Origin of the sequence: Streptomyces lasiicapitis, assembly GCF_014646335.1 — a bacterium.
GTDB classification, from domain to species: domain Bacteria; phylum Actinomycetota; class Actinomycetes; order Streptomycetales; family Streptomycetaceae; genus Streptomyces; species Streptomyces lasiicapitis.
This window is the reverse complement of sequence record NZ_BMNG01000007.1, coordinates 1-224,030: the sequence shown is the minus strand read 5'-3', so window position 1 is coordinate 224,030 and position 224,030 is coordinate 1. Positions and strand designations below refer to the sequence as shown.

Below are 224,030 nucleotides of genomic sequence, written 5' to 3'. Positions count from 1 at the left end.
CCCGGTCATCGGCCGCCCCGGACGCGGCCTGCGCGCCTACGTCCTCGACGGCGCGCTGCGGCCGGTGCCGCCCGGGGTGCCGGGCGAGCTGTACCTGGCGGGCGCCCAGGTGGCCCGCGGCTATCTGAACCGGCCAGGGCTCACCGCAGGACGCTTCCTCGCCGACCCGTTCGGCGGGCCGGGGGAGCGGATGTACCGCACCGGCGACCGCGCCCGCTGGGACGCCCGGGGCCTCCTCGAATTCCTGGGCCGGGCCGACGCGCAGGTGAAGATCCGCGGCTTCCGCGTCGAGCCCGGCGAGGTCGAGGCCGCGCTCCTCGCCGACCCGGACGTCGCCGAGGCCGTCGTGACGGTCCGTGAACACGCGGGCCGCGCCATGCTCGTGGCCCATCTCGTGCCCGCGGGCGAACACCCCCCGTCGGCCGACGACCTGCGGATACGGCTGCGGCGGACCCTGCCCGACCACATGGTGCCCGCGGCCTTCGTGCCGCTGGCGCGGATCCCGCGGACCAGCAGCGGCAAGACCGACCGGCGCGCGCTGCCCGCCCCGCCCGCACAGCCCGACAGCTCCACGCCGTACGTGGCACCCCGGACCGGCGCCGAGGAGCGCCTGGCCGCCATCTGGGCCGAGGTCCTCGGCGTCGAACGGGTGGGCGCGCGCGACGACTTCTTCACGCTCGGCGGCGACTCGATCCTCAGCATCCAGATCGTCTCCCGCGCCCGGCAGGCCGGACTCGCCCTCACCACCAAGGACGTCTTCCGCCACCGCACGGTCGCCGAACTCGCCCTGTGCGCAAGGGAAGCCGCGCCCCGGACCGCGGCGACGGGCGGCGCCGCGCCCACCGAAGCACCCCTCACGCCCATCCAGCGCTGGTACCTCGACGGCCGCCGCCCCGGCGACCCGCTGCGCTTCACCATGACACAGCGCCTCGAACTGGCCCCGGGCACCGACCTGTCCGCCCTGGGGGAGGCCGCGGACGCCCTCGTACGCCACCACGCCGCCCTGCGCACACGGTTCCGGCACACCGCCGACGGAGGATGGCGTCAGGAAGTCCTGCCGGCAGCGCCCGACGGACTCGTCACGCACCATGACGTGACCGGCCTCGACGAGTCAGGTGTCGAGAGCGAGGTGCAGCGGACGGCGGACGCCGCCCAGGCCTCCCTCGATCCCACCGAGGGCCGGGTCGTCCGCGTCCTGGTCTTCGACCGCGGCCCCGCCCTGCCCGCTCAACTCCTCGTCGCCGTACATCACTTGATGATGGACGGCGTGTCGTGGCGCATCCTGCTCGCCGACCTGGAGAGCGCCCACCGCGCCGCGACGACGGGCCGGGCGGCTGCCCTGCCCCCGGTGGGGACCGCATACAGCCAGTGGGCCGCCCTGCTCGACCGGCACACCCGCTCCGGCGGCCTGGACGCCGACCTGACGTACTGGACCCGCGCCGCCACGCCCGCCACCCTGCCCGCGGGCCGGACCGGACCCAACACCCACGGCACCGCCGCCACCGTCGTCGTCACGCTGGCGGCCGAGGACACCGAGGCGCTGCTTCGCCAGGTCCCCGACGTCTACCGCACCCAGGTCAACGACGTGCTGCTCAGTGCCTTCGCCCGCACCCTCGGCCGCTGGTGCGCCCACGAGAGCGTACTCATCGGCGTGGAGGGGCACGGCCGCGAAGACCTCTTCGACGGCGGTCCCGGAGACCGCGTCGACGTCGATCTGTCGCGGACCATCGGCTGGTTCACCGCCGAGTACCCCCTGGCTCTGACCGTCGACCCGGACGCGGGCTGGCGCGACACCCTGCGCTCCGTCAAGGAACAACTGCGCGCGGTCCCGCACCACGGGCTCAGCCACGGCGCCCTGCGCCGGCTGCTCCCGGACAGCCCGCTCGCCGACGGCCCGGCACCGCAGGTCGGCTTCAACTACCACGGGCAGTGGGACACGGGCACCGGCGGCGGCATCGGCGGTGGTCTGTACGGAGGGTCACTCCCGTCCGCCGGGCGCGACACCGACCCCGACGAACCCCGCCCCTACCTCCTGGACCTCACCAGCGTCGTCCAGGACGGCCGGCTCGAACTCGGCCTGACCTACCCGACCGCCGTGTACGACGAGTCCACCGTCCGCCGTCTCGCCGAGGAGACCTGCGCGGCGCTGCGCGAGATCGTGGACCACTGCGCCCGTCCGGACGCGGGCGGCCGCACCCCGTCCGACTTCCCGCTCACCGACCTGACCCAGGAGCAGCTCGACCGGCTTGTGGGCGACGGCCGGCAGGTGGCGGACGTACTGCCCCTGACGCCCCTGCAGTCCGGGATGCTCTTCCACGGCCTTGTCGACGACGCGGGCGCGTACTTCGACCGGACCGCGGTACGGCTGACCGGCGTGGCCGACCCGCGGGCGTTCGCGCACGCCTGGCAGCAGGTGGCCGACCGCACCCCGGCGCTGCGCACCAGCGTCCACTGGCGACAACTGCCGCACCCGGTACAGGTGGTGCACCACCACGCGGACCTGCCCGTCACCCACCTCGACTGGCGCGACCTGACGCCCGAGCAGCGCGAGGCGGCCACCGATCGGCTGCTCGCCGAGGACCGCGAGGCGGGCATGGAGCTCACCGCCGCACCGCTCACTCGGATCACGCTCGCCGCCCTGCCCGGCGACGAGGTCCTGCTGCTGTGGTCCTCGCACCACCTGATCCTGGACGGCTGGAGCACCGGACAACTGCTCACCGAGGTGTGCGAGCACTACGCCGCGCTCACCGGTGGCACCGACGCGGCACCGCCGCTGCGGCGGCCGTTCGCGGACTTCGTACGGTGGCTGCGCGACCAGGACGAGGGCGCGGCCGAAGGCTTCTGGACCGAGGCGCTCGCCGACTTCCCGGCAGCGACGCCGCTGCCGTACGACCGCGCCCCCGCCGAGGCCCACCGCGCCCGCTCCGGGGACGCCGTCCACCACGAGCTGGACGTGGCCGTGTCACGGCGGCTGCGGGAGACGGCCGCCCACGCCGGACTGACCGTCAACACCGTGGTGCAGGCCGCCTGGGCCCTGCTGCTCGCCCGCTACAGCGGCCGCCGCGACGTCGTGTTCGGCACGACCGTGTCCGGCCGCCCGGCCGAACTGCCCGGCGTGGAGTCCATGGTGGGCATGTTCATCAACACCGTGCCGACGCGCGTACGGGTGCCCGACGGCAGCGTGCTGTCCTGGCTGCGCGGCCTCCAGGACGAGCAGAGCGACGCCCGGCGCCACGACTTCATGGCCCTGTCCCGCATCCAGGCACTCAGCGAAGTCCCGGCAGGCCAGGCCTTGTTCGACAGCATGGTGGTGTTCGAGAACTACCCCGTCGACGAGGCGGCCACCGCCCGGACGGGTGTCGGCGTGGCGGAGGTGCGCGCCGACGACGCCACCACGTTCCCGCTGTGCCTGCGCGCCCACGTGAGCGACCGGCTCGGCTTCGACCTGGCCTACGACGCGGCCCTCTTCGACCACACCACCGTGGCACGCGCGGCGACCCGGCTCGCCGCGCTCCTCACCCGGCTCGCCGACGGGATCTCCGGCACGGTCGACGACCTCGACCTGCTCACCGCGGACGACCGGGACCTGCTGCGCCGTTGGAACACCGCCGCCCGGCAGGTGGTGCCGCGCAGCCCCGTGGGCCTGTTCGCCGAGCAGGCCCGCCGCACCCCGGACGCGACCGCCCTGTCCGACGACGTCCGCGAGCTGACGTACCGTCAACTCGACGACTGGTCCGACCGCGTGGCGCACCGGCTGCTCACCGACGGCCTGAAGCCCGAGGACCGCGTGGCGCTCCTGATGGACCGCTCCGCCGAACTCGTCGTGGCGCAGCTCGCCGTCCTGAAGGCGGGCGGCGCCTACGTGCCCGTCGACACCCGGGCCCCCGAGGACCGCCGCCGCGCCCTGCTCGACCGGGCGGGCGTCTCGGCACGGATCACCGCCGCCGATGTCACCGCCGCGCGCACCGCGCCCGGCGAGACGTTGACGGCCCCGGCGGCGGACCCCGACCGCCTCGCCTACGTGATGTTCACCTCCGGCTCCACCGGCGAGCCCAAGGCCGTGGCCGTACGCCACCGTGACGTGGCGTCGCTCGCCACCGACAGCCGCTTCGCCGACGGCGTCTGCGACCGCGTCCTGCTGCACTCACCGGTCGCGTTCGACGCCGCCACCTTCGAGGTGTGGGCGCCGCTGCTGACCGGCGGGTGCGTCGTGGTGGCCGCGGGCGAGACGGTGGACGCGGCGCTGCTGCGGCGCCTCGCCACTCCCGAAGCCGAAGCCGAAGCCGGTGCGGATGCGGGTGCCGGAGTCGGAGCCGAAGGCGGTGCGGGTGCCGGAGGCGGTGCCGGTGCCGACGTCGTCGGCCGTCGCGGACTCACCGCGCTGTGGCTGACAGCCGGTCTCTTCCGCCTCCTCGCCCAGGACGCCCCGGACTGCTTCGCGGGCCTGCGCCAGGTGTGGACCGGCGGTGACGTCGTCCCCGCCGCCGCCGTGCGCCGCGTCCTCGCCGCCTGCCCCGGCCTGACCGTCGTGGACGGCTACGGCCCGACCGAGACCACGACCTTCGCCACCTCCCACGCCCTCGCGGACGCGACAACTGTCCCCGACACCGTGCCCGTCGGCCGCCCACTGGACGACATGCGCGTCCACGTGCTCGACGCCCGCCTGCGGCCCGTACCGCCGGGCTGCGCGGGCGAGTTGTTCGTGGCGGGCGAGGGCCTGGCGCGCGGCTACCTCGGTCGCCCCGGCGACACCGCGGCCCGGTTCCTCGCCGACCCCTACGGGCCGCCCGGCACCCGGATGTACCGCACCGGTGACATGGCCCGGCGGCAACCGGACGGCACAGTCGAGTTCCTGGGCCGCGCCGACGACCAGGTGAAGATCCGCGGCTTCCGGGTCGAGCCCGGCGAGGTGGAGGCCGCCCTCGCCGGCCACCCGGGGGTGGGGGACGTGGCCGTGGTGGCCCGAGAGGACCGGCCGGGCGCCCGGCGCCTCGTCGCCTACCTCGTCGGCCCCGCCTGCGACGACCTGGCCGCGCTGCGGGAGTACGCCGCCGAGGCGCTGCCCGACTACCTCGTCCCGTCCGCGTTCGTGCCCCTGGCGGCGCTCCCGCTCAGCGCCAACGGCAAGGTGGACCGGGCGGCGCTCCCGGCCCCGGATGCCCAGGACGAATCCGGAACGCGGACCGAACCCCGTACCGACGCCGAACGCCGCACCGCGGAGGTCTTCGCGGACGTCCTCGGCATCGACCGGCCCGGCGTGGAGGACGACTTCTTCCGCCTCGGCGGCGACTCGATCCTCAGCATCCGTCTCGCCTCCCGCCTCGCCGAGGAGTTCGGGACCGACGTGTCGCCACGCGCGGTGTTCGCCCACCCGACGCCGGAGGCGCTCGCCGCACTGCTCAGCGACCACCGGGCAGTCGGCGAGGCACGCCCCGGCGTCGTCCCGGTGGAACGCGACGCGACCGCCCCGATGTCGTACGCACAGCAACGCATGTGGTTCCTGGAGGAGTTCGCACCCGGCGGCGCCGAATACGTCACCTCCCTCGCGCTGCGCCTGCATGGTCGGCTCGACGTCCGCGCCCTCGCCGCGGCCCTGCGCGGTCTGGTGGCCCGGCACGAGTCGCTGCGCACCACCTTCGACGCGGTGGACGGCCACGGCGTGCAGGTCGTGCACGCGCCGCACGAGGTGCCACTGCCGCTGGAGGACCTGACGGGGCTGCCCGGTCAGGAGCGCGCGGCCCGCCTCGACGACCTCCTCGCGGCCGAGCGTGCCCGCCCGTTCGACCTGCGGCGCGGCCCGCTGCTGCGCGTCGGCCTCGTGCGGCTCGCCGACGACGAGCACGTCCTGACCCTGACCCTGCACCACATCGTCACCGACGGCTGGTCCACCGCCGTACTCACCGGCGACCTCGCCCACCTCTACCGGGCCGAACTGGACGACAACGCGGGTGAGTTGCCGCCGCTTCCCGTGCAGTACGCCGACTACACCCACTGGCAGCGCACCGCGCCCGGCGCCGACGAGCAGCTCGCCTACTGGAAGGAGCACCTGGCCGACGCCGAACCCCTGGACCTGCCCACGGACCGGCCGCGCCCGCCCGTGCGCACCCGCAACGGCGCGACCGCCCGCCTGGTCCTGCCGTCCGACACGGCCCGACGCCTGACCCAGGTCGGCAGGGAGCGGGGCGCCACCCTGTTCACGACGCTCGTCGCCGCCTCGCAGACGTTCCTCGCCAAGGTGTCGGGCGGACGCGACATCGCCGTCGGCACCGTCACCTCGGGCCGCGACCGCGCCGAGATCCAGAACCTCATCGGGTTCTTCGTCAACACCCTGGTCCTGCGCTCCCAGGTCGACCCCGGCCAGTCCTTCCCGGCCTTCCTCGACGGCGTCCGGCAGACGGTCCTCGACGCCTTCGCCCACCAGGACGTGCCGTTCGAGCAGGTCGTCGACGAGGTGCGGCCGGCCCGCGACACCAGCCGCACCCCGCTGTTCCAGGTGATGGTCGTCCTCCAGAACACCCCGACCGCCGACCTGGACCTGCCCGGCCTGCGCGTCGAGGACGTCGAGTCGGAGCTCCAGCACGCCGCGTTCGACCTCACCCTGGAGTTCGCCGAGACGGACTCCGGAGCCCTGCACGGCGTACTCACGTACAACACCGACCTGTTCGACACGGGCACCGCCCAGCGGATGGCCGACCAGCTCGCCACCCTCCTGACCGCCGTCGCCGACGACCCGCACCGCCCGCTCGGCGCCCTGCCGCTGGCCGCCGAGTCGGAGCTGAAGTCGCTGCTCGACCAGGGCCGGGGCGCGGCCGGAGCCGTCCCGGCGGCGACCCTGCCGGAGCTGTTCGAAGGGCAGGCGGCACGCACCCCCGACGCGGTGGCCCTCGACGAGGGCGGCCGGCAGTGGACGTACGCCGAAGTGGACCGCGCCGCCAACCGCCTCGCCCACCGGCTCATCGGCCAAGGCGTCGGACCCGAGCGGATCGTCGCCCTCGCCCTGCCGCGCGCCCGCGAGAGCGTGATCGCGCAGCTCGCCGTCGCCAAGGCGGGCGGAGCCTTCCTGCCCGTCGACCCCAACTACCCAGAAAAGCGGCGCGAGTTCATGGTCCGCGACGCGGGCGCGACGCTGGTCCTGGGCGACCCGGCGGACGTGTGGGTGCAGGACGGCCCCGACACCGCGCCCACGGACGCCGACCGCACGGCCGCTCTGACGCCCGCCCACCCGGCGTACGTCATCTACACCTCCGGCTCCACCGGCACCCCCAAGGGCGTCGTCGTTCCGCACCACGGCCTCGCGGGCTTCGCCGCGGCCGCCGCCGAGCGGTACGCCGTCGGCCCCGGCGACCGGGTCCTGCAGTTCGCCTCGCCCAGCTTCGACGCCTCCGTCCTGGAACTGTGCTCCTCGCTGCTCAGCGGCGCGACGCTGGTGACGGGCGAGGAGGGGCCGCTCGTCGGCGAGCGCCTCGCGGACGCCCTCGCCGAGCAGCGCGTCAGCCACACCCTCATCCCGCCCGCGGCCCTCGCCACGGTCCCGCCCGGCACCGCGGGGTCCCTGCCGCACCTGCGCACCCTGATCGTCGGAGCCGAGGCCTGCCCGCCCGACCTCGTCGAGGAGTGGGCCCCCGGACGCCGGATGATCAACTCGTACGGGCCGACGGAAGCCACGGTCGTCGCCACCTGGACGGGCCCGCTGAGCCCCGGCCCGGCCGCCCCGCCGATCGGCGGCCCGGCCGGTGCCACCCGCCTCTACGTCCTGGACGCGGCCCTGTGCCCCGTCCCATCCGGAGTGACCGGGGAGCTGTACGTGGCGGGGCCCGGCCTCGCCCGCGGCTATCTGAACCAGCCGGGCCTGACCGCCCAGCGGTTCCTCGCCGACCCGTTCGGCGGCCCTGGCGAGCGGATGTACCGCACCGGCGACCTGGTCGTGTGGGCCGCCGACGGCCAACTGCGGTTCGCCGGACGGGCCGACGACCAGGTCAAGCTGCGCGGCTTCCGCATCGAACCCGGCGAGATCGAGAGCGCGCTGCGGGGTGCACCGCAGGTGCGGGACGCGGCGGTCGTCGTGCGCACGGCACCGCACCGGGACGACCCGGCGGACGAGGAAGCGTCCGAGTCCCGCGAGGGCGCCGTCGAGCACGGCCGCCTCGTCGCGTACGTCGTCCCCACCGCCGGAGACCCCGAGAACCTGCCGGTCGGCGAACTGCGCGACCACCTCGCCGTACTGCTCCCGCCGCACATGGTCCCGTCCGTGTTCGTGCCGCTGGAGCACCTGCCGCTCACGCCGAACGGCAAGACGGACCGGCGCGCCCTGCCCGAGCCCGGACCCGCCCACACCGGCACCGCGTCGCACACTCCGCCGCGCACCGACACCGAACGCCATGTCGCGCGCATCTGGGGCGACGTCCTCGGCGTCGACGGCATCGGCGCGCACGACAACTTCTTCCACCTCGGCGGCGACTCGATCCTGAGCATGCAGGTGGTGTCGCGGCTGCGCCGCGAGGGCCTCCACCTGGCCACCCGGGACCTGTTCACCCACCAGACCGTGGCCGAACTCGCCACCGTCGTACGCACCGCGCCCCAGCACTCCGGGGACGGCCCCGTGACCGGCGAAGTACCGCTCACCCCCATCCAGGAGTGGTTCCTGACCACTCCGCGCGCGGGCCACCACCACTTCAACCAGTCGGCCCTCCTGGAACTGCACGCGGCGCCCGACCCGACGGCGCTGTGCGCGGCCCTGGGCGCCCTCCTAGAGCATCACGACGCCCTGCGCATGCGCTTCACCCACGACGCCGACGGATGGCACCAGTTCAACCGGCCCCCGTCCGACGGCGACGACGCCGAGCACCTCCTCGACCGGCACGACCTGACGGGCCTGTCGGCCGAGGAGGCCGACGCGGCCATGGAGAAGGCCGCCGACGACCTGCACACCGGCTTCGACCTCGGCCACGGACCGCTGCTGCGGGCGGCCCTGTTCACCGGAGACGCCGACCGCCCCGCCCACCTCCTCCTCGTCGCCCACCACCTGGTCGTGGACGCCGTGTCCTGGCGGATCCTCTCCGACGACCTGGAGGCCGCCTACCACCAGGCCGCCCAGGGGAAGCCGATCGCGCTGGGGGACCGCACCACCTCCTTCCGGGACTGGTCCCGGCGGCTCGCCGCCCACGTCGCCGAGGGCGGCCTCGACCACGAACTGCCGTACTGGCAGGAGGCGGTGACGGCCGAGCCGCTGCCGCCCGCCCACCGGCCGGGACCGGACGCGGGGGAGACCCGCACCCTCTCGGTGGAGCTCGGCGAGGAGGACACCACGGCCCTGCTGCGCTCCGCGCCGACCGCGTACCGCACCCGCGTCAACGACGTCCTCCTGTCCGCACTCGCCCTGGCCCTCGCCCGCTGGACCGGCGGTGACCGGGTCCGCCTCGACCTGGAAGGACACGGACGCGAGGACGTCCTCGACGACATCGACCTGTCCCGCACGGTCGGCTGGTTCACCACCGTCCACCCGGTCGCCCTCCAGGTGCCCGAGCCGGACGACCTCGGCCCGTCCCGCGACTGGCGACACCTCGTGAAGTCCGTACGCCGCCAACTGCGCTCCGTTCCCGGCAACGGACTCGGCTTCGGCGCGCTGCGCACGTTCGGCCCGCCCGAGGTCCGTGAACGCCTCGGCTCGGCGGCGCACGGGCAGGTGGTGTTCAACTACCTCGGCCAGTGGGACGCCCGCCCGACCGCGTCCGAGGCCGGCCTCGTGCGCACCGAGCACGGCTCGTTCGGCCAGGACCACGACCCCCGGGACAGCGGATCGCACCCCCTGGAGGTGGTGGGCGCCGTGCAGAACGGCCGCCTCGCCTTCACCTGGCACCACCGCCCCGGCCTGCACGACACGGAGACCGTACGCCGCGTGGCCGACGAGTTCGCCGCCGCCCTGCGGCACATCGCCGCGCACGCCCGGGGCAGCGCGGCGGCCCCCGCACGGGACCGCCGATGAGTATGTGTCATCCCGGGATCCGCGGACCACCGCCCCGCGGACACCGCCCCCGAACCCGTTCCGCGGCCCCCACCGCGGACGACGCGGTCCGACCGGAGGACCGCGACCGCCCCACCGACCACGGAGACCCTGACATGGACGAGAACACCCGCTACCAGGTGCTGCGCAACGATGAGGACCAGTACTCGCTCTGGCCGGTAGACGTCGACGTACCCGCCGGCTGGCAGCCCGTGGGCAAGGAAGGCACGGAGACCGAGTGCTCCGCCTACGTGGACGAGGTCTGGACCGACATGCGCCCGCGCAGCCTGCGCGAGCGGATGGAGAACGCAGGGTCCTGACGCCGGCCGCACCACCCTGTCCCGCCCTCTTCTTCCGCTCCGTTTCCATGCTCTGTACGAGGAGTTCGCCGATGACGCCGACACTGCACAGCGAACGGCTGGAGTTCACGCCGTACCGGTCAGAGGACGAGGAAGCCTTCGTCACCCTCCTGCGCAACGAGGAGGTGCGCCGTTGGATGGGTCAGGACGAGGTGCCCGAGGACGACCTGCGCAAGGCGTTCCGCATGATCCTCACCGACATCTACCCCAAGGGCCTGTTCGACGTCTGGGGCCTGTGGCACGAGGGGAGGTACATCGGCCATGCGGAGGCCAAGAAGACCGGCAACGTCGACGGCCACGAACTCATCACCGCCCTGGCCCCCGAGTACTGGGGCAAGGGCTTCGGCACCGAGATCGTCCGCGCCCTGGTGCGGCACGCCGGCGACAACCTGGGCCTCAAGGAGGTCTACGGCATGGTGGGCGCCGAGAACGCCGCCAGCCTGGCGATGGCCGAACGCCTGGGCTTCAGCCATGTACGGGACGTGGTCGGCGACGACGGGGCGGTGACGAAGATGTTCGTGATCTCGACGGCCACCTGACGGCGCTCGGGCCGCACGCGTTCGCGGGCGTTCAGTGCGAGAGCGTGGCCAGGAGTTCCTCCCGGGCCGAGACACCGACCTTGCGGTAGAGCGCCTTGAAGTGGTCGTTGACCGTGTGCGGGGACACGCCGAGCCTGCGGGCGATCTGCTTCGCCGGGAGGCCCTCCAGGGCCTCGCGCAGTACGGCCACTTCGCGCGCCGTGATGCCGTACCAGGCGGCGACCGCGGGCAGCAGCGTGCGGGCGGTGGCGGGCTGGATGGTGATGGCCACGTCACCCGCGCCGGGATCCGTGCCCGTGTCGGCGAGGGGCTGGGCGTGCATCTCGATCCAGCCGTCGGGGGTCGGGATGCGGTTCACCACCGGGCCGCGGCGGCAGCGGGCCATGACCGTGATGTGCATGTACGTGATCCGCAGCAGGCTGTCCGGGCCTGTGAAGCCGGGCAGGCAGGCGCGCAGCCATGCGCGGCCTTCCGGGGTCGCGGCCCGGATCCGGTCCGTGCCGTCGATGACGACCACCGCGGGCGGCCGGGTGGAGCGCAGGGGGTGCGGCGTCCTGCGCGTGACGAAGTGCCTCAACGCTTGCGCCAGCGGCGCGACCGCGCACTGGGCGTGGACGGCCTCCGCTGCCGTGAAGCACGGCCGTCCGCGCTCACGGACCAGCGCCATCGTCCCCCACAGCAGACCTCCGCTGACGAGCGCGAGCCGCATCTCGCTGCCGAACCCCTGCGGTGCCATGACCTCGTGCAGCCGCACACTGTCCCGCTCCTCCCGCACGCCCGAGCCCAGCACGCCGATTTGGGAGGCCCCGCGCCACAGCTCCGCGAAGGGGTGGCGGTCGCGGTAGCGGAACTCACCGAGCAGGACCTCGCGCAACGAGCCGTAGCTGTAGGTGTGTTGACCGCTGAGGAAACAGCTCACGCGGGTGAGCGGGTCGAGGCCGGACAGCATGAAGCCGTCGTGCGGGACGAGGTGGCCCAGCTCCCGGGCAAGCTCACGCCCCAACTCGAGCACCGTGGTGGCCTCGCCCGCCACTCCTGAGAACTGACTGACGGCCCGTTCCACCCCGATCGTCATGAACCGGAGTATGGCAAGGGGCGGCTTCCGGGACGTACCGATTTACGGGGCCCTGCCGAGGACTCGACGCCGGGTGTCACTCGAACGAGTGAGGGGGTGGCTCCGGGGGACGGCCGATGGGTAAAGGGCAGAGGTTGGACAGTGTGACACGCAGTGCGAGATCGGGAGGCCGGGATGGGACGTCTGCGCACAGCCGGACCGAGGCGGATGTTTCGCCGTGCCGCGGCCACGGCTTCGGCGGCCGCGATGTTCCTGGGCCTGGCCCTGCTGGGCGGGAGCCCTGCCCAGGCGGCGACCTGGGGCCACTGGGTGAGCGTCTCCAAGGACAAGTGCCTGACCGTCTTCAGCAACGACGTCGTCAACCTCGCGCCGTGCGAGGCGGGCCGGTCGGACCAGCTGTGGTCGCCCGAGACCATCTCCGGCTACGACCGGCTCATCCGCAGCGCCGCGGGCGGCTGCCTGTGGGCCCGGCCGCTGGCCGGCGTCGTGGGCGCCTACCGGGGCGACTGCGACACGACCGACCCGGCGAAGGTGTTCGTGCTGTTCAGCGCCTCCGTGGCGGCTCGCGCACAGGGTGCGGGACGGATGACCGAGACCCAGGCCTGGGGAAACCAGGTCGTGGTCTTCTCCACCACCGTGAGCATCAACGATCCGCGTTCCCACTGGAGTTTCCGGCCCCAGAGCGCCTGACCGCGAAGGGGCTACGCCCGAGCGGATGTGGACTCGCCGGGGGCGCGGGATGTCCGTCGACGCCCTGGAAGCCGGCGAAGTCGGCGCGCGCTCTTGCCGGTTCGGCCGCCGCCCGTGGCCGTGGCTGCCTGCCTGGTCGGGTCAGCGAAGGTGGCCGGCTTCGACTTGGTGCAGGTGGATGAGGATGTCGTAGGACCGGTTGAGAGCGGTGCCCGGGTCGTCGGTCGACCAGTACAGGCCGTAGGAGCGGGTGGGACGAGCCGTGTCGAGCCAGGTTCGGGCCGCCGCGGGCGCGGTGCGCAGGTCGATGCTGAAGTCGCGGTAGCGGACCTTGTCGAGGGTGTTCTCGTTGTGGCCTTCCGGGGCGGGAGTGACGGTGTAGGTCTTGGGCTGCTGCGCGGTGTAGTCGGGCAGCGCGTTGATGGTGCCCTCGTTGAAGGTCAGGCCGATGCTGACGTAGTCGTCGCCGAGCCGGCGGTGCAGGAACGCGCCGGTGGGCTCGGGGAACTCGGCCGGGTTGTCGCTGGTGTAGGCGATGTGGCCGTTGTTCGAGGCAAGCAGGATCCTGCCGCCTCGGTGGCGCAGCCACCAGGTGGTGTTGGCGGCCATGGCCTGGTCGCGGTAGCGCATCCGCTCGGAGAACTGCTCGTCGGGGAAGGCGTAGCCGGTGAAGCTCTGGGCGATGGCGGTGGCGTTCTGCACCGCCCAGGCATACGCCTCTCGGCTGTGCTTGTCGGCGCCGTGCGGGCGGCCCTGGTCGCGCAGCAGCGCGAGGGCGGAGGCGGCCCCGTCGGCATCGGCCTTCCGCTCGGTCGCGCTCTTGGCAAAGAGCTGGTGGGCCATCCACGGACCGGCCTCTGTGTCGGCTTCCGGGCGCAGGGAGTCGTACGAAGCCGCGATGTCGCGGTTCAGGTCCGGTCGGTATTTGGTGAGGTACTCCGAGACCTGATCGAAGGCGGTCTTGCCCGGGAAGCCGAGGTCGTTGCCGACGAAGTGCAGCTGCGGCCGGTCGGGGTGGGCGACGTTGTAGCGGCGCATCCAGTGGATCAGGTCGAGGTACTCCTGGGTGTTCCAGAAGACGTACTGGCCCTGGAACTCGTCCCGCATGATCTGGGCGGGGTCGCCGACGCCGCGGGTGACATAGGCGTCCAGGCGCAGTCCGGTGCTCCAACTCGCCTCCAGGGCGAAGGTGGTGAAGCCCCTGGTGGCTACGAGGTGGCGGAAGACGCGCTGCTTGAGGGTGAAGAACTCGTGGCCGCTGTGGCTGGCCTCACCCAGGCCCACGACGCGGGCGCCGCCGACCATGCGACCGAGGGCGTCCAGGTCGCTGAGGGGGTGCGCGCTGCGGTTCAGGGCGCCCACCGGGCCCTCGGCCGGTGAGGTCTCCGCCGCGGCGGCGCCGGTGCCGAGGGTCCCTGCGGTGAGGGCGGCGGCGGTGGCCAGGCCGAGCAGGCGGCGTCGACTGACGGGGCGGGCGTGGCTCATGGCGGCATCTCCCTTGGCTGGTGGATTCGGCACGACTGTAGAGAGATTTGGGCGTACGCACAATACAAATGTCTAAGGCTTGCGCCTAAGGCGTTCGATCTAATCGTCGGATAGGGTTCCCGGCATGGGAAATCGCGAAGATCTGCTGGCGGGAGCCAGGCACTGCCTGGAGGAGAAAGGCTGGGCCCGCACCACGGTGCGCGACATCGCGACCGCCGCAGGTGGCGTCAGCATGGCCGCCATCGGCTACCACTTCGGCTCCCGTGAGGCGCTGTTGAACGCCGCTCTCATCGAGGCGATCGACGAATGGGGCACACGGACCGGCCGCACACTGGCCTCTTTCGGGGAAACCGGGAGCAGCACGGTCGGGCGCTACGAGGCGATGTGGACCGCGATCATCGAGTCCTTCCAGGACGACCGGACCCTATGGCTGGCGACGATCGAGGCCCTCCTGCAGGCCGAGCACTCCGAGGATCTGCGCCGCTACCTGGCCGGCGGTCAAGCCCAGGGCCGCCGGGGCCTGGCCGCCCTGCTGCTCGGCGCGCCCGAGGACGAGATCGACGACGCTGCCGCCCGCACCCTGGGCGCCGCGCAGATGGCCCTGTTCACGGGCCTGATGACGCAGTGGCTCACCGACCCCGAACAGGCTCCCGACGCGTCCGAGATTGTCACTGGACTGCAGGCTCTCACCGGCATCGTCAACTCGGACACATAGGAGAGACGCCCCGGGACAGCCGGGTTGGGCGATGTCCTCATCGCGGATCCCGCGGCTCTCGGCGCGGAGTTGGGCGACGGCGGCATCGATGTAGCGGGTCGTCCAGAGCACGATGGCGTTTGAGGACCAGGCCGAGCGCGCCGAGCTGGTCCTCCGTGCCGCCGCGGTACGCCTGGCGGATGGTGCCGCGCTTGCCGTGACGGACGTCGCGGGCTGCGGACCGACCACCGTGCCCGCCGCACTCATCCCGGCCGTGCCTCCCGGCGTACGCATCCTGCCGATGCGCGACGGGCCGCAGGAACAGCGTCGGCTGCTCCTGGCCCGCCTTCCGCACACCGCGACCGGCAATCAGCAACCGGCAGTTCGGCTACCGCGGCACGCCACCGTGCCGGTTCGCCGCCGCCCTCAGCCTCGCCACCGTCGCGGCCACGACCACCAGCGCGGCAAGCGCGGCGACGGCAGCCGACAGCGCGGGCATCGGCGACGGCACACCCTCGGGCCGCAGCACGTACAGAAGCGTCTGCGAATCGACCCTGCCCTCCACGAGGTGGCCGATGGTCAGCGCGCCCGCCACAAGCGTGCTCAGCACAGCCGGGGCAGGCGATTCGGCGACGCACAGGGCGATGCCCACGGCCGCGCAGACGGCGACCACGGCGAACGACGCCGCGAGACCGAGCGCCGGCGCGTCGGCCAAGGCCGTCGGGAAGTGGGCCGCCGCGCAGAGCAGGAGCAACACGCCTGCCACACGGCGCAGCCACACGAGCGGCGCGGTGTTGTGAGACCGGCCCGTGTCCGGGAAGAGCTTCGCGGGCGGCGCGCTGGGCGCGGGGGGAGACGTGGTGTCGGTCTTCTCCGTGAGAGGCACGCTCGCCGTACGCGAGGCTTCCTCCTCGGCGTGCTGGTCGTCCCCGAGCCGGCCGATCAGCTGCACCAGGTCCTCGACCGACCTGGTCGTGGCGGCGGCCTGCACCGCCTGGGCGCCGGAGTGCGGGTCGTGCGACGGGCGGTGCAGCAACAGGACGAGCCGGCTGACCTCGGGGATGGGGCGCTGCTCGGCGGCGCTCCGGATGGCGTCGTCCATGTGGTCCACGGCATGGTTCGGCGGTCCCAGCTCTTCCACCAGCCGGGTGACGTCGTCCACGGAGCGGGTCACCGCGGCCACCCGCAGCACGGACGCCGCCATGGTCAGTCCGTTGGGCGACTGCTCCAGCAAGGTGACCAGGTGCACGACCTCGTCCAGGGGCCGGGAGATGGCGGCGGCGTGTATCAGCTCCTCTATCGCGTCGCCGCCGTCCCAGTCGGCCGGCAGTGGTGATTCGCTCACGGCTTCCGGCTCTTCAGCGGGTCCGTGAGAGGGGGCGCCGAGATCGACCGTTCCCCAGTGCAGCAAGGTCGGATCCAGAAGTTCGCCCGTGCCGGAATGCGCGGGTCGGGAAGAGAAAGACTCAGGCGTCATGTCTACTTCTCCACTTCTTCTCCACTACAGGGGGCGATCCCACCGTGAGGGGGTGTTCCCACCCCGGCCTGTGAACGTCTGACCGTTCTAAGCTGCCGCCGCGCACCCCGCCACCGGAGAGCCGCCTGACGGGGTCACTCCCCTCGCGCCGCCCACGTGGATCCGGCCGGCGCGCCCAGGCACGCCGGCCGTTCGACCTGTACGCTCCGGCCCTCGCCGCCGGCCGAATTCAGCGATGGGCGTTGGGCCTGCGGTGCGGCGGCTGGTCCGGGGTGGGGCGGGGCTTCACGTCCGGGACCTCCCGGCTGCGCGACTCCTCCGGCGCGAGGGGGAGCGGCTCACCGTAGTGGCTGATCGTCAGCTCGGCTCCGGTCAGCAGGGTGTACGTGACCGCCGTCGCGTGCACCTCCACGCGCAGGCAGCGGCCGAGCGCCTGCACGTTGAACGCGATCCGGCTCAGGTTCTGCGGAAGCCGGGGCGTGAACTCCAGCGTGTCCCCGTTCTGACGCATCCCGCCGAAGCCCGCGACCAGCGCCGTCCACGTCCCGGCGAGGGAGGCGATGTGCAGTCCGTCGCGCGTGTTGTTCTCCAGGTCGTCCAGGTCCATCAGCGCCGCCTCCACCAAGTAGTCGTAGGCGAGGCCCAGATGACCGGTGCGGGCCGCGATGACGGCCTGGCAGCAGGCGGACAGCGAGGAGTCGCGGACGGTGAGCGGCTCGTAGTAGGCGAAGTTGCGCGCCAGGTGCTCCTCGTCGAAGAACCCGGCGCACGTGTACATGGCGAGCACCAGGTCGGCCTGCTTGATGACCTGTTTGCGGTAGAGGTCGAAGTACGGGAAGTGCAGCATCAGCGGGTACTGGTCGGGACGGGTGGCCGCGAAGTCCCAGTGCTGATAGCGGGTGAATCCGGCGTGCTGCTCGTGCACCCCGAGATCTTCGTTGTACGGGACGTGCACGGCCTCCGCGGCGTCCCGCCACGCCGCGCTCTCCTCGTCGTCGACCCCGAGGGCGGCGGCCTGCTCGGGGTGGCTCTCGACGAAGTCGGCCGCCGCGAGCAGATTGGAGCGGGCCATCAGGTTGGTGTACGTGTTGTCGTCGGCGATCGCGCTGTACTCGTCCGGTCCCGTCACCCCGTCGATGTGGAACGCGCCGTGCACGTCGTGGTGGCCCAGCGACCGCCACAACCTGGCCGTCTCCACCAGGAGTTCGACCGCGGTGTCGCGGGCGAACTGCCCGTCGCCGGTGGCCGAGACATAGCGCACCACGGCGTCCGCGATGTCGGCGTTGACGTGGAAGGCGGCCGTTCCGGCCGGCCAGTACGCGGAGCCCTCCGAGCCCTCGATGGTGCGCCAGGGGAACGCCGCTCCCCGCAGGCCCAGCTGCGTGGCCCGCTCGCGCGCGGCGGGCAGCGTCGAGTGGCGCCAGCGCAGCGCCTCGGCGACCGCGCCCGGCGAGGTGTACGTGAGCAGCGGCAGCACGAACGTCTCGGTGTCCCAGAAGGCGTGGCCGTCGTAGCCCGAACCGGTAAGCCCCTTCGCCGGGATCGCCCGCTGCTCCGCCCGCGCACCGGCCTGCAGCACGTGGAACAGCGCGAACCGGACCGCCTGCTGGATCTTCTCGTCGCCGTCGACCTCGACGTCCGCGTGCGCCCAGAAGGCGTCCAGGTAGGCCCGCTGCTCGTCCACGAGGGCGGGCCAGCCGACGTCGGTGGCCGCCGCGAGCGCCGCGTCCACCTGGTCGCTCACAGCGGGCAGGGACCGCGTGCTGGACCAGCCGTAGGCCACGAACTTCTCCAGGCGCAGCCGCTGGCCCGGTTCCAGTACGGACGTGACGGTGAGCCGGGCGACGTCGTCGCCGGACTCGCTGGTCGACCGGGTCCGGTCGGGCCCGTCGACGGTGTGGTCGGCGGCCGCGGCGACCCGAAGGCCGGTCTGCCGGGTGCCGTGCACGAGGCGCAGCCGCCCGCCGCTCGCGAAGTGCTCCTCCGCCGCGAGCGGGGATTCGAGGACGGCCGCGGCGCGGGGGTCCTTCGCGGACTTCGGCAGCTGCTCGTTCGCCACCAGCTCCGACTGGACCACGACCCGGACCTGGCTGTCGACGGCCTGGACCTCGTATGCGACGGCGGCCACCGACCGCTGGGTGAAGGACACGAGGCGGGTGGAGCGCACCCGCACGGTGCGGCCCGCCGGGGACGTCCACTCGCAGGTGCGCCGCAGCACGCCCTCGCGCAGGTCGAGCACCCGCTCGTGGGACACGAGCCGTCCGTGGCGCAGGTCGAAGGGCTCGTCGTCCACGAGCAGCCGGATGACCTTGCCGTTGGTCACGTTGATGACCGTCTGCCCGGACTCCGGGTAGCCGTACCCGGCCTCCGCGTAGGGGAGCGGGTGGGTCTCGTGGACGCCGTTGAGATACGAGCCGGGCAGGCCGTGCGGTTCGCCCTCGTCGAGGTTGCCGCGCCAGCCGACATGGCCGTTGGACAGGGCGAACACCGACTCGCTCTGCGGCAGCACGTCGAGGTTGAGGACGTTCTCGCGCAGGCACCAGGGCTCGACTCCGTAGGACGCGTGCGTGATCACGCCTCGCCTCCCAGTTCCGCGAGGTCCTCGACGACCCGGTCCGCGCCGTGGGCGCGCAGGGCGTCGGCCTGGCCGACGCGGTCCACGCCGACGACGTAGCCGAAGCGGCCCGAGCGGCCCGCGTCCATGCCGGCCAGGGCGTCCTCGAACACCGCCGCCTGGTCCGGCTCGACGCCGAGGTCGCCGGCCGCGGCGAGGAAGGTGTCGGGCCGTGGCTTGCCCGGCAGGTTCCGCTCGGTGGCGACGACGCCGTCGATCCGTACGTCGAAGAGGGGCTCCGCGTCGATGGCGCGCAGCACGTCGCGGCAGTTGGCGCTGGAGGACACCACCGCCGTGCGCAGGCCGTCGGCCCGTACCGCTTCGACGTAGCGCAGGGTGCCGTCGTACGCCTCGACGCCGCCGGTGCGGATCTTCTCAAGCAGGATGTCGTTCTTGCGGTTGCCCAGGCCGTGCACCGTCGGGGTGTCCGGAGGGTCGTCGGGCCGGCCTTCGGGCAGCTCGATTCCGCGCGACGCCAGGAAGGAGCGCACCCCGTCGGCGCGCGGCTTTCCGTCCACGTACTCGTCGTACTCGGCGACCGGATCGAAGGGCCGGAAGCCGTCGCCGTCCCGCTCGCGCAGGAACGCGTCGAAGGCCTCCTTCCAGGCGGCCGCGTGGACGACGGCAGTCTTGGTGATGACCCCGTCCAGGTCGAAGAGGCAGGCCCGGACGGTGTCCGGCAGACCGAGCCTTGTCAGATGAGGACCGAGCTTCGTCATGGAGGGACACCTTCCCGTCAGGAACGAAGACACGTCATGTCCCTGCTGCCGTTCGGCCGGGCGGGCGATTTTCCCGCGGCGGATGGGTGTGTTCCAGTTCACTCGCCGCGCGTCCGCGGGCCTGGGAACAAACGGGAGGGGTCGGCCGTTGAGAGGTACGTGGCTGCGGAGGGGACAGTGTCCCCGGGCCCACTCATAGCCCACAGGGACGATCGTTCGGCTGAAGCCCTGTGGAGCCCTTCGCCGTGAGGCGACCGCCCTCCGCACGCCACCGCCTACCGCCCCGGCTGGTCTCCCCCGTCCAGCCGGGGCTTTCCTGTGCCCACAGGGCTTCTCGCGTGGCCGGAGGCCCGGCGGGTGTCCGGCGCCGACCGTGCCGCGTCACCCGGCCAGGGCGCGCCGCAGCACCTCCGCCAGCTCGGTGATCTGCCGCTGGGAGACGTCCGCGGACACGATCGCGTGCGAGCCGTGGAACGTGCCGGGCCACTGGTGCAGCTCGACGGATACCCCCGCCCGCAGCAGGCGAAGCCCGTAGTCGATGTCCTCGTCGCGGTTCGGGCAGAGCTCCGCGGTGGCGATGTAGGCCGGCGGCAGGCCGGACAGGTCGGTGGCCCGCGCCGGGGCCGCGTACGGCGAGGCGGGCTCCGAGCCCAGATAGTGACCCCATGACGCGGTGATCTTGGCGCGGGTCATCCAGGGCGTGTCGGTGGAGTTCCGCGCCGACCACGACTCCTGCCGGTCGTCGAGCGACGGCTGGTTGAGCAGTTGGAAGCGGATCCGCGGCCCCTGCTCGTCCCGTGCCCGCAAGGCCACCGAGGCCGCGAGCGTGGCGCCGGCGCTGTGCCCGCCGACCGCGATCCGCTCCGCGTCGACACCGAGCTCGGCCGCGTGCTCGACCGCCCAGGTCAGGGCGGCGTACGCGTCGTCCGGCGCGGCCGGGAACGGGTGCTCGGGGGCCAGGCGGTAGCCCACCGAGATCACCACCGCGCCGGAGGCGTCCGCGAGCCGGGCGGCCATCGGGTGCTCGGTGTTCACGTCCCCCATGACCCAGCCGCCACCGTGCAGCCAGACGACGGCACCCTGAGCCCGCTGCGGACGATAGATCCGCACCGGCACGTCCGGATCGGCGGGCACCATGCGGTCCTCGACCTCCAGTCCGGGAATCTCCGGCACCGGGACCGCGGCGGCCAGCTCCGCGATCTGCTTGCGTTCGGCGACGGGGTCGCTCAGGTCGGTACGGGGGAACAGCGGGACGAATACTTCGAGTTCGGGATCCATGTCGGCCATCCTCACCGTGCGCACCCCGCACGGTCACCCGCCAACCGTCGGGCATACGCACCGGATCGCGCACCGGTCGGCGCTCTATGCTCCCGTCATGGAGGCACTGGCCGCACGGCTGTCACAACTGGACGCTCAGGCCGAGGGCGCGATCCGCGTCGTGATGTTCTACGACACGCTGATGCGCCGCCGGGTGGACCTCCCGGCGCTCGCCCGGGCCTCGGCGGGCCTCGCCGAGTGCGGGGTGGGGATGCGGCTGCACGGCACGGGCCGGGCGATCCGGGTGTCGCCCGACGGCAGGGAAGCCGCCGCTCCGCCGCCGCCCGCGTCCAGTTCGGCGCCGGTCACGCTCGACGACGAGGAGATCGGCACGGTGTGGCTGGAGCGCCCCGGCCCGCCGGGTGCGCTCGACGCCATGCTGCTCGACCGGTTTGCCATCGCCGCGGCGGCGGTCGTCGAGCGTTACGGTCCGGCCCGCACCACGATGGCCGACCCCGCGCTCGTCGAGCTGGTGATCAGCGCCGACAGCGACGAGGCGGCCAGAGCGCGGGCGCTGCGGCTCCTGGGCTTCACGGCAGACCTGCCGGTCCGCGTCGCCGCCGTACGGTCCGGCCTTCCGCTCGACCGGATCGCGGGCCTGCTCTGTCCGGACCGCCCGGTGAAGGCGGCACCGCTGCCCGACGTGGGCGTGGTCCTTGCCACCACCCTGGACCCGACCCGGCTCCCGGCAGGCGTACGCGCGGGCATCGGCGCCGCCGACACCCCCGACCGCTCCTGGTCCCAAGCCCGCACGGCCCTCCGCTTCACCACCCCACGCCACCCCGTCGTCCGCCACGCCGATCTGGGTGCCCTGGCCCTGCTCGCCGAGGTGCCGCAGGACGCCGCGCGGGACAACGCCGACGTGGCCGCGATCGCCCGCATCGCCGACAGCCCCGACGACCTGGAGACGCTGGACACCTACTGCGCCACAGGCTCCCTGCGCCGGGCCGCCGACTGCCTCCACCTGCACCACAGCAGCGTCGCCCGCCGCCTCGAACAGATCGGCAAGACCCTGGGCATCGAACTGACCGAGCCCACCGGGCTGGTGAGGGCCAGGCTCGCCCTCACCGCGTATCGGCTGCTCGCCGACTGAACTGGTCACGTCGGCTGTCGCCTCAGGTCGGCCGTCGGCTCACGTCGGCCGTCGGCCGAGGCGGCACCGCTACGGCCGTCCTGCCGCGTCACATCCCGGTGGACCCGTCGATGCATTCACGCAGGAGATCGGCGTGACCGTTGTGGCGTGCGTACTCAGCGATCATGTCCACCAGGATCCTTCGCAGGGAGATCGGCTCGCCGGTGCTCTTTCGGATCCCCGTTTCATCCAGCGACGCGGCAGCGGCCGTGATCTGTCTGGAGCGCTCGCACTCCGTCCGCCAGACGGCGAAGGCCTCGTCGATGTCACCGTCCAGGCTGTCGAAGTCCTGGTCGGGGTCGTCGTCGGAGTAATAGAGCATCGGAACGCTCTCGTCGGCGAACTGGATGCGGAACCACCAGCGTTCGGCGCCGGCCAGATGACGCACCATGCCATGCAGGGACAGGCCGGACGGCGGCACCGCCCGCGCGGACAACTGCTCCGGGAGCAGGCCGGCGCACTTGAGCTCGAAGGTCGCCCGGTGCCAGTCCAGGACCGCGACCAGGGTCTCTCTTTCGCCGCCGACGTAGGGCGGGGGCACGCGGGTGTCGTCGCTCCACCGGGGTGCGTAGTGCTTGGGGGCGGCTGAGTCGGTCATCGTCTGCCTTCCGGTTCTGTCTTCCGGGCCAGGGATGGGCCGAGTCTGGCAGGCGCCACTGACAGCGGGCGCTGACATCGGGTCTGACCTGCGGGTTGTTGCTCGGCGCCGAGGACGGACACCGGTGTGATGACGGGCGACAGTGTTCAGCCGTCCTGCGGCGGGCCGAGCACGCGGTGCAGGCCCGGCTCGATGTCCGGGGCCTCGATCGAGCCGTAGCCGAAGACGAACCCCGGGCGTGCGGAGCGGTTGGCGGAGACCTCCGCCAGGGTGTGCACCGCCACGCCGGCCGCTCGGGCCCGGCGCGCCTGGGCCGCGAGGGCCTTGGGGTCGGCAAGGTGGCCTCGCGTGAACGCGGTCACGTGCAGGCCCGCGGCGGACGGCACCAGCTCGACGACGCCCGCGAAGTGCTCGGTGAGCGCACGGGTGATGGCTTGGTGCCGGGTCGCGTACGTGTGCTGCATCCGGCGGATGTGCCGGGCGAGCAACCCGTCGTCGACGAAGCGGGCGAGCGCTGCCTGCGTGGGAACGGCCGTGTGCCAGTCGGCGGCGTACTTGGCGGTGTGCAGCGCTGAGCGCAGCGGGGCGGGCGCCACCAGGAAGCCGACGCGCAGGGACGGCAGCATCACCTTGGAGAACGACCCCACGTAGATGACGTGTCCGTCCTGGTCCAGGCTCTGCAACGTCTCCACCGGCCGCCCGCCGAACCGGAATTCACTGTCGTAGTCGTCCTCGATCACCGCCGCGCCGTGCCGCCGCGCCCACCGCAGCAGCGCCGTTCTGCGCCGCAGGGACATCGGCATGCCGAGCGGGAACTGGTGGGCGGGAGTGACGTAGACGGCGCGGGTGTCCGGCGGGATGGTGTCCACCAGCAGGCCCTCGGCGTCCACCGGTACGCCCGTGACCTCGGCGCCCTGCGCCAGGAACGCCAGCCGCGCCGGTGGGTAGCCGGGCTCCTCGACGGCCACCCGGTCGCCCGGTTCGAGCAGCACCCGTCCGATGAGGTCCAGGGCCTGCTGCGTGCTGGTGGTCACCAGCACGTCGTCCGGGCCGGTCCGCACACCACGGGAGAGCCCGATGTGCCGGGAGAGCGCGGCGCGCAGCCCGGCGTGGCCCGCCGGATCGCCGTATCCGACCGCCCCGTCCGCCGAGAGGCGCAGTTCCCGGGCGATCAGGGGACGCCAGGCGTCGTAGGGGAAGAGCCGGGCGTCCGGCAGGCCGGCCCGGAAGTCGTGGGCCGCCGTGGTCGGGCCCGTGCTCGCCGGAGTCGTCCACGGGGACAGGCCCGCCCACAGGGCGCGCGGGCGCAGTCCCGAGCCGGTGGTTCCGGTGGCGGTCGCGGCCTCCTGCGCGGGCAGACCCGCCGTACGCACATAGGTCCCGGAGCCGACTCTGCTGTCCGCGTAGCCCTCGGCGACGAGCCGTTCGTAGGCCACGCCGACGGTGTTGCGGGCCACCGCGAGGCGGCGGCTCAACTCCCGGGTCGGAGGCAGCGGTTCACCGGGCCGCAGCAGCCCGTCGTGGATCGCGGTCCGCAACTGGCGGTAGATCTGACCGGACAGATCGCGCTGCCCCTCGAGCCTGACGTGCACGTCCATGTCGGCCTCCCGTTTCCGGCCCGGCGGTGTCGGCCGCGGGAGTCCGGCAATTGGCTCAATCAGTTGGCAGCCTTTTGGCTCTGGAGCTGAACCGCTGTGCGATCTTACGCTCCAGCCATGGACATACGACGACTGGACCACCAGGCGCTGTCGCTGACCGGGGAGGTGGTCTCCCAGGTGAAAACCGACCAGTTGAGGTTGGCGACACCGTGCACGGACTGGACCCTGTACGGCCTGCTCCGCCATCTGGTCAGCCAGAACGAGGGGTTCGCCGCCTCCGCCCGCGGCGCCGGTGAGCCGTGGGCCGTGTGGCGCGACGGCGACCTCGGCGACGACCCGGCCGGGGCGTACGAGGCGTCGGCGGCCGAGGTCACCGCGGCGTTCGCCGAAGACGACGTACGGGAGCGGCGGTTCGCGCTGCCGGAGGTGGGCGAGGGCTTCGCCGTCCCCGGACGGACCGCGATCGGCTTCCACCTGCTCGACTACGTGGCGCACGCCTGGGACGTCGCGGTGACGATCGGCGCCCCGTGGGAACCCAGCTCCGAACTCACCGCCGCCGCGCTGAGCGTGGCCGCCCTGGTCCCTGACGAGGGCCGCGGGGCCGGTGCCGCCTTCCACCGACGGATCGCCGTGCCCGACGACGCCCCGCCGGAGGACCGGTTGCTCGCCCTGCTCGGCCGCGACCCGTCCTGGAAGCCCGGCCCATGCTGAGGAGCGGCTGGCGCCAGGGCCCTGCCGCGGACTCCCTCGGCGACAGCGCGGCGAACGGCATCGACAGCGACGTACGCGGTGCACAGACCGGTGCACAGACCGCTCCACTGATCGTCAGCGTCACCGACTTCACCAGCCACGCCTACCGAGACCTGCCCGGCATCGCGCGCCGCGGCTTCATGCTGCGGCGCCGCTGGCCGCAGCTCGACGGAGCGGTCGGCATGTGGCTGTGGGTCGCGCCCACGGCCCGGCGCTGCGGAGCGGTCTCGGTGTGGACGGGGCGGCGGGCCCTGGCGGCGTTCGTACGCCTGCCGGAGCACGTCGTGATCATGGACGAGTACCGCGAGCGGGGCACGATCAGGTCGATGATCCTGGAGTACGAGAGCTTCGACGCGGCGCGGATCCGGCAGGACGCGGAAGCATGGCTGATGTCGGACGACCGCTTCCGTGCCGCGCGGGGGGCGGCACGGCACGGCGACTAGACATTCCTGCGAGTCGCGATGAGTCCTGCGCCGTCCGACGGTCTTACGGTCGAACCCGTCACCGAGGAGGACTTCTGATGCGCAGCGTGACCTATTCGATGAACGTCTCACTCGACGGCTACATCGTCGGGCCCGACGGCAGCTTCGACTGGTCGGCACCCGACGCGGACGTCTTCCGCTTCTGGATCGACGAGATCCGAGACGTCGGCGTCCACCTGATGGGACGACGGCTGTACGAGACGATGCTGTACTGGGAAACCGCCGACCAGGATCCCGCGCTCGGCGACGCGGAGCTCGAGTGGGCCGCGCTCTGGAACCCGCTTCCCAAGGTGGTGTTCTCCACCACGCTGTCGGAGGTGCAGGGCAACGCCCGCCTGCTCTCCGGCGGCGTGGCCGAGGAGATCGAGCGGCTCCGGGCCGAGCCGGGGGAGGGCGACATCGCGATCGGCGGCGCGACGCTCGCCGCCGAGGCGGCCGCGTCGGGTCTGATCGACGAGTACCGGACCGTGGTCTACCCGGTGCTGGTCGGCGGCGGCATTCCGTTCTTTCCCCGGGACGAGCGCCGGGTGGATCTCGAACTCGTCGAGACCCGCACCTTCAGCTCGAAATTCGTCTACGTCCGCTACCGCGTGACGCGCTAACCGGTTTGGCCGCCGAGCCTCGGCAAGAACGTCCGGTGTCGAGCGCCCTAGGCGTCGCCGCCGGGCGCGAGGTCGGGGCGCAGCCGGTGCCACACCGGCTGGCGCAGCAGCCCCGCGCGGGTACGGGTGGTGAACCGGATCTCGGCCACGAGCCGGGGCAGCACCCACTGGGCTCCGGGAACGGCCGGTGGGGGAGTGAAGGGGCAGGTGTCGTCCGCGGCGACGGCCAGGAGCTCGGCCAGCACACCGCGCTCCTGCTCGCTCCACCCGGTGCCCACGCTGCCCAGGTAGCGCAGCGCTCCCTCGTGGGGCTCGCCCATGAGGAGGGCCCCCGGCGGACCGCCCTGGCGCCCCCGGACGGGCACCCAGCCCCCGATCACCGCGTCCACCGTGTGTACGTTCCTGACCTTGATCCAGGCCGAGGAGCGCACTCCGGGCTCGTACACCGAGTCCAGACGCTTGAGGACGATGCCCTCCAGGCCCTGGGAACGGGTGAGTTCCAGCGCCTGTCGGCTGTGTCCGGGAACCGAGGCGGGCACGGACCAGCGGGCGCCCGCGGCCACCATCCGCTGGAGGTACTGACGTCGCTCGGTGTACGGCAGACCGGTCAGCAACTGCCCGTCGAGGAACATGACGTCGAACAGGACCAGGTGGGCGGGGTCTTGGGATGCCAGGCGGGCGGCACGGGCCGGGGAGGAGGCGAGGCCCATGCGCGGCTGGAGCCGGGCGAAGTCGGGCCTGCCGTGCCCGTCGAGGACGGCGATCTCCCCGTCCAGGACCGCGGGCACGGACATCCGCGCGCCCAGGGAGTGCAGTTCGGGGTACGCGGCGGTGATGTCGGCCCCGGACCGCGAGCGCAACAGCAGCGAGCCGTCGCCGGGCAGGTACACGATCGCCCGCTGCCCGTCGTACTTCGTCTCGGCGCTCCACAGGTGATCGGCCCGCTGGGGCGGGAGCGGCCCGGGAGAGGCGAGCATCGGGGCGATCTGAGGCAAGGCGACCATGGTCCAGGCCTCGCCCGCCGGTCCGCGGTTCAAGCGCGGCAGGCTGTCCGATCGCCCGGACAGCCCACCGCGCCGAACGCGTGGCCGCTCCTTCGGGACGTCTCCTTCCAGACGTCCCCCTCCAGACGTCTCCTTCTAGACGTCGGCCGTACGCTGCGGCTCGCGCCACATCGTCCACAGCACGGGACCGCCGCCCGGCAACTGCAGTTCCTCACGCAGGGTGAAGCCGAAGTGCTCGTAGAAGGGCAGGTTGGACGGCTTGGAGGACTCCAGGTACGCGGGCATGCCCGACGCGTCGGCCTTGGCGAGACCCGAGCGCAGCAGGGCGGCTCCGTGTCCCTGGCCCTGCGCGGCGGGGTCGGCGCCGATCAACGCCAGGGACCAGTGCGGTTCCTGGGGCGCGTGCTCGGCGGCCGCGCCGACGGCGTCCCGGAACAGCCCGGCGCGGTCGCCGAGGATGTTCAGGAGCTCCGAGATGGTCTCCGCGTCGGGAACGGCCTTGTCCTGCGCCTCCGGCGCCACCCAGAAGGCGGCCGCGGCGTCGGTGCGCTCGCACACGCCGTGGGTGACGTACTGCCGGGTGAAGATCGTGGTGAAGTAGCGGCCCAGCGCGGCCTCGCGCGCCGCGTCGTCGGGGAAGAACCAGCGCATCATCGGGTCGTCGTCGAAGGCGCGGGTCAGGGTGCGACCGATCAGCGGCGCGTCGTCGATCGTGGCCGTCGTCGGGGTGTTCGTTGTCGACATACGGGTCATTCTGCATCCCGGTGATCTTCGACGGTGAGGTGGGGTCGGGATGCCTGCGGCCCACGGGGCGGGTGGGCGCGAGGAGTTGGGGAAGGCCGCACGGGCGGGCGCTGCCGCTCCACTTGCCGATACGGCAACTTCAGTTGCCGCACGCGCCGGAACCTTGCAACCTGGTCACCAGCCAACGCCCCACGACACACAGGAGGTTGCCCGATGAGCACCCACGACGAGCGCCCGCTGAACAACCGCGTCCACCACGTCCGGGCCGGCGAGTTGGACGGCTACGCCGCCATCAGCGGCGGGACGGTCGGCTCGAGGAATCTCTGGATGGGCATGGTGGAGAACCCGCCGCTGAGCGCGACGGACAACCACCACCACGGGGAATCGGAGGCCGGGATCTACGTGGTCAGCGGACACCCGGTGTTCGTCTACCACGACGGCACACAGGAGGTACGGATCGCCGCCGGCCCCGGCGACTTCTTCCTCGTACCCCCGAACGTCCCGCACCGCGAGGAGAACCCGGACCCGAACGAACCCGCGGTCGTCGTCATCGCCCGGACCACACAGGAGCCGATCAAGGTCTCCCTGCCCGAGCTGTACCAACTCAAGGAGACGGAAACGAAGTAGGGCGAGGCGGAACGAGCCGGAAGAAGAAGCGGACGTCGTCCGGGCAGCCGCCCACGGGCACGCGCCCGGACGACCGTCGGCCTTGGAAGCGGAACATGAGCAACTGAGCCACCCGCCCGGCAGTCACGGACACGGATGCGATCCGTCTCCCCACTCGGCCCGCGTGTCGCCCCGTGCCACCATTCCGCACAGCAGCACCGTCCGTGGGCCGTTCTTGCCGTCCCGCTCCACGCCGAGCAGCTTCTTCTCGGTGAGGCGGCCGCCGCCCGCCGCGCCGTGCGCGTCGATCCGGCCCGTCGCCCCGTCGAAGCCGCCACCGCCCAGGCCCTGGTAGAGCACGCCCTGCAAGAGTCCCCGGTCCAGGCGCTCGTCATGGCCGCCGGTGCCGCGCCACGCCTGGTCGACGCCCTCGGCGAGATAGCGCATCGCGTCCCAGCCGATGGCCACATGGGCGTCGTCACGCATCGTCGACGTACGCGTGCTCTCGTCCTTGCCGTACGCGGCGTCGTACGCAGAGAGGAAGGCGGCGGCCTCGCCGCTGTCCTGGGCCAGAGCGGCCGCCCGGCCGTGCGAGACGTAGTACAGCGACAGACCGCCGAACACCTCCCACGGCCTGCGTTCCTCGGAGAGCGCGGTCGTCAGGTCGTCGTCGCCGAGCACCACGATCTTCGGGCAGTCGCGGGAGATCCGGGCGATCTCGCTCAGGAAGGGGTGGAACTGGCTGCCGCGCGCCGCCCACACCACGGCCGTCCGCGGCTCACGGGCCACCGCGCCGCACACCTGGCGTGCCAGATCCTCCACGGCCGGGAGTTCGCTGCCGGACAGGCCCCGCGACGCGGGCGGCGGCTCCGGTGCGTCGGCCGGCGTGTAGAGCAGCACGTCGGTGCCCTTGGCGCCGTACTCCTCGCGGAACGACGCGGCGAGACTCGCGCTGTAGGCGTCGGCCGGATCGGCGATCAACTGGACGCGGCGCACCGGCTTTCCGTCCGCCGCCATCGGGGCGTGCCTGGCGAAGGACGCCATCACGGCGGCGGCGCGGGAGTCGGTCGGCGCCATCTGGTAGTAGTGGCCGCTCTGCTGGAGCAGCGCGTCCGCCGTGCCGGACGTGCCGACCATCGGAATGCCGGCGTCTCCGAAGATCCGGACGGCCTCGTACGTCTTGCGCCTGCTCTGCCCGAAACCCACGACCCCCACGATCGACCGGTCGCGCTCCGCGAGCCGCACCACGCGCCGGGCCACGTCCGGGGCGTCCTTGAACCGGTCACCCGCGTTCGCCGCGAGCACCCGGAGCGGCACCCGTTCCCCGGAGCGCAGCGCCTGCGCGTTGACCTGCCCCTGGGCGATGGCGATGCCGCGCAGCTCGGCCAGCGTGCCGCCGCGCACCGGGTCCTCGGCGTCCTTGCCGCCGCTGAGCGGCCCGAAGTAGACGACGGTGCGGCCGGCAGGACCGCCCGTGTCCGTGCGGCCCGAAAGCTCCTTGTCCATCTCGCCGTTCTGCCGCTCGATGCGTTCGAGTACGTCACGCAGGGCCCGGTCGCCGCTGTCCTTGCCGAACGACGCCGCGCCCTCGGCGACGCCCACGCACTGGCCGTCGGTGCCGAGGAACGTCGAGCCGCGGCACGCGTCGGCGTCCGCCTTCCCCAGCGGCCCCAGGCTGATGCCCGTGAGGGCAAGAACCAGGGCCAGCACCCCGACCGTGCCGACGATCTCCGCGCGCGGACCCCAGCGCTTGGAAGGGGGCGCCAGCGTCGGCCTGCGGCGCAGCCAGTACGTCGCCGCCGGGTCGTCGTCGGCCCCCGCATCGACCACGGGCACCACCATGCCGGTGGGGCTTCCCGGCGCGCTGCCGTGCTCGGCGACATTGGCCAGCTCGGCGCCCGCCGCGGACAGGGTGGCCACCTCGATGTCGGGGATCCGATGCGCGAGGGAACGCACACCCGCGGCCACCGCCACCACCGACGTGCACCGCAGGTCCTCCGTGGCGGACCGCAGCTCGCGCAAGAAGCGCTGCTCGCGCGAGTTCTCGCCGCCCGCCTCCGCGACGAGCAGCACGAAGCGGCACACCCGGCGCCTGCGCCAGGGGTTGAGGAGACGTTTGCGGCAGGCGGAGTCGAGGTCGGCGAGCAGCGCGTGCACCAGAATGCGGTCGAACTGCTCGGCATCGCCGCCGTGCACCAGATCGCGTGCCGACCGGAAGAAGTCGGTCGGCGGTGTGCCCTGCTGCAGGCGCGCCCACTCCGCGTACCACCGTTGCCGCCGCGAGTTGCCCAGCATCAGCCGATTGGCGCGCCGTACATAGACGGCGCGCGGCAGGCGCTGGAACAGCGGACCGGCGACGAAGTTCCAGAGCAGTTCGAGCAGCGTGCCGCCACTGGCCTGGTCGCGCCCGCCCAGCCACCACAACACGCGGGCGAGGGAGGACACTTCACGGTGTCCCGCGTAGGCGTGGTCCTTGAGCTCGGAGTGATGCCGGTCGCCGAGGCCCTCGACGGGCGGTGCGGTGACGATGGAGCGCAGCAACTGGTAGCAGGGCAGCCGGAGTCTGCCCGTGCCGCGCGGCATGGTCTCCATCAGTTGCCGAGTGAGCTGCGAGAACAAGTAGAGCCGTCCGAGGACTGGATCATCCGGAGGCGTCCAGGCCGGATCGCCCGAACCGCGCAGATACGCGTGCGCCGCCAGCCGCGTCTCACGGCCGAGCAGACGTCTGTACAGGCCGCCGACGATGCGCTGCCCGTCCCGCCCCTGCCCCGGCTCGCTGAGCAGCACCACCGGCACGCGGCTGCGCCGGCGCCTGGGCTGCACGACCAGACGGTCGAAGGCCTCGACGAAATGCTCCACTCCGGCGAACGCCGGCACTCCGGCCTGTGAATGTCCCGTGGTCACCATGAGCCCTCTCCCCCAAGTAAGGCGTCCAGACGTCTTAGCACCGTCGCGGTGAGACTCGCAGGACCTTGCGGAAGTCCCTGCGCGAAGCACGCGTACGCGCCTGTGCGACAGGCGTGCATGCGCAGCGGAGTCGAGGAAATGGTGGCCACTGGTTCGCGGGACCGGTCCCGTGGCAGGCTCGGGCAGCTGAACCACGTCGAATTACTGGGCGGCTCCCGGCAGCCGAGTGATCGGCGCCCCCTTCCCCCACCGGCGATACTCCACGCTGAAGATGTCCTCGCCGTCCCGCGAAGGCACCTCGGTCTTCAAAGTGCCGGGCAGATCACGGGAGTTCACCGTCAAGGTGAAGCGGACCGTGCCGCCGGGGTTCGTGGTCGCGTACGGGCGGTACAGGCGGCCGACGACCGCGTCGGCGCCGAGGGCGCGCAGTGGGGTGCTGCCGGTGAGGGTCCGGGTGTCGCCCGCACCCGCCCGCCGCGTGCTCACGCGGGTGGCCCCGTCGAGTAGAGCGACGAGGTGGGCGGGCTCGGCCAGCCAGCGGGCTTCCAGTGCGTTGTGCAAGGGGACGTCGTCGGTGGCGGCGGCGGTCGCGTCCGACACGGTGCGGAAGGCGCCGTCACGGCCGTACGCGGGGCCGGTCATCTCCTTGGCGGGCGTGATGGCCGCGCGGTTGCCGATGAGCACGATCTCGGGTGGGTACCAGGCGTGGCCCTCGCCCATGTCGTACAGAACATGCGTCTCGGCGTGGGCCGTGGTGGCGTCGCGCAGTTCCAGGCGGGCGCGGCCGGTGAAGAAGTCGGGGTCGCCGCCCTCGCGGGCGAGGACGCCGACGCCGACCCGCTTCTGCTTCAGCATGGCGGCGCGAATGGTCTCGGCTTCGGAGGCCACCGTCCCGGCGGCTGGTGGTTTGTCGGTGGCTGGTGATTCGTCGGGCCAGACGGCGTGCGCGGCGATCCCTCCGGCGACACCGAGCACCAGGCCGATGCCGACGGCCACGGCGAGTCCGCGATATCTGTACGTCCGGCGGCGGGCCGCCCCGTGCGGGGAACCGACGACCTCTGGGACTGCTTCCTCAGGCACGGCACCCGCCCCCCTTCGCCCCCGCTCCGCCCTGCCGCGCCACGACGGCGCGGCCGCGTCGGCAAGAGGACTACAAGGTAAGGCTCTTGTGGGGTGGAGCAGGGGCGTTCCGCCGATTCACCGCGCGCATGCGGCACGGCCAACGGTGCCCTGAAGGCGTACCGCCGGGCGGGACGTCACCGCTCAGCGGGAGCGGACGAACACATCTCCGATCAAGTTCGTGTCATCGGGCACCAGGCCCGGGTAGTAGGAGTCGAAGACGACTGTCCGCTCGTCCGCGCTCAGTGCCGCTCGCCCCACCGTGACGGGCTTGCCGTCCGTGCCCGGCGACAGGAGCTCCTCGTGGCCGGTGCGCGGATCGCGCAGGATCAGCCCCAGCGTCGTGCGGTCCGCGTCCGCCGTGTTCAGGAGCAGCTTCGAGCCGTCCACCGACAGATCCGACACCAGCGTGAGGTCGGTGGGGGAGTGGCCGTCGTACCGCCGCAGTTCACCGGTGCGCAGATCGCGGACGAAGGCGTTCCAGGACGTGCTGGTGCTCCCGTTGGGATCGGTGCCCGGAACCAGGTTGGTGGCCACCGAGTTGAAGCCGACCTTGGAGCCGTCGGCGCTCAGCACCGGAGCGATCGCCGACCTGTCGGCCGGCGCGCCGTCATGCGTCGCGTCGGCCTCCGTGCTCTTCCCCGTCACCCGGTCGAACACCACGATGTCGCCCTGGTCGGTGTCGCTCGGCCCCGAGTAGCCCTCCAGATAGGCGACCTTGCGACCGTCGGCGCTCATCGAGAGCTGCTCGCACTGGTGGAATTCCTTCGACCCGTCCGAGGGCCTGCTGACCCGGCGCACGCGCTGCGTCGAGCGGTCCAGGAGCATGACTCTGCAGGCGTACGCTCCGTGCTCGTCGTCGCCGGTGGGCCGGGCGACGAAGGCGACGTACCGTCCGTTCGCGCTGACCGGGGCGATGCCGTACGACACCGTGTAGCCCTCGCCCAGCGCGGGCTCCAGGCGGTCGACGCTCCCGGTGCGCAGGTCCATGACGTGCACGGAGGACCGCTGGGCCGTGGCCGACCACGAGTTGAAGGTCAGATGGCGCCCCGACTCGGACAGCTGCGGCGTCGACGTCGACTCGCCCGGCACCACCACACGCCGCAGCGGCCCGCCGGGAGCGGTCCGATAGAAGATGCTGTTGTCGACGTCCGTCCCGGGCACCAGGTTCTTCGCCGACGACTGGAAGGCCACGACGCGCCCGTCCGCACTGACCACCGGTTGCACCGAGTGCGAGTTGCCGCCGGTGCCGTCAGGGGCCACGCTGATCCGTTCCGTATGCGGGGCCCTGCCGTCTCCCGCCTCCCCGGTCGCCCCTGCGGGCCCGGCGAGACAGCCGAGTGCCGCCGCCAGGACGGCGATCATGGAGACGCGTAACCAAGGTCTTCTCATCATGCTCCCTCTCCTGTACACCAACGTCTGCCGCCGCCATTCTGACTGGATGCGCAAGTCGACGGCGGCGATGGGCAGTTCGTTGTTCATGGTGCTCGCCCCGGGGACGGTTGCCGGACTGCTGCCGTGGTTGCTGACGCGATGGGAAGCCGGGCACTGGTGGCTGCCGGTACGGGTGTTGGGCGGTGCCGTGCTGGCCATGGGCGCGGTGGTGCTGGTGCACGCGTTCGCGCGGTTCGTGGCCGAGGGGCTCGGCACACCCGCGCCGGTGGCGCCCACCGAGCACTTGGTGGTCGGCGGCCTGTACCGGCATGTGCGCAATCCGATGTACGTGGCGGTGGTGGCCGCCATCGCCGGGCAGGGGCTGCTCCTCGCCCGGCCGATCCTGCTGGCGTACGCCCTGTTCGCCGGGGCGGTCATGTGGGCGTTCGCGACTTGGTACGAGGAGCCGAAGCTGCTGAGCACGTTCGGCGCGGAGTACGAACGCTATCGCCGGGCCGTTCCGGGTTGGCTTCCCAGGGCGCGGGCTTGGCGGGGCTGACGACTTGAGCGGACGCGGCCGCGCAGAGGGCGCGTCACGGCAACCGGCGGCGAGGCCTTCGCAGACCTCGCCGCCGGCGCGCAAGAGCCGTTGTCAGGAGCTGGTGAGGATGACGAGCCGCTGCGTCGCCCTGCTCATCGCCACATAGCGGTCGACCGCCCCTTCGATGCCCTCGCCGAACGCCTCCGGGTCGACCAGGACGACCAGGTCGAACTCGAGCCCCTTGGACAGCTCCGGGGTCAACGAGCGGACCCGGGACGTCGAGGGGAACGTGGGATCACCGATGACGCAGGCGATTCCCTCGGCGTGCTCGGCGAGCCAGTCGTCCAGGATCGACTTCAGATCGGAAGCCGGTCCGTGGACGACGGGAATGTTGCTGCTGCGGATGGAGGTCGGCACATTGGCGTCGGGGAGCACGGCCCGGATGACCCGCTCGGCCTCGGTCATGACCTCTTCCGGCGTACGGTAGTTGATGCTCAGGGGGGTCACGTCGACGCGGTCGAGCCCGACCCGCTCGAGCCGTTCCCGCCACGACTCCGTGAACCCGTGCCTGGCCTGGGCGCGGTCCCCGACGATGGTGAAGCTCCGGGACGGGCAGCGCAGCAGCAACATCTGCCACTCCGCGTCGGTCAGTTCCTGAGCCTCGTCCACGATGACGTGCGCGAACGGGCCGACGAGCGGTTCCGGGTCGGTGGCGGGCAGACCGGAATCGTCGACCAGGCTGTTCTGCAGGTCCTTTCCGTGCAGCATCGTCACCGCGCCCTCACCGTCGGCGTCGGCCGCGAGGATGTTGTCGATGACGCCTGCCATGCGGGCGCGTTCGGCGGCGAGCGAGGCCTCGTGCCGTCGCTTTCGCTGCGACGCCTCGGGGTCGCCGAGCCGCTGCCGCGCCGCGTCCAGGAGCGGCAGGTCGGACACCGTCCAGGCCTGGGCTTCCTTGCGCTGCAGCTTCCGTACGTCGTCGGGGCCGAGCCAGGGAGCGCACTTGCGCAGGTAGGCGGGCACCGTCCACAGGTCCCCGACGAGGTCGGTCGGTTCGAGCATCGGCCACGCGCGGTTGAGGGTCGTGACCAGCTCTCGGTTCTGCCGCAGCGACCTGCGGAACAACTCGGGCGGGACCTCCTCGCCCTCGTACTCGCCTTCGTGCTTGTCCAGCAGGATCGTGACCAGTTCCTCCCAGACCTCCTCGCGCGCCTCGTTGTGCGGAGTTCCTGGTTCCGGTGCCGCGAACGCCGCGGCCCAGTCGTGGGGGCTCAGCCAGATGTCGGACCAGTGGGTCGTCACCGTCATGCCCTTGGTGGGCGGCTCCTCGTAGATGCCGACGGCAGGCTCGATCGCCTTCACCATGCCCACGGTCGCCTTGAGGGCGGCGACATCCGGGTCGGCCTCGGGCGCGGCTCCGGCTCCCTCGGCGACGAGGTCGCGCAGGATGCAGGTCTGCACACCCTCCTCGCCGAGGCTGGGGAGTACGTCCGCCACGTACGCCAGGTAAGGGCGGCTCGGACCGACGAACAGCACGCCGCCACGGCGGTGACCGAGACGGGGGTCGGAGTAGAGCAGATAGGCCGAGCGGTGCAGGGCGACGACGGTCTTGCCCGTGCCGGGACCGCCGTCGACGACCAGGGCGCCGCGGGATCCGGCCCGGATGATGGCGTCCTGATCGGACTGGATGGTGCCGAGCACGTCACGCATCCGGGACGACCGCTCGGTGCCCAGGCTGGCGACGAAGGCCGACTGGTCGTCGAGCGCGGCGTGCCCTTCGAGCCCGTCGGGGGTGAACACCTCGTCCCAGTAGTCGCTGATCCGGCCACGGGTCCAGCGGTACCTGCGGCGGCTCGTCAGACCCATCGGGTTGGCGTGGGTCGCCGCGAAGAACGGCTCGGCCGCGGGCGAACGCCAGTCGAGCAGCAGCCGGCGCCCCTCGCTGTCGGTGAGGCCGAGCCGTCCGATGTACACGGGCTCGGAGTCGTCCGCGCCGACTATGTGTCCGAGGCACAGGTCGAGACCGAAGCGACGCAGGGCGCGCAGGCGTCCGGTCAGCCGGTGGATCTCCGCGTCCCGGTCCATCGCTTCCCGGCCCACGCCGCCGGGCGCCCTGCGCTCGGCGGCGAGGCTGTCGGACATTTCGGCGATCGCCTGCTCGAGGCTCTCCGCGATGGCCGCGAAGTGGCGCTCGTCGGCGTCGATCAGCTTCGGATCGGCCTTGGGGGAGAGGCGCTCGGGGAGGTTGAACGCGCTGGAGGTCAGAGGATTCATGCCGTCAGCTCCGATCCGAGGTCGAGCGAAGCCGCACCCGCGAAATCCGGTCGCACGCACACCCGCGCCCCGCGGCCGTGCACCCGCGACCGCAGCACGATCCCCACTGGCGGCTCGACGGCACCGCGCACTCCATAAACCGACAGCAACACACGCACTGAGTGGATCTCCGTTTTCCGCAGGATCTGGCCTTTGACCAGCGATTCTGCGCCATGACGGGGGCCTTGCCGCAAGTCCCCCAGTGCGCTATATGTTGAAAGTGGCAAGGAGCGGGTGGCCGCTGTCGGCGCGCAGCTCCCTCCAGAGGGTTCGCTCAGCCGACCCGTACGCCAACCCTCGACACGGTAACCCCTGATGCTCTCGGGGTACGCGAAGTCCCTAGCTTCGTCGGCGGGCCCGGTGAATGGCGACGATGAGCGCGGCCGAAGCCGCGACGATCACCCCGACGAACGCGGGCTGGATGTCCTTGGACAGGCTCTGCGCCCCGTCCGGTCGCACCAGCCAAATGGTGAGCGGGATCGCGAAGCTGACGGCGAGAACCGCGGCCGCCCAGCGAACCGTTCGGTCCTGCACCCGGCGCAGCGCCCCGACCAGCGCGATCGTGACCGGCACGATCGAGATCAGGGCGAACTGCCCGAGAACCATGAGGGGCACGGCCCAGGCGGAGATGGTCACCGACCGCGGAATGCGGCGGGGGGTGGGGGCGGGTGCGTCGGGTGCGGCAGGTCCGCCGGATGCGGCAGGGGCGGCGGAAGTGGTGGATGAGGCAGCAGGCATGACGTTCTCCTCCTGTGTGAATGCTAGAAGATTTGCCGTTCGTTAGAAGTTGTAACTCTGGCGAGCGGTGAACGTCAATAGATTGAGTGATAGCCTCTAACGAAACCTGGAAGTGATAGCAGCGCTGAGTGGGCGCGGACGGGCGGCAGGCCATGGCGGATACGGGCACGGGCACGACCCCGCGCGAGCGCTACCGAGCCCAGGTGCGTACGGAGATCAAGGACCACGCGTGGCAGCAGATCGCCACGGCCGGGGCGTCCGCGCTCTCCCTCAACGCGATCGCCAAGCAGATGGGCCTGAGCGGCCCCGCGCTCTACCGCTACTTCGCCAACCGCGACGAGTTGATCACCGCGCTCATCAGGGACGCGTATCGCAGCCTGGCCGACACCTTCCGCGCGGCGGCCGAGTCACCCGGCGCCGACGTGACCGCGCTGGCGCACGCGTTGCGCGGATGGGCCATCGAGGACCCGCAGCGCTACTTCCTGATCTACGGCACCCCCGTTCCGGGCTACCACGCCCCGGACGACGTCACCACGATCGCGTCCGAGATCATGACGACCCTGCTCGACGCGTACGCCGCCGAACTCCCCGCGGTCGGCCCCGAGACGCCGCAGTTCGACGAGCACCTCGCGGACCACAGGCAGTGGGCGGACGGCCACCCCGCCCCGCCCGCGACCCTGCACCGGGCCCTGTCCTTCTGGACCCGCATGCACGGCGTGCTGTCCCTCGAACTCGCGGGCCACTTCACCGGGATGGAATTCGACCCCGCGCTGCTCTTCACGGCCGAACTGGACGAGCTGACGTGAGCTGACTCGACGCGACTCGCCCTGACTCGACCTGCCCTGAGTCTCCGTCGAAGCTCACGGATTGCAGTTGAGCACCGTGCCCTCATTGACGCGGCACGTGTCGTTTCCCTCGTTGCCGTCGACGACGCCCTGATTGAGCAGGACTTGGATCTCGTCGTCGCCGGGGTTGCCGTGGATCCTGCCCAGGGCGCCGTTGGCGGAGGCGATGACGTCGTCACTGTCGTCACCGGCCTGGATGAGGCCCGTGTTCTCCTCCTCCAGGCGGATGGTGTCGCGGCCGGGGCCGCCGTTGATGACGCCCGCGTGGTTGAAGGTGACCCGGATCGTGTCGTTCCCCAGGTGGCCGAAGATGACGTCGCCGGAGACCAGGGCGTCGCACCTGATGTCGTCGTCGCCGGCCGTTCCGTAGATCTCGGGACCGGCCTGGGGTTGGCCGTTGACGAAGCAGTTCGTCGCCGCGGAGCTCGCGGCGACGGGGGCCGCGAAGGCGGCGGTGGGGAGTGCGAGTGCCGCCGTCACGGCGGTGAGCCGGACCGTCCAGCGGGCGGCTGTGCGGACCGGGCGCCTGTTTCCGTTACCCATGGCGCGAGCATCCACGGCCCTGAGCCGCGCCGCCAGCGGTTCACGAGGCTCCCGTCACCCACACGCGTTGCGATTCACCCTTCAGGGTGACTCAAACGTCGGGCCCGGCGCGGCAGTCCGGGCCGGGCCCCGGCAGCGGCAACCGGGGCCGACCGTGCCAGCGGCAACCGAAGCCGACCGCGACCCGGTACTGACCGGGGGCCTCAGTGCCCTTCGGGGACCGCCGGATCGGCGATGTCGAGGGTCACCTTCGACAGCGGGCAGCCGACGCACGTCAGCACATAGCCCTCGGCCTTCTGCTCGCGGGTGAGGCAGGTGTGCTCGGGTTGCGCGACCTCTCCGCGACGAACGCGCACCATGCATTCGCCGCAGGTGCCGACCGTGCAGGAGTACGGCATGCGCAGTCCCGCGGCGAGACCGGCGTCGAGCAAGGTCTGGCCGGGCTCTACCACTGCGGCTCCGACGAGGTTTCCCTCCTCCTCGATTCTCATCTCCTGGGGTGCCGCCACGGCGGCAGGAGCGGCTGCGCCACCGCTGAAGCGTTCCCGGTGCATGCGCTCGTCCGGCACACCGAGCCCGTGCAAGACGTCCTGGACTGTGTCCATCAGCGCTTCAGGACCGCAGACATAGTGATGTGCGCTGTCGGACAGGGACAGGCCGGCCACCCACTGGCCGACGCCTTCGGCGTCGAGTCGCCCGTCGCGGGAGGTGAGGACGTGGGTGACCCCAAGCCGGTCTGGATACTCCTTCTCCATACGCGTCAACTCGTCGCCGAAGATGATGTCTTCGGGACTTCGGCTGCTGTAGAGCAGGTCGATTCTGTCGCCCGCCGCGGGATCCGGCAGGCGGGTTCGCATCATGCTCATCATGGGTGTGATGCCGCTCCCGGCCGCGATGAGCACGAGCTGACCAGGCGCCCGCACCCGGGTGTGGAACGTACCGGAGGGGCCGCGTACCGCGAGGCGGTCCCCGGCACGCAGGTCGCCGTGGGCGTGCGTGGAGAAGCGTCCGCCCTCCACATGCTTGACAGTGAGTTCCAGTCGGGTCGTGCCGGGGACCGAAGAGGCCGAGTAGGCGCGACGTACCTGGTGGCCCCCGATATCCGCGACCAGGGTGAAGAACTGCCCGGGGTGAAAGTCGAAGGGCTTGGACTCTCCCGCCGCGTCCTCGAGAACGAGGGTTCGGGCGGTGGGCGTCTCCTGGCGTATCTCGGAGATGCGCACGGGTCGCAGTGGGCTCTTGGCCGCCTCGCCGCGGGCGGCAGGGGGAGGGGCAGAGGCGCGGACATCCTCGTACCCCTCCTTGCGCAGTCCGGAAACGTAGGCGCGGTCGATGACCCTCCGCATCAGCCGGCTCACCCCTGGGACGGAGGTGATGCGCTTGATCAGCCATGCCGAAGCACGCCCGGAATCGGCCGAGTTGGCGGACAGGTGGGCGCTGCCCAGGGCCATCATGTCGGGTGCCTGACCGTGACCCGTCCGTCCGTCAGGCGTCCACAGGCGCGCACCGGACACAGCGTCGTTGCCGCTCACCTCGGCGTACTCCACGTCGATGAGGAGTGCGAGATGGGGTGGCACCCCGCGCAGCGCCATCGACTTCAGCAGCGTGGCGTCGTCGGTGATCGCGCCGCGTCCGTGGACGTGCAGTACGCCGCTGCGGCCGGGGACGAGCGCGGCAAGTGAAAGACGGTCGTCCTGCAGCAGGTTGTGAAGTGTGTCCGCGCGCTTGTTGCCCTTGCGGTCGGCGAGGAGAAGGGTTCGGCCGTCCACGACGCGAGCCACCGTCCGACGCTCGCCGCGCGGGCTGGTGTCACTCCCGCCGTCGGCGTCCCAGGTGGAGAGGGCCAGGAAGGGTGAGGCGGCCAGGAAGTCGCTCACACCGGGGCCGGTCAACGGGCCCTCGCCCGGTACTGGCTCGGTCACCCCGGAAGGTGAGGGCGGCTCCCAGAGGCCGGAGCGGATGACGGCCTGCGCGCAGTGCACGTACGCCTCCGTGATGTCCACGGCCGTTTCCCCGCCCTTGCGTACGGCTGCGGTGCCGTTGACGCGCAGCACTTCGCCCACGCCTGGCAGCAAGAAGAACAGCGAGACCGGGCCGGGCGCGACCGCCGGCCCGGGAGCGGTGAAGGAGAACCGCTTCGGGGAGTGGACGCGCGCGAACCCGGGCGCGCCGCCGACGAAGGTGGTCCGGGTGATGCCGTCGGCGTCGCGGTAACCGAAGGCCGCGACCGGGCTGTGGGCCAGGACGCTGCGGCAGCCCGCGTCGAGGACGCCGATCTGCTTGCGCCTGATCATCGCGGCTGGGCGGCCGACGACCGCCTCCACCTCTTCGACGGAGGAGAGCCGGTGCGGAGTGTCAGGTCGGAGTGTGGGCTGCTGCATGAGGGTTCCTCTCGGCCGAGGTGCCGCCGGATGTCGGTGACCAGCCGCGACTCGCCGGCCACCCACGCGCAGAGGAGGCAAGGCATCTATTGTTTCCGCAGGTCATGGCACTATTCTGAGTAAAAGCTCAACTCTTGGCTACTCGCTTTTCGTCGCCCGGAAGGACCATCGGATGACGTCCGCCGACCGTCGCCTCACCCCACGTCGCAAGCCTCGCCAGGTGCGCGCCGAACTCACCCGTGAGCGCGTCCTCACAGCCGCTGCTCACGTTTTCGCCGCGTACGGCTACGCCGCCGGCACCACCAACCGGATCGCCGAACACGCCCGCATGTCCATCGGCTCGCTCTACCAGTACTTCCCGAACAAGGACGCCATCCTCGCCGAGCTGCTGGTCCGCCACATCGACCGCGGTGCCTGGACGGCGGCGGAAGAACTGGACCTGGCCCCCGGCAGCTTGGAGGAGACGGTGCGGGCCCTGGTCCGCGACGCGATCGACCATCATCGCGACGACCCGCAACTCCTGCGGATCATGATCGAGGAGGCTCCGGTCTCCAGTGAACTGATCGAAGCGATCGACCGGCACGGCAAGGCACGGGTGAGTCAGGTGCGTGACGTGCTCGCCCGTCACCCGGACGTCCGGGTTCAGGACCTCGACGTGGCTGCGGAACTGGTCGTGGGGACGGTCGAGATGAATACCCACAGGATGATGGCGACCCCGCGGCCCGTGCCGGTCGACAGACTGGAGAAGGAACTGGTCGCCATGATCACGCGATACTTGTGCGGTGATCAGTAGCTGCCGGCAGCCCGATGCGGCAGACTCGGGTGTAGGGGCCTGTTCCAGTGGCTCTTTGCGAGGCCCACGTGCTTGCTGTGCCGATCTGGCTGTGGGGAGCGTTCGCCGCGACGGTCATCGTGTCGCTGGTGATAGATCTGCTGGCCCACCGCAGCGCACACGTCATCGGCTTCCGGGAAGCGGCCGCATGGAGCGGCCTGTGGGTGGGGCTCGCCCTCATCTTCGGTGGGGTCGTCTTCCTCGTGCTCGGCGGGACGGCGGGCACGGAGTACACCACCGCGTGGCTGCTGGAGAAGAGCCTTTCCGTCGACAACCTCTTCGTCTTCGCCCTGATCTTCGCCTACTTCAAGGTGCCCCGCGCCTATCAGCACCGCGTCCTGTTCTTCGGCGTCATCGGCGCCCTGGTATTCCGCGGCATCTTCCTCGCCGCCGGCGTCGCCGTGGTCAGCCGCTTCACCGCTGTCCTTTTCGTGTTCGCCGCCATTCTTTTCTACAGCGTCTACAAGATCCTCAAGGGTGAGGAGGAGAGCTTCGACCCGGGCAAGAGCTTCGCCGTCCGGCTGCTGCGCAAGGTCATCCCTGTCAGTGACACGTACGTAGGTACGAAGTTCTTCATCAAGGAGGCCGGCAAGCACGTGGCGACCCCGCTGCTCGCCGTCGTCGCCGCGATCGAGGCCGCCGACCTGATCTTCGCCGTGGACAGCGTGCCGGCCGTGCTCGCCGTCAGCGACGACGCCTTCATCGTCTACACCAGTAATGCCTTCGCCATCCTGGGCCTGCGCGCCCTGTACTTCATGCTCTCGGGGCTGCTGGACCGCTTCCATTATCTGAGCAAGGGCCTCGCGATCATCCTCGGGTTCATCGGCGTCAAGCTCATCCTCCAGGCATGCCACAAGCTGATCAGCGACTCCGTCCCGGAGATCCCGTCCCCGGTGAGTCTGGGCGTGATCGTCGTCGTTCTGGCGGCGTCCGTGGTGCTTAGCCTGCGAAGGCCCGCCGAAGCCGCGACTAATGAAAAAACAAAACAGAGGTAAAAGCTTTTCAAAAATCCGTCTCAGGCTTAGCGTAGAAGCATGACCATCAAAATGCGTGAAATGCAAAAGCGGGCCGCCAGCATCTGCCCGGCCTGCAAGCAGCCGGTCGCCAGTCAGATCAAACGGCACAAGACCCTCGGAGTCTTCGTCCCTCTCTGGGGCCCGGGTCCCTGCCGGAACCCCGACTGCGCAGAGTACGAACCTGCTCACCACAGACCACCGACCCGCACGTAACTCAACCGGCACACCGGGGCCGGGCCCAAGAATCATGCCCGTCGGGCAATCCGCCACCCGCTCGGCCACGGATTACGGGTGTCGGGTTCGTGAGGGACCCCGAACACGCGGACGCGGCCGGCGATATGAGCGCTCCCGGTGGAGTGCGAGGTGCCCAGACTCCTCCGCCCGGATGTTGCCGCCGGTCTCCTCCGCCAGGCACCTGCCGTACGACGCGCTGCGTACGGCAGGTGCCCTTTCTCGTGTCCGCGCCGCGCGCACGTTCCACCGCTCACCCTGCCGCGCCAAAAGCGGGACATGAAATGTGGGCCGGACCAATCTGAAGCGCCCTCGGCCACGGATCACTGGTGCAAGGTGACTCGTGCTGGAGGATCACGCGTGAAAGAAGTCGTGCACATCGGAACCCGATCGGCGCCGGTGCTCGATCTCCAGGAGCTGGTCGCCCGGGTGGCCCGCGGCGAGCAGGAGGCGTTCGCCGGTGTCTACGACGACGTGGCGACGGCTTCCGCGTCGAACCGGGGACCGGGAAGCATCGTGATCTAGCTTTTCGGTGTGCCCGATATTTCCGAAAGTTCCCCGCAGGCAGGCGATCCAGACGGTCCAGGCGATTCAAGGGCTCCAGGCGATTCAGGGGGTGACCCCGGCGGCACCCGCCCGCGCCCGCCCCACGGCGAGCACGGCCGACGGCCCGGCTGGCCCGAGCGATGGGAAGCCTTCAAGCAGTCCCCCTTCCTCCCGGCGACCGTGCTGGTGCTCATCCTGGCCGCGGCCGCCGGGCTCTTCGCGGGGTCGTACACGTACGCAATGGCCAATCCCACGCCTCGCCACGTGCCGACGGCGGTGGTCGGAGCGGAGCACGCGACGCGGGGCGAGGCGTTCCTGGCCGCGATGGACAAGGCCCTCGACGCCTCGGTCGAAGTCCACCGCTACGACAAGGTGGCCGGGGCTCGCGAGGCGGTCGAGCAGCAGGAGGTCTTCGCCATCCTCGATGTCCGCCCGGGCGGGCGCGTGGAATTCGACGTCTCCGGTGCTTCCGGCGCCTCTGTGGCCGAGCTGCTTGCCGAGACCGCGACGGAGGCCGGACGTGCCACCGGAGTGCCGGTGACCGTCCACGACCTCAAGCCCCTGCAGCCCGGGGACCCCCGCGGTCTGGCGATCTTCTACATCTCGCTGGCAGCGGTGATCATCGGCTTCGTGGGGGCCATCCAGATGAGCGTCCACGCCCGCGGGCTCAACCCCGCCGAGCGCATCGCGTTCACCCTCGCCTACGCCCTCCTCGGCGGGTTCGCGATCGCCGCCGTGGTCAACTGGTGGCTGGGCGCTGTCGACCTTCCCTTCGTCCAGTCGTGGCTCATCCTGAGCCTGACCATGTTCACGTCCGGGATGGTCTTCACGATGTTCAACGCCCTGGTCGGACGGTGGGCGATGATCCCGACGTGGGGCCTGATGGTGCTGCTGGGCAACCCGTCGTCGGGCGGAGCCGTGTCCTGGCCGCTGCTGCCCTCCGCGCTCGGGGCCATCGGACGCTGGCTGCCGCCGGGTGCCTCGATCAACGCCCAGCACACGGCCGTCTACTTCAGCGGCCACCAGCACGCCTTCCCCTACCTCGTCCTCGCGGCCTGGGCGTTGGTGGCCTGCGCCGTGTTCTGGGTGTGGCGCCACCGCCACCCCGGAGGACGCGAGAGCCGTCCCGCTCACGCGGCGACCTGAGGCATGGGAAGGCGCGACAGCTGTCGGTCGTGCCACTTGGAGAGCAGCAGCAGCGCGAGCGTGGCGCCGATCAGCGCGCAGAACATGTCCCACTGGGTGTCCCAGACATCGCCCTGCGTGGCCAGGAAGTCGGTCGCCGCGTTCCCGCCGATGACCGCGGCCGCCCACTCGAGCATTTCGAAGACGGCGCTGAAGGCCAGGCACGCGCAGACCGTGAGCGGCGCCAGCCAGCGGCTGCCGCGCAGCGGTGAGGTCCGGCTCAGCAACTCCCGTACCAGAACGGCCGGTACGAAGCCCTGCATCAGATGCCCGAAACGGTCGTACGGGTTCCGAGCCAGGCCGAAGCCGTCCCGCACCCAGTCGCCCAGCGGCACCCGGGCGTAGGTGTAGTGCCCGCCCAGCGCCAGTACCAGCGCGTGCGCCGCCAGCAGGCAGCACAGCAGCCCCGTCAGCGGAAAGCGCCGCCAGGTCAGAAAGGCCAACGGCAGCCCGACCAGGACCCACACCACTTCGAGGAGCCAGGTCATCCGGTCGTACGGGGCCCACGCGGAGACGGCGAGCCCCGCCACCACCACGGCGGCGCAGACGCGGGGGAGGACCGAGTGCGGAGTGGCCGGGTCCGCCGTATGACCGTGAGTGGCTGCGATGGGCGACATCAGGGCGCTCCTTCGTCTCGGCCCACCCATCGTGGCGGCGCCGGGACCAGGCGTCCTGAGTACGGCTACTCAACCTGAGTACGGCTGCTCAAGGGTCCTTGAACGTCTTCTAGGGCTGCCACTCGGGAGCGAGGATCGCCCAGACCTGCTTGTCGTGGCGGGTGCCCTCGTAGGGCCAGGACTGGCGGCGTACGCCTTCGAGCGTCATGCCGAGCCGCTTGGCCACCGCGGAGCTGCGCTCGTTGTCGGCCCGGCAGTGCCACTCGGCGCGGAAGAGTCCCCGGGTGGTGAACGCCCAGTCCAGCAAGGCGCGGCAGGCCAGGGTGACCACGCCGTGGCCCTCCGCGGCGGGCTCCAGCCAGCAGCCGATCTCGCAGGAGCCCGAGCCGGCGCTGAAGTCCGTGAACATCACGCCGCCGACGAGCGTGCCGTCGAGCCGGATGCCGTACAGCCGGGCGCCGTCCCCGGCCTGCCGCTCGGCGTACCGAAGCAGCGTGGCCCGTGCCCCGTCGAGATCGTCGGTCACGAACGCCGGACCCACCCACGGCCGGATGTGCTCGCGGGCCCGGTCCAGATGGGCGGCGAACTCCTCGGCGTGCCACGGCTCCAGCGGTTCGAGCCTTGCGTTGTCCCGCAGCGGGAGGGAGAACATGGTGACCCCATTCGCATAACAAGCGTTACGGTTATGTACCGTAGCAGCATGCCACGTACCAAGGGCGACCACGAAGCCCGGCGGCGGGACGTCTCCGAGGCGGTCTGGCGGGTGCTGGCCGCGCACGGTTTCGGCGGCCTGACGCTGCGCGCGGTCGCCGCCGAGCTCGGCGCGACCACCGGCCTGCTCACTCACTACTTCCCCGCCAAGCGAGATCTGGTGGCGTACGCCCTCGACCTGCTCGACCGGCGCAGCGCCTCCCGCCCGCGGCGCGCCGGGGGAGAGGGCCTGTCCGCGGTGCGGGCCGCCATGCTCGACGTCCTGCCGCTGACCGCCGAGGCCACCGACTCCAACCGGATCTGGGTGTCCTCCTGGGACACCGCGCTCACCGACCCCGCGCTCAGCGACGACTACGCCCGCAAGTACGCCCAGAGCCGCGACAAACTCCGCGACCTGATCGCCGCCGCACAGCAGCTCGGCGAACTGCCCGCCGGTGATCCCGCCCGCATCGCGGCCGGCGCCCAGTCCTTCCTGCTCGGCCTGGTGGTGCAGGCCCTGTTCGCCCCCGAGGCGTTCCCGCCCCATCGCCAGACCGAGCTGCTGGACGACTATCTGGCGTCGCTGGGTTCGCCGAGTTCGTCGAGTTCCCCGTCCTCGTCGGTAGGTTGATCGAAAGGGGTTGGGGATCACGGTGATGGTGGTGGACTGGCGGCGCCTGGAGGAGATTCCGGCCGGCGAGCGGGTGCGTCGGCCGTACGAGGAATCGGACCAGGTGGAGGACCTCGACGCGGGCTGGTTCTGGCCTGCGGGTGATCCGAGGCCGTGGTGGGGCGTATACGAGTCCCGCGGCACTGCTGCGGGGCTGGGCGAGGTTGCCATCGAGGCCGATCGGCGCGGGTGGGGTGTCATCGGCTTGCGCTGCTGAGCAGGTGAACGCGTGGGCCGGGCAACACAGTTGCCCGCGCATACTGGATGCGGTAGCAGCCGTGGCCCCGCTGCGCCTGACACGGCGGTGATCGGTGGGCTGCGGGACAACCACGCTCTGTACGACGCGCGTTCCGGGCATCGGTGGGACCTGTACGTCGCCGGGTACTACGCGTACGGAGAGCGCGAATACGACCCGCAGGGCATTCCCTTGCATGTGGACGTGGGGGACGAGCCAACCGGCTGGGACTACCGCTATGCGCAGGCCAACTGGTGGTTCAGTCCAAGGGAGTTCGTGGGGCCGGCGAGTGCGGTCGCGTCCGCGCACGCCGACTGCCTGGCCCGGGTCCCGATGTTGCGCGGCCGCCGCACCCCGTGGAAGTACTCCGGGCACCCCGAGCTCGTCAACGTCTGGGTCTCGGGCCGCACACCGGACTGGGAGTCACTGATCGCCCGGGAGGTCGGCGAGCAGGGACCGTCCGCGCTGAGCGCGATCGTGGAGTCGCACGCCGGCTGGCCGACGATCCGCTGCCGCGCGAGTACCAGCCGGGCACCCGCCCGCGGGCGGCGACGGAGGCGCTGCGCGCCGACTCGCTGCGCCGGGGGCTGTCCTGGGCGGTCGCGGGCGCCGCCGGAGGAGCGCTGTCGGCGGGGGCGACGGAGCTCGTCCAGAAGGTGATCCGGCTGCTGTGACGAGGCATCAGCCGGAGCCGTCGCGGGCGTCGTGCAGGAGTTCGTCGACGCGCCGCCGCGCGCGGCCGTGCCCGCGTTCTGCGAGGCGCCGGAACACCTCCACCGCCTCGGCCTGCCGCCCTTCGCCCGCCAGGTACTCGGCGGCGGCGTACAGCGCCTTGGTGTAGCCGCTCGCGGCGGAGCGCTCGTACAGCTCGACCGCCTCGTCCACGCGCCCGAGGCGCCGGGCGCAGGAGGCCGCGGGATACAGGGCGCGGTCCTCGCCGGCCTCGGCGAGCGCGCGCAGCCAGCTCAGTCCGTCCGCCGTGCGGCCGCCGTCCTGGAAGAGTCGTAGGGCTTGTTTGAGGGAGGTGCCGTCCCCGGCCTCCGCTCCTCGGCGGTGCAGCTCCAGCGCGTCGTCTACCTACCCGAAGTGCTCTAACGCCTTGGCCACACGCGGCCTTTCCACTTCGGCCGCGTACCTCTCGAGCAGCCAGTGACGCGCCGCGTTGTACCGCCCCGCTGCGAACAGCCGCTCGGAGGTCAGCAGGAACGCCGGCAGATCACCACTTTCGGCAGCGGCCTTGCCCTCGGCGATCTGCCGGTCGGCAGCCTCTCTGCGGGTGAGGAGGCCGGTGAGCGCCTCGCCCGCCGCCGGGTCGCCCGCGCGGATCGCGCGTGCGCACAGATGTACCGCGCGGTCTACGTGACCTCCCAGTCCGCCAGTCTCGCCGCGAGGCGGTAGGCCGTGGGGTGTCCGCCTTTGCCGAGGCGGAGCAGCCAGCGCACGGAGTTCTCGGTGCCGTGCACCCGGATGTCCGTGTCCGCGGACCGCTCCAGGGCTTGTTCGTCCCCGGCTTCCGCTGCCTGCCGGTACAGCGGCAAGGCCCTGGCGTCATCACCCGTCGAGGCCCACGCGTCCGCCGCGCACCGCAGGGCGGCCCCGGCCCGGCCTCCTCAGCGAGGAGTTCCATGAAGTCGGCCGTCCGCGACGAGCGCACTGGCAGAGTCCGGGCGATCTGCGTCACGACGGATGAGGCGTCCTTCCCGTATGGCCGACGCTCCTTGAGCCACGGCCCGCCGCACCAGGGATGAGCGCGCAGGCCGCCGCGCAGGGCTCGGCGGCGGAGGCGTTGTGCACGTCGTCCGCGCAGCGCCGGAACAGGACGGCGGCCGCGTCGTCGCGCCCGGCCCGGCGCAGGTGGTCACCGGCGGCCAGGAACGCTCTTGGATCACCGGCCTCCCCGGCCCGGGTGAAGCAGGGCACCGCGTCGTCGGCATGCCCCGCCCTGACCAGGACTCCTGCCGTGAGCCACCACGAGCGGAAGTCCCCGCCGGCCTCGGCCCGCCGCCCCAGCCACCCGACTGCCTCGTCGATGCGGCCGTCGGCCTCCAGCAGGTGGACCGCCCAGCGCAACGCGTCGACGTCGCCCGCGTCCGCGGCCGTCCGGTACACCGAGATCGCCAGGGCCGTCCGGCCCGCCTCGCGCGCTTCGTGTCCGGTCCAGCGCAGCAGGTCGAGCCGCCCTCCCCCGCGCCTGCGTGAACTCGGTGTGTCCCGAGGGCCGTTCGCTGTCACGAGTGTCCGCCCCGCCTGTGCCGGGTGCGGCGGGCTCATCGTCTCACCGTCATGACTGGGCGGCGTCGAGTGCAGTTCGCTGGGCGAGTGAGTCCTGGCTCGGTCTCTGCCCGCACGCCTCGTGGGCCCGGAATGCTCTGCCCGGCCTGGCGACGGTTCGGCGTGTGTCGGCTAGCTTGCAGGGACATGGCCGAGGAGAGTCACCGTACGCCGCGCGAGGAGACGACGTTGGAGCGGGCCGACCGGAATTTCGGCGAACTGCTCCAGGAGTTGCGGATCATCCAGACCGGCGTCCAGATCCTGTTCGCGTTCTTGCTGACGCTGGCCTTCACCGCCCGCTTCCCCACGCTCGACACGGCGCAGCGTGCGATGTACATCACGACGTTGCTGCTCGCGGTGCTGGCGGCGGCCCTGTTCACCGCGCCGGCCGCGCTGCACCGCACGCTGTTCCAGCGGGGGGCCAAGCCCGAGATCGTGCGGGTTTCCTCACGGCTGGCGGGGGCGGGCATGGGCGTGCTGATGCTGGCGCTCACCGGCTCTGTGCTGCTCGTCGTCGACGTGGTGCTCGGCCGCGTCGAGGGTGTGATCGCGGGCAGTGCGACGCTGTTGGTGTGCGGCGGACTGTGAGGGCTGTTGCCGCAACTCGTCGGGTGGCACGCCGCTCGGGCCGAGGCCCGAGCGGCGCTGGGGGCGGATACCGGATCAGGCCAAGACGCCGCTGACGGACGTCCCGTGGCTGATCGTTGAGGCGGATGCTTCAACGATGCGTTCACGACAGCGAGTTGGTGTCAGTGTGGGAGTTGTCAGTCTGGTCAGCCGCAGGCGCTACAGGCGCAGCACTTGCTCCGTGGTCGCCCTGTACTGGCGTAGCGCGAGCCGTAGTTCCTCTGTCTGCGCCTCGGTGTCCTGGCCCTGCCAGCCCGCACGCAGGACACGGCACCGCTCCGCGAGGGTTTCGGTCAGCTGCGTGACGGCTTCGTCGAGGACGCGGTCGGCTTCTTCCACGGCCTGGCGCGGGCTCTCCACGAAGGTGTTGAGGGCCTGCTGGAGCCGCATGGTGAGCTTGTCCCGTTCGCCTTGGGGGAGCAGTGCGGAGCCGGGAGTGCGGTCGGGATCGTTGGCGCCGAGGGCCGGTTCATGCGGTGTGCGAGCCGGTTCGGTGCGGGGCGGCTGCGCATCGTGTTGCTTCGCGAGATCCGGGCTCTCGCCCTTCGGCTGTTGTGCGCGTTCCTGGTCGTACATCATCGTCGCGTGCCACTTCCCTTCGCATGGCGCCGGCTCAGTGTCCACGGTGTGTGGCCGCGGGCGTCGGGGGACTGCGGGCGGAGCCGGTCCGGGTCGGCCGGTTGCTCGGTGACCAGGGCCTCGAAGAGGCTGCGGGCTTCGATCATTGCCTCCCGCATCTTCTCGGTGCCGTTCTGGCTCCGGGCGGCTGTGTGCAGGCTGCGGTAGCCATGGACGTAGTGCGCGTGGTGGACGGAGAGCGCGGCCAGCTGCTCCTCGAACTGCTCGCCGTCGGGGAAGCCACGGTCCCTGGCCAGGCGCGACAGCAGTGCGTCGGCCTCGATGACGGCCTTCTGCGGTGACTCGACGAACTGCTCCTGTACGGCGGTCCATTGGGCCAGGTAGTGCTCGCGGGCCTCGGGTGACAGCGGCTGCTCCTTGAGGGATCCGTGTCGCTTCACGCGCGCGCCGAGCTCCCGCTCGGCCGCCCGGGCATCGCCTTCGTGGTGTGCGACGACACGGTCGTACTCGGGCCCGAAGCGGCGCTTCAGCTCGCGACCGCCACCGCCCCGGGCTCGTCCACGCCCGACGAAGAAGAGGGCGGCTGCCGCAACGACAAGCACGACGATGACGACGACGGTGATCATGGCTTTCCTCCTTGGGCCTTGATCCGATGGTCGCTCTGGTTCATTTCCATCAATCCCTGTCGGCTCACTCAGTGTTGAGGCCGGCCGGTTGGTGCCCACGCGACGTGGGCACCAACCAGGGTGCTCGTGGTCAGCGCTTGAAAGCGCCCTTGGCCTTGTCGCCGGACTGCTTCAGATCTCCGGAGATCCGGTCGGTCATGCCTTGCCTCCGCAGCCGCCTGTTGCGGGTGGTCCTGCCGAGGCGTTCCGTGACCCGGCCGGTGAAAGCCTGTGCCTTGTGCCTGATCGTTCGTCCCACGCTCATGGCTGTCCTCTGATCGTCCGACGGGTGGATTAGCCGTGGCTGCGGCCGAACCGGCGCCTGCCACCGCCGCCGCGCCCGCGCATCACGAAGCCGACGAGCCAGAGGGCCAGAAGTGCAACCGCGACGTACCACAGGATCTGCATGGTGAAGCCGAACCCGAAGATCACCAGGATCAGCAGAAGGAGAAGCATCCACAGGATCATCGCCGGGCCTCCAGATCGCGGAGAGTGTTCCTGGATTCCGCGGGGTCCGGGCGAAGCGGGAAGGTGGAATGCCTCGCCGGAACGATCCGGAGCGGCATGGCCCTACGCCGTGCTGTCAGTCAACGCCCAGCAACTTCCCTTGTCAACGGCCTTTGGACGCTGAGGGGTTGTGGGGGCGCCGCCGTGTCCGCTGGGGCAATCGGAGCCTCGACGGGAGGCCCGGCCGACTCGGCCGGCGGCAGGACGTGGTCCTCCCACCAGGACAGGCCCATGACGGTGGCGAGCAGGACGAAGGGGGCCGAGGCCGGGACGATCAGCGCGTACATGCGTACCGCCTGGGGTCAGAAGTGTGCGACGCGGCGGGCAGCGGATCGTTGCCCGCATGGAGCGCATCGAGGCCGCGCCGGGATCACCTGGCGAGGGGCGGGTGCGGGAGCGGCCGCGCTCGTGACGCGGCGGGTTCCGGCAGCGATGCGCACGGTGCGCCCCCTGGGAGCGCGAGGACTGTTCGGCGCTGCCGGGGACTGGGGCGGCACGGTGGACGCTAGCCCTCGCTGCATTTCCTGAACAGATGTCAAGCGGCCATCCACGTCGGGCAGTACACGGTGGCGCCGGACGGTATCCGCAGCCTTCGGCCAGGACTACGCTGCAGGGTGAGGCCCCAGTCCCCGGCAGCGACGCCCCATTCCGCCCCCGGGAGCCCACCGTGTTGGTCCTGCTGATCATCCTCCTCATGGCCCTGCTCGGGCTCGGCTTCCTCAACGCCTTGTGGTGGGTGGCCGCAGCCGTGGTGGTCTTCGGGCTCCTCCACCACGGCCGAGGCGGTACCGGGAGCCGGGGGCGTGGGAACGCATCCGACTATCGGGACTACCGCGACTACCGGGATCGCCAGGATCGCTGGGACCGCCGCTACCGACACCAGCGCCGAGGGCGCTGGAACCGCCAGGACCGCAGGGACCACGAACACCACAGGTGATCTGGGGACTGCCCAGTCGCCGCGTTGTGAGGTGGGCGCCATGCACCAAGCGGCCACGGCCTACGGTGGACAGCGGCCGTTGACGGTCGCGGCTTTGGCGGGGGACGCGGCTCTTGTCGCCGAGATACTCAAACTGCGCGCGGAGAACGATCAGTTGAGCACAGCACTGTCGAGCCGAGCGGTGATCGACCAGGCGCGCGGCATGATCATGGCCTTGGCGCCCTGTTCCAGCGACAGGGCCTGGGGCCTGCTGGTGGACGTGTCGCAGCATTGCAACGTCAAGCTCCGGGACGTGGCTGTGGCCCTGGTCGACACGACTCGGGACGAGCCGCTCCCCGAGCAGATCCAACGCGAGCTGGGCCGCGCGCTGAAGCGCCTCAACGACCGGTAGTGATCCTTTGCGCGCTGCGGGCGGCACCGGAAGATGTGATCCCAGTGGTCACATGCTGTGGCGGGCAGGGAGCGGCAGGCTGGTGTGCGCGGTGCCCGACGCGCCGGAGGGCGCTGTGGTGGGCGTCGCGGTGGCGGCACTGAGGGCAAGGAGTGCGACGTCGTCGGCCGGCCCGGCGGCGAACGAGTCGAGAAGCACGGTGAGGTCGTCGATGATCGCGGCGGCGCCGAGGGCGCGGTTGGTGGCGGCATGGTGGGTCAGGTGGGCGGCCAGGCTCTCCTCGCCGAACCGCGCGCCCCGGGAGGTACGGGCCTCGATGAGCCCGTCGCTGTAGAGGAACAGCGCCTGGCCGGGCAGGAGCCGGACGGGTCGGGAGGTGAAGTCCGCCTGGCGCAGGGCGCCGACGAGCATTCCACCGGGCAGGCTCACCGGTTCGGCTCGGGCGAGAGCCTGGGAAGGCCCGTCGCGGCGGGCCGGGTGCAGGCGGTAGGCAGGGAGGTGACCGCCACCGGTCAAGGTGATGGCGAAGCCGCCTGCGGGGTGGGGGACGAGGGTGCCGAAGATCAGGGTGCAGAAGCGGCTGCCGTCTGCCGACTCCGACAGCAGAGCGGCGTTCAGCGCCCGCAGCACGGCACACGGGTCCGGCTGCAGCAGGGCGGTGGAGCGCAGGGTGTAGCGGATCAGCGAGGTGAGTGCGGCGGCGGGGGCGCCCCGGCCGCTGACGTCGCCGAGGAAGAACGCCCACCGCCCGGTGCCGAGGGGGAAGACGTCGTAGAAGTCGCCGCCGACGTCGCGGACCGAGGCGGTGGTGTAGTGGCAGGCCGCCTCGAGACCCGGCACCTCGGGAAGGGCCGGCGGGAGCAGAGTGCGTTGCAGGGTGGCGGCGTACGCGGCGATCTCCGCCCGGTCCCGCTCGGCGCGCTCCCGTGCCGCGTGCTCGACCACCACCAGCTCCCGCTCCACCCGCAGCATGCGCAGCGCGGTCAGACGCAGCTCCAGCTCGTCCATGACCAGTGCGGCCAGGTCGGCCAGGGCACCGGCCTGCTCGGGCGTGGTGCGGCGTGGCCGGGTGTCCATGACGTCGACGGTGCCCAGACGGTGGCCGTCACGGGTGACGATCGGGGCGGCGGCGTAGAACCGAGCCCGTGTCTCACCGGTCACCAAGGTGTGGTCGCGGGCGAGGGGGTCCTGGAGGGTGTCGGGGACGACCAGGGGCCCGTCGGTGAGGATCGCCGAGGTGGAAAGACCCGGGTCCCGGCCGACCTGAGTGACTCCTGCCAGGCCGTAGGCGGCCTTGAACCACACGCGGTCGGTGTCCACGATCGTCACCGTCGCCACCGGGACGTCGAAGAGGCGGGCGGCCAGCGCGGCGATCCGGTCGAACGCCCCGTCGGGCGGGGTGTCCAGGATGTCGTAACGACGCACCGCTGCGATCCGCCGCGCCTCCTGCTCCGGCGACACCTCCACACGCGCCTCCACGCCTCCACACACTCCGCGTCCAGCCGGCGCGGTCGGCTATTCGGGCCGCTGGGTCCGGGCGTTGTGCGCGAGTCCGCGGGCGTGCTCGTGCGGATGGACGACGGTCAGCGCCTCCGCTTCGGCGACCAGCATGTCGAATCCCGGCAGCCGGCGGCCTTCCGCCTGCCGGCGGTCGAGTCGGCGCAGACGCACCGCGTCCATGGCGGACGGCTCCGAGCTGTCGGGTTCATGCGGGTGCTGTGGAGTACGCATGAGGTGCCTCGGTTCAGGAGACCGGGTGGACGTGCAGGACAGGCATCGTGGCCACCTGGCAATGTGCCGCCGGGGTCTGGGACGTCTCCCCGCAGCATAGTCCCGGACCGGCACGGCATCGTCGTTCCCTTGGCGGGCCACGAGATCACTGCGATGCAGGGAGGTAGATGGTGAGTGCGCGAACCCTCTTGTCGATGACCAGGGCGTCGCAGGCGGGGCCCACTTCGCCGTCGCGGGTGTAGTCGCCGGTCTTTCCCACGCCGTCGATGCGCAGGCGGGTCACGGTGGTTTCCTGGTAGACGCGGGAGCGGGAGAGGGTCCCGGTGAGGAAGGCCGCGACGAGGCGGGTGCGGGCGAAGGGGTGTTTTCCGTCGACGACGCGGAGGTCGAGGAGTCCGTCGTCGAGCGTGGGGCGGTAGGAGGGGGCGAAGCCGGGAGGGTCGTAGCGGCTGTTGCCGGCGAAGAGTAGCCACAGCTGCCGGGGCTGTCCGTCGAGGGTGACGTCGATGGGGGCGCCGTCGGCCAGGACGTGGAGCAGGCCGAGAGCGAGGGCGGGCCATTTCCCGAGGGACGTCTCGCGGGCTTCGCGGGCCCGGACGAGTTCGGGGTAGACGCCGATGCTGAAGGTGTTCAGGAAGTAGGTACTGGTGCCGTCGCCGGTGATCCGGCCGAGGTCGACGGTTCCGCCGCAGCCCGCCTCGATGGCGTCGGCCGTGTTCCTCAGGGTCGGCAGTCCGAGGTCGGCCGCGAAGTGGTTGAGGGTGCCGCCGGGGAACACCGCGAGCGGCAGGCGGCTGTCGGCCGCCAGCACGGCCGCCGCGTTGGCCGTGCCATCGCCCCCGACCACCCCGAGCGCACCACCGCGCGCCTGTACCTGTGCGGCGGCCTGCCGGAGCACGGTGTCCAGGTCCTCGCCCGCTTCGCAGAGCCGCACGTCTGCTTTCGGCAGGAGAGTACGCAGTTCGACTTCGGCCGGGACCTCGCCGCCGGCGTCGCTGTTGACGACCACCACCAGCCCCTTGCCTGAGGGAAGGGCGGGAACAGGGAGTTTCGGCCGGGCGCTGTCGGCGGGCTCGTCGCGGTGCAGCGGCCACCAGCGGCAGGTGGCCGCCGCGATCCCCGCGCCGAGTGCGACATCGACCAGAACGCGGCCGGGGGAGTGCGCGCCTGAGCGGACGCGGGCGGCGGCGACGCCGGCCGCGACGGGGAGGAGGAAGGGTGCCAGCCGCGGCGACTCCAAGGTTGCGGCCGTCGCGAACGCGGCGGTGCCGGAAGTCCGCCGGGACGAGGACACGTCACTCGGCGGACGGCGCAGAGGCCGACGACTGTCGAGCGCCTTGGTGGTGGCACGGATGGCGGCGGCGGCCAGGGCGAGCGAGCCGGTGCCGCGCAAGACTGCCCGGCGTGTACTGCGGTTGCCGGTCAGGACCTTCGCGGCCGAGGAGGCGAGCTTCGTGCGTTCGCCGAGACGCGGTTCCTGGGTTCGCATGTCGGCCGAGTACCCCTGGTGGCGGTGAACAGACTGCTTCGCGTACGAGGCGTCACGTCGACTTGCGGGGCACTCGGGGGCCAGGACGCGCATCGCGCGCCCCATGGCCGTGGGGAGGACCTCGTGATGTCGTCTCAAGCACAGGAGAGGGGTCGCGGTGCGGGTTCTGCCGCGCACGCCGCCAAGGAGGAGGCGCTGACCGCCGCGGGCCGGGCGGGATTCATGGCGCGCGGCACGGTGTTCGCGGCGGCCGGCATCTTCATCCTGATCGCAGCCGTCCAGTTCGACGCGGACGAGGCCAAGGGGGTGGACGCCACGCTCCGCAGCTTCACGCATCGAGCGCTGCTGGACCTGACCGTCTCTTCGTGGCACGAGTCAGGACGCCAGACCGGCGAGGGGTTCGGTGTCGTCGATGAGGGCGCGGGCCACGTCGGACAGGCGGCGGTTGTGGGCGCGGGCGTAGCTGCGCAGGGCGGTGAACGCCTGTTCCATGTCGATGTTGTGGCGTTCGGCGAGTTTGCCCTTGGCCTGTTCGATCAGTACGCGGCTGTTCAGTGCGGTCTGCAGTTGCTCGTTGAGGACCGTGGAGCGGTGGGTGGACCGTTGTTGGAGGAGGCTGATGGTGGCGACGTCGGCCAGGGCCTGCGCGATGGGTGTGCCGACGGGATCGAAGGGGCCAGGAGCGGTTCGGAAGAGGTTGAGGGCGCCGACGACTTCGTCCCGTAGCCGCATCGGCAGGGCCTGGACCGCGCCGAACCCGTGGAGCCGGGCCTGCGCGGCGAAGCGGGGCCAGCGGGCGGTCTCCGTGAGCAGGTCGGGCACCGTCACCGGGGAGCCCGCGCGAAAGCATTCCAGACAGGGACCCTCGTCGTTCTGGATCTGGAAGAGCTCCAGCAGGCGCACCTGTTCGTCGGAGGCGGCCATCACGCGGAGTTCGCCGTCCCGGTCCGCGAGCAGCACTCCGGCGGCGCTCGCCCCGAGCATCCCCACGCAGCGGTCGGTCAGCAGGCGCAGGAAGTCGATCAGGTCGAAGTCGGCGACCAACGTGTCCGCCAACTCGACGAAGGTCTTGGCCAGGAGTCGCTCATTCATCGTCAACACCCTTTGTGGAGACTGGTCCTGTTATGGAGACTGGTCCTGCGGGAACGGGGCGGGAAGTGCGGCGCATCGTGTGCTCCTCGGGCCGGGCATCGTGTGCTCCTCGGGCAGGGCGGGGGCGTCAGGGATCTTCGTCGGTCCGGGTCGGCTCCGCGTCCGGGGAGAAGCGGAGCCGACGGGCGACCACGTCGGCGGACACCACGGTGAGCCGGAGCCCCTGGGCATAGGCGTAGGCGCGCAGCCGGATGAAGGCTTCTTCGATACCGACGCCGAGCTGAACGGTGAGTATGCCGGTGGCCTGGGAGATTTCTGCCCGGTACTCGCCCAGGTCCTCCATGTGCCCTTTCGGCGCGCCGTCACCGGCTGGCCCACCCGTCTCGTCGATCTGTGCGTCGAGCAGGACCAGCGTCGCGAGATCGGCGAAGGCCATTGCGTCGGCGAGCTCCTCCGTGTCCAACTGGACCGGGACCTGGGCGTACAGGTCCAGAACCCCGGGGCTGATCGCGCCGTTCAGCAGAGGGAGCGCGAAGACCGCGAGGGCACCGGCCTCCAGGGCCGCATCGGCGAACACGGGCCAGCAGTCCTGCAGTTCACCGCTCCGCAGGTCGGGCACGAGAACGGCCACGCCGTGCGTGAAGGCATCCACGCACGGCCCCTCGCCCAGCGTGAGCTGCAGTTCCTCCAACCGCTCGCTGATGTCATCGGTACTGCACAGCGGGTAGCTCGCCCTGGTCCGGGACATCGCTGAAAGGCCGGCCCCACCGACCGGCAGCGCGGCCACCGCCGCGGTGCACACGTCCACCACCCCGACCCCGGCACCCCGCCGGGCCGCCTGCTCGGCGACCAGCACACGGATCCGCGACGAGCGGCTGGTGGGCATCACCCGGGCCACCGGGTCCAGGCGTGCTGGGCCAGTCCCTCCAGCCTCGCCACGGTCCGTTCTCCGAGGGGAAGCACCAGCACACGGAACATCGTGGCGCCGGTCGGCCTCCACGCCTCTCCGATGTCCTGCCAGCCCCAGGCCCGGAAGGCGGCGAGGGCCGGACGATCGGCCTGATCCACCAAGGTGGTGCCGAGCGACGCCTGGTGGTCGCTCAGCAGGCGCTCCTGCAGACGGCGGGCCAGGTCGTACTCCTGCGGGTGCGGGCGGACCAGGATGTTGGTGATGGCGAAGACCCTGTCGGACTCGGTGAGTTGCTCGATGCTGCGCGGCAGCTCACCGTCGAAGCCGAGCCACCAGAAGCCGTCACTGCGCACCGGGAATCCGAAGGCGCATCCCACCAGGCCGTCCGTCTCCGCGATCACCATGGCGAACCCCGGCCGACGGACGTCACCGGTGAGACGGTTCAGGAAGTCCTCTCGGCTGTGGCTGCGGTAGCCCTCGCCCGGCTCCGTCTCGCAGGACTCCACGTACAGATCCGCCAGATCCTGGCGCAAGTCCTCCACCAGCCAGCGGTTCACCCGACGCAGTGGCACCGCGCCGGGGGTGAACGACTCGTCGAGTGCGGGCTTCTGCGGCTGCTCCGGCCGGGGCCGGGCCGTCACAGCACACCGGCTGCGACAGCAGGAGCGAGCCGATGCAATGTCTCGAAACACGCCACAGGGACGGGAACCGGGGCTAGGGAGGGGATGCGCCGGCGGGGCGCCGGCCCTGGAACGGCCGACAGCCCCATGAGTACGAAGCCGCAACCGGCCAGGTCGATCATTCGAGCCAGCATGGGCGGCGGGTGGTGCAGCCGCAGCGTTCCCCCAGCCGCCGCTGAGTGCAGGAACGCCTCGATGAAGGCGTTGAGACCGCAGCAGTCGCAGAAGGTGACAGGGGTGAGGTCCACGTCGATGGTGCGCACGCCGTCCTGGAGGCACCGTTCCAGCGCCGCACGCATCAGCGGCACCGTCTCCAGATCGATCTCACCGGCCAGGGTGATCAGAGCCCGGGTCTGCCTGTCGTGCCGGTAGATGTTCAACTGTGGTAGGGGCATGACGCCTCAGTTCCAGAGACCCGCCGGGCAGCGCCACGGGGAGGAGCCGGACTCCCGGCTCCTTTCGGGACGCTCCCGACAGCGGCATACGTTCGGCGGAGACGCGAACAGGCGGTCCAGCGATCTGTCCACCAGGACAACAGGACAAGGGAACCGCCCAGTTCCCTCCAAGGGATGCACCGGGTGACCGGACGAACAGGTCCGCTCCCCGCAGCCATCCGTGTTGAGCAACAACAGGTCCGCCGGGGTCCAGGACGTCCGCTCCTCAGGATACATGTCGGGTGTGCCAGAAGGTGGTTGGAGACTGGTACGAAATCCCCCGACGAAGAGAAGGGGTGCTGCACATGAGCGCTTCAGAGGTCATCGCACTTGTGGCAGTCGTACTCAGTCCGGTGTCCGCGTTGGCGGGAGTTTGGCTGTCTGCCCGGCTCTCGGAGCGAGGGCGTCATGAGGCACAGCAGGAGCACGTACGCCAAGAGGCGATGACCGGGCTGGGAACCTTCGCGGCACTGGCCGTCGACGCGAACCCCACCCTGGTCGCCACGGGTCAGTTGAAGGAGTACGGCTCGCCGAGGGACGCTGTCAAGGGCCTCTACGAGCGGTGGCTCACAGCCCGAGAGCCACTCATGCTCCTCTGGGTGTCGCATCCCTCTGCGGAAGTGCGGGACCTCGCATTCTCTACGCAGGCTCAGCTTGAGATGGTCCTTCGGCGGACCGAGGAGACGCTGGAAAGGCCGGCCGAGCTTCCGCGCGCCTCCTACGACAGAGCGCTGGCCGACATGACAGCACTGGGGCAGTTGATCTCTCCGAAACCCGTGGGGCGAGGGAACACCGGATGACACCCGGATGAGGCGCCAGGTCGCCACGCAGGTGAGCAACCCCCGCTGTTCCGTGGCCGGTTCGCGTCCTGTTCATCCCCCGTGATCCTCCCGAAAGATGGGGGCTTGCCAGGAAAGTGCACCTGTCGAGTGAGGAATCCGCGATGGCCGGGAATGCGAATGGCAGCACGACACCGCAGCAGGGCCCCGAGGGCCGGAGCCCCGAGGAGATCACGGCGCTGCTCGCCGGGGCCGCCGACCCGGAGCAGCGGCTGGCCGTCCACCAGGATCTCTATCCGGACGTGACCAACCTGGCCACGGCGGAGAACGTGCTGGTCTATCCATCGCTGCGGGACAACGTCTTTGACAGGCTAGGCGTCCTCGAGCAGAAGGACGTCAAGTACGCCCCTTCGTACGGCAGTCCGGAGATCCGCCACAACGTCGCGGAAATGCTACGCCCGATGCTCTCCCCGGACCTGAAGAGCGAGGACATCTTCGGCACGTCGGGCGCTTCGGCTGCCCTGGAGTGTCTGGCCTTCGCGCTCAAGGGCGGCGGGATCCTGCGGAGCGGCGACCGGGTGCTGCTGCCCGCCCCCTACTGGCAGGGCTTCAACTGGTGTTTCGAGCAACGGCCCGAACTGGTCACCGTTCCCGTCCATCTCCAGGAGAGGGGCAAGGAGAACTTCGAGCTCACCCTGGCAGATCTGCAACACGCCTACCGGACCCAGCCGGAGCCGCCGAAGCTGCTCGTCCTCACCAACCCCAACAACCCGCTGGGCGACAATTACAGCAAGGACCTGCTGGAGAGCATCTACCGATGGGTGCTCAACGAGACGGGCATGCACATCATCTCCGACGAGATCTACGCCCACTCCCAGCTCGCCGGGGCCCGGCCGGAGTTCGTCAGCGCCCTGGGACTGGACGCCTACCGGAACAACCCGGAGGCGAAGAACCGGGTCCACGTCGTATGGGGATTCGCCAAGGACTTCGGGATGTCGGGCTTCAAGGCCGGAGTCGTGATCTCCAAGTCGCCGGTGGTCCATGAGGCCATGCAGGGCGTCAAGGACAAGCAGAACTCCTTCTCCTGGTTCAGCCCGTTCGACTCGCTCAAGCACTTCGTCATCGGGAAGATGCTGGAGACCACCAGCGAGGGCAAGAGCTATCCGGTCGAGTTGATGAAGCAGTACCGGGGCTGGCTGACGACCGCGTACCAGGACACCCGCCGTGCCCTCGATGACGGCGGGGTCCCGTACCGCTACCGCGAGGGGCAGAACGCGGCGCAGTTCTTCTGGCTCGACCTGCGCGCCTACCTGCCGCCGGCGGGTACGGCCGTGATCCCGCCGGAGATCGGGCCGCACTTTCCGCAACTCGACCGCGTACCGGAGCCGTTCTCCGAGAGGAGCACGGAGGCCGAGAAGCAGGGAACGGTCGCCCTGCCCATCCTCTTCCCGGACATCTCCAGCGAGGAGGAGTGGCTGCGCTGGTACGTCGCCACGTACGCCCAGGTGCAGCTGCTCCCGGGGCAACTCCTGTCGTGCGCCGAGCCGGGCTACTTCCGGCTGTGCTACACGGCCGTCGACACCGCCGAAGTCATCGCGTCGGTACGGAGGATCGCCGACCTCCTGGCTCCATGGGCGAACGGCGGCCGCTGAATCGTCCACCGGTATCAGGCGCTCCAAGCCTCACGGCGCGCCGGACAGGCCCCAGGGCGGTCGCGGAGGGCTGGTTCTCACGGCGGTCACACCATCACGGACACCGTGCCTCGGATGCCGAACAGTGACTTGCCGTAGATCTCCGCGGCCACCTCGGGGTTGAGGACGGCGTGGCGGCTGCCGGTCTCGATGTCGCGCCAGATGCGCTGCAGGGGGTTGGACTCGCCGAAGGCCGAAGCGCCTTGGGCCGAGCAGACGTTGCGGACGGCCTCGCGGGCGTGGACTGCCGCCATGCCCGCGTCCATCCGCATCCGTGCGCGGGCATCGTAGTCGGGGAATGCCCCGGCCCGCGCCGCCTCGTCGATGTCGGCGGCCGCGCGGTAGGCGTGCAGTTGGGCGGAGTCGGCCAGGGACGCCGCGTGCGCGAGGGCGAGTTGGGTGGTGGGGGCCTCGGTCTGGGAGGTGTAGGTCGTCATGGTCAGCGCTCGCTGCGGGGCCCGTTCCGTCAGGAGGTCGACGGCGGCCGCGGCCAGGCCGAGCTGGGGCCCGGTCAGTACGAGGGCTGCGGCCGGCACGAACGGCGCCCGGTACAGGGCCTCGTCGGTGAAGGGTGTGGCGTAGCGGCCCTCGACGGCGTCGGGGACGGAGTGGAAGCGGTGCGCGGGCACGAACAGGTCGTCGCCGAGGAGTGTGTTCGAGGCGGTGCCGCGCATGCCCGCCACGAACCACGTGTCCTCGACGGCCAGTTCCGGCATGGGTACGAGCACGATGCCGACGGCGTCCGACGTGCCCTCGGCGTCCGGCCGGGTGACCCCGAGGACCGCCCAGTCGGCGTGGGCGCACCCGGAGGCGGGGGCCCAGCGCCCGCTCACCCGGTATCCGCCTTCGACGACGCGCGCGGTGCCGGAGGGAGTGACGACGCCGGCCACTCGGGCGCCAGGGGCGTCGGCCCAGACGTCGTCCTGGGCCCGGGCGGGGAAGAGGCCGACGAACCACGCGTTGGCATTGAGCAGCGCGGTCACCCAGGCGGTGGAGCCACAGGCCCGCCCGACCTCGCGGCTGACCTCCAACAGGCTCCGGAAGTCCGCCTGTTGACCGCCGTAGCGGGCGGGCTGCATCAGCGTGAGCAGACCGGCCTCGGCCAGTGCGTCGATGTTCTCGGCGGGCACCCCGCGCTCGCGGTCGGTCGCGTCGGCGTTGCCGGCAAGCAGCGGTCGCAGCGCCGCGGCGCGCTTGACGAGGTCGGCCCGCAGCTCGCGCGCGGTGTCGGTGGTGCGGGGGGCGTCCATGATGATGCTCATCGTCGTCACTCCGGTGTCAGGGGTCATACGGGGTACGGGTCAGCTCGCGACAGCGAGCAGGGAGTGCGTGCCGAAGACCCGGCGCGCGTAGACCAGCGGGGCCGTGGGCGTCGACTCGGCCTCCTCGACCCGCACGACGAGCAGCACGTGGTCACCGCCGTCCACGTGGCGCTCGACGCGTCCCGCCGTCCAGCCGGCCGACTCGGGCAGGTAGGGCAGCCCGGAGCGGACGGTCCAGGTGACGCCCTCGAACTTCAGCCCCGGGCCCAGGCGCCGACGGGCGAACGTCGATGCCAGCTCCTGCTGGTGGGCGCCGAGGATGTTCACCCCCACCCGGTCACCCGGCTGGAGATGGGCAAGCAGCCCCGAGGAGCGGTCCAGGGCGAAGCTCACCAGCGGAGGGTCGAGCGAGAGCGAGGCGAAACTCGACACGGTGCTGCCGTGCGGCCGCCCGTCCGCGGTCGTCGCCGTCACCACGGTGACCGGCGCGCACACCCCGCTCATCAGCTCTACGAAGGTCTCTCGGTCGATCATCATGTGCCTCCCGGGGCTTGAGTCCGTCTGTCGGGAAAGGGATACGTGGCCTCGTGGATCGCCACGTCCGACACCACGAAGTGAACTCCCGCTCCCAGGGCGGCCGCTTGGTCTGCCGGCTCAGGATTCCGGGCGCCCGTTGGTCTGCCACGCCGGTCCGGTCCGAGGCCGGTGCGTCGGGCTCAGCGCTCGGCGTCGCGAGGCACGAGGACCGCGTCCCCCAGCTCCTCGGCGAGTGCCAGGGCGGTGTGGAGGGAGAAGCGGCGGTCGTCCAGGTCGTGGCCGAGGACTTCCTGGGCCCGCTTCACGCGGTAGGTGACGGTCCCCCTGGCCACGTGCAGGCGTCGGGCGACGTCCACGAGGCTGCGCTCGGCGCCGATGTAGTGGTACAGCGTGGTGCGCAGTGCCTCCATCGGCGCGCTGCGGGCGCAGAGCGCGCCGAGTTCGCGTCGTACGAAGTCACCGGCCGCGTCGAGATCGGCGGCCAACAGTGCGACGGCCGCGACGTCGGCGTACGCGGTCGCGCGCCTCGCCACCCGCCCCGCCTCGCGCCGCAGCCGCTCGAACCGCTCCCCGCGCTCGGCTTCGCGGTGGGAGCGGCGAAAGCCCGCGACGCCGCTCCCTGGGGTCCCGAAGGCCGCGTGCACCTGCTGCCGGGACAGCGCCTCCGTGACCGTCTCCCACGAACCGGTCCGGCGCGAGCCGTCCGGAGGCACCGTGCCCCACGCCCACAACCGCCCCGATGCCACGGGGACGACCAGCGTCGTGCTCGCGCCCCGGGCCCGGAGCGCCTCGATCGCCGCCGCCTGCAGCGTGGAGCTGCCGTGCGGCGAGTCCGACCACACCACCACCGCCTCGTGGGTCCGCCGCAGGTCGTAGCCGAGGGCCTGCGACGCCTCGCCGACGTCCGGCGTCGCGGCGTCACCCAGCAGGGAACGCACGATGTCGGCCCGTGCCGCGGCCGCGCTGGTGCTCCACACCTCGTACTCCACGAGATACGTGCGGATCATGGCGTCGGACAGGTCGTCGACGTACGAGAACAACTCGCGGGAGATCGCCGTGACCTCGTCGACCGCCGCCTCCGGGTCGACCAGCTCGGCACAGGCGCGCAGGAACGCCTCGGTCGTGGCAGCGTGGCCGATCCGGACGCCCTGCAGCACCTGTTCGAGCGGTATGGCCCGGTGGACGAACTCGCGGATGCCCTCCAGGGTCGCCTCGCCGACGGGCGGGGCGGCGGCCGGGCCTTCCGCCAGCGTGAACAACGCCCGCAAGGTGGTCGCTTCATTGCCGCGGCGGAGCATTTCGACCGCGCCGGGGCTGCCGCCGAGCGCCGGCACCTCGTCGACGATTCGCCGTACGACCACGGAACTCAGCTCGATCGCCCAGCGCACGGGGTCCGCGCCGACGCGTGCGACGGCGTCCTCGACGACCGCGCGCGGGGACGCCGCCCCCTCGACGTCTACGTCGTCCTGCGGGCCCAGCCGCGCGACCCAGGGCCGTCGCAGCCGCAGCTGACCGGTCCCGGTCACACGGCCCTCCTCCCGGTCGGGGCATCGCGACGGCGGCACCCACGGCCCCGTGAACGTCAGCCGGCGGCGAGGGCCTTGCCGGCCGCGGTGGCGGCCTCGTGGGCTGCCTCCTTGAGCTGGGCGGCGAGTTCGGCGAACTGGTCGAGCTCGGGCTTGATGCCGACGAGCGTGAACTCGCGCTCCACGACGGTGAGGTCGGCGCCCCAGGCGTCGGCGAGGACGCGGCGCAGGAACGGGGTGCTGTGGTCCCAGCCCTCCTTCGGGGTGCCCTTGGAGTAGTTGCCGCCACGGGTGGTCAGCAGGACGACCGGCTTGCCTTCGAGGAGGCGGTCGCGGGAGGTGCCCCCGGTGACGACGGCCCCCGCGATGACCAGGTCGATCCAGTTCTTCACGTGGGCGGACACACCGTAGTTGTAGAGGGGGAACGCCAGGACGACGGCGTTGGCCGCGACCAGCTCGTCGTGGAGCTCCTTGGCCAGGGTGCCGGCCGCCTTCTGGACGTCGCTGCGCTGGTCCTCGGGTGTGTTGTGGGCGGCCTCCACGACGATCGCCCACGCGTCCGCGGGCAGCGGGTCGGTACCCAGGTGGCGGGTCACGACCTGCTCGTCGGGGCGCTCGGCCGCCCACTCGGCCAGGACCAGGTCGGCCAGCTCCTTGCTGGCGGAGATCGGGCCGAGGATGCTCGCGTCGATACGCAAGAGGGTCATGGGGAAACTCCCTGGAGTTCGTCCGGTCGTGGGCGCGCGCGGGCTTCCAGGCCCGGCACACGGCACGGGTTGAACGTTCAACCCGACTCGGTGATGGTGACATGCGGGAGTTGAATGTTCAATCCACTAGTCTGGGGGCGTGAGTGATGACACACCCTGGCTGACACCGACGCAGCGCTACGCCTGGATGCAGGTGACCGGCGTGATCACGCAGCTGCCCGCGGTGATCGACGCCCAGCTGCGCCGCGACTCGGGCCTGAACTTCTTCGAGTACTCGATCCTGGCCGGGCTGTCCGACGCCCCGCAGCGGGCGATGAAGATGGCCACGCTGGCGCAGATGGCCAACGGCTCGCAGTCGCGCCTGTCGCACGCGGTCAGCCGGCTCGAGAAGGCCGGGTGGGTCGAGCGGCGCACCTGCTCGGAGGGCTCCCGCTCGGTCGAGGCCGTCCTCACCGACGCGGGCTACGAGAAGATCGTCGAGGCCGCTCCGTTCCAGGTCCGCGAGGTCCGGCGCATGGTCGTCGACGCGCTGACCGAGGAGGAACTGGAGCAGGTGAGCAACGCCATGCGCAAGATCCTGCTGGTGGCCTCGCCCGAGACGGTCCGGTTCCTGGACGAGACCTTCTACGGGAGCGGGAACGTTCCGCCGGAGTGACGCGGAATCGTCGGCGGGCTTTACCCGCGTGTACGGCGAGGTGCCTGACCGCGGGTGTCGCGGTCAGGCACCGTGTGCGTTGCCGTCAAGTGCCGTGTGCTGTGCTCGCCTTCGTGGCTATCGCGCGTCCACCAGCATGCGGCCGTCGGCCGGGGTACGGGACGCGGCGCCGCCTGCGTAGGCACGCTCGACCCGGGCCTGCTCGGCGGCGTCGGGCACCGCGTTCTTGCAGCTGGTGCCGGCGCTGGAGCCCGACATCAACTGGGAGCACGGGCCGGGCTTGGTGTCCGGCAGGCCCAGGTTGTGGCCGAGCTCGTGGGCGGCGATACGGGTCTTGTCGTGCCCGTCCGTGACCGCCTGCTGGCCGAGTTGGACCTGGGCCCTGCCGCCGGGGCGGACCGGGCCGAGGGTGGCCTGCGGCCAGCCGCTGGTGGCAACGATCTGGATCTCGGCCCGGGTGCCGGGCGGGGCCTCGACCAGCTTGACGTTGTCGACGTTGGAGTTCCACGACGCGACGCCGGCGGCGATCGCCGCCTCCCAGCCCGCGGCCCGGCTGTCGTCGTACCGGATCGTCACCACTGCCGACGCGTTCTTCGCCTCGGCCGAGTCCGGCGCGGACAGGGCGTTCGCCGCCGGTGCCGCGGTCAGGGCGACCGCGACGGCGGTACTCGCTATTCCCAGCCGTATGTAATGCAGCATTGCTGTCCCTTCACTTCACTTGTGGGGGGCCTCGGTTCCGTGCGGAGCCGAGAGTGTGTGGGGAGGGCTGTGCTGTTCCGCGATGCGAGGTCAGGGCTTGCGCGCCACCGCCCCGTACATCGCGATGTCCCGGTCGTCGACGGCGAGTTGACCGGCACCCGGCCGCCACTTGTGGACCTGGGCCACGCCGGGCTCGACCAGTTCGAGGCCGTCGAAGAAGGAGGTGGCGGCGGGCAGGTCGCGCAGGGCCATGGGCATGTTCTGCCGCGCGTACTCCTCGGAGACCCGGCCGACCTCCTCGGGCGCGAAGTCCGCGGTGCCGATGGTCATCGCCAAGTGGCTGCCGGACGGGAGCGGGTCGAGGAGGCGCCGCACCAGCCGGTGGTCGTCCGGCGGCAGGATGAAGTGCAGCATGCCGATGATCAGCAGGCCGACCGGCTCGTCCAGATCCAGCAGTGCGCGGACCTCCGGGCTGTCCAGGATGGCGTCGGGGTCGTGCATGTCGGCGTCCACGTACGCGGTCTCGCCCTCGGGCGAGCTCTGCAGCAGGGCGCGGGCGTGCGTGAGGACGATGGGGTCGTTGTCCACGTAGACCACGTGCGACTCCGGTGCCACCTCCTGCACGACCTCGTGCAGGTTCGGCGCGGTGGGCAGCCCCGTCCCGATGTCGAGGAACTGCCGAATGCCCCGCTCCTTGGCCAGAAAACGCCCCGCGCGGTGCATGAACCGCCGGTTCTCCCGCATGTGCACGGGCAGCGACGGCCAGTGCCGGCACATGGCGTCGCCCGCCTCGACGTCGACGAGGTAGTGGTCCTTGCCGCCCAGAATGTAGTCGTAGACGCGTGCCGAGTGCGCCGTCGAGGTGTCAACCCGGTCCAGGGGGCTGGTCATACGCCGATCCAATCCTCGCCACCGTAGGTCGTGGCAGACGGTACAGCGCGAGACCTCTGCTCGAACAGCAGCCCCAAAGCCATGAATGCGCCCGGGAGTTCACTCGGTGCGGCCCGCTGCCGGGGTGCCCGCCCCGTCATCGGCGTACGCGACCTGGGCTCGCGCCGCTTCCCTTACCCGGGGCCGACGCTGTGCCCTGGACACTCCGTATGTCACGGTGTCCGGGGACCTGCTCGTTCTCGGCGCCGTCATCGTCGTACCGCGAAGGGCGCGAGCGCGCCGGGTCCCGCAGACGCTGTGGATCGTACGGAGCCGCAAGGAGAGATCGTGTACCACCGGGACCGTTCCCCGTGTTCGGCGCTGGCCGTGAGCCGGAGCGTCGAACGCCCTCGTGCCGCCGTGCTGTTGCTGCACGGCGGCCACGAGTACGGCACGTCGGCTCCCGGGGCGTGGAACCTGCCCGCCGCACGGATGGTCCCCTTCGAGCGAGCCGTCCGCCGCGCCACGAAGGAGCACGACGTGCTCATCGGGCGGGTGCGGTACCGCTGCCGCGGCTGGAACGGCGGGCGGGCGGACGCGGCCCACGACGCCGAGCGGGCCCTGCACGAGCTCGCCCGCGTCGCCGGTGACGTGCCGACCGTGCTGGTGGGGCACTCGATGGGCGCCCGTGCCGCCCTGCGCGCGGCCGGTGGCGCCCACGTGCGGGGCGTCGTCGGGCTCGCACCGTGGTGCCCTCCGGAGGATTCGGTACGGCACCTCGACGGCCGGCACGTCGTGCTCCTGCACGGTGACCGGGACCGCGTGACCGACCCGAAGGCGTCCGCCGACTTCCTCGCGCGGGCGAGGGCCGCCGGCGCGGACGCGAGCTTCGTGGAGATGCGGGGGAGCGGTCACGCCATGCTGCGGCGGTCGGCCGCATGGCATGAGCTGACCACGAGCGCGGTGACGGGCCTGCTCGGGCTCACGCCGCTGTCATCCCCCTTCACCGGGGAGGGGCGTCTGCTCAGCGGGGCGTGAGCGTGGAGGAGGTGTAGAGGGCGCGGGCGCGGCCGGTGTCGATGGGCTGGTCGTCGGGCAGGGGCAGGAAGTGTTCCGACTGCCATGCCTGGGTGGTGTGGGCCTGGCGGTTGGTGGTCGTCACCCAGGGCGGGTAGACGCGGAAGGCTCGTTTCCCGCCGACGCCCTGCCGGGACACGATGCCGCGTGCGCACAGCGCGTCCCGCGGAAACACGAACTGTCCGAACCGTCGGCCCTCACGGGTGCTGATCACGAACAGGTCGACCGGGTCCTCGGCGTCGAACGGCTGGATCGGACCCCCGCTGGCAGACCTCTTCCACACCGTGACGAACTGGCCGACCTTGGTCGGGGTCGTCTTGGCCACGCGGAACCTGACCGCCAAGCCGTCCAGCGTGAACTCGTACGCCCCGTACTCGGCGCTCTCCGCCTCGGGCGTCGGCCGCGAGCACGTGAACCCGCACGGGTCGTACACCAGCGTCTTCGCCGCCAGCAGATCATCGGGGATCGCGGCCTCGTCCGGCCAGGGCCCGGGATCTCGGGCACCGGACCCCACGGCGACATCTCGTCCCATTCGTTCCATTCTTTCCCCTGCCATTCCCGCAGTCTGCACACCGTCGCCGGATCGCAGGCAATCGAACACGTGAACGACAGCATAGAGCTCTCGCGCGGCCGGTCGCCGGAGGCCTCGCCCGAATCGCACTCCGGCACCACCGCTGCCATCATCGGCCCCAGGAGGCAAGCACCGCACGACCGGCCGACGGGAGGCCCGCGCCATGGCGTCCACCGCCCTGGTCATCGGCGGCACCGGCCGCGTCGGCGGCCATGCCGTCGCCAAGCTCGCCGCCCTGGGCTGGCGCACCCGCTCGATGAGCCGCCACCCGCGCCCCGGTGACGCCACCGAGGCGATCAACGGCGACATCACCGACCCCGTGGCCGACCGCAGCGCCCTGGCCGGCTGTGACGCCGTCATCGTCACTGTGGAGTCGCCCTACGACAGTCACGGCGCGCACGCCGTCCTGAACGACGGGGTCCGCATGGTCGCCGGCCTCGCCGCGCCCCACGGCATCCACTGCGTGCTCGTCAGCCAGATCCACGTCACCCGTCCCGACGCCGTGCCCGGCTTCGAGGCCGCCGCCCACGCCCGCGCCCTGGGCGAAGAGGCGCTGCGCACCAGCGGAACCCCGTACACGATCGTCCGCCCCGGCCGCCTGACCGACGACCCCGGCGGCCGCACCGGGCTGCGGATCGAACAGGGCGACACCGGTGAGGGTCACGTCACCTGTGAAGACGTCGCGGAAGCCTGCGTCCGGGCGCTGCTTGCCCCGGACGTCTCCCAGGGCAAGACCTTCGAGATCTACAACGACGCGTACGGTCCCGTCCCGGCCCACTGACCGACCGTGTTCGCCGCCCTCGCCCCTGACCCCGCCGCCTAGGCGCGTTGGCGAAATCCGACAGCACGTCGAGCATGGCCGAATATCTCCTTGTGGCAACGGAGCAGGGGCTCGTTTCGCTCGTCGGTAAGGTTAGGCTAACCTCCTCGACGTGCATGAAGGTGAAGAGACCGCCGAGGCCGCGCGCCCCCAGGGTCATGAACTGTCGGCCACGGGCGTCACCGTGGCGTACGAAGGCGTCGATGTCGTACACGACGCGTCGATGACGCTGCGCCCGGGCGACGTGACGGTCCTGGTGGGCCCCAACGGCAGCGGGAAGTCGACGTTGTTGCGCACGCTCGCGCGGCTGCAGCGGCCCAGGACCGCCACGCTCGTCATCGACGGCGACACCGACGGCCTCGCCCTGAGCCCCCGTGAGTTCTCCCGCCACGTCGCCCTGCTCACCCAAGGGCGCCCCACACCCAGCGGGCTGACGGTGCGGGACGTGGTCGAATTCGGCCGCTACCCCTACCGCGGCCGCTGGGGCAAGGCCGACCCGGGCGGCAAGGCCGCCGTGGACCGCGCGCTCGCCATGACGGGCGTCGCTGAGCTCGCCGAACGCGGCGCCGAGCACCTGTCCGGCGGACAGCTCCAGCGCGTATGGCTCGCCGGCTGCCTCGCCCAGGAAACGGGCGTACTCCTCCTCGACGAGCCCACGACCTACCTCGACCTGCGCTACCAGGTCGAACTCCTCGACCTCATACGGGAACTGGCCGACGACCACGGCATCGCCGTCGGCGCCGTCCTGCACGACCTCGACCAGGCCGCGGCCGTCGCCGACCGCATCCTGCTGCTCGACTCCGGCCGGGTCATCGCCGACGGCGACCCCGAAGACGTACTCACACCACAGCGGCTCACCGACACGTACGGCATCCGCATCGAGGTCGAAACCGACCCGCTCACCGGCCATCTGCGCACCCGCGCCATCGGCCGGCACCACTCGCGAAGCGAAAGGCTCAGCACCACCTCATGAGACGCCTCCTGATCACCGCGGCGGCCGCCACCGCCGCGGCCCTCACCCTGTCCGCCTGCGGGACCACCGAGTCCTCCGACGACGGCGCGAAGAAGGGCGCCGAGTCCCTCACCCTCACCGACGCCACGGGCGCCAAGGTGAAGCTGAAGGGCCCCGCCAAGAAGGTCGTCGCCTCCGAGTGGAACGAGGTCGAGAGCCTGATATCGCTCGGCGTCGACCCGGTCGGCGTCGCCGACGTCAAGGGCTACGAGACCTGGGACACCGCCGTCCCGCTGAAGAACAGCCCCAAGGACATCGGCACGCGCGGCGAGCCGAGCATGGACACCGTCGCGTCCCTCAAGCCCGACCTCATCCTCGCCAGCACCGACCTGCCGGCCGCCGCGGTGAAGCAACTGCGCAAGGTCGCCCCGGTCCTGGCGATCCGCTCCGCCGACGCCTCGGACCCGATCGGGCGGATGACCGAGAACCTCGACCTCATCGCCAAGGCCACCGGCACCACCAAGCAGTCCGAGAAGCTCAAGAAGGACTTCGAGGCCAAGCTCGCCGGGGGCAAGAAGGCGCTCGCCGACGCCGGAGTCGGCGGCGCCGACTACGCCTTCGCCGACGGCTACGTGACCTCCAACCAGGTCTCCATCCGCCCCTACACCAGCGGCTCCCTCATCGGCGCCGTCAACGAGAAGATCGGCCTGAAGAACGCCTGGAAGGTCAAGGGCGACAAGAGCTACGGCCTCGGCGCCACCGACGTCGAGGGCCTCACCAAGCTCGACAAGGACACGCACTTCGCCTACATCGGCAACAAGGGCGACAAGACCAGCACCCCGTTCACCGGCGTCCTCGCCAAGGACAAGGTGTGGACTTCCCTGCCGTTCGTGAAGAAGGGCAACGTGCACCGGCTGCCCGACGGCATCTGGATGTTCGGCGGCCCCGAGTCGATGAACCAGTACGTCGACTCCGTCGTCGACGCCCTCACGAAGAAGTAGCGCCATGGCCGTCACCGCAACCACCCCCACCGCTCGTCCGTCGACAGCCGCGTCCCGTACGGGTGCGGTCGCGGTGACGGCCGCACTGGTCCTCCTCGTCACCGCACTCGCGGTCGTCGACATCACCCAGGGCACGGCCGCCGTCGGCGCCCCCGAGGTGTGGAAGGCGCTCACCGGCCGCGCCGACCCCGCCGACGCGTCGGTCGTCATCGCGTCGCGGCTGCCGCGGATGACCGCGGGCCTTCTCGTCGGCGCCGTACTCGGCATGGCGGGCGCCGCCCTGCAGGCCGTCAGCCGCAACGTCCTCGCCGCGCCCGACACCCTCGCGGTCAACGCGGGCTCCTACTTCGCCCTCGGTCTCGCCGCCGCAAGCGGCATCTCGCTGCCGCTGCTCGCCTCATCCGGCATCGCCTTCATCGGCGGCCTCGCCGCGGCCGCCGTCGTCCTCGGCCTCTCCGGCCTCGGCACCGGAACCGTCCGGCTCGTCCTCGCCGGCAGCGCCCTCACCCTCGGCCTGACCGCCGTCACCGAGGGGACGCTCCTGCTGTTCCCCCAGCGGACGGAGGGCATCTACAAGTGGAACCAGGGCAGCATCGCGCAGAACGGCTTCGACGGCGTGCTGCAGATGCTCCCGATCTGCGTCATCGGCCTCGTCGGCCTGGTGCTGCTCGCCCGCAGGGTCGACGCCCTGGCACTCGGCGACGACGCCGCGCGCGGAGTCGGCGTGTCCGTGCGCGCCACGCGCGTCACCGCCGTCGTGTTCGCCGCCCTGCTGTCCACGGCCGCCGTCACGCTCGCCGGACCCGTCGGCTTCGTGGGCCTCTGCGCTCCCGCCCCCGTACGCCCCCTCGCCCGCAGGTTCCGCGCGTTCACCAAGTCGCGCGCGAGGCTGCCGCTCGCCGGACTCGCGGGCGCGGCCCTGGTGCTCGGCTCCGACGTGCTGCTGCGCACCGTCGTGTCCGCGGACAGGTCCGTCTCCGTGCCCACCGGCGTCGTCACCAGCCTGGTCGGCGCCCTCTTCCTGATCGTCATGGCCGCACGCGTCCGGGACACGGCCGGAGCCGTCCAGACCGACCGGCTGCGCATCCGCAGCAGGGCCGTCTTCCTCACCACGACGGCCGTCCTGGCCGTCGCGCTCGTCGGCGTGATCATCGCCGCCGTGCTCCTCGGCGACAGCAAGCTGCTCCTGGGCGACGTCGTGAACTGGGCCCAGGGACGGGCCGGCCAGACCGTCACCTTCGTCCTCGACACCCGGGTGCCGCGCGTCCTCGCCGCGCTGCTCGCGGGTGGGGCGCTCGCGCTCGCAGGGACGCTCATCCAGGCCGTCACCCGCAACCCCCTCGCCGAACCGGGCATCCTGGGGGTGACGAACGGTGCCGCGGTGGGCGCCGTCGTGCTCGTCACAACAGTGCCCACGGTCGGCTCGTGGAGCCTGGCCGGCGGCGCGTTCGCGGGCGCCGCGATCAGCTCTGTCCTCGTCTTCGGTCTCGCCGCGCGGGGCGGGTTCCAGCAGAACCGGCTCGTCCTCGTCGGGTTCGGCGTCGCCACCGGGGCGTCCGCCATCATCAGCCTGCTCATCATCCTCACCGACCCCTTCAACGCCACGAAGGCGCTCACCTGGCTCTCGGGCTCGACCTACGGGCGGACCCTGCCCGACGTGGTGCCCCTCGCGATCGTCCTCACCGTGGGCCTGGCCGTCGCGGTCGCGCGGCGCACCGAACTCGACCTCGTCTCCCTCGACGAGGACACCCCGCGGCTGCTCGGCCTCGACCTGGCCCGCGGCCGCCTGGGCTTCCTCGTCCTCGGCGTCCTGCTGAGCGCCACCGCCGTGGCCGCCGCGGGCACCATCGGCTTCGTCGGACTCGTGGCACCGCACGCGGCCCGCGCCCTCGTGGGCCGGCAGCACGTCCGCGTGGTGCCGGTCGCCGTGCTTCTCGGCGCCATCCTGGTGTGCGTGGCCGACCTGGTGGGCCGCACGGTGATCGCCCCGGCGCAGCTTGGCGCCGGGCTCATGACGGCTGTGATCGGTACGCCGTACTTCCTCTACCTGCTTGTACGCAGCCGCCGTCAGTCGCAGGCTTGAGGCGCGCGCAGCCGACGTCAGTCACATGCCTGGCCCCCGCACCAGGTGCGGCCGTGAATGCTGAGTAGCCACTTTTTTGTGGGTACTTGGCGGTGACCGGCGGCGGGGTGATCCTGATGAAGGGCGGCCGGAGGGTCACCCACCGGATCCGGGTGAGACGTGGGGTGAGGGTTGTGCGATGCGTCAGGAGGCCGCCTTGGCGTCGGTGAGCTTCTGCAAGCGGCGGTGGCCCCAGTCGGAGACGGGACCCAACGCCTCGGAGAGGTCCCGGCCGAACGGGGTCAGGGAGTAGAAGGTCTTCAGCGGGAGCGTGTCGTGCACCTCCCGGTGCACGAGACCGTCGGTCTCCATCTCGCGCAATGCCTGGGTCAGCACCTTCTCGCTGAGGCCCGGCAGCCGCCGGCGCAGTTCGCCCGGGCGCTGCGGACCCGATTCCAGCAGCCAGAGAAGAGTGGTCTTCCACTTCCCGTCGATCACCGCGATCGCGGCGGTTACGCCACAGACATCCAAGTCCTGAGCACGATTGCGCGTCATCCTCGCCCCCTCATTCACTACACATTGTCGATATATCTGCATGCCTAAATATCTACGGAGTTGAGCCATGTCGTCGTCCGTACACACTGAACAGTCTGCCGTCACCGTCCTCGGTTTGGGGCCGATGGGTCGTGCCCTGGCGAGTGCCTTCCTGGATGCCGGTCTGCGCACCACGGTCTGGAACCGGACGCCGGGGCGGGACGGTGAGTTGGTCGCTCGGGGTGCGGTGAGTGCCCAGTCGGTGGAGAAAGCTGTTGCCGCGAGCGGGCTGACGGTGGTCTGCGTCGTGAACTACGACGCGGTGGACACCGTCCTGCGGCGCGAGGCGGTCACCGACGCGCTCAAGGGCCGCACGGTGGTCAACCTGACCGCGGACACGCCGGACCGGGCGCGGGACGCGGCGGAGTGGGCGGCCGAGCACGGTGTTCGCTATCTGGACGGCGCGATCATGACGCCGACCGTGACCATCGGCACTCCGGCCGGAGTGTTCATCCACAGCGGTCCCAAGGATCTCTACGACGAGCACAAGGCCGTCCTGGAGGCGTTGGGCGGCACCCACACCCACCTCGGTGAGGAGATCGGCCGGGCGGCGGCGTACGACATCGCGCTGCTCGACATCTTCTGGACCGCCATGGCCGGCTATGTCCACGCCGTGGCGGTGGCGCGAGCGGAAGGGATCACCGCGGGCGAGCTGGCTCCGTTCGCCAAGGGAATCGGCGACATCCTCCCGCCCATCTTCGAAGGGCTCGCGACGGAGGTGGACAACGGCACCCACTCCGGCGAGGGCAACCCGATCACCTCGGCCGTCTCGTCCATGGCTCACATCGTCCACACCTCCGAGGCCCATGGCATCGACGCCGGCGTGATGCGCGCGACGGAAGGCCTGGCCCGCCGAGCCATCGGTCTTGGCCACGGCACCGACGGGTTCACACGGGTCGCCGAAATGCTGGGCCGCCGCTAGCGAGGCCGGGGCAGACGGCTGTCAGGAGCAGTCGTAGGACCACCTGTCGGGCGGGGTGTGGCGCAGTGGTCGACGCGCCTCCACCGCGTGTGGGAAGACGCCGGTTCGAATCCGGTCACCCCGCCCACCCGGTCTCGCGGACCTCAGCGAATGCCACCGGAGCGGTGCGAGTCGACGGGTCGCGCGTAACCCGCTGTCCTGGCCTCGGTCACACGCGATAAACCCGGCGACACCGACGATCACCCCCGGGACACTGGTCGCCATGGATGAGGTCAAAGTCGTCGTCGCCCATTCCGAGCGTGCGACCCTGCGCGTCGGTGACGTGTTCCTGAAGGTGGACGCCGATCAGGCGCGCATCGACGTCGAGGTCGAGGCGATGGGCCTCGTGCCGGTCCCGACCCCGGAGGTGCTGTGGCGCAAGCCGCCCGTGCTCGCGATCGCCGCGGTCCCGGGGACGGCGCTCGGCCGCCTCGGCGAGCCGTCGACCGCGTCGCCGGCGGCGTGGGCCGCGGCGGGCGCCGCCGTCCGGAAGTTGCACGACGCGCCGCTGCCACCCCGGCCCGGCCGGGCCGGCCGCGGCCTCGACGAGTTGACGGCGGAGCTCGACGCCGAGAGCGAGTTGCTCGTGGCGAACGGTGTCCTGCCCGCCGACCTGGTCACCCGCAACCGCCAGGTCGCCGAGGCCGCGCTCCGGCCGTGGACTCCGGCGTTCACGCACGGAGACCTGCAGATCGCCCACGTGTTCGTCGACCGCGACGAGATCACCGGCATCATCGACTGGTCCGAGGCGGGCCAGGGCGATGCCCTGTACGACCTCGCCACCCTGACACTCGGACACGAGGAGCACCTCGGCGACGTCGTCGCCGGCTATGGCGCCGACGTCGACCTCGACGTGATCCGCGGGTGGTGGTCGTTGCGCAGCCTGCTGGGGGTTCGCTGGCTGGTCGAGCACGGCTTCGACCCGACCGCGCCGGGCTGTGAGGTCGACGTGCTGAGATCCCGGATGTGAGGTGCTCGAAAACCAGTGGAGCGGCGCCGCCGTGCGCCGTTACCGTGCTGCCGAACCAAGTCGTCTAGGCAAGGACGTGCCGTTGTACACCGTGTGAGACCTCCCGAGTGCTGATTGGTCGCGCGTCGCGCATGTGCGCCGCGCTGCTTTTTGCTGCGGACTTCTCACTGAAACCGGTGTACTTCTGTGCTCGAAAACTGGGTGGTCATGCCCACCTGCCTGCCTGTCGTTCTCCGCCGTTGCCACGCCTGCGCGTCCCAGCGCTTCCGGGCGAACGGCAAATTTCGCGTCAACGCCAACCACAAGCTCATAGACGCCTGGCTCCTCGTGCTCTGCACCGCCTGCGGGGACACGGCGAAGCTCACGGTCCTGGAGCGGACGAACGTGCGCTCCGTACGACCCGATCTCCTTGACCGGATGCACGACAACGACCCCGGCCTGGCGGCTGAGCTGCTCCAGGATCCGGTGCTGCGGTGCCGCAATCGCATCGCCCTCGACTGGGACAACGCCTGGCGCCTCGACACCGGCGGATCGGATCACCTGGACCGCGAGGTCATCGACATCTCGGTCCGCTTCGCGGCGCGGATCCCGGTCCGGCCGGTACGGCTCATCGCTGAAGGCTGCGGTCTTTCGCGGGCCGAGGTGGAGCGACTGATCGTGGAGGGGAAGCTCGTCTCGGCAGTCCGGCTGAGCGGCAAGCTCTCCGGCGACTTCACCTTCACGCTCAAGCGCTGAGCCTTTCCGGGGTCGGCCCAGCACTCCCAGGGACCAGGGGCCTGTCCGGCAAGCAACCGGACAGGCCCCAGGGGTCCCGTCAATCCGCAGGATCCGGCGGCCACGGTCCCAGCTCGGGCAAGTGGCGTCCGGTGGTGCTCAGTTGGCCGTCGACGCCACGACCCGCCATCCAGGCCGCGAGGTCACGCACCGCGCCGGAGACCTCGACTGCCGTCCCCGTTCCCAGAGTTCGGGTGAACTCATGGTCGGTGGCCCGCAAGAGCAGCCGCGTCCCGGCCGGAGCACGGTCGGACAAGAACTCCAGAGCGTGCAGGGCGAAGTCCAGCGACCAGTCGCCGGGACGGTAGCCCACCGCGAGGTCGACGGCGTGAATCTCCGCCTCCCTCCACCGCGCCAGCGCGGTATCCAGCACCGTGGCACGGCGGAAGCGGACCGCGCGCCCCCAGTCCGCCGCCGTCAGCCCGCTCCAGGCATCCTCCAAAGCATCCTGGGCCGCCTTCAGTTCCTCACGGAGCTGTGCCAAAGGCTGGGCGGCACCACGGTCGATGGACTGGTCACGCCCGTCCTGGCCGCCGTCGTACATGTCGATGGCCTCGCCCCGCAGAGCGCCTCGTGCCTGTCTCTCGAAGGCGCGCGCGTTGTCTGCGAGGTGCTTGAGGACATGCCCGCGGCTCCACCCCGGCAGGGCGGAAGCCGCGTCCTTCTGCCGGTCATCGAGGCGATTGAGCAGTTCAAGGAGCAGCGCGTGCGCCTGCGAGACGCGGCGCACCAGATCGTCAGTAGCTATTGGCGAGTTGACCACTGTCGCACCCTAACCATCGATCCAGCTCCAGTGCCTCCCGAAGTGCCGTACTCCGCACACCTCTTGAGGTGTCCCTGCCCCGCACCCTAGGATTTCAGCACGGGCAATTGAAACGTTTCATTCAACGTCGTGGGCACACCGCCCACCCCCACCCAAGGGACATGCGATGAGCAATGAGCGTGAGACAGGGCAGGGCGCTGCCTGGAACCGGCGGGCCTTTCTGAGGACCTCCGCCGTGGGCGCGGGCGTCATCGGAATGGGCCAGGCCCCGGTCGCGGCGGCAGCCGACGCACGCCACGGAGCAGGCGCCGGCGAAGACGGCGGGAGCGAGGGCGTGCTGCGCGTCGAGCGCACCACCGTCGAGTACGCCGAGTCGCCGCTCGGCACCGACGTCGCGAAGCCGAGGCTGAGTTGGGAGCTGTCGGCCGCGGGCAAGGGGGCGCGGCAGAGCGCGTACCAGGTCAGAGTGTCGAGCGACGCGGGCGGGCCGGGGGCGCGCACGGTGTGGGACTCCGGCAAGGTCGGCTCGGCGCGGACCGTCGGCGTGCCGTACGGCGGGCCCGCGCTGGAGCCGCGCACCCGTTATCACTGGCAGGTGCGGGCCTGGGACACCGAGGGGCAGCCCTCCGCCTGGAGCACCTCCCGCTGGTGGGAGACCGCGCTCAGGGACGAAGACTGGCGGGGGCACTGGATCGGCGCGGACGCCCCGCCCCAGCCGCCCGGCTTCGGCGGCGCCTCCTGGATCTGGTCGCCCGGCGCCACACCGGACGACGCCCCGGAGGGAACCATCTGGTTCCGTGGCGTCCTCGAACTGCCCGACGGCGCCGAGGTGTCCGCCGCCAAGGTGGTGGCCACCGCCGACGACGACTTCACGCTCCACCTGAACGGCGAGCAGGCGCTGCACGCCCCCGAGCGGACCGACGGCTGGCGCACCGGCCACCTGGTCGACGTGACCGAGAAGGTCCGCGACGCCGGGGGCCGCGTGGTGCTCGCCGCCCGAGCCACCAACCGCGGCGGCGCCTCCCTCAACCCCGGCGGCCTACTGATTCGTTTCATAGTGGAGTACGAGGGTGACACCCGTGAACTGGTCACCGGACAGTCGGGGTGGCGCTGCGCCGACGCCGAGCACGACGGCTGGCAGCGGCCCGACTTCGACGACAGCGCCTGGCCGGCGGCGAAGGTGCTCGCGCCGTACGGCGAAGGACCCTGGGGCAACGGCGTGCAGGTACCCGTGGCCGAGCGGCCCGCGCCGCTGCTGCGGCGCGAGTTCACCGTCGACAAGCCCGTCCGCCGCGCCCGGCTGTACGTCAGCGGCCTTGCCTACTACGAAGCCGAGATCAACGGCCGCCGCATCGGCCGCCAGGTCCTCGACCCCGGCTTCACCGACTACGACGAGACCGTCCTGTACGCCGTCCACGACGTGACCGACCAGATCGGACGCGGCGCCAACGCCATCGGCGTCACCCTCGGCCGCGGCTTCTACGGCATGACGACACCCAACGTATGGAACTGGCACAAGCCCCCGTGGCACGGCGAGCCACGATTGCTTGGCCAGTTGGAGATCGACCACCCCGACGGCTCCCGCACCACCGTCGCCACCGACGGCTCCTGGCGCATGACCGAGGGCCCGACCCGCTCCAACTCCCTCTACGCGGGCGAGACGTACGATGCCCGCGAGCACCCCGCCCGCTGGAGCGAGCCCGGCTTCGACGACGGTGACTGGCAGCGGCCGAAGCGGCAGGACGCGCCCAAGGGAGCCCTGCGCGTGCAGGCGCACGAGGCGATCCAAGTCACCGACACGGTACGGCCGGTGGCCGTGAAGGCGCACGGCGACGACTGGATCGTCGACATGGGGCGCACCATGGCGGGCTGGACCCGGCTGAGAGTACGGGCCGCCGCGGGCACGACCATCCGTCTCGCGCACGGCGAGAGGCTCAAGGACGACGGCAGCGTGAACGTCGAGACCGGCCATGTGCCCGGCCGCTTCCAGACCGACGAGTACATCTGCGCGGGCGGCCCGTCGGAGGAGGTGTGGGAGCCGAAGTTCGCGTACAAGGGCTTCAGGTACGTACAGATCAGCGGGCTGCCGCGGAAGCCGGTGCCGGACGAGGTGCTCGGCCGGCTCGTGCACAATCCGGTCGCCGACACGGGGAGCTTCCGCTGCTCCGAGCCGTTCTACGAGCGGCTCGAGACCGCCATGCGCCGCACCGTCCTGAACAATCTGCACGGCATCCCCACCGACACCCCGATGTACGAGAAGAACGGCTGGACCGGCGACGCCCAGCTCGGCGGGCCCGTGATGATGTACGCCTTCGGCATGCACCGGTTCCTCGGCAAGTGGCTGGGCGACCTGCGCGACAGCCAGAACGGGGAGGGCCAGCTGCCCGTGATCGTGCCCAGCGGCGGCTGGGGCTACCGGGAGCTGGCGCCGTCTCCCGAGTGGACCACGGTCTATCCGTTCCTGGTGCGCGAGATGTACCGGGTCTACGGCGACGAACGCGTCGTACACGACCATCTGCCCACTCTCGCCCGCTACTTGGACTGGGAACTCGCCCGGCTCGAGGACGGCCTCGCGGTCACGGCGCTCGGCGACTGGCTGCCGCCCGGCCACCCCGGCGGCATCCCGCCCGAGGACACCCGGCTCACCGCCACCGCCTATCTGCACCGGGCACTCACCGACACCGCCGAGATGGCGGCGCTCGTCGGCGACGACGCCGTCCGCAAGCGATACCTGACCGCCGCCGACAGCCTGAAGAAGGCCTTCAACGACACCTTCCTCGGCCCCGAAGGCCACTACCGCACGGCCAAGGACCCCGACTACCGGCAGACCAGCAACTGCATTCCGCTTGCCTTCGGCCTCGTACCGCCCGGCGCCCGCGCCACCGTCACCGCCTCCCTGCTCGCCGACATCGCCGAGCGCGGCAACCACCTCAACACCGGCGCCCTCGGCACCAGCGTCCTCCTGCGCGCCCTCAGCGCGGCAGGCCACCCCGACGTGGCGCACGCCATCGCCACCCAGCGCACCTACCCGAGCTGGGGTTACTGGTTCGACCACGGCGCCGACACCATGTGGGAGATGTGGGAGCTCGGCTCACGCTCCCGCGACCACTACTTCCTCGGCACGGTCGTGCAGTGGCTGTACGAGAACGTGGCGGGGCTGCGCCCCGGCGACGCGGGCTACCGGACCTTCACCGTGCGGCCCGACGCACGCGACGGCGTCGACTGGGCGCGCACGGAACTGCGTACGGTGCGGGGCCCGGCCGCCGTGTCCTGGTCACGCGTCGACAAGGCCGTGCGGCTCACGGTGCGGGTGCCGGTGGGCTCGACGGCCGAGGTCCATGTGCCTGCCGCCGCACGGGACCGGGCGCAGGCGCCTCGGGGCGTCGAATTCGTGCGCGTCGAGCCGGGGTTCGTGGTGTTCCGGGCGCCGCACGGCGAGTGGGACTTCCGGGGGCGGCCCTGAGGAGCCGAGGCTTCAGCGCGTCCCGAGGCTGGAGTGCCGCACCACCAGCTCAGGGCTGAGCACGATGGTGCTGTGCTGGTGGTCCGAGCCGTCGGGCTGCGCCGCGATCTCCTCGAGGAGGAGGTCGGCGGCCATCCGGCCCATGGTGACGGCGGGCTGGCGTACGGAGGTGAGCGGGATGGCCGCCGCCGCGGCGAACTCGATGTCGTCGTAGCCGACGATCGCCAGATCCTCGGGGACACGCACCCCGGCGGCGAACATGGCCTGGAGCACGCCGAGCGCGAGCAGGTCGTTGGCGCAGAAGACGGCGGTGGGCCGGTCCGCGAGGCCGAGCAGGCGCGCCCCGGCGTCGCGTCCCGCGGCGACGTCGAGGCGCTCGGTGGGCAGTTCGCGCAGCGCGTCACGCGTCAGGCCGACCTCGGTGAGCGCGTGGTGGGCGCCGGTGCGGCGGTCGGTCACCTGCTGGAGTCCGGGCGGGCCGCTGACGTACGCGATCGAGCGGTGCCCGGCGTCGAGCAGATGACGTACGGCCAACGCGCCCCCGGTCACGTCGTCGACGGAGACGGAGCACTCGGAGGCGCCCTCGGCCACCCGGTCCACCAGGACGAACGGGATGCGGTGCCGACGGAACATCTCCACGGTGCGGCCGGTCGCGTCGGCCGGGGTGAGCAGGACGCCGCGCACCCGCTGCTCGGCGAAGAGCGAGAGGTAGTCGGCCTCTTCGGCCGGGTCCTGTTCGCTGTCGCAGAGCATGACGCCGAGCCCCGCTGCCCGCGTCACGCGCTGCGCGCCCCGCGCGATGTCCACGAAGAAGGGGTTGCCCATGTCGAGGACGAGCAGGCCGACCATGCGGCTGTGTCCCACTCGTAGCTGGCGGGCGGACTCGCTGCGCACATAGCCGAGCCGGTCGATCTCTGCCTGGACGCGGGCACGGGTGCGGGGCGAGACGGAGTCGGGCCGGTTGAGCACGTTGGACACCGTGCCCACGGAGACTCCGGCGGCGTGCGCGATGTCCTTGATACCCACGAGCGGGGCCATCGGGCCTTGACCTCCAGTGATGCGTGAATCGACGCGATTGATGCAAGGCTAAGCCCCGGTCTGCGGCACCTCGCACGTGCGGGCGGGGGCGCCTCAAGATCTCAGAAGTCGAACCGGTCGATGTTCTTCCTGTCGAAGACCGTGGGCTTGCCGAGGTTGATCACGCCGTTCTCGCCGACGGTGAAGGAGCCCATGGCACCGGCCTTGAAGGTCTCGCCCGCCTTGCCGGTGATCTGCCCGGACTTCAGGGCGACGGCCGTGCGGGCGGCGAGCTCGCCGAGTTTGGCGGGGTCCCACAGCTCGAAGGCGTCGACGGTGCCGTTCTTGACGTACTTGCGCATGTCGTTGGGGGTGCCGAGGCCGGTGAGGGCGACCTTGCCCTTGTACTTGGAGCCGGAGAGGTACTGGGCGGCCGCCTTGATGCCGACCGTCGTGGGGGAGATGATGCCGGCCAGCTTCGGGTGCTCCTGGAGTAGTCCTTGCGTCTGCTGGAAGGACGCCTGCGCGTCGTCGTTGCCGTACGCGACCTTCACCAGCTTCATGTCCTTGTACTCGGGGTCCTTGAGCTCGTCCTTCATGAAGTCGATCCAGGTGTTCTGGTTGGTCGCGGTCTGCGCGGCCGACAGGATCGCTATGTCCCCCTTGTAGTCGAGCTGTTTGGCGAGCAGTTGCACCTGGGTGCGGCCGAGGTCCTCGGCGCTCGCCTGGGAGACGAAGGCGTTGCGGCACTCGGGCTTGGTGTCGGAGTCGTACGTGACGACGTTGATGCCGTTCTTCATGGCCTGCTTGAGGGCCGTGCACAGGGCGCCGGGGTCCTGCGCGGAGACGGCCATGGCGTCGACCTGCTGCTGGGTGAGCGTGTTGACGTACGAGACCTGACCGCTGGTGTCGGTGGCGGAGTTGGAGCCGGTCTCCTTGTACGTCGAGCCGAGCTCCTTGAGGGCCTTCTCGCCGCCCTTGTCGGCGGTGGTGAAGTACGGGTTGTTGACCTGCTTGGGCAGGAACGCGACGGTCAGGTCCTTCTTGGTCGCCGCGTTCGGGTCGGCCTTGCCCGCGGCGGCTCCGGAGCCGTCGGAGCCGCTGTCCTTGGCGGTGTCGTCCTTCGTGGTGCCGCCGCAGGCGGTCGCGCCCAGGGCGAGGGTGGTGGCGGCCGCGACGGCACAGCAGGCACGGTGGAGCGTGGCTCGGGACATGAGGGGTTCCCTTCGGGCGGTGGCGTACGGGGGAGTGGGGGTGTGGAGATCCGGGCCGGTAGTGGTCAGCCCGCGCCGGAAGCCGGTGGCGAGTCGCCGGGCACAGCGACGGCGGGCGGACGGCCGGCGGCCCGGCGCCCCGCCCGTGCCTGGGCGACCTGGCGCGCCACCCGCGGGCCGAGCACCGACAGGACGAGCAGTACTCCGGTGACGACGATCTGGGACTGCGCGGAGACGTCGAGCAGGCTCATCACGTTCTGCAGGGTGCCGAGCAGGAACACCCCCGCGACGGCGCCGCCGAGGGTGCCCTTGCCGCCGTCGAAGTCGATGCCGCCGAGCAACACGGCCGCGACGACCGACAGTTCGAGGCCGGTGGCGTTGTCGTAGCGCGCGCTGGCGTAGTGCAGGGCCCAGAAGACGCCGGTCAGCGAGGCCATGAACCCGGTCGCGACGAAGAGCCACAGCTTGTGCCGCCTGACGCGGATACCGGCGAAGCGCGCCGCCTCCTCGTTCGCGCCCACCGCGAACAGGGACCGGCCGAAAGGCGTGGCGTGCAGGGCGACGAACGCGAAGGCGAGCAGGAGCAGGAAGGGCGGCAGGGCGTAGGGGACGAAGGTGTCGCCGACGCGTCCGGACGCGAAGTCCAGGTACTGCGTGGGGAAGTCGGTCACCGCGTCCGAGCCGAGCACGATCTGCGCGACACCTCGGTACGCGGCCAGAGTGCCGATGGTGACGGCGAGCGAGGGCAGGCCGAGGCGCGTCACCAGGAGCCCGTTGACGAGCCCGCACACCACGCCGAGCAGCAGACACAGCGGGATGATCGTCTCGATGGCCATGCCCGCGTTCCACAGGGCTCCCATGACCGCGCCGGACAGACCGGCCGTCGACGCCACGGACAGGTCGATCTCACCGGCCACGACCAGGAGCGTCATCGGCAGCGCGATCAGCGCGATCGGCAGGGTGTTGCCGATCAGGAACGACAGGTTGAGACCGTTGCCGAACCCGTCGACGAAGCCGAAGGACAGCAGCAGGACGACGAGGAGCAGGACCCCGACCACCGTGTCCCAGCGCACGGCACGCGCGAGCGGAAAGCCGGTGGCCTCGGGCCCGGCGGCCCCGGTGGACCCCGGCCCCGCGAACCCAGGGGAATCAGGCACGACGGCCACTCCTTCCGTTCGACGACGACACGGCCCGCTTCCGCAGCGCCCGAGCCACCCGCAGCGCGACAACCCGGTCGACCGCGATGGCGAGCACGAGCAGGAACCCGTTGATGGCCATGACCCACACCGAACTGACGCCGAGCGCGGGCAGCACGCTGTTGATGGAGGTCAGCAGGAGCGCGCCGAGCGCCGCGCCGTAGACGCTGCCGGAGCCGCCGGTGAAGACCACGCCGCCGACGACCACGGCGCTGACGACGGTGAGTTCGTAGCCGTTGCCCGTCGCGGAGTCGACATTGCCGAAGCGGGCGAGATACAGCGCGCCCGCGAGACCGGTGAGCGCGCCGCACACGGTGTACGCGGTCAGGATGCGGCGGCGCAGCGGAATGCCGGCCAGGCGCGCGGCCTCGGGGTTGGAGCCGAGCGCGTACAGCTCACGGCCGCCGCCGAGGTGCTTGAGACAGAACGCGGTCGCGACCAGCACGGCGAGGGCGATCAGCGCCAGATACGGGACGGCGAAGACGCCGCCCGAGCCGAAGTCGACGAAGCCGCCCGGCAGATCGGCCGCGGTGATCTGGCGCGAGCCCACCCAGATCGAGTCGACGCCGCGGATGATGTACAGCGTGCCCAGCGTGACGACGAGGGCGGGCACCTGACCCAGGCTGACCAGCGCGCCGTTGAGCAGCCCGCAGCCGATGCCGAGGGCGACGGCCAGCAGCACGGCGACCACGCTGCTGCCGCCGCCCTGGAGATACGTACCGGCGGCGAAGGCGCTGATGCCGAGCGTCGAGCCGACCGACAGGTCGACGTTGCGGGTGATGACGACCAGCGCCTGACCGGTGGCGACGAGCACCAGGATGGTCGCGTTGAGGAGCAGGTCCTTGATGCCCTGCTCGGACAGGAACTCGCTGTTGCCCGCCTGCGTGATCGCGATCATCGCCAGGAAGACGACCAGGATGGCGAGTTCGCGCATCTTGAACACCCGGTCCACGAGGCGCGCACCGTTGGACGACGGCACCTCAGTGGCGGGTGTGGGCGTGGGAGTGGTCACCGTCATGCGGCCCTCCCGGTGGCTGCGGCCATCACGGCTTCCTCGGTGGCTTCGGCGCGGGGGATCTCGGCGGCGATCCGGCCCTCGTGCATGACGAGCACGCGGTCGGCCATGCCGAGGATCTCGGGCAGGTCGGAGGAGATCATCACGATGGCGACGCCGTCGGCGGCCAACTCGCCGAGCAGCCGGTGCACTTCGGCCTTCGTGCCCACGTCGATGCCGCGGGTCGGCTCGTCCACGATGAGCACCTTGGGCCCGGTGGCGAGCCATTTGGCGAGGACGACCTTCTGCTGGTTGCCGCCCGACAGGGTCGAGACGGCATCCGCGATGCGCGCGTGCTTCACCCGCAGCCGGACGGCCCAGTCGACGGAGCGGCGCCGCTCGGCGGCACGATCCATCAGCCCGGCCCGAACCGTCGTACGCAGCCCGGTCAGCGCGATGTTGCGCTCGATGGACATGCCCATCACCAGGCCCTGGGCGCGCCGGTCCTCGGGCACCAGGGCGAGTCCGGCGGCCATGGCCACGGACGGCGCGCCGTTGACCAGCCGCCGCCCGTCCAGGTCGACCTCGCCGCCGTCCCACCGGTCGACACCGAAGACGGCCCGCGCGACCTCGGTGCGCCCGGCGCCCACAAGACCCGCCAGGCCGACGATCTCACCCCGCCGCACCTCGAAGGACACGTCGGTGAAGACGCCCTCACGCGTCAACCGCCGCACGGAAAGGGCGACTTCGCCGGGAACGACGTCCTGCTTGGGGTACAGCTCGTCGAGATCGCGGCCGACCATCCTGCGTACGAGATCGTCCTCCGTCATGCCGTCCACCGGCTCGCTCGCGATCCAGGCGCCGTCGCGCAGGGTGGTGACCCGCTGCGCGATCGCGAAGATCTCCTCCAGGCGGTGGGAGATGAACAGGACCGCGGCGCCCTGTTCGCGCAGCGTCCGCACCACCGCGAAGAGCCGGGCCACTTCGCTGCCGGTGAGCGCGGCGGTGGGTTCGTCCATGATCAGGACGCGGGCGTCGAAGGACAGCGCCTTGGCGATCTCGACGATCTGCTGGTCGGCGATCGACAGGCCGCGGGCCGGACGCTCCGGGTCGAGCGCCACGCCGAGGCGCGCCATCAGCGCGGCCGTCGCCGTGAGCATGGCCCGATGGTCGAGCAGTCCGAGCGCGCGCCGCGGCTGGCGGCCCATGAAGATGTTCTCGGCGATGGAGAGGTCCGGGAAGAGCGTGGGTTCCTGGTAGATCACGGCGATGCCCGCGTCCCGGGCGTCGGCCGGGCCGTGGAAGGCGGCCGCCGCCCCGTCGAGCAGCACCCGGCCGGCATCTGGCCGGTGCACGCCCGCCAGGATCTTGATGAGCGTGGACTTGCCCGCGCCGTTCTCCCCGGCGAGGGCGTGCACCTCACCGGGGAGCAGCTCAAGCGACACGCCTCGCAGGGCGCGCACCGCACCGAAGGACTTGGACACGCCGTCGAGGGCCAGGACAGGAGTCGGGCCCGAGTCGGTCGCGTGGGTCATGGGGGCTCCTCGACGACACGGCTGCGGAACGGCCATGTCGTGAAAGCTGTTGTGAAAGGTTTCAGTTCAGTGGCTGGGACGTTAGACAGGGCGACGTTTTCGCGTCAATGGGTGCGCACCGAAGCGTTACGCATGGGCAACTCACTCGCAGAGCAGGGTCTGTTGGCGGCTGCTCCGCGCCCTCTTGACGCTCTGCGGTCGGACTTCTAGGTTCACCATGAATCGTTTCACGATCACCGTCGTGGCACCTTGTGTGCCACTGCGCCAGGGAGTCCCGTTCCCCCAGGAGTACGTAGTGACAGATCACGCCGCAGTGAAGGCCGCACTCACACGCCAGGCCATCGAGACCCCGTCCTGGGCCTACGGCAACTCGGGCACCCGCTTCAAGGTGTTCGCCCAGCCCGGCGTCCCACGCACGACCCGCGAGAAGCTGGACGACGCCGCCACCGTGCACCAACTGACGGGCGCGGCACCGACGGTGGCGCTGCACATCCCCTGGGACAAGGTCGACGACTACACCGCGCTGGCGAAGTACGCGGAGGAGCGCGGCCTGCGCCTGGGCGCCATCAACGCGAACGTCTTCCAGGACGACGACTACAAGCTCGGCTCCGTCACCAATCCGGACCCCGGCGTACGCCGCAAGGCCCTCGCGCACCTCCTGGACTGCGTCGACATCATGGACGCCACGGGCTCGCGCGACCTGAAGCTGTGGTTCTCCGACGGCACCAACTACCCGGGCCAGGACGACATCCGGGCCCGCCAGGACCGCCTCGCCGAAGCCCTGCACGCCGTGTACGACCGGCTCGGCGACGACCAGCGGATGGTCCTGGAGTACAAGCTCTTCGAGCCGGCCTTCTACACGACGGACGTCCCGGACTGGGGCACCTCGTACGCGCACTGCCTCAAGCTCGGCGACAAGGCGCGGGTCTGCGTGGACACCGGCCACCACGCGCCGGGCACCAACATCGAGTTCATCGTGGCGTTCCTGCTGCGCGAGAACAGGCTCGGCGCCTTCGACTTCAACTCCCGCTTCTACGCCGACGACGACCTGATGGTCGGCGCCGCCGACCCCTTTCAGCTCTTCCGGATCATGTACGAGGTACGGCGCGGCGGCGGCTTCGACGACGGCTCGGACATCGCGTTCATGCTGGACCAGTGCCACAACATCGAGGCCAAGATCCCCGCGATCATCCGCTCGGTGATGAACGTGCAGGAGGCGACGGCCAAGGCGCTGCTCGTCGACCGGGACGCCTTGGCGGCGGCCCAGCGCTCCGGCGACGTTCTGGAGGCCAACGCCGTGCTGATGGACGCGTACAACACCGATGTCCGACCGCTGCTCGCCGAGGTGCGCGAGGAGCAGGGCATCGCGCCGGACCCCGTCGCGGCCTACCGGGCCTCGGGCCGGCAGGAGAGGATCGTCGCCGAGCGGGTGGGTGGGGAGCAGGCGGGCTGGGGCGCCTGATCACTTCCTCCTCCGCACCCGTACGTCACTCTCCGAAGGACTGGATCCGCCATGGCACCCCACTCCGAGGCAGCCGCCCTGCTCGCCCGCTCGCACCGGCTCGGCGCCGACCCCCGCAACACCAACTACGCCGGCGGCAACACCTCCGCCAAGGGCACCGCGACCGACCCCGTCACCGGCGGCGAGGTCGCGCTGATGTGGGTCAAGGGCTCCGGCGGCGACCTCGGCACCCTCACCGAACCGGGCCTCGCCGTGCTGCGCCTGGACCGGCTACGGGCGCTGACGGAGGTGTACCCGGGGGTGGAGCGCGAGGACGAGATGGTCGCCGCGTTCGACTACTGCCTGCACGGCAAGGGCGGCGCCACCCCGTCCATCGACACGGCCATGCACGGCCTGGTGGACGCGGCGCACGTCGACCATCTGCACCCCGACTCCGGCATCGCCCTGGCCTGCGCCGCCGACGGCGAGAAGCTCACCGCCGAGTGCTTCGGCGAGAAGGTGGTGTGGGTGCCGTGGCGGCGGCCCGGATTCCAGCTCGGCCTGGACATCGCGGCGGTCAAGGCCGCCCACCCGCGGGCGATCGGCTGCGTCCTCGGCGGGCACGGCATCACCGCCTGGGGCGACAGCGCCGAGGAGTGCGAGGCGAACTCGCTGTTCGTCATCCGCACCGCCGAGACCTTCCTCGCCGAACGCGGCAAGGCACAGCCCTTCGGGGCGCCACTTCAGGGGTACGAGGCCCTGCCCGAGGCCGAGCGCCGGTCACGGGCCGCCGAACTCGCCCTGCTCATCAGGGGGTTGGCGTCCCAGGACCACCCGCAAGTCGGCCACTTCGACGACTCCGACACCGTCCTGGACTTCCTGTCGCACACCGAGCACCCCCGGCTCGCCGCCCTCGGCACCTCCTGCCCCGACCACTTCCTGCGCACCAAGATCCGCCCCCTCGTCCTCGACCTGCCACCGACCGCCGAACTCGACGCGGTCGCCGCCCGGTTGAGGGAACTCCACGCCGACTACCGCGACGCGTACACGGCGTACTACCGCCGACACGCCACCGAACACTCACCCGCGATGCGCGGCGCCGACCCGGCGATCGTGCTCGTGCCCGGCGTCGGCATGTTCAGCTACGGCAAGGACAAGCAGACCGCGCGCGTGGCAGGCGAGTTCTACCTCAACGCCATCAACGTGATGCGCGGCGCCGAGGCGGTCTCCGCGTACGCGCCCATCGAGGAGGCGGAGAAGTTCCGCATCGAGTACTGGGACCTGGAGGAGGCCAAGCTGCGGCGCATGCCCGCGCCCAAGCCCCTGGCCACCCGGGTCGCGCTCGTCACCGGGGCGGGCAGCGGCATCGGCAAGGCGATCGCGCACCGGCTCGTGGCGGAGGGCGCGTGCGTGGTCGTCGCCGACATCGACACCGACAACGCGGTTGCTGTGGCGGGGGAGTTGGGCGGCCCGGACAAGGCGGTGGCGGTCAGCGTCGACGTCACCTCCGAGGAGCAGATCGCGCAGGCTTTCGCGGCCGCCGCGCTCGCCTTCGGCGGCGTGGACCTCGTCGTCAACAACGCGGGCATCTCCGTCTCCAAGCCGCTCCTGGAGACGACCGCGCAGGACTGGGACCGCCAGCACGCCATCATGGCGCGCGGCTCCTTCCTCGTCTCCCGCGAGGCCGCCCGCGTCATGCGGGCGCAGGGCCTGGGCGGCGACATCGTCTACATCACCTCGAAGAACTCCGTCTTCGCAGGACCGAACAACATCGCCTACTCCGCCACCAAGGCCGACCAGGCCCACCAAGTGCGCCTGCTGGCCGCCGAGTTGGGTGAGCACGGCATCCGCGTCAACGGCATCAACCCGGACGGCGTGGTGCGCGGCTCGGGCATCTTCGCGGGCGGCTGGGGCGCGCGGCGCGCGGCGACGTACGGCATCGAGGAGGACGAGCTCGGCGAGTTCTACGCCCAGCGGACGCTGCTCAAGCGCGAGGTGCTGCCCCAGCACGTCGCCGCGGCCGTGTTCGCGCTGACCGGCGGGGACCTCACGCACACGACCGGCCTGCACATTCCCGTGGACGCGGGTGTCGCCGCGGCGTTCCTGCGATGAGGTCTCGTACGAGCCGTACGGAGCAGGCGGGCGCGTTCGCCGCCGTCGACCTGGGTGCGTCCAGCGGCCGCGTCATGGTCGGCCGCGTCGGTCCCGACACCCTCGACCTGACCGAGGCGCACCGCTTCCCCAACCGTCCGGTCCGCCTCGCGGAGGGGCTGCGCTGGGACGTACTCGGTCTGTACGCGGGCATCCTGGACGGCCTGCGTGCGGCGGGCCGCGTGGACTCGATCGGCATCGACAGCTGGGGCGTCGACTACGGCCTGCTCGACGCCGACGGGCGGCTGCTGGGCAACCCGGTCCACTACCGAGACGCACGCACCGAAGGCATGGCGCGCAAGGCGTGGGGGAGGGTGCCCGCGGAGCGGCTGTACGCCGAGACCGGCATCCAGGACTCACCCATCAACACTCTGTACCAACTCCTGGCCGCCGAAGGTACGGCCCAACTCGCCGCAGCCACACGCCTGTTGCTCATCCCCGACCTGTTCACGTACTGGCTGACCGGCGAGCAGGGCACCGAGCTCACCAACGCCTCCACCACCCAGCTGATCGACCCGCGCACCGGCACCTGGGCGCACTCGGCGGCCGACGCCCTGGGCATCGACCTCTCGCTTTTCGCCCCCCTCCGCCACCCCGGTGACCCTGCGGGCCGACTGCTCGCCCACGTGGTGGAGCACACCGGCCACGAGGCGCCGGTCACGACAGTCGGCTCGCACGACACGGCGTCCGCGGTGGCGGCCGTCCCCGCGGGCGCGGGCGAGCGCTTCGCGTACATCTGCACCGGAACCTGGTCCCTCGCCGGGCTCGAACTCGACGCGCCGGTGATGACCGAGCCGGGCCGAGCCGCGAACTTCACCAACGAACTAGGCATCGACGGCACCGTGCGCTACCTCCGCAACATCATGGGCCTGTGGCTGCTCCAGGAGTGCATGCGCGACTGGAGCGAGCCGGACGTCGTCCCGCTGCTCCGGGAGGCGGCCGCGGCCCCCGGTCCGCGGTCGGTCGTGGACGCCTCCGATCCCGCGTTCCTGGCGCCGGGGCGCATGCCGGAGCGGATCGCCGAGGCCTGCCGGACCACCGGCCAGCCGGTCCCCACCACCCACGGCGCGATCACCCGCTGCATCCTCGACTCCCTCGCCCTCGCCCACCGCCGCGCCATCACCAGTGCCCAGAGCCTCGCCGACCACCCCGTCGACGTCGTGCACGTGGTCGGCGGCGGCGCGCGCAACCGCCTCCTGTGCCAACTGACCGCGGACGCCTGCGGGGTACCCGTCGTCGCAGGCCCGGCGGAGGCCGCCGCACTCGGCAACGTCCTGGTGCAGGCCCGCGCCCACGGCCGCGTCACGGACCGGGCCGCGATGCGCGAACTCCTCGTACGTACGCAGCCCTTGGAGCGCTACGAGCCGTCTGCCGACCGAGGCGTCTGGGAGGCGGCGGACGCTCGCGTGCCCCGGCGGTGAGGCCCGGTGCCGCGCCTGACGGACATGCCACCGCTGGACGGTCACGACGCGCGGGATCGCGCCGAGCAAGCGAGAGTGGAACCCGCCGGCGATCCGCGCAGGTCACAGCGCACATACAGAAGGAACACCCATGGACGACGCCACTCTCAACAACGGCCTGGAGATGCCGCTCCTCGGCTTCGGCGTGTACCAGATCCCGCCGGAGCAGACCGAGCAGGCCGTGACCGAGGCGCTCGCGGCCGGTTACCGGCTGCTGGACACGGCAGCCGCGTACGGCAATGAGGAGGCCGTGGGCCGTGCCATCAAGAGCAGCGGCGTCCCGCGCGAGGACCTGTTCGTCACCACGAAGCTGTGGATCCAGGACGCGCCCGCCGAGGAGAACACCGAACGTGCCTTCGAAACGTCGCTGGCCAAGCTCGGCCTGGACTACCTCGACCTGTACCTGATGCACCAGCCGTACGGCGATGTGTACGGGCAGTGGCGCGCCATGGAGCGGTTGTACGGCGAGGGTCGCGCCAAGGCGATCGGCGTCGCCAATTTCTACCCCGACCGCCTGGTCGACCTGATCCTCAACAACGACGTCACGCCCGCGGTCAACCAGATCGAGACCCACCCGTTCTTCCAGCGCACCGCCGACCAGGCGCTCATGCGCGAACACGGGGTCCAGATCCAGTCGTGGGGCGGATTCGCGGAAGGCAGGAACGACCTCTTCACGAACCCGCTCCTGAGCGGGATCGGCGAGGCGCACGGCAAGTCCGTGGCGCAGGTGGTGCTGCGCTGGCTGACCCAGCGCCATGTCGTGGCGATCCCGAAGTCGGTCCGCGCCGAGCGCATGGCGGAGAACATCGACGTCTTCGACTTCGAGCTCACCGGCGACCAGATGGCCGCCATCGCCACCCTGGACACCGGGACCTCCCTGTTCTTCGACCACCGCGACCCGGAAGCCGCCCGCTTGCTGGGCACGCGGCGCCTGGACGTCTGAAATTCCCTACCGCGGTGGCCGGAAAGGGCGGAGACTCCTCCCATGGCTGACATGGGGTCCTTCCGGGAAGCGGTCACCGCGTGGGCGGCCGGTGGCCCCGGCGAGCCCGCGCGTGAGCTGGCCGCGCTGCTGCCCGTCCGGACGGCCGTCCTGCTCGAAGGGCCGAGCGACGCCGCGGCGGTCAACGCGCTTGCCGCGAGCCGTGGCCGGGACCTGGAGGCCGAAGGGGTCTGCGTCCTGTCGATGGGCGGTGCGATGAGCATCGCGCGCTACGCCCAGCTCCTCGGGCCGCCCGGCCTGGGCCTGCGTCTCACGGGGCTGTGCGACGAGGGGGAGCGTGGCTTCTACGCGCGCGGCCTGGAGCGGGCCGACGCGGCACAGCAGGAGTTCTTCGTCTGCGCGGCGGATCTGGAGGACGAGCTCATCCGGGCGCTCGGCGTGACACGGGTGGAGGAACTGGTCCAGGCGGAGGGCGACCTGCGCGCCCTGCAGACCTTCGTGAGCCAGCCCGCGCAGCGGGACCGCAGCCCCGAGCAGCGATTGCGCCGCTTCCTCGGCACGAAGAAGGGCCGCAAGATCCGCTACGGCCACGTCCTCGTCGAGGCCCTCGCCCCGGACCGCGTCCCAGCACCGCTCGACGGCCTGCTCGCCGCCGTCTGACGTCTGACTGCCGCCGCACCGCGGGCGCACGCTACGCCCGGCGTTCGATGACCTTCGCGTGCAGCAGGTTTCCGACGAGCTCGATACGGAGCCGGGGCTTCGCAGCGGAGTTCTTGGGGCGGAGCTTGACCTTGGCGTAGATGACGTTGAGGCCGTCGGTGTCGATCACTATGTCCGGCGAGCCGACGAATACCAGCTTGCCGTGCACCATGTCCGTCTCGATCCGCAGGACGTCCGAGGTGATCACCGCGTGGGTGAAGTCGAGGGTGATGCGGCACTCCGACGTGCGAAGCTCGATGCGCTCGGGCACCGACCAGCGGCCCTCGCGCACATATTTGCCGCCGTGCTGCTTGACCACGAGAACGTCTCTGCCCTTGGCCGCGGGCGCGACCGGCAGGTCCGCGGTCAGCTCGGCCAGCTCGCCGAGCGTCCGGGCCGAGAGCGCGATCTCCAGCCGCGTGTCGAGTTCCTCGGCGTCGAGCCGACCGTCACCGGCGGCGACCCGCAGCGCGTCCACGGCACGGTCGCGATCCTCGTGCGATGCCCGCAGGTCGGGCAGATCTTTCGGCATGGCAGCCACGGTAGTGGCACTGTGCCGGGGCCACCAGGGACGTCGAGGACGATCGGTTGCGGGGTCTGGCCGCTGCCCCGCACGACCTGGCCGTGGACGACGCCGTCTCATGGCGTCTGCGCCCGCAGTCGCGCGCTGTGCCTGCCGTGCGGGAATCCCCGGATGGGATTGATCACGGACTCCGAGCCGATCACTCTCCGCCCGGCGACCTCTGAACTGCGGCCTGTGATCGAGCAGTTGGCGCAGCTGTATCGTCACGACATGTCGGAGTTCCTGGGTCACCTCCCGGCGGCCGACGGGAGGTTCGGGTTCGGCAGCCTGCCACGGTTCTTCGACGAGCCGGTGCGGCAGGCCATGCTGATCCAGCACGGTACGACGCCGGGCGGCTTCATCCTGACGCGTCTCATGCCGGAGGGCGAGGCTTCGATCTGTGTCCCCGCTGGCCCAGGCGAACCTGCCGGACGACCACTGGATCTTCCCCGACGTGACCGCGCGGGGCGGGCCGCCGGGCAGCCGAGTGTCCTCCGCGCTCCCGCCTCAACCGCAGACTGGAGCAGGCCCAAGGTGATCCGCCCGCTCCTACGGCACCAGGAACTCCCGTAGGTCCACGACTCCGTAACCCCTCGCTGCGATCGCGTCGAGGAGCCGGGGCAGGGCCTGGGCGTCGAGGACGATGCCGTCCGCGGCGCTGCTGCCCACATGCATCTGGATGATCGCGCCCGGCGCGAGGGCGGCGACGGCTCGCTCGATCACCCGCTGCACCGTCATGCCGCGGCCCGGTCCGAGGTAGCCGTTGGTGTCGACGGTGAACTCGATGGCCGCGTAGCCGAGGGCGTTGACGTCGGCGACCGAATCGGTCGTGGTGGAGCTGTAGGGGAAGCGGAAGAAGGGCAGGGGGTCGGTACCGGCTGCGGTTCGGATTGCCGCGTCGGCGCGGCGTACTTCTCGGCCCCGTTCCCTGGTGCTCAGGTCGTCGAAGTACGGGTGAGTGTGGGAGTGGTTGCCCAGGCCGTGTTCGGCGCCCATGGCGCGTACCGCCGCGGGGCGGGCCTCGGCGAAGCCGCCGGTCGGGAAGAACGTCGCCGGGTGGCCTCGGCGTCGTAGCTCGGTCAGGACGGCAGCGACACCGCGCTCGTTCCACGCCGCGTTGAAGGTGAGCGCGACCACCTGGCGCGAGGTGGGCAGGCGGCGGATCTCGCGCCCCAGGAGGGATGCGGGCGGCCGGGGCCCCGCCGCCGAAGCCCGTCGCGCGGCTGAGGCGGGCCCTGCCGTCGAAGCCCGTCCCGCCGCCGAGGAGGGCCCTGCGGCCGAGGCCTGCCCTACTGCTGAAGCCCACCCCGCCGCGCTCGGCGCCAGCCCCGCGCCCAACAGCCCCGCCAGGACGGCCCGTCGTGTCGAGTTCATACCTCGTGAGTCTGCGTGGACGCGTTCCTCCGCGCTCACATCCCGTGCCGCGCAGCCGGGTGATGCTCGCCCGGTTGCGCGGCGACGCGACCGTCCCCCGAGGCCGCGGCGCTACCTTCGTCGCCGGAATGCAACCGTGCCGGTCTCTTCGTCGTCTTGGCGGTATGCCGACTTTGCCGCCCCGGCCGCCAGCTCACCGCCCAGCGCGCACGCTTGACAGCCGCCGGGCGGCCCGGACACCCTCGCTGCCCGCCGGTGTCGAGGGTTTCATGGTCATCTCCGAGACGTCGGCCCGTCGAGCCCGGGATCGACGGACCGTACTGACCTTCGAGCACCGCGTGACCAGCAAAACCCACCCCGGCCGCTCCTATAACATGATCGAACCTTCAACGCTCGCCCTGACCATGCTGAACACTCGGATCGCCCGTCCTTCACTAGAAGACCATGCCATCTAGCGCGAAGAGTGGGCTTTATAGTCAACACCTAACAAATCGGCCAAACAATTGATACCTATAGCATCGCGATTGTTCTCGCGAATCAACAGCAAAGCAGTGCTCGCCGCGTGGCGCCGGCCCCGGGCGATTCTGTGGACCACGGCTGCCGTCGTGGCCCTCGGATTCCTCGTCGCCCTTGAGATCGCCGCGCGTCGCTACGACGTGCCGGGGCCGATCACCCATCAGTGGCAAGAGGTGATTTTCGCCCCCGCGTCGGGCCCGCTGCTGTACGCCGGTATGGCGTTGATGATGGTGGTCCTCACCTGGCGGGAGCGATTCATCGCACTCGGTGCCGCCGTCGCCATCGACATCCCCTTCTTCCTGGGGCGGTTGGCGGTCGACTCCAAGATGACGTTCGGCAATGGCGCGCTGTGGGTCATGCTGGGCTGTGCGGTCATCGCTGTCACGCGCCGGACCGGCCGCGAACGCGTCCTGCTGCTGAAGGGTGTCGGCCTCGGCCTGCTCCTGGTGACCGGCCGCAAGACCGGCGACGCCTGGCTGCTGATCACGTCGAAGACCCGCCCGAAGGTGCTCGACCCGTATCTGGCGACGGCCGATCACGCGCTGGGCAACCCGTCGTGGCTGGTGGGCCGGGTCGTCGAGGCCACCGGCTCGATCGGCTCGCACGCTCTCGACTTCGTGTACGTACAGCTCGCGGTCGCCGCGGTCGCCGTCTCGATGTACCAGCTGCGCAACGTGGCGAGCGAGCGCCGGTTCCCGCGCCACCACCTGGTGCGCACCTTCCTGGTCGTCGGGCTGCTCGGGCCGGGCATCTACATGATCTTCCCGGTGGTCGGGCCGATCTTCGCGTACGGCGCCGACGGCGGGCAGTGGGCGGTGGCCAACATGTGGCCGGACGCGACGGTGCCGGTGCCGCTCAACGGCCCGCAGGCGATCCCCTTCGACGAGATCACCCCACGCAACTGCATGCCCAGCCTGCACACCGCATGGGCCACCGTGATCTTCATTCACTCCCGTAAGGGCCCGCGACTTCTGCAATACGCGGGTACGTTCTGGCTGATCGCCACGCTCGGCGCGACGCTGGGATTCGGCTACCACTACGGCGTGGATATCGTCGCCGGCGTGGTGTTCGCGTTCACGATCGAGGCGGGAATGCGCACATTCGACCGTGGCTGGGACAGGTCGGGAGTTCGGCTGGTCGCTTACGGCACGACGGTTTTCGCCGCATTCCTGTTGTCGTACCGCTATCTGCCGATGGAAATGGCGAAATATCCGTGGCTGTTCGGACCGCTACTCATTCTGGCGATGGCCTCGGTGGTGTACGGCTACCTGCGGACCACCAAGATGTGGGACGCGGTGACCGTACCGGCACAGGATGCGGGACCGGGTCCCGGAGCGAAGTCGGGACCGGAGCCGAAGCTCGAATTGGTCTGAGTCCTCGTCGCCTCGAGGGTGAATCCGGGGTGGACGGCGTTGACGCGGACGTCGGGGCGTGATCCAGCGCCGACGTCCGCACCGAGTCCCCCCGGCGCAGTCGTCTGCCGGCGGGTCAGGGCCTGTTCAGGTACGTGAGGACGGCGAGGACGCGGCGGTTGCTGCTGTCGTCGTCGGTGATGCCGAGCTTGCCGAACAGGGAAGTGGTGTATTTGCTGATGGCGCTCTCGCTGAGGAAGAGCCGCTTGCTGATGGCCTGGTTGGACAGGCCCTCCGCCATGAGGCCGAGCACGGAGTGTTCGCGTTCGGTGAGCTGGTCGAGCCGCCGGTTCGAGGGCGCGCCGGCGAGCAGTTTGGCGATGACGGCCGGGTCCATGGCGGTTCCGCCGTCCGCGACGCGTTCCAGGGCGTCGATGAACTGGTCGGCGTCGAACACACTCTCCTTGAGGAAGTAGCCGATGCCGCCCGCGCCGTCGGCCAGCAGTTCGCGGGCGTAGAGCTGCTCGACGTACTGGGAGAGGATCAGGACCGGAAGACCGGGCAGTTCGCGGCGGGCGGTAAGGGCGGCGCGCAGCCCCTCGTCCGACTGAGTGGGCGGCATCCGTACGTCGACGACGGCCACGTCCGGCCGCCACGTCAGCAGCGCCCCCAGCGTCTCCGGGCCCGTGGTCGCCGTGGCCACCACCTGGTGTCCGTACGCCTCGATGAGGCGGACCATGCCGTCGCGCAGCAGGTAGAGGTCTTCGGCTACGACGATTCGCATGGCACCGTCATTCTCACCAGGGTGGGTCCGCCCGCCGGGCTGCTGACGTCCAGGGTGCCACCGAAGGCCGCGAGGCGGCGGCGCAGTCCGTCGATGCCCCCTCCGGAGCGCGCCTCGGCTCCGCCCCGGCCGTCGTCCTCGACCACGGCGACGAGGTCGGCGGCCGTGCCCTCCCGGGCGAGGGAGACGTGCGCGCGGGTCGCGTGGGCGTGCTTGACAGCGTTGGTGATCAGTTCGGCGACCCCGAAGTACACGGCGGACTCGATCGGCGGGTCCAGGTGGAGAAGGACGTCGGCGCTGACGGTCACCTCGAGCGGGGTGTCCAGGGCGAGTGCGCGGACGGCGTCGACGAGCCCGCGGTCGTTCAGCACCGGCGGGTTGATTCCCCGCACCAGTTCGCGCAGTTCGGCCAGGGACGTGGCGGCGCCGATCCGTGCCTCCCGCATCAGCGACCTGGCCTGGTCGGGGTCGGTCTCCATCAGTTTCTCCGCGGTCGCGAGGGACAGCCCGAGCACGACCAGGCGGGCCTGCGCCCCGTCGTGCAGGTCCCGTTCGATGCGGCGGATCTCGGCGGCCTGCGCGATCGTCGCGTCCGCGCGCTGCGCGGTCAGCTCGTCGACGCGGTCCGCGAGGGCCATCGCGGACGACGGGCGCAGGAAGCGGACGGCCAGCGGTTCGACCGGCCGCCAGGCGTACGGCGCCACGGCGACGGCCACGACCGGGGCGAGCGCGCCGCCGATGCGGGCGCCGAGCCCCGGCTGACCGAGCCCGACGACCGCCGCGGCCACCCCGGCGGCGGGGACAGCTGCGACGACCCCGGCGGTGAACGGCACGATCCCCACGAACCGCAGGTCGCGCCAGTTGGCGGGATCGCTCAAGCGGACCCGCCACTTCTGGTCCATGAGGGCGTCGCGGCGCGTGCGTTCATAGCTGAAGCCGTTCCACCAGTACCCGGTGGACATCCGCGTCACCGGCCCCGCCCGCCGGTAACCGGCGGGGACGACCGTGGCCGTCCACTTCGCGACGAGGAAGCGGACCGTCCGGCAGACCGGGCGGGACAGGGCCAACGTGCCCACGCACCCCAGCACGAACGGCGCCACCCACGACCACGGATTGCCCGCCCCCCACCAGATTCCCCACGCCACGGCGACCGCCCACACGCCGGGAACCAGCAGGCCGACGACCGCCACGACGCACGCCCGCACGAACCCCTCACCGACGCGCGCCACCCACGTACCCAGCAGTCGCATGACATGTCCTCCGCCTTCGTTCGGAGACTCCACTGTGCACCGCGAGCAGCCCGCATCCGCCCCGGTCGGCCCAGGAGTGGGTCTGGCCCCACCCACCCGTGCGCCCAGCCACCCACGCCCGCCGCACACCGCGGCCCTCGCCGCCTCTCACCCGCTCGCAAGCCTTGGCTAATGTGCACACGTGACCACCGACCTGACCCTGCTGCCGCGAGTGGCCCACCGCGGACGCGAGGTCACCGCGCCCCGGATCCGCGGCCTCCTCGCGCTGCTCGCGGGGGACTTGCGCGCGGGCCGCAGCACCGAGCGTCTTGTGGCGGGGCTGTGGCCGGACGGCGAGTTGCCGGAGCGGCCGGGCAAGGCGCTGCAGGTCCTCGTGTCCAGGGCGCGGGCGCAGCTCGGCGCGCACGTCGTCGCCAGCACGGCGACCGGATACCGGCTCGGCCTCACCGAGGACCAGGTCGACAGCTCCGCCCTGCTCCTGCACGCCGCCGCGAGCGCGGACCGGGCCAGGGCAGGGGACCACGCCGGATCACTGGCCGCGGCCGAGGCCGGGCTCGCTCTGTGGGAGGGCACCCAGGAAGGCATCCCGGCAAGCACCCCGGACGGCATCTCTGATGGCATCCGTCACGGCATCCCCGACGACATCGTCGACCGGGGCGACCCCGTCGCCGCCCTCCGCGCCGAACGCGCCCCCGTCCACCGCACGCTCGTCCGCACACGGGCCCTCGCACTCGCCCGGCTGGGGCGGTACGCGGAGGCAGCCGGGCCGCTGGCCGTGGCCGCAGCGGAGCATCCGCGCGACGAGGAAGTGCTCGCCGAACTGCTGCGCTGCGAGGCGGCGACGGCGGGCCCGTCCGCCGCGCTGACCCGGTACGAGGCGTACCGCGGCGAACTTCGCGAGGCACTCGGCACGGACCCGGGCCCCGGGCTCAAGGCCGTACAGGAAGAGCTGCTGCGCGGCGAGGCGCCCGTCGTCAGGCACGGTGTGCCGCACGAGCCGAACCCGCTCCTCGGCCGCGACGACGACATCGCGGAGGTGGAGCGACTGCTGCGTGCCTCCCGCGCCGTCACCGTCGTCGGCCCCGGCGGCCTCGGCAAGACCCGGCTCGCGCACGCCGTCAGCCGGCAGTGGGGTCTGCCCTGCTCCAGCGAGGCCGACAGCTCGGGGAACGAACAGCGCGTCGTGCACTTCGTGCCGCTCGCCGGCGTCACCGCGGACGAGGACGTGGCCGCTGAAGTGGCCGCGGCGCTCGGCGCGGGCGAGGGGCGGCACGGCGCCATGGGCGGCCACGCCCCGGCCGACCCGGCCGCCGGCATCCTCGGCGTGCTCGGCTCCGGGCCCGCCCTGCTGGTCCTCGACAACTGCGAGCACGTCGTCCGCGGCGCCGCCGACCTCGTACACACCCTGGTCTCGTCCTCGAAGGACCTGCGCGTGCTCGCCACCAGCAGGGCCCCGCTCGACCTCACCTCGGAGGCGGTGTACGCGCTGCCGGAGCTCGCCCTCGACACCTCGGCCGAGCTGTTCACGCAGCGCGCCCGCGGCGCCCGGCCCGGCGTGCAGTTGCCGCCGGACGCGGTGGCCGAGGTGTGCCGTCACCTCGACGGGCTGCCGCTGGCAGTGGAGTTGGCGGCGGCGCGGGTGCGGGTTCTTTCGGTGGCGGAGATCGCCCGCCGACTCGGCGACCGGTTCGCGCTGCTCCGCGGCGGGGCGAGGGACGTACCGGAGCGCCACCGCACGCTGCACGCCGTCGTGGAGTGGAGCTGGAACCTGCTTACGGAGGACGCGCGGGCGGCGCTGCGCACGCTGTCCGTCTTCCCCGGCGGCTTCTCGGGCGAAGCGGCGGAGCGGATGCTCGGCGAGGATCCGCTGCCCCTGCTGGAGCAGTTGGCCGGTCAGTCGCTGCTCACCGTCGCCGACACCCCGGCCGGCACGCGGTTCAGGATGCTCGAGACCGTACGGGAGTTCAGCGCGGCCCGGCGCGCGGAGGCCGGCGAGGAAGAGGAGATCGTCGGCCGATTCCTCGTCTGGGCGCGGGGCTTCGGGGTCGAACACCACGACTGGCTCTTCGGGGCCGAGCCGCTGACCGTCCGGGTGCGGATCAGGGCCGAGCAGGACAACCTCGTGCTGGCCCTGCGGCTCGCTCTCGTCCGTACGGACTGCCCCACCGTCGCCGCCCTCACCGCGGTGCTCGCCGCCCTGTGGTCGACCGACTTCAACTACCCGCGCCTCGCCGTCCTCGCCGCCGACACAGGACCGCCGCTGTCGCACTACCATCCCGAGCCCGAGTACGTCGAAGTCACCCGCGCCGCCGCCGTGTTGTGCACGGCGGGCCTGTTCATGGACTACGGCCCGCACGCCGTACGCCACCTCGTCACCCTCCGGCGCCTGCCCCCGGACCCGCCGGACACACTGCTGCGCGCCACCGCGGTGGTGCTCGGCGCGGTCCCCGAGATGCTGCCTCCCGACCACGAGGTGCTGCACAGGCTCTGCGCCAGCGAGCGGCCCCTGGTCGCCGGCATCGCCGAGTGCGTCGCCACCTACGTCTGGGAGTACGAGCACGACATCGACCGCGCGCTCACCTCGGCCCAGCGGATGATCGCCGCGCTGGCACCGGTCGACGTGCCGTCCCTGCAGCTCTTGGGCCATTCGCGGCTGAGCGAGCTGTGCTTGAAGACGGGGCGGGGCGACGCCGCGTACACCCATCTCGACGCGGCGCTGCGGACGCTGCCGCGGCTCGGTGACGAGCACGACTACATCGGCATCACCTGGGGCCTCGCCCTCGCCTGCCTGCAGCGCGGCGACCCCGACGAGGCCGAGTACTGGCTGCGGCAGGCCGAGGGCGACAGCACTCCGCGGAAGGACGCCTTCTACAGCCCCGACCTCGGCGCACGAGCCGAGATCGCGCTCGTCCGCGGCCTGACGGAGACCGGGCTCGGCCTGTGGCGCGACGCCATGGAGCGGCTGCCCGGCGCCGCCGCATCGACGTACATCGGCGACCCCTGGCTCGACCCGTGGGCGCTGCAGATCCAGTCGGCGGCGGTGACGGCGCACGCGTACGCCGGCCGCCTCGACCTCGTCGCCCAGCCGGCCGAACGGCTGCGGCAGCGCCTGCGCACGCTGCTCTCCGGCCCGTCCCGCAACGCCATGGCGTTCCCCGTGCTCGGGACGGTGCTGCACGCACTCGGCATGGCGGGCCTCGCGTCCGGCGACGCCTCCGCCGTGCGGACGATCGCGCTGGCCGAACGGCTGCGTGTGCTGCGCGAGTTCCAGCCCACCATGTCGGCGGCCCGCGCCCGACGGGTGGCCGAGGACGCCGACGCGGCGGCGTACGTCGACGCCGTGTCCACGTACGCCGCCCTGGGGCGGGACGAGCTGCGGGAGGCAGCCCGCGCGCTCAGCTCGGGTCGCGGTTGAACAGCGACGTCGACCAGAGGTAGCCGAGCGTGGCCAGACCCAGGCACCAGACGACCGCGAGCCACCCGTTGTTGCCGATTTCGCTGCCGAGCAGCAGTCCGCGCAGGGTCTCGATGGCCGGGGTGAACGGCTGGTACTCGGCGATCGGCTGGAACCAGCCCGGCATCGCCTCGACCGGCACGAACGCGCTGGAGATGAACGGGAAGACGACCATCGGCAGCGCGTGGTTGCTGGCCGCCTCGGCGTTCGGGCTGGCCAGGCCGATCCCGACACCGATCCAGGTGAAGGCGGTGGAGACAAGGGCGAGCAGCCCGAAGGCCGCCAGCCACTCCAGGACCGTCGCATCGGTGGACCGGAAGCCGACTGCCACGGCGATGGCGCCGACGAGGAGCACGCTGACGAGCGCCTGCAGCACGCTTCCGACGACGTGCCCGATGAGCACCGACCCGCGGTGGATCGCCATCGTACGGAAGCGGGCGATGATGCCCTCGGTCATGTCCATGGACACGGACACGGCGGTCCCTGCCGGGGTGGCGCCGATGGTCATGAGCAGGATGCCCGGGACGAGATAGGCGATGTACTGGGAGCGGTCGGCGCCGCCACCGCCGATGCCCGCGCTCATCACGTCGCCGAAGATGTAGACGAAGAGCAGCAGCAGGACGATCGGCATCAGCAGGATGTTCAGGGTGAGCGACGGGTAGCGCCGCGCGTGCAGGAGGTTGCGGCGCAGCATCGTGGCCGAGTCGCGTACGGCGGGGGAGAGGGAGCTCATCGGACGGCCTCCGTGGCCTGGACGGGGGCGACGGAACCGCCGGTGAGGGCGAAGAACACGTCGTCGAGGTCGGGGGTGTGCACGGTCAGCTCGTCCGCCTCGATGCCGGCCGCGTCCAGCCAGTCGAGGAGGGAACGCAGTTCGCGCTGGCTGCCGTCGCTGGGGATGTGCAGCGACAGCGCCTCGTCGGAGGTGACCGCAGAGACCCCGGCTCCGGCGACGCCGTGAGCGTGGGGGAGGAGGACCTCTTTCAGGGCGACGGCCGCGGACCGGTACGTCGCCGGGTCGGTGAACCGCAGCCGCACATGCCCGCCCGGGACGAGCCGCTTCAGCTCCTCGGCGCTCCCCTCGGCGGCGATCCTGCCGTCGTTCAACACCGCGATGCGGTCGGCGAGTTCGTCGGCCTCCTCCAGGTACTGGGTGGTGAGGAAGACGGTGACGCCGCCCGCGACCAGCTCGCGGATGATCCGCCACATGGTGTGGCGGCTGCGCGGGTCGAGGCCCGTGGTCGGCTCGTCGAGGAAGATGATCCGGGGCTCGCCGACCAGCGTCATGGCGATGTCGAGGCGGCGCCGCATGCCGCCCGAGTAGGCGGCGGCGGGCTTCTTCGCGGCCTCCACCAGGTCGAAGCGCTCCAGGAGTGCGGCGGCGGTGCGGCGCCCCTCGCGGCGGGAGAGATGGTGCAGGTCCGCCATGATCAGCATGTTCTCCTCGCCCGTGATCAGGCCGTCGACGGCGGAGAACTGCCCGGTGACGCCGATCGCGGATCGCACGGCCTGTGGGTCGGAGGCCAGGTCGTGGCCGCCCACGTGCAGCTCGCCCGCGTCGGCGGTGATGAGGGTGGAGAGGATTTTGACGGCGGTGGTCTTGCCGGCGCCGTTGGGGCCGAGCAGGGAGAAGACGGTGCCTGTCGGTACCGCCAGGTCGATGCCGTCGAGGACCGTCTTGTCCCCGTAGGCCTTGCGCAGCCCCTTGGCCGCGATGGCGGGTGAACGCGATGTCGTGATCGTCATGCCGCAGAGGCTGCGGCATGACGCGTTCAACGCGGTTTCACAGCGGTTTCAGCCTCACAGATCAGTGCTGATGATCTTCTCGATGTTCCGCTCGGCGAGCGCCGTGATGGTGACGAACGGGTTGACGGTGGTGTTGCCGGGAATCAGCGCGCCGTCGATGACGTACAGACCCGGATGGCCGTGCAGACGGCCGTAGTTGTCGGTCGCCTTGCCGAGGACCGCGCCGCCGAGGGGGTGGTACGTGAGGTGGTCGCCCCAGATCTTGTAGACGCCGAAGAGGTCGGTGCGGTAGATCGTCCCTTCCTTGGCGTTGATCTTGTCGAAGATCGTCTTGGCGGCGTCGATGGACGGCTGCTTCCAGGCGGTCTGCCAGTTCAGCTCGGCCCGGCCCGCCGCCGCGTTCCACGAGAATTCGGCGCGGTTCGGATTCTTGGTGATGGACAGATAGAAGGAGGCGTACGTCTCGATGCCGGTGGGCAGTGGCGCCACCTCGGCGAAGGCGCCGCCCGCGGCCCAGTTGTCGATGCCCGCCGTGGGGATGGCGGACTGGAGGGCCCCGGTCGGGTCCCACAGGTGGTTGGCGCGCCCGCACATGACATTGCCGTTGTCGCCCCAGCCCTTGCCGACCTCGCCGTTGAGGCCGGGCAGGGCGCCGGTGGCCCGCAGTTTCACCAGGAGCTTGCTGGTGCCGACGCTGCCCGCGGCGAAGAACACCTTGTCGGCCGTCATGGCCTTGGTGGTGACGGTGTCACCGCTGGTGTTGATCTGGTCGATCGTGACCGTGTAGCCGCCCCCGGCCGCCGGGGTGACCGAAGTGACCTTGTGCAGCGGGGAGATGGTGACGCGTCCTGTGGCCTTGGCACGTGCGAGATAGGTCTGCTGCAGTGACTTCTTGCCGTGGTTGTTGCCGTAGAGGATCTCTCCCGCGAGCGCCGACTTGGTGGCGGTGCCCGCGGCCTCCCGCTTCATGTAGTCCCAGTCGTACACGTCGGGTACGAAGACGAACGGGAACCCGGAGCGCTGCGCGTGCTTGCGGCCCACCCGGGCGTACTGGTAGCACTCGGCCGTCTCGAACCAGGCCGGGTCGATGGTGTTCACCCCGAGGCCCGCGTTGGCGCGCGGGTAGTAGGTCGCATACATCTCCGCCGCGTCGACCGAGGGAAGCACGAAGGAGAAGTTCTCGCGCTTCGGCGTGACCGCCATGCCGCCGTTGACCAGGGAGCCGCCACCCACGCCCCGGCCCTGGTAGACGGTGATGCCGCCGAACTCCTCGGCGTCCAGGATCCCGGTGTGGCGCGGGACGTTCTTGTCGAGCGGAAAGCCCAGGAAGTTGCTGATGGGCTGCTTGGTCTTGGTGCGAAGCCAGTAGGAACGGACGTCCGGGCTGGTGGTGTTGGCGAAGATCTTGCCGTCGGAGCCCGGGGTGTCCCAGGCCATGCCCATCTCGATCATGTGTACGTCGACGCCGGCCTCTGCGAGCCGTAATGCGGCCACGGAGCCGCCGTATCCGGTGCCGATCACCAGGACGGGGACGCGGGCGCCGTCCACGGCGGCTCGGGCCGGGAACGCCTGCGAGGCCAGCGCGGCCGCGCCGAGAATGGAACCCGTTCCAGCAATAAATCTTCGACGTGACAGTCCATCAGACGACGCGTCACGCCTGGTTGTACCACTCATGTGACCTTCCTCACTCTTGACGGAATCGAAACGAGTTCTACTGCTGTGGGCGAAGGAAGTCACGGCATACCAAAAGGTAACTTCCGTCCGATCTCGTACCCACCAAGATCATCGTTCATGCCGCTGCGGCGGGGGCGCGGGAGGCATGGTGATCTACGTAACTGGGCGGAACGTGCCCTGCGTTGTCCGGTCAGACCGCGCTGGGGCGCGGCGGCCGGACGTAGGTGAGCGTGTGGTGGGAGACGAGCTTGCCGGCGGTGTCGGTCGTCTCCGCGGTGCCGTAGACGATCAGGCGGCCGGGCCGAATGATCGTGGACTCGCAGACCAGGTCGGTACGGGCCGGGCCGAGGAAGCTCGTCGTCATCTGCTGGGTGACGGACGGATCGTCCTCGCCGAACAGCGACATGATCGCTATCCAGCAGGTCACGTCGGCGAGCGTCATCGCGCACCCGCCCTGGAGGACGCCGCCGGGGCGGAAGAGCTCGGGGCGCTGCGGCAGCGAGACCTTGGCGTGTCCCTTGCCGACGGCGTCCACCCGGAATCCCCACCAAGGCCCGAAGGGGCTGTTGTCGAGGACGGCCTGAGCCGCGTCGGCGTTCATCATCGAAGGAACATAACACTGGGCGGGGGCGGGGGAGTTGCTGGTGGGCGGCGTGCGTGCCCCATCCGGGGCGGCTGCCGTCCCGCCGCCCACCGCGAAACTCGCGTACGGATCAGCGCCGGAGGTCGCGCCGACGGCCGCTCAGTTGTCCGCGTACTCCCGGTGGTCTCCCGCGGCTCCGTCGATCAGCTCTCGCACGATGTCCATGTGCCCGGCGTGCCGGGCCGTTTCCTCCAGCATGTGGATGAGTACCCACCGCATCGTCACCTGGCGCCCGTCCCACGCCTTGCCCAGATCCTCAAGTCCGGTCTCGGAGATCGCACGATCGGCGGCGGCTCGCGCACGCGTGTAGAACGCGACAAGACTCTCGATCGTCTCGTCATCGGCGACGGTCATGTCCTGCGTTTCCGGATCGAACCACAGTGGCTCCGCGGCGCGTGCGAACGTCTCACAGAACCAGCCGTACTCCACAGCCGCCAAGTGCTTCACCAGACCGATGGGTGCACCTTTCTGCCCGCGTCCACCATTGTTTGTGGGGACCTCTCGCCGAACGTCCACAGCAGCACTATGGCTGCCGGCACGCCCTGTTGGTCGTGAATCCGTCAGGCTCCGCTCAGGGCGTGCACGCCGCGGCGATGGCGAGGCTGTCCTCGTACACATGGAAGCCGGTGATCAGCCCGTCCTCGACGACGAAGTGGACCGCGAAGGGGGAGCTGTACGGCTTGCCCGAAGCGCGTACCCTCCCGGCGAGATGGCCAGTGATCACGCCATGGACACCGTCGGCGATGACCGTGTCGGTCCTCACCCGATCCGGGTCGGGGACCATTCCGGCGGCCAGTTCACGGAAGTGGTCGGCCGCGTCCGCGCGCGTCGTCCGGGGGCGGGTCCACGGGGCGGCGGGGTTGGGTGCGATGTGCCAGTCGATCTTTTCCGCGAACAAGAGGGCGATGTCGTCAGGATCGCCCGCGGCCATTCGGATGAGGAATTCGCGTACGACGGCACGCGTGCGCTCGGTCGCGGAGGCGTCGGGTCCGGGGCAGGTCACAGGAGGATTCCCGTCTCTACGGCGGCGGGCCCCCGTGCCCGCCCCGGCCCGCATCGGTCGCGGAAAGGCTAGCCATACGCGTGGCTCCGGTGCCGGATCGACGCGTCACCGGCCTGTCGGGCACGTCCTGGGGCCGCAGCTCGTTCGCCTGCCCTCGGAACCCCTCGCGGGCTTCACTGCGGTGAGCCGGCGGCGGTCGAGGTCAGGAACCCGCGGACATACCCGGCCACGGTGTCCAGGTGGCTTTCGAGCAGGAAGTGTCCGCCGCCGCGCACCAGGTGGATCTCCGCGTCCGGCAGGTCCCTCGCGAAGGCGCGTGCCCCGTCCGGGCCGAAGATCTCGTCGCCCGCGCCCCAGACCGCGAGGAGCGGAACCTGGCTCTCCCGGAAGTAGGCGTGCACCTGGGGGTAGAGGGGCGGATTACTGGCGTAGTCGCCGAACAGGGCGAGCTGCACGAGGTCGTTGCCCGGCCGGCTGACCTCGCGGTGGTCGGCGGCCCACGTGTCGGGGTCGACCAGCTCGGGTCGGTCCACTCCGTGCAGGTACTGCCAGCGGATGGCGTCGAGCGCGAGGGCGCCACGGACGCCGGGTTCGGTGTCGGGCCCCGGATTGTCCCAGTACGCCCGTACCGGCTTCCAGAACTCCGGCACGAGGCCGTCCTCGTACGCGTTGCCGTTCTGCGTGATCACCGCGGTGATCGCCTCCGGGTTGCGCAGGGCAAGGCGCCAGCCGATGGGGGCGCCGTAGTCCTGGACGTACACGGCGTAGCGGGTGATGCCGAGCTGGGCCAGAAGGGCCTCGGTGACGTCCGTGAGCGCGTCGAACGTGTACGTGAACGTGTCCACGGGCGGGGCGTCGGAGTTGCCGAAGCCGAGGTGGTCGGGGGCGATCACGTGGAATCGGTCGGCCAGCGCCGGAATGAGTTGGCGGAACATGCGGGAACTGGTGGGGAATCCGTGCAGGAGCACGAGCGTGGGCGCCTCGCGGGGTCCTGCCTCGCGGTAGAAGACGCGATGTCCCCGCACGGTCGCGTACTGGTGGCGGACCTCAACCATGACTAACCCCTTAGATGCCTTGAGGTGGTTACCTCTTGGCGTCCAGTAGACCGCTCTTGGAGTAACCTGTCAATCGATTCAATGGGGTTAGTTGGGAAGGTGGGGTCCGTGCTCGACGACCAAGCTCTGATGCAGGCGCTGAACAGCACCCCTGTCGTCGATGACCGACGCCAGGACCTGTGGGGCGACGACCACGACGTGGACAGGTGGGCGCGGGAGCACGGAGGGCTCGGCGGCGACGAGGAGCGCCGGTGGCTGCGCACCGCCCGGGACGCGCTCCAGGCGGTGGAGTGGGGTGCGTCGGCGGAGCCTGATCTGGGGCGCGTCCTCGCGGGCGTCCGCAAAGTCCCACAGGTCGGTGCGTCGGGCGTCGAGTGGCACTTGGAGGTGGAGCCGGGGCGCAGGCTCGCCGTGGAACTCGTACTCGCGTGGGCCGACGTCAAGGAGCGCATGCCCGGCCGTCTGCGGCCGTGCGGGAACCCTGAATGCCGCCTCTTCCTGCTGGACCGCAGCCGCGCCAACACCGCAAGGTGGTGCTCGATGAAGACGTGCGGGAACCGGCTCAAGGCCCGTCGGCACCAGGCTCGGGTGCGGGAGAGCGACCGGCCGTAGGCGGATCGTCAGAAGCGCTCGACCGGGTTGAGGTAGCTGAGGGTCTCCAGCGGTTGGTCGGTGAAGAAGCGAGCCATCAGGTCGGCCAGGTCGGTGTCGCGTTCGATCTGGACCAGGTGGTCGGCTTCCTTGATCGTGGTGAACCGGCCCCGCACTCCCTGGGCGACACGCCGTCCCACGGGAGGTGGGGTGATGGTGTCGTGTTCGCCGGTGAACACGAGGACGGGAGCGGTGACGGCAGGCTCGGGCAGGCTCCACGGGTGTGACAGGAGACGCTCGTGATGGGTGATGTCCATGGCGAGTTCGCGCGCGGTGAGCCGGGCGAACCTCTGCCGCATGAGGCGTGCCACGGCAGCGCGGCGCCGCACCAGTCCGTGGTCGGGCGGGGCCATGAACTGCTCGACCATGTCCTGGGCCAGGTCGTCGAGCAGGCCCTCGTCCACCATGCCGCGCCAGCGTTTGGCGGAGGCGGTGTACTCGGGGGAGATCTCGACGGCGGTTCCTCCGAGCATCAGACGCGCGGTTCGCCGCGGGTGCCGTTGCGCGTACCGCAGCGCGACGGAGGCCCCGAAGCAGGCTCCGAACACGTTGACCGGTCCGAGCGAGAGCGTGTCGACGGCGTGGCGGACGGTGTCGGCGAGGAAGTCCATGCCGTGCTCGACCGGGAGGGGGTCGGCGTCTCCGTAGCCGGGCAGTTCCAGAGTCAGCATGCTGGTGTGCGACAGGAGCAGCCGCTCGTACCGCAGCCAGGAGAGGCGGTCCTGCGAGGAGCCGCCGAGGACGACGACGGGCTCGGTGGCGGAGTTGCCCGCGGTGGCCGTGCGCGCCACGAAGCGGAATCCGCGGAAGTCCAGCTCATGATCTGTCGCTTGCATACAGACGGTTTGGGACATCCGGCTTGTATAGCGGCTGCCGCACGGCCGACGGCGGTGTGGCTCGGCCGGTTCATCTCTTCGAGCGTCCGCGGTGCTCTACCGGGGCGAACAGGAGAGGTTCCGAACCCACGTGCCCGGTCCATCTGCTCATACTCAGCGGCATGCGGATGCTGCTGGTGACGTGGGGCTCGACGGGGGACGTGGCTCCGTACGTGGGGTTGGGCGTGCGGTTGAGGGCCGCGGGGCAAGAGGTGGTGGTCGCCACTTCTGAGCGCCACGCACCCAGATTCCACCTCCACGACCTGCCGGTGCGCGTCCTTCCACTGGCCCGCCAGGAGGAGTCCGCGCTGGCCGCGGACCGCTTCGACCGATGGCAGAGCCCCAGTCGGATTCGGCGCAGGACGCGCAATGCCCAGGACATCGCCCAAGTGATCGCCCGTGGCGTCCTCGACGCGGTCGGGCGGGGCGGCGAGGTGGTCGGGCAGGGCAGCGACGCGGTTGGGCAGGGCTTCGATGTGGTCCTCGCCCACCCTCTGGCCCACCCCTTGTGCTCCGTGATCGCCGAAGGAACGGGCCTGCGGTGCGTCGGCCTCTACACGGCCACACCAGGGATGCTCCTGCCCCGGCTGAGCGCGTCGCCTGTGCTGTCCCCCCACGGCCACCGGCTCGCCGAAACCCTGGCGCGCGCGGCCATGAGCCCTCTGTACGCTCCGGCGCTTGCCTGGATCAGGCGGGAACTGGGGATCCGGCGCCGAGAGGCCGGCACCCGTGGCGACGTCCAGCGTGGGCAACGCGTCCTGCACGGATACACCAGCGCCCTGCTGCCGAAGGATTTCCCGCTGGCCGACGGTCACACGTGCGTGGGGTACTGGTGGCCGGCCCGGGACCCAGGCTGGCGCCCCGACGAGCGCCTGGTCGACTTCCTCGCCTCGGGACCGGCTCCCGTGTACTTCGGGTTCGGCAGCGTCTCGCCGGGCGACGCGGAGCGGTTGAGCGCCACCATTCAGGACGTCGTCCGCAGAGTTGGCGTGCGCGCGGTGGTGCAGGCCGGCTGGCAGGGCCTCGACGTCTCCGACGACGACGTCCTGACGATCGGCGAGTGCCCCCACGACTGGCTCTTCCCCCGCATGACCGCCCTGGTGCACCACGCCGGGCCCGGAACCGCGGGCGCCGGCCTGAAAGCCGGGGTCCCCGCCGTGCCTGTGCCCCTCTCCCTCGACCAGCCCTTCTGGGCCCGCCGCATGACGGCCCTGGGCTTGTCCCCCGCCTCCCTCTCCGCACGCCGACTGACCGCACGAGAGCTGTCCGACGCCCTGCACACAACACTGCGGGACGAGCAGTACCGACTCCGGTGCACCGAGATCTCGAAGATCATCGGCAGGGAGGACGGGGCGGCAGCTGTCTTGAGCTCGCTCTTGGAGTCCTGACTCGGCCTGGAGTCAGGGCGCGCCTGCGCGACTCGCGGGCCTCCCGGCTTGCCGTACAGCATGGTGATGGCACTCGTATCGCTCTCCTTGAGCTGTCAGGCCAAGCCCCCAACCAGCAGGGCTGCCGCTGTCGTTGCGGTGCGTGGCTGAGCGCGCGGGTGACGTCGGCCGGCAGCCGTCAGCTCGGTGTTGTGCCGGTTCCTGCTCCAGCACGCGGAACATCACTCACCGTGACATCGCCCGCCACCATGGGAAAGCCTCCGCGTCGCTGAACCTCGGCCTCCAGTTGACCGTCTCGTAACGCGAGGGGGCATCGACGCTGGTGAGGAGTACGTATGGACGCCTGTACGCTCGGCGCCCTGATGGGTGTCGTGGGCAGCACGGCCCTGCGGCTTCACACCGCGCCCGCCGGACCCGGCGCCCCGGTCACCGAGGCGCTTCTGTACGACGCGCACGCCCCGCTGCCCCATGCGCCGGGGGCGCTGCTGCTCGCGGTCGGCGTGCGGGCCGCCGCGGCCGGGTCGCTGGTGCGGGCCGCGGCGAAGGCCGGGATGACCGGGGTCGTGGTGCGGGGCGAGGACGGGCCCGTCGACGAGGCCGAGGCGCACGGTGTGGCACTCCTTGCGGTCGACGAGGAGGCGTCCTGGCATCAGGTGCACCTGATGCTGGCCTCGGCGATCGGCGCGCGGTCCGCGCCCAGCAGCGGCCTGGGGGACCTGTTCGCGCTGGCGGACGCCATCGCGGCGGCGACCGGCGGGGCGACAGCCGTGGAGGACCCGCGCCAGCGGATCCTCGCCTACTCCACCGTGCCCGGCCAGCCGGTCGACGAGGACCGTCGCCAGGGCATCCTCGGCCTCCAGGTCCCGGACAGCGTGGACAACGGGGACCAGGTCCGGCTGGTGTTCGGCTCGGACGCACCGGTGCGGCTGCCCTCGCTCTCCGCGGACAACCTGCCGCGGCTCGCCGTCGCGGTGCGCGCCGGCGGCGAGACCCTCGGTGCGATCTGGGTGGTCGACGGCGGCACGCTCGCACCGGACGCCGAGGACACCCTGGCCCAGGGCGCGTCCACGGCGGCGCTGCTTCTGCTGCGCGCCCGCGCGGCCCAGGAGCTCGATCGGGACCAGAACACCGGTCTGCTGCGCCGGTTGCTCGACGGTACGGCGGACGCCTCGACGGTGGCGCACCGCCTGGGCTGGGACTCCGTCCGGGTCGCCGCGTTCGCGCTGGACTCGGCCGCGAGCGTGCCCGACGCCGAGCGGACCTTGCTCCGGCTCCTCGACGTCGTACGCCTGCAGTGCGAGGCCCGCTACGGGCGGCACGCGTGCGTGTCCCTGGACGGGGTGGTGTACGCGCTGCTGCCCGCGCCCGGCGAGGACGGCGCGCCGCGCACGCCGCAGGAACGGCCGACGGCCGACCGGCGCCACCGGCAGCTGGCGGAGGACATCGTGCACCGGGCCGGGCAGTCGCTGCGGGTGCCGGTACGCGCGGCGCTCGGCGAGGTCGTACCGGACCTCGGCGGGGTCGCCGACTCCCGCGCGGACGCGGACACGGTCCTGCGGCTGCTGCACGACGCCCTGCCGGTGGCCACGGTCGACGAGGTACGTCCCAAGGTGACGCTGCTGCGGCTCGCCGATGTGATGCGGGAGCAGCCGGAGTTGGGCGCGGGCGCCTGGCGACAGGTCCTCGCGGCGGACGCCGAACACGGCACCGACTACGCCCGCACCCTGATGTCCTGGTTCGACGCGGGCTGCGACGTGGCGGGCGCGGCCAAGGCGCTCTCCGTACACCCCAACACCTGCCGCTACCGCCTCAGACAGGTCGGCCGACAGCTCGGCATCGACTTGGCGGATCCAGACGAACGTCTCGTTCTCTGGCTGCAGTTGAGGGTGCTGGGGGAGGGCTCCTGGTGAGGTCGTGCCGACAGGTGGCCCTGACTGAGCTTGTCCTTTTGACCGCTTGACCGCCCTGTCTCGGTGACGGCGTGCCGCAGGCATGGGGTCCCAGCGGCCCCGGGCCGCGGCCCTCCGATGTGCGAGCCGCGGCCCGGAGTCTGTTACACCCGGCCGTTGACGAGGCCGTTCTCCACCCGTTTGTCGCCCCTGAGGGAATCACAGGGAACGTGATCGACGATGTGCGGGCTTGCTTGGCGGCGATCCCTGCCTTCACCTGCGCGTTCCCGAACGTGGCGTGGTTCGGACAGGACCGGGTCCATTTGATCGCCGGCGCCGATGCGCCAGGTTCGTTGCGGACTGTGGCCGAGTTCGCGCTGCCGCCGACACCTTCAACGAACGTAGCTGGTGACTGTTAGCGCAGGTCGTGGATGAGCTTCGCGAGGACGGAGTCCAGTTTCTTCTCGTTGAACTCTTCCGAGCCGATCAGCAGGGTCACCGAGCGGCGTCCGTCGTCGGTGACGGCGTTCCTGAGTTTGTGGCCGGTCTCCATGAAGCCGCTGTGTCCCCAGGTGACGAAGCCCGGGGTGTGCTGGTAGCGCTCGACGCCCAGGCCGTAGTGCTCGCTGCGTGCCTCGGGGTCCGCGACGGTCTTCTTCATCTCGGCGAGTTGGGCCGGGGCCAGCAGTTTCCCGGACATCAGCGCGGTCCAGAAGGCGGTGACGTCGGGGCCGGTGGAGACCAGGGCACCCGACGCGTCGGCCCCGGAGACGTTCCATTCCGTCCAGTCGAGGAGTTTGCCGGAGCGCTTCACGTAGCTTCGCAGTTCCGGCTTGGGGAGGGTGGTCCGGTCGCCGGGCCAGTACGTGTCGTGCAGTCCGAGGCGCTTGACGATGCGCTGGTTGATCTCGGTGCCGATGCTGCGGCCGGTGACCTTGGTGACGATCAGGCCCGCCAGGTTGTAGTTGGTGTTGGAGTACGAGAAGCCGGACCCCTTCCTCTCGGGCGGGGGCAGGGTCAGCGCCTGCTTGACCGTGAGCAGGGGGTCGATGTGGTCCCAGCGGTGTGCTTCCTCCTCTTCCCAGAACGGTGCTTCCAGGTAGTCGGGCAGGCCGCTCGTGTGCTGCAGCAACTGCCGGATGGTGATCTTGCGGCCGTCGTAGTGCTCGGTGCGGATCAGACCCGGCAGGTAGTGGTCGACGGAGTCGTCGAGCTTGAGCTTGCCTTCGCCGACGAGTTGGAGCACGACCGTGGCCACCCAGGTCTTGGTGTTGCTGGCGATGCGGCTGTGCTCATTGCCGACGACCTTTCGCCCCTTCTTGAGGTCGGAGAGGCCGACCCCGTGCTTCTGCACGCCGCAGCGCGGACTCTTCACCGTCACGCTGATCCCCGAGGCGCCGACGCCGCGCAGTTCCTTCAGCGCCTCTTGGATGGGCTTGCTGTCACACCGCGGTGCCGCGGCCGACGCGGCAGGGGCGGTCATCAGTGACGCTGTGAACGCCAAGGCCGCAACAGCAGTTGTCCGACGTCGCATGAGTCTCCTTCTTCCCTCCGGTTACGTACGGCGTAACCGGATACGCAACAGCGTCGGGCCACGACCGGCCGCGGGCATGCGGTGCCCGGCCAGGGATTGCGGACATGGTTTGTGCGCTTGGCCAACAGGCCGTTTCGTCCGGTCTGTTACGTGGCGGGGACCAGCCGACGGGGTTTGTCCACGCGCACAAGCAGCGGCCCGCTGATTTGTCCCGCAGGACCAAGGCCAGGGTGCTTGGCGTGCGTACGTTGAGGCCAGGTTCCCCAAGCCCCCGATCGGCAGCCGGGCCGCGTCCGCCCCTCTGCCTCGATGGCCTCGATCCTCGCGAAAGGCTCCGCCGTGTCCTTGGACCTGCATCATCGCGCCGTCGTCGCCGATGCCCACAACGACCTGCTCATGGCCGTTGCCGCCCGCCCTCCGAAGCAGTGGGGCGGCTTCTTCCGGGAACGGTGGCTGCCGCAGCTGCGTGAGGGCGGCGTCGACATCCAGGTGCTTCCGGTGTTCATCGACGACCAGTACCGCCCCGAGGGGGCGCTGCGGCAGACCCTGCGCATGGTCGAGTGCGGTCACGTCCTCGCCGAGGCCAACGCCGACCAGGTCGCGCTGTGCGTCGACGGCGCGGACATCGACAGAGCCCTCGGCGAGGACAAGATCGCCCTTGTGCTCGCGCTGGAGAGCGCACCGGGCATCGACGCCTCCGTCGAGCTGTTCTCCACCCTGTTCCGGCTCGGCGTGCGGATCGCCTCGATCGCCCACTGGGGACGTACCCCGCTTGCCGACGGCAGCCGGGAGGACGCCACCGGCAGCCGCCTGACCGCCCCCGGTGTCGAGGCGCTGCGGGAAATGGAACGCCTGGGCATGCTCTTCGACATCTCCCACCTGGGGGCGAGCGGAGTCGCCCACGTCCTGGAGCTCGCCACCCGCCCGCTGATCGCCACCCACTCCAGCGCCCGCGCCCTGCGGGACCACCACCGCAACCTCACCGACGACCAGATCCGCGGGGTGGCCGGCACCGGCGGTGTGGTGTGCGTGAACTTCGTACCGGACTTCCTCACCGACGACGAGTCGAAGGTGAGCGTGGACCGGGTCGTCGACCACATCGAGCACATCGTCTCCGTGGCCGGGATCGACCACGTCGGCCTCGGCCCGGACTTCCTCCGCGAGGTCATCGCGGACCTCACCCCGCCGTGCTGCGAGAACGCCGACGACGAGGACCCCCTGTTCGACTTCCCCGGCCTGGAGGGTCCGGCCGACCTGCCCGTGGTCACGGAGGCGATGATCCGGCGGGGTCTGGCCGAGGAGGACGTACTGAAGATCCTGGGCGGGAATCTGAGACGTCTCATGAGTACGCACATGGGCTGACGCCCGCTCAGTTCCTGCGCACCCCGCCGACCCATCACCCGTTCCACCCCGGACCCCCGGAGGACCCACCCGTGCCGCACGACTCCCCACGCCTGTCCGCGCAGGCGGACCACACGCCGTCCCTGGACGCGATGCTCGCGGACCTCGAAGAACTCGTCACCTGCGAGTCCTACTCGGCCGACCACGCGGCCCTGGCCCGCAGCGCCCAGGTGGTCGCCGCGCAGGGCCGCCGCCTGCTCGGCGCCTCGCCCCGGACACTGGTCGTCGAAGGCGTCACCCACGTGCAGTGGACCTTCGGCATGCCGCGCATCCTGCTGTTGGGCCATCACGACACCGTCTGGCCGACGGGTTCGATCAGGACCCATCCCTGGTCGGTGGAGCAGGGCGTCGCCCGCGGCCCCGGGGTCTTCGACATGAAGGCCGGGCTGGTCCAGATGTTCCACGCCCTCGCGTCGCTGCCCTCCCTGGACGGGCTGTGCGTGCTTGTGACCGGTGACGAGGAGATCGGCTCGGGCACCTCCCGCGCGCTCATCGAGGACGTCGCGCGCCAGTGCTCGGCCACCTTCGTCCTGGAGCCATCGGCACCCGGAGGTGCCCTGAAGACCAGCCGCAAGGGCACGTCCCTCTACGAGATCACCGTGCACGGTCGCGCCGCCCACTCCGGTCTCGAACCGGAGAAGGGCGTCAACGCGGCCACCGAACTCGCCCACCAACTCCTCGCCCTGCAGGGCGTCGCCGACACCGTCTCCGCCGCCACCGGGCCCGGGACGACCGTCACTCCCACGGTGATGCGGGCCGGGACCACGAGCAACACCGTGCCCGCGCGGGCCGAGTTGAGTGTGGACGTCCGCGTGCCCAGCCCCGCGGCGCAGGAGGAAGTCGACCGGCTCATCCGGGCCTTGGAGCCACAGCTCCCCGGTGCCCGCCTGGAGATCGGCGGCGGTCCCAACCGGCCGCCCCTGGACCGGGACGCCTCCCGGGAGCTGTTCGCCCTGGCCGCCGGACAGGCCGCCCGGCTCGGCCTCGATCCGCTGTTGCAGATGGCTGTCGGCGGAGCTTCCGACGGCAACTTCACCGCAGGGGTCGGGTGCCCCACGCTCGACGGCCTCGGCGCGGTCGGCGACGGCGCGCACGCCGACCACGAACACGTCATCACCGCCCATATGCCCGACCGCACAAGGCTGTTGGCCCAGCTCGTCGGAGCGCTGCGATGACCGGCCGCGGTGCAGCGGTGAACGTATCGACGATCCGAGAACTCCACGACATGGAGGACTTCGAAGCCGTCAGCCTCCTCTACGCCGAGATCTGGGGGAGTGAACCCGGCAGCTCGCCCATCTCCGCCGAGGTGTTGCGGGCCCTGTCCCAAGCCGGCAACTACGTGGCCGGAGCCTACGAGGACGACCGGCTCGTCGGGGCGTCCGTCGCCTTCTTCGGCGAACCCATAGGCGCCACCCTGCACTCGCACATCACCGGCGCCGTCATGGGACGCGGCGTGGGCCTCGCCCTGAAGACGCACCAGCGGCAGTGGGCGCTGGCCCGCCGCCTGACGCGCATCACCTGGACCTATGACCCGCTGATCCGCCGCAACGCCTACTTCAACCTCGTCAAGCTCGGCGCCCGGCCGCAGGAGTACCTGACCTCCTTCTACGGCGCCATGGACGACGCCATCAACGGCGGCGACGAGTCCGACCGCATCCTGACCGCCTGGGACCTCACCGCACCCGCCCCGCCCGAGGTGATCGAGCTGCCCCCGGGCACCGAGCACGCCATCCTCGATCACAACGGCCGCCCGGAGACCGTCGCCACCGACGCCGACACCGTGCTCATCGACCTCCCGGACGACATCGAAGCGCTGCGCCGCACGGATCCCGGCGCCGCCCGGGCCTGGCGCCTGGCCGTACGCCACACCCTGGGCGCCCTGCTCACCGAAGGCGCCGACGTCATCGGCTTCCACGAACGCCGCCGCTACGTGGTCCAGCGCCCAACACCCCATCCCTGACCGCATAGCGCTTACAGCCGAGCCACCAGCCATGAGGAGCCACCAGCCATGAAGACGAAGATCTCCGGCGTCGAACTGCGCCGGATCGCGATGCCGCTCGTCGCCCCCTTCCGCACCTCCTTCGGCGTCGAGACCAGCCGTGATGTGCTGCTGGTCCGCGTCGTCACCCCCGACGGCGAGGGCTGGGCCGAGTGCGCGGCCATGTCCGAGCCCCGCTACTGCTCCGAGTACGTCGACGGCGCGCAGGACGTCCTGCGCAAGTTCCTCGTCCCCGCCCTGCCCAAGGACGGCGTGGACGCACAGGCGGTGGGGCGGATCCTGCACCCCTTCACCGGCCACCGGATGGCCAAGTCCGCGCTGGAGACGGCGATCCTCGACGCCCAGCTCCGCGCCGCCGGCGAGTCCTTCGGCTCGTTCCTGGGTGCGGCCAGGGACCGGGTGCCGTGCGGCGTCTCGGTCGGCATCATGGACTCCGTCCCCGAACTCCTCGACGCCGTCGAGGGATACATCGCCGAGGGCTACGTACGCATCAAGCTGAAGATCGAACCCGGCTGGGACATCGAGCCCGTACGCGTGGTGCGTGAGCGCTTCGGCGACGAGCTGCTCCTGCAGGTCGACGCCAACGCCGCCTACACCCTCACCGACGCCCAACACCTCGCCAAACTGGACGAGTTCGGGCTGCTGCTGATCGAACAGCCGCTGGCCAACGACGACGTGGTCCAGCACGCCCAACTCGCCAAGCTCCTGCGTACTCCGGTCTGCCTGGACGAATCCATCGAGTCAGCCACCGACGCCGCGGCGGCCATCTCCCTCGGCGCGTGCTCGGTCATCAACATCAAGCCGCCCCGGGTCGGGGGCTACCTCGAAGCCCGCCGCATCCACGACCTCGCGGCCGCCCACGGCATCCCCGTCTGGTGCGGCGGCATGCTGGAAACCGGCATCGGCCGCGCCGCCAACGTCGCCCTGGCCGCCCTGCCCGGCTGCACCCTGCCCGGCGACACCTCCGGCTCCAGCCGCTACTTCGCCACCGACCTCACCGAGCCGTTCGTCCTCTCCGACGGCCACCTCGATGTGCCCACCGGTCCGGGCCTCGGCGTCGAGCCGCTGCCCGACGTACTCAGGGAGGTCACCACCTCCAGCGAATGGATAGCGCTGTAAGCACGCGGAGCCGCTCAAGGAGGCGGCCGCGCCCAGGTGTCACCGGCTATCCGCTCAAGCCTTGTTGAGGGTGACGTCCTGGCGCTGGGCGGCGTGGAAGAAGGGCATGGGCAGGACGTTGGTGGCGCGCAGTTCCATGAGGGTGGCTTCGACATGGGCCGCGCCGGGCCTGACGGAGCGGGTCGGTACCTTGCCGGTGTTCTGCCAGCGGTGCTCGACGCCGTCGCACAGGGCCACGCTGCTGCCGATGGTCCGCTTGACGCCGGAGCCGCTCCGGCCGATCGACGAGCTGACGAACACCGGTCCGGCGGCACCCGTGCAGCGGTAGGTGCCGGAGAGCGTGACGGTGCCGTCCTCGGCGATCCTGCCGGTGGGGTCGACGGTGACGCTCTCGCCGTCGTCGGCCGCGGCCTGGCCGGGGGCCAGGCACAGCACGGTGACGGCGAGGAGGGCGGCGGTGAGGGCAGGGCGTACGGACATGGTATGCCTCCGGTTCTCTGGGTGGAAATTCCACTGATACTGGACATTCGCGGAGTCAGGTGTGATCGCCACTCCTTTCCCGGCGCGTCACCCTCCGGGAGTCGCCCGCATGCGCGAGTACGCGCCGCAGGGTGGTCGCCCTGCCCGGCCGCGGCCCGTGGCAACCACCCAGGGTTTGCGTTCAACCCGGGTTGAGTTGGAAGGGTTGTGTTCCACCGGCCGCCGGTCGAAGAGCGGCCGGGCAGGGAGAGGTGGAACATGAGCGGAGCGTCGACTCTGACCGGGACAGCGCGGGCGCTGCGGCAGGGCGAGGTGACCAGCGTCGGGCTCACCGAGGCGGCCATCGCCGAAGCCGAACGCTCGGACGGGGTGCTCGGTGTGTACCTGACGCGCTTCGACGAGCGAGCCCTGGCCGCGGCCGCCCGCGCCGACGAGGAGCTGGCCCGCGGGATCGACCGGGGGCCGCTGCACGGGATCCCGTTCGGAGTGAAGGACACCATCGCGGCGGCCGAGGGCCCGACCACCGCGCAGAGCCTGGTGCACGACCGCGGCTGGTGGGCCGGGCGGGACGCCCCGGTGGTGGCCCGGCTGCGTGCGGCGGGCGCGGTGCTCACCGGGAAGACGACCGCGATGGAGTTCGGGTGCGGGCTGCCGCAGGAGGACAAGCCGTTCCCGTTCCCGCGCAACCCCTGGCGGACCGAGTCCTGGGCCGGAGGCTCCAGTTCGGGCTCCGCGAGCGGCGTCGCGGCGGGCATGTTCGCGGCCGCCCTCGGCAGCGACACCGGTGGCAGCATCCGCATGCCCGCCGCGTTCTGCGGGGTCACCGGCTTGATGCCTACGTTCGGACGGGTGCCCGTGGCCGGCTGCGTACCGCTCGGATACAGCCTCGACCGCGTCGGCCCGCTCGCCCGCAGCGCGCAGGACTGCTCGGCGATCCTGAAGGTGATCGCCGCAAGGCCGGACGACGCCCCCGAAGCGTCCCTTGAACTCCCCTTCGCCGAGCCCGAGTTCGGCGGCGATCTGGCCGGGATGCGAGTCGGCGTCGCGCGGGAGCACCATTTCCCGGCGGACGGAGATCCGGCGCTGCCCGGGGCCTTCGACGAGGCCGTGGCAGTGCTTGCCGCCCTCGGGGCGGACGTGGTCGAGGTACGGCTGCCGTACTGGCAGGAGCTGATCACCGCGGTGTTCGTGACCGCGAGCAGCGAGGGGCTGGCCCACCACCGCGCCGACCTGTCCCGCCACTGGGACGACTACTGCGTGGCTTCGCGCGGCCTCCTCGCGATGGGCGCCCTCGTGTCTGGCGCGGACTATGTCCAGGCGCAGCGGGTGCGCACGGTGGCGCAGCGCGCCGTGGACGACCTGTTCGCGGAGGCGGACGTGGTGGTGTGCCCGACCGCGTCGATCGGGGCGCCACCGTTCGACGCCCTCGCCGACGCGGCGGGTCACCAGGACCACGCGGGCGTGTTCGGCAAGGTCCATACGCCGTACTGGAATCCGCTGGCCAATCCCGTACTGGCGGTGCCGATGGGCGTCACCGCGACCGGACTGCCGCTGTCGCTGCAGATCGCGGGTCCGGTGGCGGGGGAGGCGACGATCCTGCGGGTCGGCGACGCGTTCCAACGGCGCACGGACTGGCACCTGCGCGCGCCTGATCCGGCGGCGTATGCGGTCAGGGCGGGAGCGGACCCTGTCGGCGCGGACGGCGTCGCCGCGGAGTCGCGCGCATGAACGGGCCGCCGCAGGACGAGAATGCCGCGTACGACGATGAGGGCGCCGCGCGCCTCGACGACGTCGGCGAACGGGTGCGTACGCTGCTCGCCGCCGCGCGGCTACCCGCGCACGAGGCGCAGATCATCGGGCTCGTGGCCGCGTACCGAGTCCAACGCCCGGCCGTGGACGCGCTCTTCGAAGTGCCCGCGGCGCGATACGCCCGGCCCGTGCTGCGCCGGGATGCCCACATGCAGCCGGAGGGCGAGCCCGACGCCGGTCGCTGATGCCTGGTCCACCACGCGGGCACCCTCGGGGCGTACCCCACCCCTTGATTCCCCCTCTCACGGCTTCTCTTCTTCCGCTGGGGCGACGGTGTCATCATGCGTCGCATGAGACACATACGCGCAGGGGTGGGGACCTTGGTGTTATCGGCCACGGCGATGCTGGTATCGGGATGCGCGGGAGACGGCGGACAAGATGACCCGGCGCCGAGTGCTCCGGCTTCGTCGGCGCCGCAGACGGCTCCGACGAACTCGAAGGAGGCTGCGAGGCAGCACGCACCGGGTCCGGCGGGCGATCTCGACCGGCTGGCCGACCGGAAGGGCTGGGAGGTCTCATCGGGCTTCACCTCGGCGTCCGCGTACGTGGCGGACGTGTGCAAGGTGATGACGTCGCTGCAGAAGAACGAGCAGGACCCGGGTGGTTGGCTGGCCCGGCGCGTCAAGGGTGATGACCCCGCTGTGCTGCGGGCGGGAATGCCGAAGCTGTGCCCGAAGTGGTCGAAGGCCGCATCGCAGGTGCTGGAGGGGGACTACGCGTACTGGTACCCCAACGGCACCTACGTGGTGGTGAAGACGAAGCCGAAGCCACCGCCCCGGAGCTCCGACGAGACGGGAGAGATCAGTCCGGGCACGTACCGGGTGACGGGTGACGTGGCGAACTGCTACTGGGAAAGGGCCACTCAGGAAGGGAAGGTCATCGACAGCCGTTTCCTGACGGCAAGCAAGGACGTCACCGTGAGAATCCGGGACACGGACGGGCAGTTCCGGTCCGAGAACTGCGGGGTGTGGAAACCGGTCGGCTAGAGACTGTCCCTTGGACCCGTACCAGTCGGGCTTTTGGGCCCGTCCTGGTCGGGACGCGGCACGGGAACGGTCGCCCGGAAGTCCGGGCATCGTTCCAGGTCGTGGCCGTGGGCACAGGTCAGGAGGTGGCCGAGGTAGGAGCGGGCCGCTTCGAGGCGGGCGATGTGCGCCTCGAGCGTCGTGATGCGGGCGTGCACGGTGGACTGCCAGTCGGTGCCGGGGGGAGCGGCGCGGTGGAGTAGGGAGTGGATCTCCTCGACGGACATCAGACCGGTCTCCCGCCACAGCTTGATCAGCGCCACGCGGTAGACCTGTTCGGAGTCGAAGTACCGCCGCCCGGACCGCCGGTGCGGCTCCACCAGCCCGCGCCGCTCCCAGTAGTGCAAGGTCGACAGGGGCAGCCCGAACCGGTCGGCGACCTCTCGTATCGGTGTCAACTCGTCCATGGACTCAGTGGCTCCTGTGGCTCCCGTGGCTTCCATGGCTTCCATGAGACCAGGTGTCGGCTACTCGGGCGGATCCTCGCGGGGGAGGCCGTCCGCGGCGGTGTGCAGGAAGGCGGTGAGTTCCCGGACGAGCGCGGTCGGCCGTCGGCGGTACACGATGCTGACCTCGCGGGCCGGAGTGAGCCCGCGCAGGCCGACCACCGACACCTGGGACAGGTCGGCCCCGGCGAGCAGGCTCTGGGGGACGAGCGCGATGCCCAGTCCCGCGCCGACAAGCGCCAGGATGACGTGGTAGTCGGCGGACTCGTAGGCGACGTACGGCTCGATGCCGACTCGGCGGGTGAGTGCGTCCAGGCAGGTCCTGTTCGGGATGCCCGGGGCGCCGGAGATCCACGTCTCGTTCCCCAGCCGACCGAGGCTGATGTCGCGACGCGGCGAGCCGCCGGCCAGCCGATGGGCGGACGGCAGCACCAGGCGCAGCGGGTCGTCGAGCAGTGGCTGCCGGTCGAGGCCCGGGTGCGGTGTGTGCGGCACACCGGGGTAGCGATGGGTGATCAGTACGTCGAGGTCGCCCGACGTCACGAGGCCGTAGCCGTCGGGCGGTTCGATGTCGACCAGGGACAGCTCCGCACGCGGATGCCGACGCTGCAGCGCGGCCAGCGCCATCGGCACAAGCACCTGCGCCGCGGTGGCGAACGAGCCGAGGGCCAGGCGCTGCGGCAGCGCACCCATCGCGGCGTCCACCGCGGCACGCGCCTGCCGGAGCTCGCCGATCACCCGCTCCGCGTGCTCCACCAGGACGGCGCCGACCGGTGTCAGCGTGACGCCGGTCGGGCGGCGTTCCAGCAGACGGGTGCCGAGTTCCGTCTCGAGTTTGGAGATCTGCTGCGAGAGCGCCGAGGGCGTGAAGGCGAGATTGCGCGCCGCCTCGGCGATGGACGCGGCGTGCGCCACCTCCATCAGGACCCGCAGTCGGTTTACGTCCAGCTCTCCCGTCACACGTCCATCGTAAGCAGTGCTAATGGAGGCTTACGTATTGTTGCTGGCGCTAACGAGGGCCGGGTGCGCAGCATGGACCCATGAAGAGTCCGACTCACACGCTCTCGGCCACCGACGTGCACGCGGCCGCCGACAGGATCCGCCCTTACGCCCGTCGTACGCCGCTGCTCGACCTCGAGATCGACGACCGGCGGGTCCTGCTCAAGCTGGAGCACCTGCAGCGCGGCGGCTCGTTCAAGCTGCGCGGCGCGCTCAACGCGATTCTCTCCGGGGCTCTGGACGACCACCTCGTGGCCGCGTCGGGCGGCAACCACGGCTTGGCGGTCGCGACGGCCGCGTCCCTGCTCGGCGTGTCCGCGACGGTCTACGTGCCGACGACGGTCCCGGCGGCGAAGGCGCGCCGTATCGAGGCCGCCGGTGCGCGGCTCGTCCGGCACGGCGCCACCTTCGCCGAGGCGGCCTCGGCGGCGTCGGATGCCGCGGCGCGGCCGGGGCATCGGTTCCTCCACCCCTACGACGATCCGGATGTGATCGCGGGGCAGGGGACCGTGGCCGCCGAGATCCTGGCCGACGCGCCCGATGTCGACGCGATCGCGGTGGCGGTGGGCGGCGGCGGTCTCGCAGCCGGCACGGCGCTCGCGTTCGACGGCGAGGGCCGGGTCGTCGCCGTCGAACCGGAGCACTGCCGCTGCCTGTACGACGCGCTCGCCGCCGGCGAGCCGGTCGACTCGGCTGTGGACTCCGTCGCGGCCTCCGCGACCGGTGCGAGCCGGGTGGGAGAGATCCCCTTCGACGTCCTGTCCGGCCACCCCGACCGTGCCGACCACTCCGACCGTCCCGGCCATTCCGCACACGACGTGTCCTCGGTCCTGGTCAGCGACGAGCAGATCCTGCGGGCCCGTGACCGGCTGTGGGAAGAGTGCCGGATCGCCGTCGAACCGGCCGCGGCCGTCGCGTTCGCCGCGTGGCTGGCCGGTCAGGTTCCTGGAGACCGGCCGTGCCTGATCGTGTGCGGTGCCAACGCCGACTGGGTCGCCGGGTGAGCCGCCTTCTCCTGGTGCGGGAAGTCAGCCCAACTCCTGTACGAAGTCAGCCCAATTGCTGGATACGTACGAGGTTGCCCGCGGGGTCGCGGAAGGCGCAGTCGCGTACCCCGTACGGCTGATCCGTCGGCTCCTGGACGACCTCGGCACCGCCGGCCACCACCTTCTCGAAGGTGGCGCCGAGGTCGGCCGTCGCCAGCAGGATCCAGCCGTACGTGCCCTTGGCCATCATCTCGGCGATGGTGCGGCGCTCGTCGTCGGTGATGCCGGGATCCGCGGCGGGTGGGGCCAGGAGGATGCACGTGTTGGGCTGGCCGACCGGGCCGACCGTGATCCAGCGCATTTTGCCGTCGCCGACGTCGCTGCGTACCTCGAAGCCGAGGGCGTCGCGGTAGAAGGCCACGGAGGCGTCCGGGTCCTCGTGCGGGAGGACGCTCGTGTGAATGGTGATGTCCATGGCAGCCAGGCTAGCTGCGACTCGCTTGTCGCTCGAGGTCAAGCGGCTGCGCGTACTCCCGGTCGATCTCCCGGTCGATCCGGCCCCGGAGGCGGCGCAGCCGATGGACGTCTGGACGTCGTCCAGGCGCTTCACTGCGAGGAGCGCGCCGTCTCCGGCACGGTCGCCCAGGCGAACCCGTCCGGGTCGGTGAAGGTCCCGGCATCGCTGCCGATCGTGAGCCGGTGCGATCCGGTGCCGTCGGGGGAGACGCCGGCGACCTTGGCCAGGGCGCGGCGCTTGTACAGCGCCAGCTTGACGCCACCGGCGTCGGTGGCGAACTCGACGTACTTGCTGGCGAAGCTCTTCCCCACGGACAGACCGTGGCCGACGTAGAACTTCTTGCTCTCGGCCACGTCCGCGACTCCCAGGAGGAGCACGATCTCGTCGAACTGCCGGGTGGCCGGGCCGGTGTCCTTCTTGGACGAGGACGCGATCTGCCAGATCGTCCCGTCCGGGGCCTGTACGACGCCTCCGTACCCCCAGAGCGACTTGGCGGCGGGCTTCAGGGTTGTGGCGCCGGCGTCCAGGGCGGCCTCGAAGAGAGCGTTGACGTTGGCCGGCTGGGACACCACGAGCGAGAGCGTGAACCCGCGGAAACCGGTGCTGGGCGTCTGCGCGGCCCGCACGCGTACCTGCGTGTCCAAGCCGAAGGCGGCGGTGTAGAAGCTGGTGGCTGCGGTGGGGTCGTCCACCTCGAGGGTGACGGATGCGATGGAGTTCATGTCGATGACGCTAGTCGCGCCTTCGTGACCTGTGCTTCTTGATTCCTGACCAGTACGAGGCGGTGGAGCCGGATGGCGCCGACGTCGGCGTCGTGGCCCACGTTCAGGAAAGCTTCGACCGCCGAGGACTCATGGCCCGCGAGCACCGCCCCGGCCTCGGCGCTCACGGCAGTCACGTCGATCGCACCGTCGGACGGGACCATCGGCTCGACACTCTCCCTCACCGGGAACGAGAGCGACGAACGCCTCGACGTCACCCTCGTGAAGGTGGTCGACCCCGCCCGGGCCGCGAACCAGTTCGCCACCCCCGAAGCGGGCAACCGCTTCGTCGCCGTCCAGTTCCGGCTCAAGAACACCGGAGAGGCCTCCTACAAGGACGCCCCCGGCAACGGCGCCGAACTCGTCGACGGCGACGGCCAGCACTTCAGCGCCAGCCTCTACGCCCCCACCAAAGCCGGACCACCCTTCCCCGGCACCGTCTCCGTCACCATCGGGGACACCGCCCTCGGCTACCTCACCTTCGAACTCCCCGCCGCGGCCGAACCCGTGACGGCCCAGTTCTCGATGAACAGCGGCTTCTCGGACGACGTGGGTGAATGGGACCTCACCCGCACACCCGTCTGACCCGGCCCTTCGGGGAGGTAGTGGCGCTCGTCCGGCAGTCCCTCAGTCCAGGATCCCCACCTGGTAGAAGAACTCATAACGTGTGGGGTCGTCCGGCAGGAACCAGTTGAAGCCCTCCTCGAAGAAGACCGCCACCAGGTTCACGGCGATGATCAGGCCGACGAACCAGAGGGCGGTCCGTCCGAGGATCCAGTACGCCCCCGACGTCGGGATCTCGCGGTCGGCCGTGAGATGTGCGAGCGCCATGACGATGCCGATCGCCACCACCGAGGCCATGAACAGGATCCACGCCCACACGTACATGTGCAGGCCGAGCACCGGATCGCCGTAGCCCTTGTCGCCCGGCAGGATGTGCAGCATGGTCTGCCGCCAAGCCGTGAAGCCACCGCCGATGCAGGCGACCAGGGAAAGTCCCCAGCCCATCATGTAGTCACGGCCCGAGATACTGCCCGTCATGCCCTTGCGCACGATGACCCCGGCGCCGAGCGCGGCCAGCAGCATGAACATCCGCTGGACCACGCACAGCGGGCAGGGGTAGTCCCAGCTGATGAACTGCACCCCGAGCCCGGCGCAGACGATCCCCGTCCAGCCGACGGCGAAGAGGCAGGCGAACCAGTACTGGACTTTGCCGAGGAGCGGGGCACCCTCGGCGCCCCTGAGCGCAGCAGTCGTAGAGGCCATGTCAGTAGCTCAGCCCCAGTCCCAGACTGCTGGTGATGTGATGCGAGAGCAGCAGGGCGACGGCGCCGAACACGACCCACCAGCCGACGAGGAGAAGGGTCCGGCCGCGTTGGCGATAGAGCACCAGCCAGGTGGCGAGCAGTCCGCCGAAGATGAGGGTGTCCATGCCGGCGGACGCTACCGAGCAAGCCGCCGTCCGGCGCAGGAGCACGCCGGACGGCAACCCGAAGCCCACGGAAGGAACCAACGAAGCTCCTTGCAGTCGACGGCTTGAGGGCGAGGGTCCGGTTGGCGGCGTGGCTGGCCGTCTATCTATTCCGGCTGCGTCGCGATCTGGATCAGGTTGCCGCACGTGTCGTCGAAGACCGCGGTGGTGACGGGGCCCATCTCCAGGGGCTCCTGGGTGAAGTGGACGCCGAGGGCGCGCAGGCGCTCGTACTCCGCCTGTACGTCGGCCACTGCGAACTGGGCGAGCGGGATGCCGTCGTTGACGAGGGTGTCGCGGTAGGGCTTGACGGCCGGGTGGCCGGCGGGCTCCAGGAGGAGCTCGGTGCCGCCGGGCTCGTCGGGCGAGACGACGGTCAGCCAGCGGGCCTCCCCGCCCACCGGGACGTCGTGCTTCTTCACGAAGCCGAGGACCTCGGTGTAGAAGTGCTCGGCCTTGGCCTGGTCGTCGACGAAGACGCTGGTCAGATGGATCTTCATGAGGTGCTCTTCTCTGGTCCGGATGGGTCGGGCACGAGCCACCGCTCGGTGATCTGCCGCAGCGGGGCCGTATTGAGGTCGTGGAACTTGTAGCGGCCCTCCCGCCTGGTCTCGACGAGCCCGGCGGCCTCCAGCACGGCGAGGTGCTGGGAGATCGCCTGACGCGAGATGCCGAGCTGGTGCTTCATGCTCAGCCGTGAGCAGATCTCGAACAGTGTCTGTCCGGACTTCTCCGCGAGCTCGTCGAGGATGGTGCGGCGGGTGGAGTCGGCCAGGGCTTTGAAAAGGTCGTCGGCCACAACCACAGGATAGGCAAGTGCTCGCTTGCCTATCAAGTCGAGGTGCGCCGCTTGTCGCGTCGGCCCGCGTCAGTGCCGTCGCCGCCGCGCTCGCGGCCGCAGTCGTCGCACTCACCGGATGCTCCGCCCTCGAGTACAGGGAGAACATCTGCACCACACGCTCGACAAGAACGGCGACATCATCGACGCCCCGGACGCCGGCTGACCGACGCCCCGGCGTCCGCCTGACCGCACGGCTCAAGGGCCGGATACGGAACCTTTCGGCGAGAAAGAGCCTGGATCTGCTTTCCGAAGCAAACAAAATGGTGACATGAGTACCGAGCGGCCGAAGGCCCGGCCGAGCAACCTGGGCAGCGTACGCCGCTACCTCCTGGACCACCTCCAAGGCTTCGCCGTGCGAGCAGGGGGAGAGACCGGTAACGGAGTCCGTGACGCTTCCGGCGCCGGTGTCAGAGGGTGCAGCGGCAACGGGAGCGATGGCTCCCCCGGCCGAGGCGGCGACAACACCGGCAACCCGGGTGCGCCGACCACACCCGGACCCAGCGCCCCGCAATCGGACCGTGAGTGCCCCAACGCCGGCCGCGGTGGCGACGGTGGCGCGGGCGGCGGTTCGACGGGAGGCGGACGCAGCGGCGGCGCGGGCAGTGACGGCTGCATCATTCTGACCGTGCGCTGACCGGCCGGCTGCTGTGGCCTGCTGTGAGGATCAGGTGGGCGATGACGTCACGCTGGGGGCGACATCAGGGGCCCGGCCCGTCCGGCAACGGGTCTGGCCCCTGGTGTTGAAGTCGTGGTGCTGGGGTGTGTGGCTCAGCCGCCCTGGCCGGCGCTTCCCATCGGGCCGACCTTCACGGGGGAGCCGGTGCCGTCGGTGACGGGCAGCGTCTTCGCGCCCGGCCATTCGATGGAGAGGGACTTCGTCTCATCCGGCGGGGTCACCACAAGGCCCGTGACACTGACGCCGGAGCCGCCCGACTCGTTCATCGGGTAGCTGATGCCGAAGGACACCGACTCCCCGTCCTTGAGAGTGACCGGAACCACCGGCTCACCACTGCGCTTCGCGGACAGATCCCCCTCGCTGGTCTTCAGGTCGACGCCCGCGTACCCGGATATCGCGCAGTCCCGGCCGCCGCCGTTCTTCATCGTCACGGCGACGGTGCCATCGGTGTCGCCGTCGATGGTGCTGTCCGACGCCGTGATGTCCAGTTCGTCGGTGCGGCACTTGTCGGTCTTGCCGCCCTCGTTGGAGCCGGTGCCGGCGGACGTGCCCTGCCCTCCGGAGCTGTTCCCGCCAGAGTCCTTTCCGCTGGAGTCCTTCCCGCTGCCCTCATCCGAACCGCCCTGATCCGTACCGCCCGAGCCCGAACCGCCGTCCGAGGAAGCCTCGGAGGGCGCGGACGACGGGTCGCTCTGTGCCGCGTCGTCACCGTCGTTGCAGGCCGTGAGCGAGAGACTCGCGGCAACGGCCAGGGCGGCGAAGGTGAGTTTGTGAACGCGCATCGTCTCTTCCTCAGATCAGTTGGGGCTGCCCGTTGCTCGATACGAGTCGGTGCGAGTCGTCACGAGCGAGCATTTGTGACCAGCAGGAGCGGCCCGGCCCGGCGACGCGTTGCTCCCAACTGCCCGCTAATACATTGCTGTTACACGCACACCAGTGGGCGAACACGCCGCAGAGGGGCCGAGCCACCGCAGACGGGCCGGGCCAGTGGTTCCCGTCACCGTCCCGCACCTGTTCGCGACCGCCGCCCGCTGGGACAGACCTGTGACTCGGCGGATCTTGACCACGACCGGTGGCGTGGCCTCCTCGAAGGCGTGACGCGCCTCGCCTCGTTTACATCGGGTTCGCAGCACCGTTCGTACGGTGCCTCGCATGACGAACAAGTACCTTGCGGCGGTGGCCGCGTTGACAGTGGCGGGCGTGCTGGCCGCCTGCACTCAGGGCGGGGACGCTGCGCCACCCGCGGCAGGCACCAGTCGTGCAGTGGCCAAGTGCGATCCCCGGCTCGACACGGCGTTCAAGGCGTGGGCGCGTGCCGGATTCAGCGGCTCGATCGCGATCTCCACCGGTGGGAAGTTCGACTGCCGGGCGGCGTACGGGTCGGCGAACGACGACAGCAAGACGCCGAACACGACGGGCACCGTGTTCAGCATCGGCTCGATCACCAAGGCGGTCACCGCCGCGACCGTCTTCGGCCTCGCCGAGGACGGCAAGCTCGGGCTCGGCGACCGGGCAGGGGACCTGCTGCCAGGGCTGACAGGGCCGGTCCGCAAGGTAACGATACGTCAACTGCTGTTGCACACCGGCGGGTTGAAGGGGTCGCACGGAGAGGATCACCAGCCGTTGAGCCGAAAGGCGGCCCTCAAGGCGATCAGTCGGCTGGAACTGGCTTTCCGGCCGGGCTCCGGATACGCGTACTCCAACGCCGGGTACACCCTGCTCGCGCTGATCATCGAGCAGGTTTCCGGCGCGACGTACCGTCAGTACACCGCGTCGGAGATGCTGCGGATGCCGGGCGGCCGGGTCGCGGGCGGGTTCTGGGACGGGAGGCCGGCGCCGTCCGGCCCCCGGGCCACCGGTTACCTGGAAGACGGGCAGGCCGGCGAATCGGGCGACTTCGCGGGCCCGCACTGGGCGTTGGACGGCAACGGCGCGCTGGCGATGACCGCCGGTGACCTGGCGGCCTGGACCCGGGCGCTGTTCACCGGCCGTCTGGTGTCGGCCGAGTCGGTCGAGGCCATCAGCAAACCGGGCCATGACCTGGGGGACGGCCAGTCGGAGACACCGGGGTGGGTCGCCTTCGACGCGTCCCGCTACGGCAAACCGTTCCTGATGAGTGCGGGCGGCGGGGGCCAGGTGGGCCACGACGCCGTGGTCGCCTGGATCCCCGGCGAACAGCGGGTGATCACGATCGTGTCCAACGAGCCCAAGGTGTCCGCCGCGGACCTCCTCAAGAAGGTGGGACCCGCGCTGATCGCAGGTAAGCCGCTCCCCACCCCGCGCCCGCCGGTCGACGCCGGCAGCGATCCGGCTGCTGCCGCCGCCGGGAAGTACGTGTTGCCCTCCGACGGCTCGTTCGACGTCACGTCCGCCGGTCAACGGATCACGATCTCCGCCACCGGCACCGACGCGGCCACCGCGCTGTTCCCGCCGAGTGGCGGCTTCACGGCAGCCGACTTCCGGGCCCACGAGAAGCGCGTACGGGCCCTGTTGGCGGGAGAGAGCCGAGAAGGGCGCGAGGAGCGCGCGTCTCTCGAAGACGCCTTCGGCCCCCTTCGCCGCGTCGCCCTCGGCGGCACCGTGTTCCAAGGCGGCGACGTACGCACCTATGTCACCCTCACCACGCGCGCCAAGGCCGTCACCGGGTGGTACTCGCTCAACGAGGTGGGCGGCATCAGCGCGGCCGAAGTCCCCACCAAACCACCCGCGTTGACGCTCGTTCCGGCGGGCCGCGACCGGTACCTCCCGGACGATCCGGCCGGTACCGGCCCCGACGTGACCGTGAAGTTCCGTGACGGGCGCCTGACCGTCTCGGGGCCGGGCGGAACGACTGTCGCCGAGCGCTCCGACTGACCGCCGATTCGACCGAACGGTTAACTGGGACCATGCGGATCTTGCTGATCGAGGACGATCCCGACCTCGCAGACGTCGTCGCTCTCGGCCTGCGCAACGAGTCGTACGCGGTCGACATGGCCGCCACCTACGCCCACGCGGAGGAGCTCCTTCGCACGACCACGTACGACGTCGCCTGCTTCGATCTGGGGTTGCCCGACGGTGACGGTCTGGAGCTCATCCGCCGGCTGGCGCGCGATCCGGAGCTGCGCCGGCCGCGCCGCTCGCTGGTGCTGACCGCGCGCGACGCCGTGGCGGACCGGGTCGCCGGACTCGACGCGGGCGCCGACGACTACCTCGTCAAGCCGTTCCACTTCGCCGAGTTGGTGGCCAGGGTGCGCGCGCTGAGCCGACGCGGCGAGAGCCACGGCTCGACGCTGCGGGTCGGCGAGCTCACGCTGGACCTCGCGGCGCACCGGGCCTGGCGCGACGGCAGCGAACTCCGGCTCACCGCCCGTGAGTTCTCCCTGCTGCGGTACTTCATGCACCACCCCGGCGACGTCCTCTCCGCCGAGGACCTACTCGAACACGTCTGGGACGAGCACGCCAACCCGTTCACCGCGTCGGTCCGGGTCATCCTCAGCCGACTGCGCAAGAAGCTCGGCGAGCCGGCCCTCATCGTGACGGTCACCAATGTCGGCTACCAGCTCAAGGAGCGTCCATGAGGCGTCGGTTGAAGTCCCCGAGGCGCCTGTTGGGTTCCCTGCGCGGGCAGCTCGCCCTGCTGGGATTCCTCGCCATCTACGCCCCGGCTCTGCTGCTGTTCGGCGTGATCCTCGCCACCGACACGGAGACCACGCGGGAGGACACGACGGGTGCGCCGGCCGTGGAGAGCACCACCACGCACCGGTCCGCGCCGGTGATCGGAACCGTCATCGCACTCGGGCCGCTCGCCGCCGGGCTCGCCTGGTGGTGGGCGGGCCGCGCGGTCCGGCCGATCGACCGGGTACGCGCGGTCGCCGACGACATCCAGGGCGCCGACCTCGGCCGCCGTATCGCCCTGCGCCACGGCCCGACCGAGGTGATCACCCTCGCGGCGAGCTTCGACGGGATGCTCGACCGCCTGGACCGGGCCGCCGAGACACAGCGACAGCTGATCGAGGAGACCAGCCACGAACTCCGCATACCGCTGGCCATCCTGGTGACCAACGCCGAGGTGCTCCTGGCCCACCCCGAGCCCACACTCGGGGTCTACCGACAGGGACTGGAACGCTCCCGGTCGGCGGCCGTACGGCTCCAGGCCGTGATGGACGAGCTCCTGGTCGACGCCCGCGGACGGGCACGCACCCTCGACCGGCGACCGGTCGACCTGACGGCCGTCGTCCGCGCCGTCGTCGAGGACGCCGACGTACACGCCGCGGCCAAGGGGACCAGCCTGTCACTGTCCGGGCCACCGGCCGCCATCTGCCCCGTCGACGAGCCCACCGTGCACCGGGCCGTCCACAACCTCGTCGACAACGCGATCCGCCACGCACCGGCGGGAAGCGCGGTGCGGGTCACCGTCGAAACCACCGAGTCCGAAGCGGCGGTGACGGTGACAGACCACGGCCCCGGCATCCCCACCGACGACCAGCCCCACGTCTTCCAACGCTTCTGGCGCGGCCCCTCCGAGTCCCCCGGCACCGGCCTCGGCCTGGCCATAGCCCGCCACGTCGCCGTGGCCCACGGCGGCACGCTCACTTTGACCTCGCCGGGGCCCACCGGGGACGGCTGCGTCTTCCGGTTCTCCGTACGCCGCTGACTTGCCTGCCCCCGCAGGGCCGGCGGTGCCCCGGGGAGACCGACTCATCCCGTCGTAGGAAAGGCCTGTTCGGTCCAAATGGTCTTTCCGGAGCGGGTGTAACGCGTGCCCCACCTCTGTACCAACTGGGCGACGATGAACAGGCCGCGGCCGCCCTCGTCGTCCTCGGCGCTGTGGCGCAGGTGGGGTGAGGTGTGGCCGGTGTCCGCGACCTCGCACAGGAGGGTGCGGTCGCGGATGAGGCGTACCTGGATGGGGCCTTCGCTGTATCTGACCGCGTTGGTGACCAGCTCGCTGACGACGAGTTCGGTCGCGAACGACAGCTCCTCCAGGCCCCAGTGGTGCAGCTGTTGGGTGGTCAGGGCTCGGGCGCGGCCCGCGGCGACCGGTTCTGCGGGGAGTTCCCATTCGGCGACCTGCGAGGTGTCGAGTTCGCGGGTGCGGACGAGGAGCAGGGCGGTGTCGTCGGCTGTCGAGCCGTCCGGCAGGAGTTCGGCCACGGCTCGGTCGCAGAGTTCTTCGAGGGACGCGTGGCGTTCGCTGAGTACGCGTCCCAGGGTGTCGAGTCCGTGATCGATGTCGCGGTCGCGGGCCTCGACCAGGCCGTCGGTGAAGAGCGCCAGCAGGCTCCCCACGGGCAGTTCGATCTCCATCGATTCGAAGGGCAGGCCGCCCAGGCCCAGGGGCGGTCCTGCCGGCAGGTCCGGGAAGGAGAGACGGCCTTCGGGGTCGACGACCGCGGGCGGCAGGTGTCCGGCCCTGGCCATGACGCAGCGCCGGGAGACGGGGTCGTACACCGCGTAGAGGCAGGTTGCGCCGGTGGCCACATCGGCGTACGTACCGTCGGGCGTTCCTTGCTCGCGTCCCTGCTCCTCCGCCGGCTGCGCCACCAGGTCGTCGAGCCGTGAGAGGAGTTCGACGGGTTCCATGTCCATCTGGGCGAAGGCGCGGACGGTCGTACGCAGCCGACCCATGGTGGCGGCCGCCTGCAGGCCGTGGCCGACCACGTCCCCGACCACGAGTCCGACCCGCGTCCCGGACAGCGGGATGACGTCGAACCAGTCACCGCCGACGCCTGTCACGTCGTCCGTGGGCAGGTAGCGGTAGGCCAGGTCGACCGCCGACTGCTCCGGCACGTGCTGCGGCAGCAACTGGCGCTGGAGGGCCAGGGACGCGGTGCGCTCGCGCGTGAAGCGGCGGGCGTTGTCGATGGACACGGCCGTACGGGCGACCAACTCGTCGGCCAGCGCCACTTCACCGCTGTCGAAGGTGGTGGAACCGGTGCCGCGTGTGAACGTGACGAGACCCAGGATGTTGTTCCCGGCTCGCAGGGGGACGACCAGGGCGGTGTCGTCGAGCACGAGCCCGCCCGAGGCGAGGCTGCGGTCCTGCGGGGAACCGGGCGGGTACTCCACGGGGGAGTTCTCGGCGTCCTTCGTGTCCTCCGCCGAGCACCGAGCGACCCGCACCAACGACGTCACCACCGACTCGCCTGTCGCCGGCACCTCGCCCTCCAGCACCGCCCGCGCGAGGTCGACCGTCACCGTGGCGGCGAACTCAGGTACCGCCACCTCGGTGATCTTCTCGGCGGTGACCATCACATCGAGGGTGGTTCCGATGCCGCGGCCTGCCTCGACGAGCAGGGCAAGGCGCCGCTGGGCCTTGTAGCGGTCGGTGATGTCGAACGCGTCCTCGCACACGCCGAACACGTGCCCGTCGGCGTCCTGGAGCCGGTAGTAGGCGCAGGACCAGAGGTGGTCCGTTTCCGGATCGCTGGGCGGCCGCCCCTTGAAGTGCAGGTCGAGGAAGGGTTCGCCGGTGTCCAGAACATGACGCATGACCGCTTCGAGCGTGGGCGGGTGCCCCTTGGTCACGAACCTTCCCTCGGCGTACAGCTGGTCGGCCCGAAGGCCCCGGAACTCGGCGAACGGGCGGCCGATCTCCCGTTCGTACGCCGTGTTGCACCAGGTCAGGCGCAGGTCGGTGTCGTAGATGCCCAGGCCGACGGGTGACTGGGTGGCCAGTCCGTGCAGCAGGGCCTGCTGGGTTTCCCACAGCCGGAGGTCCTTCAGCTCCGTCGCGACGAGCACGCGCGCCGCCGTACCGGCGCCCGGCAGGGGAGACACCGCGGTGGCGACGATCAGCTCACGCCCGTCCCGGTGCCGGGCGAGGCGGATCTCGTTTCCGCGGAGCGGGGCGGGCAGAGGGGACACGGACGGCGTCGGGTCGGGGGACAGGAACGTGATCAGGGGCCGGCCGACGCTGTCCTCCGGTGGGTAACCGAGGAGCCGCTCCGCCGCGGGGCTCCATCCGATGACCGTGTCCTGGGCGTCGACGACCATCGTGGCCGCCCTGGTGACGTCGAGCGGACCACGAAAGTCAGCGCTTTGCTCCGCGTTCCATGCAGTCATCGCGCCACACCAGCCCCGTTCATTCCCTACAGAATCCGCTGTCCCCGGGGCGGGCACAACTGCGGTGCGCCCACCAAACGGAAGCCGACGCCGTCCCGGGGACCTGCATTACTGCGAAGGAACGCCCGACGCGCTCCCGCCCCGACGCGGCCGTAGCGTTGCTGCCATGTGCTGGAGCGCGACGGCCGACCTCGTTGCGGGCACGGGCATCGCGGCCGTGGGGGTCGCCTCGGTGTCCCTGGCGGCCCGACGCCCGCGTGACCTGCCGCTGGCCGCGCTGCCGCTCCTCCTGGGGGCCCACCAGATCATCGAGGCCGCCGTCTGGCACCACGACGGCGGCACCGGGCCCGCCACGCTCGCCTGGGCCGTGATCGCGCTCCCGCTGCTTGCGCTGTGGGTACCGGCGGCCGTGCTGTGCGCCGCGCCGCCGAGCGCCCGCCGCCGCTTGCTCATCCCCCTGGCGGCGGGGGCCGCGACGGCGGCGGCGCTCGCGTATGCCCTGGCGACCCGCACCGTGACGGCCGAGATCCGCGGGCACACCGTCGGGTACTCGCTGGGGCTGCCGCAGGCGGAGCTGATCGTCGTCGGCTACCTCATCGCCACCATCGGCTCCCTGCTCCTGTCCGGCGACCGGGGCCTCGTCCTGTTCGGCGTCCTGGTCGCCGTCGGGGCGGCGGTGTCCGTCGTGCTGTGGCGGCAGGAGTACATCTCGACGTGGTGCGCGTTCGCCGCCGTGTGCTCGGTGGTCCTGCTGCTCTGGGTCAGGAAGCGCCGTCCGTACCCGTGACCCGCCTCAGCCCGCCAGCGCGTCCTCGAGCAGCGCCAGCTCCTCCGTGCTCAGCGTCAGCTCCGCGGCCTTGGCCGAGTCGGTGATGGAGGCCGGGCGGCTGGATCCCGGGACCGGGATCACCGCCGGGGAGCGGGCGAGCAGCCACGCCAGGGCGATCTGCTGCGGGCTGACGCCCCGCTCGGTCGCGATGCGGTGGAAGGCTGTGCCGACGGAGGTCGAGCCGGAGGGGCCGTCGAGGGAGCTGCGGGAGAGGCCACCGAGCGGGCTCCACGGCAGGAAGGCCAGCCCCAGCTCGGTGCTCAGGCGCAGCTCGGGCTCGCTGTCGCGGACGGCGGCCGAGTACTGATTCTGTACGGATACGAGTCCCTCGCCGAGGATCGCGTGCGCTGCACGTATCTGGGCGGAGGTCACGTTGGAGATCCCGGCGGCACGGATCGTGCCGGCGTCGAGCAACTCGCGCAGCGCGCCGACGGACTCGGCCCAGTCCACGGCAGGGTCCGACTTGTGCAGCTGATACAGGCCGATCGCGTCGACGCCCAGGCGCTTGGCGGAGGCCTCGGCGGCCTGCTTGAGGCGGGCGGGGGTGGCGTCGACGGTCCAGGTGCCGTCGCCGGGGCGGCCGCGGCCACCCTTCGTGGCGACCAGGACGCCGGAGGTGTCGGCGCCGTAGCGGGCGAGGGCGCGGGCGATCAGCAGCTCGTTGTGGCCGACCTCTTCGGCGTGCCAGTGGTAGCTGTCGGCGGTGTCGATGAGGGTGATGCCTGCGTCGAGGGCGGCGTGGACGGTGGCGATGGCCCGCGTCTCGTCCGGGCGGTGCTCGATGGACAGCGGCATGGCACCCAGGCCGATGGCGCTGACGGTGGTGCCTGCGATGGTGCGGTACCGCATGGTGGCTGTGCTCCTCAGACGGTGGGGGACGGCTCGGTGGCGAGGGCTTCGGCTACGGCACCCGGCAGCCAGTCGGCGGTGCGGGAGAAGGAGAAGCCCAGCTCCTTCGCGCGGGCGTTGCTCATCGCGTAGTGGCGGTCGAAGGAGAACGGGGAGGCCTCCTGGCCCGCCGCGACCACCCGGTGGACGGGCTCCCGGCGGGCCTGCGCGGCGATGACCGCGGTGAGGCCGTGTACGTCGAGTGGGCCGTCGGAGCAGGCGTTGACCGGACCGGTGAAGTCGGCTGCGGCCGCCCACAGCAGCAGGTCCGCCAGCTCCTCGTAGTGAATGAAGACCGTGGGCAGCGCCTGCGCGTGCACGGTGATCTCTTCGCCCCGGGCGATACGTCCCGTGTAGTGCGCGAGGCGCCCGGTGAACTCCCGCGCGCCGCCGCCGAGTACGTGGGCGCTGCGCACACTGGCGAACGCGAAGCTGCCCGCGCGGGCGAAGACGGCTTCCGCCTGGCGCTTGCCCTCGGCGTAGTGCGCTGCCAGGTATGCCTCGTCGTGCCACGGCAGGTCCAGGGCCACCAGCCAGGCGGCTGGGTCCACGCTCCCCTCCGGCACCGGCGTACCCGCCGACACGGGCGGCAGCGCGGCGGTCGCCGGGTCGTACACCTCGATCGTGGAGGTCACGACGTAGCGCCGGGTGCGGCCGTCGAAGGCGCGGGCGGCGATGGCGGCCTGCACGGGGGTGTAGCAGACCTGGTCGACGACCACGTCGAAGGTGCGGGAGCCGAGAGCGGCGGTGAGGGCGGCCTCGTCGTCACGGTCGACGACGAGGTGCTCGACACCGGTGGGCGGCCGGCTGGAGCCGCGGTTGATCACAGTGACCTGGTGGCCCGCCGCCCGCGCGCGCTCCACCAGGAGCTTTCCGAAGTACCGGCTTCCGCCGATGACGCAGATCCTTTGCATGCCCCCACCCTGGATGATCTACCGTCATCAACAGAAGTGCCGACTTGCTGGCTACGTATTAAGGAAAACTGTTGATCGACATGCAGCGGCTGCGCGTCCTGCGGGCGGTGGCCGAGCACGGCAGCTTCAACCGGGCGGCCGCGGCTCTCCACCTCACCCCCTCGGCCGTCTCCCAGCACGTGGCCACCCTGGAGCGCGGCCTCGGCGCCCAGGTCGTCGCCCGCAGCACCCGCGGCGTCACCCTCACCCAGGCCGGCCACATCATGGTCGGCGCCGCCGAGTCCGTCGCCGCGGAGCTCGAACACGCACAACAGCGGGTGGACCAGCTCAGCACGGGCCGCGTGCAGCTCACCGTCGCCAGCTTCACCAGCGGCGGCAGACTCCTGCTGCCCGCGGCTCTTCCCCGGCTCATGGCAGCCCATCCCTGCACCGTGCTCCACGTCAGGGAGGGCGAGCCCGAGGACACTCTGCCCCTCGTCCGTCAGGGCGCCGTGGACCTCGCGCTCGCCTACCACTTCGACGGCCCGCTGCCCGTCGGCCCGGGTCCCGCCTCCGGCCTGGCATGGACCCCACTCCTGGAAGACCCTCTCCACGTCGTCCTCCCGGAGACGCATCGACTCGCCGACCGCGACGCCCTCGACCTCGCCGAGCTGGCAGCCGAACCCTGGGTGCTCGGCTGCCTGAAGACCGTGGCCTACCTGCGCTGTTACGCCGAGCGCGCCGGCTTCGACCCGGAGGTGCGCGGCACCACCACGGACTACTACTTCGCCCGCTCCCTCGTCGCCGCGGGCATGGGAATCTCCCTGATCCCCTCCATCGCGCTCACCCCGGAGATCCCGGGCCTGCGCACCGTACCGATCAAGCAGCCGGGGCCGATCCGGCACATCGGCGTCGCCGCGATCGGCCGGGGCGACCGGCCCCACGTCACGACGCTGGTCGAAGCGCTTCGTGAGCAGGCGGTATTGGGTTCACCTTCAACGACCGGGCACGCCTTGGCTTTCCCGCATCCGTAGAGATGTAACGCCCGTGGCCTCTCCGGCCAAGAACAGTCGTACGCAGCATTGGTGAAGATTGATCAGGGCGACGAGGAGAGCGATGGGGACGGAGAGCAGAAGTCGAGGCGGGCCGGCCGGGGGCGGGCTGCGGGATCCGCTGGTGTTCGAGGAGTTCTACCGGCGGCATGTGGATGCCGTGACGCGGTTCGTGGCGCGGCGGGTGAGTGATCCGCACACCGTCGCGGATCTGACCGCCGATGTCTTTCTCGCGGTGGTCGACTCCGGGGACGGGTACCGTCCCGGGCTCGGGAGCGAGGCGGCCTGGCTGTTCGGGATAGGCCGCAACGTCGTCCATGCCGAGTACCGGCGCAGTTCGCGGCAGGCCGGACTGGGGGCGCGGATCGCGGGGCGGCGGTTGCTCGACGACGACGACATCGCGCGCCTCGAGGAGAAGCTCGACGCCGAGCAGGGCGGGCGCCGTGCCCTTGAGCTGCTCGCGAATCTGCCCGAGAGCGAGCGGGCCGTGCTCGAACTCGTCGCCGTCGACCAGCTGACCGTGAGCGAGGCCGCGGCAGCCCTGGGGACCACCCAGGTCGCCGCCCGCGTACGGCTGCACCGTGCACGCAGAAAACTGCGCGGCGCCGACGGGCTCGCGGGGGAGCAGCCGGTGCGCCGGCAGGCCGAGCAGCGCGGACAGACGGAGCAGCGCCAGCAGGTCGAGCCCACGCGGCAGGACGCACGCACACGGCGCGTCGAGCACGCGCAGCAAGCCGAATCATGTACCGCCAACATCGCCTACGCGGGGGGAGAGTCATGAGCACCCAGACATTCGAGGACCGGCTGCTGGAAGAACTGCAGCGCGAAGTACGGCTCCAGGGCGCCGGGGCGGGCTCGCGGCCGGCGGTGGTGCCGGTGCGCCGACGGTTCGTGACGCCGGTGCGGGCCGGAGCGGTCCTGGTGGCCTGCGCGGCGGCGACCGTGACGGCGATCGTCGTGCCGGGAGGCGAAGGCGGATCGGCGGCCTATGCCGTGGAGAGGCTCTCCGGCGGTGCGGTCCGTGTCACCGTCAGCGATCTGACGCTCGACATCGGCGAGCAGGAGGCGCTGGCCGGCAAGCTGCGCGCGGCCGGGGTCCGGGTGTCGGTGGACGAGGTGCCCAAGGACAAGGTCTGCCGCATGCCGCGTGGCGAGATGATCGGCAACACCGTCATCAGCCTGCTCAACTCCGCTCCGCAGGACGGCAAGGACGGCAAGGGCGACGGCGCGGGCGGGCGGGAGGGGGCATCGCGGCCCGACCGGGCCGAGAAGCGTCCGGGCAGGCCCGGCCCGCACGGCGGCAAGGTGTGGAAGCTGGTCCTCCACCGGGGCGACACCATGGTGATGGAGCGCGGCACCGGGGCCCACCCCGGCAACGACAGCGGCTCCACGAGCTTCTACGGCATCCGGGGCAAGGCCGCACCCTGTGAGCCGGTCCCGAGCCCGTAGGGGACTGACTGACGGATCGCCTGCTGCTCCCGCCCGGTGCTGTGCCGGGCGGGAGCAGCACGGTTTCCTGCGCGGCGAGGCGAGCGGGGGTCCTTCTGCCCGGACCCGCGTGGCCGTGCAGAGGGTCGGCCGGACAAGTGACTACCTCACCGAACTGGCCGAATGTCTCCGCGCCTTGAAGACCACCACCGGACCACCCGTGCACGCCTGACCGCAGCGCCCTTCACGACATCCGCGCATCATCAACATCCTCAACTTGCCTGCCCTGCAAGCGTCTTGACAGCGCCCTTCCGTCGGGCAGCGGTGGCCCCGGTGCGACGGCGGGGCATGTTCGGCCATGAAGAAGATCGTCTCACGGCGGCTCGCCGACGCGGCGGTGCCGATGCGTGGTCTCGCCGCGCAACCCGCGGCTTCCAGCGGTGACGAGTAGGCGCTTTCCAGCCAGCCTCAGTGGGGCCGTGATGAACGGGGCGCGCTCGTGGTGAGTGGTCGTGTGCTCCGTCGTCGGACCGTGCGGCCGGCCCGACTCGGGTTCGACCGTCCGCCCTCGGCGCGAGCGGTCCGGCGTGGCTCTCTGACGTGCGGGCGGTCGTAGTCAGTGCTCAACGCAGCGTAATCCCAGTTCACTTGGGGTCCGCCCGCTTCCGCTGAGGACGGCGGCCCTGTTCCGTATGCCCCTGAGCACATGGCTGCGCGTGTCCGGGCCGCAGTGGCGCACCGATTGAGTGCCACGGCTGACGGGGCCGGTCACGGATGGCGACGCTCGTCTGCCGCATGGCCGGAATTTGCAGCCGAATAACCAAACAATCTTGGGATTCTCTGGTCAGGCGCCTCTGCAGGCACATAGGTTCCTTCAGGCATTCGCTACCGGCCAAGGGCGACAGCCATCGGCCGGGTGGTGCGCCAACGGCCGTCTCCGCCCTGCTCGTCGACCTGAACCGCTGTCCTCTGCACGACCGTGCCACACCGTCCCCACTGCCCGAAGGATCCTCTGCTTATGGCCGCCAGTGCACACCGTGTGGTGTTGTGCTCACACCACCCGGCGAGCCGCGAGGCCGACGGCCGAGGGTGGTGCTGATGGCGAGTTCGAACCCGGCCGGCCGTGACTCGGACCTCTATGCGGCGGTGCAGGACATTCAGGCGGGCTACTGGATGGAGATGCGGCAGGTGCTTGCCCGGACGGGCAGCTGGCCGCAGTGGACGTCCCGTACGCAGGTCCTTGGGATCGTCGCGGCTCAGGCCAACGTCGTGGAGTTGTGGCTGAAAGAGGAGCCGGGGAGCCTCGCCGCCCGGGTGATGTACGCCAGAGTCGCCACCGAACGGGTGCTGCAGGCCCACCGGAGGCAGTGGGCGCGTGATTCCCAGAAGGCACAGGACCTGGAGAAACTCGTGGCCCGGGCCCGGGACGCGTGCCACAGGGCGGGCGAGGGCAATCCTGACGACTCGGTGCCCTGGATCTGCCGCCTGGCCCTGGCCGAAACGGACACGACAGGACGCTACCCGGAGCATCACGTGGCTCCGCCACCCCATGAGTACCTGCTGCCTCACGGACCCTGGGGCCTCCTTGGGGAAGTGCACCGACGGGATCAGTTCAACCGCGAGGCATGGCACCGCATGTCCCAGGCGCTCCAGGCCCACCCGGGCCCGGCGGGCCGCCAGGCGGTCGCGACGGACTTCGCCCGCTGGACGGCCTCCTTCGCGCCACCCGACTCGCCCCTGCTTCTGCTGCCCATCTACGCACGTGTGCAGGAGCACAGGGAGCGACGGGACAGAGGCGCCGAGGTCATGCTGAACCTGCTGTGGACCAGGGAGGACACCACCCGAGCGGTCACGCAGGCATTCGAGGGCTGGTTCCAGAAGTGCGATCCGGCCACCAGTTCCCAGCTGGATCTGAACTACCTCGCCTACGCCCTGGCGAGGGGCGGTTTCGCTCAGTGGGCGACCGAAGTGTTCGATGCCATCGGCGACTTCGCCACTCCCGCCCCGTGGCAGTACGACGCCCGGCACCCGGCGGACCAGTGGCGGAAGGCATTCGAGGAGGACCGCGTCGCCTGCCTGAGATCCCATCCGCGGCATACGGGAAAACACCCGTGACCGCAGACCTGCCCCCACGGGCGGGCGCCGCCACGTCCCCCCAGCGGCCCGGCAGCCACCCCGCCTGCACCCCCTTGTTTCAGCTTTCCTGTGCGGAGAACCCATGACTTCGGTAAGAGCACGGCACCAGCAGCCGAACCCGGTCGACGACGACGGGGAGGACGCGCGCATCCTCCAATCGCTGGGCTACACCCAGCAGTTGCACCGCCGGATGGGGGCCTTCGGCAATTTCTCCGCCTCCCTGTCGGTCATATCGATCATGTCGGGGACCCTGCTCCTGTTCGGCTTCGGCCTGAACTCGGGCGGCCCCTCGGTGATCGTGTGGGGATGGCTCGCCGTCGGCCCGCTGGTGCTGTGCCTGGCCGCGGCCCTGGCGGAGATCACCTCCCGCTACCCCACGAGCGGCGGTCTGTACTACATGGCCCGTCAGCTCGGAGGCGAGCGGTGGAGCTGGTACACCGGCTGGCTCAACCTCCTGGGCCTGCTCGGCGGCATCGCCGCCCAGGACTACGGCATCGCGACGTTCACCGCCGCGTGGATGAACCTGCAGTTCGGCTACACGCCGACCCCGGAATCCCTGCTGCTCGTGTACGGGATCGTCCTCGCGCTGCACGCGGTCCTGAACCTCTTCGGCACCCGGCTCATGAACATCCTGACGTCCGTGAGCGCGTGGTGGCACCTGGCGGGCGCCGTCGTCATCATCGGCTCCCTGGCGTTCGTGCCCTCCGACCACCAGTCGGCCGGCTTCGTCTTCACCGAGTTCACCAACAACACGGGCTGGGGCGTCCCGGTCTACGTGATCCTGCTCGGCATGCTCCTTCCGGTCTTCGCCCTGGCCGGCTACGACACCTCGGCCCACCTGAGCGAGGAGACCAACCACGCCTCCGTCGCCGCGGCCCGCGGGATCTTCCGCTCGGTGGCGGTGTCCTGGATCGCCGGCGGCATCCTGCTCCTGACGCTGCTGTTCGCCATCCAGGACTACGCCACGACCCTGGCGGGACCGACCGGCGTACCCGTGGCACAGATCCTTCTGGACGCCCTTGGCGAGGCGGCGGCGAAGGCCCTGCTCCTTGTGATCATCGTGGCCCAGTTCCTGTGCGGCTACACCGTGACCGCCAGCGCCAGCCGGATGATCTACGCCTTCGCCCGGGACGGCGCCCTGCCCGGCTCGGAGCGCTGGAAGAAGATCAGCCCCCGCACCGCCATCCCCGCCAACGCGGTCTGGCTCGCGGTCGTCGTGGCGTTCGTGCTCGCGCTGCCGTCCTTGTACTCCTCGACGGCGTTCACGGCGGTGACCGCCATCTCGGCCGTGGGATTCACCTCGGCCTATGCCATCCCGGTGCTGCTGCGACTGCTCCACCGCGACCGATTCACCCCGGGGCCCTGGAATTTGGGCCGCTGGAGCAGGCCGATCGGCTGGGTGGCGGTGCTGTGGGCCGGTGCGGTCACGGTCCTGTTCCTGCTGCCGCAGAGCAGCCCGATCACCGTCGACACCTTCAACTACACCCCCGTCGCCGTAGTGGTGGCCTTCCTCATCGCCGCGCTGTGGCGGCGCTTCGGACGCAGCTCCTACCACGTGCCCCGCTCCAGTTCCCCCAGCGAGGACAAGCAGTTCGAGGGCATCATCTGATGACGACGAGACCACCCTCGACCTCAACGACCCAGGGGAGTACGGTGACTGGCTTCACGGAGTCCATCGAATCGGCAGAGCAGCTCACCGTGGCCTGGCGTGCCATGGTGCTCGACCGCAACGCGGACGCGGATGTGCGTGACCTCCCCGGCATCGCCGTCCGCTGGGCCGACAGCCCCTTCTCGTTCTGGAACTGCATCACCCTGACCGACCAGGGCGCGGGAGCCGATCTCCTCGCGCAGCGTCTGCGCCAGGCGGTGGACATCATGCGGGCGAAGAAGCACCCGGGCCTCCTGTGGCTCTTCGAGGGCCTGCTCGACGACAAGGGCCGCACCGCGCTGGCCTCGGCAGCCGAGCAGGCTGGCCTGCATCACGCGTTCCCCGGTACGGGCATGGCCGGAGACCTGCTGCCCGTCCCCGACCCGGTCCACCCCGACCTGACGTTCGTGCGCGTGCGCACCGACGAGCACTTGCTGGCCTACGCGGACCTCCAGTCACGCGCCTACGGGTTCCCCTTGGAGGCAGGCCGCGTCGGCCTGGACGGATCCGCGCACTGGAAGAGCGAGATGTACGCCTACCTGGCCATGCGGGGCGACGTTCCGGTGGCGTGCGCCGCGACGGTCGAAGCGGAGGGCCGCCTCTTCGTCGCCTTCGTCGCCACCGACCCGGACTGGCAGCGCAGGGGCTACGGCGAGGCGGTCACGCGCAAGGCGCTGCACGAGGGCGCCCGCGCCACCGGCCTCACCCGCGCCACCTTGCACGCGACCGAGGCCGGAGCCCCCGTATACCCGCGTATCGGTTTCACGCCGAACACACCCATCCACTTCTACACGCTGAAGGAGTGAGCCGACGAGGCCGGCTCAGGCCGCGGTGCAGGAGCCGACCGCCGGGGGCGTGCTGCTGCCGTTCTTCATGACGGTGAAGCCGAAGCTCGTAGAAGCCCCGGCGGCCAGGCTGCCGTTGCCGTTCGGCCTCATCGTCATGACGTCGCCGCTGGTGTCCCAGGTGGGTGAGCCGTTCCAGGTGGCGGAGACCTTCTGCGGCGGTGTGACGGTGACGGTCGTGGACCAGTCCCTGATCGCGGAACTGCCCGCTGTGACGGTGACCCTGCCGTTGAAGCGGTCGCTCCATTCCTCGGCCTTGCCGTAGGTGGCCGTGCAGGTGGCGCCGGGGGTGCCGGTGCCACCGAGCGCGGTCAGCGTCGCGTCGTACGCGGGCTTCTTGTTGTAGTTGTCGTCGAAGAGCAGTGGCGTTCCGCCGGGACGCCACGAGTACTTGTCGGTGACGCCCCAGACGGTGATGCCGGTGCAGCGCGCGATCGCCAGACAGGACCGCACGACGTTGCTGTAGTTGTCGGCCTGCGCCGTGCCCGAGCCCTCGATGTCCAGCTCGGTGATCTGTACGTCGACACCGAGGTCGACGAAGCGCCGCAGGTTCTCCTTGTAGTCGGACGGGACCGGCGATGCGCTGTTGAAGTGGGACTGGAAGCCGACGCAGTCGATCGGGGCGTTGCGCGCCTTGAGTTCCTTGACCAGGTTGTAGACGGCATTGCTCTTCGCGTTGATGCCGTCGGTGTTGTAGTCGTTGTAGCAGAGCTTGGCGGCCGGGTCGGCGGCGCGGGCGGTGCGGAACGCCTCCTCGATGTAGCCGTCGCCGAGCTTGTCCTGGAAGGGCGAGCTGCGCCGGGCACCGCTCTCGCCGTCCTGGAAGGCCTCGTTGACGACGTCCCAGGAGTGGATCCTGCCCTTGTAGTGCTGCATGACCTTGGTGATGTGGTTGTTCATCGCCGATCTGGCGTCGTCGGCCGTGCCGAGACCACTGACCCAGCCGGGCAGTTGGGAGTGCCACACCAGGGTGTGCCCGCGGACCTTCATGCCCTTGCTCCGGGCGTGGTCCACGATCCGGTCGGCGGAGCCGAAGGTGAAGGTGTCGCGGGTGGGCTCGACGGCGTCCCACTTCATCTCGTTCTCCGGCGTCACGGAGGTGAACTCGGTGTCGAGCGTGGAGACGTACGGGGCTTCGCCGAGGTGGTTCGCGGCTACGGCGGCGCCGAAGTAGCGGCCCCGCTCGGCGGCCGCGGCGCCGAGGGTGTCGGCGGACTGGGCGGTGGCGGTGACGCCGGTTGCGGCGAGCAGGCCCGCCGTGCCGAGGACCAGTGCGGTGTGGGTGCGGGTCGCCATCTTGTCCCCTTCATCGGGTGGAGGGCAGGGGCTGGCGGCGGTACCCGATCAGGGCGTGTGCTCTGCCTGCCCGAAAGTTTCGGAATCATCTCCGAATCGTTGACGGACCTTAGAAGCGCACACCCTTGGCGTCAACAGGCTGCGCACCCGCAACCTGAGTCGGTGTGAGGAGACGGCGCGTCGGCCGCGCCGGTCCGAAAGTTTCGAAGAGACCTGCGACGGGCCCCCTGGCTCAAGCCGCGGGCATGCCCGGTGCGGCCCCGGTGCTCTCCCGGACGACCAGCCGCGTGGCCAGCTCCATCCGCAGCGTCGGGCCGGGCAGCACCGCGTCCGCGCCCAGCAGCACGATGCGGGCGGCGAGGGCCGCCATCTCACGCAACGGCTGGCGCACCGTCGTCAGCGGCGGGGACGCCCAGGCGGCGTTCGGAACGTCGTCGAACCCGACGATGCTCACGTCGGCCGCGACCCGCAGCCCGGCCTGCCGGATCGCCTCGTACGCACCCAGGGCCATCAGGTCGCTGCTGGCGAAGACCGCGGTGGGCGGGTCGGCGAGCGCGAGCAGTTCGCGCATGCCGGAGAACCCGGTCGTGTAGTAGAAATCGCCCGGCTGTTGGAGCGCCGGGTCGACCTCGATGCCGGCTCGCTCAAGTGCCGCGCGGTACCCGTCCAGGCGCGCCCGCGCACACAGTGCGTCCTCATGACCCCGCAGGATGCCGATGCGGCGGTGCCCCAGGTCGATGAGGTGCTGGGTCGCGGCCATGCCGCCCTGCCAGTTCGTCGCGCCGACCGTCGGCACCGCGGCGTCGGGGCTGCCGACCGGGTCGACCACGGCCAGCGGGATGTCCAGGGAGTCGACCTGCTTGCGCTGCGCCGGGGTGAGGTCGGTGACCGCCAGGATGATGCCGTCCGAGCCGCGCGTGGCCACGTTGTCCAGCCAGCGCCGGGTGTCGACGGTGGTTCCGTGCGCCGCGGTCATCACCACCTCGGCGCCGTGTTCGGCCGCCGCGCTCTGCACTCCCTGCATCACCTCGCACGCCCACAGGCTGTCGACCTCGCGGATGACCAGGTCGACCAGGCCGATGGTCTTCTTCGGGCGGGCGCGGCGGCGCAAGTAGTTGTGCTGCTCCAGCAGTTCCAGGACGCGGGCCCGGGTCTCCGGTGCCACCTGGTCGTGGCCGTTGAGGACCTTGGAGACGGTCGGCGCCGACACCCCGGCCTCGCGGGCGATCTCGGCGATCGTGACGCGGGCGGCGGGAACGGCAGTGCCGGTCGTGGCCGTCGTCGCGCCGCTGCTCCGTCGGCCGGGCATGGGTGACCTCGTCTCTGTGTCGGCTCGCTGCGGTCAGCATACGCGCAGCCGATTCCGATCGTTTCGGCAATTTTCCGGCACACCGAGCTTCCGGACCCTGCCGACAACTCGCGGCGCCCTGCCCGAAATATCCGTTGACGCTGCTGTGTCTGCGTCCTACGTTGCCCGCGTCGCTTCACAGAAACATGCCGAAAGTTTCTGCATCCATGAAGGGTGCCTCAATGAGTGGTGAGGGAGGAGCGGGCTCGACGGGGTGTGGATGCCGCGCTGCCCCGTACGCATCGAGCCCCGCCCCCAGCACCGACGAGAGCAACCACCACTGACCAACCGGGGGCGACGGGACGCGCCCGGGTGACGGAGAGGAACCACCGTGAAGCACGTATTCAAACGGCCACGGCGCATCATCGGAGCGATGGCGGGCCTGCTGGCCACCACGCTCCTCGGCGCACTGGCCCTGGTGACAGCGCCGTCCGTGTCGGCGGCGGCGAACGGCACCATCTGCGAGAAGTACGGCAGCGAGCATGTGTCGGGCGGCCGGTACATCGTCCAGAACAACGAGTGGGGCGACAACATCGGCCAGTGCGTCGACGCTTTCGACGGCGGCTTCACGTACACCTCGGGCCATCACAACCTGCCCGGCAGTCCCGCGCCCGCGGGCTATCCGTCGATCTACGCCGGCTGCCACTGGGGCAACTGCTCCAGCGGCAATGGGCTGCCGCAGCAGGTGTCGTCCTTCACCAACCCGCAGTCCCACGCGGACTTCACCACCACCGGCGACGGCAAGTGGAACGCCTCGTACGACATCTGGTTCAACACCAAGCCCTCCACGAACGTCGTCAACGACGGCGAGGAGCTGATGATCTGGGCCAACCGGGCCGGGTCGCCGCAGCCGTACGGAAACAAGGTCGACACCGTCTGGCTGGCGGGTGCCGACTGGGACGTGTGGTACGGCCCGCAGAGCTCCGTCGTCGACGGCGTCACCATCACATGGAACACCGTCTCCTACGTCCGGCACGAGCCGGTCGACTCGCTGACGGTGAACATCAAGGACTTCACCAACGACTCGATCGCACGCGGCTACCTGCGGCCCTCCTGGTACATGACCAGCGTGCAGGCCGGCTTCGAGCCGTGGGTCGGCGGACCGGGCCTGGGCGTGAAGAACTTCTCGTACACCCCCGACGGAAGCGCCTCGGCGGGCGCCTCGACCGCGCGGAGGTAGGGCGGACCGCTGCCCGCACGGGTCGCCGTCCCGCCGGGGTGCGCTGACCATCCCGCTATTGAGGTGCGATCGCCTTGACCCAGTCGTCGACGGTGACGACATCCGCCCACTGCGGGAACAGGCGATCGATGAGCACCCGGTGCACCTCCGGGTCGGTGTCCAGGCAGCCGTCGGAGAGGACGGTGAGGCCGAAGTCCAGGTCGTTGGCCTGGCACACGGTGGACAGCACCACGGCGCTGGTGGCGATGCCGGTGAGTACGAGCCTGTCGATGCCGCGTGCCCTCAACACGACGTCGAGATCGCTGCCCGAGAACGCGCTCGCCCGCCTCTTGGTGACCACCACGTCGCCCGGCCGGGGCGCGACGTCGGGGTGGATCTCGGTGCCCGGGGCGCCCTCGACGAAGAGGCCGGCCTGGGCGATGGCGGCGAGAGGCTTGTTGCGCGTGCCGACTTCGGGGAATCCGGGACGCAGCGCGATGACCACGTAGATCACGGGGACGTTCGACGACCGGGCCCCGTCGATGGCCCTGCGCAGGCGTGGCAGATATCCGGAGTCGGCGTCGGTGTCGGCGATGTCCACGATTGCCTGTTGGACGTCCATCACGAGAAGGGCGCTGCTCATGTCGTCTCCAGAAACGAAGTCAGTTCGGCGTCGAGACGGCCGGGTTCTGATGTTCGAATCCGAATCCTACGTGGCCTCGGGGGCGTTGGGAGTGCGCCCATCGGGCAATGGGAAACGGGCACAGGCGCTCGGCTGCCAGCCCTCGCCGCGCCGCCCGAGGCCGTTCACTCGGCCTCCCTCTTGCCCGCCAGCATCTGTTCGATCCGGTCGAAGCGTTCGTGCAGGGCGCGGGCGGTGTCCTCGCACAGCAGGTGCGCCTCCTGTTCGGCGCTGTGGACCAGGCGATGACGGCGCTTCTGCTCCCGGCCGACGAACCAGGTGGCCAACGCGGCGGTGACCATGCCGTACGTGGTGATGCCGACGCCCATCACCACCGCGCCGACGATGCGCCCCCACAGGGTGACGGGGTAGAAGTCGCCGTATCCGACGGTGGTTGCCGTCTCGACGGACCACCACAGAGCTTTCGGATACGTCGTGATGTTGGCGTTCCTCGCGCCGTCCTCGGCGGCCACCACCGCCCAAGAGCCGACCAGCATCGTCACGGCGAGCAGGGCGGTCGCGCCGCCGGCGGCCTTGAGGTGCAGGGAGCGGCCCTCCCGGCCGAGCAGCAGCTCGACCGCCCTGGTGAGAAATCCCGGCAGCATGGGCGGATCCTGCGTGACCAGCCGCGCGTGGGAGGACAGGGCGCGCACGCGGGTCACTGAATCGGCCCCGGGTGACGTATGCCGGCGGCTTCGGGCTCACCGGCGCGGGCCGGTGCCCGTCCGTGGGCCCGGGTTTCCCGCCACCGGCATGAACCGTCACACTGGCCTCCACACCCCTGCTGAAGGCACCGCCGCAAGGCCTTGTTTCCTCTGAGGAATGGTGAACGTGGCAAAGATTCTGATGATCGGCATCCATCCGAGTGCGATCGACTACAGCCTGCATCCGGACTTGGACGAGGCTGTGCTGAGCGCACGGATCGAGCAGGGCCTCGCGGCCGTACGGGCGGCGGGCTTCGACGCCGAGCACTGCCTGATCGGTGTGGATCCGGAGGAGGTGGAGAAGACGGTGCGCGCTGCGGTGGCCGGGGGGTCCGTGGACCTGGCCATGATCGGTGGCGGTGTGCGCATGGCGGCCGAGCACACTCTGCTGTTCGAGCGGGTGATCAACCTGCTCGTCGCGCTGGCCCCCGGGATCCGGTTCTGCTTCAACACCTCACCGGAGACAACGATCGATGCTCTACGTCGCTGGGCGCCGGACGCCTCCTGACCTGTGACGAGCGGCCCGCTCCCATGCCTCGGCTTCGGCCTGTGCCCGCTCGGTGGCCTGTTCGGCGGCCTCGTGTGCGCCGGCGCTGACCAGCCCCGTCTCGTAGGCGACGATGACGGCCTGGACGCGGTCGCGGAGTCCGAGCTTGGCGAGGATGCGGGCGACGTGCGTTTTGACCGTCGCCTCGGCCAGGTGGAGGCGGGCGGCGAGTTCGGCGTTGCTCAGGCCTTGGGCCAGCAGGCCGAGGACCTCCAGTTCGCGCGGGGTGAGCGAGGCGAGGTCGCGGTGGAGGGCGGCGGTCTCGCTGCCGCGTTGCGTGAACCGTTTGACGAGGCGGCGGGTGATCGCGGGTGCGAGGAGAGCGTCGCCGGTACGGACCGTGCGTACGGCCGCGGTCAGGTGCTCGGGGGTGACGTCCTTGAGGAGGAAGCCACTGGCACCGGCCGACAGTGCCGCGTAGACGTATCGGTCGAGGTCGAAGGTGGTCAGGATGATGACTCGGGGTTTGTCCGACGCGTCGGCGAGGATGCGGCGGGTGGCCTCCAAGCCGTCCATCTCGGGCATCCGGACGTCCATCAGGACCACGTCGGGACGTGTGCGGCGCACCGCGTCGACGGCTTCGTTTCCGTTGGTCGCCTCGGCGACGACGTCGATGCCGTCGGCGCGGAGGATCAGCCGGAATCCCGTGCGCACCAGGGTCTGATCGTCGGCGAGGAGCACACGCAGCGGCTCGGTCACGGTGTCTCCAAGGGGATCAGGGCCTCCACACGGTAGCCGCCGGTCAGGCGGCGGCCGGTGTTCAGGGTTCCGTCGTGGACGGCGAGGCGCTCGCGCAGGCCGATCAGGCCCCGGCCGTTTCCGGTGGGCGCGCCCGCGCCCGGGCGTCCACCCGTGTCGGTGACTTCCACCCGGAGCCGTTCGGGGCCGTAGTCGACGGTCACGGCGGCGGTGGCACCGGACGCGTGCTTCACGGTGTTGGTGAGGGCTTCCTGGACCACGCGGTAGGCGGCGAGTTCGAGGCCGGCCGGGAGCGGACGGGGCGGACCGGTCACGGTCAGGTCGATGGGCAGCCCGGCGGCCCGCACTCGTCCGACCAGCGATTCCAGCCGGTCCAGACCCGGTTGCGGGGCCAGCTCCGCCGCCGCGTCCACCAACTCCGCACCACCGTCCGCTACTTCGCCCTCGTCGGCCATGGTGAGCAGTCCCATGACGTGGCGCAGCTCGGTCATGGCCGCTCGCCCGCCCGCCTCGACGGCGAGCAAGGCTTCCGCGGCCTCCTCGGGGGCCGTCTCCATGATCTTGCGGGCGGCCCCCGCCTGAATGATCATCACGCTGACGTTGTGCGTGACGACGTCGTGCAGTTCGCGGGCGATCCTGGCCCGCTCGTGCTCGACGGCCCGGCGCAGTGCCTCGGCCTGTTCGCGTTCCAGGGCGGAGAGCCGGGTGCGGCCCTCGTCCGTGCGGAGCTTCCAGGTACGCAGGCCGACGGCGGCCACGGCCATCGGGACCAGGATCAGCAGGGCGATGTATTCGTTGGGGACGATCGGCGTCACCGAGTTCCCCGAGGTGCCGACCAGGACGACCGACACCGGCAGCGCCGTCAGGGTCGCCACCCGGTACGGGCTGTACACGGCGGCGCTGTAGACGGCGATGACGAACGCGTAGAAGGTCAGCCGCAGGACGCTCTGCGGTGTCGCCAGCGTCGCGGCCGTCACGACGCTCAGCACGGCGAGCGGGTAGCGGCGGCGCAGCGCCAGGGCACCCGAGGCGATGACCGCGAGGGTCACCATGAAGGCCAGGCCGCCGGGGCCGCGCGGGCGCGGCACGGAGTACTCCACGCCGGGTGCGATCTCACGCAGCACGACGTTGTCGACGTTGTCGATGCCGTAGTAGACGGTGGAGACTCCGATCACCAGCGCCACCAGCACGTCGAACTGCCAGGCGCGCCGAGTGGGTTGCAACGGTGGCCCGCTCGGATGCCTGGCGTCGCGGACCGCCCGGCGGACGGCTTCCAGCAGCCGCTCCAGCCTCGTACGTACGTTCATCACCGGGTCATTGTCACCGCCGCACGGGACCCTTCGAGTCCGTCCCGGTGGTCATTCCCGGCGCGGCGGATACATCAGCCGCCTACATCGCAGGGATGACGTCCCCTCGGCTCATCCCAGTGCGGTACGGCATGGGGTTCGGTCGGGGGACGCGTGCGGGCCGGGCCCGCTCCTAGCGTTCACGCAGCCAACTGCCTGTACCCGAGGAGCCCTTCATGACCATGCCGGTGATCGAACTGCGCGGTGTGAGCCGCCGATACGACGACGGTCCGCCCGCTCTGCACGAGGCGTCGCTGACCGTGCGGCGCGGCGAGGCCGTCGCGATCCTCGGCCCTTCCGGCAGCGGCAAGTCCACGCTGCTCAACCTGATCGCCGGCCTGGACCGGCCGGACACCGGGACCGTCACCGTGGACGGGGTGCGGGTGGACCAGCTGGGCGAAGCCGGATCGGCGCTCTACCGGCGGTCGAGGATCGGCATGGTCTTCCAGTTCTTCAACCTGCTCGACGACCTGACCGTCATCGACAACGTCGTCCTGCCCGCGCGCCTCGCGGGCATGGCACGTGGCGAGGCAGGCCGTCGGGCAGTGGAACTCCTTGAACTGCTTGCCATCGACCGGCACGCCCGCGCCTACCCGGGACGGCTGTCCGGCGGCGAACGGCAACGCGTCGCGGTGGCACGGGCGTTGATGAACCGGCCGGCCCTGCTCCTGGCCGACGAGCCGACCGGGGCCCTGGACACGGCCGCCGGACAGGACGTCAGCAGGCTGCTCACCGACCTCAACGCCGAGGGCCAGACCATCGTCGTGGTCACCCACGACCTGGCTCTTGCCCGGTCCTGCACGAACCGTACGGTCCGCATCGCCGACGGCCGGATCACCGACGACACCCGGTCGCGAGGCGTCGCCCCGGAGGCCGTCCGATGAGCGCGCTGGGCAAGGTGGTGCGCTCAGGGGTGGGACGACGCCGGGTGCAGACACTGGTGATCGGGCTCGCCACGATGATGGCGGTGGCCGCCTCCGTCCTCGGCGGATCGCTGCTCGTGGTCTCCGGCGCGCCCTTCGACGACGCCTTCGCCGAGCAGCACGGCGCGCATCTGTCCGTGCAGTTCGACGCGGGCAGAGTAGGTGCCGGTCAGTTGGAGAAGTCAAAGGGCTCCGAAGGGGTGAGCGCCGCAGCAGGGCCGTTCCGTACGGCGACGGTCACGCCGCGGTCGGACGGCAGAGCCAACCCTGGGTGGCCGATGACCGTGGTCGGCCGGGGCGATCCCGGCCGGGACGTGGACGAGGTGGCACTGCTCGACGGGCGGTGGCCCACGCGCTCCGGCGAGATCGCGCTGTCCGCCAACTCCTCGGTCATCCCGGCCATGGGCATGAAGCTCGCCTTCCCCGATCTGCCCGGCGACCCGACGCTGACGGTGGTCGGTGTGGCCCGCTCGGTGACGCGGACCGCCGACGCCTGGGTGCTTCCGTCCCAGATGCGGGCGCTCACCGCGCCCGGCAGGGGCGGCTACCAGATGCTCTACCGTTTCGCGGACGCGGGCACCGCCACGCTGATCACCGCGGGCGCCAAGGCCGTGACGCAGTCCCTGCCGCCACGCGCGGCCGTCGGCGAACAGTCCTGGCTCACCGTCAAGAAGAGCGCCGAGCAGGACACTGCCGTCTACGTCCCGTTCCTCCTCGCGTTCGGCGCCCTGGGGCTGGTCATGTCGGTGCTCATCGTCGGCAACGTGGTCGCGACGGCCGTCGGCACGGGAACGCGCCGCATCGGCATCCTCAAGGCCGCCGGTTTCACCCCGGCCCAGGTCGTACGTGCCTACGTGGGCCAGGCGTTGATCCCGGCCGCCGCCGGCACGGCTCTCGGTGTCCTCGCCGGTCACCTGCTAGCCGTCCCCGTACTGGCCGAGACCGAGGAGGTCTACGGCACCTCGTCCCTGGGCATCGCTCCCTGGGTCGACCTGACGGTGATCGCCGGAGTGCTGGGCCTGGTGGCGGCGACCGCGTGGGGGAGTGCCTTGCGGGCCGGGCGGCTGCGTACGGTCGACGCGCTCGCCGTCGGGCGCAACTCTTCGGCGGGGCGCGGCCGGTGGGCGGCCCGTCTGGCCGGACGGCTGCCGTTGCCGCGGCCGGTCGCCCTGGGTCTGGCCCGGCCCTTCGCCCGGCCCGCCCGTGCGCTGGCCATGGGTACGGCGGTCCTGTTCGGGACCGTCGCCGTCACGTTCACCGTGGGGATGGGCGCCTCGCTCGGCCAGGTGATGAAGGCCAAGGCGCACGACGCCGCCGATGTCGTCGTGCCCGCGCCCATGCCGGACCTCGGACCCCAAGGCCCTGGTCCCGGTCCTGGTCCTGGTCCTGGTCCCGATCCCGGTCCTGCTCCTGAGAAGCAGCCCAAGGCCGATCCCGCCGCAGTCGCCGCGGCCATCAAGTCCGCCGCCGGAACCGGGAAGTACTACAGCGCCGCGACGGTACGTACGTCCGTGTCCGGCCTGACCGGCACCACCGACGTGACCGCCTTCACCGGCGACGCCTCCTGGGGCGGCTACACGATGGTCTCGGGCCGCTGGATCGACAAGACGGGCGAGGCCGTGGTCCCGACCCCGTTCCTGGCCGCCACCGGCACCCGCGTCGGCGACACCGTCACTCTGAACGGCCTGGCCGAGCCGGTCACCGTACGGATCGTCGGCGAGGTCCTCGACCCGCGCAACGACGGCATGCAGGTCTTCACCGACGCCTCGACCCTCAAGGCCGCACATCCCGACCTGACGGAGACGAGCCACCACATCGCGGTCACGTCCCGTACCGAAGTCGCCGCCTACGTCGACGCGTTGAACAAGGACCTCACACCGCTGGGGGCCACTGCCCGGGCCGGCGGGCTCGACGCAGGCGGCGACATGGTCGGCACGCTCAACGCGCTGTCCGGGATCCTCACACTGATGCTCGTCGCCGTCGCCGCGCTCGGCGTGCTCAACGGCGTACTGCTCGACACCCGCGAACGTGTCCGGGAGCTCGGTGTCCACAAGGCGCTCGGCATGACCCCCGGGCAGACCATCGCGATGGTCCTCACCTCGGTCGTCGTGACCGGCCTTGCCGCGGGCGCCATGGGCGTGCCGCTCGGCGTGGCCCTGCACGGACTTGTCCTCCCCGCGATGGGCGACAGCGTGGGACTGCGTCTGCCCGAGTCCGCCATCGCCGTCTACCACGGCGCCGAACTGCTCCCGCTCGCGCTCGGCGGCCTGCTCATCGCCACCCTGGGTGCGCTCCTGCCCGCCGGCTGGGCCGCCAGAGCGCGGACCGCCACGGCTCTGCGCACCGAGTAGGAGGCCAGGTTGAGACAAGGTGAGACAAGGGAGGGGCAATGAGATCGCTGAGGCAATTTCGGTTGCCCGGAGCGTTTGGCAGCCGTGACACTGCGCCCATCATGACAAGTGCTCCCGGGGACATGTCCGTCGCGTCAGGGGGCCTCTGGTCCCGTAACTTCTCGCTCTTCTTCGCCGCCCGTGGCATCGCCCGGCTCGGCGACATGATGGCTCCGGTGGCGCTGGCCGCCGGGCTTGTGCTGAGCGGGTACGGGGCCGGGGTGGTGGGTGCCGTACTGGCCAGCATGACGGCCTGCTTCGCCGGGCTCGTGATCTTCGGCGGGGTGATCGCCGACCGGGTGAACAACCGGGTGCTGATGATCGGGGCAGATCTCGTACGCGTCGTCGTACAAGCCGTCATGGCGGCCCTCTTCTTCACCGACCACATCGTCGTCTGGCAGATCTGTCTGCTGTCCGCCCTCAACGGCATCTGCGCCGCGCTCTTCCAGCCCGGCCTGCCCACCCTCATCCCACGAATCGCCGCCGACGTGCAGGGCGCGAACGGGGCCATCCGCACCATCGAGTCCCTGATGACCATGGCGGGACCGGCGGTGGCCGGTGCGCTGGTGGGGCTCACCGAGCCGGGCGGGGTCTTCGTCGCGTACGCCTTCACGTACCTGGCGAGTGCCGTCTGCCTGGCCCTGCTGCGGCTGCCGACGGCGGAACGGTCCGTGGCGGCGAAGGAGAACTCCTTCCGGTCCGATCTGGTGCAGGGCTGGCAGGAGTTCCGCTCCCGCACTTGGCTCTGGGGCGTCATCGTGATCTGGATGGTCCTCATGATCTCGTCCTGGGGGCCGATGATCCCGCTGATCGCGACAGAGGTCGTCTCGTCGCACGGCCCCGGCACGCTCGGCCTGATCAACTCGGCGATGGGCGCCGGGATGGTGGCCGGTGCGCTCATCGCCATGCGGGTGCGGCCGATGCGCCCTCTGCGGGCGGGTTCCGTCGCGCTGCTGCTGTACTGGCTGCAGCCTGCGTCGGTGGCGCTCGGGCTGCCGGTGCAGCTGATCGCCGCGGGGCTCGCGGCCGCGGGCGCGGCCAACGCCTTCTGGGGCGTCATGTGGACGACCAGCATCCTGACCCAGGTGCCGACCGGGGTACGGAGCCGGGTGCACGCCTACGACGTGGCCGGCTCGGTGGCGATGATGCCCGTGGGCCAAGCCCTCGCCGGCCCCGCCTCGGAAATCTTCGGGGCGCGCGAGGTGCTGGAGTTCAACGCGGTGATGGCGATGGTGGTGGCGGTGGCGCTGCTGTCCGTGCCGGCGATCCGCAATCTGCGCAAAGTAGAGGCTCGCGGCAGATCCGACGCCGACACCGACGCACGGCTGACGAGGCATTAGACGAGGCATTAGACGAGGCATTACGGGGCTGACCACCGGGTCGAGGGTAGGGACAGCACTATGTTCCGCGGCGGCGGAGTTCCACCAGTTTCATGATCCGCACCACGATTTCGGGCCCCGCCCTGTGTATCGGCGAACGCTGACCGCAGGCGTACCCCCGATCCTCCGGTGCCCCTCCTCGAGCGGTGTCGCTCGCCGGACAGACGAGGAGTACAGATGCCCAACTTCCAGACCGGCGAGGCTGAGCTTCGGCTCCGACTGGGCCGACGTCCGGCTTCGGGTGGCTGTCCACGACGGCAAGATCTGGGCCCTCGTCAAGAATTGGGACATCAAGGCAGCGAGTGGACGCCTCGCGGAGAAGCTCCCCGCGGGCGCCCAGAAGATCAGCATCGGGCGAGTGAAGACCAGCGCCACGGACTCGGTGGACGACGCTCCGGTGAGCTGGCTGCTCGAGTACCTGTAGGCGCGACCGAAGTGCCCTCGCGGCGCCCTGGTCCGGCACGTGACCGGACCAGGGCACCATTGCGCTTTCTGTGGTGGTGTACGGGCGGCTGGGCGGCCCGCCCGTGGATGAGTGGTGGTCAGCAGCCGCCGGGTGCAGTGGTGGTGTCGCCGATGGGGAGCGTGGCCGGGGTTGCGCAGCATCCGCCGCTCTCCTCGTTCTGCTCGGCGGTGGGTTCGTCGAAGAGTCCGGCGCCGCCGCAGACGCCGGTCTCGGGCAGGGTCAGTTCGACGCGCTCAGCTGCCTCCTGGTCGCCGGCGAGAGCGGCGGCGATGGAGCGGACCTGTTCGTAGCCGGTCATCGCGAGGAAGGTGGGGGCGCGGCCGTAGCTCTTCATGCCGACCAGGTAGGCGCCCTGCTCGGGGTGGGACAGCTCCTTCACGCCGTGGGGGTAGACGGTGCCGCAGGAGTGGACGTTGGGGTCGATCAGCGGGGCCAGTTCGACCGGTGCCTGGAGACGCTCGTCCAGGCCGAGGCGGAGTTCGTCGAGGAAGGACAGGTCGGGGCGGAAGCCGGTGAGGCCGATGACCTCGTCCACGGGGTCGAGGCGGCGGCCGTCCTCGCCGACCAGGACCAGTCGGTCGCCGGACCGCTCGACGACGGTGGTGCGGAATCCCGTCACGACGTCCGCGTGGCCCTCGTCCACGGCGGCCTTGGCGGCGAGGCCGAGCGCGCCGCGGGCGGGGAGTTGGTCGGATGCTCCGCCGCCGAAGGTGGAGCCGGTGATGCCACGCCGCAGGATCCACACGGCGTGCGTGCCCGGTGCTTCCTTCGCGAGGTCGGCCAGGTAGGCGAGGGCCGTGAAGGCGGAGGCACCGGAGCCGATGATCGCGGTGCGCTTGCCCGCGTAACGCGCGCGGACGGCGGGGTCCTTCAGGTCCGGGACGCGGTACGTGACGTGGTCGGCCGCCGCGCGTTCGCCGAGTGCGGGCAGGCCGTCGCCGCCGAGCGGGCTGGGCGTGGCCCAGGTTCCGGAGGCGTCGATGACGGCGCGGGCGAGGATGCGCGCCTCGTGGCCGTCCGCGTACCGGATATGGACGGTGAAGGGCTGCTGGTCGCGGTCTGCGTCGACGACGCGGTCGCGGCCGGTGCGGGAGACGCCGGTGACGCGGGCGCCGAAGCGGACTCGCTCACCGAGGACGTCGGCGAGCGGCTGGAGGTACTGCTCGGCCCAGTCGCCGCCGGTGGGGTACGCGACGCCGTCGGGCCTGACCCAGCCGGTGGGGGCCAGGAGCTTCTCGGCGGCCGGGTCGGTGACCTCGGCCCAGGGGGAGAAGAGGCGGACGTGCGACCACTCCCGTACGGCAGCGCCCGCGGTCTGTCCGGCCTCCAGGACCAGCGGCTCAAGGCCGCGGTCGAGTAGCTGGGCGGCGGCGGCAAGGCCGATGGGGCCGGCGCCGATGACCACGATCGGCAGGGCGGCAGAGGTGTTCTCGCTCATGACGTGCTCCAGAAGGAGGGTGGCATCGATCTTCTGATTCGACGTTTGTCGATATCGCTGGCACTTCGGAGCTTGCCTCATCGGTTCGATGGATGTCAATATTGACGTATGTCGAAGTCGAGTGTGGTGGAGCTGCAGGTCGTGGACGAGGCGGTGGCGCCGTGCTGCCCGCCGCTGACGGAGCGGCCGCTGACGGCCGAGGAGTCCGAGCGGACCGCGAAGATGTTCAAGGCGCTCGGGGACCCGGTCCGGCTGCGGCTCTTCTCGCTGGTCGCCTCGCACGAGGGCGGCGAGGCGTGCGTGTGCGACATCTCCGATGTCGGCGTTTCGCAGCCGACCGTCTCCCACCACCTGAAGAAGCTGAAGGAGGCCGGTCTGCTGGCCTCCGAGCGACGCGGGACGTGGGTGTACTACCGGGTCGAGCCGAGCGTGCTCGCGGCCATGGGCAAGCTGCTGGCGGCCCCGGCGTCCGCCTGAAAGAAGGTCGGCGCGGGGGTGCAGAACAGGGGCAGTTCAACGGGCGGGCCGACGCTTACGCCGCCCTCCGTCAGGCGACGGGCGTGAACTTCCGGCGCCATGCCAGCGACACGTAGACGAGCGCGACCAGGACCGGCACCTCGATCAGCGGGCCGACGACGCCGGAGAGAGCCTGGCCACTGGTGACGCCGAAAGTGCCGATGGCGACCGCGATGGCCAGCTCGAAGTTGTTGCCCGCCGCGGTGAACGCCAGTGTCGCGGTGCGGTCGTAGGCCAGGCCGATCGCCTTGCCGAGGGCGAAGGTGCCGAACCACATGAGCGCGAAGTACACCAGCAGCGGCAGCGCGATGCGGACCACGTCCAGCGGCTGCGAGGTGATCGTCTTCCCTTGCAGGGCGAAGAGGATGACGATCGTGAAGAGCAGCCCGTACAGGGCCCACGGGCCGATCCTCGGCAGGAAGTTGGCCTCGTACCTCTCGCGGCCCATCTTCCGCTCACCGATCCGGCGGGTGAGGAAGCCGGCCAGGAGCGGAACGCCGAGGAAGATGACGACGTTCAGGGCGATCTTCCACATGGAGATGTCGAGGTGCTCGCCGTCGCCCAGGCCGAGCCAGCCGGGAAGCAGGTCGAGGTAGAACCAGCCCAGCAGGCCGAACGCCAGGACCTGGAAGACAGAGTTGAGGGCGACCAGGACGGCGGCCGCCTCGCGGTCACCGCAGGCGAGGTCGTTCCAGATGATGACCATGGCGATGCAGCGCGCGAGCCCGACGATGATCAGGCCTGTGCGGTACTCCGGTAGGTCCGCAAGGAAGATCCAGGCGAGCGCGAACATCACCGCGGGCCCGGCCAGCCAGTTGATGACCAGCGACGATGCCATCAGCTTGCGATCGCCGGTGACGGCGTCGAGCTTGTCGTAGCGGACCTTGGCCAGGACCGGGTACATCATGACCAGCAGGCCGAGCGCGATCGGCAGGGAGATCCCGCCGAGTTCGACCTCGGCGAGCGCGTCGTTGAGGCCGGGGATCAGCCGGCCCAGGCCGAGGCCGACGGCCATCGCGGCCAGGATCCACACCGCCAGGTAGCGGTCGAGCGTGGAGAGTTTGGCGACGACCCCGGAAGCGACGACCCCGGAACCGGCGGCCGGGGCTGGGTCCGGGGCCGCGGGTGCGCCCGCGCCCGTCTGTTCCGTGCTGGTCATCAGCAGGCCCGCTTCCGGCCGGTCTCGATCGTCTCGCGCGCGGTGGTCGCCAGGCCCGCGAAGGAGCCGGACAGGGCGTCGAGGACTTCGGGCTTGAGCTTGTAGTAGATGAACCGGCCGCACGGCTCGGTGTCCACCACGCCCGCCTCGCGCAGCACCTTCATGTGGTTGGAGAGGTTGGTCTGCTTCGCACCGGTCTCGGCGACCAGATGCGTGGTGCACAGCGTCTCGTGGGCGAGCAGGGTCACGATCTTCAGCCTGAGCGGGTCGGCGAGCACCCGCAACAGTTCAGTGTCGACTGACGTCAGCATGGACTGATACTGTCACATCATTCGAGACTGACACCAGTCCAGGCTGAATCGTGGAGCCCGTCGGAGGGGTCCTGATGACCGCACCCACACCGCCCGTCCTGCCCGACGCCCGACTCGCCGCCGGTGCCGCCCGCCTGGCCGCCCGGCATACCGGCCGCTTCTCCACCGAGACCGTCCAGGCACTGATCGCCGACTCCTACACCCGGCTCGCCACCACCGCGCGCGTCTCCACGCACCTGGTCGTACTGGCCGAGCGCTGGACGGCCGAGCGTCTCGACGCCCTGGAGCACCTCCGCAAGAGGCCGGGCGGCAGGCTGCCACGGGTGCTGTTCGTGTGCAGCCACAACGCCGGACGCTCCCAGCTCGCCGCCGCCCTGCTCACCCACCGCGCCGCGGACCTGGTGCAGGTCTCCTCCGCGGGCACCGCACCGGCCGCCACCGTCGAGCCCTTCGTGTCGCAGGTGCTGACCGAGGCCGGAGTCGACCCCAGCGGCGCGTTCCCCAAGCCGCTGACCGACGAGGTCGTCCGGGCCGCCGACATCGTCGTCACCATGGGCTGCGGCGACGCCTGCCCCGTGGTGCCCGGGCCCCGCTACTTGGATTGGCCCGTCCCCAATCCCAGGAACGCCCCGATCGCCGTCGTCCGACAGATCCGCGACGAGATCGACGCCCACATCACCGACCTGCTCAACTCCCTGCCCACCACCTGAACTCCCAGGCCCGGCACCCATCCGGGCCCCGCTCCACACCGCGAAGGAAGAACCGATGGCCCCCACCCCGCTCGCCTCCGTGCTGTTCGTCTGCGTCCACAACGCCGGACGCTCCCAGATGGCCGCCGGATTCCTCACCCACCTCGCAGGCGACCGGATCGAGGTCCGCTCCGCGGGATCCCTCCCCGGCGACCAGGTCAACCCCGCCGCCGTCGACGCCATGAAGGAAGTCGGCATCGACATCTCCACCGCCCGCCCCAAGGTGCTCACCACCGAAGCGGTCCAGGCATCCGACTACGTCATCACCATGGGCTGCGGCGACGCCTGCCCGATCTTCCCCGGCAAGACCTACCTCGACTGGGCCCTGGACGACCCCGCGGGCAAGGGAGTCGAGGCCGTACGCCCGATCCGCGACGAGATCAAGCACCGCATCGAAGCGTTGATCGCCGAGATCGATGACCAGGCGAAGCCGCAGTAACGCGGTAACGCAGCAACGCGGTAACGCAGCAACGCGGCTCCGGCCCGCCCCCTGGCCCCCGTGGAAATGCGGTGCACCCCGCACGGTACGCGGGTCTCAAGTGCGCGATGTCTCGGGCAGCCAGCCGTTGAGCCGGCGGTCGGCCCAGTGGGTGATGCCGATGGCGATGAGGGCGACGGTGACCACGACCAGGAGAACGGCGAGCACGGTGGTGCTGTCGAAGCTGCCGCCGGCCTCGGTGAGGATCTGGCCGAGGCCGACGACGGCGATGAACATCTCACCGTTGATCATTCCGGCGACGGCCCGGCCGACGCCGAGCCGGATGCCGGCCATCGCCATCGGAAGCGCCGCGGGTAGCACGACTCTGAAGAGGAGTTGCCGCTCGCCGGCGCCGTACACCCGTCCCATCTCAAGGAGTTGGGCGGGGACGTCACGCACGGCAGAGGCGGTGGTGATGACGATAACGAACAGTGAGTACATCACCACCACGGCCACGATGGAGGTGCGGCCAGGACCGAAGAGGGAGAAGAAGACCGGGGCGAAGACAAGGGAGGGCGCGGTGAGTAGCGCGTACATGTAGATGCCGAGTGCGGCCTCCGCTGGGCGGTAGCGGCCCATGAGGGTGCCCAGGGTGAGGCCGAGGGTCAGCGAAATGGCAAGGCCCAGTACGAGGTTGATCACGCTGGAGAGCAGGCTGGGCAGGATCTTCCCGTCGGCGGTCAGTTCGGCGAGCCGGGTGAGCACTTCGGTGAGCGGTGGAAGGAAAGCGGCGTCGGCGGTGCGGGAGACGCCCTCCCACAGCACTCCTCCGGCGAGGAGTCCGCTCAGCGGGGGCAGAAGGGTCAGCGGACCGCGGCGGGGGGTCATCGGTGGGCCCCGACGCGGTCGGGGTGCATGGTGCGCAGGCGCTCCCACAGGTGAGTGGTGAGGGTGGTGAACTCCTCGGTACGGCCCAGGCCGTGGAGGTCGAAGGAGCGTGGCCGGGGAATGTCCACGGGGACGGTCTCGGCGATGCGGCCGGGCCGCGGGCTCATCAGCACGACGCGGTCGCCGAGCAGGACTGCTTCCTCGATGCTGTGGGTGATGAAGACGACGGTGAGGCGCCGACGCTCCCAGATGGTGAGGAGTTCCTCCTGCAGGATGCGGCGGGTCTGTTCGTCCAGGGCGCCGAAGGGCTCGTCCATGAGCAGGACGCGGGGCTGGACGGCCAGGGCGCGGGCGAGGCCGACGCGTTGCTGCATGCCGCCGGAGAGTTCGCCCGGCAGCCGGTCCTCGAAGCCGTCGAGTCCGACGAGTCCGATCAGTTCGCGAGCGGTCGCGTGGCGTCGGCCCCGCGGCTCCCCGCGCAGTTCGAGGCCGAAGGCCACGTTGTCCAGGGCGGTGGCCCACGGCAGCAGGGCGAAGTTCTGGAAGACCATGGCCCGCTCGGGCCCCGGCGCGCGGACGGGTTCGCCGTCCACCAGGATGCCGCCCTCGTCCCAGCCGGTCAGGCCGGCGATCGCGCGTAACAGGGTCGTCTTGCCGCAGCCGCTGGGCCCGAGCACGGTGACGAACTCGTTGTCGGCGATGGTGAGGTCGACCTCGCTCAGTGCGTGGACCGTCCCGCCCCTGCGGTCGGGGAACCGCTTGGTGAGGTTCTTGATCTCGATCATGCGGTGCTCCTCGGAGAGTTGTGGGACGGCGCCCAGGGGGCTGCCCTTCGTTCGACCCAGCCGGCCGCGGAGATCAGCAGGACGGCTTCGGACAGGACGATGACGACCACCGCGTAGAGCGCGGGCGCGTCGAAGCGGCTGCGGTAGGTGAGGATCAGGCCGCCGTAGCCGACGGACACCATGAGGAGTTCCACGACGACCATTCCCGTGACAGCGCGTCCCAGGGCGAGCCGGACGCCGGTCATGATGGCGGGCAGGGCGCCGGGGATGAGGACGCGGCGCCAGATCTGGGCCTCGCTCGCGCCGAAGGTGCGGCTCATCTCGATCAGTGAGGGGTCGATCTGGCGGATGCCGGCGCGGGCGTTGGTGAGGGCCATGACCACGGAGAACAGCGCCACCAGGATGACGCGGGAGGTCAGGCCGAACCCCACGGACATCACAAGGAGCGGAATGATCCCGGCCATCGGGGTCACGAGCAGGATGCTGAGGTAGACGTCCGTGAAGCGCTCGATCGTGCCGAAGCGCCCCAACAGGAGCCCGGCGGGAACACCCAGGGCGACAGCGGTGAGGAAGCCGAGGACGAGGGCCTGATTGCTGAGCCAGACGGCCCGCCACAGCTCGCCCTCGCCGAGCAACTCGACCGTGGCCGCGGCGGTTTCGGTGAAGGTGGGCAGCAGGATGCTGTCGTGCGTGCGGGCATAGCCCTCCCACAGCGCGGCGACGACCACAAGCGTGAGCAACTGGTAAGGCAGGTCGGTGCCGAGCAGTCGGCGTATCCGGCCGGGCGGCCGGGAGCGGGGCATGGGACCGGCGGTGGTCATGAGGGGCCGCCTCCCTTGGCCCGGGTGCGGTTCACGAAGCTCAGATCGGCCACGTCGGCGGCGTCCATCGGCTCGATGGCCCCCGTGTCCACGAAGAAGTCGATGGTGTCCTGCACGCCTTCCGGGGTGAGTGCGGCGGCGTTGAACAGCTTCTCGTCGACGTAGCGGGCGGCGGTGTCTTCGAGGACGTCGTTGGAGTACGTGTCGGGCAGGTGCTTGCGGACGAGCCGGACGAGGTGGCCCGGCTCGTGGTTGATCTTCCGCTGTACGTCGACCAGGGCATCGATCAGAGCCTGCGCGGGCTTGGGGTGTTTCTTCAGGTAGTCCGCGTCGGCGTACACGGTCTGCGGGTGCAGACCCGGGAAGACCTGGCGGAAGTCGGCCAGGCGCTTCAGCGACCTGCCCTTGGCGCTCGTGGCCAGGTGGGCGGCGTCGCTCTGCTCCAGGGCGGTGGCGGTGATCTCCCCGGCCAGCAGTGCCTGGGTCCTGGTCTCCGAGTCGCCGATGGTCAGGTACTGCGGGCGGGTGTTCTTGGGGCAGGTCTTCTCGATCCACTGGCGCACCATGGTGGTGGCCATGGCGCCCTCGCTGAAGATGCCGAAGGCCCTGCCGTCGAGGTCGCCGCAGTCGTCGGCGCGGGCATCGCCGTAGACAGCCCACTGATTGCCCACCAGGTCGGCGATGATGCGCACCGGGGCGCCCCGCGCGACAGCCATCAGGGCCGGTCCCGTGGCCTCGGCCGAGAATTGGTAGTCGCCGCGGATGAGGCCCTCGACGGCGAGTTCCGGCTCCGCGGCCTCCTCGATCGTCACGTCGTAGCCGGCGGCGCGGACCTGGTCCACGGCTTCCATCAGCGGCACCGAGGTGATGTCGGGTTCGGTCAACACGAGGGTGAAGGAACGGTCGGAGCCTCCGCCCCCGCTCCCGCATGAGGTGAGCAGGCCCGCCAGCAGCACCGAAGCCAGGGCCGCCGCCACGGAACGGGACCTGCGCACCGCCCCGGTTCGCGGCAGCCGGGCCGTATCGGGGCTTCTGGGGCTCGACGGAAATCGGGGGCTCGACAGAAATGAAGGGGGCAAGGCTGGACACCTCCATGCATACAAGGGTGGGCACAACCGGCGGCCGGACTCTCAACTCGTCACTCGGGTGCGGAAGTTGTGCATTCGTTTGCGCGTTCGTATGTATGCTGGAGTCGCCACGGTGAATCCGTCAACCCCGTACTCGTACGAACGACCCATGCACGCAAGCGAGTTGGCGGCGCATCCCGGCGCTTCGCGGGCGGCGAGGGAACTGTCCGCGAGACCAGAGCACCGCACGAGCAACCCACCCAGGGAGGAGTCCGATGACCGGAACGACCGCCACCCCACCCCCGCCCCGGCGAGGAACGGGCCGCCGCCCGACCATGGCCGACGTGGCGCGCGCGGCAGGAGTGAACCCGTCCACCGTCTCCCGGGCGCTGGACGACCGGCACCCCTTCTCCCGCAGCGACACCGCGGCCCGGATCAAACAGATCGCCGCACAGCTCGGCTACACCCCCAACCCGGCCGCGGCCAACCTGCGCCGGCAGAGCACCCGCACGATCGGCGTCGTCATGTCCAGCATCACCGGCACGGTGATGGCCATGCTGTACGAAGAGATCGCCGAAGCCTGCCGCGACCACGGCCTCGACGCACTCCTCGCCACCACCCGCGACGACCTCGAAGCCGAGACAGCACTCGGCCGGCTGCTGCTCAACCGTCGAGTGGACGGGCTGATCCTCGCCACCGCGAGGCTCGACGCCTCCGATGGCTTCCTGACCGAACTGGCCGCCGACGGCACCCCCTACGTCCTGGCCCTGCGCACCGACGGACACAGCCCCGCGGTCGTGGGCGACGACCGGCTCGGCGGCTACCTGGCGGCCCGTCACCTCCTGGACCTGGGACACCGGAGGATCGGGATGATCGCAGGACCGCCTTATGCCTCCAACGCCCTCGGCCGAGTCGCCGGCCTGCGCGAGGCGCTCACCGAAGCGGGCATCGAGGTGGATGAAAGCCTGGTGCGCTCCTCGGGCTTCTCGATGGAGAGCGGAGAGAGCACCGCGGCCGAACTCCTCGCACTGCCGGACGGTCAACGTCCCACCGCCCTGGTGACGGTGAACGACAACACCGCGGTGGGTGCGCTCGCCGCCGCTCGCCGCCACGGCCTCGCCGTCCCCCGGGACCTGTCCGTCGTCGGCTACAACGACACCCCCCTGGCCGCCCGGCTCCCGATCTCCCTCACCAGCGTGCGCGTACCGCTGGGGGAGATCGGACGGGGCGCGGTCGACATGCTGCTGCGGATCATGCAGGAGCGTCCCGTCCGCTCGCTCGTGCACGCCCCCACCCTCATACCGCGCGAATCCACGGCATCAGCCCCGTGACCCCTCCCGACGCACCGCCTTCCACCACCGCGAGAGGAAGCCCGTGACCGACCACGCCAGCACGCCCACCGCACCCGCACCCCGCCGCGCGGCGGCAGCCCGCCCACAACAGCCGGTGGACGAGAAGATCGACGCCTTCTGTCACATCCTCCCCAGAACCTGCGCCGACCGGCTGTTCGCCCTCGACGACGTGCCCGCCCTGGCCAACCTCCGCCGCCGGGTGATGGACATACCCGCCCTCGTCGACCTCGACGTGCGCTTCCGCCAGATGGACGAGTTCCCCGGCTACCGCCAGCTGATCAACCTGGCCGCGCCGCCCGCCGAGGATTTCGGTACGCCGCGCTCCGCCGCCCACTACGTCCGCATGGCCAACGACGCCCTGGCGGATCTGACCGCCAGGCACCCGGACCGGTTCGCGGGCTTCTGCGCCGCGGTCGCCCTCACCGACGTGGACGCCGCCGTTGCCGAACTCGACCGAGCGGTAGGTGAGTTGGGTGCCGTCGGTGTCCAGATCTACACCCATGTGCGGGGCCACTCCCTGGACGAGCACCGCTTCGCACCGTTCTGGGCGCGCGCCGCCGAACTGGACGTTCTCGTGCAAGTCCACCCCTGCCGCAACGCCACCTGGCCCGACTATCCCGCCGAGCAACGCTCCCGCTACGAGATCTGGTGGACCCTCGGTTGGGAGTACGACCTGTCCGCCTTCATGGCACGCGTCGTCTTCGGCGGCATCCTGGAACGCCACCCCTCACTGAAGCTGCTCATCCACCACGGCGGCAGCATGATCCCCCACTTCTCCGGGCGGATCGGCCCCGGCTGGGACCAACTCGGCTCCCGCACCCCGCCCGACCAGCAGGCCGACATCGAAGGACCACCGCTGTCCAAGCGGCCACTCGACTACTTCCGGATGTTCTACGCCGACACCGCCCTCTTCGGCGCCCCGCACGCCCTGCGCTGCGCCCTCGAGTTCTTCGGCCCCGAGCGAGTCCTCTTCGCCTCCGACAGCCCCTACGACCCCGAAAAGGGACCGGGGTACGTCCGCTCCTCCATCGCGGACGTGAACCGCATGGACCTCGCCCCGCACGAACGCACCGCGATCTTCGCAGGCAACCTACGACGGCTCACCGCAGGCCGACTGCTCGACTGAGTCCCCAATGTGTCGGAGTGTCGGTAGAACTCGATGCGATCGCGGCGGCCGGACTGGACTGCCTCGTACGGCGGTCATCCCTGGAGGTACCCCTCCAGCAGGTCCGCCAGTTCCTTCGGCCTGCTGAGCGCTACGCAGTGACCGCCGCCGATCTCGTCGGGCACGAGGCCCAGGCGCGCTCGCGTCAGACCGCGGAAGAACTCGGGCGGGAAGAAGCGGTCGTCCTTGCACACGATGAACTTTGTGGGCGTGTCCGGCCAGGCCGCCAGCGGCCAGGGCTCGCTGCCCGCCCGGGAGGACTCCTGCCGCTCCCTGCGCATGGACTCCTCGGCCAGCTTGCGCGGAACATCGTGGTAGAAGCTCTCGAAGGGGTCCTCGATGGCGGAAAGACCTGCGGAGTCCCTGGCCTGGATGCAGCCGGTCGTCTCCCACCAGTCGTCCGGCCGCTCGCCCGGGGCCGGGATCATCCCGGCCAGCAGAACCAGTACGTCGACCGGGAGCCGGTCGGCCACCAGCGGCGCGGTGAACGCGCCGTAGGAATGGCCGACGACCACGAGATTCCGCCGCTCGCCGACGGCCCCGACAACGGCGTCGGCGTAGTCGCCGAGTCCCGCGGAGGGTCGGTCCGACGGCAGGTCCGGGGCAACGGTCTCATGCCCCCGCGTGCGCAGCTCGGCCTCGAGGAGATGCCAGGCCCAGCCGCTGTCGCCGCCGCCGTGGATGAGTACGAAGGTTGCCATTCCCCCTGTATACCGGTGGAGCAGGCCCGTCCGGGCGAACCGCGCGCACCCGGCCTGCGGCGAGGGCCGGGGTCAGTCGGTGATGTACCAGTTGTTCTTGAGGTACTCCAAGGTGTAGTTGCCGAGGTCGCTCTCGGTGAAGGTCGCGGAGGACCTGACCGCTGCGACCGGCATCTCGATCTTGTCGGGTGTGCGCACGGCGACGCGCTGTGGGTCGACCGTCGCGGTCTTGAGGGCGTTCTTCTGCGTGGGCGAGATCATCTTGAACACGGTGGCGTACGTCGATGTGCACGGGCCGACGCCCTCGTCCTGTGCCTTCTTCGCGGCGGGCGCGGCCACTTCGCAGACCGTGTCGATGTCCTCGCGGCCCAGGGCGTGGAGGTACTGCTCGTAGCGCTGGATCGCACCCTGCTTCGTCCTGGGCGCGGGCTGGTCGCCGGTCGGCTTGGCCGAGGGCTTCTTGGTTCGAGCGGACGCCGACGGCGTGGCCGACGGTTCTTCGGTCCGCGTGGACGTGGACGGCTGCGAAGACTTCGACGGCTTCGCGTCCGCGTCGTCCTTCGCTTTGTCGGGACCACACCCGCACGCCACCAGCGCCACACAGGCGGATACCGCCACGCCCACCATCGTCCGTGCTCTCATTCGCTTCCCTCACTACCAGCCGACAACGCCTCAAGAGGGTACGCAGAATCCAGGCGAACGGTTCCCGAGCCGGTCCAGGCGAGCTCCAAGTGGTCCGGGTGTCCCATGCGGACCACCCAGTGCGACAGTCGGCGCGCCACTGCTTCGCGAGAAGCTCGGCGGTTTTCACTGGACGGCAAAAAGAAAAGGCAAGGAGCACTCTCTCTCCTCGCCACTCTCAACTTATAGCGCACCAGGGGGCTTGCCACAAGGCCCGGGGTACGGCGCAGAATCGTCGGCCGAGGCCGCCACCTGTGGAAATGGGTGCCTGCCGCCCGACTGGGCGGAGCGGCCAGCCGTACGGTCTCCCTACCTCGGAGGTATCGCAGTGACCGAGCAGTACGTGTTGGATCTTCAAGAGGTGGACGAGACGCAGCTCGCAGTCGTCGGCGGTAAGGGCGCGCACCTCGGCGGGCTGTCGCGGATCGAAGGCGTCCGCGTGCCGTGTGGATTTTGCGTGACGACGGACGCCTTCCGGCGGGTGATGGTGGAAGCGCCGTCGGTCGACGATCTGCTCGATCGGCTGTCGCGCGTGAACCCGGACGACCGGGAGGCGGTCCGCTCGCTCAGCGCGCAGGTCCGCCGGACCATCGAAGAGGTCGCCATCCCGGGCGACATCGCGGCGGCGATCACCCGCGCGCTCGCCCAGCACGGCGAGCAAACCGCGTACGCCGTCCGATCCAGCGCGACGGCAGAGGACCTGCCGACAGCCTCCTTCGCCGGCCAGCAGGACACCTACCTGAACGTCGTGGGGCCGACAGCGATCCTCCAGCACGTCAGCCGGTGCTGGGCATCGCTGTTCACCGAGCGGGCCGTGACCTACCGCCGGCGGCACGGCATCGACCACCGTACGGTCCACATGGCCGTGGTCGTGCAGCGGATGGCCTTCCCGCAAGCATCCGGCATCCTCTTCACCGCCGACCCTGTCACGGGCAACCGGAAGGTCGCCACCGTGGACGCCGGCTTCGGCCTCGGTGAGGCCCTGGTCTCCGGCCTGGTGAACCCGGACGTCTTCAAGGTGTGCGACGGGGAAGTCGTTTCCAAAGCGATCGCCGCCAAGCAGCGAGCCGTTCACGCCCTGCGGGCCGGTGGTACGGAGGAGGTGGCGATCGACCCGCAGCGGCAGGAGCAGCCGGCGCTGACGGATGCGCAGGTCGTACGGCTCGTACAGCTCGGGCGGCGCATCGAAGCGCACTTCGGCCGCCCGCAGGACATCGAGTGGTGCCTGGTCGACGACGGCTTCCAGATCGTGCAGAGCCGGCCGATCACGACGCTGTTCCCCATCCCCGAGGCCGACGACCAGGAGAATCACGTATACGTGTCCGTCGGTCATCAGCAGATGATGACCGACCCCATGAAGCCCCTGGGGCTCTCCATGTGGCAGCTGACGGCCATGGTTGCGATGCAGGAGGCCGGCGGGAGGCTGTTCGTCGACGTCGCCCGGCGCCTTGCCGCGCCGGAGGGCCGCGCCGGTCTCCTGGACCTGATGGGGAGAGGCGATCCGCTGACCAGGGACGCGCTGGAGACCGTACTCGACCGCGACGACTTCGTCCCGGCGCTCCCGGACGCGGGTCGTCCCGGCGGGCCGCGAGCCGGCGATGCGTCCGCCCCCCTTGAGGCCGACCCGGCCATCGTCACCGAGCTGATCGAGCGAAGCCAGGTGTCCATCGCCGCGCTGGAGCGCGACATCCGGACGAAGACCGGACCGGCGCTGTTCGATTTCCTCCTGGAGGCCTTCGAGGAGCACAAGCGGGTGCTCGGCGATCCGCTGAGCATGCAGGCGATCATGGCGGGGATGGAGGCCACGTGGTGGCTCAACGACAAGTTGCAGGAGTGGCTGGGCGAGAAGAACGCCGCTGACACGCTGACGCTGTCCGCCCCCGACAACGTCACGTCGGAGATGGGACTGGCGCTGCTCGACGTCGCGGACGTGATCCGCCCCCATCCGGAGGTGGTGGCGTTCCTGCGGGGCGTCGAGGACGAGGGTTTCCTGGACGAGTTGGCGAAGCTCGAGGGCGGGACCGCAGCGCGCGACGCCATCGAGGCCTACCTGGACCGGTACGGTATGCGCTGCGTCGGCGAGATCGACATCACGAGGCCGCGTTGGCGCGAGCGCCCCACCACGCTCGTGCCCGTGATCCTCGACAACGTCAGGATCTTCGAACCGGGCGCCGCCGAGCGGCGCTTCGAGGAAGGCCGGCAGAAGGCGCACAAGAAGGAACACGACGTGCTGTCACGCTTGCGGGCCCTGCCGGACGGGGACCAGAAGGCCGACGCGGCCAAGCGGATGATCGACCAGGTCAGGACCTTCATCGGATACCGGGAGTACCCGAAGTACGGCATCATCAGCCGCTACTTCGTCTACAAGCAGGCCCTGCTGGCAGAGGGCGAGCGCCTCGTGCGAGCCGACGTGCTTCCTGACAAGGAGGACATCTTCTACCTCACGTTCCAGGAACTCCACGAGGTCGCGCGCTCGAACCAGGCGGACGACCAGCTCATCCAGCAGCGCAAGGAAGCGTTCCGGTCGTACGACGCGCTCACGCCGCCCCGGGTCCTCACATCGGATGGCGAGGCCTTCAACGGGGCGTACCGGCGCGACGACGCTCCGGCCGACGCCCTGATCGGCCTCCCGGTGTCCGCCGGGACCATCGAGGGACGGGCCCGCGTCATCCTTGACATGGCGGAGGCCGATCTCGAAGCGGGCGACATCCTGGTCACGACCTTCACCGACCCCAGCTGGTCGCCACTGTTCGTCGGAATCGCGGGCCTGGTGACGGAGGTTGGCGGCCTGATGACCCATGGCGCGGTGATCGCCCGGGAGTACGGCTTGCCGGCCGTCGTCGGCGTGGAGAAGGCCACGCGGCTGATCCGGGACGGGCAGCGGATCCGTGTGCACGGGACCGATGGGTACGTCGAGGTCCTTCCCTGAGGAAGCCCTACCGGCAACATGCGGATCCACACCGGGAAATGAGAACCCATCTTCAAACCGGCGGGGCGAAGCCGTGGTGGTCGCCGCACTACCGTGCGCCTGTGCCAGAAACCAGGGTTCGGGACATGGCCGAGGCCATCATTGGATCCCTAGCGGCGGTTTTCGGGGCCCTCATCGGAGCCTGGGCGGCGCTGAAAGCGCGCACGCCTTCTGAAGCGAAGGTCGAAGTTGTCGACGTCGCGCTGGTGCCTGGAGGGTGCAGGTATGTGAGGGACCGGGCCAGTGGTCCCGCGTGCCTCACTGATATCTGGGGGTTCGTGAGGCACGTACGGCACGGTGGCGTGCAAACGTTTCAGTCGAAAAGTTTGGATCGTCAGTACGCAGGGTTTCGATCGAAACCCTTGTCCACTCGCATGGCCTGCACGGGGTTGTCGTAGCGGGCGGCGATGGCAGGGTTGGCCTTCCAGATGCGCTCCCATCGCTGGTCACGCAGCACCGTCCAGTACGGGACCCCGGCGCCAACTTGTCCGCGCTGTCTCCCAGTCCGGCAGGTCGCACGCACCAGCGCCCCGGCCCGCGGGCCGGGGCGCCGTCTCGACTAGTTGGTGTGGTGCCCCCCGGACTTCATCCAGGCGGCGGTGACGGTGGTGTCGCCGGCCTGGGGCTCGCTGTTGACCCAGCTCCAGGCGAAGGTGCCGAGTGCGAGGGCGGCGAATGCGAGGGCTGTGCGGCGGATGGTGCGGGTCATGAGTTCCCTCCCCGTGTTGTGATCATCGGACGGGTGGATCCTGCACGTCACAGGGCCGGGCAGCCCAACCGGCGCGCCGCGTTCACGCTTCTTTATCAGCCAGAGACCCGCGAGGGTGGAGGCCCGTTCAGGGGCGAACGAACCTCCACCCAGCCGCCGGGCCAGCGGGTGTGTTCACCCTAGGAGGGCGTCGGGCTGCACCCCACGATCCGGGGACGTGCCTAGTGTGGCTTAACCAGCCAAAGGGTCCGGAATGCGAATCTGATCCGGTGATGTCGGGTCGTGCCAGGAGATGGTGTTCTCGCCGGTGAGGCGGCGGGCCATCAGGTCGGTCATGGCCAGGTGGATCATGGCTTCGGAACGGTGAGGGTGAGTTTCGCAATCACGCGCCAGGCGGCGGTGGAGCATCAGCCAGCCGTAGGTCCGCTCGACCGTCCAGCGTTTCGGTATCGGGGTGAAGCCCCTGGTCCCGGGGGTGCGTTGGACGATTTCGAGGTCGATGCCGAGGGTAGCGGCGTGATCGATGAAGTGCTTGCGGTAGCCGCCGTCGACCCAGACCTTGCGCAGACTGGGGTGGTCGGCGGCGGCCTGCCGTGGAGTCCTGCACGCCGGCCGCGGTGACAAGTACCGCCGGCAGCAGGCCGAGGGTGTCGGTGATGATGCTGCGTTTGCGGCCCACGATCTTCTTGCCCGCGTCGATGCCCTGCGTTCTGGCGGGGACGGAGGTGGAGGTCTTGACGCTCTGCGCGTCGATCACGCAGGCCGAGGGGTGGCGGTGCTTGCCTTCCTTTCCTGCTGGCGCACCAGCTCTCGCAGCAGCCCGTTGAGCTGGGCGAAGATGCCGTAGACCGTCTGATGCGGCGGGAAGTCGTGCGGGAGGTAGGCCCACTGGCAGCCGGTGCGGTCCACATACAGGATGGCGTTCATGATCTCGCGCAGGTCGTGCCGGGGCGGCCGTCCGAAGTCCAGCACCAGACCATCAGTGGAAGCAAAACTAGAGATAACACCGCACCACAGAGAAAAGCGACCTCTGAGCGACAAAGACCCCCTGTTATGGTGCGCCGATGTCGTCGATCAAGAAGTTCCAAGTCACCTTTGACTGTGCGGAACCGGAGCGTGTCGCTCGCTTTTGGTGTGAGGTGTTGGGGTACGTCGTATCGCCGCCACCGGGAGGGTTCGCCACTTGGGACGATTTCGACCGCTCCCGGCCTCCTGAGGATCAGGGTTCATGGTTCGCCTGCGGCGATCCCTCAGGTGTGGGCCCGCGCTTGTTCTTTCAGCGCGTGCCCGAAGGCAAGGTCGTCAAGAATCGGGTGCATCTTGACGTGAGGGTCGGCACCGGGCTCGTGGGCGAAGAGCGCCTCGCCACGCTCGAAGCCGAGTGCACGAGACTGGTCGCGCTCGGCGCGGTACGGGTGCGGCTTCTGTATGACGGCAACGATTCGTGCATCGTGATGCAGGACATCGAGGGCAACGAATTCTGCGTCGACTGAGCGTCCTCCCATTCGGTGAGGAGCTTGTTGACCTCGGTGGCGTTCCTACTGGATCCAGTGGCATATGAAGCCACGGAGGCTTGCGGGTATTGCGGACAATAACTGTCCGCAATACCCGCAAAGCATGGGCGAGCCAGATGTTCCGAGTGGGTCGGGTCCTGCCCGTTTCGCCTTGCGGACAGAAGCTGGCCGCAAGGTGGGGCACTCTCCAGTTGCCGGCAACCCCTACTACGTCACCCTCGCCCAGGGCGGCGGCCCCGACTTCTCCCTCTTCGCCCAGGACCAGATCGGCGACCAGCAGCCCGGCGACGTGTACGCCAAGGGCGCCACGGACGTACTCGCCGCCTGGCAGACCGAGGGCGCCCTGCAGCGCCAGATGCCGCTGCCCGGCGGTGGGATGGGCCCGCGCATCGCGGACCTGCACCTCCTGGAGGCCGTCCTGCACGGCTGGGACCTGGCCACGGCCACCGGCCAGGACCGTACCGGCGACCCGGACGCCGTGAAGGCCGCCATGGCCGGCTGGTACGGCAACTTCCCCGACGAAGCCCGCGTCCGGACCGGCATGTTCGGCCCCTCCAAGCCCGCCCCCGACGACGCCCCCGAACTCGACCGCCTCGCCGCCTACTTCGGCCGCGCCATCTGATGGGTGTTGCCGTCCCGGCCGCCTCCGCCGACTCGACGAGGTACGGCCCCGAACGCAGCCGAGACCGGACAGAACGTGAGTTCTGTCCGGTCTCCGGAACCGCATCACCCCGGGCGGCGGCGCATTCGCCAGGCGTGGAGATCCGGCCGGATGTTCCCGGCCCTCGTGCATCAGGCGGCGTCGATCGCCTGGGTGATCTTGCGGGCCATCTCGGCGAGGGCGGGGCTGGGCTGGGCGTTGCGGGTCTGGGCGGCGGCTTTGACGGCGACGGTGACGGTGCTGCGGAAGTTGTCGGCCTCGGCGAGGTCCTGCTTCTTGAGCAACTCCATGGCGGCCGTCAGGGCGGGAAGAACCTCGTCGGCGATCTCCGCCGTGGACTTGCCGTTGAGCTTCATGCCCTTGGGCTTTTCGGCGAGTACGTGGCCGACCTGGCCGGTCGCGGAGTACAGGGCGAAGCTGCCGTTGGTGGCGGCCCGGTGGGGCGAGTGGGCGACGGCGGCGTAGGCCATCAGGTAGACGGCGCCGTGGGCGGCGGTCTGAAGGGTGAGCTTGTCCTGGTCGTTAAGGGTGATGCCCATGATGTCTGCTCCTCGAGAAGCTGTGCGTGATGGATAAGCCCTGCCGAGCCGTTCCCGGCCCGGCCGAACTTGGTACGCCTCCAAGGTCGCCCCCACCCCTGACACCGACCTGTCACGCCCCCGCCACGCTCCGACCCCGGACCGCCACGGCACCGTCACGAGCCCGGGGAAGCCGGTAAAGACGCAGGCACGTACATCTGCAACGCTGTCGTCTGGTGGGGGAGGAGGAATGAGCGACATGACCCTGGTGAAAGACATCGATGCCCGCGGCATGCAGCACTGTGAGACGACAGCGCTGGGCGTGCTGCTGCGGCATGAGGGGCTCGACCTGTCCGAGCCCATGCTGTTCGGGCTTGGCTCCGGGCTGTCCTTCATCTACTGGGACAGCAAAGCCATGGGCTTCCCCTTCCTGGGAGGCCGGGTCAAGCCGTTCGAACTCACCAAGAACCTGACCGCCGCGCTCGGCCTTGAGTTGCTGGTCGGGGAGACCACCTCTCCGCGCAAGGCATGGCAGAACGTGGCGGCACCCATCGACGCCGGCAGGCCCGTCGGCCTTCAGCTCGACAGCTACCACCTGGACTACTTCAGCACCAAGGTGCACTTCGGCGGGCACGTCGTGGCCATGTACGGCTACGACGCACAGGACGCCTACCTGGTGGACACCGACCCGCAGGGCGGAGCCGTCACCACCGGCCTCGCCAGTCTGGCCAAGGCCAGGGCCGAGCGCGGCCCCATGGCCGCCAAGCACCGCTCCTTCACCATCACGGCACCCAGCGGCCCGACGTCACCGCAGGACCGGATCATCCCCGCGATCAAGACCTGCGCCCATGCCTTCCTGAACCCGCCCATCGCGAACCTGGGCCACCGGGGCATCGAGAAGACGGCCAAGCAAGTGCCGAAGTGGCTGGAGCGCAGCGACAATCAGCGTGAGGACCTGCCACGGGCCGCCGTCCTCATGGAGCGAGCCGGCACGGGCGGAGCCCTGTTCCGCAACCTCTACCGGGACTTCCTCGCCGAGTGCGCCCAACTGATCGACAGCAGTCACCTGCGCACCGGCCACAGCCTGTACGCCGAGGCCGCCACCCTCTGGACACAGGTGGCCGCACTCGTCGCGACAGCAGGAGAATCCGGCGACGCGAAGCACCTCACGCAGGCCGGCTCCATCCTCCACGACCTCTCACGCATCGAACGCGATGCGATGCAGGCACTCAGCCTGCTCTAGGCAGTGAGGGAGAACGTGGTCAGGCTGCCGCGGGAGTTCACGTAGCCGAAGTGGCCCGTGGCGAGACCTCTGTACGCGCGGCCACCTGGGTCGCCGCGCGGGCATACCCCCGCACCGGCGGTCGCGTGTCGTCCGCGCGCCAGGCCAGGGCCAGACAGGACGGGGAGACGCCGGTGACCGGGCGGGTGACGACGTCGCCTCGGGTGAGGAGTGGGGCGTTGCCCGCGGCGAGCAGGCAGACGCCGCGGCCGTCGACCAGTGCTTCGTACGTTTCGTCGGGGCTGTGTATGACGGCCCCGATCCGTACGGGGCGGCCCGCGCGGGCCTCCGGGGCGAGCCAGTAGTCGCGCAGCGGGCCCGCGGACTCCGGGAGCGCCAGGAACGGCTCGTCGAGGAGGTCGTCCAGCGCCACGGTGTCGCGCCCGGCGAGCCGGTGGTCCGCGGGGAGCGCGACATGCCGGGGCTCCTCGGCCACCACGACGTGGCCGTAGCGGTGTGGCTCGGGCAGCGGCAGCCATACGTACGCCACGTCGCTGCCGCCGTCGGCGAGGCCCGCCGTGGCGTCCTCCCAGCCGACTTGACGGAGGATCAGCTCGGCGTCCGGGAAGGCGGCGGTGAAGCGCGACCTGACGGCGGGCAGCAGGCCGCCGCGCCCCGGGCTGGTGCTCATGCCCACGACGAGCCGGGCGCCCTCCGCCGCCTTCGCCTCCTCCAGCGCTGCCTGGCCCTCCTCCCAGGCCTCCAGGACGCGCCGGGCGTGCGGCACCAGCGCCTCTCCGGCGCGCGTGAGGCGTACCGAACGCCGGTCCCGTACGAACAGCGGCGCGCCCAGCGCCTTCTCCAGGAGCCGGATCTGCTTGCTCAGCGCGGGTTGTGAGACGAACAGCCGCTCCGCGGCGCGCGTGAAGTGCAACTCCTCGGCCACCGTGAGGAAGTAGCGCAGATCCCTGCTGTGGACGTCCATAACCCATGGCTATCACGGGAGGTCTTGGACGGGGGAGTAGTCGCAGCGGCAGAGTTCCCTTCACCGCGAGGGCGAAAGGTCGTCGAGGTCAAGTCGACGTGATGCAGAGGGAGGTGCCATGAACAAGGTGTGGCTGATCACCGGGGCGAACAGTGGTTTCGGGCGGGCGTTCACCGAGGCCGCGGTCGCGGCGGGAGACGTCGTGGTGGCCACCGCGCGGCGGCCCGAGGCGCTCGCGGATCTGGTCGCCGCGCACCCGGACCGGGTGGAGGCGGTCGCGCTCGACGTCACCGACCTGCCTGCCGGCCGGGCCGTCGTCGAGGACGTGGTCGCCCGGCACGGGCGGATCGACGTCCTGGTCAACAACGCGGGCCGCACCCACGTCGGCGCCACCGAGGAGACCACCGACGCCGAACTGCGCGACCTGTTCGACGTGCATTTCTTCGGCCCGGCGGAGCTGGTCCGGGCCGTGCTCCCGCACATGCGGGCCCGCCGTTCGGGGGCGATCGTGCAGCTGAGCAGCGTGGGCGGGCAGCTGTCGTTCGCGGGGTTCTCCGCGTACAGCGCCACCAAGTTCGCCTTGGAGGGCCTGTCGGAGGCGCTGGCGGACGAGGTGCGTCCGTTGGGCATCAAGGTGCTGGTCGTGGAGCCGGGCGCGTTCCGCACCGGACTGTTCGGCAACGCGAGTTCCAGCGGGCGCATCGAGAACGAGGCGTACGACGCCACGGTCGGCGCCACCCGCCGCATGGTCGAGAGCGGCGACGGCGAGCAGCCGGGCGACCCCGCGAAGGCCGCCGCCGCGGTGATCGCCGCCCTGGAGGCCGACAACACTCCGCTGCGGCTGCCGCTCGGCGACGACTCCGTGGACGCGCTGGTCGCCCACCTCGACGCGGTGCGTACGGAGATCGCGACTTGGGAGAAGACGGCGCGGGCGACGGCGTTCGACGAGGCTGCGGACGCGCACGCCTCTGAGTGACGCGCAACTCTGAGTGGGGCGGCGACCCGGAGTGAGTAGGGCGGCGCCCCGGAGTTCACGGGTCGGGCCGAGTCGCCCCCGCTCCATGGCGGGGTCCACTCCGCGGCCGCAGGCTTACGCGCCGCCTGCCTCCGGCCCCGCCACCGTCAGCGCGCCGCGGTGATCCTGATCTCGGCCACCGCGCCGTCGCCCCGTAGAGTCAGCGCCCCCGGGCCCTCGTGACGTACACAGTCGAGGCGGCCGAGCGCGGTCTCCCGTCCGTCCGGTCCACCGACGGTTATCCCTTCGGTGGCGGCCATGATGAGCAGGGTCTCGTCCGCGACGTACGTCATCTCCGTCTCCCGTGCGGCGGCGAGGGCGATGATCTGCACGTGTGCCGTCGCCCGGCCCCGGCGGGTCATCACATTCATGTCGCGTACCGCGCCCGCCTTCAGCCGACAGTCCGTCACCGCGTCGCCGGAGAAGGCGAACGGGCTCAACGGCTCGACCAGTTGTTGGGTCCCGTCCACGGTCAGCACCATGCCTTCGCCCTCGACCAGGGTGATCACGCGGTCGATTCCGGGGAAGGGAGAGAAGGGGCCTCCCGCGTCCACGTCCGCGATGCTCACCCGCCAATCGAAGCCGTCCGCGGGCTCCGCCGAGGCCGGGGGCGCTTGCAGGGTGCCCGACGCGACCTCCCGGGTCGTACCGCCGCCGTTCTTCCACGGCATGGTGCGGTATTCGCTCCAGCGCAGAACATCTCCGCCCATCCGACGCCGCCTCCTTGTTCCGTCTTCCGGCCGGCCACAGCCTACGTGCCGACCAGGAGGGGAGAGGCGGGTGCCTCATCCGACGGGAGGAGTCCCACTCCGGATACGACGCCCCGCTCTGTAGGGTGCGACGTCATGACTCGTGACATGTCTCCGGCAGCGGACACAGGCCTGGCGCGTCGCCCTGGAGGGTGCTTGGTCTTCGGTGTCGCGGTGGCCGCTGCTGTTCTGGTCACCGTGTGGTGGGGGATCGTCGGGCTGAGCACCGAGAACTTCGGGAGTGACTGTCTCTCCTCTTTCGGTGAGACCGGGCGGCGGGCTGATCACTGTTACCGGGTGAACGACCGGGCCGAGACATGGCTTCCCCGGCTCGTGTCCGCTTCCTGGATCAGTGCGGCTCTGATGCTTGTCCTGCCCCGTCGGCTTCATCAGGGGCGGCGCACGGCCGTCGGCATCGCCGTCGCCTGCCTCGTCGTCGCCGTAGTGCTCGGATCCCAAGCCGTAATTGCCTCTGCGCCGTGAGCCGGGCCCACGGGCCGATGACGCTTCAGCTCTGACTCCGATGATCGACTCCGACTCCGACTCCGATCATCGACCGCGGCGAAACCCTGTCCGACAGAGGGCTCGCGGGCCACGTATTGACCCACTACTACGTGGTACTGTGTAGTGGTACTCGGTGCTACGCAGTACTGGGAGATCGAAGAGGGCCCGCGATGGACGATCTGACGGAGATGCTGAAAGGCACGCTTGAAGGCTGCGTGCTTCAAATCATCAGCAGCGAGGAGACCTACGGGTACGCCATCACGCGTCGGTTGAACGAACTCGGCTTCACCGACGTCGTCGAGGGGACGACGTACACCATCCTGCTGCGACTCGAGCGGAACGGGCTCGTCCAGGTGACGAAACGGCCGTCCGGAATGGGGCCACCGCGCAAGTTCTTTGCGCTCAACGACGCGGGGCGTAAGGAACTCGCGACGTTCTGGGCGAAATGGGAGTACGTCTCATCACGCATCGACAAGCTCAAGGAGGGTGGGCGATGAACTTCTGGGCGACCATGACGGGCAGCGACATCACCAGGGAATGGAAGGCGTTCGAAGCCCGGGCCGAGCAATTGCCGGCCGACTACCGGGCGGCATGGCAGCAGATCAAGGTTCACCTCTCCCCGTACTCGGACTTCACGGGTCGCAATCTGACGCCGATTCTTGATGGCGCCCTGGGGCTGCTCGAAGAGACAGCGGCGGACGGGCAGAGCATTCACGAGGTGCTCGGCGACGACATCAAGGGCTTCTGTGTGGCGCTGACCGGCGGACAAGAGGCCCGGACCCATCGCGACCGGTGGCGCGAGCAGTTGAACAGGAACGTCGCCAAGAAACTGGGCCAGCTAGGAGGCTGACATGGGCATCCAAGACATCATCGAGGGCAAGAAGCAGTGGCGGGCGCACATGGCGCGGGTCCACGCGCTGCCGGCTGACTACCAGATCGTCTACAAGGAGATTCAGAGGTACTTCTTCAAGGTCGGACCGGTCGACTTGCCTGACGGGCCCCTGCTTCCAGGGATCGTCGATTTCTTCGAGGAGGGAGTGGCGGCCGGCAAGGGAGTCCTTGAACTCATCGGCAACGACGTCGCTGCCTTCTGCGACGACCTGGTCAAGGACTCGCGCACCAACGCGGACATCTATCAGGAGTCCATCAGCGGGGAGCCCGGCACGGCCGAGAAGTGACACCTCCAACGGGGCCGGCAAGACCACACTCGTGAAGATCCTGTCCACCCTGCTCAGGGCCGACGCCGGGGCTGTCAGCGTCAACGGCCTCGATGCCGCCACGCAGGCCGCGGACGTACGGGAATCCATCAGCCTCACCGGGCAGTTCACTACCGTCGACGGCATCCTCACCGGGCGGGAGAACCTCGTACTGGTCGCCAAGCTGCGGCACCTCAAGGACCCGGGACGGATCGCGGACGACATGCTCTAACGTTTCTCGCTGACCGAAGCGGGTCGCGGCGGGCAGCGCAGCGACGTATTCGGGCGGCATGCGCCGCCGCCTCGACATCGCGATGAGCATCATCGCGAGCCCGCCGGTCATCTTCCTCGACGAGCCGACGGCCGGGCTCGATCCCCAGGGGCGTGTCGAGGTGTGGAGGGCGGTCGAGGGGCGCGGGTGCCTTCGCCTACCCGCTCATCTTCCTGCCGTTCCTCAGCTCGGCGATCGTGCCAACCGAGACCATGCCCGCCCCGGTGGCGGCCTTCGCCAATCACCAGCCGGCGACGCCCATCGTCAATACGATCCGCGACCTGTTCGCCCAACAGCCGGTCGGCACCGGTCGGCACCGACGTCTGGACCGCCGTCGCCTGGTGCGTCGGTGTCCTCGTCGTGGCGTACGCCCTTGCCAATGGCCTCCTACCGCCGCAAGATCGCCTGAGAAGGCCCTGTGCGAGGATCGCGGCGTGAACGATCTACGCTTCCGTCTGGCCGACGACGCCGACCTTGCCGCCGTCGTGCGTCTGCGCGACGACGCTGCCCGCTGGATGCTTGCCCAGGGCATCACTGGTCAGTGGCAGCCTGGTGAACTGGGCGAGGGCCACTTCCGCCGGATCATGAAGAACGGGGAGGTGTGGCTCGCCGAGGCTGCCGATCGTGTCGTCGGGGCCTGGGAGTTGTGGTGGGAGGACGAGGACGCCTGGGGCCCTCAGCCGCCGACCGCCGGCTACGTGCACCGCCTGATGGTGGACCACACCAGGGTCCCGGCCGGGACGGGACGGCAGCTTCTGCGAGTCGCGGAGCGCCGCGTGGCTGAGGCGGGTCGGACGTTGGTACGTCTGGACTGCTTGGCCGGCAACGCACGCCTGACCACGTATTACCTCAACGCCGGCTATCAGGTTGCCGGACACAAGGAGGGCAAGCCGCAGCCGGGCGGCACGGTCAAGTCGTTCACGCTCCTCGAGAAGTCCGTACGGGACGGCGGGGAATAGGAAGCGCCCGCGTTCGTCGTCGGTCGGGGGCGGCAGGATGCCCCCAACCCCACCGCACACATGAGCCCCGCCGCCATCCGGCCGCGGGGCTCGCTGCGTGTGCGGGTGCCGCGTCGCAGGCCTTCGTGGGCCGGTGCGCAATCGGCGAGCCGAACGAACCGAGTCCGAGCGTTGATTTCCCGCTCCTCAGCATTCGCACGACACTGCCTGATTCTCGTGACGCTGCTTCATGTGCGCGTTCCATAAGCGCCGGTGATGGAATCGAAAACCGGGTGTGCAGGATCGAATGAGCCGCTTCGGAGTTACGGTTTTTGTATCGCATCGCGGTACCTCGCGCGCTGCCGTGCAGAGCATCCCCGAACACCGACCGTGAATTTCGTGCGCCCTGATCGGAGTGCGGGGGAGGGTGCCATGACGCCCGAAGGCGCCCGACGGAGCAGGGAATTGAGACCGCCACCCCTGCTGCGCAATCCGAAGCCGAACAGGAGCACTCCGTCATGATTCCGCTGTCCTTCGCGCAGCGTCGCCTGTGGTTCATCGACCGGTTCCAGGGGCCGTCGGCGACGTACAACCTGCCCTTCCTCATCCGGCTCACCGGGGGCCTGGACGTGGCGGGGCTCACCGAGGCGGTCCGTGATGTCGTGACACGCCATGAGAGCCTGCGCACGCTCATCGTGGAGGACGCCGCCGGTGCGCCCGCTCAACGTGTGCTGTCGGCGGAGGAGTTATGCCTCGGTGTTCCGTTGGCCGAGGTGGCCGAGGAGACGGTCGCCTGCGACGGAGAGTCCGCGGTGCCCCTCGCCCGCGACCTGGCGACCGCGTACACCGCACGGGTACGCGGCGAGGAGCCGGGCTGGGACGAACTGCCGGTCCAGTACGTCGACTACACGCTCCGGCAACGCGAGCTGCTGGGTGGCGAGAGTGACCCCGAGAGTGTGCTCTCTGCCCAGATCGGCTACTGGCGCGAGGAGTTGACCGGGGTGCCGCAGCCGATGCGGCTGCCCGCCGACCGGCCGCGCCCGCCTGCGGCCAGCCACCGGGGCGACGGCGTCAGCCTCAGTGTGGACGAGGAACTGCCCGGCAGCGTCACCGCGCACTTGGGGCCGCTCTCCACGCCGACCGCCAAGTTCGACCTGGAATTCAACTTCTTCAACGACCCGGACGAACCGGGTCTGTTGATCTACCTCGAGTACGCAACCGACCTGTTCGACAGGTCCACCGCCGAAGCCGTGACCGCCCGCTTCGAGCGCCTGATCCGGCAGCTGACGAGCGACCCGGCCCGCCCGGTCGCCCTGGCGGACGTTCTGGAGGACGACGAGCGCGAGCGGGTCCTGCGCACGTTCAACGACACCGCGGCGCCGACGCCAGAGCTGACCGTCGCAGGGCTCGTCGAGCGGCAGGTGGCGGCCACCCCGGACGCGACCGCCCTGGTCTGCGACGACCTGGAACTGACCTACGCCGAGCTCGACGCGCGGGCCGAGCGGCTCGCCCGCGAGCTGACCGGCCGGGGCGTGGGCCCCGAGACCGTCGTCGCCCTGGCCCTGCCGCACTCCGCCGACCTGGTCGTCGGCATGCTCGGCATCCTCAAGTCCGGCGCCGCCTACCTGCCGATCGACCCCAAGTACCCGAGCACGCGCCTGGACCACATCCTCTCCGACGCCCGCCCGCGCCTAATACTGACCGCCACCGACACGGTCGGCGTGCTGCCGGAGAACGACATCCCGCACCTGCTCATCGAAGACGTCTTGGGCGGAGACGGCTTCGCCGGAGACGACGCTCGTACGGGAGACACCGGCGCCACGGCGCCCCGCGCGCAGGCCGTACCCCCGCACCCCTGCCCGCGAACGCCGCCTACGTCATGTACACCTCCGGCTCCACCGGCACCCCCAAGGGGTGTACGGCATCCAGGCCCGTGGCTTCGACGGATCGCCCACGCCGTCGCCGCCGAACTGCAGAGCCGGGGCCACGAGGAGCCGGCGATCACGCTCCTCCACGCCGCCCCGGCCGGCTGGTTCACCGAACGCGGTGAGGTGGTCAGCCGTGCCGAGGCGCGTGATGCGCTCGCGGGCTATCTGCCCGGCGATGAGAACGACTCCGGCCGCACGGCCCTCGTGGAGAGCGGCGCCACCCTCGCGACGGAACACGTCCGCCTGATCGGGCACTTCACGCAGCCGGTCTATCGAGGCACTGCCCTGTTCTTCAACGCGACCGACAGCCCTGAGGCCGAGGCCGCGTTCTGGGCTCCGTACGTCGACGGCGACGTGCGCGCGTACGACATCCACGTCACCCACATAGGCCTGACCTCGCCGGAACCCGCGGCCGAGATCTGCGCCGTCATCGACCGATTCCTCGAAGCATAGGAGCCCACTGTGAGCACGAACCCGTTCGACGACGAGTCCGGCGTCTTCCTCGTCCTCATCAACGACGAGGAACAGTATTCGCTGTGGCCGTCGTTCGTGGACGTACCTGCCGGCTGGCGCAGCGTCCTCGGCCCGGAGGCGCGTCAGAACTGCATGGACTACATCGAGCGGAACTGGACCGACATGCGGCCCAAGAGCCTTGTTGAGGCAATGGGCGAGTAGGCGGTTCCGTTCGGTCCAGGCGGTTCCCCGAACGGCCAAGTCCCCGGCGGGACACTCCAGTTGAGCTGTCCCGCCGACGGGACGACTCCTCGGACCTCGCGACGGTACAGGAGCTTCAGTCCCGGGTCACGCGTGCTGGGACACCGTGAACGGATAGCCGTCGAGGGCCGCGCGGATGGACTCAAGGGCGGAGTCGGCGTACGCCTGGGGGACCCGGGGGGAGACGGCCAGGCCGGTCGGCACCGGGCCGGGCGGCCGGGGGAGGCCGGGATGGACGGCGCTGGGCAGCCCCCACATCTCGTCGGCGTTGGCCACGAGACAGGCGATGCCGAGCCCGGCGTGGATGGCGGCGCGCAGGCCGATGAGTTCGGCGCCCTCGTACGCGCTCGTCCACGGCACTCCGGCACCGTCCACGGCGGTCAGGGTCAGGCCGCGCAGCGTGCTCGGCTCGGTGAACAGCGCCAGGGGCAGCGGGGCTCCGTGCCGCGCCGCCGGGCGGCCGAACCAGGCCAGCTCGATGGGGCCGATCTCCTCGACGCGGTAGGCCGGGTCGTCGCTCGGATCGATGAGCAGGGCCAGGTCCAGGCTGCCGGCGGCGATCTGCTCGGTGAGTACCTCGCTGGGCCCGGTCCGCAGGGTGACACGGGACTCGGGGGCCGCGCGCTTGAGGCCGCCGAGTATGGCCGACAGGGCCTCGCTGAACTGGTCGGATATGCCGACGTTGACGCGCATGCCGCCGCGGGGAGGAGTGAACCGCGCGACCGCCTCGTCGTTGAGCGACAGCATCTTGCGCGCGTAGGCGAGCAATTCCTGTCCGGCGGGGCTGAGCCGCAGGTTCCGGCCCGTGGCGGCGAAGACGGGCTCTTTCAAGAAGGCGTCCAGGCGGCGCATCTGCTGGCTCACGGCCGGCTGGGTCAGATGCAGCGCCTTGGCCGCCCGGCCGAAGCCTCCCTGGTCGACAATGGCCGCCAGCGTCCGCAACGTACCGATCTGCAGGTCGTGGGTCACCCGTCCCCCCCGCTTCCGCCCGGGCGCGCTTCCCGTGGGCGCCGTGGGACATCAACTGATGAACGATGACGTGCCCACTCCATCGCACATGAGTCGACGGTCATCGGTGTCCGGACCTTAAGCAGGGGCTCTCAGGAGTGTCAACTGACGTAGGATGCGGCAAAGTTCGGGCTCTACAGGAGTATGAGAGTTCAGGCTCGACAGGCGTACGAAGGTGTGCGGGTCCAAGAGGATGGAGGCGTGTTCGTGACCGGTGCAGGCGGCGACGCGGCAGGCACGCTGGCGGCCAAGCTGAACCACCTCTTCGAATCGGTGGCGCCGGCGGGCCGCGGCCCCTACAGCTCCGAAGAGGTCGCCCGCGCCATCACGGCCGAGGGCATCCCGATCTCGGGCAGCTACATCTGGCTGCTGCGCAGAGGGCAGCGTGACAATCCGACGCTGCGTCATATCGAGGGCATGGCAAAGTTCTTCGGAGTGCCGCCCGCGTACTTCTTCGACGACGAGGTGTCCCGGAAGGTCGACGCCGACCTCACGCTGCTCGCGGCCCTGCGGGACGCCCAGGTGCAGCAGGTCGCGCTGCGTACGGTGGGTCTCTCGCCGCAGACACTCAGCTCGATCAACGAAGTGATCGAGCGGGTAAGGGAGTTGGAAGGCCTGCCGCGCGACCCGGACGACGGGCAGGCCGCGGCGGCGGAGTCCCGGGCGCCACGGGACACATAGCGGCTGCGTGAGGACTGGTGACCGCGGACCGTCGGCGGTCCTCAACCGAATCGGGGGGAAGGGCAGTTGAGTTCACGAGCGCTGAACCGCCGGTGTCGCGCTCTCGTCCGCGGCCTGGGCATCACCGCGCCGCTGACGATGCAGGACCTGTGCGACCGCGTGGCACACCACACGGGCCGGCCCATCCGCCTCGAGCCGGTCTCCCTGCCACCCCAGGGACCGTACGGCCTGTGGATCGAGGTCGGCGGCACCGACTACGTCTTCTACGAGCAGGAGACCAGCCGACTGCACCAGGAGCACATCATCGCCCACGAGTTGGGCCATGTGCTGTGCGACCACCGCTCCGGCGGCGTGCTGGGCGAGGAGGCGTCCGGCCTCCTCCTGCCCACCCTCGACCCCCAGATGGTGCAGCGCGTGCTCCAGCGTTCGCACTGCGGCAGCGCGGAGGAACAGGAGGCCGAGGTGATCGCCTCCCTCATCCTCCAGGAAGTACACCGCAGGACACTGGAACCCACCTGGACCGTGCCCTCCGGGTCCGCCGACGTCATCGAGCGCCTCGACCGCTCGCTGCGGCACACCCCCGACGAGCCGCGGTGAACGCGTACACCCTCCACTCGGTGTGCGCCGTCACCGCCTGGCTGGCGTTCGCCTACAAGCTCACCGCCCTGCGCAAGGCGCCCCGCGACTACGCGCTGGCCGCCCTGTGCGGCGCGCTGCTGTTCTCGGCCATCGCCTACACCATCGCCCACCCCCGCCTCTACGCCCCCGTCGACCGGCTCCTCGGCTTCCCCAACGGCGCGGCCCTGGTGTCGATGACGTGCATCGTGCTCGTCCTGGCCTGCCAGCAGTTCGTCCTGACCTTCTGGGCACACCCGCCCGCCGTCGCCCGCCGCAAGGCACGGCCCCGCGTCCTCGCCGCCCTCTTCGTCCTGGCCGCCCTCTACACCCTCTACGTGATGACCGGGCCGTCCGAGCAGCGCCCGAAGGACTTCGCGCTGCACTACGCGACCGACCCGCCCTTCGCCGTCTTCCTCTCCATCTACCTCCTGTACTTCATCGGCGGCGAAGCCGCGATCGCGCGCCAGAGCCACGCCTACGCCAAGGTCTCCCACCGCCTGTGGCTGCGCCGCGGCCTCGGCCTCGTCGCCATCGGCGCCTGGCTGACCCTCGCCATCAGCCTGAGCCGCGCCTTGAGCGTCCCCCTGGAAGCCCTGTCGGTGGACCTGAACCCGATGGAGCCCATCACCCGGGTGCTCGGAGACGTCGGCACGCTGATCACCTACGTCGGCTGGACCCTGCCGGGCTGGGGCCCGGCCCTGGCAGCCCCCGGCCGCCGACTGCGCGCCCGCCGCCAGTACCAACGGCTGCGCCCGCTGCGCAACGCGCTGCACGAGTTCGCACCCACCATCGAACTACCCGCCTACGCGGACGGCTTCTGGCACCGACTGCGCCCCTCCTACCTGGAGTTCAAGGTCTACCGCCTGGTCATCGAGATCCGAGACTGCCAACTCGCGCTGCGCCCGTATGCCGATCCGCACGCCGTCCGCGTCGCCAGAGAGCTGGGCCGCGCGGCCGGCCTTGCTCCTCGCGAGGTCCTGGCGGTGGAGGAGGCGACACAGCTCGCCTCGATGGTCCGCTCCCGTCGGCGGAACACGGCGCCCGCCGCCCACTGCGGGCCGCGCACCGCGGCGGGGCCTCAGGGTTCGGGCCTGGCCGACGAGATCGACTGGCTGGTGCGGGTGGCGGAGGTGATGGAGCGCAGCCCGTACGTCGCCGAGGCTTTGGCCGGGAGCCGGGCGGAGACGGTGGGGGAGGGGCCGGGGCGCCGCTCGGGCATCGCTGACGTTGCGTGACGTGAACCCATGCGGACCGGGCCCCTGTCGGCGTGGGGGGCGGCGCGACGTTCACCAGTTGACTCCGGCCGCCACCGGCCGGTGGTCGCTGCCGGTGGCCGGCAGCACCCACGAGCTCCTCGGCTCCACACCGCGGACCAGGATCTGGTCGATCCGCACCATCGGGAACTTCGCCGGCCAGCTGAAGCCGAAGCCGTCCCCGGCCGCGTCCTGGGCCGAGCGCAGCTGTGAGGTGAGGCCGCCGAGCGCGCGGTCGTCCGTGGTGCCGTTCAGGTCGCCGAGCAGTACCACCCGCTCGTTGCGCTCGGCGGCGACGGCCTTGCTGAGCGCCTGCGCGTTCCTGTCGCGCGTGTCCGTCTCATAGCCCGTCCTGGGGTTCACCCGTACGGAGCCGAGGTGAGCCACGTACACGGCGAGGGGTCCGTGGTCCGTGGCCACCGTGGCGCGCAGGGCCCGGTTGTCGGCCGACTTGATCTCGGCCGGCTTGGCGTCGCCCAGCGGCCCGACGTCCTGCTCGGTGTCGACCGGCCGGGTGTCCGACAGCGGTCGCTTGCTCCACAGCCCGACCGTGCCCTGCACGGTGTGGTGCGGGTAGGCCTTCGCCAGCTCCTTCTCGTACGTGCCCCGGGCCTGCGGGGTCATCTCCTCCAGCGCCAGCACGTCCGCACCGGAGGCGGCCAGGTCGCGCGCGGTGCCGGCCGGGTCGGGGTTCTCGGCGCCGACGTTGTGGCTGACCACCGTGAGGTCGCTGTCCGGGTGGGACTTGTCGAGGAGCAGCCCGCCGAAGAGGTTCAGCCACACCACGGCCGGCAGCAGCAACGCGGTCACCGCGACGGCGGAGCGGCGCCACAGCGCCCCGGCCAGCAGCACCGGGACTGCCAGGCCGAACCACGGCAGGAAGGTCTCCACCAGGCTGCCGAGGCCCCCGGTCCCGTTCGGGATCTTCGCGTGCAGCAGCATGAACAGGCCCAGAAGCAGCGCGAGCGCGGCGAGGACCGGGCCGCGCTTCCACGGCTTTGGCCGGGAGGCGATGTGGATGGCTCGGCGGAAGCCCGTGCGCCAGTTCCCGGCGGCGGAATCCGGTCGGCCTGCGCCGTCCTGTGCGGTCTGCTGTGCCGTGTCCGCCAGCTCTGTTGTGTCCACCTGCTCCGTGGTGTCGGCCCGCTCCGCTGTCTCCACCTGCTCCGCCGTGCCCACCTGCGTCATCGTCTGTGCCGGCTCGCTGCCGGTCACTGCTGCATCCTCGGGTCCTCGGTGGGGTCGGCATACATGCGCGGGCAATCACGGTCGATCGCCTCGGTGCGCAGTTCGTAGTGCCAGGGTTCGTTCCGGTAGATCTGGCACAGCCCGTACTCGGCGCCGTGCTCGGACAGCCACTCCGTCGCATCGGTGCGCCCGATGTCGACCGCGTCGCCCGAGACATGGGGAGACGTCGAGGCGGTGGCCACCCATCGGGCGGCCTCGTCCTCGGACCCGTACTTGGAGACCGCCTCGCGAAGAAGCCGATCCTGGTACTCCGGGGAGCGCCGGCCGCTGTTGACGTAGAACTCGACCCCGTCGTCCGCGGCAGCCGTCGCAGCCTGGCGGAGGGCCTTGAGTAAACCTGGATCGAGTTTCGTCACGCCCGGAATCGCGTCGTTGAAGACCGTCACACCGTCGGGGACGACACTGTCGTCCTCGCCGAGCGCACCACGGCGGTCACCCTGACCTGAGTGCGAGGGCGGTCCGGCCGAGGAGGGTGGTCCGGATGCGGAGGACGAGGCCTTCTGCGACTGGTGGGTGAGGGCCACGATGATCACTGCGATGACGGCTGTCAGGCCGACGAAAAGGAGCCAGCGCGCCCGGTGGGTCGTTGTCCGTGCTGATGACGACGGGGTTCGAGTCATACGGCCAGTCAAGGCAGCGCCGTGTTGCCGGCACGTATGCGGTTTTCGATACGCCGACGATAGGTTCCGACTCGTAGCCTCAATGACATGCGCGTACTGATCGTCGAGGACGAGCCCTATCTGGCAGAAGCCATCCGCGACGGCCTGCGCCTGGCAGCGATCGCGGCCGACATCGCCGGTGACGGCGACACCGCGCTGGAGCTGCTGAGCGTCAACACCTACGACATCGCAGTCCTCGACCGTGACATCCCCGGCCCCTCCGGCGACGAGATCGCCCGACGCGTCGTCGCCTCCGGCAGCGGCATGCCGATCCTCATGCTCACCGCGGCCGACCGGCTCGACGACAAGGCCTCCGGGTTCGAACTCGGCGCCGACGACTACCTCACGAAACCGTTCGAGCTGCAAGAGCTCGTACTCAGACTCAGAGCGCTCGACCGCAGGCGCGCGCACAACAGGCCGCCCGTGCGTGAGATCGTGGGGCTGCGGCTGGATCCGTTCCGTCGCGAGGTCTATCGCGACGACCGCTACGTCGCGCTGACCAGGAAGCAGTTCGCCGTACTCGAAGTCCTCGTCGCCGCCGAAGGCGGTGTCGTCAGCGCCGAGGAACTCCTTGAGCGGGCGTGGGACGAGAACGCCGACCCGTTCACCAACGCCGTACGGATCACCGTCTCGGCCCTGCGCAAACGGCTCGGCGAACCCTGGCTCATCGCCACCGTGCCGGGCGTCGGCTACCGCATCGATGCGACGCCCGGCACCGGGCGCGGGAGTGGTGACCGTGGATAGGAGGTCCGGCCTGAGCGTCCGCCTCAAGCTCACCCTCAGCTATGCCGGATTCCTCATGCTCGCGGGGGTCCTGCTGCTCGGCGCCGCGGGGCTTTTCCTGCTGCGCCAGGGATGGTTGCGGACCAATGAAGAGGGGGCGTGGAGACAGAGCCCGGGCACCGAGCTCGTGCGCGGTTTCGCGCCGACGGCAGCTGCGGTCATGGCGTTCCTCCTGGTCTTCGGCCTCCTGGGAGGATGGCTCCTCGCCGGCCGCATGCTCGCGCCCATGGACCGCATCACACACGCCACCCGGGCGGCCGCGGCCGGATCACTGTCCCACCGGATCCGGCTGCCGGGACGCAAGGACGAGTTCCGCGAACTCGCCGACGCCTTCGACATGATGCTCACGCAGCTCGAAGCGCACATCGCGGAACAGCAGAGATTCGCCGCCAATGCCTCCCACGAGTTGCGTACCCCGCTGGCGATCTCGAAGACACTCATCGACGTCGCCCGCGCCGATCCGAACCACGACACCGGCGAACTCGTCGACCGCCTCCACACCATCAACACCCGGGCCATCGACCTCACCGAGGCACTGCTCCTGCTCAGCCGCGCCAACCAGCGGGCCTTCACCCGAGAACACGTCGACCTGTCCCTCGTCGCGGAGGAAGCGGCCGAAACGCTCCACCCGCTCGCGGAAAAGCACGGCGTCACCCTCGAGACCAGCGGCGACATCGCCCCCACGACCGGTTCGCCCGCACTCCTGCTGCAACTGACCACGAACCTCGTACACAACGCGATCGTCCACAACCTGCCCGAACGGGGCACCGTGCGGGTGAACACCAGCGTCCGCCCCGACACCGTGGTACTCACCGTCGAAAACACCGGCGAGCAGCTCACCCCACACCTGGTCTCGACCCTCACCGAACCCTTCCAGCGCGGCACCGAGCGCCTCCACACCGACCACGCGGGCGTCGGCCTCGGCCTGGCCATCGTCAAAACCATCACCCAGGCACATGACGGAACACTCACCCTCACCCCGCGCCCTGCCGGCGGCATCCGCATCACCGTGGAACTACCCGCGACATCCTCGCCGTCGGATGCCGGTAGCGGGCCCTTGTAGCCCCCCGCCCGCGACGGGTGACGGTGAGCCGCAGCTACCGGGCGCGAGCCTGTGACCTTGCCGATCACCAGGGGCAACTTGCAACGCCTGGGCGGCGACGCGTCGTTCGCCGCGCTGTGCAGGGGCATCCCGCGGGTGCTTCCTCAGCGTGCGGGGTCGGTGGTCTCAACCGGGATGGTCCAGGCCGGCCCACATTTCGCAGGTTCTCGCACAGGCACTCACTCCCAGACCACAGGCCGAGAAGGGTTCAGTGACTTGTAGGCGGCTTGTAGGAGCTTCTGGCCGCGGGGGTCGGTGAGGCCGAGGTGGGTCATCTGGTTCATCACGTAGGCGATGGTCATGCGCGCGTCGAGGTCGTTGACGACCAGTGATCCTCCCCTTCCGCCCCAGTAGCAGGTGCGGAAGTTGGCTGTGCTGACCGGCGCGTCGTCTGAGCTGAGGGCGTAGCCGATGCCAAAGCGTAAGGGGATACCGAGCACAAGATCGATGCCGTGGGACTGCTCATCGAACACTGCGCGGCGAGTGGCTTCGGAGAGCATGGGCGATGGGTGGGTATGGCCGCCGGAGGTGAGTACCGACTGGACAGCGGCCACAGAGCGTGCGTTTCCGTAGCCCGCCGCGGCCGGGATCCCGGCGCGGCGCCACTGAGTGCTCCAGGTGTCCTGGGCCGTCACGTATGCGCCGACGGGGATGGCTGTCCGTGGGTTGGCCGCAGGCGAGGGCCCAGGCGCGGGGATGACCTCGGAGACACGGTGATCGTCTTCAGATGCGAGACCGATGTGGAAATCGGCGTCCAACGGGGCAGCGAGCTGCTCGGCGAAGAACGTGCCGATTGACTGCTGACAGATACGGCGAACAACCTCGCCGAGCAGAAATCCATGGGTGAAGCGGTGGTAGCCGGATGCTGTGCCAGGTTCCCAACGGGGCGACTGGCGTGCCAGCAAGGCAGTGGATTTCTCCCAGTCGCACAGGTCGTCGAGTGTCATCGGCTGGTCCCAGTCGGGGAGCCCGGCAGTGTGACTGAGCAGGTGCCGGATCTCGATGCGGTTCTTTCCCGCGACGCCGAACTCGGGCCAGTATTTCGTGACCGGTGCGCACAGGTCGAGTTCGTTGCGGTCGGCGAGAACGAGAGCGCACAGTGCGGTCATCGTCTTCGTGGTGGACCACACGTTGGTGAGGGTGTCGCGCTGCCATGGGTGGGTACGTTCCCGGTCGGCGTACCCACCCCAGAGATCGACGACAGGTTCGCCGTCGAGGTAGATCGCGACAGAGGCGCCGACGTCCGATCCGCTGTGCAGAGAGTCCGTGAGGGTCTCCCGCACTGCGCTGAACTGGTCGCTTCCTGGCCGCACGGCAGCGCGCATCCAGCCCGCGGACGGCGCGTGCGGGCAAGGGTTACTTGGCGTCGTCGGGCTCGGGCTGTTCCTCGGGCGCGGCTGCCTGGGCGGGAGCGTCGGGGGCGGTGTAGAAGACCGACGAGCCCTGCTTGGTGCGCTGGGCCCGGTTCTTGGCCACCAGGCCCTCGAGTGTGGTGCGTACGACGGTGGTCTTGATGCCGCGGTCGGGGTGCGCCTGGCCGAGGTCGGTGCTGATTTCCGCCGCGGAGCGCGGTTCGTTCTGCGCGGTGAGGTGGCGGGAGATGAGCTCGACCAACGTGGGTTCGGCGGTCTTTGCGGCCGTGGCCTTGCGGGCCTGCTTCGTGCCCGCCGCACGGGGCTGCGGTGCGCCGGCCTTCTTGGCGGTCGGCTGCTTGCTCTTGCCGGCGGCGGCTGAGGCCTTGCCCCGGGGAGCGGGCACCACGGCGGCCTTCTCCGGTACTTCGGCGGGCGGGGTCGTGGCCCCCAGGGCCTGGCGGATGTTCATCAGCACGGTGTGGTCGTGGTGCAGGGCGGCCAGTTGCTCCTGCAGGGTGTCGACCTCCGCGCGGATACGTTCCTGCTCTTTAGTGTTGCGTTCCAGGTCGCTGTTGACCTGGCTGGCGTACTGCGATGCCAGTGCCGTGGCTGCGCTGGTGCTCTCGGTCATGGGTGTCGGCCCCTTCTCTGACTTCTCCGGCCGTGGCAGCGGTCGGCGGACGGCGCCACGGCGATGCCCACACGCCCTTCGGGCAGGTGGTCCGTGTGGCGGTGACACTAGCTCCTGTTCAGGGCTTTGTCGTACCGATCACCCGGATGAGGTGGTCGCCGTTGCGCACTGAGCAACGGCCCGCGCGCGTCTGGAAGTTCACCAACCGGTGTGTGTGGGGGCGGGACCGCCGCGGTCCTCAATTGAACTCGGGGCTGCTGGGACGGCTCTGTCGAAGGGACGGTTGCAGGTGCGTGTGTGCCGGAAGCGGGGGGGAGCGGGCGGCCCAGGCGGACCGGGACTCCGGGGGAGTAGAGGACGCTGACGGGAGGACCGGTCGGCGGCGTCAGTCCCGCCGCGGCGAGCAGGTTCTCGTCGTACGCCATGAGATCGGCGCGGTGCAGTGGCCAGCGTGGGTGGTCGTTGGGCAGGTAGGCCGACCCGGTGGGGAAGCTGTTGTGCATGCCCCAGCGGGCAGTGAGGAAGTGCTCCAACTCGGTGGGCTCGTCGATGCGTTCACCGGGCCTCAGTGCGATGCGGCTGTGGGCGCCGCGCGGTCCGGGCCAGCGCCGGCGGCTGGTGTACGCGACGGTGTCACCCACCGTACGCACGTTCATCCGGGACCAGACGTACGGCAGCCGGAAGGCCATGCGCCCCAGCACGACCGGGAGCAGACGAGAGGCGTCCATCGACCGGAAGACGACTCCGCGGCGCCCGTGCGCGTCGACCGAGTACAAACGCACGTTGGTCTCGGGGAACGACCCGAAATAGGGTATTCCGGGCAGTCGGAACCAGCCGACCTTGTGCATCCGGAAGGCCACGAGCCCCACGGAGGTGACTCCGTCATGCGTGTCGGGAACGGTGCCGCGCGGCAGTAGCCCCGCCACGGCCTCCGGTTCCACCGGCCAGTGGATGAAGGCGAGGTCCAGCCACCGCTGGGTGAGGAGCGGATCGCCGATCGGGGCGGGGGCGTCGGGAGTGATCGGTGAGGGCGCCAGCATGGGGCGATTGTGGCAAGGGGCCCGATGGCGAGGGCGGGCGGGTCGTGACTGGCAGCCTCGTCGGCGCGAGAACGTGCATACGAGCCCTGCCGGCTTGTGGCGGTGGCAGGGCTGATGTCGGTACGAGGCAGTACGTGAGCTGTTGCGCGGTCGTGCGGACCGCGCAACAGCCGGTGCGTCAGTACGCGATCTTGCCGCTCGTGTTGCGGTCGAACTTCAGGTAGAACTTCTTGCCGTTGGCTACGTCGGTCACAGCCGTGTCCCACACGCCCTGCGAGAGCCAGCGCCGGGGGTAGCACTTGTGCGGCTGGCCCGGGCCCCTGTCGAAGCAGGCCTGCACATTCGCGCCGACCCTGGCCTTCACGTTGATGTCGGCGCAGCTGGCGGTGGTCTTGGCCCAGTTCGGATAGGCCGGCCACACCTTGTTCGTGGTGCTGAAATTCTTTGCGCCGCCGAAGCAGGACATCGGGGCGACGTCCGCTGAAGCCGAGGTCGTGATGGCGCCCCCGGTGAGCAGTCCTGCAGTCAGGGTCCCTGTGGCGAGGGCTGTGGCGATCTTCCTGCGAGTGCGCATGCTTCTCCTTCTTCCTGTGATCGTTCGACGCTTCCCGAGTGGAGCGGCACTGTGACCCGTGAATGACGGCTCACCGGGTGGTGCCGCTGCCCCGAACCGTTCTCGCGTCCCAGCGACGGCACGAGCGTGCAGAGGACGCCTATCGCTCCTCTCCTTCAGCTTTGCGCCGATGTGCCGGACGAGAAGGAGTCAACACCGGCGCGCTCACCAGGCCGCCTCCGTGCGATGTCCGTCCGATGAGCGCGTACGCGAGGCGGCTCTCCCGTACGAAACAGCGAGGTCGGCCCCGTCCAGTAGCCCTGCCGAAGCCGCACCGCCGGACTTTCGGCCGGACTTTTCGTCCGGTAAGACACCTGTGATCGCATCCCGGCGGCCGCTAGGTTGAGCCGTCGGCCGGAAAGAGCCCGGAGGCGGACATGGCGATACGGCAGTCGGACTTCGCCCGGCTGTGCGCCCGGCGTCAGTGGCAGCAGCCGGCGGTGTTCATGGCGGTGTACGACGCCACGGCGCGGCGGCTCGGCGAGCCGGGGCAGATCACCGCCCGGCAGCTGCACCGCTGGCGGCAGCCCGATCCGCCGTGCCCGCGCCCCTCCAGCCAGCGGGTGCTCGAGGAGATGTTCGGCCTGCCGCTGGAACAGCTCGGTTTCACACTTCCCGCCCACCGCCACACACCGCCCGACCCCGGCCGGACTCCCCCGCAGGACACCACCCCGGCCCACGACGCCCGGCGGCCCGCGCCCCCGCTGCGTTTCCAGGTGCTCGGCCCCGTCCGCGCGTGGTGCGGTACGGAGGCACTGCCCGAGGGCCGCCCCCAGGAACGCGCCCTGCTGACCGCGCTGTTGCTGCGGGACGGACGCACGGCGACGGCGAGCGAACTCATCGACGCCGTATGGGGCCAGGCGCCTCCCGCCCAGGCACTCCCCGCCCTGCGCACCTACGCCTCCCGATTACGCAAGGCCCTCGGCCGCCGCACACTCGTCTCCGAGGCCGGGGGATACGCGATCGCCCTGCCGGAGGGGGCACTTGACCTGGCCCTGTGCGAGACGTACGAGGCGCAGGCGGCCGAGGCCCGCACCGCACACGACCCACACCGCGCACGGAGCGCCCTGCGCGACGCGCTGGCGCTGTGGAACGGGGAACCCCTGGCCGGTGTCCCCGGCCCCTTCGCCGACGCCCAGCGCTCCCGCCTCGCCGAATGGCGCCTGGCCCTGCTCGAACACCGCCTCGCCCTCGACCTGGAGCTCGGCGGACACCTCGACGCCGTCTCCGAACTGACCTCACTCACCGCCGAACACCCGCTGCGCGAGGGCCTGCGCGCCCTGCTGATGCTGGCGCTCTACCGCGGCGGACGCCAGGGCGAGGCACTGGGCGTGTACGCCGACACCCGCCGCATGCTCGACGAGGAACTCGGCGTCAGCCCCGGCCCGGAACTGACGGCACTGCACCAGCGCGTCCTGCACGCGGACCCCGGCCTCGCCGCACCCACCGGCACGGGCGGCGAGGACGAGCCGCCGCCCCAGCCGGCACACCTGGCCCAACTCCCGGCCGAGCTGGCCGACTTCACCGGCCGGGCCGCCGCCGCGGCACACCTGCGGCAAGATCTGCTGCGCGACCCGGACCGGGTGATGGCCATCGCCTCGGTGCGCGGACTCGGCGGCGTCGGCAAGACCACGCTGGCGGTAAGGGTGGCCCACGACGTCCGCGGCCACTTCCCCGGCGGACAGCTCTACGCCGACCTCCTCGGCCAGAGCGCCCGTCCGGCCAGGCCCCAGGACGTACTGGGCGCCTTCCTGCGCGCCCTAGGAGTCCCCGACTCCGCCCTCCCCGAAGACCACGAGGAACGGTCGGCGCTCTACCGGTCCACCCTGGCCGGACGCCGCGTTCTCGTCCTGCTCGACAACGCACACAGCGAAGCCCAGGTACGCCCGCTGCTGCCCGGTGCCCCGGGCTGCGCCGTGCTGATCACAAGCCGTGCCCGCCTTGTCGCTGTCCCTGGCGCCCAGGTGCTCGACCTCGAGGTCATGACTGAGCAGGAGGCCCTCGTCCTGTTCGCGCGCATCGTCGGTGCCCCGCGTGCCGAGGCCGAGCCGACCGCCTGCCGGGACACCGTCGCCGCCTGCGGACACCTGCCCCTTGCGATCCGTATCGCCGCCGCGCGCCTGGTCGCCCGCCCGGCCTGGGCGGTCTCCACCCTGGCCGGACGGCTCGCCGACGAACGCCGCAGACTCGACCAGCTGCGCCTCGGTGACCTCGCCGTGGACGCCTCCTTCGAGCTGGGCTACGGCCAGTTGGAAGCCACGCAGGCCCGCGCCTTCCGGCGCCTCGCGCTGCCGGACGGCCTCGACATCTCCCTTGCCGCGGCCGCCGCCGTACTGGACGAGAACGAGGACACCAGCGAACTGCTCCTGGAGTCCCTGGTCGACACCAGCCTGCTGGAATCCGCGGCCGCGGGCCGCTACCACTACCACGACCTCCTGCGGCTGTTCGCCCGCGACCGCGCCGTACACGAGGACCCGGGCGGGGACCGGACGGCCGCGCTGTCCCGCCTGCTCGGCTTCTACCTGGCCACGGCCTGCCACGCGTACGAGCTGGAGAACCCGGGGGACCGGCTCGTGGAACACCTGGCACCCACCGAACGCCAGGCCCTGCTGTTCGACGACCGCCAACAGGCCCTGGACTGGGTGTACTCCGAAGGGCCCGCACTGCTTGCCTGCGTACGCCAGTGCGCGGCGGAACCGGCGCTGGCGCCCATGGCGGCCGACGTCCTGCTGGTGACACAGGACTTGATGGAGTCGGGAGCCTACCGGCAGACGTATGCGTCGGCGTCGTCGGCCGTGGCCGAGGAGGCCCGGCGTGGCGGCGATCCGCGCACCGAGGGCCGCGCGAGGGTGGTTCTCGGCCAAGTGCACCACTTGGCGGGCCGCGCGGAGCGGGCACGCGAGGAGGCCGAGCGCGCCCATGCCCTCGGCGCCACAGCCGACGACGCGCTCACGCTCGGCTACGCGCCCAACCTCCTTGGCCTGCTCGCCATCCTGCACGGCCGCCACCAAGCCGCAGCCGGCTGCTTCACCCAGGCCCTGAGCGCCTTCAGGGCCGACGGCAACCGTTACGGCGAGACAGCCATGCTCATGAATCTGGGCCGGGCCCAGCTCGGTCTCGGGCAGACCGAGAGCGCGATCGCCGCCTCCGAGCAGTCGGTGGAACTGTGGCGCGAGCTCGGCGCCACCCTGCGGCTCGCGAACGGCTACTACGCCCTCGGCCTCGCCCTGCACGAGGCGGGCCGCTACGACGAGGCGCTGCAACGGTTCGACCAAGGCCTCGAGATGTTCCAGGAGAGCAGACAGCCGTACTGGATCGGCATGACCCACTTCCGCATGGCCACCGCCCAACTGGCCGCCTCGCGCGCACGTGCCGCCGCCGCGCACGCCGAACGGGCCCTCGTCCTGCTGCGCGACATCGGCGGCGACCAGCGGCTCGCCGGTGTGCTGTCCCTGCTCGCCCGGGCACTTCACCAGCTCGGTCAGCAGGAACGCGCGCACACCTGCCGGCAGGAGGCGCTGTCCCTGCTCGAACGGATCGGCAGCCCCGAGGCCGCACACGTACGCGCTCTGCTCGCGCCCGTCGGCAACTCCTGAGCGCGCTCGGGGTGTTCGCGATTCCGCCTGGTGGCACGCCGGTGCCGCCCGCCCACTTGGGCGGACGGCACCGGTTCAGTTCGTCACGCGGTCCGCGACGGCGGCGCGTCGGCGGCGGCCCCGAAGCGGGGCGGGGGCCAGTTGCCCGTGTCGGTGGCGCGCGGCGGAGGCCAGTTGCCCGTGTCCGTGGCGCAGGGAGGCGGCCAGTTGCCCGTGCCCGTGGTCCTGGGCGGCGGCCAGTTGCCTGTGCCGCCCTCTCCCGTGAGCGGCACGTTCCCCGTGTGAGTGACCGCCTCGGTCGTCGTCCCCGTCGTCGTGTCCGGCGCGGTGTTCCGCGCCACCGCGGCCGCTTCACCGCGCACGGCGCCCGTTTCGGCTGCCGCGGCGGTGCCCAGGCCGACCACTGCCGCGGTCGCCCCGACTGCCACGCCGATCGCTTGCTTCATGTGCATGGAGTATTTCCCCCCGACCGAGCCCCTGCAGGGCTCGTCCGATCGCTGTGATGTGTCCGGCCTCCGGGGACGGCTGAGGCGCCTGGACGAGAACCCCCGTGGCGCCGGCCGATCCCTGGCCGATGACTCGATTGCAGCCGCCGCCGCGTTGTACGGCAGCCCCCCGCGATCACTCCGAACAAAGAGAACGCCGCCGGTCGCACGGGGTGGCCGAAGAAGACCGCCGCTTTTTGCGGCACGTTGCCGCGCGCCACGGCCCCACGTACCTTGACGCGGTCCGTCACGTGCCGAGGAGGGAACTGTGGGGCGTCGGGAGAGTCCGCTGGACCCGGACGCGGGACCCGTGGAGCGCTTCGCGTACGAACTGCGCGCGCTCCGCCGCGACGCGGGCGGCCCGACCTACCGGACGATGGCCGCGCGCGGCGAGTACTCGGTCACCACGCTCGCGCAGGCGGCCGCGGGAGAGCGGCTGCCGTCGCTGCCGGTCCTCCGGGCCTACGTGGCGGCCTGCGGCGGCGACGAGACGGAGTGGGAGCACCGCTGGCGCGCGGCCGGGGCGGAGGCGGCCGTCGTGCCCTCGGCCGCGGACGACGAGCCCGCGCCCTACCTCGGCCTGGCCCGGTTCGAGCCCGGTGACCGGGAGAAGTTCTTCGGCCGCGAGCAACTGACCGGAGAACTGCTCACCGTCGTGACGGAGAACCGGTTCGCCGCGCTCGTGGGAGCCTCCGGCAGCGGCAAGTCCTCCCTGCTGCGCGCGGGGCTGATCCCCGCCCTCCAGCACGCCGACGAGCCGCACCGCCGCCCCGCCGCCATCCGCATCCTCACCCCCGGCGCGCGCCCCCTCGCCGCGCACGCGGCACCACTGTCCCCGGCGGACGGCGAACGCGACACGGTCGTCGTGATCGACCAGTTCGAGGAGACCTTCACTCTGTGCCGGAGCCAGGAGGAACGCGCAGGGTTCATCGACCGGCTGCTCACCGCCCGCCGGCCGGACAGCCGGCTGCGCGTGGTCATCGCCGTACGCGCCGACTTCTACGGCCGCTGCGCCGAGCACCGCGCGCTCGCCGCGGCCCTGCGGGGAACCAGCCTGCTGGTGGGGCCCATGAGCCAGGATGAGCTGCGCCAGGCCATCGTCGGTCCCGCGGCCACTCAGGGAGCCCTCGTCGAACGGGCCCTGACCGCCAGGCTCGTCACCGAGGTCACCGACGAACCGGGCGGTCTGCCCCTGCTGTCGCACGCGCTCCTGGAGACATGGCGGCGGCGCAAGGGCCGGGCCCTGACCGAGTCGTCGTATGAGGCGGCGGGCGGCCTGCGAGGTGCCATCGCCCACACCGGCGAGGAGTTGTACGCGCGGCTCACATCCGATGAGGCCGCTCTCGCGCGGCACCTTCTGCTGCGTCTGATCACGCCGGGGGAGGGGGCACCGGACACCCGCCGCCCGGCCGACCGCGCCGAACTCCTCGCGGTGGACCCGGGCGCCGCCCCGGTCCTGGAACGCCTGGCACGCGCCCGGCTGATCACCCTGGAGGAGTCCTCGGCGGAGCTGGCCCACGAGGCGCTGATCACGGCCTGGCCCCGGCTGAGCACCTGGGTGGAGGAGGACCGTGAGCGGTTGCGGCTGCACCGCCGCCTGACGGACGCGGCGAGCGCGTGGGAGGAGAGCGGGCACGACACCGGGGCCCTGTACCGGGGCAACCGACTGGCCGCCGTGGAGGAGGCGTTCGCCGGGAGGGACGGCGACGTCGCGCTGACCGGCCACGAGCGGGCCTTCCTGGCCGCCGCCGTCACCGCCCGCACCAGGGACCGCCGCCGCAGCCGGTCCCTGCTGGGGACGCTGTCCGTCCTGCTGGTCCTGGCGCTGGTGGCCGGTGCGGTGGCCTGGCAGCAGAACCGTACGAGCGAGAAGCGCAGAACCGAGGCCGTCGCCCGCAAGGTCAGCGCCCTGGCGAACGGCATGCGCTTCTCCGACCCGGTCACGGCCATGCGGCTGAGCGTCGCCGCCTGGCGGGTGGCCGACACCCCGGAGACCCGCGCGGGGCTCATGGGCGCCCACACCCAGCCGGAGGAGGACGTGTTCACGGCGCCCGAGAGCCTGGAATCCCAGCAGTTCCTGAGCCGGGACGGGCGCACCCTCGTCGTCGCCGACCGCGGTCACATCACGAAGTGGGACGTACGGACCAAGCGCACGACGGGAAAGTATCCGGGCCTTGGCCGCCACGTCGGTTCGGCCACACATCTGAGCCCTGACGCGCGCGGACTCCTCGTGGAGACGGAGGACGGCGTCTTCGTCTGGGACATCGCCGCGGGCCGGGCCGGACATCCGCTGGGCTCGCCGAACGCGGTGGGCCTGGGGTTCGGCTCCACCGCGCGCACCGTCGTCCTGGGCGACACCGCCGACGTACGACCCCGCGTCTGGGACACCGCGCGTCGCCGTGTCCTGTTCACCGCTCCCGTCGGCCAGGTCGAAGCGGCCGTCGTCAGTCCGGACGAGCGCATGGTGGCGCTCTGCCCGGCCGGGAGCCGCCTCCAGGTGTGGGACATGGCGCAGAGGCGGCGGCTGCCCGTCCCCGACTCCTTGCCGAGCAAGGGAGACGACACGTGCGCCGACGTCCGGTTCGCGCCCGACAGCCGCACGGTGGCGGCCGTCACGCCCGACGCCGTGCGGCTGTGGGGGGCGCGGACCGGCAAACCGCTGCCGGGCGTCGATCAAGTGGGCGTGACCAGCCTGGAGTTCGGTGCCGACGGGAAGTTCCTCGTGACGTCGGACGCCGAGGAGATCAGTCTCTGGCGGCTGTCCGACGCCGAGAACCCGGTGCTGCGGTACCCGGTCACCACGCAATCCGTCGGCCGGCTCAGCCTCGACCTCGACGACCGTCGCATCCGCTATCTGTCACAACGCCAGATGCGAGGGGGCGTCGTGCGCTCGGTCGCCCTGCGCGGTGCCACCGCCACGACCTGGCTCGAACCCGCCGTGTCCGACGCCGCATTCGCCCCGGACGGCCGCCTGCTCGCCAGATCACGGCAGGAGGCCGACGGCATCCGCTTCCGACTGTTCGACGTACGCACCGGGCGCCATACGCGCGAGCTGCCCCGGCTGCGGTGCACCGAGGAGCACGTGGACGACTGCCTGGAGGACATGGCGTTCAGCGCCGACGGACGGACGTTCGCCCACCGGACGGGCCCGGTGGACTCGGCGGCGGGGGAGAGGTTCGCCATCTGGGACGTCGCCGCGGGCCGGGACAGGACACCGAAGGCCCTCCGGGCTCCCGGCCGGGAAGAGGCAGGCAACCTCGCGATGGCGCTGAGCCCGGACGGAAAATCCCTGTTCCTCTCCCGCGGGGAGGACGAAGAGGGACACACCGAGGTCTACGACGTACGCCGGGGAAACCGCACCAAGGTGCTGCGCGGCATGGGCGGAGGCGCCCTGGCCGTGCGGCCCGACGGCAGGCTGCTGGTCAATGCGAACGGCCGGACGGCCGACCTGCGCGACGGCCGCGTGAGCCGAGCGGGCCTGGGCCAGGACACGGTGACCACGATCGCGTTCAGCCCCGACGGCAGGCTGTTCGCGGCGGGCGACACCTCGGGGCGGGTCACCGTTTGGGACGGCGAACTGCGCCGACGCGTCGGGGAGTTCGACGGTACGTTCACCAGCGAACGCCAGGACGTCGCCGAGCCGGTGGGCACCCTGGCGTTTTCCCCTGACGGCAAGACCCTCGCCGTGGGCGGTTCCGAGGGAACGCTGCGCCTGTGGGACACCACCGCCAACCAGCCCCTGGGAGCCGCGCTTCCCACCCCCGGCGACCGTCAGATCTCGCTGGCGTTCGGCCCCGACAGCGCCACTTTGTACGCGGCGGGCGAGCGCGTCCCCCTCCAGCGCCACCGCGTCGCTCCCCGACAGGTGGCCTCCGACGTCTGCGCCCGCACGGGCGCCGGGCTGTCCCGGCGCGACTGGAGGGCGTACATCGCCGACGTACCGTACCGGCCCACCTGCTGAGCCCGTCCTGACGTCCCGGCGTCCCCGCCCGCTGATGCGCCTCTGGTGGGTGGTGTGGGTGGGAAGGCAGTCGCGTGGGCGTCCCAGCGTGCCGAGGGCCCGTCCCGTCGACGGAACATTTTACTCCTTGAGGTGGAGATCCTTCCGGTCTGTCGGAACTGTTTGGTTCAGGTCTATTGCAGCGGTTTCCCACAGAAGGTCAGGGGGCGCGCACAATGCTGGAAGGGCGCCGCCGCGGTGGCGGCGAGGGCGGAAGGGAGGGGCGGCGATGTCGTCTTCGGTCTTACGTGAGAGGTGTGGGGGACACGAGGGGCGCCGGTTGTGTTCTCGCGCCTGTTGATCAAACTGGAACAACCCCGGGAGGGCGAGGAGGGGCACGTGCCCGCTCGGGGCGGACAGTTCACGTTGATGCCCGTGACGGTGGCGGCACACTCGCGGCGCTGCCTCCTGCGGCGGCGCATCGACACCTTCATCCAAGGCCACCTGGCCGACCCGGCGCTGTCACCGACGTCGATAGCCGAGGCCCACCACATCTCGGTGCGCTACCTGTACCAGGTGTTCGACACCCACGACATGGCCGTCGCCGCCTGGATCAGGTACTGCCGCCTGGAGCGTTGCCGACGCGACCTGGCGGACCCGCGGTTGCGGACCCGGTCCATCGGCGCGATCGCCTCCACGTGGGGTTTCTCGGACGCGGCCCACTTCAGTCGGGCCTTCCGGGCGGCGTACGGCATGTCGCCGCGTGAATACCGCAAGCGAAGGGTCGTTCAGGGCTGAGCCCCGGGTGCGGGCGCCCGGCCCACGGCGAGCAGATACAGGGCCTGGGACTCCCCTCTGGGCGCTACACCGAGAACGCCGTTGACGACGTCGTCGACGAAGCCGGTCACCCCGCAGGCGCGTAACGTCCGGGCTGCCGCGACGAGTTGGAGATTCTGCGCGATGTGCCCGGCCTCCATCAGCGCGATCCGGTACCCGCGCTCCAGATACTTCGCCTGGACACGTCGGAACGAGGCGGCGAGGACCACGACGACGGCCGCGTCGTCGAGCACGCTCCCATGGGCCGAGTGCGCCGACAGCGCCTCACCGGCATCGGCCGGGCGGCCCGTGCCGACGAGGGCGTGCGTGAGCGGGTCGTAGCGGTAGAGGCCGCGCGGGAGTCCCGAGACCCGGCGCACGTACGTGTACACGTCCACGGGGTACAGCGCGCCGCCCGACGGCGCGGCCCGCAGCGGGACACTGCCGCCGTCGGTGGTGCCGGCCCAGCCGGTGATGCCCGAGGAGTAGTGCAGCAGGGCGGACACCTCGTCCAGGGTCAGGTCCCGGGGACCGAAGCGGCGGCGCGACCGACGCCGGGTGATCGCCTCCTCAAGGGGCACGGAACGGGCCGCGCGGACATCCGGCAGAGGGTGCGCCGTGCGAGGCGCTTCCGCGGCCCGGCCAACGGAGACGGTCGAGCTGTCACAGGGATGCGGGGCGGGCTCCGTCGCGTACGCGCTGTTGATCGCGTCCCGCTCCCGGAAGTGGTCGTGCAACTTGCTGTTCTCGTGCAGAATCCGGGACAGCCGAGGCAGGGGTGGCGCCCCCGCGCACACCGGAGTGCCGCACCACCGGCAGTCCGGATCCCTCGGGACGCGCCACGACTCCCTGACGGCTTTGCCGTTCGCGCGCACGCGCAGGCTCAGCACGCGCCCCCACATCGACCGGTCGGGGCTACCCGCCAGGCCGCGCCGCAGCGTTCCGAAGGCCTCGCGCAGGGCCAGCGCCGCCAGTTCGTCGGGCTTGGCCGGACCGTCGTCCGTGGCCGTGGCCCGTACGCGCGCCTCGCGCCCCGGTCCCGCTGGAGGGTGACGCACCTCGTCCAGCCGGAAGCCGTCGGCGGCGGGGAGCAGGTCCGGTGCGAAGCAGCCGAGGCAGGGCGTCGAGGGCGGCTTCATCCAGGGACCGACGTGTGCCGTCCAGGGGTCGGTCACGACACAGGGAACCAGCAGGGATCCCGAGGTGAGCACGGCCTCGTTCAGCGCGCCGCGCAGCCGCACCGCCTCCAGCGTGTCGTCCGCGTCCAGCGCGGCTACGACACAGGCCGCCCGGCCGGCCGCCGCGAGGTCCGCGAGTCGGTCACGCAGGGCTCCCACGGTCGTCTCGACCGGGCAGTGAGCGCCGGCGAAGTACTCGGGCCGTGACCCCGTCGGCTCGGTCGAGCGCCGTGCGTCGAAACCGACGAGGGCGAACGCGGCGCTGGTCACGCTGCTTCCCCTTTCTCCTTGACCTTGCCTGTGTCCTCCCCGGCGTCGCGGTGGAGCTGCCGGGTGTACGCGGCCAGGAACGCGTCACGGCAGCGCGCGAGATCGTCGACCGTGCAGTCGAGCACCGGCCGGGCGAGATCGGCGGGCCGCGCGCTGAACCCGTTGAGCCGCGCCAGGAGTGGCACCCAGGCCCGCCGCGGCGGACGATCCAGTACGGCGACGAACTCGTCGAGGACGGCGACACGGCCCTCGGCCAGCACGGTGCGCAACTCGGCGGAACCGAGACTCCGTACGATCTCGCCGGTGCGGGGCCCGATGTCCGCGCGGAACGCGGCGGGGCCCACGGAGGGCCGCGTGACACACGCGACGTAGCGACGGCTGCGCCAGGGAAAGTCGAACAGCTTCAGGAAGTACACCGGTCGTGGCCCCTCCCGCAGCTGACGGAACAGCGCGGAGCGGTACGCGGACAGCCCGGCGAGCAGCACCGACATCGCGCTCCAGTACTGGTCCAACGGGCCACCGCACAGGAACAGTTCGGGCTCCCGCCCGCCGGTCCTGCGGCGTACCGCCGCGAGCGCCTCGGCGTACTCCTGCCGCTCGTCCGTCCCTCTGCCGAGTGTGGTCCCGGTGTCGGCGGACACCGTGCGGTCAGGTGGAGAGGGCGGCGGAGTCGCAGGGTCCATGAGTTCTGAGAGACGCGACGACACAAAGGGCTGTCGGTCCAGCGTCGGCCGCGGCTCCGTACGCCGCCACTCCTCCCGGAACCGGTCGAGCGACGCCGGGAGCCGCCCCGCGCTGCGCAGGGCCTCGGGCAGGATCGCGTCCTCGACGGCGAGCACCCGCTGCTCCTGGGCGAAGTCGGCCGGTGAGGTGCCGGCCAGTTCGATGAGCCGGTCCACGTCGAGATGGGTCCGCCCGGCCGGGGACAGCAGGAACCGTACGGTGATCACGTCCTTGCGCAGGTGACCGGTGAGGGCGCTGAGCCCGGGGAGGCGGCCGAGTTCTCGCCCCAGCAAGTGCTCGGCAAGGTGGGCCAGCGGGAAGACGGGGCGCCAACCGGGATGGCGGGGGGTGTGCAGGGTCAGGGTCGTCCGCTCCAGGCCGCGCAGCTCCGTCGTACCGGCGTGAGTGAGGTCCATCGCGCCGTCACCCACGCTCCGCCGTCACCACGGCATGGGGAGCTGCGGCGCTCGTGCGCGCCGATTCCAGCAGGGCGAGAGCCGCCAGCATGGTGCTGTGCCGGGCCTGTCGTGCGTCGATCCGCGGATGGTTCCAGTCTCCCTCGGGCCGCTGCAGCCGGCGCAGCGTCGCGACGAGCCGGTGGAAGTCCTCGTCGCGGGCTCCGCACAGCGACAGGCACAGCGCCGACTCGGCGCACAGGTCCGCCCATCCGTACCGCTCGAACGTCGGCGCGTGCGTCCGCAGGAAGTGCAGATTCCGCCGCAGCGGCCGGGGATCCGCCGTAGTCCGGCGGAAGGTGCCGAACGCGAAGAGCACCGCGTGGGTGTGGAAGTACGCCTGGGTCAACAGCCGTACGGGGCCGGTGAGTCCCGCCGCCGCCTCGTCGGCGGTGACGGGCACCGGCAGAGCGCGCGCCATGGCGTGCTCGCCCATCTCGTCGAGGTTGTGGGCCAGGCACAGGGCGTACAGCGGCGACAGGCGGTCGGCGGCGGGAAGCGAGCGCGCGCACCCCTCAAGGGCCTGGCCGACGAACCGCTCGGCAGCGGCCGCGTCCGGACGCCGGACGCGGAGCAGATGCGCGAGCATGGCGGCACCCAGCAGGTCGGCGCCCTCGGCGTCGGCCCCCTGGGCGAACGCGTCCCCGACGTGCCATGAGCCGCCCGTCGGCAGCGCGCAGGCCTCGTCGAGGAGCACGTCGAGCCGGTCCCGCCACCCCTGTGTGTCGTCGGGGCACAGCGAGGCGAACCGCACGAGCAGCATCTCGTAGAACCACGCCTCGTCCGCCAGCGGCAGGACAGGGCGCGGGCCGTCGTCGTCGGTCAGGTCGGCGACACGAGGGTGCCGCAGCGAGCGCAGCGCCGCCTCGGCGGCCGCCAGGTCCCGCCCGCCGGACAGGTGACCGGCGGCGGGATCGTGCAGCGTCATGACGAGGCCCCCATAGCGGCGCCCACGTCGGAGACGCGGACGATGCCGTTGACGAGCATGCGGTCCTCGCCGTCGGTGGCGCCGATCACCCACTCGCCCGGCAGCAGCTCGGGGTTGTCCTCCAGCGGCAGGTCGGAGACGACGACCGGCGCGGCGGGCGCCGCTTCGAACCGGCGCACCTCCTGGATGCCCACGGTGTTGTAGCCGACCTTCACGACGGTCGGGCCGGTCAGCTCCTCGAGCCCGAGGACAAGGCGCAGCACACGGCGGCCCCGCTCGTCCGTCGCCTCGCCCAGATCGGCCTGCCCGAGGGACAGCGGCGAGGTGAACTTGTCGGGGAACACCGGCACGTAGGGCCGTACTTCGCCGCGCCGGTTGTAGGTCAGCACCGAGGAGTACAGCATGTAGCCCTCGTCGTCGTGCACGGCGACGTTCACGTAGCTCTTGGCGCCGTCCTTGAGCGCGACAAGGGTTTCGGTCGTTCCGCCGGGGGCCTCAGGGCGGAGCACGAGGCCCGACTCCCGCACCTCGTTCAGGAGCGGGAAGCTGTACGTGTGCTTGACCGCGAAAGGCTTGGTCAGGCCCTCGACGCGGGTGGTGCACCGCAGTTCCACCACTCCGGGCGACGCGAGGCGTCCCGAGTGGCTGCAGTGCACGGCCGCCGTGCGGGAAGCCAGCGTGGGACTGATGACATAGCGCGCCATGGCCTCCTCGAGGGACCGCCCGGCGAACTCCTCCTTGCGCATCAGCCCCGCGACCAGCCTGGTCGTCGCCTGCCTCATGGTGACTCCTCTCGTTGCCCGGCGGACTCCGCCTGCAGGGGGACCGCCCGCAGCCTTGTACCGGGGCTGGGGCGCAGAATGATGCCGACGTCGGCCGTGGGCGGGCCGCCGACGGGTTCGAGCCGGAAGCCCTGGAGCACCCGCGTGAGGACGACACCCGCGGTGACCTGCGCCAGCGACCGGCCGGGGCAGGACCGGCGACCGCCGCCGAAGGGGAAGTACGCGTATCTGGGTGCCCCGGCCGTGGCATCTCCGAGCCACCGGTCCGGGAGGAATTCGTCGGGCCGCGGGAACCACCGCGCGGAACGCTGGATGCCGTACGGCGAAGCGAGCAGCACGGCTCCCGCGGGCAGGCGTACACCGGACAGTTCACAGGTCCGCCCCGTGGCCCGCATGATCGTCCACGCCGGTGGACACAATCGCAGCGCCTCCGTGAACACCGCCTGGAGCAGCGGCATCCCGGCCAGGTCGTCCGGGCCCGGGGCCCGGACGCCGACCGTCGTCCCTATCTCGGCGCGCACGCGGTGGGTGACGTCCGTGTCGCGGCTGAGCAGCAGCAGCGACCAGGCCAGCGCGGTGGCCGTCGACTCGTGCCCGGCGATGAGGTGCGCCAGGACCTCGTCGCAGACCTGGTCCGGGGTCAGCGGCTCCGCGGCGCGTCCCTCACCCGGCGATTTTTCGGGCGGCCCCGTGAGCAGCCCGATGAGGTCGTCACCACCGGTGTGGGAGGCCACCAGACGGAGCACCGCGGCGCGCAGCTCCCCGGCGGCGTGGGCGAAGGCACGCTCAGTGCGCGGGCTCGGCTCCGCGCCGGGCGGTGCGGACTCCAGGGCGTGGATGCACTCCATCACCGTCCGCAGATGATGTCCGAACGCGCGCAGGTCGAAGTCGTCGTCGGTGCCGCACAGGTGCCGCAGGACCGCGGCGAGGGTCAGGGTGCGCATCTCCTCGTGGATGTCGTGAATGTCGGAGATCCCATGGGTGCCGGCGGTGCCTTCTGCACCCGCCGTGCCGACGTCCGCCCAGTCGCGCAGCCGTTCGTCCGTGACCTCGGCGACGACGCGCGCGGCACGCCGCACGTACCGGGCCCCCGTGATCCGCACGCTTCTGCGCCGCGACCGGGCCCAGGCGGGCCCCTCGCTGGTCAGCACGTTCTCGCCGAGGACCTGCTTCCACCGCTCCATCTTCGGTTTGAAGTACGCGGCATCGTGATCCGTGAGTACGACGTCCACGGCGTCCGGGTCGCTCACGACGAGACAGGCGCCCGGACCGGTGTCGAGGCGGGCCAAGCGGTGCGCGCTCTCCTCAGCCGACCGCCGCAGCAGGTCCAGGGGCTGCCGGCGCAACTCCTCCAAGTGCCCGCCCGGGACGTCGGCCCCGCCTGCCCCGGCCCGTTCCGCGCCGTCCTGCCCCGCGTGCGCCGGACAGCGTGCCGCCGACGGCCCCGGCGGGCTCACCAGGGGTACGGCCTTCCAGTTCACCGGGACACCTCCTCGCGTCATGGGGACACCTCCTCGCGGCCGCGGCTCAGGGCAACGGATGGGGGAACGGGTGCGGGTCGGGCGCATCGCCGGTGAGCGTCCCCGCGGCCCTGGCGCGGGCGGGGTCCAGGTTGCGGAAGCGATGCGCGCCTTCGAGGCTGTACAGGCCGGGCACGACGACCCGCCGGACGACGCAGCCGGCGGCGCGCAGCACGTCGAGGCTCATGTCGGCCGCGTACGCCCGGTGGCCGCGCCGGTGCAGCGCCGCGAGGGTCGCGTCGAGGCTGGGCGGCGCGGTGTCGAGGTCCGTCGTCGCGTCCGGGAGCTCCTCCACCGTGACCGAATCGCCTCGGACGTTCAGGAACTCGGGGCGGGCTGCGAGACAGGCGTCCAACTGGTCGGGGAACAGCGAGTAGAAAGCGGCGCCGTGCTCGAAGGAGCGCACCTCGGCGAAGTCGCCGCCGAAGGACCAGTCCGCCTGGGTCGCGCACAAGTGCCTGACGTACGGCACGCCTTGGAGGGCTTCGAGAAGGGCTTTGCGCAGGGCGGCGTCCAGGCTGCCTCGGCAGGCGGAGCCGACGGCGAGGAGCGGACCGGCCGCGTCCCGCACCCGCAGGATCACCAGGCAGACGGGAATGCCGAGGTCGGAGGTGATGTCGAAGGCGTCGACGGTGTAGCGGTCGTCGAGTTCGGCGGCGTCGCTCAGCTGACGGCCGAGCCCGGCGTCCGTGTCGATCCTGCGCACGGGCAACTGCCAGTGCCAGGCGAGCACCAGGGCGTCGCGTTCGATCACCTCCCACAGAGCGGAACGGGTGGCGTTCCGTGTCCCGAACCCGAAGGCGAGACCGGTGGTGACGGCCGGCAGCATCCCGTGCTCCGCCTTGGCTCTGAGGTAGGGGAAGCAGACGGCCGGACCGGGCAGCCAGACGCCGTCCCCGGTGTGCAGGTCCTCACCCGGGTACCACCGCAGTTCGCTGTCCTCGGTCAACGGCCGGAAGGGGAAGCCGGGTTCGGCGAACTGCTCGGGTGCGAAGGGCGTCCACGCGCCCGGATGGACGCGCGCGCCGGGATCGTCCGCCCAACTGCCCCTGCGGTAGGGCGCGGTCCTGCTGTACTTGATGGCGGAGTAGCGCTCCAGGCCCTCGGCGGCCGCTGCGATCCAGCTGTCGGTCGGCCGGAACCCGGCGCCCGCGCACTTCGTGTACCGGCCGAAGCGCCCCAGTTCCGCCACCGCGGGCCCTGGCAGACAGGTGTGGCTGTACACCGCCGGGTCACCCGGCCTGCGACGGACCCGGGGGACCGCGGCGAACACCTGCTCCTGGCGGATGATCCGGTCGAGCAGAGGGTGCGCCTCGGGCAGCGGCGACCTGGTCGCGCGGCCCGAGGCGCCGGCCGCTCCCGGCGGAGTCTCCTGGCGGGGGTCCCGCTGAACTGCTTTGGGCGACGAACTCCCCGTCATGAAGAACTCCTTGTCATGGGTGCGGCGGGGTGCTGTGCAATTGCTCAGGACTTACGGGCATGCCGTTCGGGCGGCAGCGCCCGCGCCCGCCACCTCACTCGTCGGCGGCGACGTCCAGGTCGTCCTCTTCCATCTCGAGGGAGCAGCAGGAGGAGCCGATGATGAATCCGACCTCGATGTCGACTTCCTCGATCTCAGCGGTCATGATGTTCTCCGACATTTTCTTCTCCCATTCTCCGGCCCCGCTGCGGGGCCGGTGACGGTACGTCAGCCGGACACGTCGTCCGGCCTTGGGGAATTTCCTCGGAAAGCGCCCGGCCGAATGGACCGGACAGCAGTTCCGAGATCGCCCCGTCCATGTGCTGGACGAGATCGGCGGGCAGAAAACGCCCGCCTTCGCCGTCCAGCCGGACGGCCGGGGCCCGCCAGTGGTCGACGGTGAGGAGCCGCGTCCTGAGCCGCTCCAGGAAGACCGTTGACCACGACGGAGCTGCGATGCCGAAGGAGAGCGAGACGGACGCCGCGTCCTGGTGCGCCTCGGTTCCGTGCCAGTGGCCGCGCGGCAGAAACAGACTGCCCCCCGGCCCCAGGTCGACGGTGTCGCACTGCTCGGGCGCTCCGGCGCCGGGCGCCTCGGGGCGGTAGTAGCGCGCCAGCTCGGTGGATACGCGACCGCCCGCCGCGTAGTTGGCCGTCGGATAGCGCAGCCCGGTGTTGGCGGCGAGACGCCAGCGCTTGTCTCCGCTGACCTGCACGATCACGACGTCCTTGTCGTCGAAGTGCAGGGGCAGGCCACTGCCCGGAGGTGAGACGAAGGCGGAGCAACCGCAGAACCGCCGCGGTACGCCCAAGGCGTGTGCCAGCGCGTCGAGCAAGGTGTCGGCCGCCGGGCACACCCGGTCGAACTCCTCCAGGTTCACCGACACGCCGTCGTCGAAGAAGGCGCCTCCCTGCGGGCCGTCGACGACGATGTCGGCTCGGTACCGGCCCGGCGAGCGGGCCAGATGCAGCCGCACGCCGTGCGGATGACCGCGCACGAGAGTACGGGCGTCGTGGGCGAAGAGGGCGGAGTCCCGAATTCCTTCAATGATTGCGGGTTCACCGATGTCCACGAGCCGAAGCCCCTCCCGCACCGCCCTCCTGACTTCCGTGGCCCCGGCCCGGGGAAAGAGGGCCGAGAGTATGTCGTCTTGTTGCGTGCGCTCCGTCGTCCCCACGCTTCTCCGCCGTTCTGAAAGCTTCTCCGGTATCTGCTCAGGAGCGTGCCGTACGGTGCGGCAGGAAGTCTTTGACGGAGCGTGCGCAGCAGTTGTCGTTCTCTGCACAGCGGCTTGAATGCGGACGCCGGATGAAATGCGTACGAGAAAGGGGACCCGGGCGGGCAACCTCAGGGTGCTGAAACGGGTTGCCGGGTTCCTCTACGGCCGGTTCAGGTTCAGGCTCAGTACGCGGTCGACGGCGATCTCGACGACGACCAAGTCCCGTGGGACGGGTGGGGCCGCGCGGTAGCGGTCGATGTATCGGCGGACCGCCTCGGCCAGCCGCGCGGGTTCGTCGGTGACGGCGGCCCGGCCCTCGAGGGTGACCCAGCGGAAGCCGTCCGCCTGGCAGAGCGCGACACGGGCCGCCGGGCCGCCCGCCATCACGTTCCGGGCCTTGCGCGCTCCGGCCCGCGTGGTCACCCGGACCAGACCGGCGGCCGCGTCGAAAGTGAAGCGGACAGGGGTGACGTGCGGGGTGCCGTCGGCACGGAGCGTGGTGAGGGCGGCCGTGTGGGGGAGAGTGAGAAACGCCCTTGTGGTGGCCGGGAGTTCGACGGTCGGTGCCCGGCTCACTTCTTCTTCACGCCCTCGTTCCAGATCAGCTTGGCGATGTTCGGCTTGACGGCGGTGGTGATGACACCCATGGCCGTACGGACGTACAGTCGCTCCTCCCACTCGTGCAGCATGCTCGCGGCGAGGTCGGCACGGGCGGTGAAGACGCCGTCAGCGCTGGTCTCGGCGGTGTGGTAGTTGGTGACGACGGGGTGCTCGAAGAGGCCCGAGGGGCGAACGAGGGTCCAGTCGAGGTCCGTCCGACGGATCACGGCCTCCATGCGGCGCATGTCCTCGTGGAGGGTGCGGCCGAGGCGTCGGTTCACCAGCGGGTCGAGCACATGATTGAAGAAGTGCGCGCCCGTGGGGCGCCAGTTCGGGTCGGCGATGCTGGAGCTCACGGCCAGCAGGCGCTTGATGCCGTGGCGGGCCATGGCCCCGGTGATGGTTGTGGCGCTCGCCGAGTACGTGGTGATGGTCTCCTTGCTGAAGCGCGCGCCCAATGCGGAGAGGACGGCGTCCGTGCCCTCGATCGCGGCGTCGACAGCCACCGGGTCGGTGGCGTCGGCGACGGCCACGGTCAGGCCGGGCCGCGGAGGCAGGGAGCCGGGGCGGCGGGTCACGGCGACGACCTCGTGACCGGCGGCGAGGGCCTGGTCGGTGAGGTGGCGGCCGGTCGGTCCATTGGCGCCGAAGACTGCGATACGCATGGCGTCGGATCATCCCTTCGTGTGGTTACCGGAACGCCCTTGACTGTGCCGATCACGAAACGCAGGCTCAACGCTGATGAATAACTCCGCCCCTGCCCCCGCCCGCACCCGAGGCCGCCCCCGCGGCAACCCGCCGACCCGAGAGTCGATCGTCTCGGCCGCCCGCACGCTGTTCCTGCAGCGCGGCTACCGGGGCACCACCCTGCGCGCGGTGGCCGGGGCCGCCGGGGTCGACCCGGCGCTGATCGCGTACCACTTCGGTTCGAAGAAGGGCCTGTTCGCGGACGTGATGCAGTTCCAGTGCGCCAACGCGCTGGCGGGGGACGACGTCCTCGGTGGCGACCCGGCCACCCTCCCCGACCGCCTGATCGACGCGGTGACGGACCTGTGGGAGGACGCCGACTTCCTCCAGCTCACCGCCCAGGGCCAGGAGGCCGCCGAGGTGATCCGCGAATACCTGGAAGGCGAGCTGCTGGCCCGGCTTGTTGAATTCCTCGGCGGCCGGGACGCGACCGCCCGCGCCACGGCCGCGGTGACGATCCTCGGCGGCCTCATCTACACCCGCTACCTCAACCCCCTCCCCACCCCCGCGTCCCTCACCCCGTCCGAGACCCGCCACGTCCTCACCCCCGCACTGCGCGCGGCACTGGCCCAGAGGGCGCGTACCGCGGCGACCAGCAGAGCGGGCGGTGGGGGTGCGCCGAACTCCGGTGGAGGCGCTGTCCGGTCTTGACTCGGTTGCGGCCCAGTTCGCGGGCGCTGGGCGGGAATGCTGGTCGCGGTCGGTACGGCCCGGGGCAAGTGCTGTCTCGCGAGACCTGGCCCCCGTCGAAGGCCCCGGTACAGCAGTTTCATGCAGGAGCGGTCCGAAGGACCTGCGCGTCACGTCATCCGCACGATCGAATAGGGGATGACTTCGTTCTGGACTGGCAAACGGGTACGTCTGCGCGGTATCGAGCCCGACGACTGGACGGCGTTCATGCGCTTTGCCGTCGACGAGGAGCGGTTGGGGGACCTGCTTCACCCGCCTCGCTCCGCCGAGGGGTTCCGGGCCTGGGCGAAGGAACAGGCCGTCGCGAAGCCCGACGGCGACTGCTTCGGGTTGGCCGTCGAAGCTGTGGACACGGGGGAGATTGTCGGGGCTCTCGGCTCGCGCCACGCTGATCCACATGCGGGGTGGTTCGAGTACGGCATCACGATGGGCGCTGAGCACCGGCGCAGGGGCTACGCGGCTGAAGCGGTGGTGATGCTGTTGGGGTTCATGTTCACCGAGCGGCGATATCACAAGTGTGAAGCGCGGATCTTCGCGCACAACGAGGCATCGCTGGCACTGCATCGTCGCCTCGGCTTCGCCGAGGAAGGGCGTCTGCGCGAGCGCGTGTTCTTTGCAGGCCGACACCATGATCTCGTCGTGATGGGCATACTCGCCGACGAGTTCGCGCAGTTGCACTCGATGTGCGAGCCTACGTGAGTGCTGAGCCGCCGACACGGAGTGGGGATTGCGGCAACTCGCCGGTGACGAACCCATGTTGGGGTGAACGAGCTGGGTCAACCGCGGGGCGGATCCAGGGTGCCGCCTTCCGTCGATCACCGTCACGGTCACGTCGGCATGTCAGAGGCCGTGCCGTTCGCGGTTGTTTCGGGAGGCGGGCCTGCGCCTGATCTCGAGCGGTGGGATCGGTGCTGTGGCCGTTGCTGGGGGCCGGCGGCGGGTTCAGCCGGTGAGGTCGGTTGCTGCTGCTGTGATGAGGTCGGTGACCGGTGTCGGCTGGGAGGCCAGTGAGGCGTGGCTGGTGTCGAGTTCGACGGTTGCGCGGGGGTTCATGCGCTGGGCCATGCGTCGCTGGTTGTCGGGGTGGATCATGCGGTCGGCGGTCGAGATCTGAAACCAGGTCGGCTTGGCGCGCCATGCGGGTGCGGTCACGGTGTCGGCGAACGTCGAGCCGAGGGGAGCTTTCTGGGTGACAGCCATGACCAGGGCTTCGTCGGCGGGCAGATCCTGGCAGAAGCTCTCGTGGAACTTGTCCTGCTTGACCCACAGGTAGCCGTCGGAGTCGGGCGCGATGTTTTCGAAGGCCGCGGGCGGCTTTTCCTGGGTGATCTGTCCCGGGCTCTCGCCGGCGTCCGGAGCGAACGCGGCGACGTAGACGAGGGCAGCCACGTTCGGCAGGTCGCCGGCCTCAGTGATGACCGCCCCGCCGTAGGAGTGCCCCACGAGCACGACGGGACCCTCGATTTGCCTGACCATTGTGCGGGTGCGATCGGCGTCGTCGGCGAGCGAGGTCAACGGGTTCTCCACCGCGTGCAGTGAGGTGAAGCCCCGCTTGTTCAGCTCGACGATGACCTTCGACCAGTGGGCTGCGCCGCCCCAGAAACCGTGCACCAGGACAACCGTCGGCTTGTCTGTCATGGGGAAGACACCCGTCTCGCTCGGAGGTCCCCCCTCTTTGGGGTCACGTTATGTGCGCGGTGGCCGGGCCGCGACTGCGGCTGGTTGCTTCGTACGCAGTGGTTGTTGCCACTGGTGTGCCCGGTATGGGGTGGGGTGGTTTCCCCGGCCTTTGGCCGGGTTGCGGTGGGGGCTGGGGAAACGTGGTGAGGCGGCAGCGGGGGTGGTGTGGCCGGGTGTTCCGGGGTGTCCGGTGTTCCGGTTGGTTGTGCTGCGGTGTGGCTGGTGTGGCCGTAGTGCCTCTGTGGTGGTGCGGTGTTGGTGCTCTTGAGTGTGTCCGGGGTGGGTGGAGATCTGCTGGAGTTGGGCTCGAGGGTTGCGGGAGGGTGGTGGTCGTGAGGCTCGGAGGGTGGTGGTTGTGGGGGTTCAGAAGAGGGCTTGGATGCTTTCGTGGTCGTGTTTGCTTTCCAGGTCGGTCACGCTTGCGAAGCTGAAGCAGACCATCATGCGCTCGGCCGCGTAGGTCAGTGGGGAGACTCTGTGCAGCGTGGTGCCCGCCTTGAGCAGGTAGGCGCTGCCGGCGCTGGGGTGCCTGCGTGTTACCGGGCCGGCTGTCACGTATTCCTTGACGCGGGGGTTTGTGGGGTCCCATGGCACGTCCTTGACGTACTCCAGGCTGCCGCCGTTGTTCTCGTCGGGCATTTTGAAGATCCACACCAGCGCCCATGTGTAGTCGTCCCAGTGCCAGCCGTGGACATCGCCCGGCTCGTGGAGCCGTGTGGCGATGTACTGCTCCGGCTCGTATGGAACCGGCAGGACCTTCTCGTCCACGATCTCTTCGAGCGCCGCGCGGAGGGCGGACGATTCGAAGACCGCCGGGATGGTGCTGCTGCCGTTCGCGATGATGTCGCGTGCGAGGGTGGTGAACCTGCGGGGTGTGCACCCGCTCTGCTCGATGTTGGTGTCCCGGCGTCGGCTCTGTCCGTCGAAGAGATCCTGGAGTTCCTGCAGGGTGCTGCGGAAGATTTCGTCCGGCATGAAGGCGGGGATCTCGGCGAAGTCGTTCTGCTGGTAGCTCTGGCGCAGAGCGGGTATCGCGGCTCGGAACCCGTGCGAGACCAGGTGGTGTTCAACGGTCTCGCGCACAGGAGTGCTGGAGTCTCGCATACGTCCATGAGACGGGTGGTGGCGGCTTTTCGCATGGTGAGGAGCACGGCGGAGGGGCCGACAGTCGCTGGGCCGATCGGGTGGCCATCCGAAGTGCGGGGACCTCCGGCTCGTCGCATGCTGCTGGCGTCGGCCCGTCATCGGTCCCGACACTCGACTGCGCCCTGGAGAGGCCCCTGCGGGTCCCTCTCCACTCACCGTGGGGAGGCCCGATGGACGGCGGCATGTGTGATGTGGTGGTGGTCGGCAACGGCATCATCGGCCTGTCCACCGCCTTCGAACTGTCCCAGCGTGCGGCCGACCTGCGGATCTCGGTCATCGGCCCGCCGGCCCGGGAGGGAGCGGCGTCTGTGGCCGCCGGGGCCATGCTGAACTGCTTCGGCGAAGCGACGGTCTCCACGCTCGGCGACCCGGCGTCGATCGCGAAATTCGCTGTCACCCGGGCTGCCCTGGATGCCTGGCCCGCCTGGCTGGACAAGCTCTGCGACGCGGCGGACGGGGCGCGGGCGCGGCGTTCGATGAGGCAGGGCACCTTCATCGTTCTCGGGGCCGGAGCGGCCGAATCGACGATCAGTAACTCCCACGCCATCCGTTCCGCGCTGGCCACCTATGACGAACCGTTCGAGGAAGTGGTCCCGGCGGAGATCAAAGGCATGGCCCCGGAGGTGAACTCGCGGCCTGTACGCGCACTCCACCTCCCCCGTGAGGGGTCGATCGACGCGCGGGAAGTCCTGGCCCTGCTGGAGAGAGCGCTGACGACGAGGGGAGTCGACGTCATCCCCGGCACGGTGGAGCAGTTGGTCATCTCCGACGGACGCGTGCACGGAGTCCGTCTGGCCGGCGGCGAAACGATGTCAGCTCCGACGGTGGTCGTGGCGGCCGGCAGCCTCACGCAGCGGTTCATCGAGCAGCTTCCCCCGGGAGCGGTGCCGCTGATGCTGCACGGCACCGGGCTGGGGGTGCTGACCCAGCGGCACGGCGTTCCCGGGTTCGGCCAGGTGGTGCGGACACCCAATCAGTCCGGTGCCTGCGGGCTGCACTTGGTGCCGTTGGACGACCTTGGGCACGAGTACATCGGAGGGACGAACCTCCCCTCCTTCCTCCCTTCCGCGGGGCCCAGCATCGGTGTGTCCTTCAACCTGCTGCGCAGGGCGTGCGAGGACTTCGACCACAGGCTGGGCTACTCCCGGATCCACCGTTGGCTGGTCGGCCGTCGCCCCGTCACGCTCGACGGATTCCCCCTGTTGGGCGCTGCCCCTTCGTGCCGGGGGCTGGTCTTCGCGACCGGCACGTACCGCGACGGCTTCCACAGCTCGCCGGTGATCGCCGCGCACCTCGCCGATGTGGTCCTCGAACGTGCCGTCGCCCACCCGTACTTCGATCACTTCGTCCCGGAGCGGCCGCCCATCGAGAGGACGAGCGTGGCCGCGGCCATCGACGAGTTCATCGTGCACGAGAACGACGACGCGGTCATGCTCGGCATCCGACTGCCGTACTGCGTCGCCCCCGAGAGCATCAGCGGGCATTACCGGCGGACCGCCGAGGACGTCTACTCCCGGATGGCCGAGCCCATCGCCCTGCTCCCGGAAATCCTCAACGCCGTGAACAACGAGCCGTCCGAGTGCCTGCGCCTGCTCAACCCTTACCTGCGGGCGGTTCGGGAGCGTTACGGTGCGTGGGTTGCTCCGCGTGCCTTGTGGTGTGCTGGGTGAGGGAGTGGGGTGTTTGGTCACTTTCGGCTTGGCCGCCTTGTCGCCTGTCGCTTGCGTCGTCTGGTCTGCTGTCCGGATGCCGTCCGTCTCTGTCGCCTGCTCCGTCCGGCCCGCCTCCGTGGCCCGGGCTGTGGCCCTTCGCCGGTGTCCGGATGCCGTCTGCCTCCGCCTCTGCTGCCCTTGGCCTGCTGCTGCCTGTCGCCGCCGTTGCCCGTTCGCCGCCCGCCGTCGTGCCGTGCTGGGC

General features: G+C 70.8%; 207 protein-coding genes, 1 tRNA gene and 7 pseudogenes (1 of these 215 running past the window's edge). 101 read left to right on the top strand and 114 right to left on the bottom strand.

From position 1 onward, the window contains the following. From IEY91_RS17400 to IEY91_RS17390, 3 genes are all read left to right on the top strand, one after another. Positions 1–9,982, top strand: partial view of a non-ribosomal peptide synthase/polyketide synthase gene (locus IEY91_RS17400; protein WP_189174845.1) — the final stretch only. It extends 10,592 nt beyond the left edge of the window; 9,982 of the gene's 20,574 nt are visible here — the last part of the coding sequence; its start codon lies beyond the left edge, outside the window; it ends in the stop codon at positions 9,980–9,982. Positions 9,983–10,116: 134 nt separating this feature from the next. After that, positions 10,117–10,320, top strand: coding sequence for an MbtH family protein (locus IEY91_RS17395; RefSeq protein WP_164327711.1), 204 nt, complete (start codon positions 10,117–10,119; stop codon positions 10,318–10,320). Positions 10,321–10,391: 71 nt separating this feature from the next. After that, positions 10,392–10,898 carry a GNAT family N-acetyltransferase gene (locus IEY91_RS17390; RefSeq protein ID WP_189174671.1) on the top strand — a complete coding sequence of 169 codons (507 nt, stop codon included), beginning with the start codon at positions 10,392–10,394 and terminating at the stop codon, positions 10,896–10,898. 31 nt (positions 10,899–10,929) lie between these two features. Here the strand turns inward: IEY91_RS17390 and IEY91_RS17385 are convergent, their stop codons facing one another. Next, entirely contained in the window at positions 10,930–11,973 is a 1,044-nt protein-coding gene (locus IEY91_RS17385) for a helix-turn-helix domain-containing protein (protein WP_189174670.1), read from the bottom strand. A gap of 207 nt (positions 11,974–12,180) precedes the next feature. Between IEY91_RS17385 and IEY91_RS17380 the strand changes: the two genes are divergently transcribed. Next, positions 12,181–12,663: a DNA-directed RNA polymerase subunit beta family protein gene (locus tag IEY91_RS17380; RefSeq protein ID WP_189174669.1), complete on the top strand. Its 483-nt coding sequence runs from the start codon at positions 12,181–12,183 to the stop codon at positions 12,661–12,663. Between the two features lie 141 nt (positions 12,664–12,804). Here the strand turns inward: IEY91_RS17380 and IEY91_RS17375 are convergent, their stop codons facing one another. Further along, positions 12,805–14,148, bottom strand: a complete 1,344-nt coding sequence (locus IEY91_RS17375) for an erythromycin esterase family protein (protein ID WP_189174668.1) — start codon at positions 14,146–14,148, stop codon at positions 12,805–12,807. Between the two features lie 124 nt (positions 14,149–14,272). Here IEY91_RS17375 and IEY91_RS17370 point away from each other — a divergent pair, with 124 nt between their 5' ends. Then, positions 14,273–14,863: a TetR/AcrR family transcriptional regulator gene (locus tag IEY91_RS17370; RefSeq protein WP_189174667.1), complete on the top strand. Its 591-nt coding sequence runs from the start codon at positions 14,273–14,275 to the stop codon at positions 14,861–14,863. A gap of 21 nt (positions 14,864–14,884) precedes the next feature. On the opposite strand, the pseudogene IEY91_RS41845 reads toward IEY91_RS17370, so the two are convergent. Next, positions 14,885–15,077, bottom strand: a pseudogene (locus tag IEY91_RS41845) (Tn3 family transposase); the annotation flags it as partial. Between IEY91_RS41845 and IEY91_RS41840 the strand changes: the two are divergent. Beyond that, a pseudogene (locus IEY91_RS41840) lies at positions 15,072–15,233 on the top strand (LysR family transcriptional regulator); the annotation flags it as partial. The pseudogenes IEY91_RS41845 and IEY91_RS41840 sit on opposite strands and share 6 nt — an antisense overlap. On the opposite strand, the gene IEY91_RS17365 reads toward IEY91_RS41840, so the two are convergent. The 4 genes from IEY91_RS17365 to IEY91_RS17350 all read right to left on the bottom strand — a co-directional run bounded on the left by IEY91_RS17365 (position 15,231) and on the right by IEY91_RS17350 (position 20,930). Further along, the gene (locus IEY91_RS17365) at positions 15,231–16,187 is read right to left on the bottom strand and encodes a hypothetical protein (RefSeq protein ID WP_189174666.1); all 957 of its coding nucleotides are present in this window, start codon (positions 16,185–16,187) and stop codon (positions 15,231–15,233) included. The pseudogene IEY91_RS41840 and the gene IEY91_RS17365 overlap by 3 nt on opposite strands. A 361-nt stretch (positions 16,188–16,548) precedes the next feature. Then, on the bottom strand, positions 16,549–18,894 hold the full coding sequence (locus IEY91_RS17360; RefSeq protein WP_189174665.1) for a glycoside hydrolase family 65 protein: 2,346 nt from the start codon (positions 18,892–18,894) through the stop codon (positions 16,549–16,551). Continuing rightward, positions 18,891–19,652: an HAD family hydrolase gene (locus IEY91_RS17355; protein WP_229697037.1), complete on the bottom strand. Its 762-nt coding sequence runs from the start codon at positions 19,650–19,652 to the stop codon at positions 18,891–18,893. The genes IEY91_RS17360 and IEY91_RS17355 overlap by 4 nt, the downstream gene beginning before the upstream one ends. 381 nt (positions 19,653–20,033) lie before the next feature. Continuing rightward, a complete protein-coding gene (locus tag IEY91_RS17350; RefSeq protein WP_189174664.1) occupies positions 20,034–20,930 on the bottom strand; it encodes an alpha/beta hydrolase in 897 nt (298 codons plus the stop codon). 97 nt (positions 20,931–21,027) lie between these two features. On the opposite strand from IEY91_RS17350, the gene IEY91_RS17345 reads away from it, so the two are divergent. Further along, the gene (locus IEY91_RS17345; RefSeq protein WP_189174663.1) at positions 21,028–22,062 is read left to right on the top strand and encodes a helix-turn-helix domain-containing protein; all 1,035 of its coding nucleotides are present in this window, start codon (positions 21,028–21,030) and stop codon (positions 22,060–22,062) included. 88 nt (positions 22,063–22,150) lie between these two features. Here the strand turns inward: IEY91_RS17345 and IEY91_RS17340 are convergent, their stop codons facing one another. Both IEY91_RS17340 and pdxR read right to left on the bottom strand, forming a co-directional pair. Continuing rightward, positions 22,151–22,699, bottom strand: a complete 549-nt coding sequence (locus IEY91_RS17340; protein WP_189174662.1) for a DinB family protein — start codon at positions 22,697–22,699, stop codon at positions 22,151–22,153. 146 nt (positions 22,700–22,845) lie between these two features. Continuing rightward, positions 22,846–24,297, bottom strand: a complete 1,452-nt coding sequence (gene pdxR / locus IEY91_RS17335) for a MocR-like pyridoxine biosynthesis transcription factor PdxR (RefSeq protein ID WP_189174661.1) — start codon at positions 24,295–24,297, stop codon at positions 22,846–22,848. Between the two features lie 117 nt (positions 24,298–24,414). Here pdxR and IEY91_RS17330 point away from each other — a divergent pair, with 117 nt between their 5' ends. The 3 genes from IEY91_RS17330 (at position 24,415) to IEY91_RS17320 (ending at position 26,131) form a co-directional block, all read left to right on the top strand. After that, on the top strand, positions 24,415–25,008 hold the full coding sequence (locus IEY91_RS17330) for a TIGR03086 family metal-binding protein (RefSeq protein WP_189174660.1): 594 nt from the start codon (positions 24,415–24,417) through the stop codon (positions 25,006–25,008). Beyond that, on the top strand, positions 25,002–25,490 hold the full coding sequence (locus tag IEY91_RS17325; RefSeq protein ID WP_189174659.1) for a hypothetical protein: 489 nt from the start codon (positions 25,002–25,004) through the stop codon (positions 25,488–25,490). The genes IEY91_RS17330 and IEY91_RS17325 overlap by 7 nt, the downstream gene beginning before the upstream one ends. A gap of 77 nt (positions 25,491–25,567) precedes the next feature. After that, the gene (locus IEY91_RS17320; protein ID WP_189174658.1) at positions 25,568–26,131 is read left to right on the top strand and encodes a dihydrofolate reductase family protein; all 564 of its coding nucleotides are present in this window, start codon (positions 25,568–25,570) and stop codon (positions 26,129–26,131) included. A 47-nt stretch (positions 26,132–26,178) separates the two neighbouring features. Here IEY91_RS17320 and IEY91_RS17315 read toward each other — a convergent pair whose 3' ends face one another. Beyond that, positions 26,179–27,135, bottom strand: a complete 957-nt coding sequence (locus IEY91_RS17315; RefSeq protein WP_189174833.1) for an ATP-dependent DNA ligase — start codon at positions 27,133–27,135, stop codon at positions 26,179–26,181. A gap of 135 nt (positions 27,136–27,270) precedes the next feature. After that, positions 27,271–27,888 carry a GNAT family N-acetyltransferase gene (locus IEY91_RS17310; RefSeq protein ID WP_164327727.1) on the bottom strand — a complete coding sequence of 206 codons (618 nt, stop codon included), beginning with the start codon at positions 27,886–27,888 and terminating at the stop codon, positions 27,271–27,273. 204 nt (positions 27,889–28,092) lie between these two features. Between IEY91_RS17310 and IEY91_RS17305 the strand changes: the two genes are divergently transcribed. Then, positions 28,093–28,506 carry a cupin domain-containing protein gene (locus IEY91_RS17305; protein ID WP_189174657.1) on the top strand — a complete coding sequence of 138 codons (414 nt, stop codon included), beginning with the start codon at positions 28,093–28,095 and terminating at the stop codon, positions 28,504–28,506. A gap of 123 nt (positions 28,507–28,629) precedes the next feature. On the opposite strand, the gene IEY91_RS17300 is transcribed toward IEY91_RS17305, so the two are convergent. The 3 genes from IEY91_RS17300 to IEY91_RS17290 all read right to left on the bottom strand — a co-directional run bounded on the left by IEY91_RS17300 (position 28,630) and on the right by IEY91_RS17290 (position 33,876). Next, complete coding sequence (locus tag IEY91_RS17300; RefSeq protein WP_229697036.1) at positions 28,630–31,392, bottom strand: type 1 periplasmic-binding domain-containing protein; 2,763 nt, start codon at positions 31,390–31,392, stop codon at positions 28,630–28,632. A 201-nt stretch (positions 31,393–31,593) separates the two neighbouring features. Further along, complete coding sequence (locus IEY91_RS17295) at positions 31,594–32,472, bottom strand: hypothetical protein (RefSeq protein ID WP_189174656.1); 879 nt, start codon at positions 32,470–32,472, stop codon at positions 31,594–31,596. Positions 32,473–32,655: 183 nt separating this feature from the next. Further along, entirely contained in the window at positions 32,656–33,876 is a 1,221-nt protein-coding gene (locus IEY91_RS17290) for a TolB family protein (protein ID WP_189174655.1), read from the bottom strand. A gap of 28 nt (positions 33,877–33,904) precedes the next feature. Here IEY91_RS17290 and IEY91_RS17285 point away from each other — a divergent pair, with 28 nt between their 5' ends. Beyond that, positions 33,905–34,444, top strand: coding sequence for a methyltransferase family protein (locus IEY91_RS17285; protein WP_229697035.1), 540 nt, complete (start codon positions 33,905–33,907; stop codon positions 34,442–34,444). 93 nt (positions 34,445–34,537) lie between these two features. Here the strand turns inward: IEY91_RS17285 and helR are convergent, their stop codons facing one another. Together helR and IEY91_RS17275 are read right to left on the bottom strand one after the other, a co-directional pair. Next, positions 34,538–36,700, bottom strand: a complete 2,163-nt coding sequence (gene helR, locus IEY91_RS17280) for an RNA polymerase recycling motor ATPase HelR (RefSeq protein ID WP_189174654.1) — start codon at positions 36,698–36,700, stop codon at positions 34,538–34,540. 378 nt (positions 36,701–37,078) lie between these two features. Next, positions 37,079–37,375, bottom strand: a complete 297-nt coding sequence (locus tag IEY91_RS17275) for a hypothetical protein (RefSeq protein WP_189174653.1) — start codon at positions 37,373–37,375, stop codon at positions 37,079–37,081. Between the two features lie 254 nt (positions 37,376–37,629). On the opposite strand from IEY91_RS17275, the gene IEY91_RS17270 reads away from it, so the two are divergent. Beyond that, positions 37,630–38,283, top strand: a complete 654-nt coding sequence (locus IEY91_RS17270; RefSeq protein WP_189174652.1) for a TetR/AcrR family transcriptional regulator — start codon at positions 37,630–37,632, stop codon at positions 38,281–38,283. 54 nt (positions 38,284–38,337) lie between these two features. Here the strand turns inward: IEY91_RS17270 and IEY91_RS17265 are convergent, their stop codons facing one another. Continuing rightward, a complete protein-coding gene (locus tag IEY91_RS17265) occupies positions 38,338–38,865 on the bottom strand; it encodes a hypothetical protein (protein ID WP_189174651.1) in 528 nt (175 codons plus the stop codon). Positions 38,866–39,068: 203 nt separating this feature from the next. Beyond that, a complete protein-coding gene (locus tag IEY91_RS17260) occupies positions 39,069–41,246 on the bottom strand; it encodes a 2Fe-2S iron-sulfur cluster-binding protein (RefSeq protein WP_189174650.1) in 2,178 nt (725 codons plus the stop codon). A 172-nt stretch (positions 41,247–41,418) separates the two neighbouring features. Here IEY91_RS17260 and IEY91_RS17255 point away from each other — a divergent pair, with 172 nt between their 5' ends. From IEY91_RS17255 to IEY91_RS17240, 4 genes are all read left to right on the top strand, one after another. Further along, entirely contained in the window at positions 41,419–42,039 is a 621-nt protein-coding gene (locus IEY91_RS17255) for a TetR/AcrR family transcriptional regulator (RefSeq protein WP_189174649.1), read from the top strand. A 68-nt stretch (positions 42,040–42,107) separates the two neighbouring features. Then, entirely contained in the window at positions 42,108–43,073 is a 966-nt protein-coding gene (locus IEY91_RS17250; RefSeq protein ID WP_189174648.1) for a TerC family protein, read from the top strand. Positions 43,074–43,685: 612 nt separating this feature from the next. Beyond that, complete coding sequence (locus IEY91_RS17245; protein ID WP_164327745.1) at positions 43,686–43,850, top strand: sigma-70 family RNA polymerase sigma factor; 165 nt, start codon at positions 43,686–43,688, stop codon at positions 43,848–43,850. A gap of 9 nt (positions 43,851–43,859) precedes the next feature. After that, a complete protein-coding gene (locus IEY91_RS17240) occupies positions 43,860–45,017 on the top strand; it encodes an ABC-2 transporter permease (RefSeq protein WP_373287965.1) in 1,158 nt (385 codons plus the stop codon). Here IEY91_RS17240 and IEY91_RS17235 read toward each other — a convergent pair. Beyond that, complete coding sequence (locus tag IEY91_RS17235; protein WP_189174647.1) at positions 45,002–45,673, bottom strand: DUF2238 domain-containing protein; 672 nt, start codon at positions 45,671–45,673, stop codon at positions 45,002–45,004. The two genes, IEY91_RS17240 and IEY91_RS17235, sit on opposite strands and share 16 nt — an antisense overlap. Before the next feature lie 109 nt (positions 45,674–45,782). Then, positions 45,783–46,325: a GNAT family N-acetyltransferase gene (locus tag IEY91_RS17230; protein ID WP_189174646.1), complete on the bottom strand. Its 543-nt coding sequence runs from the start codon at positions 46,323–46,325 to the stop codon at positions 45,783–45,785. 48 nt (positions 46,326–46,373) lie between these two features. Here IEY91_RS17230 and IEY91_RS17225 point away from each other — a divergent pair, with 48 nt between their 5' ends. From IEY91_RS17225 to IEY91_RS17215, 3 genes are all read left to right on the top strand, one after another. Beyond that, complete coding sequence (locus IEY91_RS17225) at positions 46,374–46,994, top strand: TetR/AcrR family transcriptional regulator (RefSeq protein WP_189174645.1); 621 nt, start codon at positions 46,374–46,376, stop codon at positions 46,992–46,994. Between the two features lie 25 nt (positions 46,995–47,019). After that, on the top strand, positions 47,020–47,250 hold the full coding sequence (locus tag IEY91_RS17220) for a hypothetical protein (protein ID WP_189174644.1): 231 nt from the start codon (positions 47,020–47,022) through the stop codon (positions 47,248–47,250). A gap of 87 nt (positions 47,251–47,337) precedes the next feature. Further along, positions 47,338–47,928 carry a hypothetical protein gene (locus tag IEY91_RS17215; protein ID WP_189174643.1) on the top strand — a complete coding sequence of 197 codons (591 nt, stop codon included), beginning with the start codon at positions 47,338–47,340 and terminating at the stop codon, positions 47,926–47,928. A 21-nt stretch (positions 47,929–47,949) separates the two neighbouring features. Here IEY91_RS17215 and IEY91_RS17210 read toward each other — a convergent pair whose 3' ends face one another. The 3 genes from IEY91_RS17210 to IEY91_RS17200 form a co-directional block, all read right to left on the bottom strand. Then, a complete protein-coding gene (locus tag IEY91_RS17210; RefSeq protein WP_189174642.1) occupies positions 47,950–48,153 on the bottom strand; it encodes a hypothetical protein in 204 nt (67 codons plus the stop codon). A 470-nt stretch (positions 48,154–48,623) separates the two neighbouring features. Further along, positions 48,624–48,806: a hypothetical protein gene (locus IEY91_RS17205; protein ID WP_229697032.1), complete on the bottom strand. Its 183-nt coding sequence runs from the start codon at positions 48,804–48,806 to the stop codon at positions 48,624–48,626. 139 nt (positions 48,807–48,945) lie between these two features. Next, a complete protein-coding gene (locus tag IEY91_RS17200; RefSeq protein ID WP_189174641.1) occupies positions 48,946–49,539 on the bottom strand; it encodes a tetratricopeptide repeat protein in 594 nt (197 codons plus the stop codon). Between the two features lie 147 nt (positions 49,540–49,686). Here IEY91_RS17200 and IEY91_RS17195 point away from each other — a divergent pair. Further along, positions 49,687–50,124, top strand: a pseudogene (locus IEY91_RS17195) (DUF6328 family protein); the annotation flags it as partial. A 201-nt stretch (positions 50,125–50,325) separates the two neighbouring features. Here IEY91_RS17195 and IEY91_RS17190 read toward each other — a convergent pair. From IEY91_RS17190 to IEY91_RS17175, 4 genes are all read right to left on the bottom strand, one after another. Beyond that, entirely contained in the window at positions 50,326–50,745 is a 420-nt protein-coding gene (locus IEY91_RS17190; RefSeq protein ID WP_189174640.1) for a hypothetical protein, read from the bottom strand. After that, positions 50,742–51,371 carry a hypothetical protein gene (locus IEY91_RS17185; protein WP_189174639.1) on the bottom strand — a complete coding sequence of 210 codons (630 nt, stop codon included), beginning with the start codon at positions 51,369–51,371 and terminating at the stop codon, positions 50,742–50,744. Before IEY91_RS17185 ends, IEY91_RS17190 begins: the two co-directional genes overlap by 4 nt. 130 nt (positions 51,372–51,501) lie before the next feature. Further along, the gene (locus IEY91_RS17180) at positions 51,502–51,675 is read right to left on the bottom strand and encodes a CsbD family protein (protein ID WP_189174638.1); all 174 of its coding nucleotides are present in this window, start codon (positions 51,673–51,675) and stop codon (positions 51,502–51,504) included. Between the two features lie 29 nt (positions 51,676–51,704). Then, complete coding sequence (locus IEY91_RS17175) at positions 51,705–51,866, bottom strand: hydrophobic protein (RefSeq protein WP_229697031.1); 162 nt, start codon at positions 51,864–51,866, stop codon at positions 51,705–51,707. Between the two features lie 718 nt (positions 51,867–52,584). Here IEY91_RS17175 and IEY91_RS17170 point away from each other — a divergent pair. Together IEY91_RS17170 and IEY91_RS17165 are read left to right on the top strand one after the other, a co-directional pair. Further along, positions 52,585–52,854 (top strand): hypothetical protein, encoded by a 270-nt coding sequence (locus IEY91_RS17170; protein ID WP_189174636.1) that lies wholly within the window; start codon positions 52,585–52,587, stop codon positions 52,852–52,854. 40 nt (positions 52,855–52,894) lie between these two features. After that, the gene (locus tag IEY91_RS17165) at positions 52,895–53,245 is read left to right on the top strand and encodes an ANTAR domain-containing protein (RefSeq protein WP_189174635.1); all 351 of its coding nucleotides are present in this window, start codon (positions 52,895–52,897) and stop codon (positions 53,243–53,245) included. A gap of 48 nt (positions 53,246–53,293) precedes the next feature. Here IEY91_RS17165 and IEY91_RS17160 read toward each other — a convergent pair whose 3' ends face one another. The 7 genes from IEY91_RS17160 to IEY91_RS17130 form a co-directional block, all read right to left on the bottom strand. Continuing rightward, entirely contained in the window at positions 53,294–54,724 is a 1,431-nt protein-coding gene (locus tag IEY91_RS17160) for a PP2C family protein-serine/threonine phosphatase (RefSeq protein WP_229697030.1), read from the bottom strand. A gap of 36 nt (positions 54,725–54,760) precedes the next feature. After that, a complete protein-coding gene (locus IEY91_RS17155) occupies positions 54,761–54,976 on the bottom strand; it encodes a hypothetical protein (protein WP_189174634.1) in 216 nt (71 codons plus the stop codon). Between the two features lie 145 nt (positions 54,977–55,121). Continuing rightward, positions 55,122–56,465, bottom strand: a complete 1,344-nt coding sequence (locus tag IEY91_RS17150; protein WP_189174633.1) for a diacylglycerol/lipid kinase family protein — start codon at positions 56,463–56,465, stop codon at positions 55,122–55,124. A gap of 375 nt (positions 56,466–56,840) precedes the next feature. Next, positions 56,841–57,557, bottom strand: coding sequence for a GAF and ANTAR domain-containing protein (locus tag IEY91_RS17145; RefSeq protein ID WP_189174632.1), 717 nt, complete (start codon positions 57,555–57,557; stop codon positions 56,841–56,843). Between the two features lie 127 nt (positions 57,558–57,684). Next, positions 57,685–58,443, bottom strand: coding sequence for a GAF and ANTAR domain-containing protein (locus IEY91_RS17140; protein ID WP_189174827.1), 759 nt, complete (start codon positions 58,441–58,443; stop codon positions 57,685–57,687). Then, positions 58,443–59,108: a hypothetical protein gene (locus IEY91_RS41830; RefSeq protein WP_229697029.1), complete on the bottom strand. Its 666-nt coding sequence runs from the start codon at positions 59,106–59,108 to the stop codon at positions 58,443–58,445. Before IEY91_RS41830 ends, IEY91_RS17140 begins: the two co-directional genes overlap by 1 nt. Further along, the gene (locus IEY91_RS17130; protein WP_306309901.1) at positions 59,105–59,527 is read right to left on the bottom strand and encodes an STAS domain-containing protein; all 423 of its coding nucleotides are present in this window, start codon (positions 59,525–59,527) and stop codon (positions 59,105–59,107) included. The genes IEY91_RS41830 and IEY91_RS17130 overlap by 4 nt, the downstream gene beginning before the upstream one ends. Before the next feature lie 359 nt (positions 59,528–59,886). On the opposite strand from IEY91_RS17130, the gene IEY91_RS17125 reads away from it, so the two are divergent. Together IEY91_RS17125 and IEY91_RS17120 are read left to right on the top strand one after the other, a co-directional pair. Continuing rightward, positions 59,887–60,381, top strand: a complete 495-nt coding sequence (locus IEY91_RS17125) for a hypothetical protein (RefSeq protein WP_189174630.1) — start codon at positions 59,887–59,889, stop codon at positions 60,379–60,381. 143 nt (positions 60,382–60,524) lie between these two features. Then, on the top strand, positions 60,525–62,012 hold the full coding sequence (locus IEY91_RS17120) for a pyridoxal phosphate-dependent aminotransferase (RefSeq protein ID WP_189174629.1): 1,488 nt from the start codon (positions 60,525–60,527) through the stop codon (positions 62,010–62,012). Between the two features lie 86 nt (positions 62,013–62,098). Here IEY91_RS17120 and IEY91_RS17115 read toward each other — a convergent pair whose 3' ends face one another. From IEY91_RS17115 to IEY91_RS17100, 4 genes are all read right to left on the bottom strand, one after another. Continuing rightward, positions 62,099–63,313: an acyl-CoA dehydrogenase family protein gene (locus IEY91_RS17115; RefSeq protein WP_189174628.1), complete on the bottom strand. Its 1,215-nt coding sequence runs from the start codon at positions 63,311–63,313 to the stop codon at positions 62,099–62,101. Positions 63,314–63,352: 39 nt separating this feature from the next. After that, a complete protein-coding gene (locus tag IEY91_RS17110; RefSeq protein WP_229697028.1) occupies positions 63,353–63,850 on the bottom strand; it encodes a flavin reductase family protein in 498 nt (165 codons plus the stop codon). 179 nt (positions 63,851–64,029) lie between these two features. After that, positions 64,030–65,376 carry a PucR family transcriptional regulator gene (locus IEY91_RS17105; protein WP_189174627.1) on the bottom strand — a complete coding sequence of 449 codons (1,347 nt, stop codon included), beginning with the start codon at positions 65,374–65,376 and terminating at the stop codon, positions 64,030–64,032. Positions 65,377–65,432: 56 nt separating this feature from the next. After that, the gene (locus tag IEY91_RS17100; protein WP_189174626.1) at positions 65,433–66,083 is read right to left on the bottom strand and encodes an FMN-dependent NADH-azoreductase; all 651 of its coding nucleotides are present in this window, start codon (positions 66,081–66,083) and stop codon (positions 65,433–65,435) included. 139 nt (positions 66,084–66,222) lie between these two features. Between IEY91_RS17100 and IEY91_RS17095 the strand changes: the two genes are divergently transcribed. Then, complete coding sequence (locus tag IEY91_RS17095) at positions 66,223–66,738, top strand: MarR family winged helix-turn-helix transcriptional regulator (RefSeq protein ID WP_229697027.1); 516 nt, start codon at positions 66,223–66,225, stop codon at positions 66,736–66,738. A gap of 117 nt (positions 66,739–66,855) precedes the next feature. Here IEY91_RS17095 and IEY91_RS17090 read toward each other — a convergent pair whose 3' ends face one another. Both IEY91_RS17090 and IEY91_RS17085 read right to left on the bottom strand, forming a co-directional pair. Continuing rightward, on the bottom strand, positions 66,856–67,437 hold the full coding sequence (locus IEY91_RS17090; RefSeq protein ID WP_164327762.1) for a snapalysin family zinc-dependent metalloprotease: 582 nt from the start codon (positions 67,435–67,437) through the stop codon (positions 66,856–66,858). Positions 67,438–67,527: 90 nt separating this feature from the next. Next, positions 67,528–68,328, bottom strand: a complete 801-nt coding sequence (locus tag IEY91_RS17085; RefSeq protein ID WP_164327763.1) for an SAM-dependent methyltransferase — start codon at positions 68,326–68,328, stop codon at positions 67,528–67,530. Between the two features lie 327 nt (positions 68,329–68,655). Here IEY91_RS17085 and IEY91_RS17080 point away from each other — a divergent pair, with 327 nt between their 5' ends. Next, positions 68,656–69,345, top strand: coding sequence for an alpha/beta fold hydrolase (locus tag IEY91_RS17080; protein ID WP_229697026.1), 690 nt, complete (start codon positions 68,656–68,658; stop codon positions 69,343–69,345). On the opposite strand, the gene IEY91_RS17075 is transcribed toward IEY91_RS17080, so the two are convergent. Then, positions 69,332–69,916 (bottom strand): MepB family protein, encoded by a 585-nt coding sequence (locus tag IEY91_RS17075; protein WP_189174625.1) that lies wholly within the window; start codon positions 69,914–69,916, stop codon positions 69,332–69,334. The two genes, IEY91_RS17080 and IEY91_RS17075, sit on opposite strands and share 14 nt — an antisense overlap. Before the next feature lie 202 nt (positions 69,917–70,118). Here IEY91_RS17075 and IEY91_RS17070 point away from each other — a divergent pair, with 202 nt between their 5' ends. The 4 genes from IEY91_RS17070 (at position 70,119) to IEY91_RS17055 (ending at position 74,811) form a co-directional block, all read left to right on the top strand. Beyond that, positions 70,119–70,736: an NAD(P)H-binding protein gene (locus IEY91_RS17070; RefSeq protein WP_189174624.1), complete on the top strand. Its 618-nt coding sequence runs from the start codon at positions 70,119–70,121 to the stop codon at positions 70,734–70,736. A 151-nt stretch (positions 70,737–70,887) separates the two neighbouring features. After that, positions 70,888–71,748 (top strand): ABC transporter ATP-binding protein, encoded by an 861-nt coding sequence (locus IEY91_RS17065; RefSeq protein ID WP_189174623.1) that lies wholly within the window; start codon positions 70,888–70,890, stop codon positions 71,746–71,748. Then, positions 71,745–72,728 (top strand): ABC transporter substrate-binding protein, encoded by a 984-nt coding sequence (locus tag IEY91_RS17060; RefSeq protein WP_189174622.1) that lies wholly within the window; start codon positions 71,745–71,747, stop codon positions 72,726–72,728. The genes IEY91_RS17065 and IEY91_RS17060 overlap by 4 nt, the downstream gene beginning before the upstream one ends. Positions 72,729–72,732: 4 nt before the next feature. Continuing rightward, positions 72,733–74,811 carry an iron ABC transporter permease gene (locus tag IEY91_RS17055; RefSeq protein WP_189174621.1) on the top strand — a complete coding sequence of 693 codons (2,079 nt, stop codon included), beginning with the start codon at positions 72,733–72,735 and terminating at the stop codon, positions 74,809–74,811. A gap of 183 nt (positions 74,812–74,994) precedes the next feature. Here IEY91_RS17055 and IEY91_RS17050 read toward each other — a convergent pair whose 3' ends face one another. Continuing rightward, positions 74,995–75,345 carry a winged helix-turn-helix transcriptional regulator gene (locus tag IEY91_RS17050; RefSeq protein ID WP_164327769.1) on the bottom strand — a complete coding sequence of 117 codons (351 nt, stop codon included), beginning with the start codon at positions 75,343–75,345 and terminating at the stop codon, positions 74,995–74,997. 67 nt (positions 75,346–75,412) lie between these two features. Here IEY91_RS17050 and IEY91_RS17045 point away from each other — a divergent pair, with 67 nt between their 5' ends. The 4 genes from IEY91_RS17045 to IEY91_RS17030 all read left to right on the top strand — a co-directional run bounded on the left by IEY91_RS17045 (position 75,413) and on the right by IEY91_RS17030 (position 78,050). Then, positions 75,413–76,306, top strand: coding sequence for an NAD(P)-dependent oxidoreductase (locus tag IEY91_RS17045; protein ID WP_189174620.1), 894 nt, complete (start codon positions 75,413–75,415; stop codon positions 76,304–76,306). Between the two features lie 51 nt (positions 76,307–76,357). Next, positions 76,358–76,433: transfer RNA gene (locus IEY91_RS17040), tRNA-Thr, on the top strand. 135 nt (positions 76,434–76,568) lie between these two features. Continuing rightward, positions 76,569–77,315 (top strand): phosphotransferase family protein, encoded by a 747-nt coding sequence (locus IEY91_RS17035; protein WP_189174619.1) that lies wholly within the window; start codon positions 76,569–76,571, stop codon positions 77,313–77,315. Positions 77,316–77,501: 186 nt separating this feature from the next. Continuing rightward, complete coding sequence (locus IEY91_RS17030; protein WP_189174618.1) at positions 77,502–78,050, top strand: DUF1062 domain-containing protein; 549 nt, start codon at positions 77,502–77,504, stop codon at positions 78,048–78,050. A gap of 79 nt (positions 78,051–78,129) precedes the next feature. Here IEY91_RS17030 and IEY91_RS17025 read toward each other — a convergent pair whose 3' ends face one another. Beyond that, positions 78,130–78,852: a maleylpyruvate isomerase family mycothiol-dependent enzyme gene (locus tag IEY91_RS17025; protein WP_189174617.1), complete on the bottom strand. Its 723-nt coding sequence runs from the start codon at positions 78,850–78,852 to the stop codon at positions 78,130–78,132. A gap of 166 nt (positions 78,853–79,018) precedes the next feature. Here IEY91_RS17025 and IEY91_RS17020 point away from each other — a divergent pair, with 166 nt between their 5' ends. Next, on the top strand, positions 79,019–82,315 hold the full coding sequence (locus IEY91_RS17020; protein WP_189174616.1) for a family 78 glycoside hydrolase catalytic domain: 3,297 nt from the start codon (positions 79,019–79,021) through the stop codon (positions 82,313–82,315). Between the two features lie 12 nt (positions 82,316–82,327). On the opposite strand, the gene IEY91_RS17015 is transcribed toward IEY91_RS17020, so the two are convergent. From IEY91_RS17015 to IEY91_RS16995, 5 genes are all read right to left on the bottom strand, one after another. Next, a complete protein-coding gene (locus tag IEY91_RS17015) occupies positions 82,328–83,353 on the bottom strand; it encodes a LacI family DNA-binding transcriptional regulator (protein ID WP_189174615.1) in 1,026 nt (341 codons plus the stop codon). 101 nt (positions 83,354–83,454) lie between these two features. Beyond that, the gene (rhaS, locus tag IEY91_RS17010; protein WP_189174614.1) at positions 83,455–84,546 is read right to left on the bottom strand and encodes a rhamnose ABC transporter substrate-binding protein; all 1,092 of its coding nucleotides are present in this window, start codon (positions 84,544–84,546) and stop codon (positions 83,455–83,457) included. 65 nt (positions 84,547–84,611) lie between these two features. After that, a complete protein-coding gene (locus IEY91_RS17005) occupies positions 84,612–85,619 on the bottom strand; it encodes an ABC transporter permease (RefSeq protein WP_189174823.1) in 1,008 nt (335 codons plus the stop codon). Positions 85,620–85,695: 76 nt separating this feature from the next. After that, complete coding sequence (locus IEY91_RS17000) at positions 85,696–86,760, bottom strand: ABC transporter permease (RefSeq protein WP_189174613.1); 1,065 nt, start codon at positions 86,758–86,760, stop codon at positions 85,696–85,698. Beyond that, entirely contained in the window at positions 86,757–88,271 is a 1,515-nt protein-coding gene (locus IEY91_RS16995) for a sugar ABC transporter ATP-binding protein (protein ID WP_189174612.1), read from the bottom strand. The genes IEY91_RS17000 and IEY91_RS16995 overlap by 4 nt, the downstream gene beginning before the upstream one ends. A 295-nt stretch (positions 88,272–88,566) precedes the next feature. Between IEY91_RS16995 and rhaI the strand changes: the two genes are divergently transcribed. The 5 genes from rhaI (at position 88,567) to IEY91_RS16970 (ending at position 94,926) form a co-directional block, all read left to right on the top strand. Further along, the gene (rhaI, locus tag IEY91_RS16990; RefSeq protein ID WP_189174611.1) at positions 88,567–89,733 is read left to right on the top strand and encodes an L-rhamnose isomerase; all 1,167 of its coding nucleotides are present in this window, start codon (positions 88,567–88,569) and stop codon (positions 89,731–89,733) included. 51 nt (positions 89,734–89,784) lie between these two features. Continuing rightward, on the top strand, positions 89,785–91,824 hold the full coding sequence (locus IEY91_RS16985; protein ID WP_189174610.1) for a bifunctional aldolase/short-chain dehydrogenase: 2,040 nt from the start codon (positions 89,785–89,787) through the stop codon (positions 91,822–91,824). Continuing rightward, entirely contained in the window at positions 91,821–93,284 is a 1,464-nt protein-coding gene (locus IEY91_RS16980; RefSeq protein ID WP_229697024.1) for a rhamnulokinase, read from the top strand. Before IEY91_RS16985 ends, IEY91_RS16980 begins: the two co-directional genes overlap by 4 nt. Before the next feature lie 130 nt (positions 93,285–93,414). Beyond that, complete coding sequence (locus IEY91_RS16975; protein ID WP_189174609.1) at positions 93,415–94,266, top strand: aldo/keto reductase; 852 nt, start codon at positions 93,415–93,417, stop codon at positions 94,264–94,266. A gap of 42 nt (positions 94,267–94,308) precedes the next feature. Then, on the top strand, positions 94,309–94,926 hold the full coding sequence (locus IEY91_RS16970; RefSeq protein ID WP_189174608.1) for a TOPRIM nucleotidyl transferase/hydrolase domain-containing protein: 618 nt from the start codon (positions 94,309–94,311) through the stop codon (positions 94,924–94,926). Between the two features lie 31 nt (positions 94,927–94,957). Here the strand turns inward: IEY91_RS16970 and IEY91_RS16965 are convergent, their stop codons facing one another. Then, the gene (locus IEY91_RS16965) at positions 94,958–95,497 is read right to left on the bottom strand and encodes a DUF1707 SHOCT-like domain-containing protein (RefSeq protein ID WP_189174607.1); all 540 of its coding nucleotides are present in this window, start codon (positions 95,495–95,497) and stop codon (positions 94,958–94,960) included. A 579-nt stretch (positions 95,498–96,076) separates the two neighbouring features. Continuing rightward, on the bottom strand, positions 96,077–96,901 hold the full coding sequence (locus IEY91_RS16960) for a polysaccharide deacetylase family protein (RefSeq protein ID WP_189174606.1): 825 nt from the start codon (positions 96,899–96,901) through the stop codon (positions 96,077–96,079). A gap of 524 nt (positions 96,902–97,425) precedes the next feature. Here IEY91_RS16960 and IEY91_RS16955 point away from each other — a divergent pair. Then, positions 97,426–98,790: a phosphatase PAP2 family protein gene (locus tag IEY91_RS16955; protein WP_229697023.1), complete on the top strand. Its 1,365-nt coding sequence runs from the start codon at positions 97,426–97,428 to the stop codon at positions 98,788–98,790. A 115-nt stretch (positions 98,791–98,905) separates the two neighbouring features. On the opposite strand, the gene IEY91_RS16950 is transcribed toward IEY91_RS16955, so the two are convergent. Together IEY91_RS16950 and IEY91_RS16945 are read right to left on the bottom strand one after the other, a co-directional pair. Beyond that, on the bottom strand, positions 98,906–99,553 hold the full coding sequence (locus IEY91_RS16950) for a response regulator transcription factor (RefSeq protein ID WP_164327787.1): 648 nt from the start codon (positions 99,551–99,553) through the stop codon (positions 98,906–98,908). Then, on the bottom strand, positions 99,538–100,803 hold the full coding sequence (locus tag IEY91_RS16945; protein WP_189174605.1) for a sensor histidine kinase: 1,266 nt from the start codon (positions 100,801–100,803) through the stop codon (positions 99,538–99,540). Before IEY91_RS16945 ends, IEY91_RS16950 begins: the two co-directional genes overlap by 16 nt. Before the next feature lie 181 nt (positions 100,804–100,984). On the opposite strand from IEY91_RS16945, the gene IEY91_RS16940 reads away from it, so the two are divergent. Then, positions 100,985–104,218 carry an AfsR/SARP family transcriptional regulator gene (locus tag IEY91_RS16940; RefSeq protein WP_189174604.1) on the top strand — a complete coding sequence of 1,078 codons (3,234 nt, stop codon included), beginning with the start codon at positions 100,985–100,987 and terminating at the stop codon, positions 104,216–104,218. Here the strand turns inward: IEY91_RS16940 and IEY91_RS16935 are convergent. The 7 genes and pseudogenes from IEY91_RS16935 to IEY91_RS16905 all read right to left on the bottom strand — a co-directional run bounded on the left by IEY91_RS16935 (position 104,199) and on the right by IEY91_RS16905 (position 110,378). Then, entirely contained in the window at positions 104,199–104,990 is a 792-nt protein-coding gene (locus tag IEY91_RS16935; protein ID WP_189174603.1) for an ABC transporter permease, read from the bottom strand. The two genes, IEY91_RS16940 and IEY91_RS16935, sit on opposite strands and share 20 nt — an antisense overlap. After that, on the bottom strand, positions 104,987–106,003 hold the full coding sequence (locus IEY91_RS16930) for an ATP-binding cassette domain-containing protein (RefSeq protein ID WP_189174602.1): 1,017 nt from the start codon (positions 106,001–106,003) through the stop codon (positions 104,987–104,989). Before IEY91_RS16930 ends, IEY91_RS16935 begins: the two co-directional genes overlap by 4 nt. A 54-nt stretch (positions 106,004–106,057) precedes the next feature. Beyond that, a complete protein-coding gene (locus IEY91_RS16925; protein WP_189174601.1) occupies positions 106,058–107,677 on the bottom strand; it encodes a GMC oxidoreductase in 1,620 nt (539 codons plus the stop codon). A gap of 190 nt (positions 107,678–107,867) precedes the next feature. After that, complete coding sequence (locus tag IEY91_RS16920) at positions 107,868–108,281, bottom strand: PaaI family thioesterase (RefSeq protein ID WP_229697022.1); 414 nt, start codon at positions 108,279–108,281, stop codon at positions 107,868–107,870. A gap of 138 nt (positions 108,282–108,419) precedes the next feature. After that, positions 108,420–108,776: pseudogene (locus IEY91_RS16915) on the bottom strand (DinB family protein); the annotation flags it as partial. Between the two features lie 115 nt (positions 108,777–108,891). After that, complete coding sequence (locus tag IEY91_RS16910; RefSeq protein WP_229697021.1) at positions 108,892–109,323, bottom strand: nuclear transport factor 2 family protein; 432 nt, start codon at positions 109,321–109,323, stop codon at positions 108,892–108,894. Positions 109,324–109,496: 173 nt separating this feature from the next. Beyond that, positions 109,497–110,378: an alpha/beta fold hydrolase gene (locus IEY91_RS16905; RefSeq protein WP_189174598.1), complete on the bottom strand. Its 882-nt coding sequence runs from the start codon at positions 110,376–110,378 to the stop codon at positions 109,497–109,499. A gap of 108 nt (positions 110,379–110,486) precedes the next feature. Between IEY91_RS16905 and IEY91_RS16900 the strand changes: the two genes are divergently transcribed. Beyond that, complete coding sequence (locus IEY91_RS16900) at positions 110,487–110,990, top strand: CGNR zinc finger domain-containing protein (RefSeq protein ID WP_189174597.1); 504 nt, start codon at positions 110,487–110,489, stop codon at positions 110,988–110,990. A gap of 8 nt (positions 110,991–110,998) precedes the next feature. Here the strand turns inward: IEY91_RS16900 and IEY91_RS16895 are convergent, their stop codons facing one another. Further along, positions 110,999–111,865, bottom strand: coding sequence for an alpha/beta fold hydrolase (locus IEY91_RS16895; RefSeq protein WP_164327796.1), 867 nt, complete (start codon positions 111,863–111,865; stop codon positions 110,999–111,001). Positions 111,866–112,026: 161 nt separating this feature from the next. On the opposite strand from IEY91_RS16895, the gene IEY91_RS16890 reads away from it, so the two are divergent. After that, the gene (locus IEY91_RS16890) at positions 112,027–113,292 is read left to right on the top strand and encodes a glycosyltransferase (RefSeq protein ID WP_189174596.1); all 1,266 of its coding nucleotides are present in this window, start codon (positions 112,027–112,029) and stop codon (positions 113,290–113,292) included. 335 nt (positions 113,293–113,627) lie between these two features. Then, a complete protein-coding gene (locus tag IEY91_RS16885; protein ID WP_164327798.1) occupies positions 113,628–115,202 on the top strand; it encodes a PucR family transcriptional regulator in 1,575 nt (524 codons plus the stop codon). A gap of 394 nt (positions 115,203–115,596) precedes the next feature. Here the strand turns inward: IEY91_RS16885 and IEY91_RS16880 are convergent, their stop codons facing one another. After that, positions 115,597–116,664, bottom strand: coding sequence for a serine hydrolase domain-containing protein (locus IEY91_RS16880; RefSeq protein WP_189174595.1), 1,068 nt, complete (start codon positions 116,662–116,664; stop codon positions 115,597–115,599). A 390-nt stretch (positions 116,665–117,054) separates the two neighbouring features. Here IEY91_RS16880 and IEY91_RS16875 point away from each other — a divergent pair, with 390 nt between their 5' ends. The 4 genes from IEY91_RS16875 to menC all read left to right on the top strand — a co-directional run bounded on the left by IEY91_RS16875 (position 117,055) and on the right by menC (position 121,234). Next, the gene (locus tag IEY91_RS16875) at positions 117,055–118,077 is read left to right on the top strand and encodes a dipeptidase (protein ID WP_164327801.1); all 1,023 of its coding nucleotides are present in this window, start codon (positions 117,055–117,057) and stop codon (positions 118,075–118,077) included. 131 nt (positions 118,078–118,208) lie between these two features. Continuing rightward, on the top strand, positions 118,209–119,291 hold the full coding sequence (locus IEY91_RS16870; protein ID WP_189174820.1) for a M20 family metallopeptidase: 1,083 nt from the start codon (positions 118,209–118,211) through the stop codon (positions 119,289–119,291). Further along, positions 119,288–120,076 (top strand): GNAT family N-acetyltransferase, encoded by a 789-nt coding sequence (locus tag IEY91_RS16865; protein ID WP_373287962.1) that lies wholly within the window; start codon positions 119,288–119,290, stop codon positions 120,074–120,076. The genes IEY91_RS16870 and IEY91_RS16865 overlap by 4 nt, the downstream gene beginning before the upstream one ends. Positions 120,077–120,124: 48 nt before the next feature. After that, positions 120,125–121,234, top strand: coding sequence for an o-succinylbenzoate synthase (menC, locus tag IEY91_RS16860; protein WP_189174594.1), 1,110 nt, complete (start codon positions 120,125–120,127; stop codon positions 121,232–121,234). 54 nt (positions 121,235–121,288) lie between these two features. On the opposite strand, the gene IEY91_RS16855 is transcribed toward menC, so the two are convergent. Then, positions 121,289–121,714: a DUF6299 family protein gene (locus tag IEY91_RS16855; protein ID WP_189174593.1), complete on the bottom strand. Its 426-nt coding sequence runs from the start codon at positions 121,712–121,714 to the stop codon at positions 121,289–121,291. Positions 121,715–121,972: 258 nt separating this feature from the next. Here IEY91_RS16855 and IEY91_RS16850 point away from each other — a divergent pair, with 258 nt between their 5' ends. From IEY91_RS16850 to IEY91_RS16840, 3 genes are all read left to right on the top strand, one after another. Beyond that, positions 121,973–123,442, top strand: a complete 1,470-nt coding sequence (locus tag IEY91_RS16850) for an amidase (RefSeq protein ID WP_189174592.1) — start codon at positions 121,973–121,975, stop codon at positions 123,440–123,442. Continuing rightward, positions 123,439–123,708, top strand: a complete 270-nt coding sequence (locus IEY91_RS16845) for a hypothetical protein (protein WP_189174591.1) — start codon at positions 123,439–123,441, stop codon at positions 123,706–123,708. Before IEY91_RS16850 ends, IEY91_RS16845 begins: the two co-directional genes overlap by 4 nt. A gap of 156 nt (positions 123,709–123,864) precedes the next feature. Continuing rightward, positions 123,865–124,509 (top strand): Rv1352/Rv1906c domain-containing protein, encoded by a 645-nt coding sequence (locus IEY91_RS16840; RefSeq protein ID WP_229697020.1) that lies wholly within the window; start codon positions 123,865–123,867, stop codon positions 124,507–124,509. On the opposite strand, the gene IEY91_RS16835 is transcribed toward IEY91_RS16840, so the two are convergent. Beyond that, positions 124,506–124,955, bottom strand: a complete 450-nt coding sequence (locus IEY91_RS16835) for a helix-turn-helix domain-containing protein (RefSeq protein WP_189174589.1) — start codon at positions 124,953–124,955, stop codon at positions 124,506–124,508. The two genes, IEY91_RS16840 and IEY91_RS16835, sit on opposite strands and share 4 nt — an antisense overlap. A gap of 60 nt (positions 124,956–125,015) precedes the next feature. Further along, complete coding sequence (locus IEY91_RS16830) at positions 125,016–125,954, bottom strand: LysR family transcriptional regulator (protein ID WP_229697019.1); 939 nt, start codon at positions 125,952–125,954, stop codon at positions 125,016–125,018. 80 nt (positions 125,955–126,034) lie between these two features. Here IEY91_RS16830 and IEY91_RS16825 point away from each other — a divergent pair, with 80 nt between their 5' ends. Then, complete coding sequence (locus IEY91_RS16825) at positions 126,035–126,997, top strand: serine/threonine dehydratase (protein ID WP_189174588.1); 963 nt, start codon at positions 126,035–126,037, stop codon at positions 126,995–126,997. 46 nt (positions 126,998–127,043) lie between these two features. Here the strand turns inward: IEY91_RS16825 and IEY91_RS16820 are convergent, their stop codons facing one another. Together IEY91_RS16820 and IEY91_RS16815 are read right to left on the bottom strand one after the other, a co-directional pair. Beyond that, positions 127,044–127,454: a VOC family protein gene (locus IEY91_RS16820; RefSeq protein ID WP_189174587.1), complete on the bottom strand. Its 411-nt coding sequence runs from the start codon at positions 127,452–127,454 to the stop codon at positions 127,044–127,046. Between the two features lie 131 nt (positions 127,455–127,585). Further along, positions 127,586–128,218 carry a VOC family protein gene (locus IEY91_RS16815; protein ID WP_164327810.1) on the bottom strand — a complete coding sequence of 211 codons (633 nt, stop codon included), beginning with the start codon at positions 128,216–128,218 and terminating at the stop codon, positions 127,586–127,588. 72 nt (positions 128,219–128,290) lie between these two features. Between IEY91_RS16815 and IEY91_RS16810 the strand changes: the two genes are divergently transcribed. Continuing rightward, positions 128,291–128,842, top strand: a complete 552-nt coding sequence (locus IEY91_RS16810; RefSeq protein ID WP_189174586.1) for a DUF4352 domain-containing protein — start codon at positions 128,291–128,293, stop codon at positions 128,840–128,842. Positions 128,843–128,884: 42 nt separating this feature from the next. Here the strand turns inward: IEY91_RS16810 and IEY91_RS16805 are convergent, their stop codons facing one another. From IEY91_RS16805 to IEY91_RS16785, 5 genes are all read right to left on the bottom strand, one after another. Beyond that, positions 128,885–129,523, bottom strand: a complete 639-nt coding sequence (locus IEY91_RS16805; protein ID WP_189174585.1) for a disulfide bond formation protein B — start codon at positions 129,521–129,523, stop codon at positions 128,885–128,887. Between the two features lies 1 nt (position 129,524). Then, positions 129,525–129,689, bottom strand: coding sequence for a DUF5993 family protein (locus IEY91_RS16800; RefSeq protein ID WP_189174584.1), 165 nt, complete (start codon positions 129,687–129,689; stop codon positions 129,525–129,527). A gap of 146 nt (positions 129,690–129,835) precedes the next feature. Then, positions 129,836–130,228 carry a VOC family protein gene (locus IEY91_RS16795; protein ID WP_164327813.1) on the bottom strand — a complete coding sequence of 131 codons (393 nt, stop codon included), beginning with the start codon at positions 130,226–130,228 and terminating at the stop codon, positions 129,836–129,838. After that, complete coding sequence (locus IEY91_RS16790) at positions 130,225–130,527, bottom strand: ArsR/SmtB family transcription factor (protein ID WP_164327814.1); 303 nt, start codon at positions 130,525–130,527, stop codon at positions 130,225–130,227. Before IEY91_RS16790 ends, IEY91_RS16795 begins: the two co-directional genes overlap by 4 nt. 810 nt (positions 130,528–131,337) lie before the next feature. After that, a complete protein-coding gene (locus IEY91_RS16785; RefSeq protein ID WP_189174583.1) occupies positions 131,338–132,027 on the bottom strand; it encodes a DUF4232 domain-containing protein in 690 nt (229 codons plus the stop codon). A 370-nt stretch (positions 132,028–132,397) separates the two neighbouring features. Here IEY91_RS16785 and IEY91_RS16780 point away from each other — a divergent pair, with 370 nt between their 5' ends. From IEY91_RS16780 to IEY91_RS16770, 3 genes are read left to right on the top strand one after another with little or no spacing between them, the layout of a single operon-like run. Further along, positions 132,398–134,098: a serine hydrolase domain-containing protein gene (locus tag IEY91_RS16780; protein ID WP_189174582.1), complete on the top strand. Its 1,701-nt coding sequence runs from the start codon at positions 132,398–132,400 to the stop codon at positions 134,096–134,098. A gap of 32 nt (positions 134,099–134,130) precedes the next feature. Further along, positions 134,131–134,802: a response regulator transcription factor gene (locus IEY91_RS16775; RefSeq protein ID WP_189174581.1), complete on the top strand. Its 672-nt coding sequence runs from the start codon at positions 134,131–134,133 to the stop codon at positions 134,800–134,802. After that, positions 134,799–135,878, top strand: a complete 1,080-nt coding sequence (locus IEY91_RS16770) for a HAMP domain-containing sensor histidine kinase (RefSeq protein WP_189174580.1) — start codon at positions 134,799–134,801, stop codon at positions 135,876–135,878. Before IEY91_RS16775 ends, IEY91_RS16770 begins: the two co-directional genes overlap by 4 nt. A 44-nt stretch (positions 135,879–135,922) precedes the next feature. Here IEY91_RS16770 and IEY91_RS16765 read toward each other — a convergent pair whose 3' ends face one another. Continuing rightward, positions 135,923–138,289 (bottom strand): SpoIIE family protein phosphatase, encoded by a 2,367-nt coding sequence (locus IEY91_RS16765; RefSeq protein ID WP_189174579.1) that lies wholly within the window; start codon positions 138,287–138,289, stop codon positions 135,923–135,925. A gap of 166 nt (positions 138,290–138,455) precedes the next feature. Between IEY91_RS16765 and IEY91_RS16760 the strand changes: the two genes are divergently transcribed. Then, positions 138,456–139,076, top strand: a complete 621-nt coding sequence (locus IEY91_RS16760; protein ID WP_189174578.1) for a DUF6629 family protein — start codon at positions 138,456–138,458, stop codon at positions 139,074–139,076. Positions 139,077–139,082: 6 nt separating this feature from the next. Here IEY91_RS16760 and IEY91_RS16755 read toward each other — a convergent pair whose 3' ends face one another. Continuing rightward, on the bottom strand, positions 139,083–139,967 hold the full coding sequence (locus IEY91_RS16755; protein WP_189174577.1) for an aldo/keto reductase: 885 nt from the start codon (positions 139,965–139,967) through the stop codon (positions 139,083–139,085). 14 nt (positions 139,968–139,981) lie between these two features. Beyond that, complete coding sequence (locus IEY91_RS16750) at positions 139,982–140,920, bottom strand: NAD-dependent epimerase/dehydratase family protein (RefSeq protein WP_189174576.1); 939 nt, start codon at positions 140,918–140,920, stop codon at positions 139,982–139,984. Between the two features lie 80 nt (positions 140,921–141,000). On the opposite strand from IEY91_RS16750, the gene IEY91_RS16745 reads away from it, so the two are divergent. From IEY91_RS16745 to IEY91_RS16720, 6 genes are all read left to right on the top strand, one after another. After that, positions 141,001–141,933 (top strand): LysR family transcriptional regulator, encoded by a 933-nt coding sequence (locus IEY91_RS16745; protein WP_373287975.1) that lies wholly within the window; start codon positions 141,001–141,003, stop codon positions 141,931–141,933. A gap of 82 nt (positions 141,934–142,015) precedes the next feature. Continuing rightward, positions 142,016–142,732: an RNA polymerase sigma factor gene (locus tag IEY91_RS16740; protein WP_189174574.1), complete on the top strand. Its 717-nt coding sequence runs from the start codon at positions 142,016–142,018 to the stop codon at positions 142,730–142,732. Beyond that, positions 142,729–143,400, top strand: a complete 672-nt coding sequence (locus IEY91_RS16735) for a hypothetical protein (protein ID WP_189174573.1) — start codon at positions 142,729–142,731, stop codon at positions 143,398–143,400. The genes IEY91_RS16740 and IEY91_RS16735 overlap by 4 nt, the downstream gene beginning before the upstream one ends. Positions 143,401–144,477: 1,077 nt before the next feature. Next, positions 144,478–145,494 (top strand): hypothetical protein, encoded by a 1,017-nt coding sequence (locus tag IEY91_RS16730; RefSeq protein ID WP_189174572.1) that lies wholly within the window; start codon positions 144,478–144,480, stop codon positions 145,492–145,494. Between the two features lie 103 nt (positions 145,495–145,597). Further along, positions 145,598–147,124, top strand: a complete 1,527-nt coding sequence (locus IEY91_RS16725; protein WP_164327827.1) for an amino acid permease — start codon at positions 145,598–145,600, stop codon at positions 147,122–147,124. Between the two features lie 44 nt (positions 147,125–147,168). Continuing rightward, positions 147,169–147,969: a GNAT family N-acetyltransferase gene (locus tag IEY91_RS16720; protein ID WP_229697017.1), complete on the top strand. Its 801-nt coding sequence runs from the start codon at positions 147,169–147,171 to the stop codon at positions 147,967–147,969. Between the two features lie 15 nt (positions 147,970–147,984). Here IEY91_RS16720 and IEY91_RS16715 read toward each other — a convergent pair whose 3' ends face one another. Then, positions 147,985–149,304 (bottom strand): glycoside hydrolase family 10 protein, encoded by a 1,320-nt coding sequence (locus IEY91_RS16715; protein WP_189174570.1) that lies wholly within the window; start codon positions 149,302–149,304, stop codon positions 147,985–147,987. Between the two features lie 232 nt (positions 149,305–149,536). After that, entirely contained in the window at positions 149,537–150,613 is a 1,077-nt protein-coding gene (locus IEY91_RS16710; protein ID WP_189174569.1) for a LacI family DNA-binding transcriptional regulator, read from the bottom strand. A 370-nt stretch (positions 150,614–150,983) separates the two neighbouring features. Here IEY91_RS16710 and IEY91_RS16705 point away from each other — a divergent pair, with 370 nt between their 5' ends. Beyond that, entirely contained in the window at positions 150,984–151,832 is an 849-nt protein-coding gene (locus IEY91_RS16705) for a GH12 family glycosyl hydrolase domain-containing protein (RefSeq protein WP_189174568.1), read from the top strand. Positions 151,833–151,887: 55 nt separating this feature from the next. Here the strand turns inward: IEY91_RS16705 and IEY91_RS16700 are convergent, their stop codons facing one another. Next, positions 151,888–152,454: a cysteine hydrolase family protein gene (locus IEY91_RS16700; RefSeq protein ID WP_189174567.1), complete on the bottom strand. Its 567-nt coding sequence runs from the start codon at positions 152,452–152,454 to the stop codon at positions 151,888–151,890. Positions 152,455–152,618: 164 nt separating this feature from the next. Further along, positions 152,619–153,098 (bottom strand): potassium channel family protein, encoded by a 480-nt coding sequence (locus tag IEY91_RS16695; RefSeq protein WP_164328896.1) that lies wholly within the window; start codon positions 153,096–153,098, stop codon positions 152,619–152,621. Between the two features lie 226 nt (positions 153,099–153,324). On the opposite strand from IEY91_RS16695, the gene IEY91_RS16690 reads away from it, so the two are divergent. Beyond that, positions 153,325–153,705 (top strand): beta/alpha barrel domain-containing protein, encoded by a 381-nt coding sequence (locus IEY91_RS16690; RefSeq protein ID WP_229697015.1) that lies wholly within the window; start codon positions 153,325–153,327, stop codon positions 153,703–153,705. Here the strand turns inward: IEY91_RS16690 and IEY91_RS16685 are convergent. Together IEY91_RS16685 and IEY91_RS16680 are read right to left on the bottom strand one after the other, a co-directional pair. Further along, on the bottom strand, positions 153,676–154,443 hold the full coding sequence (locus tag IEY91_RS16685; RefSeq protein ID WP_229697014.1) for a response regulator: 768 nt from the start codon (positions 154,441–154,443) through the stop codon (positions 153,676–153,678). The genes IEY91_RS16690 and IEY91_RS16685 overlap by 30 nt on opposite strands. Then, complete coding sequence (locus IEY91_RS16680; protein WP_189174565.1) at positions 154,440–155,750, bottom strand: sensor histidine kinase; 1,311 nt, start codon at positions 155,748–155,750, stop codon at positions 154,440–154,442. Before IEY91_RS16680 ends, IEY91_RS16685 begins: the two co-directional genes overlap by 4 nt. A 215-nt stretch (positions 155,751–155,965) precedes the next feature. On the opposite strand from IEY91_RS16680, the gene IEY91_RS16675 reads away from it, so the two are divergent. From IEY91_RS16675 to IEY91_RS16660, 4 genes are all read left to right on the top strand, one after another. Then, positions 155,966–156,673 (top strand): ABC transporter ATP-binding protein, encoded by a 708-nt coding sequence (locus IEY91_RS16675; RefSeq protein ID WP_189174564.1) that lies wholly within the window; start codon positions 155,966–155,968, stop codon positions 156,671–156,673. Then, entirely contained in the window at positions 156,670–159,063 is a 2,394-nt protein-coding gene (locus IEY91_RS16670; protein WP_189174563.1) for an ABC transporter permease, read from the top strand. The genes IEY91_RS16675 and IEY91_RS16670 overlap by 4 nt, the downstream gene beginning before the upstream one ends. 101 nt (positions 159,064–159,164) lie before the next feature. Continuing rightward, positions 159,165–160,442: an MFS transporter gene (locus IEY91_RS16665; protein ID WP_189174562.1), complete on the top strand. Its 1,278-nt coding sequence runs from the start codon at positions 159,165–159,167 to the stop codon at positions 160,440–160,442. A gap of 280 nt (positions 160,443–160,722) precedes the next feature. Further along, positions 160,723–160,905, top strand: coding sequence for a hypothetical protein (locus tag IEY91_RS16660; RefSeq protein ID WP_189174561.1), 183 nt, complete (start codon positions 160,723–160,725; stop codon positions 160,903–160,905). Positions 160,906–161,023: 118 nt separating this feature from the next. Here IEY91_RS16660 and IEY91_RS16655 read toward each other — a convergent pair whose 3' ends face one another. Then, positions 161,024–162,385: an NAD(P)-binding domain-containing protein gene (locus IEY91_RS16655; protein WP_189174560.1), complete on the bottom strand. Its 1,362-nt coding sequence runs from the start codon at positions 162,383–162,385 to the stop codon at positions 161,024–161,026. A 108-nt stretch (positions 162,386–162,493) separates the two neighbouring features. Here IEY91_RS16655 and IEY91_RS16650 point away from each other — a divergent pair, with 108 nt between their 5' ends. Continuing rightward, positions 162,494–162,862, top strand: coding sequence for an ArsR/SmtB family transcription factor (locus IEY91_RS16650; RefSeq protein ID WP_164327839.1), 369 nt, complete (start codon positions 162,494–162,496; stop codon positions 162,860–162,862). 70 nt (positions 162,863–162,932) lie between these two features. Here IEY91_RS16650 and arsB read toward each other — a convergent pair whose 3' ends face one another. Both arsB and IEY91_RS16640 read right to left on the bottom strand, forming a co-directional pair. Continuing rightward, on the bottom strand, positions 162,933–164,060 hold the full coding sequence (gene arsB, locus IEY91_RS16645) for an ACR3 family arsenite efflux transporter (protein ID WP_189174559.1): 1,128 nt from the start codon (positions 164,058–164,060) through the stop codon (positions 162,933–162,935). Further along, entirely contained in the window at positions 164,060–164,371 is a 312-nt protein-coding gene (locus IEY91_RS16640; protein ID WP_189174558.1) for an ArsR/SmtB family transcription factor, read from the bottom strand. The genes arsB and IEY91_RS16640 overlap by 1 nt, the downstream gene beginning before the upstream one ends. A gap of 74 nt (positions 164,372–164,445) precedes the next feature. On the opposite strand from IEY91_RS16640, the gene IEY91_RS16635 reads away from it, so the two are divergent. Continuing rightward, the gene (locus tag IEY91_RS16635; protein ID WP_189174557.1) at positions 164,446–165,081 is read left to right on the top strand and encodes an arsenate reductase ArsC; all 636 of its coding nucleotides are present in this window, start codon (positions 164,446–164,448) and stop codon (positions 165,079–165,081) included. Between the two features lie 55 nt (positions 165,082–165,136). Next, a complete protein-coding gene (locus IEY91_RS16630) occupies positions 165,137–165,559 on the top strand; it encodes an arsenate reductase ArsC (protein ID WP_189174556.1) in 423 nt (140 codons plus the stop codon). Positions 165,560–165,655: 96 nt separating this feature from the next. Here the strand turns inward: IEY91_RS16630 and IEY91_RS16625 are convergent, their stop codons facing one another. Genes IEY91_RS16625 through IEY91_RS16610 form a run of 4 tightly spaced genes read right to left on the bottom strand, consistent with a single transcriptional unit; the run spans position 165,656 to position 169,009 of the window. Then, complete coding sequence (locus IEY91_RS16625; protein WP_189174555.1) at positions 165,656–166,426, bottom strand: ABC transporter permease; 771 nt, start codon at positions 166,424–166,426, stop codon at positions 165,656–165,658. Further along, positions 166,423–167,211, bottom strand: coding sequence for an ABC transporter ATP-binding protein (locus IEY91_RS16620; protein ID WP_189174554.1), 789 nt, complete (start codon positions 167,209–167,211; stop codon positions 166,423–166,425). Before IEY91_RS16620 ends, IEY91_RS16625 begins: the two co-directional genes overlap by 4 nt. Then, positions 167,208–168,032: an ABC transporter permease gene (locus IEY91_RS16615; protein WP_229697013.1), complete on the bottom strand. Its 825-nt coding sequence runs from the start codon at positions 168,030–168,032 to the stop codon at positions 167,208–167,210. Before IEY91_RS16615 ends, IEY91_RS16620 begins: the two co-directional genes overlap by 4 nt. Next, complete coding sequence (locus tag IEY91_RS16610; RefSeq protein ID WP_189174553.1) at positions 168,029–169,009, bottom strand: ABC transporter substrate-binding protein; 981 nt, start codon at positions 169,007–169,009, stop codon at positions 168,029–168,031. Before IEY91_RS16610 ends, IEY91_RS16615 begins: the two co-directional genes overlap by 4 nt. 365 nt (positions 169,010–169,374) lie before the next feature. On the opposite strand from IEY91_RS16610, the gene IEY91_RS16605 reads away from it, so the two are divergent. Together IEY91_RS16605 and IEY91_RS16600 are read left to right on the top strand one after the other, a co-directional pair. Continuing rightward, positions 169,375–170,430 (top strand): LacI family DNA-binding transcriptional regulator, encoded by a 1,056-nt coding sequence (locus IEY91_RS16605; protein ID WP_189174552.1) that lies wholly within the window; start codon positions 169,375–169,377, stop codon positions 170,428–170,430. A 43-nt stretch (positions 170,431–170,473) separates the two neighbouring features. Further along, positions 170,474–171,577: an amidohydrolase family protein gene (locus tag IEY91_RS16600; RefSeq protein ID WP_229697012.1), complete on the top strand. Its 1,104-nt coding sequence runs from the start codon at positions 170,474–170,476 to the stop codon at positions 171,575–171,577. A gap of 74 nt (positions 171,578–171,651) precedes the next feature. On the opposite strand, the gene IEY91_RS16595 is transcribed toward IEY91_RS16600, so the two are convergent. Together IEY91_RS16595 and IEY91_RS16590 are read right to left on the bottom strand one after the other, a co-directional pair. Then, positions 171,652–172,317 (bottom strand): alpha/beta hydrolase, encoded by a 666-nt coding sequence (locus tag IEY91_RS16595; protein WP_189174551.1) that lies wholly within the window; start codon positions 172,315–172,317, stop codon positions 171,652–171,654. A gap of 72 nt (positions 172,318–172,389) precedes the next feature. Further along, positions 172,390–172,935, bottom strand: a complete 546-nt coding sequence (locus IEY91_RS16590) for a hypothetical protein (RefSeq protein ID WP_189174550.1) — start codon at positions 172,933–172,935, stop codon at positions 172,390–172,392. Between the two features lie 391 nt (positions 172,936–173,326). On the opposite strand from IEY91_RS16590, the gene rph reads away from it, so the two are divergent. Continuing rightward, a complete protein-coding gene (gene rph, locus IEY91_RS16585; RefSeq protein ID WP_189174549.1) occupies positions 173,327–175,927 on the top strand; it encodes a rifamycin-inactivating phosphotransferase in 2,601 nt (866 codons plus the stop codon). Positions 175,928–176,525: 598 nt separating this feature from the next. On the opposite strand, the gene IEY91_RS16580 is transcribed toward rph, so the two are convergent. Beyond that, complete coding sequence (locus IEY91_RS16580) at positions 176,526–176,675, bottom strand: hypothetical protein (RefSeq protein WP_164327853.1); 150 nt, start codon at positions 176,673–176,675, stop codon at positions 176,526–176,528. A gap of 231 nt (positions 176,676–176,906) precedes the next feature. After that, positions 176,907–177,653: pseudogene (locus IEY91_RS16575) on the bottom strand (IS5 family transposase); the annotation flags it as partial. Positions 177,654–177,739: 86 nt separating this feature from the next. Here IEY91_RS16575 and IEY91_RS16570 point away from each other — a divergent pair. Together IEY91_RS16570 and IEY91_RS16565 are read left to right on the top strand one after the other, a co-directional pair. After that, complete coding sequence (locus IEY91_RS16570) at positions 177,740–178,168, top strand: VOC family protein (protein ID WP_189174548.1); 429 nt, start codon at positions 177,740–177,742, stop codon at positions 178,166–178,168. 196 nt (positions 178,169–178,364) lie between these two features. After that, positions 178,365–178,811: a TIGR03086 family metal-binding protein gene (locus IEY91_RS16565; protein ID WP_189174547.1), complete on the top strand. Its 447-nt coding sequence runs from the start codon at positions 178,365–178,367 to the stop codon at positions 178,809–178,811. A gap of 170 nt (positions 178,812–178,981) precedes the next feature. On the opposite strand, the gene IEY91_RS16560 is transcribed toward IEY91_RS16565, so the two are convergent. After that, a complete protein-coding gene (locus IEY91_RS16560) occupies positions 178,982–179,389 on the bottom strand; it encodes a hypothetical protein (protein ID WP_189174546.1) in 408 nt (135 codons plus the stop codon). 238 nt (positions 179,390–179,627) lie between these two features. Between IEY91_RS16560 and IEY91_RS16555 the strand changes: the two genes are divergently transcribed. After that, a complete protein-coding gene (locus tag IEY91_RS16555; RefSeq protein ID WP_189174545.1) occupies positions 179,628–180,611 on the top strand; it encodes a BtrH N-terminal domain-containing protein in 984 nt (327 codons plus the stop codon). A gap of 37 nt (positions 180,612–180,648) precedes the next feature. On the opposite strand, the gene IEY91_RS16550 is transcribed toward IEY91_RS16555, so the two are convergent. Further along, positions 180,649–181,575 (bottom strand): LysR family transcriptional regulator, encoded by a 927-nt coding sequence (locus IEY91_RS16550; RefSeq protein WP_189174544.1) that lies wholly within the window; start codon positions 181,573–181,575, stop codon positions 180,649–180,651. A 118-nt stretch (positions 181,576–181,693) separates the two neighbouring features. Between IEY91_RS16550 and IEY91_RS16545 the strand changes: the two genes are divergently transcribed. Then, positions 181,694–182,551 (top strand): oxidoreductase, encoded by an 858-nt coding sequence (locus tag IEY91_RS16545; RefSeq protein ID WP_189174543.1) that lies wholly within the window; start codon positions 181,694–181,696, stop codon positions 182,549–182,551. A gap of 146 nt (positions 182,552–182,697) precedes the next feature. Here the strand turns inward: IEY91_RS16545 and IEY91_RS16540 are convergent, their stop codons facing one another. Beyond that, on the bottom strand, positions 182,698–183,300 hold the full coding sequence (locus IEY91_RS16540; RefSeq protein ID WP_189174542.1) for a HutD/Ves family protein: 603 nt from the start codon (positions 183,298–183,300) through the stop codon (positions 182,698–182,700). 713 nt (positions 183,301–184,013) lie between these two features. On the opposite strand from IEY91_RS16540, the gene IEY91_RS16535 reads away from it, so the two are divergent. The 9 genes and pseudogenes from IEY91_RS16535 to IEY91_RS16505 all read left to right on the top strand — a co-directional run bounded on the left by IEY91_RS16535 (position 184,014) and on the right by IEY91_RS16505 (position 188,851). Continuing rightward, positions 184,014–184,340 carry a PadR family transcriptional regulator gene (locus IEY91_RS16535; protein ID WP_164327861.1) on the top strand — a complete coding sequence of 109 codons (327 nt, stop codon included), beginning with the start codon at positions 184,014–184,016 and terminating at the stop codon, positions 184,338–184,340. Further along, positions 184,337–184,693: a DUF1048 domain-containing protein gene (locus IEY91_RS16530; RefSeq protein ID WP_189174541.1), complete on the top strand. Its 357-nt coding sequence runs from the start codon at positions 184,337–184,339 to the stop codon at positions 184,691–184,693. The genes IEY91_RS16535 and IEY91_RS16530 overlap by 4 nt, the downstream gene beginning before the upstream one ends. A gap of 1 nt (position 184,694) precedes the next feature. After that, entirely contained in the window at positions 184,695–185,021 is a 327-nt protein-coding gene (locus IEY91_RS16525; RefSeq protein ID WP_164327863.1) for a DUF1048 domain-containing protein, read from the top strand. Positions 185,022–185,052: 31 nt separating this feature from the next. Then, positions 185,053–185,271 (top strand): P-loop NTPase family protein, encoded by a 219-nt coding sequence (locus IEY91_RS42650; protein WP_373287960.1) that lies wholly within the window; start codon positions 185,053–185,055, stop codon positions 185,269–185,271. 58 nt (positions 185,272–185,329) lie between these two features. Next, on the top strand, positions 185,330–185,719 hold the full coding sequence (locus tag IEY91_RS42645) for a hypothetical protein (RefSeq protein WP_373287959.1): 390 nt from the start codon (positions 185,330–185,332) through the stop codon (positions 185,717–185,719). A gap of 25 nt (positions 185,720–185,744) precedes the next feature. Continuing rightward, the gene (locus IEY91_RS16515; RefSeq protein WP_164327864.1) at positions 185,745–186,269 is read left to right on the top strand and encodes a GNAT family N-acetyltransferase; all 525 of its coding nucleotides are present in this window, start codon (positions 185,745–185,747) and stop codon (positions 186,267–186,269) included. 497 nt (positions 186,270–186,766) lie between these two features. Beyond that, a pseudogene (locus tag IEY91_RS42640) lies at positions 186,767–187,951 on the top strand (condensation domain-containing protein); the annotation flags it as partial. A gap of 176 nt (positions 187,952–188,127) precedes the next feature. Then, positions 188,128–188,298: a hypothetical protein gene (locus tag IEY91_RS42635; protein ID WP_373287974.1), complete on the top strand. Its 171-nt coding sequence runs from the start codon at positions 188,128–188,130 to the stop codon at positions 188,296–188,298. Between the two features lie 340 nt (positions 188,299–188,638). Further along, a complete protein-coding gene (locus IEY91_RS16505; protein WP_189174539.1) occupies positions 188,639–188,851 on the top strand; it encodes an MbtH family protein in 213 nt (70 codons plus the stop codon). 126 nt (positions 188,852–188,977) lie between these two features. Here the strand turns inward: IEY91_RS16505 and IEY91_RS16500 are convergent, their stop codons facing one another. Next, positions 188,978–189,859 carry a LysR family transcriptional regulator gene (locus tag IEY91_RS16500; RefSeq protein WP_189174538.1) on the bottom strand — a complete coding sequence of 294 codons (882 nt, stop codon included), beginning with the start codon at positions 189,857–189,859 and terminating at the stop codon, positions 188,978–188,980. Between the two features lie 246 nt (positions 189,860–190,105). On the opposite strand from IEY91_RS16500, the gene IEY91_RS16495 reads away from it, so the two are divergent. The 3 genes from IEY91_RS16495 (at position 190,106) to IEY91_RS16485 (ending at position 192,432) form a co-directional block, all read left to right on the top strand. Further along, on the top strand, positions 190,106–190,579 hold the full coding sequence (locus IEY91_RS16495; RefSeq protein ID WP_189174537.1) for a helix-turn-helix domain-containing protein: 474 nt from the start codon (positions 190,106–190,108) through the stop codon (positions 190,577–190,579). A gap of 66 nt (positions 190,580–190,645) precedes the next feature. After that, positions 190,646–191,176 (top strand): hypothetical protein, encoded by a 531-nt coding sequence (locus tag IEY91_RS16490; RefSeq protein WP_189174536.1) that lies wholly within the window; start codon positions 190,646–190,648, stop codon positions 191,174–191,176. Further along, on the top strand, positions 191,173–192,432 hold the full coding sequence (locus IEY91_RS16485) for an MAB_1171c family putative transporter (protein WP_189174535.1): 1,260 nt from the start codon (positions 191,173–191,175) through the stop codon (positions 192,430–192,432). The genes IEY91_RS16490 and IEY91_RS16485 overlap by 4 nt, the downstream gene beginning before the upstream one ends. A 51-nt stretch (positions 192,433–192,483) precedes the next feature. On the opposite strand, the gene IEY91_RS16480 is transcribed toward IEY91_RS16485, so the two are convergent. After that, positions 192,484–193,638: an endonuclease/exonuclease/phosphatase family protein gene (locus tag IEY91_RS16480; protein WP_189174815.1), complete on the bottom strand. Its 1,155-nt coding sequence runs from the start codon at positions 193,636–193,638 to the stop codon at positions 192,484–192,486. Positions 193,639–193,661: 23 nt separating this feature from the next. Next, on the bottom strand, positions 193,662–194,318 hold the full coding sequence (locus IEY91_RS16475; RefSeq protein ID WP_189174534.1) for a M15 family metallopeptidase: 657 nt from the start codon (positions 194,316–194,318) through the stop codon (positions 193,662–193,664). Positions 194,319–194,405: 87 nt separating this feature from the next. Between IEY91_RS16475 and IEY91_RS16470 the strand changes: the two genes are divergently transcribed. Continuing rightward, on the top strand, positions 194,406–195,101 hold the full coding sequence (locus tag IEY91_RS16470; RefSeq protein ID WP_189174533.1) for a response regulator transcription factor: 696 nt from the start codon (positions 194,406–194,408) through the stop codon (positions 195,099–195,101). Continuing rightward, positions 195,094–196,203, top strand: coding sequence for a sensor histidine kinase (locus IEY91_RS16465; protein WP_189174532.1), 1,110 nt, complete (start codon positions 195,094–195,096; stop codon positions 196,201–196,203). Before IEY91_RS16470 ends, IEY91_RS16465 begins: the two co-directional genes overlap by 8 nt. A 218-nt stretch (positions 196,204–196,421) precedes the next feature. Here the strand turns inward: IEY91_RS16465 and IEY91_RS16460 are convergent, their stop codons facing one another. The 4 genes and pseudogenes from IEY91_RS16460 to IEY91_RS16445 all read right to left on the bottom strand — a co-directional run bounded on the left by IEY91_RS16460 (position 196,422) and on the right by IEY91_RS16445 (position 199,842). Next, on the bottom strand, positions 196,422–197,567 hold the full coding sequence (locus IEY91_RS16460; protein ID WP_189174531.1) for a serine hydrolase domain-containing protein: 1,146 nt from the start codon (positions 197,565–197,567) through the stop codon (positions 196,422–196,424). 31 nt (positions 197,568–197,598) lie between these two features. Continuing rightward, positions 197,599–198,228 carry a hypothetical protein gene (locus tag IEY91_RS16455; RefSeq protein WP_189174530.1) on the bottom strand — a complete coding sequence of 210 codons (630 nt, stop codon included), beginning with the start codon at positions 198,226–198,228 and terminating at the stop codon, positions 197,599–197,601. A gap of 290 nt (positions 198,229–198,518) precedes the next feature. Beyond that, positions 198,519–199,268: pseudogene (locus IEY91_RS16450) on the bottom strand (YqjF family protein); the annotation flags it as partial. Between the two features lie 178 nt (positions 199,269–199,446). Continuing rightward, positions 199,447–199,842 carry a hypothetical protein gene (locus tag IEY91_RS16445; RefSeq protein WP_164327878.1) on the bottom strand — a complete coding sequence of 132 codons (396 nt, stop codon included), beginning with the start codon at positions 199,840–199,842 and terminating at the stop codon, positions 199,447–199,449. Between the two features lie 416 nt (positions 199,843–200,258). On the opposite strand from IEY91_RS16445, the gene IEY91_RS16440 reads away from it, so the two are divergent. After that, positions 200,259–203,477, top strand: a complete 3,219-nt coding sequence (locus IEY91_RS16440) for an AfsR/SARP family transcriptional regulator (RefSeq protein WP_229697010.1) — start codon at positions 200,259–200,261, stop codon at positions 203,475–203,477. An 83-nt stretch (positions 203,478–203,560) separates the two neighbouring features. Here the strand turns inward: IEY91_RS16440 and IEY91_RS16435 are convergent, their stop codons facing one another. Continuing rightward, entirely contained in the window at positions 203,561–203,929 is a 369-nt protein-coding gene (locus IEY91_RS16435; RefSeq protein WP_189174528.1) for a hypothetical protein, read from the bottom strand. Positions 203,930–204,230: 301 nt separating this feature from the next. Between IEY91_RS16435 and IEY91_RS16430 the strand changes: the two genes are divergently transcribed. Both IEY91_RS16430 and IEY91_RS16425 read left to right on the top strand, forming a co-directional pair. Further along, the gene (locus IEY91_RS16430) at positions 204,231–207,923 is read left to right on the top strand and encodes a WD40 repeat domain-containing protein (RefSeq protein ID WP_229697008.1); all 3,693 of its coding nucleotides are present in this window, start codon (positions 204,231–204,233) and stop codon (positions 207,921–207,923) included. 378 nt (positions 207,924–208,301) lie between these two features. Further along, positions 208,302–208,700 (top strand): helix-turn-helix domain-containing protein, encoded by a 399-nt coding sequence (locus tag IEY91_RS16425; RefSeq protein WP_229697007.1) that lies wholly within the window; start codon positions 208,302–208,304, stop codon positions 208,698–208,700. Here IEY91_RS16425 and IEY91_RS16420 read toward each other — a convergent pair. From IEY91_RS16420 to IEY91_RS16375, 10 genes are all read right to left on the bottom strand, one after another. Continuing rightward, the gene (locus tag IEY91_RS16420) at positions 208,691–210,166 is read right to left on the bottom strand and encodes a SagB family peptide dehydrogenase (RefSeq protein ID WP_189174526.1); all 1,476 of its coding nucleotides are present in this window, start codon (positions 210,164–210,166) and stop codon (positions 208,691–208,693) included. The genes IEY91_RS16425 and IEY91_RS16420 overlap by 10 nt on opposite strands. Continuing rightward, the gene (locus IEY91_RS16415) at positions 210,163–211,305 is read right to left on the bottom strand and encodes a hypothetical protein (protein WP_164327883.1); all 1,143 of its coding nucleotides are present in this window, start codon (positions 211,303–211,305) and stop codon (positions 210,163–210,165) included. The genes IEY91_RS16420 and IEY91_RS16415 overlap by 4 nt, the downstream gene beginning before the upstream one ends. A gap of 7 nt (positions 211,306–211,312) precedes the next feature. Beyond that, positions 211,313–212,272, bottom strand: a complete 960-nt coding sequence (locus IEY91_RS16410; protein ID WP_189174525.1) for a hypothetical protein — start codon at positions 212,270–212,272, stop codon at positions 211,313–211,315. Beyond that, positions 212,269–213,054: a DUF5944 family protein gene (locus IEY91_RS16405; protein WP_164327885.1), complete on the bottom strand. Its 786-nt coding sequence runs from the start codon at positions 213,052–213,054 to the stop codon at positions 212,269–212,271. Before IEY91_RS16405 ends, IEY91_RS16410 begins: the two co-directional genes overlap by 4 nt. After that, complete coding sequence (locus tag IEY91_RS16400) at positions 213,051–214,556, bottom strand: cytochrome P450 (RefSeq protein WP_189174524.1); 1,506 nt, start codon at positions 214,554–214,556, stop codon at positions 213,051–213,053. Before IEY91_RS16400 ends, IEY91_RS16405 begins: the two co-directional genes overlap by 4 nt. 25 nt (positions 214,557–214,581) lie before the next feature. Then, positions 214,582–215,994, bottom strand: a complete 1,413-nt coding sequence (locus IEY91_RS16395) for a YcaO-like family protein (protein ID WP_189174523.1) — start codon at positions 215,992–215,994, stop codon at positions 214,582–214,584. 94 nt (positions 215,995–216,088) lie between these two features. Continuing rightward, on the bottom strand, positions 216,089–216,199 hold the full coding sequence (locus tag IEY91_RS16390; RefSeq protein WP_229697006.1) for a YM-216391 family RiPP peptide: 111 nt from the start codon (positions 216,197–216,199) through the stop codon (positions 216,089–216,091). Next, a complete protein-coding gene (locus IEY91_RS16385) occupies positions 216,189–217,211 on the bottom strand; it encodes a JmjC domain-containing protein (RefSeq protein ID WP_229697005.1) in 1,023 nt (340 codons plus the stop codon). The genes IEY91_RS16390 and IEY91_RS16385 overlap by 11 nt, the downstream gene beginning before the upstream one ends. Positions 217,212–217,412: 201 nt before the next feature. Next, positions 217,413–217,829, bottom strand: coding sequence for a pyridoxamine 5'-phosphate oxidase family protein (locus IEY91_RS16380; protein ID WP_189174522.1), 417 nt, complete (start codon positions 217,827–217,829; stop codon positions 217,413–217,415). Then, the gene (locus tag IEY91_RS16375) at positions 217,826–218,518 is read right to left on the bottom strand and encodes an NAD(P)-dependent oxidoreductase (protein ID WP_189174521.1); all 693 of its coding nucleotides are present in this window, start codon (positions 218,516–218,518) and stop codon (positions 217,826–217,828) included. The genes IEY91_RS16380 and IEY91_RS16375 overlap by 4 nt, the downstream gene beginning before the upstream one ends. A gap of 76 nt (positions 218,519–218,594) precedes the next feature. Between IEY91_RS16375 and IEY91_RS16370 the strand changes: the two genes are divergently transcribed. Both IEY91_RS16370 and IEY91_RS16365 read left to right on the top strand, forming a co-directional pair. After that, entirely contained in the window at positions 218,595–219,251 is a 657-nt protein-coding gene (locus tag IEY91_RS16370; protein ID WP_189174520.1) for a TetR/AcrR family transcriptional regulator, read from the top strand. 177 nt (positions 219,252–219,428) lie between these two features. After that, positions 219,429–219,989, top strand: a complete 561-nt coding sequence (locus IEY91_RS16365; RefSeq protein ID WP_189174519.1) for a GNAT family N-acetyltransferase — start codon at positions 219,429–219,431, stop codon at positions 219,987–219,989. Between the two features lie 243 nt (positions 219,990–220,232). On the opposite strand, the gene IEY91_RS16360 is transcribed toward IEY91_RS16365, so the two are convergent. Continuing rightward, positions 220,233–220,928, bottom strand: coding sequence for an alpha/beta hydrolase (locus IEY91_RS16360; protein WP_189174518.1), 696 nt, complete (start codon positions 220,926–220,928; stop codon positions 220,233–220,235). A gap of 405 nt (positions 220,929–221,333) precedes the next feature. Continuing rightward, entirely contained in the window at positions 221,334–222,074 is a 741-nt protein-coding gene (locus IEY91_RS16355) for a HalD/BesD family halogenase (RefSeq protein ID WP_189174517.1), read from the bottom strand. A gap of 212 nt (positions 222,075–222,286) precedes the next feature. On the opposite strand from IEY91_RS16355, the gene IEY91_RS16350 reads away from it, so the two are divergent. Further along, positions 222,287–223,786 (top strand): NAD(P)/FAD-dependent oxidoreductase, encoded by a 1,500-nt coding sequence (locus IEY91_RS16350; RefSeq protein WP_189174516.1) that lies wholly within the window; start codon positions 222,287–222,289, stop codon positions 223,784–223,786. Positions 223,787–224,030: the final 244 nt, after the last annotated feature.

What these genes read in the sequence shown, in the direction of transcription:
- IEY91_RS17395 (WP_164327711.1), top strand. Translation starts at nt 10,117, where the DNA reads ATGGACGAGAACACCCGCTACCAGGTGCTGCGCAACGATGAGGACCAG.
- IEY91_RS17390 (WP_189174671.1), top strand. Translation starts at nt 10,392, where the DNA reads ATGACGCCGACACTGCACAGCGAACGGCTGGAGTTCACGCCGTACCGG.
- IEY91_RS17385 (WP_189174670.1), bottom strand. Translation starts at nt 11,973, where the DNA reads ATGACGATCGGGGTGGAACGGGCCGTCAGTCAGTTCTCAGGAGTGGCG.
- IEY91_RS17380 (WP_189174669.1), top strand. Translation starts at nt 12,181, where the DNA reads ATGTTTCGCCGTGCCGCGGCCACGGCTTCGGCGGCCGCGATGTTCCTG.
- IEY91_RS17375 (WP_189174668.1), bottom strand. Translation starts at nt 14,148, where the DNA reads ATGAGCCACGCCCGCCCCGTCAGTCGACGCCGCCTGCTCGGCCTGGCC.
- IEY91_RS17370 (WP_189174667.1), top strand. Translation starts at nt 14,273, where the DNA reads ATGGGAAATCGCGAAGATCTGCTGGCGGGAGCCAGGCACTGCCTGGAG.
- IEY91_RS17355 (WP_229697037.1), bottom strand. Translation starts at nt 19,652, where the DNA reads ATGACGAAGCTCGGTCCTCATCTGACAAGGCTCGGTCTGCCGGACACC.
- IEY91_RS17350 (WP_189174664.1), bottom strand. Translation starts at nt 20,930, where the DNA reads ATGGATCCCGAACTCGAAGTATTCGTCCCGCTGTTCCCCCGTACCGAC.
- IEY91_RS17345 (WP_189174663.1), top strand. Translation starts at nt 21,028, where the DNA reads ATGGAGGCACTGGCCGCACGGCTGTCACAACTGGACGCTCAGGCCGAG.
- IEY91_RS17340 (WP_189174662.1), bottom strand. Translation starts at nt 22,699, where the DNA reads ATGACCGACTCAGCCGCCCCCAAGCACTACGCACCCCGGTGGAGCGAC.
- pdxR (WP_189174661.1), bottom strand. Translation starts at nt 24,297, where the DNA reads ATGGACGTGCACGTCAGGCTCGAGGGGCAGCGCGATCTGTCCGGTCAG.
- IEY91_RS17330 (WP_189174660.1), top strand. Translation starts at nt 24,415, where the DNA reads ATGGACATACGACGACTGGACCACCAGGCGCTGTCGCTGACCGGGGAG.
- IEY91_RS17325 (WP_189174659.1), top strand. Translation starts at nt 25,002, where the DNA reads ATGCTGAGGAGCGGCTGGCGCCAGGGCCCTGCCGCGGACTCCCTCGGC.
- IEY91_RS17320 (WP_189174658.1), top strand. Translation starts at nt 25,568, where the DNA reads ATGCGCAGCGTGACCTATTCGATGAACGTCTCACTCGACGGCTACATC.
- IEY91_RS17315 (WP_189174833.1), bottom strand. Translation starts at nt 27,135, where the DNA reads ATGGTCGCCTTGCCTCAGATCGCCCCGATGCTCGCCTCTCCCGGGCCG.
- IEY91_RS17310 (WP_164327727.1), bottom strand. Translation starts at nt 27,888, where the DNA reads ATGACCCGTATGTCGACAACGAACACCCCGACGACGGCCACGATCGAC.
- IEY91_RS17305 (WP_189174657.1), top strand. Translation starts at nt 28,093, where the DNA reads ATGAGCACCCACGACGAGCGCCCGCTGAACAACCGCGTCCACCACGTC.
- IEY91_RS17300 (WP_229697036.1), bottom strand. Translation starts at nt 31,392, where the DNA reads ATGGTGACCACGGGACATTCACAGGCCGGAGTGCCGGCGTTCGCCGGA.
- IEY91_RS17290 (WP_189174655.1), bottom strand. Translation starts at nt 33,876, where the DNA reads ATGATCGCCGTCCTGGCGGCGGCACTCGGCTGTCTCGCCGGGCCCGCA.
- IEY91_RS17285 (WP_229697035.1), top strand. Translation starts at nt 33,905, where the DNA reads ATGCTCCCTCTCCTGTACACCAACGTCTGCCGCCGCCATTCTGACTGG.
- helR (WP_189174654.1), bottom strand. Translation starts at nt 36,700, where the DNA reads ATGAATCCTCTGACCTCCAGCGCGTTCAACCTCCCCGAGCGCCTCTCC.
- IEY91_RS17270 (WP_189174652.1), top strand. Translation starts at nt 37,630, where the DNA reads ATGGCGGATACGGGCACGGGCACGACCCCGCGCGAGCGCTACCGAGCC.
- IEY91_RS17265 (WP_189174651.1), bottom strand. Translation starts at nt 38,865, where the DNA reads ATGGGTAACGGAAACAGGCGCCCGGTCCGCACAGCCGCCCGCTGGACG.
- IEY91_RS17260 (WP_189174650.1), bottom strand. Translation starts at nt 41,246, where the DNA reads ATGCAGCAGCCCACACTCCGACCTGACACTCCGCACCGGCTCTCCTCC.
- IEY91_RS17255 (WP_189174649.1), top strand. Translation starts at nt 41,419, where the DNA reads ATGACGTCCGCCGACCGTCGCCTCACCCCACGTCGCAAGCCTCGCCAG.
- IEY91_RS17235 (WP_189174647.1), bottom strand. Translation starts at nt 45,673, where the DNA reads ATGTCGCCCATCGCAGCCACTCACGGTCATACGGCGGACCCGGCCACT.
- IEY91_RS17230 (WP_189174646.1), bottom strand. Translation starts at nt 46,325, where the DNA reads ATGTTCTCCCTCCCGCTGCGGGACAACGCAAGGCTCGAACCGCTGGAG.
- IEY91_RS17225 (WP_189174645.1), top strand. Translation starts at nt 46,374, where the DNA reads ATGCCACGTACCAAGGGCGACCACGAAGCCCGGCGGCGGGACGTCTCC.
- IEY91_RS17220 (WP_189174644.1), top strand. Translation starts at nt 47,020, where the DNA reads ATGGTGGTGGACTGGCGGCGCCTGGAGGAGATTCCGGCCGGCGAGCGG.
- IEY91_RS17200 (WP_189174641.1), bottom strand. Translation starts at nt 49,539, where the DNA reads ATGAGCCCGCCGCACCCGGCACAGGCGGGGCGGACACTCGTGACAGCG.
- IEY91_RS17190 (WP_189174640.1), bottom strand. Translation starts at nt 50,745, where the DNA reads ATGATGTACGACCAGGAACGCGCACAACAGCCGAAGGGCGAGAGCCCG.
- IEY91_RS17185 (WP_189174639.1), bottom strand. Translation starts at nt 51,371, where the DNA reads ATGATCACCGTCGTCGTCATCGTCGTGCTTGTCGTTGCGGCAGCCGCC.
- IEY91_RS17180 (WP_189174638.1), bottom strand. Translation starts at nt 51,675, where the DNA reads ATGAGCGTGGGACGAACGATCAGGCACAAGGCACAGGCTTTCACCGGC.
- IEY91_RS17175 (WP_229697031.1), bottom strand. Translation starts at nt 51,866, where the DNA reads ATGCTTCTCCTTCTGCTGATCCTGGTGATCTTCGGGTTCGGCTTCACC.
- IEY91_RS17165 (WP_189174635.1), top strand. Translation starts at nt 52,895, where the DNA reads ATGCACCAAGCGGCCACGGCCTACGGTGGACAGCGGCCGTTGACGGTC.
- IEY91_RS17155 (WP_189174634.1), bottom strand. Translation starts at nt 54,976, where the DNA reads ATGCGTACTCCACAGCACCCGCATGAACCCGACAGCTCGGAGCCGTCC.
- IEY91_RS17150 (WP_189174633.1), bottom strand. Translation starts at nt 56,465, where the DNA reads ATGCGAACCCAGGAACCGCGTCTCGGCGAACGCACGAAGCTCGCCTCC.
- IEY91_RS17145 (WP_189174632.1), bottom strand. Translation starts at nt 57,557, where the DNA reads ATGAATGAGCGACTCCTGGCCAAGACCTTCGTCGAGTTGGCGGACACG.
- IEY91_RS17140 (WP_189174827.1), bottom strand. Translation starts at nt 58,443, where the DNA reads ATGCCCACCAGCCGCTCGTCGCGGATCCGTGTGCTGGTCGCCGAGCAG.
- IEY91_RS17125 (WP_189174630.1), top strand. Translation starts at nt 59,887, where the DNA reads ATGAGCGCTTCAGAGGTCATCGCACTTGTGGCAGTCGTACTCAGTCCG.
- IEY91_RS17120 (WP_189174629.1), top strand. Translation starts at nt 60,525, where the DNA reads ATGGCCGGGAATGCGAATGGCAGCACGACACCGCAGCAGGGCCCCGAG.
- IEY91_RS17115 (WP_189174628.1), bottom strand. Translation starts at nt 63,313, where the DNA reads ATGAGCATCATCATGGACGCCCCCCGCACCACCGACACCGCGCGCGAG.
- IEY91_RS17110 (WP_229697028.1), bottom strand. Translation starts at nt 63,850, where the DNA reads ATGATGATCGACCGAGAGACCTTCGTAGAGCTGATGAGCGGGGTGTGC.
- IEY91_RS17100 (WP_189174626.1), bottom strand. Translation starts at nt 66,083, where the DNA reads ATGACCCTCTTGCGTATCGACGCGAGCATCCTCGGCCCGATCTCCGCC.
- IEY91_RS17090 (WP_164327762.1), bottom strand. Translation starts at nt 67,437, where the DNA reads ATGCTGCATTACATACGGCTGGGAATAGCGAGTACCGCCGTCGCGGTC.
- IEY91_RS17085 (WP_164327763.1), bottom strand. Translation starts at nt 68,328, where the DNA reads ATGACCAGCCCCCTGGACCGGGTTGACACCTCGACGGCGCACTCGGCA.
- IEY91_RS17075 (WP_189174625.1), bottom strand. Translation starts at nt 69,916, where the DNA reads ATGGGACGAGATGTCGCCGTGGGGTCCGGTGCCCGAGATCCCGGGCCC.
- IEY91_RS17070 (WP_189174624.1), top strand. Translation starts at nt 70,119, where the DNA reads ATGGCGTCCACCGCCCTGGTCATCGGCGGCACCGGCCGCGTCGGCGGC.
- IEY91_RS17060 (WP_189174622.1), top strand. Translation starts at nt 71,745, where the DNA reads ATGAGACGCCTCCTGATCACCGCGGCGGCCGCCACCGCCGCGGCCCTC.
- IEY91_RS17055 (WP_189174621.1), top strand. Translation starts at nt 72,733, where the DNA reads ATGGCCGTCACCGCAACCACCCCCACCGCTCGTCCGTCGACAGCCGCG.
- IEY91_RS17050 (WP_164327769.1), bottom strand. Translation starts at nt 75,345, where the DNA reads ATGACGCGCAATCGTGCTCAGGACTTGGATGTCTGTGGCGTAACCGCC.
- IEY91_RS17045 (WP_189174620.1), top strand. Translation starts at nt 75,413, where the DNA reads ATGTCGTCGTCCGTACACACTGAACAGTCTGCCGTCACCGTCCTCGGT.
- IEY91_RS17035 (WP_189174619.1), top strand. Translation starts at nt 76,569, where the DNA reads ATGGATGAGGTCAAAGTCGTCGTCGCCCATTCCGAGCGTGCGACCCTG.
- IEY91_RS17020 (WP_189174616.1), top strand. Translation starts at nt 79,019, where the DNA reads ATGAGCAATGAGCGTGAGACAGGGCAGGGCGCTGCCTGGAACCGGCGG.
- IEY91_RS17015 (WP_189174615.1), bottom strand. Translation starts at nt 83,353, where the DNA reads ATGGCCCCGCTCGTGGGTATCAAGGACATCGCGCACGCCGCCGGAGTC.
- rhaS (WP_189174614.1), bottom strand. Translation starts at nt 84,546, where the DNA reads ATGTCCCGAGCCACGCTCCACCGTGCCTGCTGTGCCGTCGCGGCCGCC.
- IEY91_RS17000 (WP_189174613.1), bottom strand. Translation starts at nt 86,760, where the DNA reads ATGACGGTGACCACTCCCACGCCCACACCCGCCACTGAGGTGCCGTCG.
- IEY91_RS16995 (WP_189174612.1), bottom strand. Translation starts at nt 88,271, where the DNA reads ATGACCCACGCGACCGACTCGGGCCCGACTCCTGTCCTGGCCCTCGAC.
- IEY91_RS16985 (WP_189174610.1), top strand. Translation starts at nt 89,785, where the DNA reads ATGGCACCCCACTCCGAGGCAGCCGCCCTGCTCGCCCGCTCGCACCGG.
- IEY91_RS16980 (WP_229697024.1), top strand. Translation starts at nt 91,821, where the DNA reads ATGAGGTCTCGTACGAGCCGTACGGAGCAGGCGGGCGCGTTCGCCGCC.
- IEY91_RS16975 (WP_189174609.1), top strand. Translation starts at nt 93,415, where the DNA reads ATGGACGACGCCACTCTCAACAACGGCCTGGAGATGCCGCTCCTCGGC.
- IEY91_RS16970 (WP_189174608.1), top strand. Translation starts at nt 94,309, where the DNA reads ATGGCTGACATGGGGTCCTTCCGGGAAGCGGTCACCGCGTGGGCGGCC.
- IEY91_RS16965 (WP_189174607.1), bottom strand. Translation starts at nt 95,497, where the DNA reads ATGCCGAAAGATCTGCCCGACCTGCGGGCATCGCACGAGGATCGCGAC.
- IEY91_RS16960 (WP_189174606.1), bottom strand. Translation starts at nt 96,901, where the DNA reads ATGAACTCGACACGACGGGCCGTCCTGGCGGGGCTGTTGGGCGCGGGG.
- IEY91_RS16950 (WP_164327787.1), bottom strand. Translation starts at nt 99,553, where the DNA reads ATGCGAATCGTCGTAGCCGAAGACCTCTACCTGCTGCGCGACGGCATG.
- IEY91_RS16945 (WP_189174605.1), bottom strand. Translation starts at nt 100,803, where the DNA reads ATGCGACTGCTGGGTACGTGGGTGGCGCGCGTCGGTGAGGGGTTCGTG.
- IEY91_RS16935 (WP_189174603.1), bottom strand. Translation starts at nt 104,990, where the DNA reads ATGAGCTCCCTCTCCCCCGCCGTACGCGACTCGGCCACGATGCTGCGC.
- IEY91_RS16930 (WP_189174602.1), bottom strand. Translation starts at nt 106,003, where the DNA reads ATGACGATCACGACATCGCGTTCACCCGCCATCGCGGCCAAGGGGCTG.
- IEY91_RS16925 (WP_189174601.1), bottom strand. Translation starts at nt 107,677, where the DNA reads ATGAGTGGTACAACCAGGCGTGACGCGTCGTCTGATGGACTGTCACGT.
- IEY91_RS16920 (WP_229697022.1), bottom strand. Translation starts at nt 108,281, where the DNA reads ATGATGAACGCCGACGCGGCTCAGGCCGTCCTCGACAACAGCCCCTTC.
- IEY91_RS16905 (WP_189174598.1), bottom strand. Translation starts at nt 110,378, where the DNA reads ATGGTTGAGGTCCGCCACCAGTACGCGACCGTGCGGGGACATCGCGTC.
- IEY91_RS16895 (WP_164327796.1), bottom strand. Translation starts at nt 111,865, where the DNA reads ATGCAAGCGACAGATCATGAGCTGGACTTCCGCGGATTCCGCTTCGTG.
- IEY91_RS16890 (WP_189174596.1), top strand. Translation starts at nt 112,027, where the DNA reads ATGCGGATGCTGCTGGTGACGTGGGGCTCGACGGGGGACGTGGCTCCG.
- IEY91_RS16885 (WP_164327798.1), top strand. Translation starts at nt 113,628, where the DNA reads ATGGACGCCTGTACGCTCGGCGCCCTGATGGGTGTCGTGGGCAGCACG.
- IEY91_RS16880 (WP_189174595.1), bottom strand. Translation starts at nt 116,664, where the DNA reads ATGACCGCCCCTGCCGCGTCGGCCGCGGCACCGCGGTGTGACAGCAAG.
- IEY91_RS16870 (WP_189174820.1), top strand. Translation starts at nt 118,209, where the DNA reads ATGCTCGCGGACCTCGAAGAACTCGTCACCTGCGAGTCCTACTCGGCC.
- IEY91_RS16865 (WP_373287962.1), top strand. Translation starts at nt 119,288, where the DNA reads ATGACCGGCCGCGGTGCAGCGGTGAACGTATCGACGATCCGAGAACTC.
- menC (WP_189174594.1), top strand. Translation starts at nt 120,125, where the DNA reads ATGAAGACGAAGATCTCCGGCGTCGAACTGCGCCGGATCGCGATGCCG.
- IEY91_RS16855 (WP_189174593.1), bottom strand. Translation starts at nt 121,714, where the DNA reads ATGTCCGTACGCCCTGCCCTCACCGCCGCCCTCCTCGCCGTCACCGTG.
- IEY91_RS16850 (WP_189174592.1), top strand. Translation starts at nt 121,973, where the DNA reads ATGAGCGGAGCGTCGACTCTGACCGGGACAGCGCGGGCGCTGCGGCAG.
- IEY91_RS16845 (WP_189174591.1), top strand. Translation starts at nt 123,439, where the DNA reads ATGAACGGGCCGCCGCAGGACGAGAATGCCGCGTACGACGATGAGGGC.
- IEY91_RS16840 (WP_229697020.1), top strand. Translation starts at nt 123,865, where the DNA reads ATGCTGGTATCGGGATGCGCGGGAGACGGCGGACAAGATGACCCGGCG.
- IEY91_RS16835 (WP_189174589.1), bottom strand. Translation starts at nt 124,955, where the DNA reads ATGGACGAGTTGACACCGATACGAGAGGTCGCCGACCGGTTCGGGCTG.
- IEY91_RS16825 (WP_189174588.1), top strand. Translation starts at nt 126,035, where the DNA reads ATGAAGAGTCCGACTCACACGCTCTCGGCCACCGACGTGCACGCGGCC.
- IEY91_RS16820 (WP_189174587.1), bottom strand. Translation starts at nt 127,454, where the DNA reads ATGGACATCACCATTCACACGAGCGTCCTCCCGCACGAGGACCCGGAC.
- IEY91_RS16815 (WP_164327810.1), bottom strand. Translation starts at nt 128,218, where the DNA reads ATGAACTCCATCGCATCCGTCACCCTCGAGGTGGACGACCCCACCGCA.
- IEY91_RS16810 (WP_189174586.1), top strand. Translation starts at nt 128,291, where the DNA reads ATGGCGCCGACGTCGGCGTCGTGGCCCACGTTCAGGAAAGCTTCGACC.
- IEY91_RS16805 (WP_189174585.1), bottom strand. Translation starts at nt 129,523, where the DNA reads ATGGCCTCTACGACTGCTGCGCTCAGGGGCGCCGAGGGTGCCCCGCTC.
- IEY91_RS16800 (WP_189174584.1), bottom strand. Translation starts at nt 129,689, where the DNA reads ATGGACACCCTCATCTTCGGCGGACTGCTCGCCACCTGGCTGGTGCTC.
- IEY91_RS16795 (WP_164327813.1), bottom strand. Translation starts at nt 130,228, where the DNA reads ATGAAGATCCATCTGACCAGCGTCTTCGTCGACGACCAGGCCAAGGCC.
- IEY91_RS16785 (WP_189174583.1), bottom strand. Translation starts at nt 132,027, where the DNA reads ATGCGCGTTCACAAACTCACCTTCGCCGCCCTGGCCGTTGCCGCGAGT.
- IEY91_RS16780 (WP_189174582.1), top strand. Translation starts at nt 132,398, where the DNA reads ATGACGAACAAGTACCTTGCGGCGGTGGCCGCGTTGACAGTGGCGGGC.
- IEY91_RS16775 (WP_189174581.1), top strand. Translation starts at nt 134,131, where the DNA reads ATGCGGATCTTGCTGATCGAGGACGATCCCGACCTCGCAGACGTCGTC.
- IEY91_RS16770 (WP_189174580.1), top strand. Translation starts at nt 134,799, where the DNA reads ATGAGGCGTCGGTTGAAGTCCCCGAGGCGCCTGTTGGGTTCCCTGCGC.
- IEY91_RS16765 (WP_189174579.1), bottom strand. Translation starts at nt 138,289, where the DNA reads ATGACTGCATGGAACGCGGAGCAAAGCGCTGACTTTCGTGGTCCGCTC.
- IEY91_RS16760 (WP_189174578.1), top strand. Translation starts at nt 138,456, where the DNA reads ATGTGCTGGAGCGCGACGGCCGACCTCGTTGCGGGCACGGGCATCGCG.
- IEY91_RS16755 (WP_189174577.1), bottom strand. Translation starts at nt 139,967, where the DNA reads ATGCGGTACCGCACCATCGCAGGCACCACCGTCAGCGCCATCGGCCTG.
- IEY91_RS16750 (WP_189174576.1), bottom strand. Translation starts at nt 140,920, where the DNA reads ATGCAAAGGATCTGCGTCATCGGCGGAAGCCGGTACTTCGGAAAGCTC.
- IEY91_RS16745 (WP_373287975.1), top strand. Translation starts at nt 141,001, where the DNA reads ATGCAGCGGCTGCGCGTCCTGCGGGCGGTGGCCGAGCACGGCAGCTTC.
- IEY91_RS16740 (WP_189174574.1), top strand. Translation starts at nt 142,016, where the DNA reads ATGGGGACGGAGAGCAGAAGTCGAGGCGGGCCGGCCGGGGGCGGGCTG.
- IEY91_RS16735 (WP_189174573.1), top strand. Translation starts at nt 142,729, where the DNA reads ATGAGCACCCAGACATTCGAGGACCGGCTGCTGGAAGAACTGCAGCGC.
- IEY91_RS16730 (WP_189174572.1), top strand. Translation starts at nt 144,478, where the DNA reads ATGGCGAGTTCGAACCCGGCCGGCCGTGACTCGGACCTCTATGCGGCG.
- IEY91_RS16725 (WP_164327827.1), top strand. Translation starts at nt 145,598, where the DNA reads ATGACTTCGGTAAGAGCACGGCACCAGCAGCCGAACCCGGTCGACGAC.
- IEY91_RS16715 (WP_189174570.1), bottom strand. Translation starts at nt 149,304, where the DNA reads ATGGCGACCCGCACCCACACCGCACTGGTCCTCGGCACGGCGGGCCTG.
- IEY91_RS16710 (WP_189174569.1), bottom strand. Translation starts at nt 150,613, where the DNA reads ATGCCCGGCCGACGGAGCAGCGGCGCGACGACGGCCACGACCGGCACT.
- IEY91_RS16700 (WP_189174567.1), bottom strand. Translation starts at nt 152,454, where the DNA reads ATGAGCAGCGCCCTTCTCGTGATGGACGTCCAACAGGCAATCGTGGAC.
- IEY91_RS16695 (WP_164328896.1), bottom strand. Translation starts at nt 153,098, where the DNA reads ATGCTGCCGGGATTTCTCACCAGGGCGGTCGAGCTGCTGCTCGGCCGG.
- IEY91_RS16680 (WP_189174565.1), bottom strand. Translation starts at nt 155,750, where the DNA reads ATGAACGTACGTACGAGGCTGGAGCGGCTGCTGGAAGCCGTCCGCCGG.
- IEY91_RS16675 (WP_189174564.1), top strand. Translation starts at nt 155,966, where the DNA reads ATGACCATGCCGGTGATCGAACTGCGCGGTGTGAGCCGCCGATACGAC.
- IEY91_RS16670 (WP_189174563.1), top strand. Translation starts at nt 156,670, where the DNA reads ATGAGCGCGCTGGGCAAGGTGGTGCGCTCAGGGGTGGGACGACGCCGG.
- IEY91_RS16665 (WP_189174562.1), top strand. Translation starts at nt 159,165, where the DNA reads ATGACAAGTGCTCCCGGGGACATGTCCGTCGCGTCAGGGGGCCTCTGG.
- IEY91_RS16655 (WP_189174560.1), bottom strand. Translation starts at nt 162,385, where the DNA reads ATGAGCGAGAACACCTCTGCCGCCCTGCCGATCGTGGTCATCGGCGCC.
- IEY91_RS16650 (WP_164327839.1), top strand. Translation starts at nt 162,494, where the DNA reads ATGTCGAAGTCGAGTGTGGTGGAGCTGCAGGTCGTGGACGAGGCGGTG.
- arsB (WP_189174559.1), bottom strand. Translation starts at nt 164,060, where the DNA reads ATGACCAGCACGGAACAGACGGGCGCGGGCGCACCCGCGGCCCCGGAC.
- IEY91_RS16640 (WP_189174558.1), bottom strand. Translation starts at nt 164,371, where the DNA reads ATGCTGACGTCAGTCGACACTGAACTGTTGCGGGTGCTCGCCGACCCG.
- IEY91_RS16635 (WP_189174557.1), top strand. Translation starts at nt 164,446, where the DNA reads ATGACCGCACCCACACCGCCCGTCCTGCCCGACGCCCGACTCGCCGCC.
- IEY91_RS16630 (WP_189174556.1), top strand. Translation starts at nt 165,137, where the DNA reads ATGGCCCCCACCCCGCTCGCCTCCGTGCTGTTCGTCTGCGTCCACAAC.
- IEY91_RS16625 (WP_189174555.1), bottom strand. Translation starts at nt 166,426, where the DNA reads ATGACCCCCCGCCGCGGTCCGCTGACCCTTCTGCCCCCGCTGAGCGGA.
- IEY91_RS16620 (WP_189174554.1), bottom strand. Translation starts at nt 167,211, where the DNA reads ATGATCGAGATCAAGAACCTCACCAAGCGGTTCCCCGACCGCAGGGGC.
- IEY91_RS16615 (WP_229697013.1), bottom strand. Translation starts at nt 168,032, where the DNA reads ATGACCACCGCCGGTCCCATGCCCCGCTCCCGGCCGCCCGGCCGGATA.
- IEY91_RS16605 (WP_189174552.1), top strand. Translation starts at nt 169,375, where the DNA reads ATGACCGGAACGACCGCCACCCCACCCCCGCCCCGGCGAGGAACGGGC.
- IEY91_RS16595 (WP_189174551.1), bottom strand. Translation starts at nt 172,317, where the DNA reads ATGGCAACCTTCGTACTCATCCACGGCGGCGGCGACAGCGGCTGGGCC.
- IEY91_RS16580 (WP_164327853.1), bottom strand. Translation starts at nt 176,675, where the DNA reads ATGACCCGCACCATCCGCCGCACAGCCCTCGCATTCGCCGCCCTCGCA.
- IEY91_RS16570 (WP_189174548.1), top strand. Translation starts at nt 177,740, where the DNA reads ATGTCGTCGATCAAGAAGTTCCAAGTCACCTTTGACTGTGCGGAACCG.
- IEY91_RS16560 (WP_189174546.1), bottom strand. Translation starts at nt 179,389, where the DNA reads ATGGGCATCACCCTTAACGACCAGGACAAGCTCACCCTTCAGACCGCC.
- IEY91_RS16555 (WP_189174545.1), top strand. Translation starts at nt 179,628, where the DNA reads ATGACCCTGGTGAAAGACATCGATGCCCGCGGCATGCAGCACTGTGAG.
- IEY91_RS16550 (WP_189174544.1), bottom strand. Translation starts at nt 181,575, where the DNA reads ATGGACGTCCACAGCAGGGATCTGCGCTACTTCCTCACGGTGGCCGAG.
- IEY91_RS16545 (WP_189174543.1), top strand. Translation starts at nt 181,694, where the DNA reads ATGAACAAGGTGTGGCTGATCACCGGGGCGAACAGTGGTTTCGGGCGG.
- IEY91_RS16540 (WP_189174542.1), bottom strand. Translation starts at nt 183,300, where the DNA reads ATGGGCGGAGATGTTCTGCGCTGGAGCGAATACCGCACCATGCCGTGG.
- IEY91_RS16535 (WP_164327861.1), top strand. Translation starts at nt 184,014, where the DNA reads ATGGACGATCTGACGGAGATGCTGAAAGGCACGCTTGAAGGCTGCGTG.
- IEY91_RS16530 (WP_189174541.1), top strand. Translation starts at nt 184,337, where the DNA reads ATGAACTTCTGGGCGACCATGACGGGCAGCGACATCACCAGGGAATGG.
- IEY91_RS16525 (WP_164327863.1), top strand. Translation starts at nt 184,695, where the DNA reads ATGGGCATCCAAGACATCATCGAGGGCAAGAAGCAGTGGCGGGCGCAC.
- IEY91_RS42645 (WP_373287959.1), top strand. Translation starts at nt 185,330, where the DNA reads ATGCGCCGCCGCCTCGACATCGCGATGAGCATCATCGCGAGCCCGCCG.
- IEY91_RS42635 (WP_373287974.1), top strand. Translation starts at nt 188,128, where the DNA reads ATGTACACCTCCGGCTCCACCGGCACCCCCAAGGGGTGTACGGCATCC.
- IEY91_RS16480 (WP_189174815.1), bottom strand. Translation starts at nt 193,638, where the DNA reads ATGACGCAGGTGGGCACGGCGGAGCAGGTGGAGACAGCGGAGCGGGCC.
- IEY91_RS16475 (WP_189174534.1), bottom strand. Translation starts at nt 194,318, where the DNA reads ATGACTCGAACCCCGTCGTCATCAGCACGGACAACGACCCACCGGGCG.
- IEY91_RS16470 (WP_189174533.1), top strand. Translation starts at nt 194,406, where the DNA reads ATGCGCGTACTGATCGTCGAGGACGAGCCCTATCTGGCAGAAGCCATC.
- IEY91_RS16460 (WP_189174531.1), bottom strand. Translation starts at nt 197,567, where the DNA reads ATGCGCGCTGCCGTGCGGCCAGGAAGCGACCAGTTCAGCGCAGTGCGG.
- IEY91_RS16455 (WP_189174530.1), bottom strand. Translation starts at nt 198,228, where the DNA reads ATGACCGAGAGCACCAGCGCAGCCACGGCACTGGCATCGCAGTACGCC.
- IEY91_RS16445 (WP_164327878.1), bottom strand. Translation starts at nt 199,842, where the DNA reads ATGCGCACTCGCAGGAAGATCGCCACAGCCCTCGCCACAGGGACCCTG.
- IEY91_RS16440 (WP_229697010.1), top strand. Translation starts at nt 200,259, where the DNA reads ATGGCGATACGGCAGTCGGACTTCGCCCGGCTGTGCGCCCGGCGTCAG.
- IEY91_RS16435 (WP_189174528.1), bottom strand. Translation starts at nt 203,929, where the DNA reads ATGCACATGAAGCAAGCGATCGGCGTGGCAGTCGGGGCGACCGCGGCA.
- IEY91_RS16415 (WP_164327883.1), bottom strand. Translation starts at nt 211,305, where the DNA reads ATGGACCTCACTCACGCCGGTACGACGGAGCTGCGCGGCCTGGAGCGG.
- IEY91_RS16410 (WP_189174525.1), bottom strand. Translation starts at nt 212,272, where the DNA reads ATGACGCTGCACGATCCCGCCGCCGGTCACCTGTCCGGCGGGCGGGAC.
- IEY91_RS16405 (WP_164327885.1), bottom strand. Translation starts at nt 213,054, where the DNA reads ATGAGGCAGGCGACGACCAGGCTGGTCGCGGGGCTGATGCGCAAGGAG.
- IEY91_RS16400 (WP_189174524.1), bottom strand. Translation starts at nt 214,556, where the DNA reads ATGACGCGAGGAGGTGTCCCGGTGAACTGGAAGGCCGTACCCCTGGTG.
- IEY91_RS16395 (WP_189174523.1), bottom strand. Translation starts at nt 215,994, where the DNA reads ATGACGGGGAGTTCGTCGCCCAAAGCAGTTCAGCGGGACCCCCGCCAG.
- IEY91_RS16390 (WP_229697006.1), bottom strand. Translation starts at nt 216,199, where the DNA reads ATGACCGCTGAGATCGAGGAAGTCGACATCGAGGTCGGATTCATCATC.
- IEY91_RS16375 (WP_189174521.1), bottom strand. Translation starts at nt 218,518, where the DNA reads ATGCGTATCGCAGTCTTCGGCGCCAATGGACCGACCGGCCGCCACCTC.
- IEY91_RS16370 (WP_189174520.1), top strand. Translation starts at nt 218,595, where the DNA reads ATGAATAACTCCGCCCCTGCCCCCGCCCGCACCCGAGGCCGCCCCCGC.
- IEY91_RS16365 (WP_189174519.1), top strand. Translation starts at nt 219,429, where the DNA reads ATGACTTCGTTCTGGACTGGCAAACGGGTACGTCTGCGCGGTATCGAG.
- IEY91_RS16360 (WP_189174518.1), bottom strand. Translation starts at nt 220,928, where the DNA reads ATGACAGACAAGCCGACGGTTGTCCTGGTGCACGGTTTCTGGGGCGGC.
- IEY91_RS16355 (WP_189174517.1), bottom strand. Translation starts at nt 222,074, where the DNA reads ATGCGAGACTCCAGCACTCCTGTGCGCGAGACCGTTGAACACCACCTG.
- IEY91_RS16350 (WP_189174516.1), top strand. Translation starts at nt 222,287, where the DNA reads ATGGACGGCGGCATGTGTGATGTGGTGGTGGTCGGCAACGGCATCATC.